208 protein-coding genes, 2 tRNA genes, 1 other RNA gene and 2 pseudogenes (2 of these 213 running past the window's edge) are annotated in these 227,383 nt (G+C 73.3%); 77 read left to right on the top strand and 136 right to left on the bottom strand.

Translation table 11 applies throughout. From position 1 onward, the window contains the following. On the top strand, window positions 1–597 hold the 3' end of the coding sequence (locus ACTMS9_RS05740) for a hypothetical protein (protein WP_441164307.1). Its footprint begins 831 nt before the window's first position; 597 of the gene's 1,428 nt are visible here — the last part of the coding sequence; its start codon lies beyond the left edge, outside the window; it ends in the stop codon at window positions 595–597. Between the two features lie 97 nt (window positions 598–694). Next, window positions 695–2,230 carry a SagB family peptide dehydrogenase gene (locus ACTMS9_RS05735; RefSeq protein WP_441164306.1) on the top strand — a complete coding sequence of 512 codons (1,536 nt, stop codon included), beginning with the start codon at window positions 695–697 and terminating at the stop codon, window positions 2,228–2,230. Window positions 2,231–2,351: 121 nt separating this feature from the next. Here ACTMS9_RS05735 and ACTMS9_RS05730 read toward each other — a convergent pair whose 3' ends face one another. Both ACTMS9_RS05730 and ACTMS9_RS05725 read right to left on the bottom strand, forming a co-directional pair. Beyond that, window positions 2,352–4,511 carry an MMPL family transporter gene (locus ACTMS9_RS05730; RefSeq protein WP_441164305.1) on the bottom strand — a complete coding sequence of 720 codons (2,160 nt, stop codon included), beginning with the start codon at window positions 4,509–4,511 and terminating at the stop codon, window positions 2,352–2,354. A gap of 207 nt (window positions 4,512–4,718) precedes the next feature. Then, the gene (locus ACTMS9_RS05725) at window positions 4,719–5,486 is read right to left on the bottom strand and encodes a sterol desaturase family protein (RefSeq protein ID WP_441164304.1); all 768 of its coding nucleotides are present in this window, start codon (window positions 5,484–5,486) and stop codon (window positions 4,719–4,721) included. A 125-nt stretch (window positions 5,487–5,611) separates the two neighbouring features. Between ACTMS9_RS05725 and ACTMS9_RS05720 the strand changes: the two genes are divergently transcribed. After that, the gene (locus ACTMS9_RS05720) at window positions 5,612–5,965 is read left to right on the top strand and encodes a nitroreductase/quinone reductase family protein (protein WP_210776675.1); all 354 of its coding nucleotides are present in this window, start codon (window positions 5,612–5,614) and stop codon (window positions 5,963–5,965) included. Window positions 5,966–5,974: 9 nt separating this feature from the next. On the opposite strand, the gene ACTMS9_RS05715 is transcribed toward ACTMS9_RS05720, so the two are convergent. Together ACTMS9_RS05715 and ACTMS9_RS05710 are read right to left on the bottom strand one after the other, a co-directional pair. Next, the gene (locus tag ACTMS9_RS05715; protein ID WP_441164303.1) at window positions 5,975–6,868 is read right to left on the bottom strand and encodes a hypothetical protein; all 894 of its coding nucleotides are present in this window, start codon (window positions 6,866–6,868) and stop codon (window positions 5,975–5,977) included. Window positions 6,869–6,944: 76 nt separating this feature from the next. Further along, on the bottom strand, window positions 6,945–7,073 hold the full coding sequence (locus ACTMS9_RS05710; RefSeq protein ID WP_441164302.1) for a hypothetical protein: 129 nt from the start codon (window positions 7,071–7,073) through the stop codon (window positions 6,945–6,947). Window positions 7,074–7,248: 175 nt separating this feature from the next. Here ACTMS9_RS05710 and ACTMS9_RS05705 point away from each other — a divergent pair, with 175 nt between their 5' ends. Together ACTMS9_RS05705 and ACTMS9_RS05700 are read left to right on the top strand one after the other, a co-directional pair. Next, window positions 7,249–7,878, top strand: coding sequence for a hypothetical protein (locus ACTMS9_RS05705; protein ID WP_441164301.1), 630 nt, complete (start codon window positions 7,249–7,251; stop codon window positions 7,876–7,878). Between the two features lie 424 nt (window positions 7,879–8,302). After that, entirely contained in the window at window positions 8,303–9,262 is a 960-nt protein-coding gene (locus tag ACTMS9_RS05700) for an endonuclease/exonuclease/phosphatase family protein (protein WP_441164300.1), read from the top strand. Window positions 9,263–9,347: 85 nt separating this feature from the next. On the opposite strand, the gene ACTMS9_RS05695 is transcribed toward ACTMS9_RS05700, so the two are convergent. From ACTMS9_RS05695 to folE, 3 genes are all read right to left on the bottom strand, one after another. Next, complete coding sequence (locus ACTMS9_RS05695; RefSeq protein WP_441164299.1) at window positions 9,348–10,688, bottom strand: nicotinate phosphoribosyltransferase; 1,341 nt, start codon at window positions 10,686–10,688, stop codon at window positions 9,348–9,350. 154 nt (window positions 10,689–10,842) lie between these two features. Further along, window positions 10,843–12,078 carry an NAD(P)/FAD-dependent oxidoreductase gene (locus ACTMS9_RS05690; RefSeq protein ID WP_441164298.1) on the bottom strand — a complete coding sequence of 412 codons (1,236 nt, stop codon included), beginning with the start codon at window positions 12,076–12,078 and terminating at the stop codon, window positions 10,843–10,845. Between the two features lie 21 nt (window positions 12,079–12,099). Beyond that, complete coding sequence (gene folE, locus ACTMS9_RS05685) at window positions 12,100–12,699, bottom strand: GTP cyclohydrolase I FolE (protein WP_441164297.1); 600 nt, start codon at window positions 12,697–12,699, stop codon at window positions 12,100–12,102. 137 nt (window positions 12,700–12,836) lie between these two features. Here folE and ACTMS9_RS05680 point away from each other — a divergent pair, with 137 nt between their 5' ends. Both ACTMS9_RS05680 and ACTMS9_RS05675 read left to right on the top strand, forming a co-directional pair. Beyond that, entirely contained in the window at window positions 12,837–13,487 is a 651-nt protein-coding gene (locus ACTMS9_RS05680; protein ID WP_441164296.1) for a helix-turn-helix transcriptional regulator, read from the top strand. Window positions 13,488–13,638: 151 nt separating this feature from the next. Continuing rightward, window positions 13,639–16,416, top strand: coding sequence for a BTAD domain-containing putative transcriptional regulator (locus ACTMS9_RS05675; protein WP_441164295.1), 2,778 nt, complete (start codon window positions 13,639–13,641; stop codon window positions 16,414–16,416). A 145-nt stretch (window positions 16,417–16,561) separates the two neighbouring features. Here the strand turns inward: ACTMS9_RS05675 and ACTMS9_RS05670 are convergent, their stop codons facing one another. From ACTMS9_RS05670 to ACTMS9_RS05650, 5 genes are all read right to left on the bottom strand, one after another. Beyond that, window positions 16,562–17,881 carry a phospholipase D-like domain-containing protein gene (locus ACTMS9_RS05670; RefSeq protein ID WP_441164294.1) on the bottom strand — a complete coding sequence of 440 codons (1,320 nt, stop codon included), beginning with the start codon at window positions 17,879–17,881 and terminating at the stop codon, window positions 16,562–16,564. Between the two features lie 404 nt (window positions 17,882–18,285). Beyond that, a complete protein-coding gene (locus ACTMS9_RS05665; protein WP_441164293.1) occupies window positions 18,286–19,170 on the bottom strand; it encodes an SCO6745 family protein in 885 nt (294 codons plus the stop codon). Between the two features lie 54 nt (window positions 19,171–19,224). Continuing rightward, entirely contained in the window at window positions 19,225–20,751 is a 1,527-nt protein-coding gene (locus ACTMS9_RS05660; protein ID WP_441164292.1) for a long-chain-fatty-acid--CoA ligase, read from the bottom strand. 167 nt (window positions 20,752–20,918) lie between these two features. After that, window positions 20,919–21,797: a LysR family transcriptional regulator gene (locus tag ACTMS9_RS05655; protein WP_441164291.1), complete on the bottom strand. Its 879-nt coding sequence runs from the start codon at window positions 21,795–21,797 to the stop codon at window positions 20,919–20,921. After that, window positions 21,794–22,678, bottom strand: a complete 885-nt coding sequence (locus ACTMS9_RS05650; protein ID WP_441164290.1) for a LysR family transcriptional regulator — start codon at window positions 22,676–22,678, stop codon at window positions 21,794–21,796. The genes ACTMS9_RS05655 and ACTMS9_RS05650 overlap by 4 nt, the downstream gene beginning before the upstream one ends. Window positions 22,679–22,817: 139 nt before the next feature. Between ACTMS9_RS05650 and ACTMS9_RS05645 the strand changes: the two genes are divergently transcribed. Next, complete coding sequence (locus tag ACTMS9_RS05645; RefSeq protein ID WP_441146893.1) at window positions 22,818–23,186, top strand: VOC family protein; 369 nt, start codon at window positions 22,818–22,820, stop codon at window positions 23,184–23,186. A 41-nt stretch (window positions 23,187–23,227) separates the two neighbouring features. Here ACTMS9_RS05645 and ACTMS9_RS05640 read toward each other — a convergent pair whose 3' ends face one another. From ACTMS9_RS05640 to ACTMS9_RS05620, 5 genes are all read right to left on the bottom strand, one after another. After that, complete coding sequence (locus tag ACTMS9_RS05640; RefSeq protein WP_441164289.1) at window positions 23,228–24,202, bottom strand: phosphotransferase family protein; 975 nt, start codon at window positions 24,200–24,202, stop codon at window positions 23,228–23,230. After that, a complete protein-coding gene (locus ACTMS9_RS05635) occupies window positions 24,199–24,387 on the bottom strand; it encodes a hypothetical protein (RefSeq protein WP_441164288.1) in 189 nt (62 codons plus the stop codon). Before ACTMS9_RS05635 ends, ACTMS9_RS05640 begins: the two co-directional genes overlap by 4 nt. Then, window positions 24,384–25,652, bottom strand: a complete 1,269-nt coding sequence (locus ACTMS9_RS05630; RefSeq protein ID WP_441164287.1) for an RNA-guided endonuclease InsQ/TnpB family protein — start codon at window positions 25,650–25,652, stop codon at window positions 24,384–24,386. The genes ACTMS9_RS05635 and ACTMS9_RS05630 overlap by 4 nt, the downstream gene beginning before the upstream one ends. Before the next feature lie 218 nt (window positions 25,653–25,870). Continuing rightward, on the bottom strand, window positions 25,871–26,257 hold the full coding sequence (gene yidD / locus ACTMS9_RS05625; protein WP_441164286.1) for a membrane protein insertion efficiency factor YidD: 387 nt from the start codon (window positions 26,255–26,257) through the stop codon (window positions 25,871–25,873). A gap of 39 nt (window positions 26,258–26,296) precedes the next feature. Beyond that, window positions 26,297–27,085, bottom strand: coding sequence for a PPOX class F420-dependent oxidoreductase (locus ACTMS9_RS05620; protein WP_441164285.1), 789 nt, complete (start codon window positions 27,083–27,085; stop codon window positions 26,297–26,299). Between the two features lie 59 nt (window positions 27,086–27,144). Between ACTMS9_RS05620 and ACTMS9_RS05615 the strand changes: the two genes are divergently transcribed. Beyond that, window positions 27,145–27,564 (top strand): VOC family protein, encoded by a 420-nt coding sequence (locus ACTMS9_RS05615; protein WP_441164284.1) that lies wholly within the window; start codon window positions 27,145–27,147, stop codon window positions 27,562–27,564. Here ACTMS9_RS05615 and ACTMS9_RS05610 read toward each other — a convergent pair. Beyond that, on the bottom strand, window positions 27,557–28,684 hold the full coding sequence (locus ACTMS9_RS05610; protein WP_441164283.1) for a hypothetical protein: 1,128 nt from the start codon (window positions 28,682–28,684) through the stop codon (window positions 27,557–27,559). The genes ACTMS9_RS05615 and ACTMS9_RS05610 overlap by 8 nt on opposite strands. A gap of 288 nt (window positions 28,685–28,972) precedes the next feature. Here ACTMS9_RS05610 and ACTMS9_RS05605 point away from each other — a divergent pair, with 288 nt between their 5' ends. Both ACTMS9_RS05605 and ACTMS9_RS05600 read left to right on the top strand, forming a co-directional pair. After that, on the top strand, window positions 28,973–30,520 hold the full coding sequence (locus tag ACTMS9_RS05605) for a gluconokinase (RefSeq protein WP_441146904.1): 1,548 nt from the start codon (window positions 28,973–28,975) through the stop codon (window positions 30,518–30,520). Between the two features lie 48 nt (window positions 30,521–30,568). Next, window positions 30,569–32,089, top strand: coding sequence for a GntP family permease (locus tag ACTMS9_RS05600; protein ID WP_441164282.1), 1,521 nt, complete (start codon window positions 30,569–30,571; stop codon window positions 32,087–32,089). Between the two features lie 123 nt (window positions 32,090–32,212). Here the strand turns inward: ACTMS9_RS05600 and ACTMS9_RS05595 are convergent, their stop codons facing one another. The 8 genes from ACTMS9_RS05595 to ACTMS9_RS05560 all read right to left on the bottom strand — a co-directional run bounded on the left by ACTMS9_RS05595 (window position 32,213) and on the right by ACTMS9_RS05560 (window position 40,992). Then, window positions 32,213–32,497, bottom strand: a complete 285-nt coding sequence (locus tag ACTMS9_RS05595; RefSeq protein WP_441164281.1) for a putative quinol monooxygenase — start codon at window positions 32,495–32,497, stop codon at window positions 32,213–32,215. Window positions 32,498–32,582: 85 nt separating this feature from the next. Next, window positions 32,583–33,341, bottom strand: a complete 759-nt coding sequence (locus ACTMS9_RS05590; protein ID WP_441164280.1) for a MerR family transcriptional regulator — start codon at window positions 33,339–33,341, stop codon at window positions 32,583–32,585. Between the two features lie 162 nt (window positions 33,342–33,503). Next, a complete protein-coding gene (locus ACTMS9_RS05585) occupies window positions 33,504–35,783 on the bottom strand; it encodes a putative bifunctional diguanylate cyclase/phosphodiesterase (RefSeq protein WP_441164279.1) in 2,280 nt (759 codons plus the stop codon). 316 nt (window positions 35,784–36,099) lie between these two features. Further along, entirely contained in the window at window positions 36,100–37,617 is a 1,518-nt protein-coding gene (locus ACTMS9_RS05580) for a hypothetical protein (protein ID WP_441164278.1), read from the bottom strand. 49 nt (window positions 37,618–37,666) lie between these two features. Further along, a complete protein-coding gene (locus ACTMS9_RS05575; protein WP_441164277.1) occupies window positions 37,667–38,755 on the bottom strand; it encodes a hypothetical protein in 1,089 nt (362 codons plus the stop codon). Further along, window positions 38,752–40,155: an MFS transporter gene (locus ACTMS9_RS05570; RefSeq protein WP_441164276.1), complete on the bottom strand. Its 1,404-nt coding sequence runs from the start codon at window positions 40,153–40,155 to the stop codon at window positions 38,752–38,754. Before ACTMS9_RS05570 ends, ACTMS9_RS05575 begins: the two co-directional genes overlap by 4 nt. A gap of 268 nt (window positions 40,156–40,423) precedes the next feature. After that, window positions 40,424–40,657, bottom strand: a complete 234-nt coding sequence (locus tag ACTMS9_RS05565; protein WP_280841139.1) for a zinc-ribbon domain-containing protein — start codon at window positions 40,655–40,657, stop codon at window positions 40,424–40,426. Between the two features lie 41 nt (window positions 40,658–40,698). Further along, window positions 40,699–40,992 carry a hypothetical protein gene (locus tag ACTMS9_RS05560; RefSeq protein ID WP_441164275.1) on the bottom strand — a complete coding sequence of 98 codons (294 nt, stop codon included), beginning with the start codon at window positions 40,990–40,992 and terminating at the stop codon, window positions 40,699–40,701. Window positions 40,993–41,171: 179 nt separating this feature from the next. Between ACTMS9_RS05560 and ACTMS9_RS05555 the strand changes: the two genes are divergently transcribed. Both ACTMS9_RS05555 and ACTMS9_RS05550 read left to right on the top strand, forming a co-directional pair. Then, on the top strand, window positions 41,172–41,633 hold the full coding sequence (locus tag ACTMS9_RS05555; protein ID WP_441164274.1) for a sigma factor-like helix-turn-helix DNA-binding protein: 462 nt from the start codon (window positions 41,172–41,174) through the stop codon (window positions 41,631–41,633). Then, window positions 41,630–41,884 carry a hypothetical protein gene (locus ACTMS9_RS05550; RefSeq protein ID WP_441164273.1) on the top strand — a complete coding sequence of 85 codons (255 nt, stop codon included), beginning with the start codon at window positions 41,630–41,632 and terminating at the stop codon, window positions 41,882–41,884. The genes ACTMS9_RS05555 and ACTMS9_RS05550 overlap by 4 nt, the downstream gene beginning before the upstream one ends. A 487-nt stretch (window positions 41,885–42,371) precedes the next feature. Here ACTMS9_RS05550 and ACTMS9_RS05545 read toward each other — a convergent pair whose 3' ends face one another. From ACTMS9_RS05545 to ACTMS9_RS05530, 4 genes are all read right to left on the bottom strand, one after another. Next, on the bottom strand, window positions 42,372–43,226 hold the full coding sequence (locus ACTMS9_RS05545; protein WP_280841449.1) for an SRPBCC family protein: 855 nt from the start codon (window positions 43,224–43,226) through the stop codon (window positions 42,372–42,374). Continuing rightward, a complete protein-coding gene (locus tag ACTMS9_RS05540; protein WP_441164272.1) occupies window positions 43,219–43,779 on the bottom strand; it encodes a helix-turn-helix domain-containing protein in 561 nt (186 codons plus the stop codon). The genes ACTMS9_RS05545 and ACTMS9_RS05540 overlap by 8 nt, the downstream gene beginning before the upstream one ends. A 95-nt stretch (window positions 43,780–43,874) precedes the next feature. Next, window positions 43,875–45,218: a class I SAM-dependent methyltransferase gene (locus tag ACTMS9_RS05535; protein ID WP_441146927.1), complete on the bottom strand. Its 1,344-nt coding sequence runs from the start codon at window positions 45,216–45,218 to the stop codon at window positions 43,875–43,877. Then, window positions 45,215–46,597 carry an FAD-binding oxidoreductase gene (locus ACTMS9_RS05530; RefSeq protein ID WP_441146929.1) on the bottom strand — a complete coding sequence of 461 codons (1,383 nt, stop codon included), beginning with the start codon at window positions 46,595–46,597 and terminating at the stop codon, window positions 45,215–45,217. The genes ACTMS9_RS05535 and ACTMS9_RS05530 overlap by 4 nt, the downstream gene beginning before the upstream one ends. Window positions 46,598–46,633: 36 nt before the next feature. Here ACTMS9_RS05530 and ACTMS9_RS05525 point away from each other — a divergent pair, with 36 nt between their 5' ends. Genes ACTMS9_RS05525 through ACTMS9_RS05515 form a run of 3 tightly spaced genes read left to right on the top strand, consistent with a single transcriptional unit; the run spans window position 46,634 to window position 48,270 of the window. Further along, window positions 46,634–47,161, top strand: a complete 528-nt coding sequence (locus ACTMS9_RS05525; protein ID WP_441146931.1) for an aminoacyl-tRNA deacylase — start codon at window positions 46,634–46,636, stop codon at window positions 47,159–47,161. 50 nt (window positions 47,162–47,211) lie between these two features. Then, on the top strand, window positions 47,212–47,496 hold the full coding sequence (locus tag ACTMS9_RS05520; protein ID WP_441146933.1) for a DUF427 domain-containing protein: 285 nt from the start codon (window positions 47,212–47,214) through the stop codon (window positions 47,494–47,496). A 57-nt stretch (window positions 47,497–47,553) separates the two neighbouring features. After that, on the top strand, window positions 47,554–48,270 hold the full coding sequence (locus ACTMS9_RS05515; RefSeq protein WP_441146935.1) for an RICIN domain-containing protein: 717 nt from the start codon (window positions 47,554–47,556) through the stop codon (window positions 48,268–48,270). 4 nt (window positions 48,271–48,274) lie between these two features. Here ACTMS9_RS05515 and ACTMS9_RS05510 read toward each other — a convergent pair whose 3' ends face one another. Beyond that, a complete protein-coding gene (locus tag ACTMS9_RS05510; RefSeq protein ID WP_441146937.1) occupies window positions 48,275–49,618 on the bottom strand; it encodes an MFS transporter in 1,344 nt (447 codons plus the stop codon). A 1-nt stretch (window position 49,619) separates the two neighbouring features. Here ACTMS9_RS05510 and ACTMS9_RS05505 point away from each other — a divergent pair, with 1 nt between their 5' ends. Then, window positions 49,620–50,612 carry a GlxA family transcriptional regulator gene (locus ACTMS9_RS05505; protein ID WP_441164271.1) on the top strand — a complete coding sequence of 331 codons (993 nt, stop codon included), beginning with the start codon at window positions 49,620–49,622 and terminating at the stop codon, window positions 50,610–50,612. A 46-nt stretch (window positions 50,613–50,658) separates the two neighbouring features. On the opposite strand, the gene ACTMS9_RS05500 is transcribed toward ACTMS9_RS05505, so the two are convergent. The 10 genes from ACTMS9_RS05500 to ACTMS9_RS05455 form a co-directional block, all read right to left on the bottom strand. Next, entirely contained in the window at window positions 50,659–51,702 is a 1,044-nt protein-coding gene (locus ACTMS9_RS05500) for an FUSC family protein (RefSeq protein ID WP_441164270.1), read from the bottom strand. A 13-nt stretch (window positions 51,703–51,715) separates the two neighbouring features. Further along, entirely contained in the window at window positions 51,716–52,231 is a 516-nt protein-coding gene (locus ACTMS9_RS05495) for a hypothetical protein (protein ID WP_441164269.1), read from the bottom strand. Window positions 52,232–52,301: 70 nt separating this feature from the next. Beyond that, a complete protein-coding gene (locus ACTMS9_RS05490; protein WP_441164268.1) occupies window positions 52,302–52,877 on the bottom strand; it encodes a hypothetical protein in 576 nt (191 codons plus the stop codon). A 66-nt stretch (window positions 52,878–52,943) separates the two neighbouring features. Further along, window positions 52,944–54,896 carry a vWA domain-containing protein gene (locus ACTMS9_RS05485; protein WP_441164267.1) on the bottom strand — a complete coding sequence of 651 codons (1,953 nt, stop codon included), beginning with the start codon at window positions 54,894–54,896 and terminating at the stop codon, window positions 52,944–52,946. 2 nt (window positions 54,897–54,898) lie between these two features. Continuing rightward, window positions 54,899–56,362 (bottom strand): magnesium chelatase, encoded by a 1,464-nt coding sequence (locus ACTMS9_RS05480; RefSeq protein ID WP_441164439.1) that lies wholly within the window; start codon window positions 56,360–56,362, stop codon window positions 54,899–54,901. A gap of 93 nt (window positions 56,363–56,455) precedes the next feature. Further along, window positions 56,456–57,532 carry a hypothetical protein gene (locus ACTMS9_RS05475; protein ID WP_441164266.1) on the bottom strand — a complete coding sequence of 359 codons (1,077 nt, stop codon included), beginning with the start codon at window positions 57,530–57,532 and terminating at the stop codon, window positions 56,456–56,458. Between the two features lie 74 nt (window positions 57,533–57,606). Further along, complete coding sequence (locus tag ACTMS9_RS05470; RefSeq protein WP_441164265.1) at window positions 57,607–58,257, bottom strand: response regulator transcription factor; 651 nt, start codon at window positions 58,255–58,257, stop codon at window positions 57,607–57,609. Then, a complete protein-coding gene (locus tag ACTMS9_RS05465; protein ID WP_441164264.1) occupies window positions 58,254–59,555 on the bottom strand; it encodes a sensor histidine kinase in 1,302 nt (433 codons plus the stop codon). The genes ACTMS9_RS05470 and ACTMS9_RS05465 overlap by 4 nt, the downstream gene beginning before the upstream one ends. Before the next feature lie 108 nt (window positions 59,556–59,663). Beyond that, entirely contained in the window at window positions 59,664–60,161 is a 498-nt protein-coding gene (locus ACTMS9_RS05460) for a hemerythrin domain-containing protein (protein ID WP_154939220.1), read from the bottom strand. Window positions 60,162–60,166: 5 nt separating this feature from the next. Beyond that, the gene (locus ACTMS9_RS05455; RefSeq protein WP_441164263.1) at window positions 60,167–61,135 is read right to left on the bottom strand and encodes an aldo/keto reductase; all 969 of its coding nucleotides are present in this window, start codon (window positions 61,133–61,135) and stop codon (window positions 60,167–60,169) included. Between the two features lie 67 nt (window positions 61,136–61,202). Between ACTMS9_RS05455 and mgrA the strand changes: the two genes are divergently transcribed. Continuing rightward, on the top strand, window positions 61,203–62,192 hold the full coding sequence (gene mgrA, locus ACTMS9_RS05450) for an L-glyceraldehyde 3-phosphate reductase (protein ID WP_441146957.1): 990 nt from the start codon (window positions 61,203–61,205) through the stop codon (window positions 62,190–62,192). A 65-nt stretch (window positions 62,193–62,257) separates the two neighbouring features. Here mgrA and ACTMS9_RS05445 read toward each other — a convergent pair whose 3' ends face one another. Then, window positions 62,258–63,169 (bottom strand): lytic polysaccharide monooxygenase auxiliary activity family 9 protein, encoded by a 912-nt coding sequence (locus ACTMS9_RS05445; protein ID WP_441164262.1) that lies wholly within the window; start codon window positions 63,167–63,169, stop codon window positions 62,258–62,260. Window positions 63,170–63,251: 82 nt separating this feature from the next. Further along, window positions 63,252–63,746: an N-acetyltransferase family protein gene (locus ACTMS9_RS05440; RefSeq protein WP_441146961.1), complete on the bottom strand. Its 495-nt coding sequence runs from the start codon at window positions 63,744–63,746 to the stop codon at window positions 63,252–63,254. Window positions 63,747–63,885: 139 nt separating this feature from the next. Here ACTMS9_RS05440 and ACTMS9_RS05435 point away from each other — a divergent pair, with 139 nt between their 5' ends. Together ACTMS9_RS05435 and ACTMS9_RS05430 are read left to right on the top strand one after the other, a co-directional pair. Beyond that, window positions 63,886–65,031, top strand: a complete 1,146-nt coding sequence (locus tag ACTMS9_RS05435; protein WP_441164261.1) for a CapA family protein — start codon at window positions 63,886–63,888, stop codon at window positions 65,029–65,031. Between the two features lie 186 nt (window positions 65,032–65,217). Beyond that, the gene (locus ACTMS9_RS05430; protein WP_441146965.1) at window positions 65,218–65,679 is read left to right on the top strand and encodes a hypothetical protein; all 462 of its coding nucleotides are present in this window, start codon (window positions 65,218–65,220) and stop codon (window positions 65,677–65,679) included. 136 nt (window positions 65,680–65,815) lie between these two features. On the opposite strand, the gene ACTMS9_RS05425 is transcribed toward ACTMS9_RS05430, so the two are convergent. Both ACTMS9_RS05425 and ACTMS9_RS05420 read right to left on the bottom strand, forming a co-directional pair. Next, a complete protein-coding gene (locus ACTMS9_RS05425; protein WP_441146967.1) occupies window positions 65,816–67,045 on the bottom strand; it encodes a low temperature requirement protein A in 1,230 nt (409 codons plus the stop codon). A 409-nt stretch (window positions 67,046–67,454) separates the two neighbouring features. Beyond that, the gene (locus ACTMS9_RS05420) at window positions 67,455–67,874 is read right to left on the bottom strand and encodes a DUF2267 domain-containing protein (protein WP_441146969.1); all 420 of its coding nucleotides are present in this window, start codon (window positions 67,872–67,874) and stop codon (window positions 67,455–67,457) included. Window positions 67,875–68,463: 589 nt separating this feature from the next. On the opposite strand from ACTMS9_RS05420, the gene ACTMS9_RS05415 reads away from it, so the two are divergent. The 4 genes and pseudogenes from ACTMS9_RS05415 (at window position 68,464) to ACTMS9_RS05400 (ending at window position 71,146) form a co-directional block, all read left to right on the top strand. After that, entirely contained in the window at window positions 68,464–68,850 is a 387-nt protein-coding gene (locus tag ACTMS9_RS05415; protein WP_441146971.1) for a DUF1877 family protein, read from the top strand. Window positions 68,851–69,050: 200 nt separating this feature from the next. Next, the gene (locus tag ACTMS9_RS05410) at window positions 69,051–69,809 is read left to right on the top strand and encodes a hypothetical protein (RefSeq protein ID WP_441146973.1); all 759 of its coding nucleotides are present in this window, start codon (window positions 69,051–69,053) and stop codon (window positions 69,807–69,809) included. A gap of 50 nt (window positions 69,810–69,859) precedes the next feature. Continuing rightward, a pseudogene (locus tag ACTMS9_RS05405) lies at window positions 69,860–70,724 on the top strand (IS5 family transposase). A 23-nt stretch (window positions 70,725–70,747) separates the two neighbouring features. Continuing rightward, complete coding sequence (locus ACTMS9_RS05400; protein ID WP_441164260.1) at window positions 70,748–71,146, top strand: hypothetical protein; 399 nt, start codon at window positions 70,748–70,750, stop codon at window positions 71,144–71,146. A gap of 434 nt (window positions 71,147–71,580) precedes the next feature. On the opposite strand, the gene ACTMS9_RS05395 is transcribed toward ACTMS9_RS05400, so the two are convergent. Continuing rightward, a tRNA-Ala gene (locus ACTMS9_RS05395) sits at window positions 71,581–71,653 on the bottom strand. A 90-nt stretch (window positions 71,654–71,743) separates the two neighbouring features. Then, entirely contained in the window at window positions 71,744–72,334 is a 591-nt protein-coding gene (locus tag ACTMS9_RS05390) for a YqgE/AlgH family protein (RefSeq protein ID WP_441164259.1), read from the bottom strand. A gap of 150 nt (window positions 72,335–72,484) precedes the next feature. On the opposite strand from ACTMS9_RS05390, the gene ACTMS9_RS05385 reads away from it, so the two are divergent. Beyond that, entirely contained in the window at window positions 72,485–73,288 is an 804-nt protein-coding gene (locus tag ACTMS9_RS05385; protein ID WP_441164258.1) for an S-methyl-5'-thioadenosine phosphorylase, read from the top strand. Window positions 73,289–73,437: 149 nt separating this feature from the next. Further along, window positions 73,438–75,033 (top strand): benzoylformate decarboxylase, encoded by a 1,596-nt coding sequence (gene mdlC / locus ACTMS9_RS05380; RefSeq protein WP_441164257.1) that lies wholly within the window; start codon window positions 73,438–73,440, stop codon window positions 75,031–75,033. Between the two features lie 4 nt (window positions 75,034–75,037). Here mdlC and ACTMS9_RS05375 read toward each other — a convergent pair whose 3' ends face one another. From ACTMS9_RS05375 to pruA, 9 genes are all read right to left on the bottom strand, one after another. Further along, window positions 75,038–75,979, bottom strand: a complete 942-nt coding sequence (locus ACTMS9_RS05375; RefSeq protein WP_441164256.1) for a hypothetical protein — start codon at window positions 75,977–75,979, stop codon at window positions 75,038–75,040. Between the two features lie 41 nt (window positions 75,980–76,020). Further along, window positions 76,021–76,485 carry a hypothetical protein gene (locus ACTMS9_RS05370; protein WP_441164255.1) on the bottom strand — a complete coding sequence of 155 codons (465 nt, stop codon included), beginning with the start codon at window positions 76,483–76,485 and terminating at the stop codon, window positions 76,021–76,023. Window positions 76,486–76,653: 168 nt separating this feature from the next. After that, window positions 76,654–77,029: a transfer-messenger RNA gene (ssrA, locus tag ACTMS9_RS05365) on the bottom strand. Between the two features lie 106 nt (window positions 77,030–77,135). Then, window positions 77,136–77,615, bottom strand: coding sequence for an SsrA-binding protein SmpB (smpB, locus tag ACTMS9_RS05360; protein ID WP_210774828.1), 480 nt, complete (start codon window positions 77,613–77,615; stop codon window positions 77,136–77,138). Between the two features lie 136 nt (window positions 77,616–77,751). Further along, window positions 77,752–78,627 carry a permease-like cell division protein FtsX gene (ftsX, locus tag ACTMS9_RS05355; protein ID WP_441146984.1) on the bottom strand — a complete coding sequence of 292 codons (876 nt, stop codon included), beginning with the start codon at window positions 78,625–78,627 and terminating at the stop codon, window positions 77,752–77,754. 70 nt (window positions 78,628–78,697) lie between these two features. After that, window positions 78,698–79,378 carry a cell division ATP-binding protein FtsE gene (gene ftsE, locus ACTMS9_RS05350; protein WP_088969966.1) on the bottom strand — a complete coding sequence of 227 codons (681 nt, stop codon included), beginning with the start codon at window positions 79,376–79,378 and terminating at the stop codon, window positions 78,698–78,700. A gap of 118 nt (window positions 79,379–79,496) precedes the next feature. After that, window positions 79,497–80,618, bottom strand: coding sequence for a peptide chain release factor 2 (prfB, locus tag ACTMS9_RS05345; protein ID WP_441146987.1), 1,122 nt, complete (start codon window positions 80,616–80,618; stop codon window positions 79,497–79,499). Between the two features lie 64 nt (window positions 80,619–80,682). Next, window positions 80,683–81,198 carry a PadR family transcriptional regulator gene (locus tag ACTMS9_RS05340; protein WP_088963825.1) on the bottom strand — a complete coding sequence of 172 codons (516 nt, stop codon included), beginning with the start codon at window positions 81,196–81,198 and terminating at the stop codon, window positions 80,683–80,685. 250 nt (window positions 81,199–81,448) lie between these two features. Continuing rightward, window positions 81,449–83,077, bottom strand: coding sequence for an L-glutamate gamma-semialdehyde dehydrogenase (gene pruA / locus ACTMS9_RS05335; protein WP_441146989.1), 1,629 nt, complete (start codon window positions 83,075–83,077; stop codon window positions 81,449–81,451). 355 nt (window positions 83,078–83,432) lie between these two features. Between pruA and ACTMS9_RS05330 the strand changes: the two genes are divergently transcribed. Beyond that, window positions 83,433–84,446, top strand: coding sequence for a hypothetical protein (locus ACTMS9_RS05330; RefSeq protein WP_441164254.1), 1,014 nt, complete (start codon window positions 83,433–83,435; stop codon window positions 84,444–84,446). 82 nt (window positions 84,447–84,528) lie between these two features. Here ACTMS9_RS05330 and ACTMS9_RS05325 read toward each other — a convergent pair whose 3' ends face one another. Then, window positions 84,529–85,038: a DUF6912 family protein gene (locus ACTMS9_RS05325; protein WP_210774833.1), complete on the bottom strand. Its 510-nt coding sequence runs from the start codon at window positions 85,036–85,038 to the stop codon at window positions 84,529–84,531. Window positions 85,039–85,235: 197 nt separating this feature from the next. On the opposite strand from ACTMS9_RS05325, the gene ACTMS9_RS05320 reads away from it, so the two are divergent. Together ACTMS9_RS05320 and ACTMS9_RS05315 are read left to right on the top strand one after the other, a co-directional pair. Further along, window positions 85,236–85,463: a helix-turn-helix transcriptional regulator gene (locus tag ACTMS9_RS05320; RefSeq protein WP_377604200.1), complete on the top strand. Its 228-nt coding sequence runs from the start codon at window positions 85,236–85,238 to the stop codon at window positions 85,461–85,463. Between the two features lie 104 nt (window positions 85,464–85,567). Next, window positions 85,568–86,152, top strand: a complete 585-nt coding sequence (locus ACTMS9_RS05315; RefSeq protein ID WP_441147615.1) for an Rv3235 family protein — start codon at window positions 85,568–85,570, stop codon at window positions 86,150–86,152. A 120-nt stretch (window positions 86,153–86,272) separates the two neighbouring features. Here ACTMS9_RS05315 and secA read toward each other — a convergent pair whose 3' ends face one another. After that, window positions 86,273–89,200: a preprotein translocase subunit SecA gene (gene secA, locus ACTMS9_RS05310; RefSeq protein WP_441146994.1), complete on the bottom strand. Its 2,928-nt coding sequence runs from the start codon at window positions 89,198–89,200 to the stop codon at window positions 86,273–86,275. Between the two features lie 169 nt (window positions 89,201–89,369). Between secA and ACTMS9_RS05305 the strand changes: the two genes are divergently transcribed. Beyond that, complete coding sequence (locus ACTMS9_RS05305) at window positions 89,370–90,527, top strand: GNAT family N-acetyltransferase (RefSeq protein WP_441164253.1); 1,158 nt, start codon at window positions 89,370–89,372, stop codon at window positions 90,525–90,527. Further along, a complete protein-coding gene (locus ACTMS9_RS05300) occupies window positions 90,524–91,633 on the top strand; it encodes a GNAT family N-acetyltransferase (protein WP_441164252.1) in 1,110 nt (369 codons plus the stop codon). Before ACTMS9_RS05305 ends, ACTMS9_RS05300 begins: the two co-directional genes overlap by 4 nt. Window positions 91,634–91,705: 72 nt before the next feature. On the opposite strand, the gene hpf is transcribed toward ACTMS9_RS05300, so the two are convergent. The 5 genes from hpf to mtrA form a co-directional block, all read right to left on the bottom strand. Further along, window positions 91,706–92,332 carry a ribosome hibernation-promoting factor, HPF/YfiA family gene (gene hpf, locus ACTMS9_RS05295; protein ID WP_441147000.1) on the bottom strand — a complete coding sequence of 209 codons (627 nt, stop codon included), beginning with the start codon at window positions 92,330–92,332 and terminating at the stop codon, window positions 91,706–91,708. Window positions 92,333–92,578: 246 nt separating this feature from the next. Beyond that, window positions 92,579–93,286 carry a ComF family protein gene (locus ACTMS9_RS05290; protein ID WP_441147002.1) on the bottom strand — a complete coding sequence of 236 codons (708 nt, stop codon included), beginning with the start codon at window positions 93,284–93,286 and terminating at the stop codon, window positions 92,579–92,581. A gap of 7 nt (window positions 93,287–93,293) precedes the next feature. Continuing rightward, a complete protein-coding gene (locus ACTMS9_RS05285; protein ID WP_441147004.1) occupies window positions 93,294–95,120 on the bottom strand; it encodes an LpqB family beta-propeller domain-containing protein in 1,827 nt (608 codons plus the stop codon). Beyond that, window positions 95,117–96,781 carry an MtrAB system histidine kinase MtrB gene (gene mtrB / locus ACTMS9_RS05280; protein WP_441164438.1) on the bottom strand — a complete coding sequence of 555 codons (1,665 nt, stop codon included), beginning with the start codon at window positions 96,779–96,781 and terminating at the stop codon, window positions 95,117–95,119. Before mtrB ends, ACTMS9_RS05285 begins: the two co-directional genes overlap by 4 nt. A 90-nt stretch (window positions 96,782–96,871) precedes the next feature. Continuing rightward, entirely contained in the window at window positions 96,872–97,561 is a 690-nt protein-coding gene (gene mtrA / locus ACTMS9_RS05275; RefSeq protein ID WP_441147006.1) for an MtrAB system response regulator MtrA, read from the bottom strand. Window positions 97,562–97,786: 225 nt separating this feature from the next. On the opposite strand from mtrA, the gene ACTMS9_RS05270 reads away from it, so the two are divergent. From ACTMS9_RS05270 to ACTMS9_RS05250, 5 genes are read left to right on the top strand one after another with little or no spacing between them, the layout of a single operon-like run. Next, window positions 97,787–98,638: a hypothetical protein gene (locus ACTMS9_RS05270; protein WP_441164251.1), complete on the top strand. Its 852-nt coding sequence runs from the start codon at window positions 97,787–97,789 to the stop codon at window positions 98,636–98,638. After that, window positions 98,635–99,303, top strand: a complete 669-nt coding sequence (locus tag ACTMS9_RS05265; RefSeq protein ID WP_441164250.1) for a DUF4129 domain-containing protein — start codon at window positions 98,635–98,637, stop codon at window positions 99,301–99,303. Before ACTMS9_RS05270 ends, ACTMS9_RS05265 begins: the two co-directional genes overlap by 4 nt. Then, on the top strand, window positions 99,300–100,727 hold the full coding sequence (locus ACTMS9_RS05260; protein WP_441164249.1) for a DUF4350 domain-containing protein: 1,428 nt from the start codon (window positions 99,300–99,302) through the stop codon (window positions 100,725–100,727). The genes ACTMS9_RS05265 and ACTMS9_RS05260 overlap by 4 nt, the downstream gene beginning before the upstream one ends. A gap of 59 nt (window positions 100,728–100,786) precedes the next feature. Further along, the gene (locus tag ACTMS9_RS05255; protein WP_441147617.1) at window positions 100,787–101,716 is read left to right on the top strand and encodes an AAA family ATPase; all 930 of its coding nucleotides are present in this window, start codon (window positions 100,787–100,789) and stop codon (window positions 101,714–101,716) included. After that, on the top strand, window positions 101,713–103,023 hold the full coding sequence (locus tag ACTMS9_RS05250; protein WP_441147014.1) for a DUF58 domain-containing protein: 1,311 nt from the start codon (window positions 101,713–101,715) through the stop codon (window positions 103,021–103,023). The genes ACTMS9_RS05255 and ACTMS9_RS05250 overlap by 4 nt, the downstream gene beginning before the upstream one ends. Window positions 103,024–103,064: 41 nt before the next feature. On the opposite strand, the gene ACTMS9_RS05245 is transcribed toward ACTMS9_RS05250, so the two are convergent. Continuing rightward, on the bottom strand, window positions 103,065–104,102 hold the full coding sequence (locus ACTMS9_RS05245; RefSeq protein ID WP_441164248.1) for a stage II sporulation protein M: 1,038 nt from the start codon (window positions 104,100–104,102) through the stop codon (window positions 103,065–103,067). Between the two features lie 41 nt (window positions 104,103–104,143). Between ACTMS9_RS05245 and ACTMS9_RS05240 the strand changes: the two genes are divergently transcribed. Then, window positions 104,144–105,136 (top strand): RDD family protein, encoded by a 993-nt coding sequence (locus ACTMS9_RS05240; protein ID WP_441164247.1) that lies wholly within the window; start codon window positions 104,144–104,146, stop codon window positions 105,134–105,136. A 61-nt stretch (window positions 105,137–105,197) separates the two neighbouring features. Here the strand turns inward: ACTMS9_RS05240 and efeB are convergent, their stop codons facing one another. Genes efeB through efeU form a run of 3 tightly spaced genes read right to left on the bottom strand, consistent with a single transcriptional unit; the run spans window position 105,198 to window position 108,651 of the window. Next, the gene (gene efeB, locus ACTMS9_RS05235) at window positions 105,198–106,511 is read right to left on the bottom strand and encodes an iron uptake transporter deferrochelatase/peroxidase subunit (RefSeq protein ID WP_441164246.1); all 1,314 of its coding nucleotides are present in this window, start codon (window positions 106,509–106,511) and stop codon (window positions 105,198–105,200) included. A gap of 23 nt (window positions 106,512–106,534) precedes the next feature. After that, on the bottom strand, window positions 106,535–107,668 hold the full coding sequence (efeO, locus tag ACTMS9_RS05230; RefSeq protein WP_441164245.1) for an iron uptake system protein EfeO: 1,134 nt from the start codon (window positions 107,666–107,668) through the stop codon (window positions 106,535–106,537). A 29-nt stretch (window positions 107,669–107,697) separates the two neighbouring features. Then, complete coding sequence (efeU, locus tag ACTMS9_RS05225; RefSeq protein ID WP_441164244.1) at window positions 107,698–108,651, bottom strand: iron uptake transporter permease EfeU; 954 nt, start codon at window positions 108,649–108,651, stop codon at window positions 107,698–107,700. Between the two features lie 280 nt (window positions 108,652–108,931). Here efeU and ACTMS9_RS05220 point away from each other — a divergent pair, with 280 nt between their 5' ends. Beyond that, the gene (locus tag ACTMS9_RS05220) at window positions 108,932–109,084 is read left to right on the top strand and encodes a hypothetical protein (protein ID WP_441164243.1); all 153 of its coding nucleotides are present in this window, start codon (window positions 108,932–108,934) and stop codon (window positions 109,082–109,084) included. 230 nt (window positions 109,085–109,314) lie between these two features. Here the strand turns inward: ACTMS9_RS05220 and ahcY are convergent, their stop codons facing one another. The 15 genes from ahcY to ACTMS9_RS05145 all read right to left on the bottom strand — a co-directional run bounded on the left by ahcY (window position 109,315) and on the right by ACTMS9_RS05145 (window position 125,418). Next, a complete protein-coding gene (gene ahcY / locus ACTMS9_RS05215; RefSeq protein ID WP_441147028.1) occupies window positions 109,315–110,802 on the bottom strand; it encodes an adenosylhomocysteinase in 1,488 nt (495 codons plus the stop codon). A 298-nt stretch (window positions 110,803–111,100) separates the two neighbouring features. Next, complete coding sequence (gene manA, locus ACTMS9_RS05210; RefSeq protein WP_441164242.1) at window positions 111,101–112,264, bottom strand: mannose-6-phosphate isomerase, class I; 1,164 nt, start codon at window positions 112,262–112,264, stop codon at window positions 111,101–111,103. Window positions 112,265–112,266: 2 nt separating this feature from the next. Further along, window positions 112,267–113,274, bottom strand: coding sequence for a cation diffusion facilitator family transporter (locus tag ACTMS9_RS05205; RefSeq protein WP_441164241.1), 1,008 nt, complete (start codon window positions 113,272–113,274; stop codon window positions 112,267–112,269). Between the two features lie 73 nt (window positions 113,275–113,347). Beyond that, window positions 113,348–114,544 carry an SIS domain-containing protein gene (locus ACTMS9_RS05200; protein WP_334569485.1) on the bottom strand — a complete coding sequence of 399 codons (1,197 nt, stop codon included), beginning with the start codon at window positions 114,542–114,544 and terminating at the stop codon, window positions 113,348–113,350. Then, window positions 114,541–114,726, bottom strand: coding sequence for a Trm112 family protein (locus ACTMS9_RS05195; protein WP_088963849.1), 186 nt, complete (start codon window positions 114,724–114,726; stop codon window positions 114,541–114,543). Before ACTMS9_RS05195 ends, ACTMS9_RS05200 begins: the two co-directional genes overlap by 4 nt. Window positions 114,727–114,788: 62 nt before the next feature. After that, on the bottom strand, window positions 114,789–116,171 hold the full coding sequence (locus ACTMS9_RS05190; RefSeq protein WP_441164240.1) for a phosphomannomutase/phosphoglucomutase: 1,383 nt from the start codon (window positions 116,169–116,171) through the stop codon (window positions 114,789–114,791). Between the two features lie 69 nt (window positions 116,172–116,240). Further along, a complete protein-coding gene (locus ACTMS9_RS05185; RefSeq protein ID WP_441164239.1) occupies window positions 116,241–117,341 on the bottom strand; it encodes a hypothetical protein in 1,101 nt (366 codons plus the stop codon). 204 nt (window positions 117,342–117,545) lie between these two features. Then, on the bottom strand, window positions 117,546–118,163 hold the full coding sequence (nfi, locus tag ACTMS9_RS05180) for a deoxyribonuclease V (protein ID WP_441164437.1): 618 nt from the start codon (window positions 118,161–118,163) through the stop codon (window positions 117,546–117,548). A 351-nt stretch (window positions 118,164–118,514) separates the two neighbouring features. Further along, window positions 118,515–118,712, bottom strand: coding sequence for a hypothetical protein (locus tag ACTMS9_RS05175; protein WP_441164238.1), 198 nt, complete (start codon window positions 118,710–118,712; stop codon window positions 118,515–118,517). A 73-nt stretch (window positions 118,713–118,785) separates the two neighbouring features. Next, window positions 118,786–119,370 (bottom strand): DinB family protein, encoded by a 585-nt coding sequence (locus ACTMS9_RS05170; protein WP_441164237.1) that lies wholly within the window; start codon window positions 119,368–119,370, stop codon window positions 118,786–118,788. 61 nt (window positions 119,371–119,431) lie between these two features. Beyond that, window positions 119,432–119,758, bottom strand: coding sequence for a hypothetical protein (locus ACTMS9_RS05165; RefSeq protein ID WP_441147044.1), 327 nt, complete (start codon window positions 119,756–119,758; stop codon window positions 119,432–119,434). 5 nt (window positions 119,759–119,763) lie between these two features. Continuing rightward, on the bottom strand, window positions 119,764–120,198 hold the full coding sequence (locus tag ACTMS9_RS05160) for a hypothetical protein (RefSeq protein WP_441147046.1): 435 nt from the start codon (window positions 120,196–120,198) through the stop codon (window positions 119,764–119,766). Beyond that, a complete protein-coding gene (locus tag ACTMS9_RS05155; RefSeq protein WP_441164236.1) occupies window positions 120,195–124,631 on the bottom strand; it encodes a toxin glutamine deamidase domain-containing protein in 4,437 nt (1,478 codons plus the stop codon). Before ACTMS9_RS05155 ends, ACTMS9_RS05160 begins: the two co-directional genes overlap by 4 nt. Window positions 124,632–124,649: 18 nt before the next feature. Further along, window positions 124,650–124,994, bottom strand: coding sequence for a hypothetical protein (locus ACTMS9_RS05150; protein WP_441147050.1), 345 nt, complete (start codon window positions 124,992–124,994; stop codon window positions 124,650–124,652). Beyond that, window positions 124,987–125,418, bottom strand: coding sequence for a YbaB/EbfC family nucleoid-associated protein (locus tag ACTMS9_RS05145; RefSeq protein WP_441147051.1), 432 nt, complete (start codon window positions 125,416–125,418; stop codon window positions 124,987–124,989). The genes ACTMS9_RS05150 and ACTMS9_RS05145 overlap by 8 nt, the downstream gene beginning before the upstream one ends. Window positions 125,419–125,494: 76 nt before the next feature. Between ACTMS9_RS05145 and ACTMS9_RS05140 the strand changes: the two genes are divergently transcribed. Then, complete coding sequence (locus ACTMS9_RS05140; RefSeq protein ID WP_441147053.1) at window positions 125,495–126,727, top strand: SUKH-3 domain-containing protein; 1,233 nt, start codon at window positions 125,495–125,497, stop codon at window positions 126,725–126,727. 142 nt (window positions 126,728–126,869) lie between these two features. On the opposite strand, the gene ACTMS9_RS05135 is transcribed toward ACTMS9_RS05140, so the two are convergent. Beyond that, window positions 126,870–128,309, bottom strand: coding sequence for an aldehyde dehydrogenase family protein (locus ACTMS9_RS05135; protein WP_441147055.1), 1,440 nt, complete (start codon window positions 128,307–128,309; stop codon window positions 126,870–126,872). A 140-nt stretch (window positions 128,310–128,449) separates the two neighbouring features. Here ACTMS9_RS05135 and ACTMS9_RS05130 point away from each other — a divergent pair, with 140 nt between their 5' ends. The 5 genes from ACTMS9_RS05130 to ACTMS9_RS05110 all read left to right on the top strand — a co-directional run bounded on the left by ACTMS9_RS05130 (window position 128,450) and on the right by ACTMS9_RS05110 (window position 133,594). After that, the gene (locus ACTMS9_RS05130) at window positions 128,450–129,886 is read left to right on the top strand and encodes a gamma-aminobutyraldehyde dehydrogenase (protein WP_441147057.1); all 1,437 of its coding nucleotides are present in this window, start codon (window positions 128,450–128,452) and stop codon (window positions 129,884–129,886) included. A 3-nt stretch (window positions 129,887–129,889) separates the two neighbouring features. After that, the gene (gabT, locus tag ACTMS9_RS05125; protein WP_346536410.1) at window positions 129,890–131,161 is read left to right on the top strand and encodes a 4-aminobutyrate--2-oxoglutarate transaminase; all 1,272 of its coding nucleotides are present in this window, start codon (window positions 129,890–129,892) and stop codon (window positions 131,159–131,161) included. Between the two features lie 128 nt (window positions 131,162–131,289). Continuing rightward, window positions 131,290–131,706 (top strand): GntR family transcriptional regulator, encoded by a 417-nt coding sequence (locus ACTMS9_RS05120; protein WP_441147061.1) that lies wholly within the window; start codon window positions 131,290–131,292, stop codon window positions 131,704–131,706. Window positions 131,707–131,717: 11 nt separating this feature from the next. Beyond that, a complete protein-coding gene (locus ACTMS9_RS05115) occupies window positions 131,718–132,608 on the top strand; it encodes an ABC transporter ATP-binding protein (RefSeq protein ID WP_441164235.1) in 891 nt (296 codons plus the stop codon). Further along, window positions 132,605–133,594: a transporter gene (locus ACTMS9_RS05110; RefSeq protein ID WP_441164234.1), complete on the top strand. Its 990-nt coding sequence runs from the start codon at window positions 132,605–132,607 to the stop codon at window positions 133,592–133,594. The genes ACTMS9_RS05115 and ACTMS9_RS05110 overlap by 4 nt, the downstream gene beginning before the upstream one ends. A gap of 104 nt (window positions 133,595–133,698) precedes the next feature. Here the strand turns inward: ACTMS9_RS05110 and ACTMS9_RS05105 are convergent, their stop codons facing one another. Together ACTMS9_RS05105 and ACTMS9_RS05100 are read right to left on the bottom strand one after the other, a co-directional pair. Next, window positions 133,699–134,379 (bottom strand): hypothetical protein, encoded by a 681-nt coding sequence (locus ACTMS9_RS05105; protein ID WP_441164233.1) that lies wholly within the window; start codon window positions 134,377–134,379, stop codon window positions 133,699–133,701. A 158-nt stretch (window positions 134,380–134,537) separates the two neighbouring features. Further along, window positions 134,538–134,777, bottom strand: a complete 240-nt coding sequence (locus ACTMS9_RS05100) for a hypothetical protein (RefSeq protein WP_441147069.1) — start codon at window positions 134,775–134,777, stop codon at window positions 134,538–134,540. 118 nt (window positions 134,778–134,895) lie between these two features. On the opposite strand from ACTMS9_RS05100, the gene ACTMS9_RS05095 reads away from it, so the two are divergent. The 3 genes from ACTMS9_RS05095 to ACTMS9_RS05085 are packed head-to-tail and all read left to right on the top strand — an operon-like array spanning window position 134,896 to window position 138,118. Continuing rightward, window positions 134,896–136,182, top strand: coding sequence for a GAF domain-containing protein (locus tag ACTMS9_RS05095; RefSeq protein WP_441164232.1), 1,287 nt, complete (start codon window positions 134,896–134,898; stop codon window positions 136,180–136,182). A gap of 38 nt (window positions 136,183–136,220) precedes the next feature. Continuing rightward, a complete protein-coding gene (gene adh, locus ACTMS9_RS05090) occupies window positions 136,221–137,726 on the top strand; it encodes an aldehyde dehydrogenase (protein ID WP_441147073.1) in 1,506 nt (501 codons plus the stop codon). Beyond that, complete coding sequence (locus ACTMS9_RS05085) at window positions 137,726–138,118, top strand: DUF779 domain-containing protein (RefSeq protein WP_441164231.1); 393 nt, start codon at window positions 137,726–137,728, stop codon at window positions 138,116–138,118. The genes adh and ACTMS9_RS05085 overlap by 1 nt, the downstream gene beginning before the upstream one ends. A 92-nt stretch (window positions 138,119–138,210) precedes the next feature. Here ACTMS9_RS05085 and ACTMS9_RS05080 read toward each other — a convergent pair whose 3' ends face one another. The 8 genes from ACTMS9_RS05080 to ACTMS9_RS05045 form a co-directional block, all read right to left on the bottom strand. Continuing rightward, a complete protein-coding gene (locus ACTMS9_RS05080) occupies window positions 138,211–139,074 on the bottom strand; it encodes a DUF559 domain-containing protein (protein WP_441147077.1) in 864 nt (287 codons plus the stop codon). Between the two features lie 218 nt (window positions 139,075–139,292). Beyond that, on the bottom strand, window positions 139,293–140,306 hold the full coding sequence (speB, locus tag ACTMS9_RS05075) for an agmatinase (protein WP_357610647.1): 1,014 nt from the start codon (window positions 140,304–140,306) through the stop codon (window positions 139,293–139,295). Then, window positions 140,303–141,505, bottom strand: a complete 1,203-nt coding sequence (locus ACTMS9_RS05070) for a saccharopine dehydrogenase family protein (RefSeq protein WP_441147079.1) — start codon at window positions 141,503–141,505, stop codon at window positions 140,303–140,305. Before ACTMS9_RS05070 ends, speB begins: the two co-directional genes overlap by 4 nt. Beyond that, on the bottom strand, window positions 141,505–142,926 hold the full coding sequence (locus tag ACTMS9_RS05065; protein WP_441164230.1) for an NAD(P)/FAD-dependent oxidoreductase: 1,422 nt from the start codon (window positions 142,924–142,926) through the stop codon (window positions 141,505–141,507). Before ACTMS9_RS05065 ends, ACTMS9_RS05070 begins: the two co-directional genes overlap by 1 nt. After that, complete coding sequence (locus ACTMS9_RS05060; RefSeq protein WP_441164229.1) at window positions 142,923–143,765, bottom strand: ABC transporter permease; 843 nt, start codon at window positions 143,763–143,765, stop codon at window positions 142,923–142,925. Before ACTMS9_RS05060 ends, ACTMS9_RS05065 begins: the two co-directional genes overlap by 4 nt. 58 nt (window positions 143,766–143,823) lie before the next feature. Then, a complete protein-coding gene (locus ACTMS9_RS05055) occupies window positions 143,824–144,738 on the bottom strand; it encodes an ABC transporter permease (RefSeq protein WP_441147085.1) in 915 nt (304 codons plus the stop codon). Then, a complete protein-coding gene (locus ACTMS9_RS05050) occupies window positions 144,735–145,886 on the bottom strand; it encodes an ABC transporter ATP-binding protein (RefSeq protein ID WP_441147087.1) in 1,152 nt (383 codons plus the stop codon). Before ACTMS9_RS05050 ends, ACTMS9_RS05055 begins: the two co-directional genes overlap by 4 nt. Window positions 145,887–145,891: 5 nt before the next feature. Then, on the bottom strand, window positions 145,892–147,076 hold the full coding sequence (locus ACTMS9_RS05045) for a polyamine ABC transporter substrate-binding protein (RefSeq protein ID WP_441164228.1): 1,185 nt from the start codon (window positions 147,074–147,076) through the stop codon (window positions 145,892–145,894). Window positions 147,077–147,285: 209 nt separating this feature from the next. Between ACTMS9_RS05045 and ACTMS9_RS05040 the strand changes: the two genes are divergently transcribed. The 4 genes from ACTMS9_RS05040 (at window position 147,286) to ACTMS9_RS05025 (ending at window position 151,638) form a co-directional block, all read left to right on the top strand. Beyond that, on the top strand, window positions 147,286–147,798 hold the full coding sequence (locus ACTMS9_RS05040; RefSeq protein WP_441147091.1) for an Lrp/AsnC family transcriptional regulator: 513 nt from the start codon (window positions 147,286–147,288) through the stop codon (window positions 147,796–147,798). 299 nt (window positions 147,799–148,097) lie between these two features. Further along, window positions 148,098–149,444, top strand: a complete 1,347-nt coding sequence (locus ACTMS9_RS05035) for an aspartate aminotransferase family protein (protein ID WP_441164227.1) — start codon at window positions 148,098–148,100, stop codon at window positions 149,442–149,444. Then, window positions 149,429–150,262 (top strand): pyridoxamine 5'-phosphate oxidase family protein, encoded by an 834-nt coding sequence (locus ACTMS9_RS05030; protein WP_441164226.1) that lies wholly within the window; start codon window positions 149,429–149,431, stop codon window positions 150,260–150,262. The genes ACTMS9_RS05035 and ACTMS9_RS05030 overlap by 16 nt, the downstream gene beginning before the upstream one ends. Then, window positions 150,262–151,638 (top strand): NAD(P)/FAD-dependent oxidoreductase, encoded by a 1,377-nt coding sequence (locus ACTMS9_RS05025; RefSeq protein WP_441164225.1) that lies wholly within the window; start codon window positions 150,262–150,264, stop codon window positions 151,636–151,638. The genes ACTMS9_RS05030 and ACTMS9_RS05025 overlap by 1 nt, the downstream gene beginning before the upstream one ends. A gap of 133 nt (window positions 151,639–151,771) precedes the next feature. Here the strand turns inward: ACTMS9_RS05025 and ACTMS9_RS05020 are convergent, their stop codons facing one another. Continuing rightward, complete coding sequence (locus tag ACTMS9_RS05020; protein ID WP_179803193.1) at window positions 151,772–152,140, bottom strand: DUF3499 domain-containing protein; 369 nt, start codon at window positions 152,138–152,140, stop codon at window positions 151,772–151,774. 154 nt (window positions 152,141–152,294) lie between these two features. On the opposite strand from ACTMS9_RS05020, the gene ACTMS9_RS05015 reads away from it, so the two are divergent. Next, window positions 152,295–152,744 (top strand): metallopeptidase family protein, encoded by a 450-nt coding sequence (locus ACTMS9_RS05015; RefSeq protein ID WP_088963879.1) that lies wholly within the window; start codon window positions 152,295–152,297, stop codon window positions 152,742–152,744. 81 nt (window positions 152,745–152,825) lie between these two features. Here the strand turns inward: ACTMS9_RS05015 and ACTMS9_RS05010 are convergent, their stop codons facing one another. The 6 genes from ACTMS9_RS05010 to ACTMS9_RS04985 form a co-directional block, all read right to left on the bottom strand. Next, complete coding sequence (locus tag ACTMS9_RS05010; RefSeq protein WP_088980572.1) at window positions 152,826–153,083, bottom strand: WhiB family transcriptional regulator; 258 nt, start codon at window positions 153,081–153,083, stop codon at window positions 152,826–152,828. 471 nt (window positions 153,084–153,554) lie between these two features. Further along, a complete protein-coding gene (locus tag ACTMS9_RS05005; RefSeq protein ID WP_441164224.1) occupies window positions 153,555–153,899 on the bottom strand; it encodes a phospholipase in 345 nt (114 codons plus the stop codon). 16 nt (window positions 153,900–153,915) lie between these two features. After that, a complete protein-coding gene (locus ACTMS9_RS05000; protein ID WP_441147099.1) occupies window positions 153,916–155,313 on the bottom strand; it encodes a DUF4331 domain-containing protein in 1,398 nt (465 codons plus the stop codon). Window positions 155,314–155,418: 105 nt separating this feature from the next. Further along, window positions 155,419–155,700 carry a hypothetical protein gene (locus ACTMS9_RS04995; RefSeq protein WP_088963882.1) on the bottom strand — a complete coding sequence of 94 codons (282 nt, stop codon included), beginning with the start codon at window positions 155,698–155,700 and terminating at the stop codon, window positions 155,419–155,421. Window positions 155,701–155,826: 126 nt separating this feature from the next. Beyond that, window positions 155,827–158,334, bottom strand: coding sequence for a bifunctional FO biosynthesis protein CofGH (locus tag ACTMS9_RS04990; RefSeq protein WP_441164223.1), 2,508 nt, complete (start codon window positions 158,332–158,334; stop codon window positions 155,827–155,829). A gap of 220 nt (window positions 158,335–158,554) precedes the next feature. Continuing rightward, entirely contained in the window at window positions 158,555–159,502 is a 948-nt protein-coding gene (locus ACTMS9_RS04985) for a hypothetical protein (RefSeq protein ID WP_441164222.1), read from the bottom strand. Window positions 159,503–159,599: 97 nt separating this feature from the next. Between ACTMS9_RS04985 and cofD the strand changes: the two genes are divergently transcribed. Beyond that, on the top strand, window positions 159,600–160,547 hold the full coding sequence (gene cofD / locus ACTMS9_RS04980; protein ID WP_441147105.1) for a 2-phospho-L-lactate transferase: 948 nt from the start codon (window positions 159,600–159,602) through the stop codon (window positions 160,545–160,547). Continuing rightward, on the top strand, window positions 160,544–161,632 hold the full coding sequence (locus ACTMS9_RS04975) for a coenzyme F420-0:L-glutamate ligase (RefSeq protein ID WP_441164221.1): 1,089 nt from the start codon (window positions 160,544–160,546) through the stop codon (window positions 161,630–161,632). The genes cofD and ACTMS9_RS04975 overlap by 4 nt, the downstream gene beginning before the upstream one ends. A gap of 12 nt (window positions 161,633–161,644) precedes the next feature. On the opposite strand, the gene ACTMS9_RS04970 is transcribed toward ACTMS9_RS04975, so the two are convergent. Further along, a complete protein-coding gene (locus tag ACTMS9_RS04970) occupies window positions 161,645–162,649 on the bottom strand; it encodes an ArsR/SmtB family transcription factor (protein ID WP_441147109.1) in 1,005 nt (334 codons plus the stop codon). Window positions 162,650–162,926: 277 nt separating this feature from the next. After that, window positions 162,927–163,967 carry a hypothetical protein gene (locus tag ACTMS9_RS04965; RefSeq protein ID WP_441164220.1) on the bottom strand — a complete coding sequence of 347 codons (1,041 nt, stop codon included), beginning with the start codon at window positions 163,965–163,967 and terminating at the stop codon, window positions 162,927–162,929. 39 nt (window positions 163,968–164,006) lie between these two features. On the opposite strand from ACTMS9_RS04965, the gene ACTMS9_RS04960 reads away from it, so the two are divergent. After that, on the top strand, window positions 164,007–164,612 hold the full coding sequence (locus ACTMS9_RS04960; RefSeq protein WP_441147113.1) for an NUDIX hydrolase: 606 nt from the start codon (window positions 164,007–164,009) through the stop codon (window positions 164,610–164,612). A gap of 24 nt (window positions 164,613–164,636) precedes the next feature. On the opposite strand, the gene ACTMS9_RS04955 is transcribed toward ACTMS9_RS04960, so the two are convergent. Together ACTMS9_RS04955 and ACTMS9_RS04950 are read right to left on the bottom strand one after the other, a co-directional pair. Next, complete coding sequence (locus ACTMS9_RS04955; protein ID WP_441164219.1) at window positions 164,637–165,728, bottom strand: mannose-1-phosphate guanylyltransferase; 1,092 nt, start codon at window positions 165,726–165,728, stop codon at window positions 164,637–164,639. A 63-nt stretch (window positions 165,729–165,791) separates the two neighbouring features. Next, window positions 165,792–166,937 carry a glycosyltransferase family 4 protein gene (locus ACTMS9_RS04950; protein WP_441147117.1) on the bottom strand — a complete coding sequence of 382 codons (1,146 nt, stop codon included), beginning with the start codon at window positions 166,935–166,937 and terminating at the stop codon, window positions 165,792–165,794. A gap of 151 nt (window positions 166,938–167,088) precedes the next feature. Here ACTMS9_RS04950 and ACTMS9_RS04945 point away from each other — a divergent pair, with 151 nt between their 5' ends. After that, a complete protein-coding gene (locus ACTMS9_RS04945; RefSeq protein WP_441164218.1) occupies window positions 167,089–167,778 on the top strand; it encodes a TIGR03089 family protein in 690 nt (229 codons plus the stop codon). 44 nt (window positions 167,779–167,822) lie between these two features. Here ACTMS9_RS04945 and ACTMS9_RS04940 read toward each other — a convergent pair whose 3' ends face one another. Next, entirely contained in the window at window positions 167,823–169,814 is a 1,992-nt protein-coding gene (locus ACTMS9_RS04940) for an acetoacetate--CoA ligase (RefSeq protein ID WP_441147121.1), read from the bottom strand. 172 nt (window positions 169,815–169,986) lie between these two features. Next, the gene (locus ACTMS9_RS04935; protein WP_441147123.1) at window positions 169,987–170,505 is read right to left on the bottom strand and encodes an acyl-CoA thioesterase; all 519 of its coding nucleotides are present in this window, start codon (window positions 170,503–170,505) and stop codon (window positions 169,987–169,989) included. 23 nt (window positions 170,506–170,528) lie between these two features. Here ACTMS9_RS04935 and ACTMS9_RS04930 point away from each other — a divergent pair, with 23 nt between their 5' ends. Further along, window positions 170,529–171,194 carry a hypothetical protein gene (locus ACTMS9_RS04930; protein ID WP_441164217.1) on the top strand — a complete coding sequence of 222 codons (666 nt, stop codon included), beginning with the start codon at window positions 170,529–170,531 and terminating at the stop codon, window positions 171,192–171,194. Window positions 171,195–171,530: 336 nt separating this feature from the next. Here ACTMS9_RS04930 and ACTMS9_RS04925 read toward each other — a convergent pair whose 3' ends face one another. Together ACTMS9_RS04925 and ACTMS9_RS04920 are read right to left on the bottom strand one after the other, a co-directional pair. Beyond that, a complete protein-coding gene (locus ACTMS9_RS04925) occupies window positions 171,531–171,977 on the bottom strand; it encodes an HIT family protein (RefSeq protein ID WP_441164216.1) in 447 nt (148 codons plus the stop codon). A 130-nt stretch (window positions 171,978–172,107) separates the two neighbouring features. Next, a complete protein-coding gene (locus ACTMS9_RS04920; protein ID WP_334569540.1) occupies window positions 172,108–173,271 on the bottom strand; it encodes an acyl-CoA dehydrogenase family protein in 1,164 nt (387 codons plus the stop codon). Between the two features lie 249 nt (window positions 173,272–173,520). On the opposite strand from ACTMS9_RS04920, the gene ACTMS9_RS04915 reads away from it, so the two are divergent. Together ACTMS9_RS04915 and ACTMS9_RS04910 are read left to right on the top strand one after the other, a co-directional pair. Beyond that, window positions 173,521–174,948: a UDP-glucose dehydrogenase family protein gene (locus ACTMS9_RS04915; protein WP_441147130.1), complete on the top strand. Its 1,428-nt coding sequence runs from the start codon at window positions 173,521–173,523 to the stop codon at window positions 174,946–174,948. A 157-nt stretch (window positions 174,949–175,105) separates the two neighbouring features. Continuing rightward, window positions 175,106–180,019, top strand: coding sequence for an SCO7613 C-terminal domain-containing membrane protein (locus tag ACTMS9_RS04910; RefSeq protein ID WP_441164215.1), 4,914 nt, complete (start codon window positions 175,106–175,108; stop codon window positions 180,017–180,019). Between the two features lie 449 nt (window positions 180,020–180,468). Here the strand turns inward: ACTMS9_RS04910 and purE are convergent, their stop codons facing one another. The 3 genes from purE to ACTMS9_RS04895 form a co-directional block, all read right to left on the bottom strand. Beyond that, window positions 180,469–180,960: a 5-(carboxyamino)imidazole ribonucleotide mutase gene (gene purE / locus ACTMS9_RS04905; protein ID WP_088963898.1), complete on the bottom strand. Its 492-nt coding sequence runs from the start codon at window positions 180,958–180,960 to the stop codon at window positions 180,469–180,471. A gap of 53 nt (window positions 180,961–181,013) precedes the next feature. Next, window positions 181,014–182,171: a 5-(carboxyamino)imidazole ribonucleotide synthase gene (locus ACTMS9_RS04900; protein WP_441147134.1), complete on the bottom strand. Its 1,158-nt coding sequence runs from the start codon at window positions 182,169–182,171 to the stop codon at window positions 181,014–181,016. Window positions 182,172–182,246: 75 nt separating this feature from the next. Then, window positions 182,247–184,283, bottom strand: coding sequence for a thioredoxin domain-containing protein (locus tag ACTMS9_RS04895; protein ID WP_441164214.1), 2,037 nt, complete (start codon window positions 184,281–184,283; stop codon window positions 182,247–182,249). Window positions 184,284–184,417: 134 nt separating this feature from the next. Between ACTMS9_RS04895 and ACTMS9_RS04890 the strand changes: the two genes are divergently transcribed. Further along, window positions 184,418–185,449 carry a phosphatidylinositol-specific phospholipase C domain-containing protein gene (locus ACTMS9_RS04890; protein ID WP_441147138.1) on the top strand — a complete coding sequence of 344 codons (1,032 nt, stop codon included), beginning with the start codon at window positions 184,418–184,420 and terminating at the stop codon, window positions 185,447–185,449. A 107-nt stretch (window positions 185,450–185,556) separates the two neighbouring features. On the opposite strand, the gene ACTMS9_RS04885 is transcribed toward ACTMS9_RS04890, so the two are convergent. The 3 genes from ACTMS9_RS04885 to mca form a co-directional block, all read right to left on the bottom strand. Next, a complete protein-coding gene (locus ACTMS9_RS04885) occupies window positions 185,557–188,019 on the bottom strand; it encodes a putative bifunctional diguanylate cyclase/phosphodiesterase (protein ID WP_441147619.1) in 2,463 nt (820 codons plus the stop codon). A 248-nt stretch (window positions 188,020–188,267) separates the two neighbouring features. After that, window positions 188,268–188,543, bottom strand: a complete 276-nt coding sequence (locus tag ACTMS9_RS04880) for a hypothetical protein (RefSeq protein WP_435820024.1) — start codon at window positions 188,541–188,543, stop codon at window positions 188,268–188,270. 51 nt (window positions 188,544–188,594) lie between these two features. Further along, window positions 188,595–189,476 (bottom strand): mycothiol conjugate amidase Mca, encoded by an 882-nt coding sequence (mca, locus tag ACTMS9_RS04875; RefSeq protein ID WP_154939417.1) that lies wholly within the window; start codon window positions 189,474–189,476, stop codon window positions 188,595–188,597. A gap of 190 nt (window positions 189,477–189,666) precedes the next feature. Between mca and ACTMS9_RS04870 the strand changes: the two genes are divergently transcribed. Both ACTMS9_RS04870 and greA read left to right on the top strand, forming a co-directional pair. Continuing rightward, on the top strand, window positions 189,667–190,101 hold the full coding sequence (locus ACTMS9_RS04870) for a DUF4307 domain-containing protein (protein ID WP_441147141.1): 435 nt from the start codon (window positions 189,667–189,669) through the stop codon (window positions 190,099–190,101). Window positions 190,102–190,240: 139 nt separating this feature from the next. Further along, a complete protein-coding gene (gene greA, locus ACTMS9_RS04865; RefSeq protein ID WP_154939421.1) occupies window positions 190,241–190,741 on the top strand; it encodes a transcription elongation factor GreA in 501 nt (166 codons plus the stop codon). Between the two features lie 75 nt (window positions 190,742–190,816). Here the strand turns inward: greA and ilvA are convergent, their stop codons facing one another. The 4 genes from ilvA to ACTMS9_RS04845 are packed head-to-tail and all read right to left on the bottom strand — an operon-like array spanning window position 190,817 to window position 195,612. Further along, window positions 190,817–192,037 carry a threonine ammonia-lyase gene (gene ilvA / locus ACTMS9_RS04860; protein WP_280837780.1) on the bottom strand — a complete coding sequence of 407 codons (1,221 nt, stop codon included), beginning with the start codon at window positions 192,035–192,037 and terminating at the stop codon, window positions 190,817–190,819. Beyond that, complete coding sequence (locus ACTMS9_RS04855) at window positions 192,034–193,035, bottom strand: DUF4328 domain-containing protein (protein WP_441164213.1); 1,002 nt, start codon at window positions 193,033–193,035, stop codon at window positions 192,034–192,036. Before ACTMS9_RS04855 ends, ilvA begins: the two co-directional genes overlap by 4 nt. A gap of 11 nt (window positions 193,036–193,046) precedes the next feature. After that, window positions 193,047–194,456, bottom strand: coding sequence for an amidase (locus ACTMS9_RS04850; RefSeq protein ID WP_441164212.1), 1,410 nt, complete (start codon window positions 194,454–194,456; stop codon window positions 193,047–193,049). 16 nt (window positions 194,457–194,472) lie between these two features. After that, the gene (locus tag ACTMS9_RS04845) at window positions 194,473–195,612 is read right to left on the bottom strand and encodes a cystathionine gamma-synthase (protein WP_280837777.1); all 1,140 of its coding nucleotides are present in this window, start codon (window positions 195,610–195,612) and stop codon (window positions 194,473–194,475) included. Window positions 195,613–196,059: 447 nt separating this feature from the next. Between ACTMS9_RS04845 and ACTMS9_RS04840 the strand changes: the two genes are divergently transcribed. From ACTMS9_RS04840 to ACTMS9_RS04805, 8 genes are all read left to right on the top strand, one after another. Beyond that, window positions 196,060–196,485, top strand: a complete 426-nt coding sequence (locus ACTMS9_RS04840; protein ID WP_441164211.1) for an HIT family protein — start codon at window positions 196,060–196,062, stop codon at window positions 196,483–196,485. 74 nt (window positions 196,486–196,559) lie between these two features. Beyond that, on the top strand, window positions 196,560–197,222 hold the full coding sequence (gene msrA / locus ACTMS9_RS04835; RefSeq protein ID WP_441164210.1) for a peptide-methionine (S)-S-oxide reductase MsrA: 663 nt from the start codon (window positions 196,560–196,562) through the stop codon (window positions 197,220–197,222). A gap of 203 nt (window positions 197,223–197,425) precedes the next feature. Then, window positions 197,426–199,210, top strand: a complete 1,785-nt coding sequence (locus tag ACTMS9_RS04830; RefSeq protein WP_441164209.1) for an N-acetylglutaminylglutamine amidotransferase — start codon at window positions 197,426–197,428, stop codon at window positions 199,208–199,210. 2 nt (window positions 199,211–199,212) lie between these two features. Continuing rightward, window positions 199,213–201,030: an N-acetylglutaminylglutamine synthetase gene (gene ngg / locus ACTMS9_RS04825; protein WP_441147157.1), complete on the top strand. Its 1,818-nt coding sequence runs from the start codon at window positions 199,213–199,215 to the stop codon at window positions 201,028–201,030. Further along, complete coding sequence (locus ACTMS9_RS04820) at window positions 201,027–202,211, top strand: osmoprotectant NAGGN system M42 family peptidase (protein WP_441147159.1); 1,185 nt, start codon at window positions 201,027–201,029, stop codon at window positions 202,209–202,211. The genes ngg and ACTMS9_RS04820 overlap by 4 nt, the downstream gene beginning before the upstream one ends. Window positions 202,212–202,598: 387 nt before the next feature. Next, a complete protein-coding gene (locus ACTMS9_RS04815; protein ID WP_441147160.1) occupies window positions 202,599–203,528 on the top strand; it encodes a ribonuclease Z in 930 nt (309 codons plus the stop codon). Next, window positions 203,525–204,034, top strand: a complete 510-nt coding sequence (locus ACTMS9_RS04810) for an N-acetyltransferase family protein (RefSeq protein ID WP_441164208.1) — start codon at window positions 203,525–203,527, stop codon at window positions 204,032–204,034. The genes ACTMS9_RS04815 and ACTMS9_RS04810 overlap by 4 nt, the downstream gene beginning before the upstream one ends. Before the next feature lie 63 nt (window positions 204,035–204,097). After that, on the top strand, window positions 204,098–205,048 hold the full coding sequence (locus tag ACTMS9_RS04805) for a S1C family serine protease (RefSeq protein WP_441164207.1): 951 nt from the start codon (window positions 204,098–204,100) through the stop codon (window positions 205,046–205,048). Between the two features lie 123 nt (window positions 205,049–205,171). Here ACTMS9_RS04805 and ACTMS9_RS04800 read toward each other — a convergent pair whose 3' ends face one another. Both ACTMS9_RS04800 and ACTMS9_RS04795 read right to left on the bottom strand, forming a co-directional pair. Beyond that, on the bottom strand, window positions 205,172–206,542 hold the full coding sequence (locus ACTMS9_RS04800; RefSeq protein ID WP_441147164.1) for a cystathionine beta-synthase: 1,371 nt from the start codon (window positions 206,540–206,542) through the stop codon (window positions 205,172–205,174). Window positions 206,543–206,618: 76 nt separating this feature from the next. Further along, window positions 206,619–206,975 carry a YkvA family protein gene (locus tag ACTMS9_RS04795; RefSeq protein ID WP_441147166.1) on the bottom strand — a complete coding sequence of 119 codons (357 nt, stop codon included), beginning with the start codon at window positions 206,973–206,975 and terminating at the stop codon, window positions 206,619–206,621. Window positions 206,976–207,157: 182 nt separating this feature from the next. Here ACTMS9_RS04795 and ACTMS9_RS04790 point away from each other — a divergent pair, with 182 nt between their 5' ends. From ACTMS9_RS04790 to ACTMS9_RS04775, 4 genes are all read left to right on the top strand, one after another. Further along, window positions 207,158–208,207 (top strand): SGNH/GDSL hydrolase family protein, encoded by a 1,050-nt coding sequence (locus ACTMS9_RS04790; protein ID WP_441147168.1) that lies wholly within the window; start codon window positions 207,158–207,160, stop codon window positions 208,205–208,207. 97 nt (window positions 208,208–208,304) lie between these two features. Next, on the top strand, window positions 208,305–209,108 hold the full coding sequence (locus tag ACTMS9_RS04785; RefSeq protein WP_280837763.1) for an SGNH/GDSL hydrolase family protein: 804 nt from the start codon (window positions 208,305–208,307) through the stop codon (window positions 209,106–209,108). Window positions 209,109–209,198: 90 nt separating this feature from the next. Continuing rightward, a complete protein-coding gene (locus tag ACTMS9_RS04780) occupies window positions 209,199–210,461 on the top strand; it encodes an acetyl-CoA C-acetyltransferase (protein ID WP_441147170.1) in 1,263 nt (420 codons plus the stop codon). 40 nt (window positions 210,462–210,501) lie between these two features. Then, complete coding sequence (locus tag ACTMS9_RS04775; RefSeq protein ID WP_441164206.1) at window positions 210,502–211,983, top strand: CYTH and CHAD domain-containing protein; 1,482 nt, start codon at window positions 210,502–210,504, stop codon at window positions 211,981–211,983. A 4-nt stretch (window positions 211,984–211,987) separates the two neighbouring features. Here ACTMS9_RS04775 and ACTMS9_RS04770 read toward each other — a convergent pair whose 3' ends face one another. The 4 genes from ACTMS9_RS04770 to ACTMS9_RS04755 all read right to left on the bottom strand — a co-directional run bounded on the left by ACTMS9_RS04770 (window position 211,988) and on the right by ACTMS9_RS04755 (window position 214,272). Beyond that, a complete protein-coding gene (locus ACTMS9_RS04770) occupies window positions 211,988–212,308 on the bottom strand; it encodes a hypothetical protein (protein WP_179803143.1) in 321 nt (106 codons plus the stop codon). A 38-nt stretch (window positions 212,309–212,346) separates the two neighbouring features. Next, complete coding sequence (locus ACTMS9_RS04765; protein ID WP_441164205.1) at window positions 212,347–213,102, bottom strand: Bax inhibitor-1/YccA family protein; 756 nt, start codon at window positions 213,100–213,102, stop codon at window positions 212,347–212,349. Window positions 213,103–213,263: 161 nt separating this feature from the next. Continuing rightward, a complete protein-coding gene (locus tag ACTMS9_RS04760; RefSeq protein ID WP_441147178.1) occupies window positions 213,264–214,085 on the bottom strand; it encodes a Bax inhibitor-1/YccA family protein in 822 nt (273 codons plus the stop codon). Window positions 214,086–214,191: 106 nt separating this feature from the next. Next, window positions 214,192–214,272, bottom strand: a tRNA-Leu gene (locus ACTMS9_RS04755). Window positions 214,273–214,373: 101 nt separating this feature from the next. Between ACTMS9_RS04755 and ACTMS9_RS04750 the strand changes: the two genes are divergently transcribed. After that, window positions 214,374–216,209, top strand: coding sequence for a hypothetical protein (locus tag ACTMS9_RS04750; protein ID WP_441147180.1), 1,836 nt, complete (start codon window positions 214,374–214,376; stop codon window positions 216,207–216,209). A gap of 68 nt (window positions 216,210–216,277) precedes the next feature. On the opposite strand, the gene ACTMS9_RS04745 is transcribed toward ACTMS9_RS04750, so the two are convergent. From ACTMS9_RS04745 to ACTMS9_RS04700, 10 genes and pseudogenes are all read right to left on the bottom strand, one after another. Continuing rightward, window positions 216,278–217,612, bottom strand: coding sequence for an NAD(P)/FAD-dependent oxidoreductase (locus ACTMS9_RS04745; protein WP_441147182.1), 1,335 nt, complete (start codon window positions 217,610–217,612; stop codon window positions 216,278–216,280). 103 nt (window positions 217,613–217,715) lie between these two features. Beyond that, window positions 217,716–218,276, bottom strand: a complete 561-nt coding sequence (locus ACTMS9_RS04740) for a hypothetical protein (RefSeq protein ID WP_441147183.1) — start codon at window positions 218,274–218,276, stop codon at window positions 217,716–217,718. Between the two features lie 114 nt (window positions 218,277–218,390). Next, window positions 218,391–219,770 (bottom strand): DUF58 domain-containing protein, encoded by a 1,380-nt coding sequence (locus tag ACTMS9_RS04735; protein WP_441147621.1) that lies wholly within the window; start codon window positions 219,768–219,770, stop codon window positions 218,391–218,393. Next, window positions 219,767–220,777, bottom strand: a complete 1,011-nt coding sequence (locus ACTMS9_RS04730; protein ID WP_280837755.1) for an AAA family ATPase — start codon at window positions 220,775–220,777, stop codon at window positions 219,767–219,769. The genes ACTMS9_RS04735 and ACTMS9_RS04730 overlap by 4 nt, the downstream gene beginning before the upstream one ends. Next, window positions 220,777–221,364: a hypothetical protein gene (locus tag ACTMS9_RS04725; protein ID WP_441147185.1), complete on the bottom strand. Its 588-nt coding sequence runs from the start codon at window positions 221,362–221,364 to the stop codon at window positions 220,777–220,779. The genes ACTMS9_RS04730 and ACTMS9_RS04725 overlap by 1 nt, the downstream gene beginning before the upstream one ends. Window positions 221,365–221,398: 34 nt before the next feature. Further along, window positions 221,399–222,142, bottom strand: coding sequence for a DUF4129 domain-containing protein (locus ACTMS9_RS04720; RefSeq protein WP_280837950.1), 744 nt, complete (start codon window positions 222,140–222,142; stop codon window positions 221,399–221,401). A 20-nt stretch (window positions 222,143–222,162) separates the two neighbouring features. Next, the gene (locus ACTMS9_RS04715) at window positions 222,163–222,876 is read right to left on the bottom strand and encodes a uracil-DNA glycosylase (RefSeq protein ID WP_210776789.1); all 714 of its coding nucleotides are present in this window, start codon (window positions 222,874–222,876) and stop codon (window positions 222,163–222,165) included. Between the two features lie 19 nt (window positions 222,877–222,895). After that, entirely contained in the window at window positions 222,896–223,582 is a 687-nt protein-coding gene (locus ACTMS9_RS04710; RefSeq protein WP_441147187.1) for a dienelactone hydrolase family protein, read from the bottom strand. Window positions 223,583–223,887: 305 nt separating this feature from the next. Further along, complete coding sequence (locus ACTMS9_RS04705; protein ID WP_441147623.1) at window positions 223,888–224,214, bottom strand: zinc ribbon domain-containing protein; 327 nt, start codon at window positions 224,212–224,214, stop codon at window positions 223,888–223,890. Window positions 224,215–224,353: 139 nt separating this feature from the next. Continuing rightward, window positions 224,354–225,037 (bottom strand): annotated as a pseudogene (locus ACTMS9_RS04700) (RNA-guided endonuclease InsQ/TnpB family protein); the annotation flags it as partial. Between the two features lie 30 nt (window positions 225,038–225,067). On the opposite strand from ACTMS9_RS04700, the gene ACTMS9_RS04695 reads away from it, so the two are divergent. After that, entirely contained in the window at window positions 225,068–225,262 is a 195-nt protein-coding gene (locus tag ACTMS9_RS04695; protein ID WP_441164204.1) for a transposase, read from the top strand. 141 nt (window positions 225,263–225,403) lie between these two features. Here ACTMS9_RS04695 and ACTMS9_RS04690 read toward each other — a convergent pair whose 3' ends face one another. Then, window positions 225,404–226,447 carry an HAAS signaling domain-containing protein gene (locus ACTMS9_RS04690; protein ID WP_441164203.1) on the bottom strand — a complete coding sequence of 348 codons (1,044 nt, stop codon included), beginning with the start codon at window positions 226,445–226,447 and terminating at the stop codon, window positions 225,404–225,406. Beyond that, window positions 226,444–226,776: a PadR family transcriptional regulator gene (locus ACTMS9_RS04685; protein WP_441147193.1), complete on the bottom strand. Its 333-nt coding sequence runs from the start codon at window positions 226,774–226,776 to the stop codon at window positions 226,444–226,446. Before ACTMS9_RS04685 ends, ACTMS9_RS04690 begins: the two co-directional genes overlap by 4 nt. A 121-nt stretch (window positions 226,777–226,897) precedes the next feature. Between ACTMS9_RS04685 and ACTMS9_RS04680 the strand changes: the two genes are divergently transcribed. Continuing rightward, window positions 226,898–227,383, top strand: the 5' portion of a protein-coding gene (locus ACTMS9_RS04680; protein ID WP_441164202.1) for a hypothetical protein. It continues 186 nt past the right edge of the window; 486 of the gene's 672 nt are visible here — the first part of the coding sequence; it begins with the start codon at window positions 226,898–226,900; its stop codon lies beyond the right edge, outside the window.

Genomic DNA, 227,383 nt, shown 5'->3' with positions numbered 1-227,383 from the left:
CTGGCTGTCCGGGCGGCCCACCGGGCGGGCATGGCACGGGCGGCATGGCTGCCATTCGTGGTCGCCGCCGCCATGGCCTTCCCCTACCTGTTCCTGATCGGATACTCCGCACCCCGGTTCCTGCTGCCGACCTACGCCGTTGCTCTGGTCGGCACCATTCCGGGGCTCGCCGCCTTGTTCTCCACGGCCGTCGGTCAGCGGCGGCGGGTCGTCGCCGCCGTGGTGACGTTGGGCTTCGCCGGCCACCTCGCCATCCAGGCCGGCATCCTGCACCACGTCGTGGCGGAGCAGGTCCGCAGCCGCGGCGACTGGACCCGCCTCGTCCAGACCCTGCGGTCGCACGGGGTGCGACCGCCGTGCGTGATCTCCGGCCACGAGGCCATCCCGATCGCCTACTACGCGGGGTGCCGGGCGCTGGAAGACCGGGGATACAACCGCAACGCGAGCACCGCGCAGCTGCGGCAGGCCGCGGCGACCGGACGCTTCGCCCTGCTGGTCAAGAACTCCGCTCCGCCCGTCTGGGCCAGGGACTGGCACCGGATCCCGGTGCCGGACCTCACCACCTCCGGCTGGGAGGTGTACCTGCCGCAGCGCTAGGCGGCAGCATCGAACTAAGGCGGGCTACGGACGGCCGCCCCGCCCGGCACCGCGCTCGTTCGGGCATACGGCGGGTGCCGGCGGGTATGTGCGGCGGATGCGCACCGGCGAGGTGACCCGGCTCTACCACCAGCAGACGAACCAGTGTCGCGGCGACCGGCCGCCGGGTGTTCCGGGATTCGTCCCGATGGACCCGAGCAACCGTCCCCAGCCCTTCAAACGCCACCTCGGGGCGCCGGTGCACCCGCTTCCCCGCGACCTGCCGCCGACCGGGGCGCCGGCCGCGGTGACCCTGTCCGGACGGGTACCGCCCAGCGACCCGACCATCGACGGCGAACTCCTCGCCCGGCTGCTGTTCTACTCGGCCGGCGTCACCCGAACCGCCGGAGACGACCTCTGGTTCCGGGCCGCCGCCTCCGCCGGCAACCTCCACCCCCTCGAGATGTACGCGGTGGCCGGCGAGGTGGCCGGGCTCGACGCCGGGCTGTACCACTTCGCGCCGGAGGTGTTCGGCCTGGAGGCACTCGCGGCCGGGGACCACCGCCGGGCGGTGGCCGAGGCCACCGCCGACCCGGACGTCGCGGCCAGCCCGCTCGCCCTCGTCGTCACCGGCCTCCCGTGGCGCACCGCGTGGAAGTACGCCGAACGGGGCTGGCGGCACGTCTACTGGGACGCCGGGACGATGCTGGCGAATCTGCTCGCCGTCGCCGAAGGCCACGGGCTGCCCGTGCGGGTACGGCTGGGCTTCGTCGACGCCGCCGTGTCGCGCCTGCTCGGCATCGACGGCGTGACGGAGTTCCCGGTGGCGGTGATCACCTGCGGCCGGCCCACCGCGACCGCCGCCGCCGAACCGGTCGAGCTACCTGCGCCGCAGTTCCCGCCGACGCCGCTCTCCCCCGCGCCGGTCGACTTCCCGCTGGTCATCCGGGTGCAGCAGGCCGGTGAGCTCAGCACGGGCGACGACGTGACCGGCTGGCGGGCGGCCGCCGTCGCGGGCCTGCCCCGCGCCACCGACACCATCGACGCACCGGTTGCGGCCGGCAGCGAGCCGATCGAGTCGGTCATCCTGCGCCGCGGCTCCACCCGGCGCATGCGCCGCCAGGTCGCCCCCGCCGAGCTGCTGCACTGGGCGCTGGCTGCGGCGACCCGAGTGGTTCCCGTCGACGCGATTCCGACCGGGACCACCCTGCTCTCCCACGAGCTCGCGGTCCACGCGGTGCACGGCACGGAGCCGGGCCTGTACCAGCAGGTCGACGGTCCGCCGCAGCTGCGCCGGCCGGCGCCGGAGCCCGAGGTACGAACGTTGAGCCAGGCGCTCTGCCTCGGCCAGCCGCTCGGCGGCGACTCGGCGTACACCGACTTCGCCTGCGCCGATCTCGACCAGGTGCTCGACGGGTACGGCGAGCGCGGGTACCGGGTCGCCCAGTTCGAGGCGGGGGTGGCCGCCGGCCGCCTGCAACTGGCCGCCTTCACCCTCGGTCACGGCGGCACCGGCCTGACGTTCTGCGACCAGGACGTCTCGGACGCCTTCGACACCCGTGCGGCCTGCATGCTCGCCATCGCCATCGGGCTACCCGCCTACCGGCCGAAGCCCGGCGGCCCGCCCGGTCGGCCCCGGCGGCTCACCCGCTGACGGGTCCCGCCGCGTGCCGGGTGAGCGGCGCCAACACGGACGGCCCGTCGGCGACCACCTCGAATCCGTACGCGCGTCACGCCGCGGAGGAGGGCGAGATCCTCCGCGATGACAACTCGCGCTACGCCTTCGCCACGCTCGCCGGCTCCGGCTCCGGCGGCGCGTGCCGACCCCTGGCCGGCCGCTCGTCGCCGTGCCCCGGCCACCACGCCTTGTGCCCGATCAGCGCGGTCAGCGCCGGGACGAAGAACATCGACATGACGAACGCCGACAGCACGATGCCGATCGCCACCGCGAAGCCCATCTGCTGCAGGAACGAGATCGGCGCGAGCATCAGCACCCCGAACGTGCCGGCGAGGATCAGGCCGGCCGCCGCGACCGTCGGCCCGGCGTGCTCCACCCCGATGGCGGCGGCCTCGTGCGGCTCGTTGCCCTCCCGCGCTTCCTCACGCAGTCGGGCGATCATCAGGATGTTGTAGTCGGTCCCGATCGCCACCACGAAGAGGTAGAGGATGATCGGCAGCTGGAAGGTGATCCCGGGCTTGTCCTGCAGCCCTTGGAAGAGGTAGACCGTGGCGCCCAGCGTGGCGGCGAAGTTGAGCAGCACCGCTATCACGAGGTAGATCGGCGCGACCAGGCTGCGCAGCAGCAGCGCGAGGATGAGCGCGATCAGGCCGGCCGCCACCGGCAGGATCACCGACAGGTCCCGGTTGTTCGCCGAGTTGATGTCCGCGAAGATCGCGGTGGGTCCGCCGACCAGCGCCCGGGTGCCCGGCGGGGCCGCCGCGTGCAGGGCGTCGCGCAGGTCGTCGCGGACGAGCGTGATCGCCTCGTTGGAGACCGGGTTTTCGTCGAGCAACAGGTTGACCCGGGCCACACTCGGGTCGTTGCTGCGCTCCGGGGGCTGCGCCCGGCCCACTCCCGGGGCGCCGGCCGCGGCCGCCGCGAATTCGCTGACCTGTTGCTCGGTCAGCGGCGACCCGTTGTCGGTGGTCAGGTAGACCTCGGTCGGGGCGAGGGCGCCGGCGGCGAACCCGCGCTGCAGGTCTGCGGCGGCTTTCGCGGACTCGGTGTCCTGGGGGAAGCCGGAGCTGAAGTCGTAGTCGGCCTTGTAGGCCAGGGATCCTGCGGCGAGCGCGACCAGCAGGGCGCCGGATGCCGCAGCGACGAGCGCCGGCCGGCGACCTATGGCGGCCCCGAGGCGACGCGCCATGGTGGCCTTGGGGGTACGCTGCCACGCCTTGGACGGCCAGAAGACGTACCGGCCGAGCAGCGAGACGACCGCCGGGATGAGCGTGAGCGAGGTGACCAGCATGACGCCGACGGCGATCGCGAGCGCCGGGCCGAGCGAGCCGAAGAAGCCCAGGGAAGCGAGGAGGAGCACGAGGAACGCGACGATGACCGCTCCCGCGGCCGACGTGATGACCTCGCCGACCCGCTCGACGGAGACCATCATCGCGGTGCGCTTGTCGTCCCCGGCACGCAGCCGCTCGCGATAGCGGAAGAGCAGGAACAGGATGTAGTCGGTGCCGATGCCGAACAGCACGATCAGCAGCACCGTCTGCAGATCCTGACTGACATTGAGGTCGAACGCCTTACCCGCCGCGGCGACCAGCCCGCTCGTGACGGCCATGACAACGCCGATGACCACCACGGGCAGCAGCGCGGCGATGGGGCTGCGGAAGATGATCAGGATCAGTCCGATGATCAGGATGATCGTCGCGATGCCGACCACGGCGAAGGCCTGGTTGAAGGTGTCCTCGTTGTCGACGAAGCTCGCTACGTCGCCGGCCACGCCCGCGGTCAGCCCGCTGCCCGCCAGCTCCGGACCGATGGCCGCCCGCAGATCGCGTACGGCGTCGAGCAGCGCCGGGTCGTCCGGGGCGACCGCGTCGAGCCCGACGTTCACCACCTGCACCGACTTGTCCGGCGCCACGGCCTGCGGGCCGGTCAGGTAGCCGGACGTGTGCGAGATGTTCTTGGCCTTGAGCGACTGGGCGAGCTGGCTTACCTTCGCCTCGTCGGCCGGTGTGAGCGGCTGCCCGTCGGCGCGCTTGACCACGATGGTCGCTGTCGCTGTCGCCTGCTGCGGAAACGTCCTTTTGGCGAGTTCGATGGCCTGCACCGACTCGTACGAGCGGGGCAGGAAGCTGCCCTGATCGGCGGAGGTGATGTCGCTCAGCGACGGCGTGGTGACGACGATCGCGACTGCCGCGAGCACCCAGCCGGCAATCACCCACCAGGCCCTGCGTACGACGAATCTGCCCAGCCGCTCGAACATGGTTTCCCCCGTTTGTTCGGCACCACCGACACCTGAGGCGTGGGGCGCCTCCGGGCGCCCGCCCGTCACTCTGCCGGGCAGCCTTCGCTACCCGGTGTGCATCCTACCGACGGTGGGCAATCCTTTTCGGACGCGTGGGAGCGCGGGGCGTGTTCTACGAGCAGCTCAGCTGGCAGGGCCAGGAGGTCGAGGAGACGGGAGCCGAGATCAGGCCACCAGCGCGTACGGCTCGGGCTCGGGTGACCGGCGGCGCTCGTCGTAGTCGGCGGCGAGCGTGCCGAAGAGCCGGTCCCAGATCGACGTGTAGAAGCCGAGGTTGACCGACGGCTCGACGTGGTGCCCGGCGTGCAGGGTCGGGGTGGCGACCCAGCGGAACACCGGGCTGCGCCGGGTTGCCGGCGGGAGCACCTCGACGCCGAGGTGGCCGAAGATGCCGAAGACGAGGTTCACCGCGGTGTAGGCGACGATCGCCCAGACCGAGAACGTGTGTGCGGCGAGCGCCGCCAGCCAGAGCCCGCCGAATCCGAGGATCTCCAGCGGGTGCAGCGCGTACAGGGTCGCGGGCTGGGCGTCGACGAAGCGGTGGTGCAGCGCGTGGGCCAGCGGGAAGAGCCGGGGCCGGTGCGCGACCGCGTGGCCGGCGTACATCAGCAGGTCCATCAGCAGGAGCAGCAGGACGAAATCGGCCAGGACGCGGAGGCCCAGGTCCGCGTTCAGGTGGATGATCCCGGCCTTCCACAGCGCCCAGCCGCCGACGGTGACGAGGGAGTTCATCAGGATCGCCCCACCGGCGAGCCACACCTGCAGCTGGCTGATCCGGCCGGGGTCGGGCAGCAGCCGTACCACCGTCGGCAGCCGGAGCATGGCGTTGCCGACGCCGACGGCGATCAGGAAGAGGATCACGTTCTCGAGCAGAGCGAGCCCGACCACCTGGCCGACATCGAGTCGCCACGCCCAGTCGAGCACACCATCCACGTCCTTCAGTATGCGCCCGTCGGAGAGGCTCGGGACCGACCTGATTCGCGGATCCCGCAACGGGCCGGCGCGAACGTCCATAGCCTGGCAGGCGGGAGCACTTCGAGACGTTGACGGAGGACACCGTGACCAAGGCCGTCAGGGAAGCGCTTGAGGGCGTCAGCGAGATCGAGCTGACTGTGACCGGCCGAAAGACCGGACGGCAGATCACCCACCCCGTCTGGTTCGTCCAGGAGGAGGAGAGCGCCTTCCTGGTCCCGATAACCGGCTCGGACAGCGACTGGTACAAGAACGTACGGCAGACACCGTTCGTGCAGCTGGCTGTCAACGGGACGGCGGTGAGTTCGACCGCGACCCCGATCACCGAACCGGACCGGGTCGATCACGTGGTGGAGATGTTCCGCGAGAAGTACGGCTCGGATCAGGTGGACCAGCACTACCCGAAGCGTGACGTCGCCGTCCAGGTCTCACTCACATAGCCGGTCGGGTCAGCCGGTGATCGTCAGCGCGACCGGCAGGCCCTGCTGCACCTCGAGCACCGCCCGCTCCCCCAAGGGTCCCGTCAACTCGGCGATGGCGGTGCGGCGTGCTCCGACATCCCCGCACGACTCGCCGTCGGCGTGGCGGTGCTCGATGACGATCACGACGACGGCGTTGGCCGACTCGGCGGCCTCCGCGCGGTAGTCGGCGCCGCACGGCTGGCTTCCGGGGGCCGGGGAGCCGGTGAAGGCCACGGTCAGCCGCCGGCTCGTCGTGCTCCCGGTCGCCGACTCGATCGCCAGCCCGCCGTGCGGGTACTCGGGACCCCAGGCCGGTGGCGTCACCACGACGGCACCCGCGCTGGCGACCGCGACCCGGGTCAGCCGCACCGCCGTACCCTTGAGGGTGTATTCCCAGGCCGGGACCGCCGCCGGGCCGCGCGTGGTGGGAATCCGCACCGTGGTCAGGCGCGCGGCGGTGACCTCCAGGGATACGCACCCGGAGCAGTCCCCGGCGCCCGCCGCTCTCAGCTGGGCGAGTGCCTCCTCGGCCGACGTCACGGGAACGGGTTGGGTCCTGCCGTTCTCCCAGACCACCTTCCCCGTCGGTTGCTCGAGGGCGGGCAGCGCCGTGGCGGGGACGATCCGGCCGGTCAGCAGCGCCTGCTTGTTGTTGTCCCCGTTCGCCTGTTCCCAGTCGCCGAGCTGGCCGGTCAGCTCCCCGACCGGCACGAAGGCTTGCGCTCCACCGGCGGCGAGGACCGCCTGGTCATACCGGGTCAGGGCGTCGCGCGCCTGCAGGCGCAACCGGTCCAGGTCATCCCCGCCGGGGCCGCTGCCGGTCGCACAGCCACCGAGGACGGCCACCGCGGTCATCCATACCAGCCAGCGCCGTCCGGCCATCCCCGCTCACCTCCGCGCCCTTCGACGTCCGCCGGCCCGTTGAGGTTCCCCAGCACGTCTCCCGGCACGGAGGTGTTCAGGGGCGGGCCGCCCGCCGGCGGAGAACCCTGCGACCGGCGCGCTCCCGCAGCTCCCGCGCCGTCTGGCCCAGCTCGAACGCGATCCGGGCGGCCTCGTACGCCTCGGCGGCGCCTGGCTCCGCCATCCGGCGCTCGCGCGGGTCGTCCGACTCGGCCCGATCATCCCTCACTGGGTCCCCCGCCCATGGTCGCCGCTCTGCGTGCTGTCATCGCTCCAGAGCCCAACGACGGTCAACGCACCGGGTGGCGGGACGTGTTCGTCACGTCCAGTTCCTCCGCGGTGATCGATCGCCTCTTACGATGCACGTCGTGCGCGATGATGATGATCTCCCCGCAGGCCAGGACGGTTCGGGTCGGCGGTCGCTGGGCCGTACCCGGCTCGTCCTGGTCCTGTGTGGCGCGGTTGTCGCCGTCGTGGCCGCCACCGCGGGTGTCAGGTGGTTCGTCGGCGAACCCGATCCGGCCGTGGGTGGGAAGCGGCCGATCCGCTACGGCTGCCCCGTGTTCGGCGTGGAACCCGGCCCTCCCAAGGAGTGCGGTCCGCCCGCGGCCCTGGACCCGCGTCGCGGACCGGTGACCGAGGGGCAGCGGACGGCGGTCAGGGACAGGGCCAGGGCCATTCGCCTCGCCGCGTCGCACGCCGGCTGGTGCATGACCGGCACCCAGCCGGAATGTGCCCGTCGGCCGGCGTCACACGATCCGACGCAGGACGATGTCGACGCGGCCCGGCTGTGGCTGAGCCGGACGGAGGCCTCAGCGAGCACGGCACGGCTGGCTCGTCCGGGCGATCCAGGTCATGTGGGCGCGCTGCTCTACGCGGCTCGCCTCGATGACGTCTGCGTCATCGGCTACCTCGAGCAGGTGCCGGGCGGTGCGGGCGGCGAGGAGATCGTCGGCCTCCTGCCCGACGGGACCTGCCTGCCCGACTGACGAGCCGAGCGTCGCCGTCGGCGCAGGCGGGCACCCGACCGGACCGGGCTCCGCTCCGACAGCCGCGGCCCTGATCGGCGTCCGCTGGCTCGACGCGGATGCCGACGTCAGCGTCGAGTACCCGTACCGGTTGGCGGGTGGGGCCGAACCGCCGATATCCACGCCTATCCCCGACCGTCCGCGCGGCGATAGCGTGCACGCACCGCGACGCCCCCTTGCGCGTCCCCACCTCGCACCACCGGATCGATCTCACGTCCGACGCCGGCGTAGTCGCCGGGAGAGAGGATCGAAGAGGATGCTCCCGACACCCACCACCTCCCGCTGGCGAGCGGCGAGAGTAGCCCTTGCCGCCGCCATCGCACTGGTCAGCCTCGGTATTTTCGGCGCGCCCGTTCATGCCCAGGGACAGTCCAAAGTCACCGTGATGACCCGGAACCTGTTCCTGGGTGGCGATCTGACGCCGTCCATCGGCGCGCCGACCATGGGCGCGTTCCTGGCCGCGAACTCCGCGCTGTTCAGCCACGTCGGCCTGGTCGATTTTCCGGCCCGGGCGAAGCTGCTCGCTCGGGAGATCACCGAGAACAAGCCGGATCTGGTCGGACTGCAGGAGGTCGCCCTGTGGCGCACCGGCACGTTCGCTGACCCCGCACCCGCCACCGAGATCCGGTACGACTACCTGGCGCTGCTCATGGGCGAGCTGAGCCGTTCCGGTCACGCGTACGACGTCGCGGTCGTACAGGCCGAGGCCGATCTGGAGGCGCCCGCGGGCGGGCCGCACTTCCTCGACGTACGGCTCACGATGCGCGACGTGATCCTGGTGCGCCACGGCGGCCGGGTGAAGGTGACCGACTCCTCGTCCGGCACCTTCGCCAACAACCTCACCTTCACGCTCGCGGCAACGGGCGGGACCGTGACCAGCACCCGCGGTTGGACCGCGGTGGACGTGGTGCACGGGCAACGGCCGTTCCGGTTCGTGAACACCCACCTGGAGGCCTTCCACCCCGGTGTCCGGGTGCTGCAGGCGCGCGAACTGCTGGCCGGGCCGCTGGCCACCGCGCCGGGTGACGTCATCCTCGCCGGTGACCTCAACACGGGTCCCGACCTGCCCGTCGCCGAGAACCGACTCGCCTACGCGGCGCTGGTGGCGGGCGGGATGCGGGACACGTGGGAGATCCTGCATCCGGATGAACCCGGCTACACCGCGGGTCTGGGCGACGACCTGAACCAACCCGCCGACGCCGTCGAGCACCGCATCGACATGGTCCTGTTCCGGGGGGCGCTCGTGCCCGTGTCGAGTCTCATCTTCGGCAACGAGCGGCAGACCCCCGACGGCCGGTGGGCCTCGGACCACCTCGGCTACCTGGCCGTGCTGGCCCTGCGGTAAGGCGACCGTTGCTCCGGGCTGGCGCCGATGCGCCAGCCCGGAGTTGCCACTGGCGCGGAGCGCCACAGCGTGAGCGGCCCGGCTGTCAGTAGGTCCCGCCCCGCGCCACCTGCGCGGCCACCCGCTCGTGCAGCGCGGCGAGGGCCGGGCTGACGGTGGCGGTGAGCGGCGCCGGGTCCGCCAGCCGGCGCGCCGGCTCGGGTAGCCAGGCGAGGTCGGCGTCGAACCGGCCGCGCGCGGCGCGTACCTCGCCGGCCGGGTCGGCGGCGGCCAGGCGACGGCCACCGCGCATGACCGGCACGAGCAGCGGCTCGCGGTCGCCCGGTGGGGGTTCGTCGCGCAGCCCCACCACGTCGCCGCCGGCACCGGTGGGATCACGGAAGACCTGCTTGGGACCGGGCAGGGTGGCCTTGCCGGGCGACAGCTTGAGCACCGGCCGGTCGCCGACGGCCACCAGCTTGTAGGCGCTGTCCAGGGACGGCGCGTCGAACGAGACGCCCATGCGGGTGCCGACGCCGTACGCGTCGATCGGTGCGCCCGCGGCGACAAGCGCCGCGATGACGTCCTCGTCGAGGCTGCCGCTGGCCACGATCTGGGCCTTGGTCAGCCCGGCGTCGTCGAGGATCGCGCGGGTCTGCCCGGCCAGCGCGGCGAGATCCCCGGAGTCGAGCCGGACGCCCACCGGGCCGGTCAGTCCCAGCTCCGCGATGACCTCGACGGCGGCCCGCACTCCGGCGGGCGTGTCGTAGGTGTCGACGAGGAACACCGGATTCGTCGGGAAGTCGGTCGCGAACGCGCGGAACGCGGCGCGCTCGTCGGGGAACGCCTCGACGTACGAGTGGGCCATCGTCCCGGACGGCAGCAGCCCGTAACGTCGAGCGGCCTCGACGTCGCTGGTCGCGGCGAAGCCGGCGATCGCGGACGCCCGCGCCACGGCCGCACCGGCCTCGATCCCGTGCGTGCGGCGGAACGCGAAGTCGACCAACTGCGCGTCGCCGGCGGCGAGGCGGCATCGGGCGGCCTTGCTGGCCACCGTGGTGTGGAAGGTGATCAGGTTCAGCACGCCGGTCTCCACCAGCTGCGCCTCGGCGATCGGCGCGGTGACCTCCAGCAGCGGTTCGTCGGCGAACACGACGCGGCCCTCCGGTACTGCCCACACGTCACCGGTGAACCGCAGCCCCGCGAGCGCTGCTAGCGTCGCTTCGTCGAGCCCGACGGTGTCGCGCAGGTAGCCGAGTTCGCCCTCGTCGAACGCGAAGCTTTCCAGGAACGCCAGCGCCTCGGCCAGCCCGGCGGCCACCAGGAAGCCACGCTGCGGCGGTAGGCGGCGGACGAACAGGCTGAACGTGGCGCGCTCCACCATGTCCCGGCGCAGGTAGCTGGCCGCCATCCGCAGCTCGTACAGGTCAGTACGCAACCCGGTCACAGTTCCTCCATCGGCACGGGCACCGCGACCACCCTGTTCTGGCGGGATGTGTCGGGCGCGGGTACCCCTTCGGGTCGCTGATACACCTACCGGCGGTGAACCCGCCGTGGCTCCCGCCCGCCAGCCCGTCGCCGACCGCCTCGCCGGGGTCCGCTCACCCCCGACGGATCAGACTGTCGAGGGCGACGGTGGGATCGGCCAGGCGGTCGAGGTCGACGGGCTGCCGGGAGCGGATCAGCTGCCCGATCGGGCCGGTCACCTCCCAGACGTTGACGTTCATGCCCGCCAGCACCCGCCCCTGCGCGGTCCAGAACGCGATGAACTCGCCGCTGCTGAGCTCGCCGCGGACGACGATGCGGTCGTAGGAGCCGGGCGGGGCGTGGCCGGTGTACTCCATGCCCAGCTCGTACTGGTCCGTGTAGAAGTAGGGCAGCCGGTCGTAGCTGACGGCCTGACCGAGCATGCCGCGGGCGGCGGCGGGCCCGGAGTGCAGGGCGTTTGCCCAGTGCTCGACCCGTACCCGGGTGCCCAGCATCCGGTGGTGGGCGTTGGCCAGGTCGCCGGCGGCCCAGATGTCCGGGTCGCTGGTACGCAGCGTGTCGTCGACGAGGACCCCGTTGTCGACGGCGAGGCCGGCCTGTTCGGCGAGTTCGGTGTTGGGCTGGACGCCGACGCCGAGGACCACGAGGTCGGCGGCCAGGACGGTGCCGTCGGCGAGCAGTACCGCGCGGACCCGGTTCGACCCCTGGAACTCGTGGACCTGGGTACCGAAGTGGAAGGTGACCCCCTGGGCGCGGTGCAGGTCGGCGAAGACGGTGGCGAGCTGGTCGCCGAGGACGCGCTGCAGGGGCAGGTCGGCGGTCTCGACGACGCTGACGGTGGCGCCGCGGGTGCGCGCGGCGGCGGCCACTTCCAGGCCGATCCAGCCGGCGCCGACGATGACGACGTTCGCCCCGTCGACGAGGGCGTCGGAGATGCGGTCGCTGTCGGCGAGGGTACGCAGCCGCAGCACGCCGTCGAGGTGCGCGCCGGGAATCGGCAGGGTCCGGGCCCGTGACCCGGTGGCCAGCAGCAGCCTGTCGTACGGGAAGCGCTGCCCGTCGGCGACCGTGACCTGTCGGGACCGGCGGTCGAGGGCGGTGACGCGGGTGTCGGTACGCAGGTCGACGTCGTGGTCGGCGTACCAGCCGGCGTCGTGCACGTAGACGCTGTCGCGCTCGCTGGTGCGCAGCAGCCGGCCCTTGGACAGTGCCGGCCGTTCGTACGGGCGCTCGGTCTCCTCGCCGAACAGGACGATCCTGCCGTCGAACCCCTCCTCGCGGAGTGTCTGCGCGGCTCTGGCTCCGGCCAGCCCGGCCCCGACGATCACGAACGGACGCTGCTGGATCACGGATTCTCCTAGCGGGACGGGTCAGGCGCGGGCGCCGACTCCGGTGAGGGTGAAGAACTCGGCGCGGGAGCGCGAGTCGTCGCGTAGCGCGCCGAGCAGGGTGGAGGTGATGGTCGTGGCGCCGACCGCCTGCACCCCACGCAGGGTCATGCACAGGTGTTGCGCCTCGACGACCACCCCGACGCCTCTCGGGCGCAGGTGGGCGGTGAGCCAGTCGGCGATCTGCTTGGTCAGCCGTTCCTGGACCTGCGGGCCGTGGGCGAAGAGTTCCGCCACCCGGGCGAGTTTGGACAGCCCGAGGATCCGCTCGCCGGGCAGGTACCCGACGTGGGCGACGCCGATGAACGGCAGCAGGTGGTGCTCGCAGACCGAGCGGATCGGGATGCCCCGGGCCACGACGAGCTCATCGTAGCCCTCGTCGTTGTCGAAGGTGGTGAGCCGGAATTCGCGCGGGGTGAGCAGTTCGGCGTAGGCGCGGGCCATCCGGCCCGGCGTTTCGGCCAGCCCGTCGGCGTCGAGGTTCACGCCGAGTGCCGCCAGGAACGCGGCCGCGGCCTGTTCGGCGGCGACCAGGTCCCTTGTGGTGGGCCGCCGGTCGACCTGTAGCGGACTGAGGGCCACCTCTACTCCCATCGACGGGCGGTGGGTGGCTTCATGTCGACCACCCACCCGTTTTCGCCAACCAACGTTGTCGTTATTCATGCTGTACCCGGCGCGGAAGAATTTCAATAGCCGGCGCTGGTGATAATCTCGGTGGGATGCCGGACCGATGGACAGCCGTGGCCGCGCTCGCCGATCCGTCCCGGCGGGCGCTGTACGACCACGTGCGCCACCAGGACCACCCGGTCACTCGGGAGGAGGCCGCCGACGCCACCGGGATCACCCGCGGGCTGGCCGCCTTCCACCTCGACAAACTCGTCGACGCCGGCCTGCTGCGGGCCCGCTACCAGGCCCCACCCGACCAGCCGAGAGGCCGGGGCCGCAGCCCCAAGGTGTACGAGCCGGCGGGGGACGGTCTCGCCGTCACGGTCCCGGAACGCCGCTACGAACTGATCGCCGAGATCCTCGCCGACGCGGTCGTCGACGACCCGGCCCACGCCGACGACGCCGCGCGTCGGCTCGCCGGACAGCGCGGCCGCAGCCTGGGCGCCGGACTGGCCGAGGACGGGTGCGACGTCCTGTCGGCGCTGGGCGGCCTCGGATTCGAGCCGCGTTCCGACGCGCAGCGGCGGGTGCTGCTGCACAACTGCCCGTTCCACGCCCTGGCCACCCGGCACACCGCACTGGTCTGCGGGCTGAACCACGCCTTCCTCACCGGCCTGCTCGAAGGGCTGGGCGCCGCCGATGTCGCGGCCCGCCTGGCCCCCCGCCCCGGTGCCTGCTGCGTGGAGTTGAACCTGCGGTCATGAACTCCACCCTCTCCGGCAGGGCGGATCGGTCGACGGGGATCAGCGCAGGGTGCGGACCAACATCCGAGACACCACAGTGGAGCACCCCCAGTGACCGAACCCGCCACTACGGTAATCAGGCGGGCGAGGTGGACGGGAGCGTGAGTGCTGCATGTTGCGGATCAATGTTCTCGGTCCCGTACAGGTGGAGCGCGACCAGCAACGGGTACGGCTGGGACCGAAGCTCGTGGAACTGTTGTCGATCCTGCTCGTCGAGGCCGGCTCGGCCGTCCCGGCAAACCGGGTCGTCGACCTGATGTGGGCCGGGTCCCCTCCGCCCGGCGCGCGAGCCACGCTGCGCAGCCATGTGTCACACCTCCGCCGGGCCCTGGCGATCGAAGATCAAAAAACACTGGTGACCGTCGGCTCGGGCGCCGGCGCCGCCTACCGGCTCGACGCCCCGAAGGATGCGGTCGACGCCCACCGCTTCGAGACCTGGTGCGCCGAGGCCCGCCGCCTGGTCTCCGCCGGTGAGCCGGACCTGACCGAACGAGCCGCCGCCCTGCTCCCCCAGGCACTGGCGCTCTGGCGCGGCCCTGCCTTCGCCGACGTGTCGGACCGCCCGTTCGTCCTGCCGAGGATCGCCCGGCTCGACGCCACCCGCCGGGCGGCGCGACGTTATTACGCGCAAGCCCTCACCGCTCTCGACCGCCACGCCGAGGCGATCGCCCAACTCGCCGGCGCGCTCGCCGACGACCCCTACGACGAGGCCGTCAGGCAGCTGCTCGCCCTGTCGCTCTATGCCGAGCAGCGGGTGGACGAGGCCGCGGAGGTGTGCCGGAATGGGCTGGTCCTGCTGCGGGAGCGCGGCCTGGACGACCCCGAGCTCGAGGAACTCCACCGGGACATCCTGCACCGGCGACTACCGTCGCCACGACGACCGGCGGACCACGCCAAGCCGGTCCGACCTTCCCTGCTTCCACCCGACCCACCCCAGTTCGTGGGCCGGACCGCCGCGCTCGTCGCCGCCCGCGAGCTGCTGCGCTCCGCGGCGGACGGCCCGCCGACCGTGCTGGTCAACGGCGCGGCGGGCGTCGGCAAGACGCTCTTCGCGATCCGGCTGGCCCACGCGGTACGCGACGACTTCCCGGACGGGCAGCTGTACGTCGGCATGCGCGGGTTCGATCCGACGGGCGCGCCGATGAGCGCGGGTGAGGCGGTACGCGGCTTCCTCGACGCGCTCGGGGTGCCGCCCGAACGGGTGCCGGCAACCCTCGACGCGCAGGTCGGCCTCTACCGCGGCCTGCTGGCCGACCGGCGGGTGCTGGTGGTACTCGACAACGTCCGCGACGCCGAGCAGGTGCGCCCGCTGCTGCCCGGCGCGGCCGGCTGCGCCACGGTGGTGGTCAGCCGCAACCAGCTCTCCGGCCTGGTGGTCGCCGAGGGCGCCCGCCCGCTGCGGCTCGACCTGCTCACCGAGACCGAATCCCGCGAGCTGATCGCCCGCCGGGTCGGCCCCGCGCGGATGGCTGAGGAGCCGGCGGCGGTGCGGCGGATCGTCACGTCGTGCGGCCGGCTTCCGCTGGCCCTGGCCATCGTCGCCGCCCGCGCGGCCACCCACCCCGAGTTCACGCTCGACGCGCTGGCCGGGGAGCTGCGGGCCGCCCGGGGCCTGGACGCGTTCGCCGCAGGCGACACCGCCGCCGACGTACGCGCGGTCTTCTCCTGGTCGTACCGGAGTCTGGCGCCGCCGGCGGCGCGGCTGTTCCGGTTGCTGGCGGCGCATCCCGGCCCGGAGGTCACGGTCGCCACCGCGGCCAGCCTCGCCGGCCGGCCACCCGATCGGGTACGGCCCGAGCTGCGCGAGCTGGCCGCGGCCCACCTGGTCGTGGAGCAAACCCCCGGCCGGTACGCGCTACACGACCTGCTCCGCGCGTACGCGGATGAGCTGGGCCGGGACGACGGCGAGCGGCCGGCGGCGGTGCGGCGGGTGCTGGACCACTACCTGCGCACCGCGCTCGCCGCCGACGCGTTGCTCTGGCCGCACCGCGACCCCCTGGCGCCACCGGACGCGGCCGGCGGGGTGACGCCGGAGGTGTTCGCGAACCGGGAGGCGGCGCTGGCCTGGTTCGGTGCGGAGCACGCGGCTCTGCTGGCCGGGGTGGACCAGGCGGCGGGCGCGGGCCTCGACGGGCACGTGTGGCGGCTGGCGTGGGCCCTGGCGAACTTCTTCGCCCGGCGTGGGCACTGGTCGGACTGGGTCCGGGCCGGTCTGGCCGGGGTGGCCGCCGCACGACGGCAGGGCGACCGGGCGGCCGAGGCGGAGGCGCACCGGATCGTGGGCGGCGCGCACGTGCGGCTGCGTCGGTACGACGAGGCCCAGGAGCACTACCGGCAGGCGCTGGAGCTGTTCGACGGCCTCGGTGACCTCGTCGGACAGGGTTTCACCTATCGCAGCCTCGGCTGGTTGTCCGAGCAGCAGGGCGACGTCGCCGGGGCGCTGCGACACGACGAGCACGCGCTGGGACTGTTCCAGCGCGCCGGTCACCTGCGGGGCGAGGCGAACACGCTGAACTCGGTGGGGTGGTGTCTGGCTCTGCTCGGCGATCACGAGCGGGCGATCGTGCACTGTCGGCGATCCCTCGCGCTGCTGGAGCGCATCGGCGACCCGGTCGGCATGGCCGGCGCGTGGGACAGCCTCGGCTACGCCTACCGCCAGGTCGACCTCCACCAGGCGAGCGCCTGCTACCGGCAGGCGCTGCTGCTGTATCGGAAGCTCGGCGACCGGATGAACGAGGCGGTCACCCTTCGCCACCTCGGCGAGACCCAGCACGCCGGTGGTGACCCCGAGGCGGCACGGCGGTCCTGGCGGCAGTCCCTGGACATCCTCACCGAGATCGCGCACCCGGACGCCGATCGAGTGCGGACGCTGCTGCGGGGCGGTCCATGAGCCCGCGCGACGACGATGCACCCGCCCCCTTGCCATCGGGTGCACCGTCGTCGCGGTGGGCGGCGCGGTCATAGTTGCGCCACCCTCGGGGTGCCGGAGCCGCCTCGGCGAACTCCGGCACCGATCCGATAGGGCTCGATGTGGTTCAGGCCGCCGCCTCGTCGTCGGCCGTCGCAGCGACGCCCGATTCGGGCGTGTAGACCCAGCACGTGCTGTGGTGGGACTCGAACCGCTGCTGGAACGGCGTGGCGAGCGGGTGGTTGCGCAGCGCCAGGATGTTCTCGTCGTTCTGGCGCAGCGCCCGGTAAGTGAGGTTGTGGCTGCCCAGGTAGAGCGTGGACTGGCTGCCCTGCCGGATGATCATGAACTTCTCGTGCATCGGGATGCCCTGCTGCTCACCGTTGTCGTTCTCGGTGTAGCCGCAGAGATGCACGGGCATGGCCTTGGCGAGGTCCACCAGCGCGGACATGGGTTTGCCCTTGTCGTGCGGGGCACCGGACTTGGCGCCGGTGACGATCCGCACCTGGCACCCGCGCTTGCGGGCGGCGATGAGCGCGTTCACCACGGCGCGGCGCTGGATCCGGAAGTTCGCCAGGTCGACCGTCGTCGACCCGGAGCAGCTGAGGCCCTTCAGGATGCTCACGATCGGGTCGTTGCTTCCGCTGCCCGGCGTGCTGCCGGCCGCTTCGCGGCGGGGGAAGGTGTAGAGGCGGTGCGCGCCGGCCGCATAGGTCCGGCCCGCGTTGTCGTCACTCGCCCCGGACCTGCCGTGGGCCAGCAGGCTGTTGAAGTACCGCAGGTAGTCCGCGTACAGGCCCTCGTGGCTGATGGTGATCGCGTTCTCGTAGGCCGCGTAGTAGTCGAGGTTGGCCGAGGACACGTAGAGGACGTTGTTCGCCGTACCGCCGCCGGCCAGCCGCACGCTGGAGATGGTCATGAACTTGTCGTGCATCAGCGGCGGGTTCCCCAGCGGCGACGGTCCCGTCCGGTCGGTCATGCAACCACGGGTCGACTGCTTGTCGGCGCGCCTCGTACCGCACTCCACGAGCGTGATTCCCGGAGCCGCCTTCAGCGCCTGGTAGAAGGCGTCGCCGGCCCAGACCTGGCTCCCGTTGATCACGATCCGGACCCGTACGCCTCGCCCGGCCGCGGCGCGGAGGGCGTCGAGCACCTCCTGGCGGTTGAAGAAGTAGAGAGTGAGCGACAGCGTCGCCCCCCGCGGCGTCGCGTTGATCAACCGCGCCACGTGGGCGCCGACCCCTCTGTGCATGTCCGGGAACTCGGCCTTGCTGTTGAACCAGGCGTAGTTGCGGACCTCGGCGGCGGCGATGGGAACCACCGCCGCCGCGGCCGGGACGGCCGCCTCGGCGGAGGTTCGCGCCGCGACCGGGGTGGCCGGCAGGGAGACCGCCGTCAACACGGCGGCTGCCATGGCGAGGGTGCGTAGGTGCGGCTTTCTGGTCATCGCGCGATCAGCTCCCTCACGACGGCCACGGTCGGCGTTGCGCACACGGTGATCAGTCCTTCCCCGCTTGTCTGGCCACGGTGGGCGGCACGGGCCTCCCGTCGTGACCGGTCACCCCCGGCCGGGGGTGACGGCGTCAATCGATGACGTCGACTGTTCCGGTCGAGCGTGGAAGCACTGTGGAAGGAGGGTGAAAGAGCGCGATGGCGCCGGGCCCACGACTGCCCGCTGGCACCAGGATCTGTCGTGCCGACGCCGACCAGTGGCGCCATCAGGCCGGCACCGTTCGAGGGACTGGCGCTGCGGGTGACCGCGCTCCGCCAAGCGGTGGAGACGCTGAACCGGTACCGGCCCGAGGCACTCGTCGAGGAGGTCCGCCGGCGATGGAGCGCCGGCGAGTCCGGTCATCCCGCGGTGGGTGTGGCCTTCAGGTTCAGCAGCCCGGCGTCGACGACGGCGCGGCTGAGCGGCCGCGCCGCTTCCGCGAGCCGCGCACACCCGTCCTCGCCGAGCACCCGGTACGCCGGTTCGGCGAGCGCGTCGGTCCGGTCCTCGACCGACTGACGCAACTCCCGGCCGGCGTCGGTGAGCGCGAGGTCGTCGGCGCCACCGTCGGCGATCAGACCCCGGGACCGCAGCCCGTCCACCGCCGCCGCCCACTCGTCGACGGTCCAGCCGCGACTGCGAAGCAGGAACCGCACCGGTACGTCACCGGTCGCCGCGTGCAGCACGAGCGCGTCGAGGCCGGTGACGCCGGCGACGACGAGGGCGTTCACGTGCCCGTCGCCACGGAACTCGCGCAGCAGCGTCTGCGCGTGCCAGAGCACCAGCTGCGGCTCCTCCGGCCACGGCAGCGCCGCGTGCGCGGCGAACAGCGGACGCCCGGGCAGCTGCTCGCACGCCGACTCGGCGGCCCGGCGCGCCAGCCCGGCCGCCTCGGCGACGGTCACCGCTGCGTCCTCCAGAGCCGAGAAGGCCCGGCTCAGGGCCGCGTCCGCGGCGTCCAGGCGGGCCCGCAGCACGGCCGGCGGGTCTGCCCGCTCCCACGCGGCGGGCAGCGCCGCGCGTACCAGTGCGGGCTTGAAGTTGAAGAACGTCGCGACGACCGGCTCGGCCGGCACCGCACCGAACGCGGCCGACCGGGACGCGAAGTAGCCCGTCAGGCCGTCCAGCCCCAGCGCCTCGTACCGTTGCCGCGCCTCGGGGGCGAAATAGATCATGGCGTGGATCGGTTCGGCGCGGCGCCACGCGGCGCGGGCGACCGCGGGGTCGAGGGGGGATCGGGCCACGGGAACTCCTTCCATCACTGGTCGACGACGGTCACGTGCGGGGTCTTCAGCAGGTCAGGGCGTCCGGTCCTGCGCGAAGCGCCACCGTAGCTCCCGCTTGAGGACCTTCATGCTCGGACCCAACGGGAACTCGTCGACGAACTCGACCCGCCTCGGATACATGTGGCGGCCCACCTGCTCGCGCGCCCAATCGATGATCTCGTCCGCGGTCACCTCCGTTGCCGGGATGACGACCGCGCAGACCTCTTCGCCGTGCGTCGGATGGGGTACGCCGACCACCGCGACCTGCCCGATCGCCGGGTGGCGCAGCAGCGCCTCCTCGACCTCCCGCGGGTAGACGTTGAATCCGCCCCGGATGATGAGGTCCTTCTTCCGGTCGACGATCGTGACGAACCCGGCCTCGTCCCGGGTGCCGATGTCGCCCGTGCGGAACCAGCCGTCCCGGAGGACCTCCGCGGTCGCCCGTGGCTGGCCGAGGTAGCCGGCGAAGATGTTGTGCCCACGGATGACGATCTCGCCGATCTCGCCCGGCGGGAGCAGCTCCACGTGGTCCTCCCGGTCGGCCCGGGCCACCTCGACGTCGACGCCCCAGATGGGGCAGCCGACGGTGCCCGGCCGCGTGCCGAAGGTCGGCTGGTTGGTGGTGGCCACCGGGGAGGTCTCGGACAGCCCGTAGCCTTCGTACACGGTCGTCGTGAACGTCGCCGCGACCTCGTCGAGCACGCTGAGCGGCAGCGACGCGCCGCCGGAGACGCACAGCCGCAGGGACGGGCGCGGTGCGCCCCTGCGGGCCGCGTCGAGCAGCGCGATGTACATGGTGGGCACGCCGAGGAACGCCGTCACGTCATGCGCGACCATCAGCTCCAACGCTTGGACCGGGTCGAAGCGCGGCTGGAGCACGAGCGTGGCGGCGGCGCGGAACGCGGTGTTCATCGCGGCGGTCTGCCCGAAGCTGTGGAACAGCGGCAGGCAGCCGAGCAGCACGTCGTCGCGGCGTACCCCGAGGTCGTCGAAGGCGTTGACGGTGGCGTTCATCGTCAGGTTGAAATGGGTCAGCACCGCGCCCTTCGGTCGACCCGTGGTGCCGCTGGTGTAGAGCACCACGGCGGGGTCGTCCGGCGCGGTCGGCACCAGCCCGGGCCTCGGCGCCAGCCGGGCGGCCGCCGCGACCAGCGAGTCCGGATCGGCCGGATCCAGTCCGACCGCCGGTATTCCGGCCAGCTCCGCCGCCTTCACGGCCGTCGCCGGGTCACCGCCGCCGTGCACCAGGGCACGGGCGTGGCTGTCGCGCAGGACGAACGCCACCTCCTCCGCGGTCAACAGCAGGTGGATCGGCACCACGACCGCGCCGAGCGAGAGGATCGCGTAGTAGGCGCGCGGAAAGTCCGGCACGTTCGCGGCCATGAGCGCGACATGGTCACCGGGGCGTACCCCCCGCTCGGCCAGCGCCGCGGCGTAGCCCCGGGTCTGCGCCCACAGCTCCGCGTACGTGACGCGTTCGTCGCCGCAGACGATCGCGGGATGCGCGGGTCGGCGCCGGGCGGACTCGGCCAGGACGGAGGCCAGCGACAGTTGGGCCATGGTTCCTCGCTGTCGAAGGGGAGGAGCGGCGTCGCGGACCGGACGCGGGTGGGGTCCACTGATCGAAGACCGGCGGGCCGGCGAAATCAAAGACGAGCCGTCACCCGCCCCATAGGCGGCGGCTATGGCTGGCGGCGTGCACCCCACGGCCTCACGGCCTGGCCGGTCTACTCCGGCCCGGGCAGCAGTTCCAGCAGGGCCTGGGCGGCCGGCGACAGCCGCCCGGACCGGTGGACCAGGGCGAACCGGCAGACCACCGGTGGGTCCAGCGCCCGCACGACGGCCCCGCCGCGGGCCGCCTCGTCGGCGTACCACCGGGTCAGGAACGCGGCGCCGGCCTGGGCCAGGACCATGGGTACGACCGCCTCGCGGTGCCGGGTCACCGCCGCGCGACGCATCCGCACACCGGCCGTGGCGAGCGCGGCCAGGACCGTCGCGCGCAGCGCGCTGTGCCCCTGGATGTCGATCACCGGGGTGTCCTGGAGCGCCCGCAGCGGCAGCGGCCCGTCGGGGGCGGGCGTGCCGGGCGGCAGCACCGCCCACACCTGCTGTGCGCCCAGCTCCCGCACGGGCAGCCGGAGGTCGGGGATGGGCAGGTACGTCAGGGCCAGCTCGCAGCTTCCGTCGCGGACGAGCCGGGCCAGGTCCTCGTCGTCGCGGGGCTCCAACACGCGCACCGCGATGCCGGGGAAGCGTCGCCGCAGGGTGGCGATCGCCGGGGTGAGGGGGTCGACGGTCAGTGCGGCGTGCGCGGCGATGTCGAGCCGTCCGGTGCGCAGGTTCACCACGTCGGCGACCGCGGCCCGGGCGGCGGTGGCGTCCTGAAGGACCTGTCGGGCCGGGGCGACCAGCGCCTCGCCGCCGACGGTGAGGACCAGGCCGCGCCCGGTGCGGTGGAACAGCTCGATGCCGAGTTCGCGTTCCAGCCCCCGGATCGCCTGCGACAGGGACGGCTGGGCGATGCGGATGGCCGCGGCCGCGCGGGTGACGCCGCCGTGGTCGACCACGGCGAGGAAGTACTCCAGCTGGCGCAGGTCGACCGTCATCGCCCCGCCCCGCACACGGCGCGGGCGTGTGCCACGAACGCGCGGGCGGCCGGCGACAGTGGACCGGGCCGGTGCACCAGCCCGTACGCCTGCCGCAGCGGCGGGTCGACCGGGCGCACGACGGCGCCGAGCGAGGCGGCCGAGTGCGCGGTCTCCCGCACCAGGAAGGCGGCGCCGGCACCGCCGAGGACGAGCGGCGCGAGCGCCTCCGGGTGCGCCACCTCGACCACCAGCCGGGTGCGGACGCCCTGATCGCGCAGCGCCCGCTCGACGTCGTCCCGTTCCCAGCTCCCGCGCGGCACCCCGAGGACGTCGGCGCCGTGCAGCCGGGCCAGCGGCACGGCGTCACCCGGGCCGACGTCGGTGCCGGGCGGGAACGCCAGCCACAGCTCCTGTACGCCGAGTTCGACCACGTGGAGCCCGAGGTGCGGCAGGGGCAGGTGCGTCAGGCCCAGCTCGCTGTGCCCGTCCCGGACGAGGATGTGCAGGCCGTCGTCGGTCTCCGGCTCGTCGATGTGGACGACGATGTGCGGATTCTCGCGCCGGAAGGAGCCGACCAGGGACGCTCCCGGGTAGGCCGCCAGCACGGGCACGGCGACCAGATCGAGGGCCGGCGTGGCTCGTGCGTGCGACCCCACCGCCTCGCGGGCGGCGGTGATGCCGCGCAGCATCTGGCGGGCCGGGCCGACGAAGGCCCTGCCCGCGTAGGAGAGCACCAACCCGTGCGGGACCCGGTGGAACAGCTCGGCGCCGAGTTCGCGCTCGAGCGCGCGCACCGACTGCGACAGCGTCGGCTGGGCGACGTCGAGCGCCGAGGCCGCCCGACTGAAGCCACCGTGCTCGGCTACCGCGAGGAAGTAGGAGACCTGCCTGACGTCCAATGGGTTCCCGATGGCTCAGCTGGTGCCCGGTCAGCACGGATGTTACCGGTAAGTTCTGCCCGAGCCGCCGGGCGTGGCGGGCAAAGTGTCGGAGCGGAGTTCTAGCCTGACCCGGACCCGACGCCCGCAGGAGGCACCCATGCTCGACCACCTGTCCATCCAGGCCCGTGACGTGGCGGCCAGCGCCGCCTTCTACGACGCCGTCCTGGCCCCGCTCGGCGGTCGCCGGGTGATGGAGTTCGGCCCGGTCATCGGGTACGGCACCGACAGCCCCGACTTCTGGCTCGGCCCGGTGAACACCGGCGGTGAGGCGCGCGAGGCGCACATCGCGTTCACCGCGCCGGACCGGGCCGCCGTGCAGGCGTTCCACGACGCCGCGGTCGCCGCCGGCGCCGAGGTGCTGCACGCACCCCGGCTCTGGCCGGAGTACCACCCCACCTACTTCGGCGCGTTCGTCCGCGACCCGGACGGCAACAACGTCGAGGCCGTCTGCCACGCCCCCGAGTGACCAAGCTGGCCTAGCCGGATTCCCGCCCGGATCTCCACGGCTCAGCCCCGCCCGAGCAGGGTGGCGGCCTGCGCCAGCCAGTGCGGCACGTCGGCCTCGTGGTACACCCGCTCGCTCGGCTCGATCGCGGCGAGGAAGGCCGCGTACACGGCCGCCGACCGCAGTGCCGCGACCGGCCGCAGCAGCTCCACGGCCCGTTCCGGCTCGCAGCCGGGCACGTCGGCCCGCCACCGGGCGCACCACGCGGCCACCAGGGCGCCCGACGCGTCGGGCGGAAGCCCGATGGTCAGTACCAGGATGTCGAAGGCCGGGTGCCCGACGAACGAGTCACCCCAGTCGATGATGACCCGCCGGTCACCGTCGCTGCGGACGTTGCCGGGGTGCAGGTCCCCGTGCACCAGGGTGTCCGGCACGCCGCACCGCCGGGCCCGCGCCAGCCGCTCCTCCAGCCCGTCCAGCACGGCGTCGGCGTGGTGCAGGGCGAGCGCGGCGCGGATCCAGCGGGCCAGGGCGGCGCCGCGCAGGTCGGGCACCCCGGCCGCCACCAGGTCGTCGACGAGGGGCAGCGCGCGTACCTGGAGGGTGTGCTGGTCGGCGGCGATGGCGTGACGTTCGGCGGGGTCCGCCCCGTAGCGGTCCTCCCCCGGCACGTGGTCGAGCAGCATCCGGCCGTCGTCGTCCGCGGCGAGCAGCGGCGGCACCAGGCCGGGCGTGATCGCGCCGAGCCGGCGCAGCACCGCCGCCTCGTGCCGGAAGAAACCGGGCACCTGCTTGAGCCAGACCGGGCCGCGCGGACCGTCGAGTCGCCAGATCGCGGACAGGTTCCAGGTGCGCCGCTGTGCTGCCTCCTTCGCCGGCCGGCCGAGGCGGTCGAGGGCGGCGGTGGCCCACCCGACGGTGGCGGCCGGTCCGCCCGGCTTGGCGTAGAGCGCGCGCAGCGGGTGCGACGCGAGTTCCAGGTCCACCGGTCGCAGCGGTACGGCGGGTGGGGCGGCCACCTCGGCCAGATACGTCACCGCGCCGCCGATCCTGGCCGGTCGCTGACGCCGGACAGCAGCCGCAGCACCGCGACCTCGACGGGAGCGCCGCAGACGACCGCGTCGACCTCCTGCCACCAGGGGGTCGGCACCTCGTACGGAGGCAGTGCCCCGAGCAGCCGGCCGGCGGGGTCGACCAGGACGAGGGTCACGGTGCGGGTCACGGTCGCCGACCTTGACGTTCTCCCCGCCCTAAAGGGACAGGGGTTCCCTCCGTGCTGCGCGTGGAACAGGGCGCAGCACGTGGGCGGATTCCTGCTTCCCGGCGCGGTGCCGGCACGGGTGCCGGTCTTACCTGCGCTCCACAGGCGTTTAGGCTCTCGGCGCGTCCCGCCGCGAGCACGTTGATGGCCGCGTTGACGTCCCGGTCGTGGACCGCACCGCACGGGCAGGTCCACGACCGGACGTTCAGCGGCTTGGGACCGTCGAGCCGGCCGCACACCGAGCACGTCTGCGACGTGGGCGCGAACCGATCGATCTTGGCGAAGGTGCGCCCGTACCGGGCGGCCTTGTACTCCAACATCGCGGTGAAGCCGGCCCAGCCGGCGTCGTGCACCGACCTCGCCAGGCGGGTCCGGGCAAGGCCGGTAACACACAGGTCCTCGACGTACACCGCTTGGTTGTCGCGGATGATCTGGATCGAGAGCTTGTGCTGCCAGTCTCGCCTCGTGTCAGCCACCCGGGCGTGCGCCTTCGCCACCGTGACGACGGCCTTCGTGCGGTTGTTGCTGCCCCGCTGCTTACGCGACAGCGCCTGCTGCAACCGGCGCAGCTTGCGGGCGGCTTTTCGCAGGAATCGCGGCGCCGCGACCTTCGTGCCGTCGGACAGGACCGCGAAGTGGGTCAGACCCAGGTCGATGCCCACCTCGGCCTCGGCCGGCGGCAGCGGCTCGTCGCCGGCCTGGACGACGAACGAGGCGAAGTACCGGCCCGCCGCGTCCATGACGATCGTCACCGAACTCGGTGTCGCGGGCAACGCCCGCGACCACCGCACCGCCAGATCACCAATCTTCGGCAGCCGCAGCCGACCGTTATCCAGCACCTTGAATCGGGCGTTCGCGGTGAACCGGATAGCCTGCCGGTTGTCCTTGCGCGACCGGAACCGCGGCGGGGCCACCTTGCGCCCCTTCCGCTTTCCGGACAGGGATGCGAAGAAGTTGCGGTACGCGAGGTTCAGATCGGCGAGGGCCTGCTGCAACACCACCGCCGACACCTCACCCAGCCACGCCCGCTGCGGCGTCGTCTTCGCCTCGGTAATCACCCGCTTGGACAGGTCCCCGTCGGAGATGTAGGGCAGGCCCTGCTCCCGGGCTGCCTGTCGTGCGCGCAGCGCGTCATTGAACACCACCCGCGCGCACCCGAACGCCCGCGCCAGCGCTTCCCGTTGACCCGACGTCGGGTAGACGCGGTAGTTGTACCGAAGCTGCACATCGGACAGTCTGGCAGTGGCCTATGACAGAAACCGCAAGCGTACGCACCGGCAGGCATCGCGTTTTCGCACTGCATGCCCACTTGGTCTTCACAACCGGCCAGGCTAGAGCACGCTCGGGCCGAGACGGCCCTCCCGCGCAGGCCTTCACCCCCGCCCAAAGGGCGAAGCACTGGCCCGCATCTTGGTAGCGCCGGGGCGGGACGCGGGGCGAGCGGTTATCGCACCGGGTCGTGGGTGCCGCGCGGCACGCCGGGTCGGCAGCGGCGCAGCCGGTCCGCCGCCATCCGCCCGCCGACCGCCAGGCCGTACCGCTCGACGGCGGTGAGGCCGTACGCGCTGCACGTCGGGGTGAACCGGCACTGGCCGGGCCAGCGGTGCGACAGCCAGCGGCGGTAGCCGAGGATCGCGGCCCGGCCGGCCCGGTCGACGACCGGTGCCCGGCTGACCTGGGCGGTAGCGGCGCCGAGGGTGAGCAGGAAGGAGAAGAGCCCGAGGTCGCAGCAGTTCGGACCGTCGCACTCGCAGGCGTCACAGCCGGCGTAGGCCCAGTCGCGCTTCTTCTTGTTCTTGGCGGTGCGCCGACCCCACAGTCTGTTGATCACGCCGTCCATGGTGCGGCAGCCCCGCCACCCGGGCGCTGGTCAGGCCGGTCGGTCCGGCGGCGTGGTGAGGGCGAAGTGGACGGTACGGCCGGTGCGCCGCCGCCCGAGGCGGTGAGCCAGCGGCACGAGCACGCCGTGCAGCACGGGGTACTTGCGGACCAGCAGCCGGGCGGCGTGCCGCTCCTCGTCGCCGGTGAGCCGACGCGCGGTGGCCTCGCCGGCGGGGCCGGTCGGTCGGCCGCGAGCGGTGGACGGGGCGACGGTGACCCTGGGCTCGTTGCGGACGCGCCGGGTTTTGCCGGCCCGCTCGAAGCTGCGCACGTACGCCCGGTCGCCGTCGACGGCGATGCTCACCGCCGTGCCGACCGGGGTGCCGTCGCGGCGGAAGCTGGTCAGCAGCACGGTCTTCTGCCGGGTGAACGGCGCCCACGCCGGTGCCGCGCCGACCTCGACCGCGCCGAGCACGCCGCCGAGTTCGCGCCACCGGGCCACCAGCGCGAGCGCCGCCAGCGCGGCGGTGAGCCCGACCAGCCAGGTCTGGCCGGCGCTGCCGCCGAGGTGCCGGTCGGCGAGGTGGGTGCCGGTGTGCGCGAGCGCCCCGGCGAGGTATCCGGCCAGGGCGACCGCCGGCGCGTCGGCCCAGATCGCGGCGAGCAGCAGGGTCACCCCGATGCCGAGCTGGAACGCGCCGACGTCGTGGACGAAGTGGTGGCTGCCGGGAAAATCGACCGCCTCGGCGAAACCGTCCGGTCGGCGCAGCGCCCACCCTCCGACCAGCAGTGCGGTCAACCCGAGCAGGACGCAGGCGGCCCGGACGAAGATCCTCATGCATACCTGACGGAACGCCGTAGGAGAACGTGACGGTCCCCGGCGGTACGGTCCGGGGCATGGAACAGCGGATCAGCCTGATCACCCTCGGCGTCGTCGACCTCCCGCGCGCCCGGGCGTTCTACGAGCGCCTCGGCTGGCGGGGGCAGGAGGTCGAAAAGACCGTCTTCTTCCAGGCCGGTGGTCTCGCCCTGGTGTTGTGGGGCCGGGAGAAACTGGCCGCCGACGCGGGCGTGCCGGACACCGGCCCGGGCGGCCTGACGCTGGCGCAGAACGTCCGTAACCGCGCCGAGGTCGACGCCGTGCTGGCCACGGCGGAGCGGGCCGGCGCGCGGATCACCCGCCCGGCGGCGGAGACCTTCTACGGCGGCTACGCCGGCTTCTTCACCGACCCCGACGGTCACGTCTGGGAGATCGCCTGGAACCCGGGGTTTCCGCTCGCCGACGACGGCACGCTCACCCTGCCCGACTTCAGCTGAACACGGTGCGCCGCACCCCCCGGTGACCGGCGCAGGCGTCGCGCCGACCGCCGGTGAGGCTGACCGCGCCGTCCTTGCACTGCACCAGGTAGCCGCGCCCCGCCCAGAGGTTCTGCGCGCAGTCGAAGAAGTCGCAGAGCCGGTGGTCGGGCCGGCGGACGCGCTCGCCGCCGCAGAAGTCGTACCGCATGGGGTTGGTCGGGGCGCCGCAGCGCCGCTCGGCCGACGGCGAGGGCGCGGCCGGCGAGCGGCGGGGCTTCGCCACGGCGGACGGCGAGGGCGCGGCGGCGCGGGGCGCGGCCACCCGCGCGGGCACCGGCGTGGCGGCGACGGCGACGTCGGAGCCGGGGCTGACCGGCGGGTCGGCCTCGAAGAGGACCGCGGGCACGACCAGGGCGAGCGCGATGGCGACGGCGACGGTGCGCCGGCCGCCGGGGATGCGCCCGGCGAGCCGGGCCTGCCCGGGGGTGGCGATCGCCGGCCGGAACGGCCGGGTCTGCTCGTGTTCGGCGATCAGCTCGTCGAGCTGCGCGATCACCGCCGCGCGCTGTTCGATGGCGTCGGCGAAGGCCAGGGTGAGGGTGAACCGGAACTCGGCCGCCGCCGTGGGCGGCACCAGCAGGCCGCAGGTGCGCCGCCGGTCGAGGACCTGGATCAGCGACACCGGGGCCGCCGGGTCGTGGGACAGGCCGGTCATCTTCCCGTACGCCCAGTCGCGCCGGCCGCGTCCGCCGAGCAGCACCAGTCGGCGGTTGGTGATCACGGCCACGCCGGCGTCGGTGGCCCGGACGCCGTCGGGGAGCCGGTGGCGCAGCGGCGCCGGCAGCGGCTCGACGGTCAGGTCGGGTGCGGGCAGCACCGTGGTGTGCCGGACCTCGACCAGTTGCGCGGCGGGCAGCGCCCAGAAGACCACCTCGCCGGGGGCGAGCTCCAGGGGCAGGCCGTGGCCGGCCGCCACCGAGCCGTGCAGGTCGACGGCGAGGGTACGCAGTCGCCGCAGCTCGTCGTCGCGCTGTCGCCACGCGCGCTCGGCTTCGCGGTATGCCCGCTGCCGGCGCTCGTTCTGCTTGCGCGCCCAGGTGTAACGCCAGGTGGAACCCGTCGAATCAGTATCTGCCACGCCGACTCCTTCGCCGCGCGAGCCACCAACCGGGGTGTCATCCGGATCAACGGTGGCGGCGAGTCCGGCGGACACGCCGAAGCGCGCGAACCACCCGATCGGGTGACCAATCCGGACGATTGGTGGATGCGCTGCGTCGATTCACGTTCGCCTCGGCAGGAGGCCGGCGGCGGCGCCGGCCGAGGCGGGATCATCCGGTGCGCCATGCGGGGTGCCCTCACCCTCGGTAACGTCAGCCGCAGCCGGACGGCGACGGGGCTACCCGGCACGTCAGGCGGAGGTGGGCTGGTGGGCGCGAGGAGCGACAGGGTCGTGCTCGGCGTCGACATCGGCACCACAAGCACCAAGGTGGTCGCCTACGACACCGAAGGCGAGCAGCTCGCCCACCATTCCGTGGGCTATCCGCTGGACGAGCCGCACCCGGGTTGGGCGGAACAGGACCCGTCGACCATCTTCGACGCGGTCGTCGAGTGCGTCCGTACGGTGGCCGGCGAGCTGCCCGGGCCGGTGGCGGGCTTGTCGTTCAGCACCGCCATGCACAGCCTGATCGGCCTGGACGCCGAGGGCGTCCCGTTGACCCCGTCGGTGACCTGGGCGGATTCCCGGGCCAGCGCGCAGGCCGAGCGGTTGCGGGCCGCCCCGCCGGGGCTGGCGCTGCACCGGCGTACCGGCACGCCGGTGCACCCGATGGCGCCGCTGCCGAAGCTGGTCTGGTTCGCCGAGCAGGAGCCGATGGTCTTCGAGCGGGTCGCGCACTGGGTCGGCATCAAGGACTACGTGCTGCTGCGCCTGACCGACGCGCTGGTGACCGACCACTCGGTGGCCTCGGCCACCGGGCTGATGGACATCCACCACCTGGTCTGGGACGCGCAGGCGCTGGGCATCGCTGGCATCGTCGAGGAGCAGCTGCCGCAGCTCGTCGCGACCACCACGGTGCTGCCCGGCCTCACCGCCGCGGCGGCCGTGGCGACCGGGCTGCCCGCCGACACCCCGGTGGTGGTCGGCGCGGGCGACGGCCCGCTGGCCAACCTCGGCCTGGGGGCGGTCCGGCCGGGCGTGGTGGCCTGTTCGATCGGCACGTCCGGGGCGATGCGGGTGGCCGTGGAGCGGCCGGCCGTCGATCCGCTCGGCGGGGTGTTCTGCTACGCGCTGACCGAGGAGCGCTGGGTGGTCGGCGGCGCGATCAACAACGGCGGCATCGTGCTCCAGTGGGCCGGCGACGCGCTGGCTCCGGAGCTGGGCGAGGACTCCGAGGAGGAGCTGCTGGCGCTGGCCGAGCGGGCGCCGGTCGGGTCCGGTGGGCTGATCATGCTGCCGTACCTGCTCAGCGAGCGGGCGCCGCACTGGAGCGCGCTGCCGCGCGGGGCGTACGTGGGGCTCACCCACGGCCACCGCCGCGAGCATCTGATCCGGGCGGCGCTGGAGGGGGTGTGCCAGCAGCTCGCCCTGGTGCTGGCCTCGGTACGGGCGGCCGGCAACGAGGTACGCGAGATCCGGGCCAGCGGCGGCTTCGCGCGCAGCCCGCTGTGGCGGCAGATCCTCGCCGACGCGCTCGGCATGCCGGTGCGGTTTCCCGCCGGGCACGAGGGTTCCAGCTTCGGCGCGGCGCTGCTCGGCATGCAGGCGCTCGGGCTGATCCCGTCCATCGACGTCGCCGCCGACCTGGTGGACATCGACGAGACGGTACGCCCCGACCCGGCCGCCGCCGCCACCTACGCCGCGCTGCTCCCGCTCTTCTCCGAGCTGTACGACGCACTCGTCCCGACCTTCGCGTCGCTGCGACGGCTGGCCCCGAGCCTGCCGCCGGAACCGTCACCCGCCCCCGCACCCATGTGATCGCCCGTCCCGCACGGGACCGGACGCCGTCCGAAGGTCGTGATTACCGTGACCACTGTCCTCGCCGCACCGGCCGAGCTCACCGACGCCGGTGACGCCCAACTGATCGTCGCGGCACTGCTGGGCATCGCCGCGGTGGTGCTCCTGATCGCCTGGGGCAAGGTCCACCCGTTCCTGTCGCTGATCCTCGGCGCGGCGGTGCTCGGCGTGGTCGCCGGCGTCTCCCCCGAGAAGATCGTCACCTCGTTCAGCGGCGGCGTCGGCTCCACGGTGGGCGGAGTCGGCCTGCTGATCGCGCTCGGGGCCATGATCGGTGGCCTGCTCGCCGAATCCGGCGGCGCGGACGGCATCGTCGAACGGGTGGTCGGCCGGGTCTCCGGCACGGCGCTGCCCTGGGCGATGGCCGGGGTCGCCGCCCTCATCGGGCTGCCGCTCTTCTTCGAGGTCGGCGTCGTGCTACTGGTGCCGATCGTGCTGCTGGTCTCGTTGCGCACCGACGTACCCCTGATGAAGATCGGCATCCCGGCGCTGGCCGGCCTGTCGGTGCTGCACGGCCTGGTGCCGCCGCACCCGGGCCCGCTGGTCGCGATCGACGCCCTGGGCGCCAACCTCGGCCAGACCCTCGCGCTGGGACTGCTGGTCGCCATCCCGACGGTGATCGTCGCCGGTCCGATCTTCGGCAACTTCATCGCCCGCTACGTGCCCGCCACCGCACCGGAGGCGTTGCTACCCACCCGGCGACCGGCCGCGCTCGCCGGCGGCCGGGGTCCGGCGGCCACCGGGCGCGGCCCGCTCGACGCCGACGGCGACCTGGTCACCGAGGACGACCTGGCCAACCCCGGCGCCGGCCGCCCGGGTGAGCCGATCGACGAGGCCGCCACCGCACGAGTGCGGGCGCGCCGGGCGCCGGCCCTGTGGGCCGCGGTCATCACCGTCCTGCTGCCGGTGGTGCTGATGCTGCTACGGGCGATCGGCGAGCTGACCCTCGACGAGGGCACCGCCGGCCGCAAGGCGCTGGACATCGTCGGCACCCCGATCGTCGCCCTGCTCGCCGGCGTCATCTTCGCGATGATCTTCCTCGGCTACCGGACCGGTTTCAGCCGCACGCAGGTCTCCGCCTTCCTCGGCGGGTCGCTGCCGCCGATCGCCGGCATCCTGCTGATCGTCGCCGCCGGCGGCGGTTTCAAGCAGGTGCTGGTCGACGCCGGGGTGGGGAACCTGGTCGCGAACGCGGCCGAGGGCGCGAACCTCTCGCCGCTGCTGCTGGGCTGGCTGGTGGCCGTCGGCATCCGGGTGGCGACCGGCTCGGCCACCGTCGCCACCATCACCGCCGCCGGTATCGTCGCGCCGCTGGCGGAGACCCTCCAGGGACCGGAGGTGGCGCTGCTGGCGCTGGCCATCGGCTGCGGGTCGCTGTTCTTCTCGCACGTCAACGACGCGGGCTTCTGGCTGGTCAAGGAGTACTTCGGATTGACGGTCGGACAGACCATCAAGAGCTGGTCGGTGATGGAGACGATCATCTCCGTGGTCGGCTTCCTCGGCGTCCTCCTCCTCGACCTCCTGCTGTAACCCCGCCCCCACCTCGCCCCCGCCCGTCGCCAGTCGGGCCGGCACTTTCTGAGAAAGAGGGCCCATCCAGCGCGGAACAGCCACTCTTTCCGAGAAAGTGCGCGGATCTTTACGCGGGGGTGGTCAGGGGGCTTCGACGGCGGAGATGCGGTAGCGGTGCACCTCGGCGCCGAGGATCGCCGCCATCTGCTCCTCCGCTGGGCCGGAACCGCGGAAGGCGAGCAGTTGGTCGTCGCTGTCCCAGCGCTCGTAGACGTTGATCCGGCCCGGCTCGACCAGGTCGGCGCTGATCGCGAAGTCCACGCAGCCGGGCGCCGAGCGCGCCTGCCGCACGGTCTCGGCGCAGGACGCCAGGTAGGCGTCCCGCCCGGCCGGGTCGACGTAGAGACTTCCGGCGACGATGAGCACGGTGACCTCCGGTGGTGTGGTGGGGCGGTCCGCCTGACAGGCACCAATATGCCTGCCAGGCGGGAGCCGCACCCCCCACACCGACTCAGGCGCGCGTGATCGCGTTGGCGTGGATCGCCTCGTTCAGGTACGCGGCCATCCCCGGCGCGATCGCCTCGTAGTGCGCGGTGAACCGCGGATCCGCCACGTACATCTCGGCCAACCCGGTGTGGATCTCGTAGGAGCAGTCGTAGAACCAGCGGCTGATCAGCTGCCGGTGCTCCTCGGCCAGCGCCATCGCCGCCGGCGAGTCCGCCGTCGCCCCGGACGCCATCACCTCGACGAACCGCCGCCCCCAGTCCTCGTTCTCCGCCTTGTTGCGCAGCCAGTCCTCCTTCGAGTAACCGGCCACCCGCCGGTTCGACTCCCGGTACGCCTCGGTGCCGCCCCAGCGCTGCTCCGCCTCCTCGGCGTGCGCGTCCGGGTCGAAGTCCCCGAAGACCTCGAACCGCTCCTCCGGGGTCAGATTGATGTTCATTCTTCTCGCCTCCATCGCGAGCTCGATCGCGGTGACCATCTCCTGGAGCTTCCCGATCCGCCCGGTCAGCAGCTCGTGCTGCCGGCGCAGGTGCGCCGCCGGGTCGGCGGTCGGGTCGTCGAGGATCGCCGCGATCTCCTCAAGCGGGAACCCCAGCTCCCGGTAGAACCGGATGTGCTGCAGGCGCTCCAGGTCCGCGTCGTCGTAGCGGCGGTAGCCCGCCGCGGTGCGTCCGCTGGGCGACAGCAGCCCGATCTCGTCGTAGTGGTGCAGCGTCCGGACCGTCACCCGGGCCGCCTTCGCCACCTGACCCACCGTGTACGCCATGGTTTCCCTCCCTTCCGCGACCAAGGCTCCCGCCTGCCGTTGCGTGAGGGTCAAGCCCGATTCTGCGCCCCTCGTCACACCCTCGGCGAAGCACTCCGCCTGCTTGCCGGTGGTCAGCCGCTGGCCGGCGTACTCGGCGGGCCGTCCGGCCGGGCCGACCGGTCAGACCGGGGCGGAGACCGGGCGCAGGTCGGTCAGGCGGCCGGGGCGGCCGTAGCGGTAGCCCTGCCCGTGCACGCAGCCGATCGCGGTGACCGCCGCGTGCTGCTCCTCGGTCTCCACCCCCTCGGCCACCACCGTCAGGTTGAACGCGCCGGCCAGCCGGGTCACCATCTCCACGGTCGCGTACGCCCGGGCGTCGGTGTCGAGCCGGGAGACGAACGACCGGTCGATCTTCAGCTCGGTGGCCGGGATGCGGTGCAGGTAGCTCAGCGACGAGTAGCCGGTGCCGAAGTCGTCGATGGCGATCCGGATGCCCAGCTCGCGCAGCTGGCCCAGCCGCTCCAGCACCGCCTCGCTGCCGTCGATCAGCGCCGACTCGGTCAGCTCCAGGGTCAGCGCGCGGGGGGCCAGCCCGGCGCTGGCGGTGGCCGCGGTGACGGTGGCGATCAGGTCCGGGCGGCGCAGGTGGGCGGCGGCGATGTTCACCGCCACGGTGGCCTCCGGCGCCCGTTCCCGCCAGGTCGCGGCGGCCCGGCAGGCCTCGTGGATCACCCAGCGGTCGATCGGCACGATCAGGCCGGTCTCCTCGGCCAGCGGCAGGAACGCGGCCGGCCCGAGCAGCCCCAGCCGGGGATGCCGCCAGCGGACGAGCGCCTCCGCGCTGCGGACCGCGCCGGTGGCCAGGTCGACGATCGGCTGGTAGTCGAGGTGCAGCTGCTGCTCGTCGACCGCCCGGCGCAGGTCGGCGATCAGCTCCGCCCGGGTCACCGCCGACTCGCGCAGCCCCGGCGTGCACGTCCGGTACGCCGACTTCCCGGCGGCCTTGGCCGCGTACATCGCGATGTCGGCGTCGCGCAGCAGGTCGCTGTGGGAGGCGTGCTGCGGGCCGTACTCGGCGATGCCGATGCTGGCCGACGGGTGGATGCCGACGTCCTCCTCGCCCGCGGAGGGTTGCAGGGCGGCGAGCAGCCGCTCGGCGAGCCGTTCCGGCGCGACCGGGCCGTCCCCGTCGACCAGCACGGCGAACTCGTCCCCGCCGAGCCGGGCGATGGTGCCGTCGTCGCCGACGGCGTCCCGCATCCGGTCGGCGATGCTGGTCAGCAGGGTGTCCCCGGTGGCGTGCCCGAACCGGTCGTTGACCTGCTTGAACCCGTCCAGGTCCAGCAGCAGGACGGCGACCGGCGGCCCGTCGCGCAGCGCCCGGCGCAGCCGCCGGTTGAACATCAGCCGGTTGGGCAGGCCGGTGAGCTGGTCGGCGTAGGCGAGCCGGCGCAGCCGCGCGACCAGGCGGAGGTTCTCGTTGGCGGCCAGTCCCTGCCGCAGCGCCAGGGCGCCGAGCAGCGCCATCATGCCGATGAAGACCAGGTGCGGGGTCTGCCCGGTGGGGTGCCGGGCGAGCACCACCGCGATGATCGCCCCGCCCACCGGCAGGTACGGCAGGGCGACCCGCCACCAGGGCGGCAACGGCGACTCGATGCCCTCGTCGCCGCCCTCACCGACCGGCGGCGGCGGGTACGTGGTGGCCACGCCGATCAGCAGGTAGCTCAGCGGCCAGCAGACGTCGATCACGTGCCCGGGGGCGTAGGTGCCGTGCGCGACGAGCGAGACGTAGACCGCGTCGGCGCCGGCCCGGGTGGCCAGGCTCGCGCCGATCAGGGTCAGCGGCCGCCAGATCGGGCGGGACGGGCCGGCCACCGCCACCAGGATGGTCAGCTGCATCAGGTCGAGCATCGGGTAGAGCAGGCCGAAGGTACGCAGCGGATCGGCCAGGTCGGCGTCGGCGATGTCCCGGAACACCACCACCCAGCCGATCGGGATCAGGGCCAGCGCGACGATCACCCCGTCGAGCAGCGTGCGGGCCCGACCCACCGCGCTGCGCGGGGCGGCGAGCGAGCAGAGCAGGGCCATGGTGCCGGTGAGGATGCCGGCGGTGAAGACGGCACCGATCAGCGGGGTGTGCGGCAGTGTCTCGCCGCCGAGGCGCTGGACGGTCCACAGCGTACGGCCGGCGGCGGCGAGGGCCATGGTGACCGCCAGCAGCGTCCAGAACCGGCGCAGCGTCGCGGGGTGCCGGCGGGCCGCGGCGGCGCAGGCGAGGGTCGACCACGCGGCCACCGTGATCGCGCCGAGGTCGCCGGCCAGGGCGGCGCCGGGCAGCGCGGCCGTCAGCCAGACCGCCTCGACGAGGACGACCAGCGCCGCGGCAACCGCGCCGACCCGTCGGGCGCGGGTCGAGCGGGGCGGCGCGACGGCCTCTCGGCGGGCGTCATCGGGCAGCACGATGGTCGCTCCGGCTCTCTCTCCTGTGCGCACCTCGACGGTGAGGACCGGTCACGGGCGGCGAACCATCGCAGCCTAGCCAGCACCGGGGCACCTCGCCAGGGCCGAGGGACCCGGGCAGGACCGTCCGTCCAGGACGGTCGGACCGGCGCGACGGCGGGCGCGACGGCGGGCGCGACGAGCTGTCCGGCCAGAAAGGACGCGGGGCGGCGCGGCGGTCAGCCGCCGCCGTCGGCGTCGGCCGGCCCAGGCCCGTGGGCGGTGGCGGTGTCCGGGCCGGGCCCGTAAACGGTGGCGGTGCCGGGCCCGCCGCTGCTCAGGCCCAGTCCTCGGCGGGGTCGGCGTCGCTCGCGGCGGGCGCGTCGTCGGAGCGGGTGGGCGGGGGGCCGCCGTGCGTCCACGGCGTCTCCTCCGGCGTCGGGAAGGCTCCGGCGGGCAGGAACGCCTCGGACAGGGTGGTGTAGCAGAGCCGCTCCCCCACCTCCGGCACGCTGCCCGGCGCCGCGGTCAGCCCCCGGCCCATCGCGCCGGAGAGTTCCAGCACCACCTCGGTCTTGCCGTCCGCCGCCGGGGTCAGGAAGACCACCCTGGCCTTCTGCGTCGGCCGGGCCGGCGAGTAGAGCGTCGTGCCGACCGGCACCAGCACCGGCTCGGTGGTGACGAGCTGGATCCGGGGGCGCAGCACCGGCCGCTTCCCCGTGTCGTCGACCCGCTTCGGGTCGGCCAGCGTCACGTCCCCGACGAACGCCTCCCCGGTCAGCCGGTGCTCGGCCATCACCAGCGGATCGTCGTAGGCGCGCTGCACCGCGTACGTGGTCAGGGCGCGTTCCAGCCGGTGCAGCCGCTGGGCGGCCACCACCGCGCCGTCGCGCCGCGGCTGCGGGCCGCCGCCGGCGTCGACGTGCTCGGCGTGGCCGGTGAAGGCGTCCTTGTCGCCGTTCCAGCGGCCGGCCACCCGGGCGCCGGGCGGCAGGGTCCGCAGCAGCCCGACGCCGCGCCACATCAGCTCCCAGGTGGGCGCCAGCTGGTCGCGCAGCACCCGCTCCAGCTCCGCGTACGCCGCGCCGCGCGCCACCGGGTCGTCGCCCGCCTCGGCGTACGCGGCGACGGCCGGGGCGAGCACCCGGTTGTCGAACTCCGGATCGGTGGCCGGGCCGGCGGGCGGACAGACCACCGGGTCCTCGGCCCGGGCGGCCGCCTGCGCCCCGGTCATGCCGGCCGGCGGATCGATCCAGCCGAGCAGCGCCGGCAGGTGCAGGTCCTCCACCACGCTCTGGCCGGTGGCCCAGTGCAGGCTCAGCGCGTCGGTCATCGCCACCAGCGCCGACGAGCCGGGGTGCTCGGCCCGCTCGGCGAAGAAGGTCAGCCACCGCCCGAGCAGCGGCACCGACGGATGTACCGGATGATCGCCGTCCGGGCGGCGGAACCGGGTCGAGCGGCCCAGCAGCCGCAGGAAGGTGATCCCGGCCGGGTTCGGCACCAGCAGCTGCGGCGCGTCGACGTACCGGTGCCGGACGTCGCGGCCCTGGTCGACCGGCACCGCCTCGGTGACGTCGCGGAACTCGTCGAGGTAGGGCAGCACGGTGGCGGCCAGCTCGGCGGCGAAGCGGAAGCGCTGGTCCCGGTTGCGGGGCTGCGGCACGATCAGCAGCCGCGCCTCGTCGGGGGCCGCGCCGACCAGCGCCGCCAGTGGCGCGTTCGCCTCGCCGGCCATGGCCAGCGGCACCACCACCAGCGGACGCGCGGACAGGTGCAGGTGCCGGACGGTGGCCACCGGCTGGGCCACCCCGGCGGCCAGCGCCTGCGCCCTGGCGAGAGCCCGGAGCGTACTCATGCGGACCGCCGGATCGGGGCGGCCGGCGCCCGGCGGGCGCGGGGCGTACTCATGCGGGGTTTCCGGCGAGGGCGTCGGCGCGCAACCGGGCGGCGGCCCGCAGCAGCGCGGCGGCCTCCTCCTGCTCGGGCTCGGGGGCGCGCTCGCCGGTCGCCAGCGCCAGCACCTCGGCGACGGTGGCGACGCCGCCCAGCGCCTCCCGGACCGGCCGGCCCAGCGCCCCGGTGTGCCCGCCCGCCTCGTTGCGGCAGAAGTACGCCAGCTCGCAACTGGCCAGGCACTCCGGCGCGTAGCGGGCCGGCACCCCGCGCAGGCCGGCGGCCAGGGTCGCCGGGTCGGCGGTCGGGTCGGCGGTGAAGTCCGCCGGCACGGTGTCGAGCAGCGCGTCCAGCTTCGCCATCCGGTCGAGCTGCCGGCGCAGCACCAGCAGCTGCTTGCGGACGTCGAGCAGGCTGGCCACCGGCCGGTTGCCGAAGTCGCGCGGGCAGATGAGCACCACGTCGTGCGAGACCAGCTCCTCGGCGTGCCCCTCGGCGGCGAGCAGTTCGCGCAGCGCCAGCACGTGGACGGCGGACTGGATGGCCGCGGCGGCCACCTTCGCCGGGTCGGCCTGCCCGTCGACCACCGGGAACGACTTGATCTCCACCACGTGGAACCGGCCGCCGAGCCGGGCGGCGACCAGGTCGGGCTCCAGGTGCACCCGCTGGCCGGCGACGTCCAGACCGAGCAACGGGTGGTCGAAGAGCGCCGCCTCGGGCCCCTGGGCGGTCAGCGCCCGGCGGGACCGCTCGTGCCGGTCCGGCAGGTCGTCCGCGCCGCCGAGGTCTGTCCAGCCGGCCCGCTCCGGCACCGGTACGCCGAGCCGCTCGGCGACCAGCCGCAGCAGCTCCGCCCCGCCGTCGGCCTTCACCTGTGACTCGAAGGCGTTGCCCCGGGTGATGGCGAACCGCGACTGTCCGAAGCGGGCCGGGAAGCCGATCGCCTCCGCCAGCCTCGGCTTGTCCACCCCGGCGCCGTCCAGCACCGCCCGGCGGGCGCAGCCCGGGTTGCCGGTGAGCGCGGCGATGGTCCGGGCGTTGTGCCGCTTCGGGGGCAGGTCGCCGCGGATCGCGGCCAGGCGCTGCGCGGTGCTCGTCACGATCCGCCAGGATAGGCGCTCAGCGCCGGTTCGGCCGGGACGCGGGCCCGGCGGACCAGCACGGCGGTCGCCACCGCGGCGAGCAGGGCCACGCCGGTCATCGCCCAGAGCACGGTACGCAGGCCGCCGGTGAAGCCGGGGTCGGCGAGCCGGCCGGCGGTGGTGCTGGCCAGCACCGCGCCGACCACCGCGATGGCGACCGTCTCGCTGGCCAGCCGAGCCGTGTTGATCATCCCGGCGCCGGTGGCCGCCCGGTGCGCGGCGACGCTGCCGATCGCCATGGCGTCGAGCAGGCCGATCGACAACCCCACCCCGACGCCGATGGTGAGCAGCGGGCCGGCCAGGGCGGCGGCGCCGCTGTCCGGGGCGAGCACGGTGGCCCAGGCGGCGCCCACCGCGACCACCGCCACCGAGGTGACGATCACCGCCGGGGCCGGCACCAGCCGGGTCAGGGCACCGCTGAGCAACGGCAGCACCAGCGTCGGCGCGGTCAGCAGGATGAGCGTCGCGCCGGCGGCGCCGGGGCTCATCCCGACCACCGTGGTCAGGTACGACGGCAGGTAGACCAGCAGCGGCACCAGCACCGCGACGATGGTGGCCGCCGCCAGGCAGATGCCGAGGAAGCGGGGGCTCGCCAGCAGGGCCAGGTCGAACATCGGCTCGGGCCGTCGGCGTTCCACCCGGACGAAGGCCACCAGCAGGGCCACCGCCGCGGCGAAGGCCGCCACGATCACCGGGGCGGACCAGCCCAGCTCGGGGCCCTGCACGAAACCGAAGATGAGCAGCAGCAGCGCGGCGGTGAAGGTGACCGTCCCGGGCCAGTCGATCCGCCCGGCGTGCGGCTGGCGGGACTCGGGCAGCAGCGGGGTGAGCGCCAGCACCGCCACGGCGGCCAGCGCCGGCGCGGCGAAGACCGCCCGCCAGCCGAACGCGGAGATCAGCAGGCCGGCGATGGAGGGCCCGAAGGCGAGGCCGACGCCGATGGTCGTCCCGAAGATGCTGAACACCCGGGCCCGAGCCCGGCCTGGGAAGGCGTGGGCCAGCAGGGCGGAGGCACTGGTCGCGGCGGCGGCCGCGCCGACGCCGGCCAGCGCGCGCAGCAGGTCGAGCAGCACGATGTTCCCGGCGACCGAGGCGAGCAGCCCGGAGCCGGCGAAGATCGCGACGCCGGTGACGAAGACCCGGCGCCGGCCGAGCAGGTCCGCCAGCGCCCCGGTGGCCAGCATGAAGCTGGCGAAGGTGGCGTTGTAGCCGTTCACCACCCACTGCACGCCGGCCAGTCCGGCGTCGAGGTCCCGCCCGATGTCCGGCAGGGCGACCGACGCGCCGGTCAGCGAGACCGGCAGCGAAAGGGTGGACAGCAGGACGGCGACCAGCACGACGGCCGGGTGGTTACGCAAAGATTCTCCCCGTTCGGACGGCGGCCCCAGCCTAGAACGCGGAGGTCAGCAGGCATCCGGTACGGGCGGAAGATCACATGGTCAGCGCTCGGCGGACCGGTTCCAGGGTGAGCGGGGCGAGCGGGCCCCGGCCAGTGGCCGGCTGCGACGGCGGTGCCGGCGACGGCCCGGGGTGCAGGGCGGACGGGAGACGGTGTGCACCGGCGCGAGGGCCGGCACGACCGGTTGCCGGCCGATCAGCCAGCAGAGGAAGCGGGCCATCTCCGGGTCAGCCCACCGGGAGGCTGCGGGCCTCGTCCTTGGCGATGCCGTACTCGGCCCCGCAGAACGAGCACTGCTGCACGTAGCGGGTGCGGACCGGGATCAGCGGAATGAAGAAGAGGGTGAACTTCGTCGACCGGCGGGTGATCACCTGCGCGGCCCGGTTGCCGCAGTTGCGGCAGACCGCGGTGACCACGCCGGACCGGTTGACGGACGTGCGCAGTCCGAAGATGAAGAACATCGCCGGCCTGTACCCACGGGAGGGGGCTCACACACCGGTTTTCAGGAAGTGGTTCGCCGCCACGGCCGACGGGCGTCGAGCTGGACGGCGAGCAGCTCCAGGAATTCCCGGAACCGCTCCTCGTCGTGCGGGGTGGGCAGCTCGTCGGTCAGCGGGCCGCGGTGCCGCCGGGCCCGGGCGATCGCCGCGGCGTAGAGGCGCGGACCGGCGCCGAACGACCGGCGTTCGACCATCGCCTCGGCCATCCGGGCGGCGGCCGCGTCGTCCAGCTCGACGGTGAAGATCAACCCGTAGAGGATCTGGTTGACGACACCCTTCCAGTCGTCGCGGGGCATGGCGGTCCTCCTCGGTCACTCCGTCGCCGGTGAGCGGTGCCGATGACATGATCCACCCGGGTCCGGCCCCGACCCGGTGGACCCGCCGTACCGGTGCGTCGGCGAAGATTTCCCGCCGGTCGGTGTCCGGATCCGGGTCGGCCGTTCGTCACCCTGGTGAGAGACTGCGCCGCGCCGCGGTGGAGCGGCGCAGGCTGCGGGACCTGGCCCTGCTGACCGATCCGGAGCCGCCGACCGGGACGGAGGAGGACGTGGTGGACGACCGGCTGCGACTCGTCTTCACCTGCTGCCACCCGGCGCTGGCCCTGGAGGCACGGGTCGCCCTGACCCTGCGCACGGTGGCCGGGGTGCCCACCGCCGACATCGCCCGCGCCTTCCTGGTCAGCGAGTCCACCATGACCCGGCGGATCACCCGGGCGAAGACCAGGATCGCCACGGCCGGCATCCCCTACCGGGTGCCGACCGGGCCCGCGCTGGTCGAGCGGCTGCCGGGCGTGCTGGCCGTGCTCTACCTGCTCTTCACCCGCTCCAGGCCCGGATCGCCGCCGCGCACGCCACCGCCCCGACCGCCGCCGACACCGACTGGGCCGCCATCGCCGGCTGCTACGACGAGCTGGCCCGGATCCGGCCCACCCCGGTGATCCGGCTCAACTGGGCGGTGGCGCACGGCTACGCCCACGGGCCGGCGGCGGGGCTGGCCCTGGTCGCCGAGGCCCGCGCGGGCGGCGCGCTCGACGGCTACCCGCCGGCGCTCGCCGCGCAGGCCGAGCTGACCGCCCGCCACGGCGACCCGGTACGCGCCGCCGCGCTGTTCCGCGCCGCCGCCGACCTGGTCGGCTCCGATCCGGAACGCCGGGCGCTGCTGCGCCGCGCGGGCGAGCTGGACCGCTGACGACGCGGGACCGTCCGCCGCCACCCACCGGGTTCGGGGTCGGTGGGCACCGGCGGGACGGCCGGCGGTCCGACCAGCGCGGAGGTGCCTGCCGGCCGCGAGGCCGCCGGTGATCGACCAGCATCCGCCCAGGCACACCTGTCGAGCGACCTCAGGGGCAGACGTCACCAGGCCGCCGCCACCATGACATGGGTGTGCGAGCCCTTTCGAGCTGATGACGTGAACGAATCGGGGCTAGCGAGGCGACCACACCGCGGGCCGCCGGGCGCGCGGGCCGGTGCCGGATGAATCGTTTGCGTCATCAGCTCGAAAGGGCACCGACAGCGCCCTTGCCGCCCGGCCACACCCGATCAGCCCATCCCGCCGGACCACCGCCGGTCGACGCGCCAGGGGTCACGCCGGAACCGGCTCAGGCTGCACGGACGGCGCGGGCCGCACCAAGCCCACGAGGGGGTGCGGCCCGCGCCGGCGCAAGAGGGCGGGACGGTCAGGCGCCGGTGGGCAGCTCCTCCAGCACCCAGATCGGCTGCCAGTCGGCCATCTCGTGGTAGCGGCGCAGCTCGGACAGGCCGGCCACCGACCCGCTCCAGGCCGCGTACGGCGGGTTGCCCTCGTCGAAGCCGCTCTGCACGAACGTCAGCTTGGTCTTGCCATCGGACTCGGCCAGCTCCCAGGTGCTGATGCCGGTCGGTCCCCAGTCGACGGACATCCGGTGGCCGGGCTCCAGGTCGACCACCTTGGCCGCGTACCCGGCCTCGAAGCCGCCCATGGCGTACCGGCCGCCGACCCAGGGCTCGATGCCGATCGGGTAGCCGAACCAGGCGCTGGCCTGGGCGGAGTCGGTCAGCGACTGCCAGACCCGCTCGACCGGCGCGCCGATCAGCAGCTCGCCGCGCAGGTCGGCGGAGGTGAAGTCGGTCTTCGGCAGCAGCGGGCGCCCCTCCAGGTGCGCGGCGAGGTTGGCGATCGACAGGCTCCACCAGGTCTGGAGCACCCCCCGGATGGTGCTGCCGTCCATTGCCTCGGCGAAGTTGAAGTGGCTCTGGGTGAGGGTCAGCAGGGTGCTGCCCGGCCCCTCGGGCGTCAGGGCTATCTCGCTGGTGGTCTCCACCCCGTCGAGCAGCCAGGCGAAGCGCAGCGTGTCCTCGTCGGCGTGCAGCAGGCGCTGGTGCGGCGCGTCGCCCTCGGGCGTGAAGCGGCCCCAGAACTCGTACCGTCGGGGCAGCTCCACCTCGGCGTGCTCGGCGAACCAGACGCGCAGCTCGGCCGGGTCGGTCAGGGCGCGCCGGACGGCCTCGACCGGCGCGGCGAGACGGGCACCCAGCTTCAACGAATCACTCACGGTCGTCCCCCTTGGGGTAGCAGGCCACGGCCAGCTTGAAGGCGTCCCCCTCGGCGCCGCCGTAGCGTGTGAACAGGTCCCGCAGCGTGGACTGCAGGTCGTGCAGAAACTCCTGCCGGCGCTCGGCCGGCACCCGGATCTCGCCGGACACCCCGATGGAGGGCAGCTCCGGCGCGGACCGGTCGAGGGCGGCGACGTCCGCCTGGACCTCCTCCATCAGGTCGAGCAGGTAGCCCAGGCTGAGCTCGTCCCGGGCCCGGCGCACCCCGCCGACCCGCCCCACCAGGCGGGGCGAGAGCCAGTACGACCGGGCGGCGGCCTGGTAGATGCCCTCGCTGATGCCGCGCACCTTCCGGCTCGCCACCTGCTCGACCAGGCCGGCCGCCACCAACTGCTTGACGTGGTAGTAGACGCGCTGCGGCGTCTGCCCCAGCCGGGTGGCGACCTCGGTGCAGGTGCGGGGCTCGGCCAACTGCCGCAGCACCTCGACGCGCTGCGGCTTGAGCAGGACCTCGGCCTGCTCAAGCTGCTCCAGGTACATGACGTCTCTCATCGCACAAATGAGCTTGTACGTAAAAACTCTCTTTGTCAATAGGATCGAGGAAAGCCGCGCCGACCCGGCGCGGCTCTCCTCGGGCGGTTCCGCGGTCAGGGCGTCCAGTCGGGGCGCAGCGGGTACGACGTCTGCCCGGCCGGCCCGTTGCGGGTGGCCAGCACCTGGTGCAGCTGGATGCCGTTGGTCTCGAAGGCCAGCCGGGACCCGGCCATGTAGAGGCCCCACACCCGCGCGGTGCCCTGCCCCACCTCCGAGACGCAGAAGTCCCAGTTCTCGACGAGGTTGCGGCACCAGGCGGCCAGGGTCAGCGCGTAGTGCTGCCGCAGGTTCTCCTCGTGGTGCACCTCCAGCCCCACGTCGTGGATCTCACTGATCAGCCGGCCCGGCCCGGCCAGCTCGCCGTCGGGGAAGACGTACCGGTCGATGAAGGCGCCGGAGCGGTGCGGGGCCCGGTTGTCGGCCCGGGTGATGCAGTGGTTGAGCAGCCGGCCGTCCGGCCGCAGCCGGTCCCGCAGCGCCCCGAAGTACGCCGGGTAGTTGCGCACCCCGATGTGCTCGGTCAGCCCGATCGAGGAGACCACGTCGAACTGCTGCCGCGGGGCGTCCCGGTAGTCCAGGTGGCGCACCTCGGCCAGCTCGGTCAGCCCCTCCCGCTCGATCGCCGCCTGCGCCCACCGCGCCTGCTCCCGGGACAGCGTGACGCCGAGCGCCTTCACGCCGTACTCCCGGGCGGCGTGCCGGACCATGCCGCCCCAGCCGCAGCCCACGTCGAGCAGCCGCATCCCCGGCTTGAGCGCCAGCTTGCCGGCGACCAGGTCGTACTTGGCCGCCTGGGCCTGCTCCAGCGTGTCGCCCGGGCTGTGGAACACCGCGCAGGTGTACGTCATGGACGGGCCGAGCACCTTCTCGTAGAAGGCGTTCGAGACGTCGTAGTGGTGCGAGATGGCGGTGCTGTCCCGCAGGCGGGAGTGACGCAGCCCGTTCATCACCCGCCGCCAGCGCGGCTGCGCCTCCTGCGGCGGGGGCGGCGGGGGCAGCAGCCGCTCCCAGCCCAGCCCGCGCACCAGCGCCAGCCCCTCGGCCAGCGACGGGGTACGCACCCGCAGCTCGTCCTTGAGCACCCGCAACGCCTCGTACGGGTCGCCGGGGTGCACGCCCTGCAACCGCAGGTCCCCGCTGACGTACGCCCGCGCCATGCCCAGGTCACCGGGGGCGGTGAGCAGGTACGTCAGACCACGCTCGGAGCAGATGGACAGGGTGATCCCGCTGTCGGCCGGGCCGATCGCGCTGCCGTCGTACCCGGTGATCCGCACCGGCAGCTCGCCGGTGGTCAGCGCCCGGACGACGTCGGCGACGGTGGGGCCGCCTCGGCCCCCGGCCGGCGGCGGTGTGGCGGGGGAACTGCTCGCCCCCTGTTCTCGGTCGGTCAGGCTCATTTTCGTGCAACCGCCTTCTCGTAGAGTCCGGTGAGCCGGTGATCCGGGTCGTAGCGGTCCTTCACGGCACGCCAGGTCTCCCCGCCGTAGAGCCGGTCGAAGGCCGCTCGGTCGTAGTACGCGTCCGAGTAGAGGGACTTGTGACCACCCATGTCGGACACCGCCCGCTCGATCGAGCGGTTCACGTCGCCGTCGGCCGCTCCCTCGGCGATCGGCACACTTCCCCAGAAACCGATGTTGACGTAGGTCTGCCCCGGCCGGAGCGGATACAGCGGCCAGGTCCGCGCCGAGCCCGGCCCGGCCGGCTCGCGCAACCGCAGCGGGCAGAGCCAGACCGGGTTCATGCCCACGTTGGCGGCGAACCAGCGGAGGAAGTCGGCGGTGGCCTCCAGCGGGATCTCGACGTCCTGCACCACCCGCTCGCGGGCCGGATGCCCGCGCCAGCGGTCGACCCGCGCGGCGACCTGGTGCCGGTGTTCCAGCCGGACCAGCCGGTGGTAGAAGTCGCTGCGCCGCCACCGGGCCGGCCAGAGCCGGCGGACGACCGGGTGCTGCACCCCGAACGCCGCCGAGCACCAGAACCAGTCAGTGTCCCAGCGCCAGAGGTAGTCGTGGGCGGTCAGCGCGTCGCGGGTGCGCCGGCGCAGCGACCGGTAGTAGATCTCCTGGCCGGTGTAGTCGCTGAGCTGCGGCGCGTCGTCGGTGAAGGTGCCCAGGGTCAGGTACGCCTCGCCGGGGCTGAACATCACCCCGTCCATCGCGTCGACGGGCTGCCCCTCCCACTCGCCCTTGACGACCACGTCGGCGATCGCCTCGGTCAGCTCCTCCAGCCGGCTGAAGCGCACGTTGCGCAGCGCCACGGCGTGGCGTACGGGCTGGAGCTCGATGCGCAGCCGGGTGGCGTAGCCGAGGCTGCCCAGCGAGTTGGGGAAGGCGGCGAAGAGGTCGGCGTGCTCGCCCTCCGGGCGGGCGGTGAGGATCTCGCCCGCGCCGGTGAGCACGTCCATCTCGGTCACCGACTCGTGCGGCAGGCCGTTGCGGAACGAGGTGGACTCGATGCCCAGCCCGGTGACCGCGCCGCCCAGGGTGATCGTGCGCAACTGCGGCACGACCAGCGGCATCAGTCCGTGCGGGAGGGTGGCGTCGACCAGGTCCTCGTACGTGCACATGCCCTGCACGTCGGCGGTGCGGGCCCGGGGGTCGACCGACAGCACACCGTCCAGCCCGGAGACGTCCAGGCCCGGTGAGCTGGTGGCCGCCCGGGGGCGGAACAGATTCGAGGTGCGTTTGGCGAGGCGGACGGGTTCCCCGAGGGGCACCGCGGCGTACGACCGCCGCAACGTGTCCACCGCCAGGTCATGATCACGCAGCGCGCGCATGAGATCACCTTACGCGCCGAACGGCCCGTCCGTGGGATGTCCACGGTGGCCTTTTCGCCACCACGATCGGACGATCCCGATACCGTGGCGGACGTGCTGTCGCCCGCCCTCACCGCCCTGGACGCCGCCGGTCTGCCGTACCGGGTGATCCGGCACGGGCCGGTGCGCAGCCTCGCCGAGGCCGCCGCCGCCCGCGGCGTCGCGGTGCCGGACGTGGTGAAGACGATCGTGGTCCGCCGCGGCCCGGACGACCATCTCTTCGTGCTCACCCCGGGCGACCGGGTGATCTCCTGGCCCAAGCTGCGCGCGCTGCTCGGCGTCAACCGGCTCTCCATGCCCGACGCGGCGGCAGCCCGCGACGCCACCGGCTACGAACGGGGGACCATCACCCCGTTCGGCGCGACCACCGCCTGGCCGGTCGTCGCCGACGAGCGGTTGCGCGGCCGGGAGATCACCCTCGGCGCGGGCGAGCACGGCGCCGCCGTCGCGCTGGACGCCGACGCGGCGATCACCACGCTCGGGGCGACGGTCGCCGACGTGACCGACCCGGAGCCCGCGCGCTGACCCGCCGCCGATCGGTGGTCGGTCCGGGGCGGACGGCATAGCGTGGACCCATGCCGAAAGCCGTCTGGAACGATCTGGTGATCGCCGAGAGCGACGACACCGTCCTGGTGGAGGGCAACCACTACTTCCCCCGCGCCGCCCTGCGCGACGACCTGATCCGGGAGTCGGCGACCCACACGTTCTGCCCGTGGAAGGGCACCGCCGCCTACTACAGCCTCGAGCACGACGGCCGGACCAGCGCCGACGCCGTCTGGTACTACCCGGACCCGAAGCCCGACGCCGAGATGGTGCGCGACCGGGTGGCGTTCTGGAAGGACGTCACGGTCGTCGACTGAGTCACCGCCGGCCGGGCCGGGTGGCCATCGAGCGGTCCGGTGGGTCAGGATTCCCCCATGTCCGCCCCCGACGAACACCACGACCCGGCCGGCACCGTCTACGGCGCCCGCCGGTCCGCCCGACCCGGGCTGCCCCGGGACCCGCTGATCCGGTTCGCGCTGGCCGCCGGGCTGGTCGGCGTACTGGTGGGGGTCTTCTTCGCCACCGGTGTGCTCGGCGGCGGCGACCAGCCGGTGGTGCCGGCGTCGGCCGCCTCCGCGCCCCCGGCGGAGCCGCCGTCGCCGGAGGTCACCGAACCGGCCCCGACCACCCCCGCCGCGCCCTCGCCGACCGCCGCGCCCACCACCCCGCCCGCCCCGGTGGCCGGGCCGAAGGTGTTCCGGGCGGTGGCCTCCGGCCTCTGCGTCGGCACCGACGACGAGGACGAGAAGGCCAAGGCCGAGTTGGCCGGCTGCTCAGGCGGGCCGGAGCAGCAGTGGGTGGCCAACCCGGTCGCCCCGGACCTGGTCACCCTCACCAACGCGGCGCACGCGCAGTGCCTGGACGTCGAGGGCGGCAGCACCGACGACGGCGCGAAGCTCCAGCAGTTCCCCTGCCACGGGCAGGCCAACCAGCAGTGGCGGCTGACCCCGGTCGGCACCGGCCCGGTGCTGCTGGTCGCGGTCCACTCCGGCAAGTGCGCCGAGGTGAAGGACGGCGGCACCGAGTCCGGCGATGAACTCGTCCAGGTCCCGTGCACCGGCGCCGCCCCGCAGCAGTGGACGGTGGGCTGACGCCTCAGCCGCGGTAGCTCCAGGCCCGGGCCGGCGGCGCCACCACGGGCACCGGCACCGGTTCCCGGCGGCGCAGCAGCAGCGAGAGCCCGGCCGCGCCGATCGACAGCGCCCCGGCGACGTACCAGGCCACCGCGTAGTCGCCGAGGCGGTCGCGGACCAGGCCTGCCCCGGTCGCGGCGATCGCCGCGCCGAACTGGTGGGCGGCGAAGACCCAGCCGAAGACCACCGCGCCCGCCGCGCCGAAGTACTCCCGGCACAGCGCGACGGTCGGCGGCACGGTGGCCACCCAGTCCAGGCCGTAGAAGATGATGAAGACCAGCATGCTCGGCTCGGCCGTGCCGGCGAAGAGGCCGGGCAGCACCAGCAGCGACCCGCCGCGCAGCGCGTAGTAGGCGCCGAGCAGCAGCCGGCTGTCCACCCGGTCGGTGAGCCAGCCGGAGGCGATGGTGCCGACGATGTCGAAGAGCCCGACCAGGGCGAGCAGCCCCGCGGCGGTGGTCTCCGGCATCCCGTGGTCGTGCGCGGCCGGCACGAAGTGCGTGCCGACCAGCCCGTTGGTGGTCGCGCCGCAGATCGCGAACCCGCCGGCGAGCAGCCAGAACGGCCGGGTCCGCGCGGCCGAGGCCAGCGCGCCGACGGCCCGGGAGGCGGCGCCGCCCGTCGTCGGCGCGGGCGGCACGACCTCCGCCGCGCCGTAGGCCGGCAGGCCGAGATCCGCCGGGTGCTCCCGCAGCAGCCAGGCAACCAGCGGTACGACCGCCAGCGCCGCCCCGGCGACGACGAGCGCCGCCGTGCGCCACCCGTGGTCGCGGACCAGCACGGCGAGCAGCGGCAGGAAGACCAGTTGCCCGGCCGCCCCGCCGGCGGTCAGCACCCCGGTGACCAACCCGCGACGGCGGACGAACCAGCGCCCGGTGACCGTGGCCACGAAGGCGAGCGCCATCGACCCGGTGCCCAGCCCGACGAGCACCCCCCAGCAGAGGATCAGCTGCCAGCTGGCCGTCATGAACACCGTCAGGCCGCTGCCGGCCGCCACCAGCGCCAGCGCGCCGGCCACCACCCGTCGGACGCCGAACCGGTCCATCAGCGCGGCGGCGAACGGCGCGGTCAGCCCGTAGAGCAGCAGGTTGACCGAGACGGCGGCGGAGACGGTGGCCAGCGGCCAACCGAACTCGGCGTGCAGCGGGTGCAGCAGGACCGAGGGGGTGGCCCGGAAGCCGGCGGCGCCGACCAGCGCGACGAACGCGACGGCGGCGACCAGCCAGGCGGGGTGGAGACGGCGGGTTCGGTTCACGACACGAGTGTCGACGGCGGGCCCGCGGACGACGAGTGGCCGGAAAGCCATCATGCGCAATAATCGGGCCATGACGATCGTCCCGCACCGGGTCGCGGTGCTCGCCATCGACCAGGTGGTCGGCCTCGACCTCGGCACCCCCTCCCAGGTCTTCGGCACCGCCCGCACCAAGGACCTGCGGCCGCTCTACACGGTCGACGCCTGCACGCCGGGGGGCCGCCCGGTGCGCAGCACCGCCGGGTACCAGGTGCTGCCCGACCACGGGCTCGAACTGGTCGAGGCCGCCGACACGGTGGTCGTACCGGGCATCCACGGCGGTCCGGCGCTGACCGACGGCGTCCTCGACCCCGAGGTCGCGGCGGCGCTGCGGGCGGCCCACGAGCGGGGCGCGCGGATCATGTCGATCTGCACCGGCGCGTTCGTGCTGGCCGCCGCCGGGCTGCTCGACGGCCGGCGGGCCACCACCCACTGGGCGTACACGGACCTGTTCCGCCGGCTGCACCCGGCGGTCGACCTGGACCCCGACGTGCTCTTCATCGACTCCGACGACGTGCTCACCTCGGCCGGGGTGGCCGCCGGCCTCGACCTGTGCCTGCACGTCATCCGCACCGACCACGGCAGCGAGGTGGCCAACCGCTCGGCCCGCCGCTGCGTGGTCCCGCCGTGGCGCGACGGCGGCCAGGCCCAGTACATCGAGCGGCCGGTGCCCCACCGGGCGGCAACGGGCACCGCCGGCACCCGGGAGTGGGCCCGGCAGCGGCTGCACGAGCCGGTCACCCTGCGCGACCTGGCCGAGCACGCGCGGATGAGCGTACGTACCTTCACCCGGCACTTCCGCTCCGAGACCGGGCTGAGCCCCGCCCAGTGGCTGCTCCAGGAGCGCACCGACCACGCCCGGCTGCTGCTGGAGACCACCGACCTGACCGTCGACCAGGTGGCCCACCGCTGCGGCTTCGGCACCGCCGCCGCCCTGCGCCAGCAGCTCCGCCAGCGCATCGGCGTCGCCCCGAGCGCGTACCGCCGGGCGTTCCACCGGCACCCCTGACCCCGCGTTCCCGCGGCGCGGGCAAGGACCGCCCGGTCGGCGGGGGTCAGGGTGGGGCGACGGCGCGGAGCCGGTGCAGGGCGGCGGTGGCGTCGCGCAGGTGCACCTCGATCACCGGGCGGTCACCGGGGCCGGACGGCACGGGTGCGGTGGACCCGGGCCGGGATCCGGAGCGGTCGGTGGTGGCGGCGGAGAGCTCCGCCAGCCCGTCGGCCAGCTCGGTCAACCGGTCCGGCAACGGGCCCGACCCCGCGGTCGGGTGGGACGTGAGCTGTCGGTGCACGTCGTCGCAGAGCAGCAGGGCGGCGGCGACCAGCACGTGGACGTCGTCGAGGGGGCGGTCGGCCCGGTGCAGCCGGGCGGCCCGCCGGCGCCCGCGTACCGTGCGGCCGGTGACCCGGTGGGCCTCCACCCGGGCCTCGGTGAGCCGGCCGAGGCGGGCGTTGGCGTGCCGGGCCTGCTCGCAGGCGGTGGCCGCCAGCGCCGGCCCGCCCCGGCGCAGCGCCTCGGCCGCCGTCCGCAGCGCGACCGCGGTGTCCCGCAGGATCTCCGGGACCGGCGCGGCGACCAGCTTCACCGGATCGGGGCTGAACAGCACCTGGCTGCCGAGCAGACCCAGCGCGCCGCCGACCGCCACGTCCAGCAGATAGCCGGCGGGCGACCGCGCCGGCCCCAGTGCGGTCACGATCAACACGGCGGTGCCGGACTGGACGTAGGTCAGCGGCCGCGCGTCGATCAGGGCGGCGATCGACATCGCCAGCGCGAGCGCCGGCACCATCACCAGGAATCCGATGCCGAGGTCGAGGGCCTGGACGCCCTCCCCCACCGCGACGCCGGCCAGCACCCCCACGAACAGGTCGACGGCCTGCCGGCCCCGCCCGCCCATACCCGCCGACAGGCAGATCAACGAGCCGGTGGCGGCGAAGATCGGCGCCTGGTGGCCGAAGAGGGTCGCCGCGATCCACCACGCCGCGCCCGCCGTCAACGCGCACTGGCCGATCACCGGCAGCGCCATCCGGATCCGGTGCGGCAACAGCGCGGGGACCACCGACCGGGCCGCGCTGCGCAGGCCGGCCCCGCGCCGGCTCACCGCACCGGCTGGCTCACGACCCGACCGACCGGTCGACGGTCGGCCGGTCGACGGTGGGCGCCCCCGGCGGCGTCCGCAGGACCCGGAGCTGCGCGAGGTGTTTCGGCAGGTGGACACGGGCGTGCAGGTCCAGGGTGCGCGACCAGGGCAGGGTGTCGTCGACGACCAGGTCGAAGCCCTCCCGCAGGTGGGTGTCGACCGGGGTGTCCGCCGCCGGGCCGAGCCGGTCCACCAGGGCGCAGAGCTTCTGGCTGGTGGCCCGCAGCAGGGTGGCCAGCCCGTCCAGGCCGCCGCAGTCGACGACCAGCGCGTCCACCTGGGGGCGGTGGATGGTCTCCAGGTCGTAGTAGGCGAAGGGCGAGCCGGCGAGGACCGCCTCGGTGGCCTCGCTCATCAGCTCGTCGTTGGCGGCCAGGTGGGCCACGACCTGCTCGGCGGTCAGCTGCCCCTGCGCCGGCTCGCCGAAGCCGCCCGCCTCCACCTCGGCGAGCAGTTCGTCGTAGATCCGCCGCAGCCCCGCGCTCTCCACGTCCCCAGTCAACCCCGCCAACCGGCGCGGACCAGGGCGTTACCGCACCGGGATCACCCGGACGGGCGGTTCAGCGCCGGCGCGGGCGGGCGCGACGGCGGCCCCACCTGCGCGCCGGCCTCGGCCGACGGGCGGACCGTGGACGGGCCGCGGCGGGGGCGGCCGGACGGAGGGGCCGCTCGTCCGGGCCGGTCCACCACCAGAGCATCAGGGCCGCCACCACCACGGCGAAGATCCCGGTGATCAGCACCGGCTGCCACTCGTCGTCCACCGGGTGGGCCCGGGACGCCCCAGGCCCACTGACCCGGGCGGGCAGCGACGCCGGCCCGCCCACGACCCGGGGATCCTCGTCCAGCCACTCGTCGTAGGTGATCCGCTCGATCCGCACGGTGCCGTCGGCGGAGCGGAACGTGCCCCGGCACCGCCAGGGATCCCCACGGAGGAAATCGTTCTGCCGGCAGCCGGCGACCGTGACCGCGCCCTCGACGTCGGCCTGCGCGGCCCGGAAGCCGTCAATGCCGGTGGAGAGCGGAAACCAGGCGAGGCACAGGAAGAAGCCGACGATCGCCGCTCCACCCAGATTCCACCAGCCCAGGTCCCACACGTGGTCGAGCCGCCGGAGCAGAGCCGCGCGCACCCGTGACATGCCGCCGAGGCTAGGCGGTCCCCGCCACCGGACCGCCGTCGTTGGATCCCGACCCTGACGGGCAACTCAGCGCCGGCCCCGCCGGGCGCGCAGGTAGTCGGAGACGACGTACTCGCCGAGGTCGTCGAGGTCGGGGGTGAACATCCGGCCCTTCGAGCGGCGGGCCACCGCGTCGACGAAGCGGCGCAGCCCCGGATCGTCGCCGAGCATGAAGAGGTTCAGCGTGGCGCCGTAGCGGGTCAGCTTGTCCACCTCGCGGATGGTCGCCTCGATCGTCTCCGGCAGCGGCGGCCAGTGAAACAGCGCCTCCCCGTCGTCCGGGTCGAGGTGGGCGGTCGGCTCGCCGTCGGTGACCACCAGCACCACCGGCTCCGCGCCGGGGTGCCGGCGCAGGTGCCGCCCGGCCAGCCGCAGCGCGTGCTGGAGGTTGGTGCCCTGCTGCATGTCCGGCTCCACCGCGGCCAGCTCCTGCTGGGTCAGCGTCAGCGCCTCCCGGCCGAAGCCGACGATCTCGAGAGCGTCCTGTGGGAAGCGGGTCGCCACCAGGTGCGACAACGCCAGCGCCGTCTGCTTCATCGGCCCCCAGCGCCCCTGCGAGATCATCGAGTACGACAGGTCGACGCAGAGCGCCACCGCCGCCGAGGCGCGGCGCTCGGTCTCCACCACCTCGAAGTCGGAGACGTCGAGCTGGACCGGCACCGTGGGGCCGGCCCGCCGGACCGCCCGGGTGAGGGTGCGGACCACGTCCAGCGGCTGCTCGTCGCCGTACTCCCAGGGTCGGGACGCCCCGCTGACCTCGCCGGCCGCGCCCGCCGAGCGCAGGTCGTGCTGGCCGCGCGGCCCGGCCGTGAGGTCGGCGAAGACCCGCCGCAGCGCGGTGCCGGCGAGCCGCCGCAGCGCCTTCGGGCTCAGCGTGAGCCCGTCGGTGTCCCGGCTCACCCACCCCTGCCGGCGCAGTTCCCGCTCCAGCTCCCGCAGCCGGCGGACGTCGTCGGCGGCGTCGCGGCCCAGCGTCCGGGCCACCGCCTCGACGTCCACGTCGTCGAGGGTCGCGCCGGGGTGCTCCTGGTCGAGGGAGTCGAGCAGGTCGTCCAGCTCGCCGATCTCGTCGAGCGCGCCGGCCGCCTCGCCGTAGCCGAGCGGCTGGTCACCGCGGACCCGCTCGCCGCGCTGCCAGTTGAGGTCGGGGCGCAGCGCCCGCAGGTGCCCGTCCAGCGCGGACAGCTCGCCGGCCAGCCGGTCGCCGAGGGACTGCCGCATCAGCCCGGCCAGCTCCTCGCGCTGCTGGTCCGACAGCGACCGCATCAGCCGCTCCCCGGCGGCCGAGCGGCGGGCCAGCACGTCGACCAGATCGTCGACGTTCTTCGGCCGCTCCGGGAAGAACTCGCCGTGCCGGCGCATGAACTCGGCGAACGCGTCGGTGGTGTCCTCGGCGCGGGCGTGCCGGGCCAGCAGGTCGTTGAGGTCCCGCATCATCTCGGCCAGCTGCCGCTGCACCGCCGGGTCGCCGGCCGCCCGCGCCGCGTCGCGCAGCCCGGCGAAGCGCTGCTCCAGCACCTCGCCGCGCAGCCCGTCGAGGATCCGCTGGTACGTCTGCCGCGCCTCGTCGCTGGCCCACTCGTAGCCCGCCAGCTCCTGCACCGCGCGGGCGGTGGAGCGGGGCAGGTTGTCCAGCACCGCCTCGGCGAACCGCGCGTCGTCGTCGGCGCGCCCGCGCAGCTCGTCGCGTTCCGCCGCCAGCGCCTGGTCGAGCAGCGCCCGGGAGCGGGTCACCGCCCCGTCCAGGTCGCCCCGGCGCAGCGCCTCCCGGCGCAGCCGGCGGGCCCGGGCGGCCAGGTCGTCCAGGCCGCCGCGCCCCTGCGGGCCCCGGCGCAGCAGGTCGCGCAGCGCGTCCCGCAGGCTGCCGCCGGCCAGCACCTCCGCGCCGACGGCGTCCACCGCGGCCCGGACGTCGTACGGCGGGGCGAGCGGGTCCGGCCCGCCGCGCCACTGCCCGTACCGGAACCGGTTGCCGGCCACGCTCAGCCCCGGCCGCCGTAGACGGTGCGGCCCGACTCGGTGACGTCCTTGCCGAGCCGGCGGGTCAGGTGCAGCCCCTCCAGGACGAACTCGATCCCGGCGGCGGCCTCCTCCGGCGTGGGCGCGTCACCCAGCCCGAGCCGGTCCAGCGCCTTGGCCAGCCCGGGCACGGTGCCGACCTGGCGCAGCAGCTCCGCCGACGAGACCAGCTCACCGGTCTCGATGGCGGTGCCCTCGGCGACCAGGCCGGTGAAACCGGACAGGTCCAACCCGGCCAGCCTGGCCCGGAACGTCTCGGCGGTGGCGGTGCGCAGCAGGTGGGCCAGGATCTCGATCTCGCGCCCCTCCTCGCCGCTCTCGAACTCGACCTTGCCGCGCAGGGTCGAGGTCACCGACACCGCGTCGCCGACCCGCGCGACCGGGGCCTCGGGGCGTACCCCCTGGGCGGCGGGACCGGCGGCGAGCAGGCCGGATCGGCGCAGCGCGGCGGCGGCGACCGTCTCGGCGGCGGCGATCGCGAAGCGGGCGGAGACGCCGGAGCGCGGGTCCACCGACGGCGACTCGCGCACGGCGCGGGCGAACCGGGCGAGCACCTCCAGCACGTGCTCCGGCACCTCGGCGACCAGCTCGGCCTCCTGCCGGATCAGCGCCAGCTCCAGCTCCAGGTCGACCGGGTAGTGGGTGCGGACCTCCGCGCCGAAGCGGTCCTTGAGCGGCGTGATGATCCGGCCCCGGTTGGTGTAGTCCTCCGGGTTGGCGCTGGCCACCAGGAACAGGTCCAGCGGCAGCCGCAGCTGGTAGCCGCGGACCTGGATGTCCCGCTCCTCCAGCACGTTGAGCAGCGCCACCTGGATCCGCTCGGCCAGGTCGGGCAGCTCGTTCACCGCGAAGATCCCCCGGTTGGTGCGCGGCACCAGTCCGAAGTGGATGGTCTCCGGGTCGCCGAGGGTGCGACCCTGGGCCAGCCGGATCGGGTCGACGTCGCCGATCAGGTCGCCGACGCTGGTGTCCGGGGTGGCCAGCTTCTCGCCGTAGCGCATCGAGCGGTGCAGCCAGCCGACCGCCAGGTCGTCGCCGGCCTCGGCGACCAGCGCGCGGGAGGCCGGGGTGAGCGGGTGCATCGGGTGCTCGTTGAGCACCGAGCCGGGAATCACCGGGGTCCACTCGTCGAGCAGCGCCACCAGCGAGCGGATCAGCCGGGTCTTGCCCTGGCCGCGCTCGCCGAGCAGCACCATGTCGTGGCCGGCGAGCAGGGCCCGCTCGACCTCGGGGAGGACGGTGTCGTCGTAGCCGACGATGCCGGGGAAGCGATCGGAGCCGGAACGCATCCGGGCGAGGAGGTTGTCGCGGAGTTCCTGCTTGACGGTGCGGTGCCGGTGCCCGGCCGCGCGCAGCTCGCCGAGCGTGCCCGGCAGGTCGGCGGGCGGGACCGGGAGAACCTGGTTTGGCGCAGTCACCCGACCCAGGCTAGCGCAGGAAAACGAGGGTGCCCCGTCGATCGACGGGGCACCCTGCTCCCCCCGTGTCCGGAGCCGGCGGCGGGGCGCCGGCCCGCGACGTCAGCCGCGACCGCAGCGGGCGCAGCCGCCCCGGCGGCGCAGGTGGTACGCGTATGTGGCGGCGCCGAGCGCGGCGCCCCAGAACGGCCAGAGCAGCATCGGCGCGCTGGCCATGGTGAAGCCGCCGCCGAGCCGCCAGAACTCGGGCGTGGTGACCAGGCCGAGAGTGGCCGCGGTGACCGCGAGCGCGACCAGGGTGGCCGGGACGACCGCGAGCTTCACCGGCACCGGCCGGCCGGCCAGACCGACCATCCAGCGCGGGAACCGCTCGCCCCAGCTCTGCACCAGCCCGAGGGTGAGGACCGCGCCCACGGTGGCGAAGGCGCCCAGCCCGGCGCCGGCCCAGACCTGTCCGGTCTCCCGCATGTCGTCCAGCAGCTCCGGGGAGATGCCGAGCGGGATGCCGGCCGCCCAGGCGAACCGGGTCAGCGCGTACGCGAAGGGGATGGCCGCGGCGGTCCCGGCGGCCCAGCGTCCCCAGCGGGCGGCGGCCGCCCGGGTGGTCCAGCCCCGGTCGGCACTGCCCCGACCGCAGGCCAAGCAGGCGTCGGCGGTCCGCCGCTGCCAGACCAGCAGCGCCCCGGCCAGCAGCACTCCGCCCGCCATGGCGGCCACCTTGACGCCGAGCGACCAGGTGAAGACGTCGGCGTAGTCGACCGGCGGCCAGCCGAACGGGGCGCCGAGGATCAGCATCGGCGCGTAGCCGAGGATCACCAGCACCCGCGCGTCGGGCACCACCACGGCCAGGACGAAGGCGACCGTCCAGCCGTAGCCGAGCAGCAGTGCGCGCAGCGGGCCGGGGGTACGGGCGCCCTGGCTGCTCATCGCGAGGGCGGCGACCGCGGCGGCCAGCAGCGTCCCGGCGAAGAGCGGCGGCGCGACATCGACGGGAACCAGCCGGAGCAGGTTCGCCCCGCCGCCGTCCTGGTCGTTCGCGCCGAACGGGTAGCCGGCGCCGGTCAGCGTGCAGAGCAGGGCGAGTACGCCCCAGAGGCCGAGCCAGCCGGCGGCCAGCGGGGCGAGCCGGTCGGGCCGGCGGGAGGCCGGATGGTGGGTGGGAACAGCGGTCGTCGTCATGCTCTCAGCCTCGGCGGCGGCGCCGCCACCGCCCTCCCGAGCGGTGACGAACCCGCTCCCCCGGCCGAGGGGGATCATCCGGTGGGAACGACGAAACCCGACTCGTAGGCGGCGATCACGGCCTGGGTGCGGTCCCGCACGCCGAGCTTGGCCAGCACGTTGCCGACGTGCGTCTTGACCGTCTCCACCCCGACCACGAGCTGCCCGGCGATCTCGGTGTTGGACAGCCCGGTGGTCATCAGCCGCAACACCTCCGCCTCCCGCTCGGTCAGCCGGGCCGCGCGCAGCCGGTCCCCGCCCGACCCCCCGTACGCCCCGGCGAGGCGGCGGATCGCGGCCGGGAAGAGCAGCGAGTCACCGGCGGCGACCGCCCGGACGGCGGCGACCACCTCCGCCGGGCGGGCCCGCTTGAGCAGGAAGCCGCTCGCGCCGGCGCGCAGCGCCTCGTAGACGTACTCGTCGTTCTCGAAGGTGGTGACCACGAGGACGCGGGGCGGGTCGGCGGAGGCGGCCAGCAGCAGCCGGGTGGCCTGGATGCCGTCGATGGCGGGCATCCGCACGTCCATCAGCACCACCCGGGGCCGCAGGCGCGCGACCAGCGGGGGCACCTCGGCGCCGTCGGCGGCCTCGCCCACCACCCGCAGGTCCGGCTGGGCGTCGATGATCGCCCGCAGCCCGACCCGGATCAGCTCGTCGTCGTCGACGATCAGCACGTCCGTGCTCACCGCGCCTCCCCCCTCGGCACCGGCAGCCGCACCCGGACCCGCCAGTGACCATTCTCCGCGCCGGCGGTGATCCGCCCGCCGAGCAGCAGCACCCGTTCCCGCATGCCGTCCAGGCCCCGGCCGCCGCGTCCGGGCCGCGCCGCGCCGCCCAGCAGGTTCTCCAGCTCGATCTCCAACCACCGCCGGCCCGGCGCGTCCGGCGCCGCGCGAGGTGCGGGCACCGGTGCCTCCCCGGGTACGTCCACCCGCAGGCGCACCGGGCCGCGGCCGTACCGGGCGGCGTTGGTCAGCCCCTCCTGCACGATCCGGTAGCCCTCCCGGGACACCGCCGGGGGCAGCTCCGCCAGCTCCCCGTCGACCCGCGCCTCGACCCGCAGCCCGGCCGCCCGGGTGTCCGCGACGAGCCGGTCGAGCTGGACCAGGGTCCGCTGCGGGGCGGTGTTGGCCGGGGCACGGGCGGTGCCCTCGGTCTCCCGGAGCAGGCCCAGCACGTGGTCCAGGTCGTCCATCGCGTGCCGGCTGGTCTCCTCGATCGCGGCGAGCGCCCGGCGGGCGAACTCCGGGTCGCCGTCGAGGAGCTGACGGGCCGCGCCGGCCTGGAGGGTGGCCACGGTCAGCGCGTGGCCCACCGAGTCGTGCAGTTCCCGGGCCAGCCGGTTGCGCTCGGCGAGCCGGGCCGCCCGCGCCGCCAGGGCGGCGAGCTGCTCGGCCGCCGAGGGGCCGAGCAGCGCCGGGGCCATCGAGGCGGCGAGCGTGCCCAGCCCGGCGACCGCGTAACCGAGGCCGAGCAGCATCAGCACCCCGGTGAGGGTGAGCCAGCCGGTGTCCCGCCCGTCAAGCGGCCCCCAGCTCTCCTGGGCGACCAACTGGGTGCCGACGCCGAACTGCTGGGCGATGAACGACAGCGCCATCGGCAGGGCGCTGATCAGCGCGAACATCACCGTTCCGCCGACGGTCATGTGCAGGGCGATCCAGAGCGCGGCGCGCAGCCGGGTCTCCCGGTCGGCCGGGTGCCCGGCGGCGGGCTCCGGCAGCGGCACGCCGAGCAGGGCGCGGGCGGCGGCGATCTCCAGCGTTCGGCTGCCGTCGAGGAAGAACGGCACCGCGCCGATGACGGCGGCGACCACCATCAGCGCGAAGACCAGCAGCCGGGGCACCTCGCCGCGGGTGAGGAGCTGGACGAAGGTGCCGGCCAGCAGCGCGTACGGCAGGGCCAGCACCCCGCCGAGCAGGAGGAAGACGCCACGGCGACAGGTGCTCGCACGGACGAGCGGCGCGATCAGCGCCCGGGGAGTCACCGGGCCATTCTCCCGCCCCGCCACGCCAGGCCGACTCCCCCGTGTCGGGGATTCCGGCGCCGCCTCGTCGCCCCCGGGGTCACCGGGCGCGGCGGTCTCCCGTCCGCCTCAGCGGTGCTCCTGCACGTACTTCTGCGGGTCCTTGTCGTCGAAGGTCAGGTTGCGGCCGTTCTTGTGCTCGCCGTAGAAGGTCAGCCAGCGGGCGCCCAGCTCGGCGCGGAGTTCGACGCTGGCGTGCCGGCGGAAGTCCGGCAGCGCCCCGTCCTCCTCCTCCGCGAGGTGCTCGCTGTTCTCCCGGCGGGCCTTCCACACCGCCGCCCACCACTCGTCGGAGCCCACCGGGTGCAGCTTCGACTCGGCGATTGCGTCGCGGATCTCGTTGTGGTCGCCGATGGCGTCGGTGGTCTCGTCCTCGCCGTCGTCGCCGTGCCGCACCAGGTGCGGATAGAGGATCGCCTCCTCCGCCTCGGCGTGGATGTCCAGGTGCAGGGCGAGCGCCTCCCAGACGGCGAGCAGTTCGGTCTCGTCGCGGGCGTCGTCGAGCCGGGCGAAGCCGCGCCGGAAGGCGGCGTGGTCGTCCAGGATCAGCGCGGTGATGTCGTCCATGATGCTCACTTCCCCAGTCGGGCGCGGATCAGCCTCGGCACCGCGGCCAGGCCGGTGACCGGCCGGAACTGCCGGGCGGCGGTGGCCAGGGCGGCGTACTCGTCGGCGCCGAGGTCGATCTCGGCGGCGGCCGCGTTGCGCTCCATCTGCTCCACACCGGACGCGCCGGGGATCGCCACCACGTTCGGGTGGTGCAGCAGATAGGCCAGCGCGATCTGGCTGGGGGTGGCGTCGTACGCGTCGGCCACCTCGCGCAGCGTCGCGATCAGGGCGGTGCCGCGTTCCAGGTTCTCCGGCAGGAAGTACGGGTTGGCCCGGCGCACCGCCCCGCTCGGTGGGTGCTTCGCGTCGTACCGCCCGGAGAGGAAGCCCTGCGCGAGCGGGCTGTACGCGATGACGATCCGGCCGGCCTGCTCCGCGTACGGGATCAGGTCCTCCGCCGGGCCCCGGTCGATCATGCTGTAGCGGACCTGGTTGCTCAGCACCCGCCGGCCCAGCGCGGCCTCGGCGAACCGCCAGCGGCGCAGGCTGTAGTTGCTGACGCCGACCTCGGCGACCAGGCCGACGTCCTGCAACGCGCGCATGCCGCGCATGGTGGTGGTGTCGGCGACCACCGGGTTGGGCTGGTGCACCTGGTAGAGGTCGATGCCCTGCACGCCGAGGCGGGCGGCCGAGGCGACCGCCCGCTGCTGCACCACCGGGGCGACCGGCAGGACCGGGAAGATCTTGCTGGCCACCACGACCTTCTCCCGGTCGCCGCCGAGGGCGGCCCCGAGGATCCGCTCGCTGCGGCCGAAGCCGTACACCTCGGCGGTGTCGAAGAGGGTGACCCCCAGGTCGAGCGCCCGCCGCACGATGTCCGCCGCCCGGCGCTCGTAGTCGGGGCCGTAACCCCACTCCTTCGAGCCGAACTGCCAGGTACCGAGACCGATCTTGGAAATCGGCTTGGGCGTGTCGAGCGGGACGAAGCGCATGGGCTCGAAGCTACCCCCGCACACCGGGACGGCACGCCCGTTCTCCGACGCCGATAGGGTCGGCGTCGTGACCTACCTCGCCGCTGATCAGCGTTACGACTCGATGACCTACCGACGGACCGGACGCAGCGGGCTGCGGCTGCCCGCCGTCTCGCTCGGCCTGTGGCACAACTTCGGGCCGGACCGGCCCTTCGAGCGGCAGCGGGACATCGTCCGACGTGCGTTCGACCTCGGGGTCACCCACTTCGACCTGGCCAACAACTACGGCCCGCCGCCCGGCGCGGCGGAGGAGGCCTTCGGCCGGCTGCTGGCGACCGACCTCAAGCCCTACCGGGACGAGCTGGTGGTCTCCACCAAGGCCGGCTACCTGATGTGGCCCGGCCCGTACGGCGAGTGGGGCTCCCGCAAGTACCTGGTCTCCTCACTGGACCAGTCGCTGCGCCGGATGGGGCTGGAGTACGTCGACATCTTCTACTCGCACCGGTTCGACCCGGACACTCCGCTGGAGGAGACGATGGGCGCGCTCGACGCCGTCGTCCGCTCCGGCAAGGCGCTCTACGTCGGCATCTCCAACTACGACTCGGAGCAGACCGCCCGGGCCGCGGCGATCCTGCGTGACCTGGGCACGCCGCTGCTGATCAACCAGCCGTCGTACTCGATGTTGAACCGGTGGACCGAGGACGACGGCCTGCTCGACACCCTGGCGGAGGCTGGCGCGGGCTGCATCGCGTACAGCCCGCTGGCCCAGGGCCTGCTCACCGACCGCTACCTCGCCGGCATCCCCGAGGACTCGCGGGTGCGCACCAGCGTCTTCCTCAACGAGAGCGACCTGACCGAGGAGAAGCTGGCCACCATCCGCGGCCTGGGCCGGGTGGCCGAGCGGCGGGGGCAGACCCTCGCCCAGCTCGCCCTCGCCTGGGCGCTGCGCGACCCACGGATGACCAGCCTGATCATCGGCGCGAGCAGCGTGGCCCAGTTGGAGGGGAACGTCGCCGCAGTGGAGAACCTCGACTTCACCGCCGAGGAGCTGGCCGAGATCGACGGCCTGCTCGGCTGAGCCGCCGAGGCGTCCCGGCCGCCGCCCACCTCACGTGGCGCGGCCGGGGCGCTGCGGCGCCGGGGTCACCAGATGCGGCGGCGGCCGGCGCGGTGGTTGCGCACCTCGCAGGCGCGGCCGGGCGGAACGGTGCCGGCGCGGCGCAGCCGCATCGCGACCATCGCGGCGAGCAGCACGGTGACCGCCGCCGCCGCGCCGACCACCAGCCGGAGGCTGTCACCGCCGAGGCGGGTCACCGACGCCACGGGTACGCCCGGATCGCCCGGCACCGGCGCCGCGGTCAACCCGGGCACCGCGGCGCGCGGCGCGACGGCCGGGGTGGCCGGGCTGGCCGCTGCGGTGGGCGTGGCCCCGCCCGGCTTCCGGAACACCACGTCGGAGCAGGAGTAGTAACTGTCCGGGGTGTCGGAGTTCTGCCACACGGTGTAGATCAGGTGCCGGCCGGTCAGCCCGGCCGGCAGCCGGCCCGCCAGCTGGTACGACCCGTTGCGCAGCGGCGGGTCGGTCATCGTCAAGAACGGGCGCGGCGAGAGGTCCGCCCAGGTCAGCCGGCTCTGCGGGTCGTAGCCGGGGCGCGTGGCGTAGAGCCGGAACGTGCCCTTGTGCGGGATGGTCCCCCGGTAGCGGAAGGTGAACTTCGCCCCGGCGGTCAGCTCCGTCGCCGGCCAGTCGGTGCGCGGCAGGTCCAACCCCCGGTACGCCGACAGCCCGCCGCTGCACAGCTCCCCGTCCGGGATCCGTTCCCGGTCCTTGCCGTTGACGCCGAAGACCCGGATGTTGTCCCACTCGCGTACCGCCGCTCCGGCCCGGACGGCGGCCCGGCAGGCCGGCGTCGCGGCGTGCGGGCCTTCCGGGCCGCAGGCCGCGGACCGGCTCAGCGGGCTGGTGGGTGCGCCGTGCGCGGCGGCGGGGGTCGCGGTCGGCAGGACGCTCGCGGCGACGGCCGCGAGGACGGCGAGCACTCGGCGTACGGTCATGATGGACCTCCCGAGCACTGGTACGGGCGGGAGCCGCCAAAGGTTCGACCGGCGCCCCGGGGGCCGGGCGACCTGGCGACCGCTAGGCCACGAGGATCTTGGCCATGATGTGCTCCCGACGCACGCCGTCGGGCATGAGGTCGCCCAGCTCACCCGTGTCACGGAAGCCGTTGCGCTGGTAGAGCGCCCAGGCGTTCCGGTTGCCCGCCACCACGGACAGGCGCAGTGTCTCCGCGCCCACCAGCCGAGCCCACTGCTCGACCGCCCGGACGAGGTGGTCGCCCACGCTCCGGCCACGTCCCACCGGCGCCACATACATCGAGATCAGCTCGACGACGCCGTCCTGACCGGTCGGCACCCCGCTGGCCATCCCGACGGGCTGCCCGTCGAGCATCGCGATGATGTTGTACGAGCCGGGGATGGCCAGCCGAGCGCGCCACCGTTCCGCACGGTCGCCCTCGCCCTGCCAGTCCGCCAGCTGGGAACCGAACGCATACGCCGCCTCCGCCAGCGCGGCGAGCCGCAGCTCCCGCCACATCTTCCAGTCGCCCTCGCTGAGCACCCGCGTCTCGATCATGCGGGGAGGATGCCGTGGGTGCGGGGACCAAGCAACCCGGTATCCGGTGACGCGGTGTGACGACCGGCCCTGTCGGCCGGCGGCCACCTCGGTCAGCGGCGGTGCGGCATCATCCGCCGCTGATCGGGAAGAGCCGGGCGTGCGCCTCACCGTCATCCGCATGCTGCTCGTCACCGCGCTGGTGGCCTCGCCTCCCGCGGCCGGGGCAGCCCGTGAAGAGACGATCCGCGACCGGTTGGCCGGCACCTCCACGTCGGTGGCCCCGGCGGCGGCTCGGCAGGTCACCATCCTGGGCTCCGGCGACATCCTGGTGCACCCACCCACCTGGCAGCAGGCCGGCGCCGACGCGGTCAAGGCCGGTCGGCCCGGTTACGACTTCGACCCGATGTTCGCCCCCATCCGGCCCGCGGTCGAGTCCGCCGACCTGGCCATCTGCCACCTCGAAGCGCCCATGGGTCCCGGTGCGCCGGCGGACTTTCCCCGGTTCCGCGCCCCCACCGGCCTGGGACCGGCCATCAGGACCGCCGGCTACGACACCTGTTCGACGGCCAGCAACCACTCCTTCGACCAGGGCGAGCAGGGCGTCTACGCCAACCTCGACGCGCTCGACGCCGCCGGGCTGAAGCACACCGGCACCTTCCGCAGCAGCGCGGCACAGGCCACCCCCACCATCTACCAGGTGAAGGGCGTCAAGATCGGCCACCTGTCCTGGGCTGCGCACTTCAACGGCCAGCCGCGGCCACCGGACAAACCGTGGCTGGCCAACCGCATCGACGTGCCCGCCATCAGGAAGGCCGCCGCAGCGACCCGCAGGGCGGGCGCGCAGATCATCGTCCTGTCCGCCCACTGGGGCACCGAGATGGAACACATCCCCGACGGGAACCAGCTGCGCTGGGCCAACGAGTTGATCGCCGACCCGGACATCGACCTGATCATCGGACATCACGCCCACGTCGTGCAGCCCTTCGAGAAGGTCGGCGGCAAGTGGATCGCCTACGGTGTGGGCAACACCCTCGCCCGGCACGACTTTCCCAAGGACGCCAACCGCGAAGGCGTCCTGGCCAAGTTCACCTTCACCGAACAGGCCGACCGTCGATGGACCGTCACGCGGGCGGAGGCGATCCCCATCTGGCTCTCCCTGAAGCCCACCATCCGGGTCCTCGACCTCGCCCGGCTCCCGGCCGCCGACCGGCGGCGTGAGACGTACCGGGCCGCCATGGACCGGATCAGCGGCTACCTCGACGCCCGCGGGGGCATCAACGACGGCCTGCACATCGCCGGGTGACCCCTGCTGGGAAGCCCCGGTCGGTAGGCCGGGCCGGTCCCCGCCGTAGGGAGAGTTTGGGTGCCGGGGGTGGGGGAAGACACGGGCGCCGAGCGGGCCGGTCGGCTCGACCCGGCTGGAGCGGCCCGTCCCGTCAGCGGCACCGTCGGTGCGGGCCTCGGCAGGACACCCCGAGGAGGAGCGACGATGGCCGACGCTCGACGGAGCACGACCGGGGCCACCGCCAGGCCCACCAGCGCCCGGAAGGCCACCGGGGCCAGCAAGGCCCCGATGAACCGCAGGGCGGCGGCGAAGAAGGTCGCGACCGCCACGAAGCGGGCCACCGGGGCGAGCGTGGCCAAGAGCCCGGGTGAGAAGCCCACCCCGACGACGGCGCGGGTGGCCCGGAAGAAGGCGACCTCCGCGACGGCCGCCCCGACCCGCACCCCGACCGCCAAGGCGGCCGCCGCCAAGAAGGCGCCCGCCGCCAAGAAGGCAGCCCCCGCGATGAAGGCGCCCGGGACGAGGGCGGCGACGAAGAAGTCGCCGGCGAAGAAGGCCGCGGCTGCCCGCGCGCGGACGACCACGGCCACCCGGGCGCCGGCGAAGAAAGCCACCACCATGGAGTCCTTCGGCAACCGGCGCACGGCCCGCAAGACCAACCGCTGACGGTCCCGCCGGTCCCGGTAGTGCCGGGGCGGAACCGCCTCGGCCACGTCCGGGTGCCGGGCCAGCTAGCTGGTGGACGGGTCGGCACGCAGGTAGGTGAGTGAGTGCCGCCGGTAGACGGCAACGACCCGCGCTTTCAGGCACGTTGCTGTCGGCTTGACCCGGGTGGCGACGGTGCCTCACCTGGGTGTCTTCGCTCGCGGATCGTGTCCCACGCCGCGATCCCGGCCAGCACGGTGGCCGCGGTGCTGGTGGCGATCAGCGGCGGCCGGCGGACCATCACCGGCACCAGAGCGGCAAGCGTGAGAAGTCCGATGACCCGGGACGGGGACACCCGGGCGAACACCTCGTACTCCAGCCGGGACCGCCCGGCCAGGAACAGCGCGGGCCCACCCAGGATGACCGCGAGCCACAGCGGATCCTCGTGTAGGACCGGATGGTGGATGACCAGTGCGTGGCCGACGCCGGTGGCGAGGATGCCGGTCACGATGGCCAGGTGGGTCTGGAACGCGGACCGACCGAGGCGGGCTGGGCTGGGGATGGCCTCGATGGCGTCGGGCAAAACCGCCCCAGCGCGGTGGAAGTAGATTCGCCACATCAGCATCGTGGTGGCGAAGGACACGACGCTCGGCACCACCCGGTCGGGGGTGAACTGCTCGGCGAACGTCAGTCCCGTGAGCAGGATCGTCTCGCCGAGGGCGATGACGATGAACTGCTGATAACGCTCGGCGAGGTGCTCGCCGGCGCCCTTCCAGACTTCGATACGGGAGCGGCCAAGTCCCGGAACGGGCCAGGCGATTACGAGTCCCGTGTAGTCCAGCGCCAACGCCAGCGTCCACAGGACCCCGCGCGCGGGACTCTGCGGGAAGAGAACCGCCCCGGCGATCCAGGGTACGGCGGATACCGCTGCCCAGCAGAGTGCCCGCGCGGGGGTGTGCCGTTCACGGTGGTACCGGCCGAGCAGGAGGACGAGGGGCTTGCCGAGTTGGATGGCGACGTAGGTGACCGCGAAGACCACGCCTCGATCGCCGAACGCAAAGGGCAGCGTAACCGCCATGATCATGACGCCGAACATAACCAAGACGAGCGCGAGCCGGATCGCCCGTTTTCGCGGATCCGCGGCGCTGGTCACGATCGCCGCGCGGACCCAGGTCAACCAGAGGGCCAGCAGCAACAACGCGGTCTGACCGAGTTCTGGCAGAACGACCCGCCGCTGTGTGGTGAAGTCCACGATCAGCCGCTCCGAGATCCGGGTGAGCGCGAAGACAAAGACCAGGTCGAGAAGGAGTTCCGCCTCGCGGCCACGGAGCAGACCACGCAAGCCACCGACCGTCATCTTCCGCCCGTTTCCGCGCGCCTCGCGCACTATTGATGCAGTCGTACCACGCCGGTCAGAGCCTCCGACGCGGATAGGCGGAACCCTGCGCGGCTGACCGATCCGCTGCTACACCCTCTCGGCGGGTCTTGCTCGGGTACTTTCGCCGCCAGGAACGACGAAGGGCGCCCGTCATCTCTGACGAACGCCCTGGTCTCAAGGGTGGAGCCGAGGGGACTCGAACCACCTGACCCCCACACTGCCAGGGGGATCTCCCGAACTCTCCTGACCTGGAGTGGCGCTGACCTGCGGCCAGCCATCCACTCTCTCCGTCAGTCCCCGTCAATCCCCCGACATGACCTGTCGACCTGGCACAGATCTGGCACGTCCTACGGGTCGCGGGGCGATCATGCGGCTGTGGCCTGCCACAACACTTAGTCGGAGCTGGGGCAATCCTCCGCTATGCGCCGCGCGGCCTGACCTCGACCCCCGCGCCGGCCTGAATGATCTCCCAGAACTCCTTCGGGAGCTGCGAAACCAGGTCCTCCAACTCGTCCTTGCTCACAGCCTCACCGATGGTGCTGAGCACGGCTCGCATACCTGCGTCGGCCATCGGCACATCGACCCCGGCGCGTCTCGCCACCCGCTCGACAAACTGGTTCAGCGCGAACGGCTCGGCGTTCTGCGACCCGATAGCGGTGGTGGTCTTGTGCAGATGCTGCCGTAGCTCTCTCGGAAGCTGCCCGGCGATGTTGCTCGCCTGACCGGCGGTGACCCGGTCGGTCAACGTTTCCAAAGTCGCGCGGCTGAGGGCTTCGGCCTTCTCTGTCGGCACCCCGGCACGCCTTGCCACAACCTCTACGAATTCGGCGTAATTCACCTTAAAACCTCCTGTCCGACCAGGCCATCGTCTACCCGCGCCCCTCACGGTGAAACGGCCTCCCTCGACCTGGTCCCGGTCCTCGGGGTCACCCTGAAGCTGTGGATTGCCGGCAAGGCGGTCGCCTGCGGCACCGTGCGCAGCTCGCGAACCCTGCCGGGCTGCTCTGAGCCTCCAGCGGTCGGATCGGTTGCTCTACTTCGGTGCTGTACGCCGCTCCATGGACGCAGCGGTGACCTCTTCATCCCGAACGCGGGTTCGGGACATCCTTCGATGTCCTCTGATGCCGTTCTGCCCTGCACAGCGGGCCTTCCTTGCCGACCTGTGTCGTCTGATGCCGGTCGTTGCTGTTGCTCTCGCTGCCTCCTGGCTGCCTCAGCTCGCTGCCCTCTTACTAGGCGTTGACCTGTCGGCGGCCTGGACCTGGTCTTCGTCGACGACGCGCTCGTGCCTGCGGCGCCTGTTGGCCACGGGGCTCGCGTCGGTGGCCCCAGGTAGTTTGCCGAGAGTGAGTATGTGGATCTACTTTCGAGGGCTCGAATCCTCCAAGCTGCCCGGGACCCCAGCGGGTTTAGAGGTCCTATTCGATGTGGAGTTCGACGAGCTGCGCCAGCGGGTCCGGGCAGGTGATGCAGTATGGCTGGAGAGCGGCTTCTTCCAGCTGGACGAGCTTTACTTGCTCCAGTCGCAGCTGGGCGGCGACCGGGAGCTCCCCGTCTTCGGAGGCCGGCACATACCGGACCCCGGCGGCGGCCCGGGCCACGTGGCGCTCGAGCCGCCGGACGTGGCGCGCACGGCGGCGTACCTGGAGACAGTTTCGTTCCCGGACCGGTGGCAGCAGTGGCGGCAACTGCCCTCGTCCGAGTCCGACGAGGAGCTGCAGGAGCGCCTGGCTCAGTACCACGAGGACCTTCGGGCCTTCTACGCCAGGTCCGCGGAGCGGGGCTGGGCGGTGGTCAAGCACTTCTCGTTCTGACCCGCTCGGGATTTCAGGTCGACGGCCGGAACCGCGAGGGATCGCGCAGGTAGGACGACTCCTTGGCCGGCTGTGTCGTGTCCCGGCTGATGCTCTACACCTGCGTCCCACCAGATGCTTGACATGATCGACGCTTCGTTGTTCAGCGTCGACCGATCGGCTAACCAGTCCTGCAACCGCCGGCTCGTATGGTCACGGGCATGATCGGCAAGGTTTCGGATGCCATGGTGCAGCACCGGCACGTCGCCTTGATGCTTGGTCTACTTGTGGCGGGCGTGAACGCCGCAGCCGTCGGGTTCGTGCCTACCTTGGGTCAGCGCCTGTTCTTCCCGCTGCTCTTCCTTACCTTGGCAGTCCTGGTCCTGGCGCTCATCACTATGGGGATCCGTCCGGCCTACTTCGTCGTGCAGCCGCAGATTCCGGCCTTCGCCACACCCGCGCCAGCGTGGAAGGTGTTCATTGCCCTGGGCTTCCTCGCGCCTGCATCGGCCAGCATCGGCGCAGTGGTGCGTTCGACCAGGGCAGGCATTGTGTCGACGTTCGACGTGGTTGCCAATATCCCCTGGTTTGTGCTGATCGCGCTGTTGCTGGTTGAGGCGTGGCGGGGTTACGGGGTACAGCTCCATCCTTACGGGATACGGCAGCGTTGGGCTCTCGGCTCACTCACTGTGCCGTGGGAGGCCCTACCGGCCGCTCAGATCCCCCCAGGTGTCGACCGCCCCTCGCGGCTCCGGATGGCGATCGCGGAACCCCAGCTGGTGCGGCGACGCGGTATTCCGTGGAGCCGGAAGGCCCTGCGCACCGACAACATCGACGCTGGGTTTCTCGCCGCTGCAATCCGGCACTACGTCTGTCACCCGGAACACCGGGTCGCGATCGGCAGCCAGGACGAGCACCAACGGCTTCTCGCCGAGTTGCCCGACCGGGACGGTTGGAAGGACGCGGGCGACGATTCCTAGGGCGTGTCCTGCCGATCTTGTAGCGGTGGATCGTTGACGATGTGCCGGTGGTGCGCCGTGGCGAGTTGGCGGACGAGGCGTGGGCGGCGATAGCGCCGTTGTTGCCGGAGCCGGGTGGGGCTCAGGGTCGGTGGCGGGATCACCGGCAGGTCATCAACGGGATCTTGTGGAAGCTGCGCACCGGGGCACCATGGCGTGACCTGCCGGAACGGTACGGGCCGTGGAAGACCTGCCACGAACGGCTGCGCCGGTGGACCGCGGACGGCACGTGGGACCGGATCCTGTCCGCGGCGCAGGTGCATGACGACGGGACACCGGTGCAGTGGAGGATCAGCGTCGACTCGTCGATCGTGCGGGCGCATCAGCATGCTGCTGGCGCCCGCAAAAAGGGGGATCTCCGGCTGGTGCGGCGACGCCTGGTGAGCAAGTTGGTGAGGCCATCGGCCGATCCCGCGGCGGGCTGAGTACGAAGATTCACCTCGCCGTCGACGGGCGTGGCCGGCCGTTGTCCATCCTGCTCACCCCGGGTCAGGCCGGCGACAATCCGCAGTTGCTGGCCCTGCTCGACGCGATCCGCGTCAACGAGCCCGGACCCGGCCGGCCCCGCAAACGCCCCGACGTGCTGATCGCGGACAAGGGCTACGCGCACGACTCGACCCGCCGAGCGCTGCGGCAACGCAGGAGCCGGCACGTCATTCCGGAACGGTCGGACCAGATAGCCACAGGGCTGCCAAGGGCAGCGCCGGCGGCCGACCACCAGCCTTCGACAAGGTGATCTACAAGAAGCGCAACGTGGTGGAACGCTGCTTCAACCGCCTCAAGCAGTGGCGTGACCTGGCCACCCGCTACGCCAAACGCGCATCCCTCTACCGATCCAGCGTGGTCCTGATCGCCGCGATCATGTGGCTTCCATGATCGGCACTATCTAAACTGCATCGATGACGGACGAGGACCTGACGCTGCCTGCGGTGCTCGTCGAGGCACACACGGCGGGGTTCTTCCACGAGCACAGCGGGCATGACTTCGATCCGTACGACACGTTCATGTGGTCGGGCGAAATGGTGGAGTGGTGGCAGAACTGGACGAACGACCCTATGGCCGGCGCTCCTCCATTCCGCGCCTTCGGCCAGGACGGCACCGGTGGCCTGGCCGCCTTCTGGCTCCGTAACCCAGGTGACCCTCTCGACCGCCAATCGGTCGTGTTCTTGGGCTCTGAAGCGAGTACACCGTCATCGCGCGCGACCTTGGCGATTATCTGTGGCTGCCGGCGAACGGCGTCGGCCCGCTCGAGACGGTCGACGGCATCGAGCGCGTGCCCGAGCCCATCGCAGCGTTGACGACAATCGCACAGCGGCACACCGACTCCGCCCGACGGTCGACCGCAGAGGTGATCGCCGCCGCGCAAGCCCAGTTCCCCGCCTTTGAGGCACTGCTCAACACGCACGCACCGGCGGAGTAACCCTGGAGTTTGACCTGTCAATGATGGAAGCCGGATCCTCATGATCGGCAGGACAGGCTCTAGGCCAAACGTCAAGCATGTCCTGGGACGGATTCGGCCCCGTCACGCATCAACTGAAGCTCGACATCGCCGGCAGCCGGCCGGATCGTACGTCTGTTCGACTAGATTGTTGCTGGTGGAGGTACGGGGGCGCTGGTGGAAAGAGGCATGGGGCCGCATGGCCCGCCGGGGCACGTACCGGCCCTGAGAGCATGGGAAACAATAAACGCCCTGGTGAAGGATTCGATCCCTCACCAGGGCGTTTCGCTAGGGTGGAGCCGAGGGGACTCGAACCCCTGACCCCCACACTGCCAGTGTGGTGCGCTACCAGCTGCGCCACGGCCCCTTGCTGTCGTCCCCGGTGTCCCGGGCACGCAGAGAACTATACACACGCCGCCCGGCATGGTCATCTCGCGGGGTCCCGACCCCGTCGCGGCTAGTTCAGCGCCACGTCGGGCGGGAAGTGGGCGACCGCCGCCATCATTCCGCCCTGTCTCCGCAGCACCATCGGCCACAGGTCGTCCGGCCGGTCGACGAAGGCGTCCCCCGGCAGCGCGTCGAAGACGAACCAGGAGCCGTCCTCGATCTCCTGCTCCAACTGACCCGAACCCCACCCCGAGTAGCCGGCGAAGACCCGGATGCCGCCGATGCCGTCGCGCAGCTTCTCCGGGTCGGCCGACAGGTCGACGGTGCCGACCGCTCCGGAGATTTGCTGGAAGCCCTTGAGCCGGCGCATCGGGTGCCGCATCCGGGCGAGGCAGATGGCCGAGTCCGGCTGCACCGGGCCGCCCTCGAAGAGCACCGCGGGGTGACGGGCCAGGTCGCACCAGTCACCGAGCACGTCGGCGACCGGCACCTCGGTCGCCCGGTTGAGCACCACGCCGAGCGCCCCGCCCGCCTCGTGGGCGACCAGCAGCACCACGGTGCGATCGAAGTTCGGATCCTTGAGGGCCGGGGTGGCGACCAGCAGCCGCCCGGTCATGGACTCCATGGCTCGACCGCCGATCGCCCGTCCCTCCTCCTGCATCTCGGACACCGTCAGCCGCACGCCGGGTCGTGGAACCGGTTGCCGTCGGCCGTCCGCGCTGTCACCGCCATGCCTGGCACCATAGCCTGCGCCCGGGGCGGTGGCTAAGGTCTGACCGGCGGGTGATCGAGCGGGAACGAGGGAGGGTCGATGGGTCCGACGGCGGACATCGCGGTGATCGGCGGGTCGGGGCTCTACGCGCTCCTGGAAGGTGCCACCGAGCACATGGTCGAGACGCCGTACGGGGCACCCTCGGACCCGATCACCGTCGCGGAGGTGGGCGGGCGGCCGGTGGCCTTCCTCCCCCGGCACGGCCGCGACCACCGGTACCCGCCGCACCTGATCCCGTACCGGGCGAACCTGTGGGCGCTGCGGTCGCTCGGGGTGCGCCAGGTCGTCGCCCCGTGCGCGGTGGGCGGTCTGCGGCCGGAGCTGGGCCCGGGCACCTTCGTGGTCCCCGACCAGCTGATCGACCGGACCAGCGGCCGGGCCCAGACCTACTACGACCGGGGCGCGGTGCACGTGCCGTTCGGCGACCCGTACTGCCCGGTCGGGCGGCGTACGCTGCTGGCCGCCGCGGCCGGTCGGGACGTGGCGGCGGTGGACGGCGGCACGGTGGTGGTGATCGAGGGTCCGCGCTTCTCCACCCGCGCCGAGTCCCGCTGGTACGCCTCGATGGGCGGCACGGTGGTCAACATGACCGGCCACCCGGAGGCGGTGCTCGCCCGCGAGCTGGCCCTCTGCTACACCTCGATCGCGCTCGTCACCGACCTGGACGCCGGTGTGCAGGCCGGCGAGTCGGTCACCCAGGAGGAGGTGTTCCGGGTCTTCGCCGAGAACACCGACCGGCTGCGCGGGGTGCTGCTGGACGCGGTGGGCGCGCTGCCGACCCACCGGGACTGCCCGTGCGGGCACGCCCTGGACGGCATCAAGACCCCCTTCCCGCTGCCCTGAGCCTCCCCGGCCGGGTGCGCCCGGCCCGGTGAGCGGCAAAGCGCCCGACTTGTCCACCCGCCCCCGATAGATTCGGCAGGTCGGGAGCCTCTGTCGGGGGTGGGCGCCGGCGGGCGCCGGCACGCGCCGGACAGGGAGGCAGGGGGGCGATGGCGACCGTCCGGGACACCACCTACGAGCTGCTCCGCGCCCTCGGCCTGACCACCGTCTTCGGCAACCCCGGCTCCACCGAGCAACCGTTCCTGCGGGACTTCCCGGCGGACTTCCGCTACGTGCACGCCCTGCACGAGGCGTCCGCGGTGGCGATGGCCGACGGGTACGCGCAGGCCACCGGCCGCCCGGCGCACGTGAACCTGCACACCGCGCCGGGCACCGGCAACGGCATGGGCAACCTCGTCACCGCCTGGCACAACCGCACGCCGCTGATCGTCTCGGCCGGCCAGCAGAGCCGGGAGATGCTGTTGACGGAGCCCCGGCTGACCAGCCGGTCACCGACCGAGCTGCCCCAGCCGTACGTGAAGTGGAGCTACGAGCCGGTCCGCGCGCAGGACCTCCCGGCGGCGTTCATGCGGGCGTACGCGAGCGCCGCCCAGCCCCCGGCCGGGCCGGTCTTCCTCTCCCTGCCGCTGGACGACTGGGACCAGCCGGCGGACCAGCCGCCCCAGGTGCGTACCGTGGCGACCCGGTTCGGGCCCGACCCCCGGCGGCTGCGGGAGTTCGCCGCGCTGCTGGCCGCCAGCCGCTCCCCGGTGCTGGTGCTCGGCGCGGCGGTGGACCGGGCCGAGGCCTGGCCGCTGGCGGTGGCGGTGGCCGAGCGGCTGGCCGCCCCGGTCTGGTCCGCCCCGGCGCCGGAGCGGGCCGTGTTCCCGGAGCGGCACCCGCACTACCGGGGGGTGCTGCCCTTCGCCATCGCGCCGCTGGCGGAGAAGCTGCGTGGGCATGACACGGTGCTGGTCGTCGGCGCCCCGGTGTTCCGGTACTACCCGTACGTCCCCGGCGCGCACCTGCCCGAGGGCGCCCGGCTGCTGCACGTCACCGACGACCCGGACGAGGCCGCCCGGGCACCGGTCGGCGACAGCCTGCTCGGCGACGCCGGGCTGACCCTCGCCGCGCTGCTGGACCTGCTCCCGGCGGCCGACCGACCGGCGCCGGAGCCCCGGCCGGCGGTGGCGCCGCCGGAGCCGGCCGACCCGCCGGACGCGGACACGCTCTTCGCCGCGCTGGCCGCCTGCTGGCCCACCGACGGGGTGCTGGTCCAGGAGTCACCGTCCAATCTGGCCGCGCTGCGCCGCCGGCTGCCGATGGTCCGGCCGGCGTCGTACTTCACCATGGCCAGCGGCGGGCTCGGGTACGGCCTGCCGGCGGCGGTCGGCATCGCCCTCGCCGAGCGGGACACCGGCCGGGGCCGGCCGGTGGTCGCGGTGATCGGCGACGGCTCGTTCCACTACTCGGTGCAGGCGCTCTGGACCGCCGCCCGACTGCGCCTGCCGGTGGTCGTGCTGGTGCCGGTCAACCAGCAGTACGCCATCCTCAAGTCGTTCGCCGAGCTGAAGCACACCCCCGGCGTGCCCGGGCTGGACCTGCCCGGCCTGGACATCACCGCGATCGCCCAGGGGTACGGCTGCGCCACCAGGGTCGTCGGCACGCCGGACGACCTGCCCGCCGCGCTGGCCGACGCGCTGCGCGCCGAGGGCCCGACGGTGCTCCCGGCGCCGATCAGCGGCGACCTGCCCCGGATCCTCTGACCGGTCAGCCGGCCCGCTGGGTAAGCACCCGCCCGGTCAGCACGTCCAGCACCGGCCGGCCGCCGAGCGGCGCGGAGAGGGTGACGGTGACCGGCTCCAGCTTCAGCTGGTCGGTGCAGACGCCGCTGGCCCGGACCACCCCGCCGCCGACCACGACCACGTCCTCGCGCTCCTGCACCAGCGGGGTGATCCCGGTGTCGCAGGCGCCCACCCCGAGCACGTAGGTCAGCCGGGTGCCGTCCACCCGTTCGGTGTGCTGGGCGCCCACCACGTCGGCGGGGCCGGGCCGGGCGGGAGCCGTCGGCTCGGGCACCGGGGTGACCGACTGCGGCGCGACGGCCACCCGGGCCACCGGGGCGGCCAGTCCCTCCACGGTGAACAACCAGGCCGGTACGTCGGCCACGCCGCGGCTGGTGCGGACTCCGGCGGTGCCGAGCCGGACGGCGGTGACGGTGAGCGGGACGCAGGCGGTGGCGACCGGGCTGGAGACCGAGCCGTCCGGCCCCGGCTCGATCGTCGGGCCGGGCGCCTTCGGCCGCCCCTCGCACGGCAGCGGGTCGCCCTGGTCCAGCTGCCGGTACGCCTCGGCGGCGCTGAGCAGCGGCGTGGTCATCGTGCCGTCGGGGAACCGGATCTTGCCGTCGGCGGGGCGGGCAGCCGGCAGCTCGATCTGATCCCGGTACCAGCCGGCCCGGAAGGCGGTCTCGGTGTCGGCGGTGAACCCGGGGTCGCCGACCAGCACGGTCGGGTCCTGCAGCGGCACGTACCCGGTCCGCCAGCCGGGTGCGGGGCGCCAGTCCTCGGCGACTTCCACGGCCCGCTGGTGGAACGCCTCCCAGCGGTGGTCCGGTCCGGCGGACGGTCCGGCCGGGTCGGAGCCGGCCGGCGCGCAGCCGGCCGCGGTGACCACCAGGGGCAGGCCCAGCAGGGCGAGGAGTCGACGCATACGCACTTGGACGCCGCCCGGCACGGGCCGGTTCCCGCCGGTCAGGTCTCCCCGCCGAGGTCCGTCTGATACGCCTGCCAGAGCAGGTCCGCGCCGCGCTGCCGGTGCCGGGACAGCGCCCGCAGCAGGTCGTCGGTGCGCCGGCGCAGCTCCTCGGCGCACACCCCGGGCCGGTCGACGGCCCGCTGGAGGTCGGCCAGCGCCGCGACGATGGCCCCGTGCTCCCGGGTGAGCAGCCGGACGCCGCGGTGCAGCCGGGGCGCCTGGGCGAGCACCTCCGCGTAGAGGCCGGCCGGGCCCTCGGTGATCCGGACGTGTTCGGCGAAGCCCCGGCGGACCGGGGCGAGGTGGACGATGACCCGTTCCCGCCAGCGCGGCTCCCCCGGCGGTACGGCGAGCGCCCGGGCCAGGGCGGGCAGGTCGCCGGGCGGGCTGGGCCGGCGCGCGGCGGGCGGGCGGACCGCCGGCGGGGCGACGGACGGCTGCTGGATCGGACCGGTGACCATGGGCACCTCCCGCGCTGCGTGCTACCGCGTACAGCGATGGTGGACCCCCTGCTCGGGCGCTGTCCAGGGGGCCGGAACGCCTCATTGGCCCCATCGGTCCCACTGGCCCCACAAGTATCCGGAAGACGACTGTGCGCCCCGGTCCAATGGACCGGGGCGCACATGAGGTGGTGGAGGTGCCGGGAATCGAACCCGGGTCCTTCGCCGGTTTGTCAGGGCTTCTCCGAGCGCAGCTCGCTATGCCTCTACTCGGCCCCACCGCTCACGCGAGCAAGTTGGTGTGACGGGCCCAGTCGCTGATTGATCTCGCCGCACGGACCCCGCGACCGGGTCCGATTGGCCAGCCTCCTAGCTGATGCCGGCTGACTGGGACGAAGGCGTTCCCAGGCCGACAGACTCACTACTCGCCTCAGGCGGCGAGAGCGAAGTCAGCGCGATTGTTCTTGGCGCTTATTGGTTTCCGACGAACGATTCTCGAGACGACGTCGGCTTCCTCGGCTCGCTTCCCCTGCCGCAACGTACGAAGTCGAAACCAGTCACCCCCTCGGTGGGCCGCCCTTCCGGCGGCTTCGTACAAGACTAACGCCTGCCGCAACGGGTTTCATCCCGAGCCCCGGGCCGGATTCACCGACTCGGACAAAGACGACAGATCAGTCGTCCATGCCCTTGCCGCGCCGGCCGGCCACCCGGGCGATCTCCCGGTCGGCGTCCCGCTTGGCGAGGTCCTGACGCTTGTCGTACGACTTCTTACCCTTGGCCAGGGCGATCTCCACCTTCGCCCAGCCGTCGGAGAAGTAGACCTGCAACGGCACCATGGTCAACCCGCCCTCGCGGGTCTTGCCGATCAGCCGGTCGATCTCCAGCCGCTTGAGCAGCAGCTTGCGGGTACGCCGGGGCTCGTGGTTGGTCCAGGTGCCCTGGGTGTACTCCGGGATGTGCATGCTGTGCAGGTAGAGCTCGCCGTTGCGCTCCTGGGCGAACGCGTCGACCAGGGACGCCCGACCGGCCCGCAGCGACTTGACCTCGGTGCCGGTCAGCGCCATGCCCGCCTCGTACGTGTCGAGGATGGCGTAGTCGTGGCGCGCCTTCTTGTTGGAGGCGACCACCTTGCGACCCTTTTCCCGTGGCATCGGCGCCACCCCCTTTCCTGGTGACCCACGACCGGTGCGACCGGCCGCGGGCAGAGATCATGCTACCCGAATGACAAGGACCCTCCCGCGCCGTTTATTCCGGCGCGGAAGGGCCCTCGGCGGAGCCGTCGGGTAACTAGACCCGCAGGTAGAAGCGGAGCGTGATCCAGCCGGTGACCGCGCTGAACAGCGCGCCGACGCCCGCCATGATCGGGAACATCAGCAGGATGTCGCCCCACGAGACCGGCGTGATCAGGCCCTCCAGGGCGGACAGCGAGCCGCTGCCGCCGAAGTACTTTCCGAGCGCCATGAACACCAGCGCGAGGATCGAACCGATCAGACCGGCGACCACCGCCTCCAGCACGAACGGCGCCTGGATGAACCAGTTGGACGCGCCGACGAGCTTCATGACCGCGACCTCACGCCGCTTGCTGTACGCGGCGACCTGGATGGTGTTCGCGACCAGGAGCAGCGCGGCGGCGGCCATGAACACCGCGATGACCAGCGCGAAGGTCTGGATGCCGGTGAGGACGCCGAAGACCTTGTCCAGCAGTCGGCTCTGGTCGACGATCTCGTCGACCCCCTCGGTGTCCTTGTACTGGTCGTAGATGTTCTTGTACTGCTCCGGGTTGACCAGCTTGAGCCGGAACGACTCGGGCAACTGGTCCGCCTTGACGGCGTTCACCAGGTCCGGGGCGTCCTGGTACATCTCCTGGAACCGCTTGTACGCCTCGTCCTTGTTGACGTAGAGGACCTCCTTGACCAGGGGGTCGCTCTTGAGCTTGGCGTCCAGGTCGTTGCGCTGCTGCTCGCTGACGTCGGTCGCCAGGAAGATCGAGACCTCGACGTTCTCGTAGTAGAGGTCCTTCATGTCGCCGACCTTCTGGTACAGCAGGCCGGCTCCGCCCAGCATGAACAGCGACACCGCCATGGTGATGATCATGGCGATGGTCATGGTGACGTTGCGCCACAGTCCGACCAGTACCTCGGACAGGACGTATTTCATCCGCATCGGGTGTTCCTCCGGCTCTCCGGCATGAGGTGTTCGTCGTCAGGGTGTACGGCAGGGGTGGAGCGCCGGCTCACCCGTAGACGCCGCGGGCCTGGTCGCGCACGATGCGGCCGCTCTCGATCTCGACGACGCGACGGCGCATCTGGTTCACGATGTTGGAGTCGTGCGTGACCATCACGACGGTCGTGCCGGTGCGGTTGATCCGGTCCAGCAGGCGCATGATCTCGATCGAGGTGTCCGGGTCCAGGTTTCCGGTCGGCTCGTCCGCCAGCAGGATCAGCGGACGGTTCACGAACGCCCGGGCGACGGCCACGCGCTGCTGCTCACCACCGGAGAGCTCATGCGGGTAGCGGTGCTCCTTGCCACCGAGCCCGACCAGCTCCAGCACCTCGGGCACGACCCGGCGGGCGACCGCCTTGGTCTTGCCGATCACCTCGAGAGCGAACGCCACGTTCTCGTAGGCGGTGCGGTTGGGCAGCAACCGGAAGTCCTGGAAGACGCAGCCGATCGAGCGCCGGAAGTGGGGTCGCTTCCAGGAGCGCATCGTGGTGACGTCCTTGCCGTTGACGACGACCCGGCCCTTGTTGGGGCTGACCTCGTGCAGCAGCATTTTGATTATCGTGGACTTGCCGGAGCCGGATGGACCGATGAAGAAGACGAACTCGCCCTTCTCGATCGAGACGGACACGTTGTCGAGCGAAGGCCGGGACGCCTTCGGGTACGTCTTCGTCACTTGCTCAAGCTGAATCACGGGTGGTGAGTCTACGCGGTGTAACCGCTGAGCCAAGTCCTACGCCCCACCTGTGCGAGGCGCGTCATCGATTGCCCCTCCCGCCAGGAGATCGACGACGCGCTCCGCCCCCGCTTGATCACACAGCGTCGTTGGCGAGCTGCTGCTGCTTGCGCCAGCGGATGCCGGCCTCGATGAAGCTGTCCAGTTCCCCGTCGAAGACCGAGGACGGATTGCCGGTCTCCTGCTCGGTTCGGAGATCCTTCACCATCTGATACGGGTGCAGGACGTAGGAGCGCATCTGGTCGCCCCACGAACCGGCGGCGTCCGTCTTGAGGCCCTGGAGCTTGGCCTGCTCCTCCTGCCGCTTGCGCTCCAGCAGCCGGGCCTGGAGCACGCGCAGCGCGGAGGCCTTGTTCTGCAGCTGGGACTTCTCGTTCTGGCAGGTCACCACGATGCCGGTGGGGATGTGGGTGATCCGGACCGCCGAGTCGGTGGTGTTGACGCTCTGCCCGCCCGGCCCGGAGGACCGGTAGACGTCGATCCGCATCTCGTTCTCGGGGATGTCGATGTGGTCGGTCTGCTCCACCACGGGCAGCACCTCGACACCGGCGAAGCTGGTCTGCCGGCGGCCCTGGTTGTCGAAGGGGCTGATCCGGACCAGCCGGTGGGTGCCCGACTCGACGCTGAGGGTGCCGTAGGCGTACGGGACCTTGACGGTGAAGGTGGCGGACTTCAGGCCAGCCTCCTCCGCGTACGAGGTCTCGTAGACCTCGGTCGGGTAGCCGTGCCGCTCGGCCCAGCGCAGGTACATCCGCAGCAGCATCTCGGCGAAGTCGGCGGCGTCCACCCCGCCGGCGCCGGCCCGGATGGCGACCAGCGCCTCCCGGGAGTCGTACTCGCCGGAGAGCAGGGTGCGGACCTCCATCTCCTGGATGGCCTTGCGCAGCCCGCCGATCTCCGTCTCGACCTCGGAGAGCACCCCCGGGTCGGCCTCGGCCTCGGCCAGCTCCAGCAGGACACCGGCGTCGTCGAGCCGGGAGCGGAGGCTGCCGAGCTTGCCGATCTCGCCGTTGACGTACGACAGCTGCGAGGTCACCTGCTGCGCCTTCGCCTGGTCGTCCCAGAGGTCGGGCGCGGACGCCTGCTCCTCGAGCCGGGCCTTCTCCTCGTGCAGGCGGTCGAGGTCGAGCACCGCCTCGATGTTGCGCAGGGTGGCGTCGAGTTCCTTGAGCTGTTCGGCGTAATCGGCAGCGGTCACGACAGACAAGCGTACTGTGCGTGCGGCGGTCCGCTCACGTCACACCGCCGACCCGGGCAGATGATCAGCCGACCGGGGCGGTCTTGAGCCAGGAAAGCGCCGCCTTGTGGTAGGCGACGGCGAACTCCAGCGCGCTGGCGTCGTAGGTGTCGCCCTCTTTCTTGGCGTTCTTCACCTGCTCGCGCACGTGCGCCAGGGCCTCGGTGTGGTATTCGTTGGCCGAGGCGTAGAGGTTCTTCAGCTGGCTGGCCGAGTGCAGGTCGCCGAAGGCGATCCGCAGGGCGATCGGGTTGCGGATGGTGTCCCGCCCCGGGTTCTCCGCCAACCAGCGGGAAAATGTCCGTTTCCCGCTGGCGGTGATCGCGTACGGCTGGCTCATCCGCGGCCCGGGCTTGCCCAGCCGCACGAAACCCCGCTCGGCCAGCACCGGCAACTCGCGGTAGACCTGACTGCGGGTCATCGACCAGTACGGCGCCAGTCGGCGCTCAGCGGCGGCCATCAGCTGGCCGCCAGTCATCGGGCCCTCGTGCAGCAGCCCCAGCAGGGCTGCCGCGGTGGGGTTGACTCCGGATTCCGCCATGCCCTCTAAGCTGCCACTTTGCCGTCGCAGCGTCCAGGATTTCCGGATTTGCCACCCGGGAGGATTTCCAATGTGCACTGTCGGCGGACGACAGTGCTGCCAGGACTATCGATGCCTACCGGCCGGACGGTGTCCGGGCCCCACCGGACGGCCGGTCGGGCTCCGCCGCGCAGCCAGCGACCCGCCCACGGCCGCGGGCCGGCCCCGGCCGCCGGTGACGCTGTGCGCGCCACCGGCGGCCGTCGCCGGTTCAGCCCATGTGCGGGTACGTGTGGTCGGTCGGCGGCACGAAGGTCTCCTTGATCGTCCGCGGCGACAGCCAGCGGACCAGGTTGAGCCAGGAGCCCGCCTTGTCGTTGGTGCCGCTGGCCCGGGCGCCGCCGAAGGGCTGCTGCCCGACCACCGCGCCGGTCGGCTTGTCGTTGATGTAGAAGTTGCCGGCCGCGTACCGCATCCGCTCGGCGACCGCCTCGACCACCCGGCGGTCGTTGGCGAAGATCGAACCGGTCAGCGCGTACGGCGCGATCGACTCGGCCTGGGCGACCGCGTCGTCGAAGCGGGCGTCGTCGAACACGTGCACGCCGAGGATCGGACCGAAGTACTCGGTGGTGAAGGTCTCGTGCGCGGCGTCGCTGCACTCGAAGAGGGTGGGCCGGACGAAGTAGCCGACCGAGTCGTCGGCGGTGCCGCCGGCGAGGATCCGGCAGGTGTCGTCGTCGGAGATCAGCTCCAGCGCGGCGGTGTGCCGGCTGAACGCCTTCTCGTCGATCACCGCGCCGCCGAAGTTGCTGAAGTCGGTGACGTCGCCGTAGGTCAGCGAGTCCGTGGTGGCGGCCAGCCGGTCGCGCAGCCCGCCCTCCCAGAGCGAACGCGGCACGTACGCCCGCGAGGCGGCCGAGCACTTCTGGCCCTGGTACTCGTAGGCGCCCCGGATCAGCGCGGTGTGCAGGGCGTCGACGTCGGCGCTGGGGTGCGCCACGACGAAGTCCTTGCCGCCGGTCTCGCCGACCAGCCGCGGGTAGCCCCGGTAGCCGGCGATGTTCTCGCCGACGGTCCGCCACAGGTGCTGGAAGACCTTGGTGGAACCGGTGAAGTGGATGCCGGCCAGGTCCGGGTCGGCGAGCACGACGTCGGAGACCTCCTCGCCCCGCCCGGTGACCATGTTGATCACGCCGGGCGGCAGGCCGGCCGCCTCGAACAGCCGCATGGTGAAGTGCGCGGCGAACTGCTGGGTCGGGCCCGGCTTCCAGACCACGGTGTTGCCGAGCAGGGCCGGCGCCGAGGGCAGGTTGCCGGCGATCGCGGTGAAGTTGAACGGGGTGACCGCGTAGACGAAGCCCTCCAGCGGGCGGTGGTCGAAGCGGTTCCACACCCCCGGCGACGACATCGGCTGCTCTTCGAGCAGCCGACGGGCGAAGTGCACGTTGAACCGGAGGAAGTCGATGAACTCGCAGGCCGAGTCGATCTCCGCCTGGACGGCGGTCTTGGACTGGCCGAGCATGGTGGCGGCGTTGAGCGTGTCCCGCCAGGGGCCGGCGAGCAGCTCGGCGGCGCGCAGGAAGATCGCGGCCCGCTCCTCGAACGGCAGCGCGCGCCACATCGGCGCGGCGTCCTTGGCGGCCTTCACCGCGGCGCGGGCGTCGTCGTGGGTGGCGTGGCCGGTGACGCCGAGCACGTGGGCGTGCTTGTGTGGCTGGACCACGTCGATCGACTCACCGCCGGCCATCCGCTGCTCGCCGGCGATCGTCATCGGCAGGTCGATACGCTCGGCGGCGAGTTCGGTCAGCCGCCGCTGCAGCCGCTCCCGGTCGGCGCTGCCCGGCTCGTAGGTGCGTACCGGCTCGTTGCGCGGCTCGGGTACGGAGAACACGGCGTCCATCACAGGCTCCTGTGCGATCTCGACAGCGGTGGCGAAACCGGACCCGCGGGCACCGACCGGACGGCCGGACGCCGGGCGCCGCGCGGGTGAGGCGTCGCGGCGGCGGGACCTCCGAGGATTCTCCCACGCCCGTTCCCCGCCGATCGCGCCCCGCCCGCCTGGAAACCATAGATCGAGAAGTGCGGGAGCGGGCCGGGCGGCGATCCGTACCCGAACGGCCCTTTCCGCCGAAGGAAAGCAGGCCGCCGGTGCGGGCGCGGGCGCGCGGAGGCAGCCGGGCCGGGCGCGTACGCTGGATGGCCGGTGACCTGCCCCGGTCCGCCGCTGCGGTCGGGCGCCCGTCGAAGGGGACACGATGAGCAAGCAGCCCGGCAGCTCGACGGCCGCGGAGTCGGACCGGCCGGACACCACCGACCCGGCCGACCAGGTCGCGCCGGTGGCCGAGGCCCCCCGCCCGGCGCGCGCCCCGGGCGCACCCGTGCTGGCCCTGCTGGCGGTCGGTTGGCTGGCGGCGATGCTCTGGTCGACCCGCGAGGCGATCAGCTCGGCGGCGGCCGGCCTCACCGCGATCAGCCTCTCCGCCTTCGCCCTGCCCGGGGTCATCTCGGCCGCCCTGGTGGCCGGGACCGCCGTCGCCCTGGCGGTGACCGGGCTGCTGGCCCGGCGGGGCGTCGACCGGGCCACCCTGCGCTTCGTGGTGGCGGTCGGCACCGGCCTGCTGGTCGGGCTCGCCGCCGCCCTCGCGATCAACCTGACCTACGCCGACAACGCGACCACCAACACGATCGCCGGCACCAGCGCCGCCGCGGCCATCATCGGCGGGGCACTGGCCGGAGCCCGCGACGCCGCCCCGGTCGGCGCCGTGGTCACCGCCGCCCTGGGCACGCTGGTCTTCGTGGTGGCGTTCAGCCGGGCCCGCGACCCGCTGTTCGACCTCTTCGGCGCCGACGGCTCCCAGGCGTCGCTGGTGAGCGCCGCCAAGTGGGTCTCCCGCACGGAGTCGCTGCTCGCCGGACTGCTCGCCGGACTGCTCGCCTTCGGCTACCTGACCTGGGCCCGCCGCCGTGCGCTGCGCCGCGACCCGGCGACGCCGGCGCTGCGCTGGCCGGCGTACCTGGTCGCCGGGGCCGGCCCGGGCCTGCTCCTGCTGCTCGCCGAGGTGATCATCCGGATCGGCGGCCGGACCCTGCTCGACCTGGCCAGCGCGCTGAGCGAGGCGGACGCGGTCGCCCAGACCAGCCTCGGCACCTCCCGGGTCGACAACGGCATCTGGGTGCTGTTCGTGGGCGCGCTGACCGCGCTCGTCGCCTTCGGCCGCACCCTCGGCCCGGCGCCCCACGACGACGAGCCGGAGCCGGTCGAGGACTGAGGCGGCTCCGCCCCGGGGCGTCCCGCTCCGCCGGGGGCGTGGCCGCTTCCACGGCGGGCCGGGCGCCCGCCGGCGGGCCGGATCAGGAGGCGGCGCGGAGCAGCAGGTCCAGCTCGGAGGGGTCGTACCACTCCAGCTCGTGGTCCTCGGCGCTGTCGACGGTGAACTGGGCGTCCGGGTCGCCCGCCAGGGCCTCGGCGACCACCTCGACGGCGGCGGCCACGTCGTCCACCGCGTCCGCCCCGTCCACGTGCAGCGCGGCCACCGACCGCACCGGCACCGGCTGGTCGAGCCGCACCGTGCTGGAGCCGAGGTCACCGTCGCCCCGGCCGACCGCCGACGGGGGCAGGTCCACCGAGACCACCACCCGGCGCCGGGGCGCGGCCGGGTCCTCCCGCAGCAGTTGGAGGGCGTCCTGGGCGGCGCGGGTGAACGCGACGTACTCCAGCTCCTCCTCGTCGCCCTCGGCGTACCACTCGCGCAGGGCGGGGGTGACGGCGTGCGCCTGGTCGGCCGACAGCCCCTGCTCCCGCAGCCGGGCCAGCATCGGCACGGTCGCCGGGACGTACACCCGGACCAGCTCGTCGCTCACCGTCGTATCCCCCGATCGTTCGCGGACCGGCGGGTCTGCCGGTCCGGGCGCCGATCATGCCGTACGCCGAGACCGTCATACACCCCGCACCGGCCCGGTGGAAGTTGCCGCACCGCAGCGCCGGCCGGGTGGGTGCTGGGCGGGTCCGGCCGGCGGTGGCAAACTGAGGCAAACGACGCCAACACCGGGGGTTATCCGTGGAGCCGAGGTTTCTCCTGCTCTCCGACGTGGCCACCGAGTTGAACGTGTCGGACTCGCAGGTCTACCACATGGTGCGCAGCGGAGAGCTGCCCGCGATCAAGATCGGTGGGCGCGGCCAGTGGCGCGTCGAGCGCGCCCAGCTGGAGGAGTACATCCAGCGCAAGTACGCCGAAACTGCCGAGTGGGTACGCGGCAACCCGCTCACCGACCGCGACACCGAGTAGCCGTCCCGACGCCGAACGCCATTGACGGCGAATACTGTTGTACCCGAGTATCGAAGCGTACCGGAGGCAAACAAACGCAAACGCAAGGATCAGAGGTGAGCGCCATGGTCGACTCCCGCCGTCCCGGCCCCTCCCGGCCCCCGGTCCGGCTACGCCCGGCCCCGGTCAGCGACCCGCCCTACGTCGACGAGTCGCCGGATCTCTGGCCCCGCCCCAGCGGCCAGCTCGCCCTCGACCTCTTCGGTGCCGCGCACCAGCCCGCCGGCCGCCCGCCCGGCCGGCGGCACGACTCCCGCCCGGGGCCGCCCCGGCCCCGCTCCGGCCCGCCGCCCGGCGCACTCGCCACGGCCACGCCCGAGGCCGGCCGCGCCGCCCAGCGGTTCGTCGCCACCTTCCTGGAGATCCTCAACGGCTACCGCCCGCCCGGGCAGCTCCGGTCCCTGGTGGAGCCCGGACGGGCCGCCGAGGTCACCGAGCAGCTGGCCCGGGCGTCGGCCCACACCGGCCCGCACCGCCGTCGGTCGAGCCGGCCGGTGGTGCACCTGCGCCGGCTCCGGGTGTGCGAGCCACGGTCGGCGGCCGTCGAGGCCGCCGCGGTGCTCGCCGGCGCCGGCCGCACCTGGGCGCTGGCGGTCCGCCTCGAACACCGCCGGGGCGGCTGGCTCTGCACCGCCCTCCAGGTGCTCTGACCACCTCGCCCGTTGTGACCGAGGATCCGACGGACGCGCGGCAGGACGGCGAGAGCCGCAGCCCCGAAGGACTGCGGCTCTCGCCGTACCGACTCGGCGGGGCGGGGCCCCGCGTCAGGATCAGGCGCCGCCGTTGGGCGCGCCGTGGCAGCGCTTGTACTTGCGGCCGGAGCCGCACGGGCAGGGCGCGTTGCGGGACGGGCCGTTGCCGCCCTCGGCACGCTCCGCCGGCACCGACCCGCGCCGGGCGGTGCTGGCCGCGACGGCCTGACCGCTCGCCCCGGTGGCCGCCGGACGACGCGGCGCGCCGGACGCCCCCGGCGCCGCCGGACGGGCCGGCGTCTCCGAACGCCCGACACCCAGGGCGGGCGCCTGCTGCTCGGGCCGCTCCACGGCCACCGCACCCTGGCCGGCCTCACCGTCGATGGTGGGCGCGGAGTACTGCAGGCCCTGCTGCTGCGGCGCGCGGTTGAGACCCTTGGCCCGGATCTCGACCGGCTTCTCCAGCAGCTGGACCTCCTCGGCCTCCGGCTCCTGCTCCTGGACCTGCACCTCCAGGTTGTAGAGGAAGCCGACCGTCTCCTCCTTGATGCCGTCCATCATGGTGGCGAACATGTCGAAGCCCTCGCGCTGGTACTCGATGACCGGGTCGCGCTGGGCGTACGCCCGGAGGCTGATGCCCTCCTGGAGGTAGTCCATCTCGTAGAGGTGCTCGCGCCACTTGCGGTCGATGACCTGGAGCAGCACCATCCGCTCCAGCTGGCGTACCGCCTCCTCGCCGAGCTGCTCCTCACGCCGGTCGTACGCGGCGTGCGCGTCCTCCTTGAGGCGGGCCAGCAGGAAGTCGGCGTCGATGCTGGCCCGACTGCCGCCGGCCTCCTCCTCCATCTCCTCGATGGTGATGCCGACCGGGTAGAGCTGCTTGAGGCTGGACCAGAGCTGCTCCAGGTCCCAGTCCTCGGCGTAGCCCTCGCTGGTGGCGCCGGTGACGTACGCGGTGACCGTGTCGTCGATCATGTTGCGGACCTGGTCGGAGAGGTCCTCACCGTTGAGCACGCGCAGCCGCTCGGCGTAGATCACCTGGCGCTGCTTGTTGAGCACCTCGTCGTACTTGAGGACGTTCTTGCGGATCTCGGCGTTCTGGCCCTCGATCTGCGCCTGGGCGCTCTTGATCTGGCGGGTGACCATCTTCGACTCGATCGGCACGTCCTCCGGGATGTTGAAGCGCTCCATCACCGCCTCGACCGCACCCGCGCGGAAGCGCTTCATCAGCTCGTCCTGCAGCGACAGGTAGAAGCGGGACTCGCCCGGGTCGCCCTGCCGGCCGGCCCGACCGCGCAGCTGGTTGTCGATCCGGCGGGACTCGTGCCGCTCGGTGCCCAGCACGTAGAGGCCACCGGCGTCGGCGACCTCCTCGGCCTCCGTTTCGCAGGCCTGCTTCCAGGTGGGGAGGACCTCCTCCATCGCCTTGGCGTACTCCTCGTCGTTCTCCAGCGGGTCGAGGCCGCGCTGGCGCAGCTCGCTGGCGGCGAGGAACTCGGGGTTGCCGCCGAGCAGGATGTCCGTGCCACGGCCGGCCATGTTGGTGGCGACCGTGACCGCGCCCTTCCGGCCGGCCTGGGCGACGATCTCCGCCTCGCGGGCGTGGAACTTGGCGTTCAGCACCGAGTGCGGGATGCCGCGGCGGCGCAGCAGCTGGGACAGGATCTCCGAGTTCTCCACCGAGACGGTGCCGACCAGCACCGGCTGACCCTTCTCGTGCCGCTCGGCGATGTCCTCGATGACCGCGTTGAACTTGGCCCGCTCGGTCTTGTAGATGACGTCGGCGCGGTCGATCCGGACCATCGGCCGGTGCGTCGGGATGGTCACGACGCCGACCTTGTAGACCTTGTTGAACTCGCCCGCCTCGGTCTGGGCGGTACCGGTCATGCCGGAGAGCTTCTCGTAGAGGCGGAAGTAGTTCTGGAGGGTGATGGTGGCCAGGGTCTGGTTCTCCTGCTTGATCTCCACCCCCTCCTTGGCCTCGATCGCCTGGTGCATGCCCTCGTTGTAGCGACGGCCGTGCAGGATGCGGCCGGTGAACTCGTCGACGATCAGGACCTCGCCGTCGCTGACGATGTAGTCCTTGTCGCGCTTGTAGAGCTCCTTGGCCTTGATCGCGTTGTTGAGGTAACCGACCAGCGGGGTGTTCACCGACTCGTAAAGGTTGTCGATGCCGAGCCGGTCCTCGACCTTGGCCACACCGCGCTCGGTGACCGCGATGGTGCGCTTGGCGTAGTCGACCTCGTAGTCGCCCTCGCCGTCGGTGCCGGGCTGCAGCCGGGCCACCACGCCCGCGAACTCGGAGTACCAGCGGGCGGAGTGCTCGGCCGGGCCGGAGATGATCAGCGGCGTCCGGGCCTCGTCGATGAGGATCGAGTCGACCTCGTCGACCACGGCGAAGTTGTGGCCGCGCTGGACCAGCTCGTCGCGCGACCAGGCCATGTTGTCGCGCAGGTAGTCGAAGCCGAACTCGTTGTTCGTGCCGTAGGTGATGTCGCACTCGTACGCGGCGCGGTGCTCGGCGGCCGGCCGGTTGGGCAGGACCACGCCGACGGTCAGGCCGAGGAACTCGTGCACCCGGCCCATCCAGGCGGCGTCGCGCTGGGCCAGGTAGTCGTTGACCGTGACCACGTGCACGCCCTTGCCGGACAGGGCGTTGAGGTAGACCGCCATGACCGAGGTCAGGGTCTTGCCCTCACCGGTCTTCATCTCGGCGATGTTGCCGAAGTGCAGCGCCGCGCCGCCCATCACCTGGACGTCGTACGGGCGCTGGCCGAGCACCCGGGCAGCCGCCTCGCGAACCGTGGCGAACGCCTCCGGCAGCAGGTCGTCGAGGGTCTCACCGTCGGCGAGCCGCTCCCTGTACTGCTCCGTCAGGCCGCGCAGCTCGTCGTCGCTGAGGTTGACGTAGTCGTCCTCGATCGAGTTGACGGCGGCGGCGATGGCCTTGAGCCGACGCACCATACGGCCCTCGCCGGCGCGGAGGACCTTTTCCAGAATCGACACGGATCAACGCTCCCCTAGACAGTCTCGAACCATCGTAGGCGCTCCATCGGCGCGATGGTCACTGGTGGCGGCGGTCCGGCCCGGCGAACCCGACATATCGCGCAGGCAGTGCCGCCACCGGCGGTTATCCGGTTACGCCCACCGCGAACGATCCGGCACGATGGCTCGGATGGAGCCTGTGGAGATCATCGAGGACGGCCTGCTGCTGCGCCCCTGGCAGGCCGCCGACGCGGACGCCGTGCATCGCGCCTGCCAGGACCCGGACATCCAGCGCTGGACCACCGTACCGCGCCCGTACCTGCCGGAACACGCCCACGGGTTCGTCACCGGCATCGCCCCGACGGCCTGGGCCGAGGGCACCGGGGCGCCGTTCGCGGTCTGCGACGCCGGCACCGGCGAGCTGCTCGGCTCCTGCGGCCTCGTCTCGATCGACCCCGCCCTGGCCTCCGGCGAGATCGGCTACTGGACCGCGCCCTGGGCGCGCGGGCGGGGCGTCACCGTGCGGGCCACCCGGGCGGTCGCGCGCTGGGCGTTCGACGCGCTGAAGCTGCGCCGGCTGGTCTGGCAGGCCGAGGTCGGCAACCACTACTCCCGGCTGGTCGCGCTGCGCGCCGGCTTCCAGGTCTCCGGCGAGCTGCGGCTGGCCCACCCGGCCGAGGGCGGCCGGACGGCGGGCTGGATCGGCTCGCTGCTGCCCGGCGAGGTGCCCGCGTCGGGCGAACCCGGCCCGGCCGGCCCGGACACCCTCGACGCCCGCCGGGCCGCCGTCTTCGGTCGGCCGCAGCCCGTCCTCTTCGCCACGACGGGCGACACCGAGCTGCGGCTGCGCCCGATGGAGGAACGCGACTTGGATGCGATCGCGACAACCTGCCAGGATCCCGACACGATCCGGTGGACCACCGTGCCGCATCCCTACCAGCGGAACGACGCCGAGGAGTTCCTCGACCACTGCCGGACCAACTGGGCGCGCGGCGCCAGCGCCTGCTTCGTGATCGCCGACGCCGACGACGCCTACGCCGGCACCATCGACCTGCGTCTGAGCCCCGCCGACCCGCTCCTGGCCGACGTGGGCTTCATGACCGCCCCGCACGCCCGGGGCCGCGGCTGGATGCCGGCCGCGCTCGCCGCGCTGACCGCCTGGGGCTTCACCACGCTGGGCCTGGCCCGGATCGAGTGGAAGGCACACGTCGGCAACACCGCCTCCCGGCGGGTCGCCGAGAAGGCCGGGTTCACCGTCGAGGGCACCGCCCGGGGCGGGTTGCAGCACCGGGGCGAACGGGTCGACGCCTGGGTGGCCGCGCTGCTCGCCGAGGACCTGACCTCGTGACCCCCGAGATCGTCGAGTCCCACGGCATCCGGCTGCGCCCGTTCCGGCTCGACGACGTCGCGGACACCGCCACCGCCTGCGCCGACCCGCTCACCCGACGGTTCATCTCCGGCATGCCCGACCCGTACACCGAGCAGAGCGCCCGGTGGTGGATCACCGAGGGCGCGCCGGCCGCCTGGGCCACCGGCGGCGCCGCGTACGCGATCGCCGACCCCGCCTCCGACCGGCTGCTCGGCGGGATCGGGCTGAGTCAGCCGGTCCCGGCGCGGGGCCAGGCGGAGATCGGCTACTGGGTGGCGCCGTGGGCCCGCGGCCAGGGCGTGGCCACTGCCGCCACCCGCGCGCTGGCCGGGCACGCCTTCGCCGCCGGCATCGCCCGGCTGGAGTTGCTCACCCACGAGGAGAACGCGGCGAGCATGCGGGTGGCGCTCGCCGCCGGCTTCCGGTACGAGGGGGTCCGCCGGGCCGCGAACCCGACGCGCGGCGGCGGGCGGCATGACCTGTGGGCCTGGGTACGCCTCGCCGACGACCCCGCCGGCCCGACGCCCCGCGCGCTGCCGGACCTGCCCGACGGCCGGCTCACCGACGGCGTGCTGACGCTGCGCCGGCTGACCCCCGCGGACACCGACGCGCTGTACCGGCTGCACACGCTGCCCGAGGTGGTGGCGAACCGGGTACGGCAGGTCCCGCCGACCCGGGCGGCGATCGCGCGGCGCTGCGCCGTCGCGGAGAGCGAATGGCTGGTCGGCAGCGCGGCCGACTTCGCGCTCTGCGACGCGCGCACCGGGGAACTGGCCGGCGGCTGCGCGATGAGCTACGACGAGCCGGCCACCGGCCAGGCGATGCTCGGCTACAGCCTGCTGCCCGCGGCGCGCGGCCGGGGGCTGGCCACCCGGGCGGTGCGTCTGGTCGCCGACTGGGCCTTCGGGCCGGTCGGCCTCGCCCGGCTCTGGGCCGGTACCGCGCCGGACAACCTCGGCTCCCAGCGGGTGCTGGAGCGGGCCGGGTTCCGGCGGGAGGGGCTGATGCGGGGTCGGCTCCCCGGCCGGGACGGGCTCCGGGCGGACGCGGTGCTCTACGCACTGCTCGCCGACGACCCGCGCTGAACGCGCCGGCCACCGGAGCCGGGATGGGCGAACCACCCGGCCCCGTGACCGGCTGCGAGGGGTGGGCAGGGGTCAGATGTCGAGCGAGATGATGCCGTAGTCGTACGCGTGCCGCCGGTAGACGACGCTCGGCCGGCCGGTTTCCTTGTCGTGGAACAGGTAGAAGTCGTGCCCCACCAGTTCCATCTGGAACAGGGCGTCGTCCACGGTCATCGGCTCGGCGGGGTGCACCTTGGCCCGGGCGATGTGCCAGGGCTGGTCGTCGTACTCGTCGGCGGGCTCCTCCTCGACCCGTTCGGCCACCGCGGTGGCCGTAGCGCCGGACGGCGCGGCCAGCTCGGCCACCGGTAGATCGGCGGTGGCGGCGGCGACGGAGAGCGGCGCGTGCCGGCCCCGGTGCACGCGGCGGCGGTCGGCCGCCCGGCGCAGTCGGGTGTCCAGCTTGGCGATCGCCGCGTCGAGCGCGCTGTAGAAGTCGCTCGTGCAGGCCTCCGCCCGGATCACCGGCCCCCGGGAGACACAGGTGATCTCCACGCGTTGGCAGGTGTCGGACTGGCGGGGATTGCGTTCGTGGAACAACTCCACGTCGACTCGGATGAGCTTGTGGTCGTAGCGTTCGATTTTCGCGAGTTTCTCAGCTACGTGCACCCGGTAATGGTCCGGCACTTCGACGTTTCGGCCCTTGACCACGATGTCCACGTGACCTCCCTTTTTCGGATGGTCGTCTGATCTTCAATCCGGTCGACCGACCCTGGGAGCATCCCTGTGGCGTCGACCGGTCAGGTACGGCTACGCCTCCTTCCACCGCCGGGGGTGGGTTTGAAACCTCCTACCCCCGACAGGAAAACGCTAACTCCTGTTCGGCCGGCAGTCACCCCCAGTTGTCGAGAACGCTCAGGGATTTCACACCTCATACACCATGGGGTGAAACGGGAACACGAAGCGTCACCAATGGCGTCGTTTTTGCGTTGCGGCGAGCACCGCCGCGACGTTTGGCGTTATTCCCAGGCCCCGCAATGTGCGGGCCACCGCGGCCAGGGTCGCCCCGGTGGTGAGGATGTCGTCGAGCACCACCACGCTCCGACCGCCGGCTTCGCGCCCGCCCCGGCCCGCGCGACCCCGGAAAGCCGACGCCGCCGCGGCCGCCCGCCCGGCGCTGTCCAGCGCCACCGAGTCGGGCCGGGGCAGCGCCCGCAGCGGCCGGGCCGTCCGCACGTCCCACCCCGCCCCGCGCAGCCGCCGGGCCGCGTGCCGGGCCAACCGACCCAGGTGGTCGCCGTAGCGGGACCGGGCCGCCGCCGCGGTGTCCGGCACCGGCACCAGCAGCACCGGCCTTGCCGGGCCCACCGCCTCGGCCACCACCTCGGCCAGCAGCGCGCCCAACGGCCCGGCCAGGCCGTGCCGACCCCGTTCCTTGTACGTCAGCAGCGCCTCCCGCAACGGCCCGGCGTACGGGCCGAGGGCGTGGCAGGGCGGCAGGTCGGGCGGGGCGGGGGTGGGGCGTACCGGGGCGGGACGCAACGCCTGGAGCGCGTCGGCGCAGGCCGGGCAGAACCCCCGCCGGCTCGCCGAACCGGTCCGTCGGCAGCCCGCGCACCCGCTCGGCAGCACCAGGTCGGTCAGGTCCGCCCAGAGCCCGCCGACCGCCCGCACGACGCCCTCAGTACAGGAAGAAGGGGGCGGTCGGGCTGCCCGGGCGGACGCCGGCCGGTGGCGGCGCCACCTCCAGCACCTGGTCGCGCCGGATGGTGTCCGGCGAGGGATAGCGGTAGGCGACCCCGTTCGCCTCGTACATGATCAGCGCGCTGGGCAGCGGCACCACCGGGTTCGTCGGGTACGCGGCCAGGTGCGTCACCCGGGCGCCCACGTCGGCCACCAGCGTGGTCTCCAGCGCGCCGTCGGTGCTCACGTAGTAGACCGCCGAACGGTCCGCCGTACCGGCCACGACCAGGGTGTTCTCCGCCGCCCAGTCGACCGCGGACAGGTCGCGCAGCGAGGTGGCCACCGCGCGGGCCGGGCCGACCGAGACCAGGCCGCCGGCCAGGTTCACCGCCGCCAGGTGGAGCCGACCGCCGATCACCAGGGCGAGCCGGTGCCCGTCCAGCGAGCCGGCCACCGCCGTCACCCGGCCGGCGGCGGTCAACGGCACCGGGACCGTCCGGGCCCGGTCGTCGAAGCGGTAGAGCTGGCCGTCCGCGACCATCAGCCCGTACGGCTGGCCGGGGTCCAGCGAGCGCAGCCACACCGGCCGCCCGATCGCCCCGAACGTCTGGGTGCCCCGGTGGACGACCTGCACCGGGTCGGTGCCGGATCCGACGGCCAGCCGCTGCCGGCCGCCCGGGGCGCCGACCACCAGGGCGGCGAAGATCCTGTCGTCGACCCGGCTGATCCCGGCCGAGACGACGTTGCGGTTGACGGCCGGCACGAGCGGCACCACCCCGCTGGCCTCGCCCGGGAAACTCAGCGCGTGGACCGTGCCGTCGTAGACGGTGAACCGCTGCGGGGTGTCGTCGATCGGGTAGAGCGGGTGCGCCAGGCGGTGCTGCTTGAGGTCCGCGATCGCCACCCGGGACTGGTTGCGGGTGGTGAGCTGGAGTTGGCCGTCCAGCTCCGGCAGCGACCAGGCGAGTTGGATGCCGATCCTGCCCAGCTCGCGGTTGTCGTCACCCGGCAGTTCGAGGGTGACCTCCCAGCGGCCGTCCGTCTCGATCGCGTTGTTGATCAGCGCGGTGCGGTCCGGCAGGGGCCGGGCAGCCGGGCGCAGCCACTCCGACGGGCCGGCGAGCAGCCACTTGACCACCTCGCTGACCCGGCGTTCGTCCGGCACCGCCAGCGGCAGGTAACGCTGGTCGGCGACCAGGCGGGTCTGGTCGGAGTTCCAGAAGTAGACCGCGCTGGTCTGGTAGTACTCCCGCAGCGCCCGCTCGCTGAGCAGCAGCACGTGCGGCGGGTCGGTGACGAAGAGGCCGGCCTCCTCGGTGCCCTGCTGCCCCGGCGAGACGGCGCCGCGCAGGGTGAACCGGTACTCCCGCTCGGTCGCCACCGGGGGAGCCAGGACGCCGTTGGACCGCAGCACGCCGATCTGCTGCACCCGCAGGAGCACGGAGAACAGCCCGTTGGCGTTCTCGGTGATCACCGGGTCCTCGGTCAGCCGGACCACGTTGACCGCGACCTCGCTGCCCTGCTTCTCCTGCAGGCGGCTCTTGTTCTCCGGCGCGATGAACTGCTTGACCCGCGCGTACGCCCGGTCCGGCTCGCCCGCCGCGGCGGAGAGGAAGTTGCGGACGAAGGTCTCCCGGTCGGTGCCGGCGGCCGCCCGGGCGGGCGGCTCGCTGCGGCGGAAGCTGGACGCGCCCGCCTCCACCGCCGGCCCGGACCCGTCCACCTGCACCTCGGTGTTCTCCGGGATGCCGCAGCCGGCCACGGCCAGCAGCGCGGCGCAGAGCGCCCCGGCCAGCGTCCGCCCGCGCGGCGCCCTCACGCTCACGAGTGCACCTCCGCCCGGTCGTCGTCGGCGGCCGGGGCCGGCCCGATGGCCAGCGCGCCCTCGCCGGCGGGGCCGATCGCCAGCAGCTCGCCGGGCCGGGGACCGCCGAACGGCAACGCGGCGTCGGCCGGCACCAGCCGCAGCGGCGACGTGGTGAGCCGGTCCCCGGCGCGGGCCGGCAGGGTGAGCCGGAACTGTGCGCCCTGCCCGGGCGCGCCCCACGCCTCCAGCCAGCCACCGTGCAGCCGGGCGTCCTCCAGGCTGATCGACAGGCCCAGGCCCGTCCCGCCGGTCTGTCGGGCGCGGGACGGGTCGGCCCGCCAGAAGCGGTTGAAGACCAGCTTCTCCTCCCCCGGCTTGAGCCCGACGCCGTGGTCGCGCACGGTGATCGCGACGGCGGTCTCGTCCATGCCGAGGGTGATCAGCACCGGCTTCGCCTCGCCGTGCTCGACCGCGTTGCCGACCAGGTTGCGCAGCACCCGCTCGACCCGGCGGGGGTCGACCTCGGCGATGACCGGCGTGGTCGGCACGTCGAGGTGGATCGGTACGCCGACCCGCTCGGCCAGGCCGGCCAGCCGGTCGGCGACCCGGTGCACCACCGGCACCAGGTCGGTCGGTTCGGCGTCGAGCATGGCGAAGCCGGCGTCGAAGCGGCTGATCTCCAGCAGGTCGGTGAGCAGCTCCTCGAACCGGTCCAGCTCGGCCTGGAGCAGCTCGGCGCTGCGGGCGACGGCCGGGTCGAACTCGTCGCGCTCGGCGAAGATCAGGTCGGCGGCCATCCGGACGGTGGTGAGCGGGGTACGCAGCTCGTGCGACACGTCCGAGGTGAACCGGCGCTGCAACCGGGACATCTCCTCCAGCCGGAGGATCTGCCGTTGCAGGTTGGTCGCCATCTGGTTGAACGAGGCGGCCAGCAGGGCCAGGTCGTCCTCGCCGTTGACCACCATCCGTTGGTCGAGCAGGCCGGCGGAGAGTCGCTGGGCGGTGCGGGCGGCCACCCGGACCGGGGTCACCACCAGGCGGGTGACCAGGGCGGCGAGCAGCCCGAGCAGCAGCACCAGGGCCACCCCGGTGGCGAGCACGGTGGCCCGGGCGTCGGCGGCGGTGGCGTCCTGCCGGGTCAGCGGCACCAGGTAGTAGAGCTCCAACTGGCCGAAGCGGGTCGGCACCGGCGAGCCGTACACCAGGTACTTGGTCCGCGCGCCGCCGAGCCGGCCGGTGCGGACCTGGTGGGCGACCTTGCCGTCCGCGACGGCGGCCCGCAGCTCCCGGCTGATCAGCGGCCGGACGTCGGTCGCCGGGGAGGTCCGGGTCTCGATGATCCCCGCGTACCTGTCGGCGGTGATCGCCACGACCACCCCGCTGGTCTGCTGCGGGTCACCGCCGGCCAGGTAGTTGACCGTGCCCTCGATGGTGTCCTGGAGCTGGGCCTCCTGTGGCTGGCTGTAGAGGTTGAACTGCTTCGCCGAGTAGTCGCTGCCGCTGCGCAGCCGCAGCAGCACGTCGGTCTGGGCGTTCTCCACCAGGATGTTGGTGATCTTGTCGGCGATCAGGTAGGCGAAGCCGCCGACCAGCAGGCTGGAGGCCACCAGCGTGATGGTGACCACCCGCACCTGCAACGACCGGCGCCAGGTCTGGTGCAGGCCGAGGCCCTGAGCCACCAGGGCACGGCAGAGCACCCGCGCGGCGGGTCGCCAGCCGGCGGGGGTGCGGGAGTGGGGGGTCGGGGAGCTGGTCACGGTGCGACCAGGCTATCCGGTACCCGCCTTGTAGCCCACGCCCCGAACGGTGAGGATGATTTCCGGGCGCTCCGGATCCGGCTCGATCTTGGCGCGCAGCCGCTGCACGTGCACGTTCACCAGCCGGGTGTCGGCCGCGTGCCGGTAGCCCCAGACCTGCTCCAGCAACACCTCGCGGGTGAAGACCTGGCGCGGCTTGCGGGCGAGCGCGACCAGCAGGTCGAACTCCAGCGGCGTCAGCTTCACCTCCTCGCCGTCCCGGCTGACCGTGTGCGCCGGCACGTCGATGGTGATCTGGTTGCTGGGCGGCCCGATCGTCAACATCTCCGGGGCGACGTCCTCGCCGCGCCGCAGCCGGGCCCGCATCCGGGCGACCAGCTCCTTGGGCTTGAACGGCTTGACCACGTAGTCGTCGGCGCCGGACTCCAGGCCGAGGACCACGTCGACGGTGTCGCTCTTGGCGGTCAACATCACGATCGGCACGCCGGATTCGGTCCGGATCGCCCGGGCCACGTCGATACCGCTCATACCGGGCAACATCAGGTCGAGCAGCACGATGTCGGGTCGATTGTCCCGGAACGCGGCCAACGCCCGTTCCCCGTCGGCGACGAACGAGGGCAGGAAGCCCTCGCTGCGCAGGACGATGCCGAGCATCTCGGCGAGCGCGGGGTCGTCGTCGACCACCAGTACCCGGGCTCTCATGGGATTTATGTTTCCATCCCCGTTCAGTTCGGTGGGATCGGCGTCACCCGGCACGGTACTGCCGTGGGTGCTGTCACCGCACGTCCCACGCGGAAGACCGCCGCCGAAGGTCATCCGCGAGGGCCACGCGGCGTGCGGGTCCACCCGATCGGACGGGCCGTGTCACCATGATCCCCCGGGTGCCCCGCCGCCCGCCACCGAGACCCGTCAGGAGCAGGAGTACGCGTGCCCGACGTCGGCCCGACCGCCGTGCTCCCGAGGCGCCCCCTCACCGTCGGCGAGCTGCTCGACTCGGCCGTGCTGCTGCTGCGTACCCAGGGCCGGCTGCTGCTCCCGCTGGGCGCCCTGTTCGCCGTCGGCGAGCAGCTCCTGCTCCACCCCCTGCGGCTGGCCGCCGGCGTCGAGCCGCCGAGCTGGCTGCTGGGCGTCGACGGGCTCGCCCCGCTGTGGTTCCTGCTGGCGGTGGGCGCGGCGAGCGAGGCGGTGATCGTCACGCTGCTCGGCAACCCGGCCGCCCGGGCCGCCGGCGCCGCGCTGCTCGGCCGCCGCGCCGGCGTACGCGAACTGCTCCGCCCCCGGGGTGCCCGCTACGGCGCCACCCTGATCCTCGCGCTCCTGGTCGGCCTGGTGATGATGCTCGCCGGCCTGATGGGCCCCCTCTGGTTCGTCGCGTACGCCCTGTTCGGCTCCGTCGCGGCCGCCCTGGCGGTGGACCGGGTACCGGTGGAGCGGGCGGTCGGCCGCGCGGCACGGCTCGCCGTGCGCGGCGGCGGGCAGGCCGGCGCCGTCCGACTGCTCGGCTACCTCGGCTGGTGGATCCTCCGGATCGGCCTCGGCCTGGGCGTCCTCACCGGGCTCGACTCCCTCGACCTGATCGATCTCGGCGACCCGACCGTGGCCCAGGTCGCCGCCATCACGGTCTGGGCCGGCGTGAACACCGTGGCCTACCCGGCGCTGGCCTGCCTGGACGCGGTGATCCACCTGGACAACCGGATGCGCACCGAGGGCCTCGACATCCGGCTCGCCCGCTCCCCGGCCGGCCTCGCCGAGCCCGTCCTGCTGGCGGCCGACCGATGAGCTTCAGCCGCTGGTGGACCGAGGCCACCGCCGCGCTCGGCGACCTGCTGCCGCTGCCGCTGGCGGCGCTGCTGCTCCTGCTGGCCGTCGGGTTGGCCGCGCTGGCCTGGTACCACTGGCCGGCGTGGGTGCCGCGCCGGCTGCCCCGGCTCCGCCGACGCCGCCTCCGGCTGCCCGGCCTCCGCCTCCGGCTGCCCCGATTCCGCTTCCGGCTGCCCCGCCTCCGGCTGCCCCGACTCCGCTTCCGGCTGCCCCGCTGGCGGCGGCGCCGCCGGACCCGGCCCGCCGCCGAGACCCCGGAGCTGCCCCGGCCCCGGGCGGGCGACGCGGCACCGACCCCCGGGCCGGCGCTCTCCCTGGCCGACCGGCTGGCCGCCGAGGGCCGCTTCGCCGAGGCGGTACGGGAACGGCTGCGCGGCATGGTCCGCCGGCTGGTCGCCACCGGGGCGGTCGAGCAGCGCCCCGGCATGACCGTCACCGAGCTGACCGAGGCGGCGGCCCGCAACCGGCCCCCGGTCGACCCGACGCTCCGCGCCGCGAGCACGATCTTCTCCGAGCTCTGGTACGCCCGGCGTACCGCCTCCGCCGAGCACGACCGGCGGATGCGGGAGCTCGCCGACGAACTGGACCGGGTGCTGGCCGGCGGTCCGGAGGAGCCGCGATGACCGCCACCGCCGCACCGCCGGCCGCCCCCTCGACCACCCCGGCGGCGCCCCGGCGGCGACGCCGCTGGCACCGGCTGGTGATCCCGTTCGCGCTGGCCGCCGCACTGCTCACGATCACCGTGGTCACCCACGCGGTCGACCAGCCGGACAACACCGAGCGGGGCTACCTCTCCCCGGTGGCGACCAACGACGACGGCGGCAGCCGGCTGGCCGAGGCGCTGCGCGGGCAGGGCGTCACCGTGCAGCGGGAGACGGACACCCTGCGGGCCCTGCTGGCGCTCGACACCGGGCCGGCGACGCTCTTCGTACCGGCGCCGGAGCTGCTGCACCTGGACACCGTCGGCGCGCTGGGCGACCTGCCGCCCGGCCGCCGGCTGGTCCTGGTCGACCCGTCCCTGCGGGTGCTGGAGTCGGTGGACCTGCCGGTGGTGCGGGCCGACCGGCGCTGGGCCACCCGGGCCGTCGCCCCGGACGCCGACGGGGTGCCCTGCCCGCTGCCCGAGGCCGCCCGGGCCGGCACCGCCGCCGCCCAGCTCCAGCGGTACGCCCCGCCCGCCGGCTTCGCCAACACCCTGCGCACCTGCTACTCCGGCGGACTGGTGCACCTGCCCTGGGCGGCCGACGTGGTGGTGATCGGCGCCGGCGACCCGTTCCGCAACGACCGGATCGGCGAGTGGGGCAACCAGGCGCTGGCCACCGGGCTGCTCGGCGGCCACGGCCGGGTGGTCTGGCTCGACCTGGACGGACACGCCCCACCCCCGCACTTCGGCACCGGCCGCAGCGGCGAACCCGCCTGGTCGCCCACCCCCGGCGGCTCGACCACCTACGGCAGCGGTGACGGCAACGGCGGGCGGCCCGGCGACGGCTACCCGGGCGGCTCCGGCGACTCCGGCGACCCGTCGGAGGGCGACGGCCCGTCCGCCGGTGACGAGCAGGACCAGGGGCAGGGCCAACCGCCGGACCGGCAGAACCCGCTCTGGGCGGCGTTCCCCGCCTGGTTCTGGGCGCTGCTGGTGCAGCTCGCGCTGGCCGCGCTGCTGGTGGTGCTCTGGCGGGCCCGCCGGCTCGGCCCGCCGGTCGCCGAGCCGCTGCCGGTGCGGGTGCGCTCCGCCGAGACGGTCCTCGGCCGGGCGCGGCTCTACCAGCGCGCCCGCGCCCGTGGCCCGGCCGCCGACACGCTGCGCGCCGCCGCGCTCGACCGGCTCGCCGCCCGGCTCAACCTGCCCGCCACCACCCCGCCCGCGGAGGTGGCCGCGCTGGTCGCCGCGCGGACCGGCGGCACCACCGACGAGGCGCACGAGCTGCTGTACGGCGGGGAGCCGTCCTCCGACGCCGAACTGCTGGCACTGGCCCGGTCGCTGGACCGGGTGACCCGTACGGTCGCGGCACCCCCCGACCACCCGACCGAAGGAGACCTCCGGTGACCCACCCCGTCGCATCCGCCGCGACCGCGACCGCCGGCGCGGACGACGCCCGTGCCGCCCTGCACCGGCTGCGCGCCGAGGTGGCCAAGGCGGTCGTCGGGCAGGACGCCGTGGTCACCGGGCTGGTGATCGCGCTGCTCTGCCGGGGGCACGTGCTGCTGGAGGGCGTACCGGGAGTGGCCAAGACGCTGCTGATCCGGACGGTCGCCGCGGCGCTGGACCTGGATTCCAAGCGGGTGCAGTTCACCCCGGACCTGATGCCGGGCGACGTCACCGGGTCGCTGATCTTCGACCCGCACACCGCCGCGTTCACCTTCCGGGAGGGGCCGGTCTTCACCAACCTGCTGCTCGCCGACGAGATCAACCGGACCCCGCCGAAGACCCAGTCGGCGCTGCTGGAGGTCATGGAGGAGCGGCAGGTCTCCGTCGAGGGCGCCCGCCGGCCGCTGCCCGACCCGTTCATCGTCGCCGCCACCCAGAACCCCATCGAGTACGAGGGCACGTACCCGCTGCCGGAGGCGCAGCTGGACCGGTTCCTGCTCAAGCTCACCGTGCCGCTGCCCACCCGGGACGAGGAACTGGGCGTGCTGCGGGCCCACCACGCCGGCTTCGACCCGCGGGACCTGGCCGCCGCCGGCGTACGACCGGTCGCCACCGCCGCCGACCTGGCCGCCGCCCGGGAGTCGGTCGGCCGGGTGTACGTGGCCGAGGCCGTCCTCGGCTACATCGTGGACCTGTGCCGGGCCACCCGGGCCACCCCGGCGCTGGAGCTGGGCGCCTCGCCCCGGGGCGCGACGGCCCTGCTCAACACGGCGAAGGCGTGGGCCTGGCTGGCCGGGCGCGACCACGTCACCCCGGACGACGTCAAGGCCACCGCCCGACCGACGCTGCGGCACCGGCTGCGGCTGCGCCCGGAGGTGGAACTGGAGGGCGTCGGCGTGGACGCGGTGCTGGACACGGTGCTCGCCACCGTGCCGACGCCGCGATGACCTGGCGGGCGGCCGTCCTGCTGCTGGGGGGCGCGCTGACCCTGCCGGTGTGGCCGGACCCGTTCCTCGGGGTCGTCGCGATGACCGGCGCGGTGCTGCTGCTCTGCGCCCTGGACTGGGCGCTGGCCGCGCCACTGCACGCGGTCACCGCCACCCGGGAGGGCGACCGGACCGTCCGGCTCGGCGGCAACGCCACCGTCGCGCTGCGCCTGACCAACACCTCCGGCCGTACGCTGCGGGCCCAGGTCCGCGACGCCTGGGTGCCCTCGGCGGGGGCCCGGCCGGACGTGCCACCGGAGCGGGTCGTGCCGGTACCGGCGGGCGGCGACGCGCTGCTGCCCAGCCGGCTCACCCCGAACCGGCGCGGCGACCGGCCCGCGGTGGCCCTGGCGGTGCGCTCGCTGGGCCCGCTGGGGCTGGCCTTCCGGCAGCGCGCCGGGCGGCCGGTCACCCCGGCCTGGACCCTGCGGGTGCTGCCGCGCTTCGACTCCCGGCGGCACCTGCCGGAGAAGCTCTCCCGGCTGCGGGTGATCGACGGCATGCAGGTCACCCGGGGACGCGGGCAGGGCACCGAGTTCGACACCCTGCGCGAGTACGTGGTCGGCGACGACGTCCGCTCGATCGACTGGCGGGCCAGCGCCCGGCGGGCCGACGTGCTGGTCCGCACCTGGCGGCCGGAGCGGGACCGCCGGCTGGTCTGCGTGCTGGACACCGGCCGCACCTCGGCGGTACGCGTCGGCGACGAGCCCCGGCTGGACACCGCGATCGACGCGGCGCTGCTGCTCACCGCGCTCGCCGCCCGGGCCGGCGACCGGGTCGACCTGATCGCCGCGGACGCCGCGATCCGGGCCACGGTCACCGGCAGCGGACGCCCCGCCCTGCTCGGCAAGCTGGTGACCACGCTGGCGCCGCTGCAACCGGCGCTGGTGGAGACGGACTTCGAGCTGATCGTCGGGGAGATCCTCCGTCGGGAGCGGCAGCGCAGCCTGGTGGTGCTCTTCACCGCGCTGGAGGCCGGCGCGCTGGGCGAGGGCCTGCTGCCGGTGCTGCCCCGGCTGGCCGCCCGGCACCGGGTGGTGGTGGCCGCCGTGCACGACCCGGTACTCACCCGGCTGACCACCGCCGCGCCCACCCGGCCCGAGGACGCCTACGCGGCGGCGGCGGGCTGGCGGGCGCTGGCCGAGCGGGACCGGGTGCGCGCCGCCCTCGCCCGGTACGGCGTGACCGTCGTGGACGCCCCGGCGGACCGCCTCGCCCCCACGGTCGCCGACACCTACCTCCGCCTCAAGGCCCTCGGCCAACTCTGACCCACCCGGCGCTCCCGGCGGTCCGGGTGGCGTGGGTCAGGTCAGCGACCAGCGGGGTCGGCGGTCGGGGTCGGTCGGTGCCAGGCGCGGGCCGGGTCGGTGGAGGGCCAGAGTTCGGCCAGCCAGGGGTCGGTGCGCTCGGCGGCGACCGCTCGACGGCCGAGGATCACCACGTACCCGAGGAAGCCCAGCCAGACCATGGCCCCGAGCGCCACGCGCAGCGCGATCGGCACCGGCGCCGGGGTGACGAATGCCTCCAGCAGCGCGGAGACCGCGAAGAGCCCGACCAGGCCGACGGCGACCAGGATCGCCGAGCGGCCCGCCTCGGCGACGGCCCGGCCCCGGCTCAGGTGCGCCGGCGGCGAGATCCACGCCCACGCGGTCCGCAGGCCCACCCCGGCGGCGACGAAGACCCCGGTCAGCTCCAGCAGGCCGTGCGGGGTGATCAGTCCGAAGAAGACGTCGGCCCGGCCGTAGGAGACCATCACGCCGCCGACCACGCCGACGTTGAGCGCGTTCTGCCAGAGCAGGTAGAACACCGGCACCACCAGCACGCCGGACGCCAGGCACTGGGCGGCTACCCAGGCGTTGTGGGTCCACAGGTGGAAGGCGAAGGTCGGCGCGGAGAACTCGGTGTAGTAGCCGGCGAAGCCCGACTCGACCAGCTCGGCCGCCGCCTGCGGGCCGATGAACGCCGCAGCGGTTTCCGGGTGACCGGCGACGTACCAGATGAGGAAGCCGCTGAGCAGGCTGAACCCGGTCGCCACCGCGCACCACCACGGCCAGGCGCGGTAGACGGCGTCCGGGAAGCCGACGGTGACGAACCGGGCCACCGCGGACCAGGACGCGCCGCGCCGCCCGGTCACCCGGGCCCGGGCGCGCAGCACCAGCTGGGAGAGCCGGCTGACCAGACCCGGGTCGGGTGAGCGGCTGCGCAGCGCGGACAGGTGGGTCGCGGCGCGCTGGTAGAGCGCCACCAGCTCGTCGACCTCGTCGGCGTCCAGCCGACGCCGGTCGCAGAGCTGTTCCAGCCGCCGCCACTCGTGTTGGTGCTCGGCGACGTACGCGTCGAGATCCACTCGTCCTCCCCCGTCCGGCGCTCATAGTGTTCACTGTGCGGGTGAGAGCGCAACCACCGGTGCCCGCCGCGACCGGCGCGGCCGACCGTTCCCCGACGGGCGCTGACGCCGGCCTGGTCAGCGGCGAGGCCGTCCAGTTGGACGTGCGGGCGGCCCGGCTTGGCTCCCGGGTGCTGGCGCTGTTGCTGGACGTCGCGGTCCAGCTGGTGCTGGTGGTGCTGCTCGGGATGGCGCTGACGGGCCTGGCGCTCAACGCGCTGCCCGGCGTCGACGGGGCGTTGATGAACGCGCTGGCGACCGTCTTCCTGGTGTTGCTGCTGGTCGGCTACCCGGTGCTCTTCGAACGTTTCAACCACGGCCGCACCCCGGGCAAGCTGGCCGTGGGGCTGCGGGTGGTCAGCGCCGACGGCGGCCCGGTCGGGGTACGGCAGTCGCTGAGCCGGGCGCTGGTCGGGGTCGCGGTGGAGTGGCCCGGTCTGGTGCTGCCGCTGCTGAGCTGGGTCGCCGGCGTGGCGGTGATGCTCACCGACCGGCGCGGCCGGCGGCTGGGCGACCTGGTGGCCGGCACGATGGTGGTGCACACCCGCACCCAGCAGCCCTGGCTGCCGGCACCGATGATCATCCCGCCGCTGACCGGCTGGGCGGTCCGCCTGGACCTGACCCGGCTGGACGACCCGCTGGCCCTGGCCGTGCGGCAGTACCTGACCCGGGCGCACCGGTTCGCCGAGCCGTCGCGGACCCTGCTGGCGCGGGCACTGTGGAGCGAGGTGGCCGCGGTGACGGCGCCGCCACCGCCGGCCCGCGTACCGGAGCCGCTGCTGCTGGCCGCCGTGCTGGCCGAACGCAACCGCCGTGGGGCGCTGCGGCTGCGGCGGGCCCGCACGCTCACCGCCAGCCTCTGGCCGGAACTGTCACCGGCCCCGGCCACCCCTGCCGTACCCGTCGGGGCGACCGCGGACGCCACCACGGCCGGCCTCCGGCCCGCGGTCCCGGCCCCCCGCCCCGCGTCGAGCCCGCCGGTGCCCCCGTCCTGACGCCCGTCGGACCGGCTGCGGGCACGATGGCACGCTCGACCGGACGGCGGCGGCGGGACGGTCAGCTGAAGAGCGAGCGGCCCCACCAGTCGGCGGCGTCCCGGACGCCGGGCGGGCAGGCGAAGAGCGCGCTGGAGACGTGCCGCAGGTACTCGTTCATCACGTCGTTGCGGGCGAGCTGGGTCTGGATCGGCACGAACTGCTTGCGCGGGTCCCGCTGGTACGCGATGAAGAAGAGTCCGGCGTCGAGGCGACCCAGCCCGTCGGACCCGTCCACGAAGTTGTAGCCCCGGCGCAGCAGCCGGGCGCCGTTGTTGCGGCTCGGGTGGGCGAGCCGCACGTGCGCGACCTCGGCGATCACCGGCTCCCCGTCGTCGCCCTTGGCGTCGAAGTCGGGCTCGTCGAACTCGTCGCGGCGGCCCAGCGGCGCGCCGACGCCCTTGGTCCGCCCGACGATCTGCTCCTGCTCGACCAGCGAGGTGCGGTCCCAGGTCTCGACCTGCATCCGGATCTTCCGGGTGACCAGGTACGACCCGCCGGTCATCCAGTCCGGCCCGTCACCGGGCTGGGCCCAGAGCTGCTCGCGCAGCAGCGCGGCGTCCTCCGCCTTGAGGTTGGCGGTGCCGTCCTTGAAGCCGAAGAGGTTGCGCGGCGTCGCCTGGCCCCGCGAGGTCGACGAGGTACGCCCGAAGCCCAGCTGCGACCAACGGACGCTGACCACGCCCATGCCGATCCGGGCCAGGTTGCGGATGGCGTGCACCGCCACCTGCGGGTCGTTGGCGCAGGCCTGCATGCAGAGGTCGCCACCGGAGATCTCCGGGCGCAGCGCGTCCCCGGCGAAGTGCGGCAGGTCGGCCAGGGCGGCGGGGCGGCGATCGGCGATACCGAACCGGTCCCGGCCCTGCGCGTCCCGGAACAGCGACGGGCCGAAGCCGATGGTGAGGGTGAGCTGCGACGGCGGCAGACCGAGCGCCTCACCGGTGTCGTCCGGCGGGGCCTCCGGCATGCCGTCGACCGCGCCGATCACCCCGGCGTCCCGGCCGGCGGTCATCCGGGCGGCGGCGGCCGTCCACTCCTGGAGCAGCGCCACCAGCCGGGCCCGGTCCTTGGTGATCACGTCGAACGCGACGAAGTGCAGCCGGTCCTGCGCAGGGGTGGTGATGCCGGCCTGGTGCTCGCCGTGGAACGGCACCGCGCCGGCCGCCACGTCGCCGGCCACCGCCTGGTCGGCGTCGCGGAGCAGCGCGCCCGCACCGGCGGCGACGCCGGCCACCCCGGCGACCCCGACCCCGGCGAGGGTGATGGCCCGTCGCCGGGACAGCCCGCCCCGAGAAGCCTCGGCGGACGTGGTGGACGCGCTGCTCTGCTCGCTCATCGGTTCTCCTGTGGGACCGGCCGTCATCGGGCGACGACGGCAGCGACCTTGCTGATCGGCTCGGCGAGGGCGTTGATGCTGTCGGACAGCTCCTTGAGCTGGGCCTTGCTCAGCTCGGTGTGCAGCTTCCAGCCGTCACCGGCCCGGTGCTGCCCGAGCGCCTTCTCGACGTTGGCGAACTCCGTGTCGAGCTGGGTGACCAGCTCGGGCGAGCGCTGCTCCAGGGCCGGGCGCAGCGCGGCGATCGCGGCCTTCGAACCCTCCAGGTTGGCGTTGAAGTCCCAGAGGTCGGTGTGCGAGTAGCGGTCCTCCTCGCCGGTGATCTTGCCGCTGGCGACCTCGTCGAGGAGCTCCTTGGCGCCGTTGGCGAGCTGGAGCGGGTTGAGCTTCTCGGCGTTGGCCTTGGCCACGATCTCCTTGACGTCGGCGAGCAGCCGGTCGGCGATCGGGCCGTCCTTGCTGATGTCGCCGGACTGCCAGAGGTCCTTCTCGATCCGGTGGAAGCCGGTGAACTCCATCCCCTCCTCGATGACCTCCTCGCGGCCGTCGATCTTGGGGTCGAGGTCGCCGAAGATCTCCGCCACCGGCTCGATCCGCTCCCAGTACGTGCGGGCGACCGGGTAGAGCGCCTTGGCCTTGGCCACGTCGCCGGCCTTGACCGCGGCGACGAACTCCTCGGTCTTGGTCAGCAGGGCGCCGGTCTGGCTGGCCACGTACCGCTGGTAGCTGGCGGTGGCCTGGGCCAGCGCGGCGTCCGGCGCGACGGTCGCGGCGGCGCCGCTGACCTTCAGCGCGCCCCGGATGCCCCGGCCGCTCATCCCGGGCTTGCACGCGGTCTCGTACGTCCCGGCGGGCAGCTCGACGCGCAGCTCGCGGCTGAGCCCCGGGGCGATGTTCTCCACCTCGCCCATCACCCGGTCACCGGCGGCGTACACGTAGAACTCGTTGACCTTGCTCCCGGAGTTGGTGATGGTGAAGGTCGCCTGGCCGGCGTCGAGGGCGGTGACGTCGACCTCGCAGGTGGTGTCGCTGGCCTTGACCTTCACCGCATTGGCGCCCTTCGCGCCGTCCTGCTCCTTGCCGTCACTACAGGCGGTCACACCGGTGACGGCCAGCACGCCGGCGGCGGCGAGCACCAGGCAGCGGGTGGTACGCATCAGTTTCTGTCTCCTCGGAGCAGGTGGGTTCAGGCGCGCTGCGGCGCGGAGGCCGGGCGGTCGATGTCGGACCCGGCGGGCTCACCGGCCGGGGCGGCGTCTGTGTCCGGGGCGGCTTCGCCGGCCGGGGCGGTCGTGGGCGGGGTCGGCGTCGCGGCCGGGGCGGTCGGCTTGCCGGCGGGCGACGGCTTGCGGAGGAAGAGGAACAGCACCGGCACGGCGTAGGCGACCCAGGCGACCATCTCCAGCACGCTCGGGGTGGCGGTGATGTTGAACATCCCGGCGAGCAGGGCGGCGTACCAGGTGTTCGGGTCGAGCACCGAGGTGATGTCGAAGGCCAGGTCGTTCAGGCCGGGCAGGACACCGGCCTCCTGGAAGTCGTGCACGCCGTACTTGAGGATGCCGGCGGCGACGAGGATGAGCAGCGCGCCGGTCCAGGTGAAGAACTTCGACAGGTTGATCCGCAGCGCGCTGGCGTAGAGCAGGACGCCGATCACCACGGCGGTGACGATGCCGCCGATCAGCGCCAGCAGCGGACCGCTGTCCCCCGCCGCGCCCTGGGCGGCGGAGTAGAAGATCAGGGCGGTCTCCAGCCCCTCCCGGATCACCGCGAGGAAGCTCATGCCGGCGACCGCGAGCGAGCCGACCGCCAGCGCCTCGGTGAGCCTGCCCCGCAGCTCGCCGGCGATCGTCCGGGCGGCCCTGCGCATCCAGAAGATCATCCAGGTCACGAAGACCACGGCCGCGACGGAGGTCACCGCCTCGAACAGCTCGCGGTCCTCGGAGCGGGCGAGCAGCGAGCTGGAGGTGTACTCGATCAGCCAGCCGAAGAGCACCGACAGCACCACGGCCAGACCGACGCCGGCCCACACCTGGGGCAGCCGGTCCCGGCGCTGCGACTTCACCAGGAAGGCGACCAGGATGCTGACCACCAGGGTCGCTTCCAGGCCCTCACGCAGGCCGATCAGGTACGTGGCGAACATCGATGCTCCGGGTTGATGAGGATTGCCTCACTTAACTTAGGGCAGACTTACCTTCCTCCTGCTCCCACGGCGCCGTCAAGCCGGTCGCCACGAGTTCACCTGTCCGTCCCGTGACAGGATCGGCCCGACGTTCACGGACGGGACGAGGCCCCTTGATCACTTCCACCAGCACGCCGGCCGACCCACCGCCGCCAGGGATTTCCGCCCGTGCGGAGGCAGTCGTCGACCCCGCACACCGGCGGTCCACCACCGACCAGCCCCACGCCACCGGACGCCGACCGTGAGGGGCCTACTGCCCTGGCTGGCGGTGCTGGCGCTGGTCGTGGTGCTCAGCGAGCTGCGGCTGCGCCCGCTGGCCGCCGCCGTGTCACTGGCCTGGCTCGCCTGGTGCGTCTGGACCTGGATCCGCCCCACCCGCCACACCCCACGCTGACCCCCGTCACGCCCGGGGCGGCACGACGTCCCGTCCCGCCCGAGATGCGGTGTGTCGCGGTATCCCCACGCCCGGACACCGCGACACGCCGCAACGGGGGCAGGGGGGCGGGGCCGGAGGGCGGACGGCGGCGGGAGCCGGCGCGGAGCGCCGGGGGCCTTGACTGTGGGCGTACGAGAAAAGGACCGGGCCGGCCGCGCGGCGGCCGACCCGGTCCTTTTAGGCGGAACTCAGTAGCGGTAGTGCTCCGGCTTGAACGGGCCCTCGATGGCGACACCGAGGTAGGAGGCCTGCTCCTTGGTGAGCTGGGTCAGCTTGGCGCCCAGCGCGCCCAGGTGCAGCCGGGCGACCTTCTCGTCCAGGTGCTTCGGCAGCACGTACACGCCGACCGGGTACTCGTCGGTCTTGGTGAACAGCTCGATCTGGGCGATCGTCTGGTTGGCGAACGAGTTCGACATCACGAAGCTCGGGTGACCGGTGGCGTTGCCCAGGTTCAGCAGGCGGCCCTCGGAGAGCACGATGATGGCGTGGCCGTCGTCGAACTTCCAGAGGTCGACCTGCGGCTTGATGTTCTCCCGCGTGACGTCCGAGCGCTTGGCCAGGCCGGCCATGTCGATCTCGTTGTCGAAGTGGCCGATGTTGCCGACGATGGCCTGGTGCTTCATCCGGGCCATGTGCTCGTTGGTGATGACGTCGAAGCAGCCGGTCGCGGTGATGAAGATGTCGGCCTGCTCGACCACGTCGTCCAGGGTGGCGACCTGGTAGCCGTCCATCGCCGCCTGGAGCGCGCAGATCGGGTCGACCTCGGTCACCACGACCCGGGCGCCCTGGCCGCGCAGCGACTCGGCGCAGCCCTTGCCCACGTCGCCGTAGCCCATGACGACCGCCATCTTGCCGCCGATGAGCACGTCGGTGGCCCGGTTGATGCCGTCGATGAGCGAGTGGCGGCAGCCGTACTTGTTGTCGAACTTGCTCTTGGTCACCGAGTCGTTGACGTTGATGGCCGGGAAGAGCAGGGTGCCGGCGCGGTGCATCTCGTAGAGCCGGTGCACGCCGGTGGTGGTCTCCTCGGTCACGCCCTTGATGGCGGAGGCGATCCGGGTCCAGCGCTGGCCGTCCTCGGCGAGCGAGCGGTGCAGCAGCCCGAGGATGACCGCGTACTCCTCGGAGTCGGCGGACTCGACCGGCGGGACGACCCCGGCCTTCTCGAACTCGACGCCCTTGTGCACGAGCAGGGTGGCGTCACCACCGTCGTCGAGGATCATGTTGGGGCCGGCGCCGTCGGGCCAGGCGAGCACCTGCTCGGTGCACCACCAGTACTCCTCCAGGCTCTCGCCCTTCCAGGCGTACACGGGTACACCGGCCGGAGCCTCGGGAGTGCCGTTCGGGCCGACGACGATCGCGGCGGCGGCGTGGTCCTGGGTGGAGAAGATGTTGCAGGACGCCCAGCGGACCTGCGCGCCGAGCGCGACCAGGGTCTCGATCAGGACGGCCGTCTGGATGGTCATGTGCAGCGAGCCGGTGATCCGGGCGCCGGCGAGCGGCTGGGCGTCGGCGAACTCGCGGCGGATCGCCATCAGGCCGGGCATCTCGTGCTCGGCGAGCCGGATCTCCTTGCGCCCGAACTCGGCGAGCGACAGATCCGCCACCTTGTAGTCGCCCTCGGCGAGGGTGCTCGGCCGCGCGCCACTGGTGGACGCCGGGAGGGTGCTGGTCATGGAAGCTCCTGTCGAACGGGTGTGCTGCGCGACCTTCCACCTTACGCGCATCGTCCAGCCCCGCACGGGCGGCCGCCGAAGACAGCGCACGGGGCGGTCGGTGATGGACAGACTTTCCGTCCACGAGCCGGCCGCCCCGTGCATCCCCCCGGTTTGGTTCCCCGCGCGCTACCGGACCTTCGTCGCGACAACGCTGCGTACCCATAGAGTCACACTGCGCCAGCGGCGAGTCAAGCTATTTCGGAAAAGTCGGACTCGTGTCGTGGGCGCGAGGGCCGGGATTCAGCTCGACAAGGCGTCAGCGGAGGCCGGCGGTGGCGACGAACGCCTCACCGGCGCCGGTGAAGACCAGCGGGCCCGCGGCGGCCGGCCCGACGGCGGCCTGGCCGGGAGCGAGGGTGACCGGACCGGTCCCGTCGTCCACCGAGACCCGGCCGGCCCGACAGAGCACCACCCGGGGCCCCGGCAGCGGCAGCCGCACCTCGGGCGTGGCCGCGTCCACCGTCACCCGGTGCAGCGCGAAGTCCTCGACCGGCACCGGCCAGCAGACCACGCCCGGCGCCACCGGCCGCGCCATGACCACCGGGTCGGTCAGCACCTCGAAGCGGAGCACCCGCAGCAGCTCGTCGACGTCCACGTGCTTCGGCGTGAGCCCGCCACGCAGCACGTTGTCGCTGGCCGCCATGATCTCCACCCCGGTGCCGCGCAGGTAGGCGTGCAGGTTGCCGGCGGGCATCCAGATCGCCTCCCCCGGCGCCAGCCGCACGTGGTTGAGCAGCAACGCCACCAGCACTCCCGGGTCGGCCGGGTAGTCGGCCGCCAGCGACCGGGCCAGTTCGGCGTCCGGGCCGGCGAGCCGCGCCGCCACCACCGCGTCGACCAGGCCGGCGCGCTGCGCCGCCGGCCAGGTCAACAGCAGGCGCACGGCGTCCCGCAGGCCCGTCGGCCCGGTGCGCAGCGCGGAAACCACCGGCTCCAGCGCGGGTACGCCGAACGCGGCGAGCACGTCCGCCGAGTCCGCCGGGTCGCGGAACCCGCAGAGCGCCTCCATCGGCGCGATCGCGACCAGCAGTTCCGGCTTGTGGTACGGGTCGACGTAGTTGCGCCGCCCCTGGACGCGCGCGCCGTCGGCGATGTACCCGGCGCGGGCCTGCTCCGGGTCCGGGTGGGCCTGGAGACTCAGCGGGGCGTCGGCGGCGAGCACCTTCAGCAGGAACGGCAGCCGGGTGCCGAACCGGTCGACCACCTGCGCGCCGAGCCAGTGGCCCGGTTCGGCGGCGACCAGGTCGACCAGGCTCGCCCGGTCGCCGCCGCGGTCGACCGTGGCCGGGGCGCCCGGGTGGGCGCCCAGCCACAGCTCCGCCTCCGGCCCGTCGCTGGGCACCGGGCGTCCCTGCAACTCGGCGATGGCCGAGCGGGACCCCCAGGCGTAGTCGCGGATCGGGCCGTGCAGCAGCTCCACGCTCAGCCTCCGGCCCGCCCGGCGACGTCGCCCGGCTCGGTCTCCGACCCCGGTACGGCCGTGTGCGAGGCCGTACCGGTGCCGGCGCGCTCCGCGGCGGCGCTGTAGATGTCCGGCTCCAGGTAGATCACCCGGGCGGTCGGCACGGCGGCGCGGATGCGGGCCTCGACGGTGTTGATGCCACGGGCCAGTTCCTCGGCGCTGTGGCGGGCCGACACGCCGATCTTCGCGGCGACCATCAGCTCCTCGGGGCCGAGGTAGAGCGTCTTCATGTGGATGATCCGCTCGACCTCGGGGCCTTCGGTGACCGCCTTCTCGATGGCGGCGAGGTCGTGCGTCTCCGCGCCCTCGCCGAGCAGCAGGCTCTTGGTCTCGATGGCGAGGATGATCGCGATGACCACCAGCAGCACACCGATCATCGCGGTGCCGAGGGCGTCCCACACCCCGTCACCGGTGATCAGCGTCATGCTGACACCGAAGAGCGCGAAGACCAGACCGACCAGCGCGCCGAGGTCCTCCAGCAGCACCACCGGCAGCTCGGGCGCCTTGGCCCGGCGGACGAACCTCACCCAGGACTGGTTGCCCCGGACGTGGTTCGACTCCTTGATCGCGGTTCGGAAGGAGAACGACTCCATGATGATCGCAACCACCAGCACGACGACCGGCACCGCCTTGTACTCCTCGATGCCACCCCCCTCGTGCCACTTGTGGTACGCCTCGTAGAGCGCGAAGAGACCACCGACGCTGAACAGCACGATCGACACGATGAACGCGTAGATGTAGCGCTCCCGGCCGTACCCGAAGGGGTGCTGCGGGGTGGCCTCGCGCTTGGCCCGCTTGCCGCCGAGCAGCAGCAGGCCCTGGTTGCCGGAGTCGGCGACGGAGTGGATCGACTCCGCCAGCATCGACGAGGAACCCGTCAGGAGGAACGCGATGAACTTGGTGACGGCGATGCCCACGTTGGCCAGCAGGGCGGCGACGATCGCCTTCGTCCCGCCGTTCGCGCTCACGCTCCCGCTCCGTTCCGCCGCGCGACACCGGTCGCCACGCCGCTGAGCAGGACCGTTCGCCCCTTGCGTTCGCTCACTGGTTCGACAGCTCCTTCATCTCGGTGATCGCCGGGACCGCCATCGGGTCCAGGCCGTGGGCCAGGGCCAGGTAGACCGAGGCGAAGTCGGGTACGGCCACGAGCGAGGCGAGCCGTTCCAGCGCGGAGCCGCCCTCGGCGGTCACCACGTCGCAGCGCACCCCGCGCCGCTCGGCGAGGGTCTGCACGGCCTCGGCGCGGCGCTCCTCGACGGCGAGCGGCTCGTCGGTGTCGTCCTCGGCGTTGAGCCCGCCGTCGCGCAGCAGCACCAGCCGCAGCCGGGTCGGGTCGCCCTCGGCCTCGTCCCGGTCGGCGAAGATGTCCCGTGCCGACTCGACCAGGCCGCCGAAGACGCCGTCGAGCAGGCCGACGCGCCCGCGGCCGGCCTCGCCGAGCGCCCCGGTGACCACCGGGTAGCGGGCGTTGGCCGACAGCGTGTCGCCGAAGCGCCGGGCCGCGACGGTGGCCAGCGGGGACGACCCCCAGACGATCGGGATCGACCCGGCCAGCCCGAGGGCCAGCGACTTCGCCGGGTTGACGAAGGACTCGGCGGTGGGGCGGCACCGGTCGGCGTCGGCGTCCAGCCGGGCCGCGGTCTCCGCCAGATCCGCCTCGTTGACCTTCACGAGGCCGAGCGTACGGGCGGCGAGCAGAACCGGCACGGTGAGCGCCCAGAGACTCGCCCGGGCCGGGGCGCGCCGGGGCACCGGGATGAACGGGGCACGGGCCCGCTCGGCGACCGACTGGAGCTGCGAGTCGGGCGCCCCGACGGCGACCAGCCGGGCACCCCGGCGGTGCGCCGCCTCGGCGGCGCCGAGCGCCTCGGGACTGCGACCGGAGGCGCTGACCGCGATCACCACGTCGGCCGCGCCGACCCAGCCGGGCACGCCGGCGCTGCGGTGCGGGATGACCGGCACCGGGCAGCGCGGCCCGGCGACCGTGGCGAGCACGTCACCGGTACGCCCGGCGGTGCCGATGCCGGCGATGACGACCGCCCGCGGGCGAAGGTCGTCCTCCAGCAGCGACAGGTTGGCCTCGGCGGCCAGGGCGGCCGACTCGCGCACCTGGGCGCCGGCCGAGGCGGTGAACCGCAGCATGCCGCCCGGGTCCTGCTCGCTGAAGGTGTCCGGGTTGTCCAGCACCGACTCGTCGGCCACCCGCCGGCCGCTGACCCCGGCCGTACCGTCCATCACCGCTGCGCCTCGGGGCCGCCGCGCGCCTCGTCCAGCAGCAGCACCGGCACGTCGTCGCGTACCTCGAAGACGCGACCGCACTCGGTGCAGGTGAGGGTCTGCGCCTGCGCGTCGTAGTCCAGCGGGGCGTGGTGTGTGTCCGGGCAGGCGAGGATCTCGAGCAACTGCGGGTCCAGGGCCACGGTGCGGCTCCTTCCACGTGTGCGGTCTCGCCGGTCGGCGGTGCCGACCGGCGCAGGCGATCTTATCGGCGAACGCGCTCCAGCACCTCGTCGCGCAGCGAGATCATCCGCTCCTCGGTCGGGCCCTCCACGTTGAGCCGCAGCAGCGGCTCGGTGTTGGAGGGGCGCAGGTTGAACCAGGCCCCGTCCGGGAAGCGCAGGGTGAGGCCGTCCAGCTCGTCGACCTCCGCCTCCGGGTACGCGGCGCGCACCTCGGCGACCTTCGCCGCCTGGTCGGCCACCGTGGAGTTGATCTCGCCGGAGGCGGCGTACCGCTCGTAGATGCTGGCCAGGATCGACAGCGGCTGGGACTGCTCGCCGAGGGCGGCCAGGGTGTGCATGGCGGCGAGCATGCCGGTGTCGGCGAACCAGAAGTCCCGGAAGTAGTAGTGCGCGGAGTGCTCGCCGCCGAAGACGGCGTTGGTGCGGGCCATCTCGGCCTTGATGAACGAGTGACCGACCCGGGCCACCACCGGCTGGCCGCCGTGCTCGCGGATGATCTCCGGCACCGCGCGGGAGGTGATCAGGTTGTGGATCACCGTGGAGCCGGGGTGCTTGGCCAGCTCCCGGGCCGCCACCAGGGCGGTGATCGCGGACGGGGAGACCGGCTCGCCGCGCTCGTCGATCACGAAGCAGCGGTCGGCGTCGCCGTCGAAGGCGAGCCCGATGTCGGCAGTGTGCGCCACCACCGCGCGCTGGAGGTCGACCAGGTTCTTCGGGTCGAGCGGGTTGGCCTCGTGGTTGGGGAAGGTGCCGTCCAGCTCGAAGTAGAGCGGCACGATCTCCAGCGGCAGGGCCGGCAGGGCGGCCTCACCGAGCACGGTGGGCACGGTGTAGCCGCCCATCCCGTTGCCCGCGTCGACGACCACCTTCAGCGGCCGGATGCTCGACAGGTCGACCAGCTTGCGCAGGTGCGCGGCGTAGTCCGGCAGCAGGTCCCGCCGCCGGGCCGGGGCGGGCGGCTCGCCGGCCACGCGCTCACCGGCGGCGAGCAGCGCCTGCGCCCGGTCCCGGATGTCGGCCAGGCCGCTGTCCTGCCCGATCGGGCGGGCGCCGGAGCGGCACATCTTGATGCCGTTGTACTGCGCCGGGTTGTGGCTGGCGGTGAACATCGCGCCCGGCAGGCCCAGCGCGCCGGAGGCGTAGTAGAGCATGTCGGTGGAGGCCAACCCCAGCTCGATCACCGTACGGCCCTCGGCGCGCACGCCGGTGGCGAAGGCGCTCGCCAGGGCGGGACCGGTGGCCCGCATGTCGTGCGCGATCAGCACGGCGTCGCCCGGCTCGCCGGCATCGTTGAGCACCTGCGTGAAGGCCGCCCCGAGCGCCTCGGCGGTGCGCTCGTCCCACTGGTCCGGCACCGTCCCCCGGACGTCGTACGCCTTCACGATCTGGGACAGGTCAGACACCGGGTTCACTCCTCGACAGCAGGTCGTCAACGAACCTGAGCCTAACGGAGCGGCCGGGTCCGCCCCGCCCTAGCCGGGGAGGCGGGGCATGAAGGTGGTCGCCTCACCGTCGGGCGGGGCGGCCGGCGGCGTGGCGGGTCGCTGCGGCGCGGGCGGCGTGGCGGCGGGCGGGGCCGGGGGCGTGGCGGCCGGCGGGGCCGAGGTCGGCGCGCCGTACACCCCGGACGGGCGGGGGGCGGGTGGGATGGTCGGGTACGCGCCGGCGCCGCCGTACAGGCCGCTGGGGCGCGCGGGGCCGGGCTGCTGGCCGTACACCTGGGGGGTCGGCGCGGGGGTCGCGCCCGGCACCCCGCCGCCGGAGCGGTAGGTGGTCGGACCGGGGTTGCGCGGCAGCGGGACGACCGGGTACGCCTGCTCGCCAGCGGGCCCGCGGTCCTTGCGGTTGTTGCGGATGAGCAGAGCGATCAACCCGGCGCCGATGGCTACCAGGGCGATGCCGAACCACATGATCATGGATCCTCCGGAGGACTCTTCGGCAGCGGCGATGGCCTGGCCGGTGGTCGGGGCGGCGAGGACGGCCTGGTTCGGCTCGTCCGTGACGGCGGCCGGGGTCCCGGTCGCGCTCGGGGTGGGCGTCGGGGTGGGCTTGCTGCTCGGGGTCGCGCTCGCGGCGAGGCGCCCACCGACCCGGGAGGTGTCGGCGCCCCGGCCGATCAACCGGCCGACGGCGGTCGTCGCCTCGCCGACCACCTCCAACCTGCCCGCCGGTGCGCCCGCGACGAACGCGACCCGGTAGCGAACGGTGATGCTCTTCCCCTTGCACAACGTGGCATTCGCCGGCGAGGTACGGCCGGTGGCGACGCTGCCACCGCCGCCCGAAACCGGTACCGGGAACCAGCGGCCGCCGATGCTCACCTGTACCCGCACCTGGTCCGGATTCAACCCGGTGAGCCGCAACCCGAGCGAACTGCGCAGCAGCACGCAGCCCTCCGTGCGCTTGCGCACCTCCATCGAGACGCCGCCCGGGGAACCGCCCGCGCTGAAGCTGCTCGCCGCGCGGACCCCGACCCGGTCGGAGTCGGCGTACGCGGGGGCGACGCCGACGACGAGCAGGCCGCCGAGCAGCGCAGCAGCCGTCACCAGCCGTACGACCTGCCGACGCACGGACATCTCCACCTCACCGTCTCTCCCCCACTGGAGTCCGGCGGTCAGGCTACTACCGGGTCAGGGGGTCCTCTCCCCATTGAGCGCTCCAGATGTGTGCCGCATTACCCTGCCGGCCGTGTCCTGGATCACGCCGGCCGCCTTTTCCGTTGGGGTGGGGGTAGGGCGATCGGGGTGACGGCGGGGAGCCCGCAGGGTTGTCGCGCGGAGTCAGGTGCGGGCGGCGGCCAGGGCGTCACGGCAGAGCCGGTCGGCGGTGCGGGTGGTCTCCGGCAGCCGGTAGCGCGGGGTGAGCGCGAGCACCTGGTCAACGGCGTTGTCGAGGCTCATCCGGTGCCCGACGCTGACGAAGACCGGCTTGACGCCGTCCCGGGTCCGCAGCACCCGCCCCACGGTCTCGCCCCCGTCAACCAGCGGCGTGCTGTCACCGCGCCGCGGCCCCGGCTCCGCCGACTCGCCGACCAGCCGCGTCTTGCCCACCCCGATCGCCGGCAGCCCGGTCACCACCCCCAGGTGACAGGCCAGCCCGAACCGGCGCGGGTGGGCCAGCCCGTGCCCGTCGCAGACCAGCAGCTCCGGCTGCACCGTCAGCCCGTCGAGGGCGGCCAGCAACGCCGGCAGCTCCCGGAAGGCGAACAGCCCCGGCACGTAGTCGAACGCCGGCCGCCCCACGCTCACCGCCCGGTCCACCACGGTCAGGGTCGCGGCGTCCAGCACCGTGACGGCCGCCGCGAGCAGGTCATCGCTCTCCGCGTACGCGACGTCGAGGCCGGCCACCGTCGCGGGCTGGCGCGGACCGGGCCCGACCAGGTCGGCAAGCGGCCGCAACCGATCCTGTACGGCCACCGCCTCCGCGACCGTCCTCGGCGTGTGCACCTGCACCGGCGCCCCTCTCCGTTCCCACTGGGCGTCTCTGTTCCCGGCCGCGCCGGGGTCGAGGTCCGCACCGTCGGTCGTCATCGCTGACCGGACTGCCGCCTTCCGCTCTCGGCCTGCTCGGCTCCGTGTCGCTTGACCCGCCGCCATCTGTCTACGACGCGTCCGGCCCAGTCCTGCTCGGGCTTGATCGACTCCATTCGCGCGATGTTGCGGTGTTCCCCAGCGACGGACACCGCAACTCGGCGCACTTGGTGTGGGTCATTCCGACTCCCGCCGCGTGGCGGGAACTGGTGGCCGTCCCTATTCGCCGCTGTCGGCCGTGTCCGGCCGCTCATCCGTGCGAGTGCCACCGAAGGCGACCGCGAAGGCGACACCGATCGCGACGCCGAAGGCCACTCCGCCAGCGTCCCGGAAGATGGCCAGGCCGATGACGAGGCCCAGCAGGAGGCCGCTCGCCCATGCCGTCGACTGCCGCTTGGACATGCCGGAGTTCGTCATGATCCGAGCCTATGTGGATCTCACAACCCGCTGCCGTGCCTGCCCAGCGGGCCGCCCGTACCGCTCGTCCAGGTCACTGGCCGACGCGGCCGTCGATGCGCTCGCGGAGGAGGTCGGCGTGGCCGTTGTGGCGGGCGTACTCCTCGATCATGTGCACCAGCAGCTCGCGCAGCGAGATGGTCAGGTCTCCCCGGTGCCCCTTGACGCCCAGGTCGGCAGCCTCGTTGACGAACCGCTCGGCGTACGCGACCTCCGCACGCCACGCCGCCCAAGCCTCCTGGACCACCTTCGGGTCGGCGACCGCGCCGTCGAAGTCGGCGTCGGGCTCCTCCTCGGTGCACCAGATCCGCGGCGCGTCCTCGCCGGCCATGGTGCGGCGGAACCAGCCCCGCTCCACCTCGGCCATGTGCCGGACCAGGCCGAGCAGCGACATCGTCGATGGCGGCACGCTGCGCCGGGCCAGCGCCTCGGCGTCGAGGTCGGCGCACTTGAGTTCCAGGGTCAGCCGGTGGTCACGCAGGTAGCCGACCAGGAGGCTCCGCTCATCGTCGAAGCCACCGGTGGAGCGGGGATCGTCCTCCGGTTTGAGGAACATGTCCGACCAGCCGAAGGAGCGGGTGGGGAGGTCAGCGGGGATGTCGGCGTGAGGGTCCGTCATGTCGCGACCCTGACCCAGCCAGCGACCGACCGCAACGGATTTCCACCGACGAAGCGGGCCTTCATGGGCAGCCCGCTGCGCCCGCCGAGAACATCTGGTTGATTTCCTCGTCTGGAGGAATAAGAACGCCTTTGGTCACCTCAACTGCAATCCGCTCAAGGGCAGACCTGTCGACCGGCTCATATCGATCGTCATTGCGATAGTCACCGAGAAAGCGGAACGCGAGGTCGGGGTTGTACGACCATGACCGCTGTCGATGATCCCAAATCACCGCATGACCACCGGCCATGTCGACCACGAGGATCCCGGAAGGCTTCACCCTCTCGCCGTTACGGTAGAGGACGAAATAGGCCAACCTTGGCGCGCCGCTAATACCGGCGCTACTCACCGTCGTCAGCTTCTAAGACCGGGATCGGCAGCCTCATCACCGGCCGCCAACAGTTGCTCCTCGAACATGACGAAGGTGCGGCGTCGGATACCAGCCACGAGTGCTCGCTCCTCAACCGTCAAAGGTCGCCTCTCCCGCCTTGCGGAGTCGACGATCGCGTTCACGGTCTCGTAGAGAGCGAAGATCGGGCCCTGCCCAGACAGGTTCTCGGCGCGATAGCGCTCGACGTCCTGCACGAATTCGGCCGCAGAGCGCTTGAACACCTCACCACCCACCGCGAAGACAATCTCCTTGAAAAGGTCGCTCTCGTCGCGCCAACCACCCTCCGCCGAGATTCGCCACACACGCACTCTCCCGTCAGGGGAAACCACAATCTTGACCGGGGAATCGTAGTACGAGTAATAGGCCGGCAAGACCAACCCGGAAACCTGACCAGTCACGGCATCTCCTCGTATGTCGAGAGCAACGCGCGCCAGAAAAACTGCTGCTCCCGTCGCAAGATGCTATCGGCAATCGCCTTTTCGGTGTCGGAGAGCCCCCGCGCTCCCTCCCGTGCCAGGCTGGCCAGGTCACGGCGGACCTCGAACAAGGCGTGCTCCCAGACGGCCACCTCGTCCAGCGCCGCCAGGTGCAGCCGGAACTCGGCGAGATGACCGTTCGGCATCTCGAGTACAAGCTGGACATCGCGATAACCACTGTCCTGGGGGGTCAGGAACCTGTCTTCGTACTGCACGATGCGAACGTCCGGGCGGTCTCGCAGCCGCGCAAGCGCCGCATAGAGGTCATCGAGACAGCGGAACTCCACCTTCGCTGCGGCCAGGTCCCGCAGCTTTGAGGCATTGCCCCGGTACTTCTCAAGCTTGTCCAACGCTCGGCGCCGGTCCTTTGGTTTTGGCCGCCAGCCGGGATGACCGACTGCCTCGCCGTCGACGTACGCCAACTCATTCGCAACTCTGTTGAGATCTATCTGAGCCACGGCCGCGGCTTCGTAAAGTTCGTCGAGATAGGCCTTTCGGTAAGCAGGATCGTCGGACCGGCTGCGGTCGAAGCCCGGTTGCGCCACGCTCTCTCCGTCGACGCGAACGCTGGCGCTGATCTGCCGGTTTGCGTCGGAGAGGGGCGTCGCGACAGGGTCGGGAGGATCAACTGCTGCGATTGTGTGCGCACCCCGCTCGGCAATGTCGTCGAGCACTGATCCCAGGACGTCGATGGCCCGCTGATGGGCCGCGAGGTGAAGCAGCGTCAGCGGACGCGCCGTCAGCGAGTTCGCGAGTGCCGGCGTGGCCAGGATCATCCGTGCCAGACCCGGATGCTGCGTCAACTGTCTGACCAACGTCTCGGCGAGCATCGGCTCGCCGTACGGGGGCGTCTGCCACGTTTCGTCGAGCATGCGAGCAACCCGCGGATCAGCGAGCAACCGCGCCACGTCGTGGGCCGCCGCCTCGTCGAGGTGCGGGGCGAGCCGCCGGAGCGTCGGACCGTCGAGCTGGGCGGCCACCTCGGCAGGGGTGACGCCCGCTTCGAACACCGCGTCGAGATCGGCGCTCGCCGCGACGACCTCACGAGCCGGCAGCCCGGCAGCCTGGCGCTCCCGGTACGCCAGTTGACGTGCTCGCCGCAGTTCTTCCGCGTCCCCGGGCGGCTCATCGGCCTCCCGCGGCAGGTCGGGCGCCGCAGGTGGCACGCCGTTCGCCGTAGGACCGTTTCCAGGAGAAGCGATGCCCGGGCCGTCGAGCAGGTGGAGGCGGTTCAGGTACGGGTCGCCGTACCCGGCCTCGTCCTCCGGCGAGGACGGATAGTCGGGCAGATCGGGGAGGACGCTGAATCGTCCCCGGGCCAGCCCACCCAGCGGCATCGGCCGGCCGTCACCGCCGAGCACGAGGGCGTCGACGCTGATGAGGTTGTCCGGGTCGGCGACACCTCGGTGACGGTAGAGGGGCTGGTCGTGGACCGCGCCGCTCTGCGGGTCGAGGTAGAGGATGGTGCCGTTCTGGTTGAGGGCGACCCAGGCGTGCGACCCGCCGTTCTCCCACTCGGTGATGAGGAACGCGTAGCTGCCGTGGCCGCCGATCTTCAGCTGGACGCGCAGGTTTTCGAAGCCACGGTCGACCGCGTCGCGCAGGGTCGAACTGTCCGTCGCCGCTTCCCGACTGCCCACCAGCTTCTGGAAACGCCCGCCGGTGACCTGCTCCACCCGCCGCGGGCCGTTCTTCTCGCCCATGATCGGACACCGGATGTCACCCGCGGAGTAGCCGTCGAAGGTACGCGGCGCGGAGACCCGCGGCCGGCCGTGTACCCAGGTCTCGAAGAGCGACAGCGTGCAGTCGAGGCAGTTGATGCCGCGCGTGGGGTCGGCCTGCGGCCCGCCGTCGTTGGCGAGCGCGAACCACCCGCCCTGCCGGGGATCGGCGGTCCGCACGACGCTGCCGTCGGGGTGGCGAGGCATCTGCCGTTCGAGGTCGGTCTGGTGCAGAGCCAGCGGCGGGCGTAGCCCACCCCGCTGCCCGTACCGGCGGGAACGGTCGATCGGCGGCGGGTCGTCGTCGGCGCCGGTCAGCGCCGACCGGTCGCTCGTCTCGACCGCACCGAGGGCCAGATCGGCGACGTCGTCGTTGATCCGCTGGAAGTCGGCCGGGTTGTCGATGAACACCTCGTCCGGCACGACCCTGCCGGCCAGGACCGCCTCGGCGCTGTCGCTGAACTCGTACGAGTCATGTTCAGCGACCTCACTCGCCTTGAACATGTGCTCGGCCCGCAAGGTGCGCCCGGCCTGGACGAACTCACGTGCCTGTCTCTTCAACCAACGGGCTCGGTCAAGGTAGCCGCTGGCGGACCGGCGCAGACGGGCAGCGAAATCCTCGCGCCGTCGCTCCTCGTACCAGGCGCGTTGCGACTCGAAGTAGCCCTGGTAGCGGCGTCGCTCAAGGGCTTCCCGCTCGGCCGCCCACTTCGCGGCGTACCACTCGGGCGTCCTCGGACGCGGCAGTTCGGTGGCCGGTCCCGGTGGGACGAGCGAGGGTTGCGCGTCGGGAAGTGGTGAGGTGGTCGGGGCCAGCGCCTCCAGCGACGGGAACCGGTTCCGGGTGGCGGCGTCACCGTCCTGCTCCGGTGTCCCGGGACCCTGCCGAGGCGGCGGTTCCGCACCCACCGGGGTGGGCCGCTGCACGGGCGGCGGGGTGACGGCCGGAGGGCTGCCGTGCGCGGCGGCCACTGGCTGCTGTGCAGACGCAGACCCGTTCGCATTGGCCGGAGGGACGCTGGTCGCCGCGCTGCCGACCGCCCCGGTGCTGGACGACGTGACGGTGGCCTGCGACGTCGCGGTGGCGGAAGTCGTCACGGTGCCGGGCGACGTAAGCGCGGTGGGCGTCGCCGTTGTGGCGGAGCTCGTCACGGGGCCGGTGGTCACAGCGGCGGAGGTCACCGGGTTGGCTGCCGTCGGCGTGGTGGTGGATTGAGCCGCAGTGGCAGGCACCTCGCCAACCTGTGGCGAGGGCGGGCGTTCGGCGGTGACCGACGAGAGCGTGGGGCTGCCCGACGACGGCCCGTGCCCCGCCTGGGTCGATGCGGCGGCGTCCACGGTGACGGCCGCTGACGCCCCGCGATCCGATGCCGATCCGACCTCCACAGCCGGGACTGTGTCCCCCTTGCCGACCGCCGCTGGCCCCCGGTCCGGCTGCGGTGCGGGCGGAGCGGCATCCGCGAGCGGGGCGGCAAGCGCCGCGCCCGTTCCGGAGCCGCCGGACAACGCCGAAGCGCCCGCCTCGGGAGACGACCCGTCCCGGGGAGAGGGGAGGTCGCCCGCAGCCACCGTCTGCGACACGAGGGGCAGCTCCATGGGCGGGCGCGGCGCGGCGAGCGAACTCAGCTGCCCGTCGACGCGGGCGCGTACCGCCGCGTCGACCTGACCGGTGGCCGAACCGGTGGCGCCGGAGACGGCCGCCCGCGCAGCGTCCTCCAGTGACATGACGCCCTGGCCGGTGGCCAGGCCCGCCGCGCCCTCGGCGAGGGTCTCGCCGGTCATCTCCCGGCCGAAGTGTTCGACGATCCGGGCCCCGCGACCGTGGGCGTGCCGGCCGAGCCCCGCCAGCGGCGCCACCGCGCCACCGGCGAGCCCACCGACCGCCGACGCGCCGAGGTCGGCCAGGTCCAGGCCGTCGCGACGCCCGGTGGAGTTCTGATACGCCTGCGTGGCGAGGCTGATCCCGGACTCCTCCGCCGCCTCCTCCAGCCCGCCCCTGGCGGCGCGCTTGCCCAGGCCGCGCATGCCGCCCCGGGCCACCTCCTTGGCGGCCCGCTCCCCGGCCTCCTTGAGGCCCTGCTTCAGTTCCTTCTTCGCGAGTTGGGCCAGCAGTCGCTTGAAGATCTGCTGGACCACCAGCCGGCTGGCGGTGGTCGCCGCCCCCACGGCGGGTGACGCGGCACCGGCGGTCACCACGCTGGCCACGGCGATCGCCAGCAACTCGACGACGAGGATGCCCAGCTCGATCCAGACCTCGAGCTTGGCGCCCTCGATGTCGCAGCCGCACTCCTCGACCAGCCGGCCGAGGTCGTTGCTGACCGCGAGCAGGACGAGCAGGGGCGCCTCGTCGCCTTCGGCAACCCGCCGCCAGGCGGTGTCGAACGCCTCGGCCACCAGGCCGATGCCGCCGTACCCGCTGCGCACCTCGGCCGCGGCGGCAATCGCGTCGTCGCGCGGCCCGGCGAGCGCCGCGGCGACGCCGTACCACTGGTCGGCGAGGTCCCAGACGGCGCGTTCGTCCCCCTCGGGCCATTCCACCCCGATGACCCAGTCGAGTGCCTCGTAGACCCAGCCCGGCAGGTCCCAGGGGCTGTAGTCGAGCGGGTGCGGGATCGGGCTGGGCAGCAAGCTCACGGCTCGGTCCTCCGCAGGTCAGCGCCGGTAATCGTGCTGGCCGGACACTCCGTCGAGTCGCCGGCCGCTTGCGGCGTCGGTCTCCACTGTGGCCTCGACGGACGACACGACGTCGGCACCGAGCCCGGCCAGTGCCCGCCCGACTCCCTCCCAGGCGCGCAGCAGCGTCTGCTCGTAGCTGCGGTAGCTCTTCTCGAAGGCGGTGCCGATGTCGTCGCGACCCCACGGACGCTGCGCGCTCGCCGCCGCGATGCGACCGCCGACCTGCTCACGTCGGGCGCCGACCGCCTCGCCGGCGAGGTGGAGGTCAGTACCGCCGCGCCGGGCCCGGTCCGGGTCGAGCCAGAGCTGCCCCTCAGCCACGGCGTTCCCCTTCGCCCCGAAGGGCCGCGTCGGCCCGGCCGAGCAGCGCGCCGAAGTCGCCGCTGCGGAGGAAGTCCACCGAGCCGGAGCCCGCCGGCAGGTAGCCGGCAACCAGCTCCTGGGTGGCGGCGACGGCGGCAGCGGTGGCCCGGTGGACCGTCGTGGTGATCTTCCGGCTCAGGGCTCTCGCGTCCCGGGTCTGGTAGACGGCCCGACTGAGCTCCACGGCGATCAACTCGCCCCGGGCTCCCACGGTGGCGGTCACCTGGCCGTCGTCGGAGCGTTCGGTGATCCGCAGCTCCGTCAGTTTGGTCTGCAGTTCGTCCAAACCGGACCGGAGCTGCCGGTACTGCCCGTACACCTCGTCGAACCGCGCCCGGAGCGCGCGATTGGCCTCCCGGTCGACACTTTCGGCCAACGCCACCCTCCCCCGGTCACGTTCAGTCAGGCGAACCATACCGGGTGCCACGAAGTCGTGGGGGTCCGGTAGTTTTCAGCTCGTGATCGATCGCCAGCAGGCCGAGCAGCTCGCCACGGTGTGGGCCCGCCGCGACTCACAGCGCCTGGGCTACGAGTGCCGTCCGAGGATCGACGAGTTCGACCTGGGGTACGTGATCCGCTCCGTCGTTTCCCCCGACGTCGACACCGTGCCGGGTGACCTGCCGACGACGGTGGTGGACAAGGAGACCGGCGAGGTCTCGACCTGGCCGCGGGTGCCGGTCGCCGCCGTCGAGCAGATGTACCGCCGCAGTCGCCCCGCCGGCGGCCCGGCGCCGCGTACGGTCGACCCGGCCAGCCAGCTGCTCCGCGAGATCCGGCGGCTGCCGACGCCGGCTACGGTCGCCCACCTCACCGTCGAGGGCCGCACGTACCTCGGCCACGGTGCCAAGGGCGACGTCGAGCTGCACCACCACCCGCTGGTCCGCGCGTACCTGGACGACCTGCCGGCCGGGCACCTGGTGCGGGGCGGCGACCGCCACGCCGAGCTGATCGTCGTCTCCGACGTCCTCCACGAGTACGACCACCTCCGCGCCGCCGCAGGCGAGAGCCCGCTGACCCGCGGCGAGGCAAAGGCGTTTCTCGCGAACAGCCAACTGCAGATCTTTCAGGTACGGGAACCGGGCGACCCCAACGGCGGTGAAGTCCGGGATCTCTGCGAGTCATGCACAAAGGCTCTGGTGGAGCTCGGTGTGCTGCCCTGGGGCGAACTGGGCGCGATCACCGAGCCCCCGGCGATCACCCGGCCGGTGCCGGTCGCCGACCGGTTTCCACCCGAGGTGGCCCAGGCTCTGGCCGACGCCGGCTGGGACCAGGATCCGCTCAACTGGGCGCTGGCGCAGGGCGCCATCGCCGAAACCTGCGAGGTGGCGGGCCGAACCCATCGCCATGAGTCATTCCCAGCGGCGGAGCGCGTCTTCTTGGACTTCCCGGCGATCGTCACCTTCCGGCGGCGGCCGGGCGTCGACGTGTGGGTCCGCCAGTTCGACACCAATCCGACGTGGGCGGCGCACACCGCCGACACCCTCGCCGACTTCGGTGCCGTCCTCGGCGTGCGACTGTTCCCGATCGGCTCCGAACGGCAGGACAGCATCCTCGCGGTGGACGAGCACGGCCGGATCTTCGCCCTGGACCAGGCCGGTGAGTGGTTCCTCGGCGACGACATCGACGCCGCGCTCACCACGCTCCTGCTCGGCCTGGCCCCGGCCCGGGTCCGCGACGACGGCACCTGGTGAGCGGCGGTCGTATGCCGCCTGAGCGATACCTGAGAGGCATAAATATGCCTGACAGGCATACCGCTCAACGAGGTGACCGCCCCCGACGCCGACCCGCCCGGCCAGCACCGCGCCACGCCGACTGACACCGGCCTGGCACCGGCTACAGCGCCATCCCGGTCAGCACCATCACCCGCGGCTCGGTGTAGTCCTCCATCGCGCTGCGCAGCCCCTCGCGCCCCACGCCACTCCCCTTGACGCCCCCGTAGGGCATCTGGTCCGCGCGATACGACGGCACGTCCCCGACGATCACCCCGCCGACCTCCAGCACCCGCGCCGCCTCGAACGCCACGTCCAGGCGGTGGGTGAACACGCCGGCCTGCAACCCGTACGCGGAATCGTTGACGGCGGCGAACGCGGCGCGGTCGTCGGTGACCCGCGCGACCACCAGCACCGGTCCGAAGACCTCCTCCGTGCAGACCTTCGCAGAAGACGGCACGCCGGAGAGCACGGTCGGCGGGTAGGTGGCACCGTCGCGCCGGCCGCCCACCTCGATGGTGGCCCCGGCGATGACCGCCTCGTCCACCCACGCCTCCACCCGCTGCGCTGCCTCCTCCGACACCAGCGGCCCGACGTCGGTCAACCCGGAGGCAGGGTCGCCCACCCGCAGCTCCTGCACCGACGCGACCAGCCGGGGCAGGAAACCGTCATACAGCCACTCGTGCACGAAGACCCGCTGCACGGCGATGCACGACTGCCCGGCCTGGTAGTTGGAGAACATCGCGATCCGGTGCGCGGCGAAGGTCAGGTCCTCGTCGGCGGCCCAGTCCTCGCAGATCACCGCCGCCGCGTTGCCGCCCAGCTCCAGCGTCACGTGCTTCTCCGGCACCTGCCGACGGATCGCCGCGCCCACCGGGCCGGAGCCGGTGAACGACACCACCGGCAGGCGCGGGTCGGTGACCAGCTCGGCGGCCCGCTCGTTGGGCAGCGGCAGCACCGAGAACATGCCCTCGGGCAGCTCGGTCTCGGCCAGGATCTCCCCCAGCAGCAGCGCCGACAGCGGCGTCGCCGGGGCCGGCTTCACGATGATCGGCGCGCCCACCGCGATCGCCGGGGCGACCTTGTGCGCCACCAGGTTCAGCGGGAAGTTGAACGGCGCGATCCCCAGCACGGGGCCACGCGGCACCCGGCGCACCAGGGCGATCCGCCCGGTCGCCGCCGGGTCGGTGTCCAGGCGCTGCAACTCGCCGGAGAAGCGCCGCGCCTCCTCCGCCGCCCAGCGGAACGTCGACACCGCGCGCCCCACCTCGGCCCGCGCCCACTTGACCGGCTTGCCGTTCTCGGCGGTGATCAGCGCCGCGACCTCCTCGGCCCGCTCCGCCAGCCGCCGGGAAACGTGGTCCAGGGCCGCCGCCCGTACGTGCGCGGGCAGGGCCGCGGCCTGCACCGCCACGCCGGCCGCCGCCGCGACGGCGGCCTCGACCTGGTCGGCCGTGGCGAGCGTGGTACGCCCCACCGTCCGGCCGTCGTACGGGTGGGTGACGGTCAGCTCGCCCTCACCGTGAACGGGGCGACCGGCGACATAGAAGACTCTCGGCTCCACGTCGGCAGCGTAGACGACGACCGGCCGCACGGAAACAGTCGCCACGGGCCTTGTCTGCCGCGAATTCAGTAGCGAAGATGGCAACGAGATTCCGATTACCTCCGCGACAGACTCCCGGCCACCCCTGGAGAGACATCCTCATGAGCGACCAGCAGCAGCTGCGCAACTTCGTCAACGGCCAGTACGTCGAACCGGCGGACGGCGGCTACGCCGACCTGATCGACCCGTGCACCGGTGAGGTCTTCGCCCAGGCCCCCGTCTCCGGCGCGGCGGACGTGGACGCGGCGATGAAGGCCGCCGCCACCGCCTTCGAGACCTGGCGGGACACCACCCCCGGCGAGCGGCAGAAGGCGATGCTCAAGCTCGCCGACGCCGTCGAGGCCCGCGCCGCCGAGCTGGTCGACGCCGAGGTGCGCAACACCGGCAAGCCGCGCCAGCTCACCACCGACGAGGAGCTGCCGCCAGCGGTGGACCAGTTCCGCTTCTTCGCCGGCGCCGCCCGCCTGCTCGAAGGCCGCTCGGCCGGCGAGTACATGGCCGGGCACACCTCGTACGTGCGGCGTGAGCCGATCGGCGTCTGCGCCCAGGTGACGCCCTGGAACTACCCGCTGATGATGGCGGTCTGGAAGATCGCCCCGGCGCTCGCCGCCGGCAACACGGTGGTGCTCAAGCCCTCCGACACCACGCCGGTGTCGACGCTGCTGCTGGCCGAGATCGCCGCGGAGTTCTTCCCGCCGGGCGTGTTCAACGTGGTCTGCGGCGACCGGGACACCGGTCGTACCCTCGTCTCGCACCCGACCCCGCAGCTGGTGTCGATCACCGGCTCGACCCGCGCGGGCATGGAGGTCGCCTCCGCCGCCGCGCCGGACCTCAAGCGGACCCACCTGGAGCTGGGCGGCAAGGCCCCGGTGGTGCTCTTCGACGACGCGGACGTCGCGGCGGCGGCCGAGGCGATCGCGGTCGGCGGTTACTTCAACGCCGGCCAGGACTGCACCGCCGCCACCCGGGTGCTCGCCGGCCCCCGCGTGTACGACGACTTCGTCGCGGCGCTGGCCGAGCAGGCCCGCAACACGAAGACCGGCGCGCCGGACGACGAGGACGTGCTCTACGGCCCGCTGAACAACGCCAACCAGCTGGCCCGGGTCAGCGGCTTCGTCGACCGGCTGCCGGACCACGCCAGCGTGGAGACCGGCGGCTCCCGGCTCGGCGAGCGCGGCTACTTCTACGCCCCGACGGTCGTCTCCGGGGTACGGCAGGCTGACGAGATCATCCAGGACGAGGTGTTCGGCCCGGTCATCACCGTGCAGCGCTTCTCGGACGAGGACGAGGCGGTGCGCTGGGCCAACGGCGTCGACTACGGCCTGTCCGCCTCGGTCTGGACCAAGGACCACGGCCGGGCGATGCGGATGACCCGCCGGCTCGACTTCGGCTGCGTCTGGGTGAACACCCACATCCCGTTCGTCTCCGAGATGCCACACGGCGGCTTCAAGCACTCCGGGCACGGCAAGGACCTCTCGGTCTACAGCCTGGAGGACTACACCCGGATCAAGCACGTCATGCACAACATCGAGGGCTGACCGATGACGTCGTCCGAGGAACTGCACAAGCGGCGCGGCGCGGCGGTGGCCCGGGGCGTCGGTAGCACCATCTCGTCCTACGTGGACCACGCCGGCGGCGGCACCATCACCGACGTCGAGGGCCGGCAGTGGATCGACTTCGCGGCGGGCATCGCGGTCGCCAACGTGGGCAACTCCGCGCCCCGCGTGGTCGAGGCGGTGAAGGCGCAGGTCGAACGCTTCACCCACACCTGCTTCATGGTCGCCCCGTACGAGTCGTACGTGGCGGTCTGCGAGCAGCTCAACGCGATCACCCCGGGGGACTTCGAGAAGCGCTCGGCGCTGTTCAACTCCGGCGCCGAGGCGGTGGAGAACGCCGTGAAGATCGCCCGGCACGCGACCGGGCGGCCGGCGGTGGTGGTCTTCGACCACGCGTACCACGGTCGGACCAACCTGACCATGGCGCTGACCGCGAAGAACATGCCGTACAAGCACCGGTTCGGGCCGTTCGCCGGGGAGATCTACCGGGTGCCGATGTCGTACCCGCTGCGCGACGGGGGCCTCTCCGGCGCCGAGGCGGCGGCCCGGGCCATCGAGCTGGTGGAGAAGCAGGTCGGCGCGGAGAACGTCGCCGCGCTGCTGATCGAGCCGATTCAGGGCGAGGGCGGTTTCGTCGTACCCGCGGCGGGGTTCCTGCCGGCGCTGCGCGAGTGGGCGACGGCGGCCGGGGTGGTCTTCGTCGCCGACGAGATCCAGACCGGGTTCTGCCGGACGGGGCAGTGGTTCGCCTGCGAGCACGAGGAGGTCGTGCCGGATCTGATCACCCTGGCCAAGGGCATCGCCGGCGGGCTGCCGTTGGCGGCGGTGACCGGCCGGGCGGAGCTGATGGACGCGGTGCACGTGGGTGGCCTCGGCGGCACCTACGGCGGCAACCCGATCGCCTGCGCGGCGGCGCTGGCCAGCATCGAGACCATGCGGGAGCTGGACCTGACCTGCGCGGCGCAGCGGATCGAGACGGTGCTGGCCGCGCGGCTGCGCACCATCGCCGAGCGTGACCCGCGCATCGCCGAGGTACGCGGCCGGGGCGCGATGCTCGCCGTGGAGCTGGTGCAGCCGGGCACCCTGGTCCCGGACCCGGCCGCCACGGCGGCGATCTCGGCGGCCTGCCACGCCGCCGGCCTGCTCACCCTGACCTGCGGCACGTACGGCAACGTGCTGCGCTTCCTGCCGCCGCTGGTCATCTCCGACGACGAGCTGGCCCGGGGTCTGGACATCCTGGACGCCGCCTTCGGCTGAGCCCCCGTCTGGCAGAGAGCGCCACGGGTGTCGACGACACCCGTGGCGCTTTTTTGTGTCACGGGTCCACCGGACGCCCAATCCTGTCCTATAGTCCTACTGTCGTAGGACAATGGAAGGGCGACTGGGTGATCGAGTTCGTGCTGGACGGCAGGTCCAAGGTGAACACGTACGTGCAGCTGGTCCAGCAGGTCAAACAGTCCCTGCGGGTGGGCCTGCTGACGCCCGGTGACCAGCTGCCGAAGGTCCGCGACGTCGCCCAGTCCCTGGCCATCAACCCGAACACGGTGTTGAAGGCGTACCGGGAGCTGGAGATCGAGGGGCTGGTCGAGGGTCGCCCGGGGGTGGGCACCTTCGTCCGGCGCACGCTCGCCGGCACGTCCCTGCCCAACCAGGCCGAGCTGCGCGAGGAGTTGGTGGCGTGGCTGCACCGCGCCCACGCGGCCGGACTGACCCCCGAGGACGTCACCGCCCTCGTCGAGACCACCATGCGGGCCGCCCTCACCGCTGACACCGAAGGCACGAAGACCGCCCCGGCACGATGAGAGGACACCAGATGGAGATCGCCCTGGAGGCCCAGGGGCTGGGCAAACGCTACGGGAAGACCTGGGCGCTGCGGGACTGCTCGCTGCACCTGCCGGCCGGGCGGATCGCCGCCCTCGTCGGGCCCAACGGCGCCGGCAAGAGCACCCTGCTGCACCTGGCGGTGGGTCTGCTCCGACCCGACGCCGGCGCCGTACGGATCTTCGGCGCGTCGCCGTACGACAACCCGGAGCTGCTGCCCGAGATCGGGTTCGTCGCCCAGGACACCCCGCTCTACCGCGACTTCACCGCCGCCGAGCTGGTCGACCTCGGCGGCCGGTTGAACCGGCGCTGGGACGCCGCGCTGGCCCGCAACCGGCTGGCCCAGCTCGGCATCCCGCCCAACCTGCGGGTCGGCAAGCTCTCCGGCGGGCAACGCGCGCAGGTCGCACTGGCCCTCGCCCTGGCGAAGCGGCCCCGGCTGCTGCTGCTCGACGAGCCGGTCGCCAGCCTCGACCCGCTGGCCCGACGCGAGTTCCTCCAGTCGCTGATGGGCAGCGTCGCCGAGTCGGAGACCACCGTGCTGCTCTCCTCCCACCTGCTGGCCGACCTCGAACGGATCTGTGACTACCTGGTGGTGCTGAACGCCGCCCAGGTGCAGCTCGCCGGCTCGGTCGACGACCTGGTGGCCGCGCACCGGCAACTGGTCGGCCCACGGCACGACGACGGCCCGATCGGCGGCGTCGCCGAGGTGGTCCGGGCCAGTCACACCGACCGGCAGTCCACGCTGCTGGTCCGCACCGACGGTCCGGTCACCGATCCCGCCTGGACGGTACGCGAGGTCGGCCTGGAGGACGTCGTCCTGGCCTACCTCGCCGACGGCGTCTCGCAGACCAGTCACAGCGAGTGGGGGGTGCCGGCATGATCTGGCTGACCTGGCGGCAACACCGCAAGCAGGCGTTCTTCACCCTGCTGGGGTTCGCGGCGCTCGCCGCCCTGATGGTGCCGATCGGCCTGTCGATGCGGCACACCTTCGCCGACCTCGAGCTGGCGGACTGCGTACGCCAGCTCGCCGACACCGACGTGGCGGCGGCGACCCGGGACACCTGCGACGCGGGCTTCCGCCGCTTCACCAACCGGTACGGCAGCCTGAACCTGGTGGCCGTGCTGCTGCTCACCCTGCCCGTGCTGGTCGGCCTGTTCTGGGGCGCCCCGCTGGTCGCCCGCGAGGTGGAGCACGGCACGCACCGGTTCGTCTGGACCCAGGGCGTCGGCCGGACCCGCTGGGCGCTGGTGAAGTTCGGGCTGGTCGGCGCGGCCGTGGTGGTCCTCGCGGTCTGCTACGGGCTGGGCATGTCGTGGTGGGTCGAACCGCTCACCCAGGCCGCGCACGAGGGCCGGCTCGGCGTGATCGTGTTCGACCTGCAGGGCATCGTCCCGATCGGATACACCCTCTTCGCCGTGGCGCTGGGCATCTTCGCCGGCACCGTGTGGAAACGGATGCTGCCCGCCATGGGCATCACGCTGGCCGGGTTCATCGGCGTACGGGCGGCGGTCGCGGTCCTGGCCCGCCCGCACTACCAGCCCGCCCGCACCCTCACCTTCCCGATCGAGGGGGTCACGGAGGCCGCCATGCGCCGCGGCGACTGGATCCTCAGCGAGGGCATCCGCAACCCCGACGGGACGATGATGGCGGAGGACACCCGAATCATGTGCCCGCCCGGCGCCGCGGAGGCGAAGGGCCGGGCCTGCGGTGAGGAGCTGGGCCTCCAGCCAGGCGCGTACAACTGGCAGCTCTACCAGCCGGCGGACCGGTTCTGGCTGTTCCAGGGCATCGAGACCGGCATCTTCGTCGCCCTCGCCGCGCTCCTGCTCTACCTCGCGGTACGCCGCCTCCGCCGCATCGCCTGACCGCCGCCCGGGCTCCCGGTGGAACACCATGGGTGTCACACCCTCCGCGTGACACCCATGGTGTTCCACTCATCCGGCCCGCTTCGCACCAGCGGGCCGGCGGGTCAACGGAGCAGTTCGACGGTGTTGCGGCGGACCAGGTTCTTGCCGGGCTCCCGGATCGCGTCCATCGCGGCGGCGTTGAGCAGCACGCAACTGCCCGACGGGCCGGTCACCGTCACCGTCACCACCTTGCTGTTGTCCAGGTTGGTCACCCGCAGCCGGGTACCGACCGGGAACTGGCCGCTGGTCGCGGCGGGCGCCCCGCCCTCGGCCGAGAAGGTGATCGCACCGGCGCAGACACTCGCCGCGGGCGCGCCACCCGGCTGCGCCGGGGGCTGGGCGCTACCCGGCCGGGTCTGACCGCCGGGCTGGGCCGCTCCCCCGGGCTGCGCGGCGGCCCCGTCCAGGCGCTCCACCAGGTTGCGCCGGATCACGTTCTTGCCCGGTTCCCGGACCAGCTCCATCGCGGCGGCGTTGAGCAGGACACAACTTCCGGACGGGCCGGTGACCGTCACGGTCACCGCCTTGTTGTTGTCCAGGTTGGTCACCCGCAGCCGGGTGCCCACCGGGAACTGCCCGCTGGTCGCGGCGGGTGCTCCGCCCTCGGCCGAGAACGTCACCGAGCCCTGGCAGGCGCTCTGCCCGGCGGGGGTGGTGTCGGCGAAGCCGAACCCGGTCCCGACCGCCACCACCGCCGCGGCGACCACCGCCACCCCTGCCGCCAACACGTGCTTGCGCTGCACCTTGTGTCTCCCGTCGTCCGGTGATCTACGTACGCCGCCTGGTACGGCGTGGGAGCGCTGCGCGGTTCAGCGGTTCTGGCAGGAGAGTTTCCGGAAGGCCGATTCGGTGACGCGGTGACACCGGCGCCGACACCGACGGTCACGAAGCCGGCGGAAGGTCAGATGTCGTTGTGCCAGCCGCGGTGGATCTCGCCGGCCGGACGCGGCTCGCCCTTGGCGACCACCCGCCAGAACCGGTCCGGCTCGGCGTGGTCGCGCAGCGACAGCTCCACGCCGACGCGTACCCGGCGGTCGTCGCGTACCCAGGCCACCAGGTGGCGGTCGTCGCTGACCAGCTGGAGCTGCACCAGCATCCGTTCCCTCGTCCCGACCATCACGACCGCCCCTTCTCCACTCACGACGCCGCGACCTGGCGGCGACGACCGAGGCACCAGGATGACCGGCGTCGATCGGCGCGGCAACCGGTATTGGCGATCAGGGGTGGGCTGCGTCACGATGGGCGCGAGGAGGTCGCCGATGGCCGACCCATGGCTCGCCCTGGAATTCGGTGCCGATCCGGCCGAGCGGATCGCGCAGGTCGGTGCCGCCCACGAAGCGTTCCTCACCGCCGGTGACCTGCCATCCCGGGTCCGCGACGTGGTGGCCGAGTCCTGGCGGCGGTCGGCCGGCGCACTGCTCGACCCGGAGGCCACCGCCCCGGTCGACCTCACCGACGACGCGCTGGAGAGCTACCGCGCTGGCCATCCCCTCGCCCGGGTGCTGCCGCTCTTCCGCGACCTGCTCGGCGGCATCGCCGACGACGGCGCGCACCTGATGGCGGTCTGCGACGCGGGCGGGCGGCTGCTCTGGGTGGAGGGGCATCCGGGGGTGCTCCGGCACGCCGAACGGATGAACTTCGTCCCCGGCGCCCGTTGGGACGAGGCGCACGCGGGCACCAACGCCCCCGGCACCGCCCTCGCCGTCGACCACAGCGTGCAGATCTTCGCCACCGAGCACTTCGTCCGCCCGGTGCAGCGCTGGACCTGCGCCGCGGCACCCATCCACGACCCCACCGGCCGGCTGCTCGGCGCCATCGACATCACCGGTGGCGACCACCTCGCCACCCCACAGAGCCTCGCCCTGGTCCGGGCCACCGCGCGGGCCGCCGAGGCGTTCCTGGCCAGCGCCGCCCCGGCCGACCCCGACGTCATCTCGGTGGCCGCCCTCGGCCGCGACGAGGCCGAGCTGCGCGTCGGCGGGCGGCGCGTCCGGCTCGGCCGCCGGCACAGCGAACTGCTGGTGCTGCTGCTCGACCACCCCGAAGGGCGCACCGGCGAACAGCTCGGCCTCGACCTCTACGGCGACGACCGGCTGCACCCGGTCACCCTGCGCGCCGAGCTGTCCCGGCTGCGCCGCGCGCTCGGCCCCGAACTGCTCGACTCCCGCCCGTACCGGCTGCGCGGCACCGTGCGCGCCGACTTCCGTACCGTCGGCGAGCTGCTGGAACGCGGCGACGCGGCGGGCGCGCTCCGGGCGTACCCGGGGTCGCTGCTGCCCGCCTCGGACGCGCCGGGGGTGGCCCGGCTGCGCCGGCTGGTCGACGGGCAGCTGCGCGCGGCCGTGCTGGCCGCCGGCGACCCGGCGCTGCTCGCGGCCTGGACCGCGACGCCCGCCGGCGCCGACGACCTCACCGCCTGGCAGGCCCTGGCGCGGGCGTTGCCGCCGGGCGCGCCGCGCCGGCCGCTCGCCCTGGCCCGCATCGGCCAGCTCTCCGCCGAGTACGACCTGGAGCGCGCAACGTCGCTGCAACGTCGCGGAAACTAGCGTCCCGCCATCACCCCTGACGGACGGCGGAGGTACCCATGACGCGCTACGACGCCCCCACCCACTGGCAGTCCCGCTACGACCACTTCATCGGCGGCGAGTACGTCAAGCCGCACGGCGGGCAGTACTTCGAGAACCCCACCCCGGTCACCGGTCAGACCTTCTGTGAGGTGGCCCGGGGCACCGCCGAGGACGTCGAGAAGGCGCTCGACGCCGCGCACGGCGCCGCCGACGCCTGGGGACGCACGTCGGTCGCCGAACGGTCGCTGATCCTCAACAGGATCGCCGACCGGATGCAGGAGAACCTGGAATCCCTCGCCATCGCCGAGACCTGGGAGAACGGCAAGCCGGTACGGGAGACGCTGGCCGCCGACATCCCGCTGGCGATCGACCACTTCCGGTACTTCGCCGGGGCGATCCGGGCCCAGGAGGGCACCCTCGGCGAGATCGACGACGACACCGTGGCGTACCACTTCCACGAGCCGCTCGGCGTGGTCGGGCAGATCATCCCGTGGAACTTCCCGATCCTGATGGCGACCTGGAAGCTCGCGCCGGCCCTCGCGGCCGGGAACGCGGTGGTGCTCAAGCCGGCCGAGCAGACCCCGGCGTCGATCCACTACTGGCTCTCGCTGGTCGCCGACCTGCTCCCGCCCGGCGTGCTGAACATCGTCAACGGCTTCGGCGTCGAGGCGGGCAAGCCGCTGGCGTCCTCGCCCCGGGTGGCGAAGGTGGCGTTCACCGGCGAGACCACCACCGGGCGGCTGATCATGCAGTACGCCAGCGAGAACATCAAACCCGTCACCCTGGAGCTGGGCGGCAAGAGCCCGAACATCTTCTTCGACGACGTGAGCGCCGCCCACGACGACTTCCACGACAAGGCGCTCGAAGGCTTCACCATGTTCGCCCTCAACCAGGGCGAGGTCTGCACCTGCCCGTCCCGGGCGCTGATCCAGCAGGGCCACTACTCGGACTTCCTGGCCGCGGCGGTGGAGCGGACCGGCCGGATCGTGCAGGGCCACCCGCTGGACACCGACACGATGGTCGGCGCGCAGGCGTCCAACGACCAGCTGGAGAAGATCCTGTCCTACCTGGACATCGGCCGCCAGGAGGGGGCGAAGGTGCTCACCGGCGGAGCCCGGGCGGAGCTGGGCGGCGAGTTGTCGGGCGGGTACTACGTTGAACCAACCATCTTCGAGGGCGACAACTCGATGCGGATCTTCCAGGAGGAGATCTTCGGCCCGGTGGTCTCGGTGACCTCCTTCGCCGACCTGGACGACGCCGTGAAGATCGCCAACGACACCCTGTACGGGCTGGGCGCGGGCGTCTGGACCCGGGACATGAACACCGCGTACCGGGCCGGGCGGTCGATCCAGGCCGGGCGGGTCTGGACGAACTGCTACCACGCGTACCCGGCGCACGCCGCGTTCGGCGGGTACAAGCAGTCCGGCATCGGGCGGGAGAACCACAAGATGATGCTGGAGCACTACCAGCAGACCAAGAACCTGCTGGTCAGCTACTCCACCAAGAAGCTCGGCTTCTTCTGATGGCTGCCCGTGGAGACGCTGTGGTGCCCGGTCCCCCGGGCGCCACGGCGCCGCCCGTTACCGTCACTCCCGCGGCGGCCGAGCTGATCCGGTCGCTGCGAGAGCGGCACGGGCCCCTGATGTTCCACCAGTCCGGCGGCTGCTGCGACGGCAGCGCCCCGATGTGCTACCCGGCCGGCGAGTTCCGTACCGGATCGTCGGACGTCCTGCTGGCGTCGCTCGCCGTCGACGGGGTGCCCGAGCCGGTCGAGTTCTGGATGTCGACGTCCCAGTGGGAGCTGTGGAAACACACCCGGTTGACGGTCGACGTGGTGCCCGGCCGGGGCAGCGGGTTCTCCCTGGAGGCGCCGGACGGCGTCCGCTTCCTCATCCGCTCCCGGCTCGCCGCCTGACACAGCAGCCGCGATCTTGCACTTTGCGCCCCGGCATCCCGGACATAAAAGACAGCCTGTGGGCACAAAGTGCAAGATCGCGCAGAGGAGGATCACGAGAGGGCGGCGCGGATGGTGGCGACTATGTGGGCGGGGCGGCGGTAGAGGTCGCGGTCGGTGAAGTAGCGCATGCGCCAGCCGTTGGCGTCGAGCCAATTGAGGCGGTCGCGGTCGTACCGCATCCGGTCGCGGTCCAGGTGGGACAGTCCGTCGTATTCGATGCCCACGCGGCGCTGGCGGTAGCCCAGATCCAGTCGGTACCGAGGGATGCCGTCCCGGTCCAACACCCACAGCTGAGGTTCGGGCGCCGGCAGCCGGCTGTCGATCAGCACCAATCGTAGTTGGCTCTCCTGCCGACACTCCGGCCGACCGTCGGCGAGCGGCACCAACTCCCGGGCCTGGCGGACACCGCGCAGGGCCCGATGAGCCGTAACCTCGGCCAACAGCTCGTCCCGGGTCACCGTTCCGGAGCGAACGGCAGCGTCTAGCACCGGCAGGGCGTCCATCCGGCGGACGGTGCGCGCGAGGTCCACGGCACATCGGACCGGCGGGACGCACGGCAGATCACCGACGAGAACGGGCTCGACCGGAAGTACCGAGTGGTGCACGACCAGCCCCGGGAGTCGCGGTTTGGGCACCGCGGCGGGAAGCTGGACGTGAACCTGATCTTCTCGCAGCACTCCGAACCCGTGCCGCCGCGCCGCGGTCTGCCGCGCCAGCATGGCCTCCTCGGGCAGGCACAGCATGAGCGCCCGCAGCTCGTCCTCGTCATCGCACGGCTGGTCGGCGTAGACGCCTCGCCGCACCCGGCGCAGTTCCTCCCTGCCGACCCGCGTCCGAAGCCGCTTGACGGTGATCTGACGAGTCAACGACTCCACGCGCCACAGTTGAACCCCCATGCGGGCAGAATCCCCCAACCCCACCCCTCCCCGCCCACCCCAAACCCCACCCTGTGGACAACCAACCCCCCTGTGGAAAACCCCTCCCCTCCTCTCCCGCCCTCGCCCCGCCCCCACCCCTCCCGCGATCTTGCACTTATGGCCCTCGATGTGCGCCTTATGACCGAAAAGTCAGGGCAGAAAGTGCAAGATCGCGGGAGGGGTGGGGGCGGGGCGGGGCGGGGCGGGGGCGCGGGTCAGCGGCCGTCCAGCAGGGGCTGTCGCGGATCCCACGGCGGCCCGCCGGCCGCGTCCCGGCGCCGCCGGGCGATGGCCGACAACGCCTCCAGGACCACCCGGTTGCCCAGGTACGCGGTGATGTCGGCGTGGTCGTACGGCGGGGCGACCTCGACCACGTCCACCCCGACCACGGGCAGTTCGTAGCAGACCCGGCGGACCGCGTCGAGCAACTGCCGGGAGGTCAGGCCGCCCGGCTCCGGCGTGCCGGTGCCCGGTGCCATGCCCGGGTCGACCACGTCCACGTCGACGGAGAGGAAGACCCCCTCGCACTCGTCGGTCGCGATCGTGAAGGCCTCCGACAGGCAGGTGTCGAGGCCGCGCGACACCAGCTCGGTCATCTCGTAGGAGCGCATCCGCTGGGCGGCCATCCACGCCAGGGTGGGCGGGTCGGGCCAGTAGCCGCGCAGGCCGATCTGGAGGAACCGGTCGCCGCGTACCGCGCCGGACTCGATGAGCCGGCGCATCGGCTGGCCGTGCCCGTGCAATGAGCCGAACTCGATGTGTCCGGTGTCCGCGTGCGCGTCGAAGTGCACCAGCGACACCCGGCCGAGCCCGTGCTGCCGGGCGACCCCGGTGGCGTCGGGCAGGGCGATGGAGTGGTCCCCACCGAGGACGATCGGGATCGCGCCGGCGGCGGCGACGGCGTACACGGCGGCCTCCAGCGACGCCAGCGACCGCTCGATGTCGCCGGAGAACATCTCCACGTCACCGGCGTCGTAGACCCGCAGGTCGCGCAGCCCGTCGACGCGCATCGCCAGGGACGGGCGGGAGCCGTCGTGCGGCAGGTAGCAGGCCTGTCGGATGGCGGACGGGCCGAAGCGGGTGCCGGGCCGGTGCGAGGTACCGCCGTCGAAGGGCGCACCGACGATGACGACGTCGGCGTCCGCGTACGACGCGGGGTCGTCCAGGGTGCAGCGGTCCACCCCGAGGAAGGTGACGTCGGGGCCGTACATCGGGCCGTAGCGGTTCATCGCTCCTGGATCCCCCACGGCGAGCCGTACCCGGTGAGCAGGTCGAGGAAGGGGCGGGGCGGCAGCGCCTCGGGGCCGATCACCCCGGTCCCCGACCACGCGCCGGTGGCGAGCAGTTCCAGGGCCACCACCGGGTTCACCGCGGTCTGCCAGACGACGGCCTGGTGGCCGTACTCCCGCATGGACCACTCGTTGTCGACCACGTGGTAGAGGTAGACCTCACGCGGCTGCCCGTCCTTGCCGGTGCCGGTGACCCAGGTGCCGGCGCAGGTCTTGCCGCGCATCCGGTCGCCCAGGGTGGCCGGGTCGGGCAGGCTGGCGGCCACCACGTCCCGGGGCGACACCTCGACGCCCCGGACGGAGACCGGAGCGGTCGAGTCGAGGCCGACCTTGTGCAGGGCCTTCAGCACCTCGATGAACTCGTCGCCCAGGCCGTACTTGAAGGTGACCCGCTTCGCCTTCACCCAGCGCGGGATGAGCAGCACCTCCTCGTGCTCGACGTTGACGCACTCGACCGGGCCGATCCCCTCCGGGAAGTCGAAGACCTCCGGCTCGCTGAACGGCTCGGTGGTGTACCAGCCCCGGCCGGCCTCCCAGATCACCGGCGGGTTCAGGCACTCCTCGATGGTGGTCCAGATGGAGAACGACGGCGCGAAGTCGTAGCCGTCGACGGTGAGGTTGGCGCCGTCGCGGACGCCGATCTCGTCGATCTCGTCGAACAGCTCGTCGGCGGCGTACCGGGCGAAGACGTCCGACAGGCCCGGCTCGATGCCGATGCCGCAGAGCGCCAGCCGGCCGCCCGCCGCCCACCGGTCGGTGACGGCGAACTGGTCGTCGCCGAGCTTCACCCCGGTCTCGGCGTAGGGGCGGGACGGGTGCGGGTGGGACAGCGACATGGCCATGTCGAGGTAGTCGGCCCCGGCGGCGAAGGCGCCGTCGAAGATCGGCATGACGAAGCGCGGGTCGACCGCGTTGAGCACGTGGGTGATCCGGTGCTCCCGGCAGAGCGCGGCGACCGCGTCGGCGGCGGAGGCGTCCACCTTGGCGGCGACGAACTGGTCACCGTGCCCGGCCACGGCACGCTCGGCGCGGCCGAGGTCGTAGTCGGCGACGACCATGGTCTCGAAGAAGGAACGGCGGGCGGCGATGGCGACAGCGGCGGAGCCGACGCCACCGGCGCCGACGAGCAGGATGCGCATCAGGAATCAAACCCCAAACCAAGGCGATCGAGAGTACGGAGCCAGACGTTGCGCCGGCCCTCGCGCGCGTCGGCGCGGGCGAGCGACCAGCGGGTGAGGTTGATGCCGGCGGCCCGGACGGGCTCCGGCGGGAACGGCAGCGGCGTGCTGCGGACCAGGTCGAGCCGGGTCAGCGGGGTTTCCTCGCCGCTGAGCAGGTCGAGCATCACCCGCGCGCCGAACCGGGTGGCGCCGACGCCGAGCCCGGTGTAGCCGGCCGCGTACGCCAGCCGGCCGTCGTAGGCGGTGCCGAAGAACGGGCAGAACCGGGTGCAGGTGTCGATCACCCCGCCCCAGCGGTGGCTGAAGCGCAAGTCCTCCAGCTGGGGGAACGTGGTGAAGAAGTGGTCGGCGAGGGCGGTGAAGGTGGCCGGTCGCTGCTCGAGTTCGGGGGCTATGCGGTTGCCGTAGTGGTAGACCGCGTCGTAGCCGCCGAAGAGGATCCGCTGATCGCCGGTGATCCGGTAGTAGTGGAACTGGTTGCCGGTGTCCGCCAGCCCCTGCCGGTTACGCCAGCCGATCGCGTCCCGCTGCGCCGGGGTCAGCGGCTCGGTCATCAGGGCGTAGTCGTAGACCGGCACGAGCCAGGCGCGCAGCCGGCGCAGCAGCGGCGGGAAGGCGTTGGTGGCGAGCACCACCTGCCGGGCCCGTACCGCCCCCGGCGCCGCGTCCGGCCCGCCGGCGGTCGCCGCCCGCAGCGCGGCGCCGTCGCGGCGCAGGCCGGTCACCCGGGTGTGCTCGTGGATCCGCACCCCCTCGTCGAGGCAGGCCCGGCGCAGGCCCCAGGCCAGCTTCGCCGGGTCCAGCATGGCCACCCGGTCGCGGTCCCACAGCCCACCGAGGTACGTCGGCGAGTCCACCTCGGCGCGCACCTCGTCGCGGTCGAGCAGCCGCACGTCGTGGCCGTACCGGCGGGCCAGCTCGGTCTCCTCGGCCAGCCCGGCGAGCTGGTACGGCTCGACCGCCACCGCCAGCTCGCCGGTGCGCTCGAACTCGCAGTCGATCCCGTACGCCTCGACGGTCGCCGCGATCGCGGCCAGGTTCTCCCGGCCGAGCCGCTCCAGCTCGTCGATCTCGCCGGGAAAGCGGTCCACGCCGTTGGCCAGCCCGTGGGTCAGCGAGGCGGCGCAGAACCCGCCGTTGCGCCCGGACGCCGCCCAGCCGCAGGTGCCCGCCTCGACCAGCAGCACGTCCCGCACGGGATCGTCGCGCTTGGCGAGCAGCGCCGACCACAGGCCGCTGTAGCCGCCGCCGACGACCAGCAGGTCGGCGGTGTGCGTACCGTGCAGCGGCGGCAGCGGGTCGGGGCGTTCCGGGCGGTCGAGCCAGTAGGGCACGGGCGCCGCCTCGGCGAGCGCCCGGCCGGTATGCGGGAGGATCATGACGGGCTCTTCGCCCGCCGGCCGGCCGCCGGGGCGGCCGCGAGGTCGGCGCGCCGGGCCCGGCGTCCGCGCAGCGAGCTGGCCCCGACCAGCAGCAGCGCGATCACGAACATCGCCGTGCCGATCACGTTGACCTGCGGCGGAATGCCCCGCTGGGCGGCGCCCCAGACGTACATCGGGAAGGTGACCGTGGTGCCGGCGTTGAAGTTCGTGATGATGAAGTCGTCGAAGCTGAGCGAGAAGGCGAGCAGCGCGGCGGCCACGATGCCGGGCAGCACCAGCGGCAGGGTGATCCGCCGGAACGTCTGCCACTCGCTGGCGTAGAGGTCCATCGCGGCCTCCTCCAGCCGCCGGTCCATCCCGGCCAGCCGCGCCTTGACCGTCACCACCACGAACGACACGCAGAACATGACGTGCGCGATGACGATGGTCCAGAAGCCCTGCGGCACGCCGGCGGAGACGAAGAGGGCGAGCAGCGAGGTACCCATCACCAGCTCCGGGGTGGCCATCGGCAGGAAGATCAGCAGGTTGATCCCGGTACGGCCGCGGAACCGGTGCCGGACCAGGGCGAACGCCATCAGGGTGCCGATCACGGTGGCGACGACGGTGGCGATGAAGCCGATCTGCACGCTGCGGACCACCGCGTCGCACATCTCGGAGGTGGCGCAGGGCTGCCGCCAGTTGTCCAGGGTGAACTCGTGGAAGTCGTACGACAGCCGGCTGGACGGGCGGTTGAAGGAGAGGCCGGCCACCACCAGGATCGGCAGGGAGAGGTAGCCGAGCACCAGCAGGGCCACGGCCATCACCCAGCGGTCGGCCAGCCATCGGGACAGCCTCATCAGAGCCCACCTTCATTCGCGACTGCGGGGCTCCGCTCCGCTGCACTCCTCGCGCTCATCAGACCACCTCATCGGTGCCGGCGCGGCGCAGGTAGACGAAGACCACCGCGAGGATCGCCGCCATCAGCAGGAACGACAGCGCCGCGCCCTGCGGGTAGTCCAGTCGGACCAGGAACGCCGAGTCGATGACGTTGCCGATCATGTATTCGTTCGGGGTGCCGAGCAGTTCCGCGTTGATGTAGTCACCGGTGGCCGGGATGAAGAAGAGCAGCGTGCCGGCGATCAGGCCGGGCATGGACAGCGGCAGGGTGACCCGGCGGAACGCCTGCACCGGGCTGGCGTACAGGTCGCTCGCCGCCTCCAGCAGCCGGTAGTCCAGCCGCTCCAGGCTCGCGTACAGCGGCAGCACCAGGAACGGCAGGAAGTTGTAGGTCAGGCCGAGGATCACCGCGACCGGGGTGGCGAGCAGCCGGCCGTCGGGCGCGAGCAGGTGCAGGTCGCGCAGCAGGCCGACCAGCGCGCCGTTGTCCGACAGGATGGTCTTCCAGGCCAGGGTGCGCACCAGGAAACTGGTGAACATCGGGGCGACCACGCAGACCAGCAGCAGGTTCTTCCACCGGCCGGCCTTCTGCGCGATCGCGTAGGCCAGCGGGTAGCCCATCAGCAGGGCCAGCACCAGCGCGATCCCGGCGTAGCCGAAGGAGCGGGCGAACTGCGGCCAGTACGCCTGCAACGCGTCCGGGTAGTTGCCGAACGCCCAGGTCAGCGCGTACCCGGTGGAGAGCGAGCCGCTGGGGTCGTAGAGGCTGGCCGCGGCCAGTTGCAGCAGCGGCAGGCCGAAGAAGACGAACAGCCAGGCCGCGCCGGGCAGCAACAGCAGGTACGGCAGCAGCCGGTGCCGGCCCCGCCGGGGCGGTGGCGGCGCGGCGGCCACCTGCCCCGACGGGGTCGGTACGTGGGACAGCGCGGTCATGAGGCCGCACCCACCGGCTCGTCGAGCAGCGGGGTGGTGCGGTCGTCCTGGCCCGGCTCACGGGGCAGCAGGAAGGCGTGCCGGGGGTGCCAGTGCGCCACCACCCGGGTGCCGACCGGCAACTGGCCGCCCGCACCGCTGTTCGCCGCGAACGCGGAGAGCTCGCTCCCCCAGCCGGTGCGGACCAGGTACTGGGTGCTGACCCCCACGTAGGAGGCGTCGGTGACCACACCCTCGATGTGCTGATGCCCGTCGGGCACCTGGTCGGCGGAGCCGACCAGGTGCAGCTTCTCCGGGCGTACCCCCAGGTAGACCGCGCCCCGGTCGGCGCGGGCGCGATCGGCGGGCACCGAGAAACGGGCGCCGTGGGCGGTGACCGGCACCGCGGTGCCGGCGGTGCCCGCGGCCTCGGCGGCCAGCAGGTTGGACTGGCCGAGGAAGTTCGCCACGAACGCGGTGGCCGGGAACTCGTAGATGTCGGCCGGGGCGCCGAGCTGCTCGATCCGGCCGGCGTTCATCACCGCGACCGTGTCGGCCATGGTCATGGCCTCCTCCTGGTCGTGGGTGACGTGCACGAAGGTGATCCCGACCTCGGTCTGGATCCGCTTCAGCTCGATCTGCATCTGCCGCCGCAGCTTCAGGTCGAGCGCGCCCAGCGGCTCGTCGAGCAGCAGCACCTGCGGGCGGTTGATCAGCGCGCGGGCCAGGGCGACCCGCTGCTGCTGCCCACCGGAGAGCTGCGCGGGGCGCCGGCTGCCGTAGTCGTCGAGCTGCACCAGCGACAGCATCCGCATGACCTCGTCGTCGACCGAGCGGATGCCGCGCCGGCGCAGCCCGAACGCCACATTCTCGAAGATGTTCAGGTGCGGGAAGAGCGCGTAGCTCTGGAACACGGTGTTCACCGGCCGCTTGTACGGCCGCAACCGGGCGATGTCCCGGTCACCGAGCAGCACCTGCCCGCTGGTCGGTTCCTCCAGTCCGGCGATCATCCGCAGCGTGGTGGTCTTGCCGCAGCCGGACGCCCCGAGCAGGGCGAAGAACGAGCCCTGCGGGATGGTCAGGCTGAGGTCGTCCACCGCGGTGAAGACGCCGAACCGCTTGGTGAGGTTGGCCAGCCTCAGGTCGCCGGCCGGTGACTCGTGTCCCATCGTCCTCACGCCCCGATGACCTGCTGGAACTTCGTTTCGTACTCCTTCTCCTGCTTCTCGTCCAAGGCCATGAAGACCTTGGACTTCGACAGGAGGGCCTCGTCCGGGAAGATCAGCGGGTTGGCCGCCAGCTCCGGGTCGATCTTCTCCATCTCGGCCTGCGCGCCCTTGACCGGGCAGATGTAGTTGACGTACGCGGCGAGCTGCGCTGCGACCGCCGGCTCGTAGTAGTAGTTGATCAGCGCTTCGGCGTTCGCCTTGTGGGTGGCCTTGTTCGGCACCATCATGTTGTCGCTGAACAGCATCACGCCCGACTCGGGCGAGACGAACTTGATCTTCTCGTCCTCGCCGGTGAGCTGGATGACGTCACCGGACCAGCCGATGCAGGCGGCGATGTCGCCCTTGGCGAGGTCCGGGGCGTAGTCGTTGCCGGTGAACTTGCGGATCTGCCCGGAGTCGACGGCCTTCTTGAGCTTGTTGAGCGCGTCGTCGAACTGGGCCCCGGTGAAGTTGGCCGGGTCGTGCCCGTTGGACTGCAGCAGCAGACCCATGGTGTCCCGCATCTCGGACAGGGCGGTCACCTTGCCCTTCAGGTCGGGGCGGGTCAGCAGCTCGTCGACGGTGCGAAGCTCCTTGGTGACGTTGCCGTTGTAGGCCAGGCCGGCCAGGCCGGACTGCCACGGGATGGCGATCCGGTTGTCCGGGTCGAAGGACCGGTTGATCAGCGACGGCAGCAGGTTGGCCGCCACGTTCGGGATCTTCGCCGGGTCGAGCTTCTGGATCCAGCCCAGCCGGATCATCCGGGCGGCCATCCAGTCGGTGAGGACGATGATGTCCCGGTCGGTGCTCTGGCAGCTGGCCAGTTGGTTCTGCACCTTGCCGAAGAACTCGTTGTTGTCGTTGATGTCCTCGGTGTAGGTGACCTGGATGCCGGTCTTCTGGACGAACGCGTCGAGGCTGGGCCGCTTCGACTCGTCCTTCTCGTCCACGTCCATGTACTGCGGCCAGTTGGCGAAGGCCAGCTTCTTCTCGGTCGCGGAGAGGTCCTCGCTCTTGCAGCCCTCCTCGGTCTGGGTCGCGGCCTTGGTGCCGCAGCCGGCGAGCGCGCCGCCCGCGGCGAGCAGGGCGGCCGAGGAGAGGGTGCCGGTGAGCAGTCCACGCCGGGTAAAGGGCTTCAGGGGAGTTCGCATGTGACGACTCCTAGGGGGTCGTCCGTCGGCGGCGGGGACGGGGGTGACGCGCCGGCGGGAGGGGTCAGGTGCCTGGGACGACTGATCCTGACATGAGGTGACCGACCCCACAAGGGATTCCGTTGCGGGAATAGCAATGGACGACGAAATACGCCACACTGCCCGATGGCACTAGGCTCACCCGGGCGAACGGACATGGGGAGTGGTCGATGACGAACCGGCAGCAGGACAACGGCAACGGCGGGCGGCGGGTGGCTGTCCGCGAGGGCGCCAGCCACGCCCTGCTCGACGACGTGGCGAAGCAGATCATCGAGCAGCTCCAGGAGGACGGCCGCCGGCCGTACGCGACCATCGGCAAGGCCGTCGGGCTCTCCGAGGCGGCGGTGCGGCAGCGGGTGCAGCGGCTGCTCGACGCCGGGGTGATGCAGATCGTCGCCGTCACCGACCCGCTCCAGCTCGGGTTCCCCCGCCAGGCCATGATCGGCCTGCGTACCGACGGCGACCTGGAGGCGGTGGCCGACCGGCTCGCCGAGTTCGAGGAGATCGACTACGTGGTGATCACCGCCGGCTCGTTCGACCTGCTGGCCGAGGTGGTCTGCCGCAACGACGCCCACCTGCTGGAGATCCTGCAGAAGCTGCGCGCCGTCCCCGGGGTGCTGGCGACCGAGGCGTTCGTCTACCTCAAGCTGCGCAAGCAGACCTACAGCTGGGGTACGGCCTGATCAACGCCGCTTTTTGGTCCACCCCGTTTGCGGCGTGTCGCGGTATCCCACCGCCCGGATGCCGCGACACGCCGCAAACGGAGTGGACCTTGAGGCTGCCCGTCCTTGCGCGGGGCCGACCCGGCCCGGTCTGGCTGTACGGAATCCGTAGCGCCAGCCACGGACGGTCGCAGATTTCGTTGCTTCCACGACGATTGACTGCCGATCCCACTTGCCTCGGGCCGTCGGACTGTGCGATAACCGTGGGCAGAGCGGCCGGCGTCACCCCTTGGACCGGCCCGAGACGCTATGGGGCTGACATGGCCAACGCCACCGACCACCTCTGGATGCACTTCACCCGGATGGCCAGCTACTCCGCCGGCGAGGTGCCGACCATCGTCCGCGGCGAGGGCGCGTACGTCTGGGACTCCCAAGGCCGCCGGTACCTGGACGGACTCGCCGGGCTCTTCGTCGTCAACGCCGGCCACGGGCGTACCGAGCTGGCCGAGGCGGCCGCCAAGCAGGCCGGCGAGCTGGCCTACTTCCCGCTCTGGTCGTACGCCCACCCGAAGGCCGTCGAGCTGGCGGAGAAGATCGCCTCGCTCACCCCGGGCGACCTGAACCGGGTCTTCTTCACCACCGGCGGCTCCGAGGCCGTCGAGGCGGCGTGGAAGCTGGCCCGGGCGTACTTCAAGCGCACCGGCCAGCCGAACAAGCACAAGGTGGTAAGCCGGTACATCGCCTACCACGGCACCTCGATGGGCGCGCTGTCGATCACCGGCCTGCCCGGCATCAAGAGCGACTTCGAGCCGCTGGTGCCCGGCGGCATCAAGGTGCCGAACACCAACTTCTACCGCGCCCCGGAGCACGGCGACTCGCCCGAGGCGTTCGGCCGCTGGGCCGCCGAGGAGATCCGCCGCGCCATCGAGCGCGAGGGGCCGGACACTGTCGCCGCGGTCTTCCTGGAGCCGGTGCAGAACTCCGGCGGCTGTTTCCCGCCGCCGCCCGGCTACTTCGAGCGGGTCCGGGAGATCTGCGACGCGTACGACGTGCTGCTCGTCTCCGACGAGGTGATCTGCTCCTGGGGCCGGCTCGGCGAATACTTCGGCGCGGTCCGCTACGGCTACCAGCCCGACATCATCACCACCGCCAAGGGCATCACCTCCGGCTACGCCCCGCTCGGCGCGATGATCGCCAGCGAGCGGCTGATGGAGCCGTTCCTCACCGAGACGGGGATGTTCGCCCACGGGGTGACCTTCGGCGGCCACCCGGTCTCCTGCGCGGTGGCCCTGGCCAACCTGGAGGTCTTCGCCCGCGAGGACCTCATCGGCCACGTCCGGGCCAACGAGGGCGCCTTCCGGTCCACCCTGGAGAAGCTGCACGACCTGCCGATCGTCGGCGACGTCCGGGGCGACGGCTACTTCTACGGCATCGAGCTGGTCAAGGACAAGGCGACCCGGGAGACCTTCGACGAGGCCGAGTCGGAGCGGCTGCTGCGCGGCTTCCTCTCCACCGCGCTCTTCCAGGCCGGGCTCTACTGCCGCGCCGACGACCGGGGCGACCCGGTGATCCAGCTCGCCCCGCCGCTGATCGCCGACCAGCAGCAGTTCGACGAGATCGAGCAGATCCTGCGCGCCGTGCTGACCGAGGCATGGAACCGGCTCTGAGCGGCAGGCTCGGGCCGGGCGGGGCCGGTTCCCGGGACACCGGGGGCCGGCCCCGCACCGCACCGGCCACCGCCGACACCGGGAGCCGGACCGCGAGCACCCAGGCGGCCGCACCGGCCACCGCCGACACCGGGAGCCGGACCGCGAGCACCCAGGCGGCCGCACCGGCCGGCGGCGGGACCGGGGGCGGCGCGGCCGTCGGCGGCACCGACCGCACCCGGGTACGCCGGCTGCCCGAGCTCGCCGTCCACGACCGGGCCACCCTGCACGCCGTCCTCGACGCCGGCCGGGTCGGTCACCTGGCCATCACCGACGGGCGTCAGCCGTACGCGCTGCCGGTGGGCTACGCCCGCGACTGCGAGCGGGTGCTGCTGCACGGCTCGACCGGCAGCCGACTGTTCCGGCACCTCGCGGCGGGCGCGCCGGCCTGCCTGACGGTGACCCTGCTCGACGGTCTCGTGCTGGCCCGCAGCGCCTTCGCCTCCTCGATGAACTACCGGTGCGCGATGGTGCTCGGCGAGCTGAGTGTGGTCGACGGCGACGACCGGCTGGCCGCCCTGGAACGCATCTCCGAGCAGCTGCTGCCCGGCCGCTGGGCGGCGATCCGGCCGCCGTCGGCGAAGGAGCTGGCCGCCACGCTGGTGCTCGCCCTGCGGCTGGACGAGTGCTCGGTGAAGGTCAGCGCCGGCCCGCCCGACGACCCCGACGACGACCTCGACCGGCCGGTCTGGGCCGGGGTGGTGCCGGTGGTGGAGACGCTCGGCAGCCCGCAGCCCGACCCGCGGCTGCGCCACGACCTGCCCCCACCGGAGTGGTGATGCGTTACCAGGAGCTGTCCCACTGGCTGTCCACGGTGGACGAGCCGCTGGACCCGCGCCCGTCGCTGCCCGGCGACGCCGACGCCGACGTGGTGATCGTCGGCGCCGGCTACACCGGGCTGTGGACGGCGTACCACCTCGCGACCGCCGACCCGTCGCTGCGGATCACCGTGCTGGAGGCCGAGATCGCCGGGTACGGCGCCTCGGGGCGCAACGGCGGCTGGTGCTCCGCACTGTTCCCCACCTCGCTGCCCGCGCTGGCCCGCCGGCACGGCCGGGACCGGGCGCTGGCCATGCAGCGGGCCATGCAGCAGACCGTGCGCGAGGTCGGCCGGGTGGTCGCCGCCGAGGGCATCGACTGCGACTGGCACCAGGGCGGGACGGTGGTGCTGGCCCGGTCGCAGGCCCAGCTCGGCCGGGCCCGGGCCGAGGTGGCCACGGCCCGCGCGCACGGTCTCGACCCCGACGACCTGGTGCTGCTCGACGCCACCGAGGCGTCCGCCCGGTGCGCCGCCGAGGGGGTGCTCGGCGCGACGTACACCCCGCACTGCGCGGTGGTGCACCCGGCGAAGCTGGTCCGTGGGCTGGCCCGGGCGGTCGAGCGCCACGGGGTACGCCTGCACGAACGCACCCCGGTCACCGCGATCCGATCCGGCGCCGCGGTCACCCCGTACGGCACGGTCCGGGCGCCCGTGGTGGTCCGGGCCACCGAGGGGTACACGCCGGGGCTGCCCGGGCAGCGGCGCGCCATCGCCCCGGTCTACTCGCTGATGGTGGCCACCGAGCCGCTGCCCGCGCAGACCTGGGACCGGATCGGGCTGGCCGAGCGGGAGACCTTCTCCGACCACCGGCACGTCATCATCTACGGCCAGCGCACCGCCGACGACCGGTTGGCCTTCGGCGGGCGGGGCGCGCCCTACCACTTCGGCTCCCGGGTCTCCCCCGCGTACGACCGGGAGCCGGCGGTCTTCCGCGCGCTGCGCCGGGTGCTGGGCGAACTCTTCCCCGTGCTCGGCCCCGAGGTGCCGGTCACCCACACCTGGGGCGGCCCGCTCGGGGTCGCCCGGGACTGGTCCGCCTCGGTGGGGCTGGACCGCGCGACGGGTCTCGGCTGGGCGGGCGGCTACGTCGGCGACGGGGTCGGCACCAGCAACCTGGCCGGCCGTACCCTCGCCGACCTGATCCGCGGCGTGAACAGCGACCTGACGACGCTCCCCTGGGTCAACCACCGCTCCCCCAAGTGGGAACCGGAGCCCCTGCGCTGGCTGGCCGTCAACGCCGGCCTACGCCTGATGTTCTCCGCCGACCGCGCCGAGCACCGCAAGGCCCGCCCCTCCCGCCGCGCCGCCACCTTCTCCCGCCTCCTCGGCCACTGACCCCACCGGCCTCCCACCCCGCTACATCCCGTTGATCATGAGGTTATTGCCGCCCGCCTCGGCGTGTCGTGGCGACAACTTCATGATCAACGGATGATGAGGGCCCGGGGCCGGGGTGGGCAGGGGGGGTGGGTTAGTGGTTGGGGGGGATTACGCGGAGGTGGCCTCGGCGGCCGGTGTGGGGGGAGGGGTGGGCGGTCTGGTCGTCCTCGGGGGGGCGGGGGGTCACGGGGCGGGCGGCCTCGCGGACGGCCTCGGCCAGGGCCACCAGGTCGTCGGTGGTGGGCGGCGGCGGCTCGAACTCGCCCTCGTGCCGGACCACGTCCCAGCCCCGGGGAGCGGTCAGGCTCCGGGCGTGCGGCTCACAGAGGTCGTACGTGTGCGGCTCGGCGAAGGCCGCCAACGGGCCCACCACCGCGGTCGACTCGTTGTAGACATAGGTCAATGTGGCGACCGCTTGCCGGGGGCAGCCGTTACGGGAGCAGCGCCGTGGTGACCTCACGGCGGCAGGGTATCCCCATTACCGGGTCCGGCGCACCGGTTCGCGTTGCGACACGCCCGTCACGGTGATCACAATTCGCACCCGCCCGACCCCGCCGCGCCAGGAGTGCGGCGCTGCCGCAGGCCAGGCCGGCCCGGGAGCTACCCTGTGCCTCATGACGAGCCCGGAACACCGCCGCCCCGGCTCCGGCCGGCGCACCCACCGCGACCGCCACGGTCGTGGCCTGCGGGGGCGGCTGGTGCCGGCGACCGTCCCGCTGGCCCGCACCAAGGCCGAGGTCTTCGACGACTTGGTGCTGGACACCGTCGAGACGCTGGAGCGCCGCTTTGCCAAGGAGCTGGCCGGCGTCGAGTTCGCCGTCGAGGACGTCCCGCCGGACCTGAACGTCTACGACTCGGACGTGCTCGAGGACGGCGAGGTGCCGCTGGCCCGGCTGCTGCCGGGGCGCCCCGGCCGGCAGGAGGTGCCGCCCCGCATCGTGCTCTACCGCCGGCCGCTGGAGTTCCGCGCGATGGACCGCGAGGACCTGGCCGACCTGGTGCACGACGTGATCATCGAGCAGGTGGCGAACCTGCTCGGGGTCGACCCGGACGAGCTGGCCTGACCCCCTCGGTCGGGCCGCCCCCGCGGCACCGACCCGGGCGTGAGCCGGGCGGCCCCCACCGCCCCGGCCCCACACGTCAGCTCAGGCGACCCGCCGCTTGAGCTTGCGCCGCTCCCGCTCGGAGAGCCCGCCCCAGATCCCGAACCGCTCGTCGTGACCGAGAGCGTATTCGAGGCATTCCGTCTTGACCTCGCACCGCGAGCAGATCCGCTTCGCCTCGCGGGTCGAGCCGCCCTTCTCGGGAAAGAACGCTTCCGGATCGGTCTGCGAGCAGAGCGCCCGCTCCTGCCACTCCGGCGCGTTTCCGAGCAGGTCGGCCACCTCAAGCTGGCCGTCCATCAAATGCCTCCTTGTCGCGCACCGGCGTCATCGCCGCTGCAACCCCCCACGCGAAAGGCGTGCTTGTCCGTACGGTCCCCATTTGTTGCGTTCCGTGCGAACAACCCCATTCAAATTACACGCGTGTAATGCGTGCGCCGTCAAGCTGAACTTGATAATGGAGTCGCCCTCCCGACACCGTTCGAGCGACCACTTCGGTCGCCCGCCTCGCAACCTGCCCTATCGATTCAGACCCCGGCCGAGTAACGCCCTCTCCGGCGAGTTGCCCGAGATTTCTGCCGTGGCGTGCCCATCGTGGACGCCGCCGGGGGTACGCCGGCAGAGGCTCCGGTGGACCAGCCATCAAGATCGAGTTCTTGGTGGGGCACAGGTTAACGCGGTTCGGCCACAGCCGCCCGTCGAGCGGGAAATGCCGACAGCGCCCCGTCCACGATGTGGACGGGGCGCGACGGTTCGGACGCGGAGCGGTGATCAGCCCACCCCCGGTGGAGCGCTGCTCGGCCAGACGAACTCGGCGATGGTGCCGCCGGTGACGGAGATCGCGCCAGCGGGCGTCCGCTCGTCCCACCAGACGGTATAAAGACCGGCCGGCAGGTCCGGGTACACGGCACTGTGGAACACCCCGTCCCGGACGACCCGCTCCCGCACGGCCGAATGGGTACGCGGCCCGTCGGGCCGGTCGGCCCGGCTGATCTCGATTTCCCGCCCGTGCAGCCGACGGCCGGTGTGGACGATCAGCGCGCCGGTGTCCGCGCCCAGGTCGAGCAGGACGCTGCCGCTCTCCGTCGGTCCGTACCGGTGGTCGTGCCCGTGCATGACGTCCTCCCTCCGCTCAGGACTTCGCCACCGGCGGGTTGTTGAACCCGTCGTACGGCGTGCCGAGGAAGGGGAAGCCGGCCAGGAAGGGCGCGGTCACGTCGGCGGCGCTCAGCCCCGGGGTGACCGCGCCGGCCGCCGCGTCGGGGGTGAAGGCCTTGTCCACCAGCGGCACGGTGACCCCGGCGATGGCCCGTAGCGCGATGCTCACCACGTCGTCGCCGACCCGCCGGCCGTTGGGGAAGCCAGCCAGGTCACCACCGAGCACGCCGAACCGGTCCGGCTTGGCGGTCGGCTTGATCGCGGTGTTCAGCCGCAGCATGTCGGCCTGCACGTCGCCGGTGTTGTTGGTGAAGCCGTCGATCAGCCCGGCCGGGATGCCGGTGAGCAGGATCGCCGCCAGGTCCGCCCGGGGCTTCTTGGCCTTGTTCAGCGCGTCCAGCTTCGGGAAGACGCCCGGATAGAGGGCCGGCAGCAGGGCGGCCAGCTCCGGCTGCTCGACGAAGCGGGCGAACCGCTTGTCCTCCGATGGCGGCAGGGTGTTCCACAGGTCCTTCTTGGACATCGGCACGATGACCTCGTTGAACAATGGGTTGCCCAGCCGTGACACCTGGGTCCACGGGCCGGTGGCGGTGTCCGCGGCGGCCCGATCACCGAGCACCCGCACCTGCTGCCGCGCGGCCGACGTCCACACGCCGATCACCGAGGCGCGGTCGGCCTGGCCGTACCGGTTGGCCTTGCGGCGCACCTTGCTCAGCGGCACCTGCACCGCGATGCTGTGCACGTTCATCCGGTCCACGGCGTTGACCGGCTCGCCCTCAGCCTTGAAGAGCTTCTTGCCGGCGACGTGCAACTGCTGGAACGGCCGCAGCGTACCCAGGTCGAAGATGGCGCCGAGGTCGACGAAGAAGCCGTCCGCGCGCTGCCCGGCGAAGACCCGCTCCCCGGTGGAGAGGCTGTAGGTCGCCTGGCGGGCCAGCTGGGCGTAGTTCGGGGTGGAGAGCGGCCCGACGTTGCACGGCGGGCAGGGCAGCTTGTTTGCGAGCACGTGCTCCCGGCCGTCGGCCACCCGGGTCAGCTTGTAGAACTGGCGCCGATTCCAGTTCTCGCTGTCCAGCGACTCGATCGGGCCGGTGTTGTAGAGAAAGCTGTTCGGATTCGTGATCTCGGTGCTGAATTCGAACCGGTAGGTCACGTCGGGACGGCCGTCACCGTCGTTGTCGATGTGAATCTCGTACCGCACGTCGTCGCCGAACTCGAAGAAGTTCGGTCCGCCGGAGGGGAGCTGCAACGGCACGTAGTTGGCGATCAGCGTGACCGAGTCGGGCCGGTCGGGGCTGACGAACGCGTACAGGTCGGAGCTGTCGGCGACCGGATCCTTGCTTATCTCCGGTGCTTCGCGATGGGAGGACATGGCGGACCAACCTTTGCGGGATCAGGAGTGAGGTGAGGGTGGCCGGGCGCCGAGAGCCCGCGCCGGGCCGTGCGGGGAGGGCGGGGCGCGCGGTACGCCCGCGGGTCAGCGCCGCCCGGCGGCGCGCCGCAACCGGTCCGCCAGCCCGCGGTCGCGTACCTCGATCCGGGACGTGCCGACGAAGACGTCCATCGTCCCGGTGGCGGCGTCGCGCAGGTGGACCACGATCGGGTCGTCCTTCGCGCCGGCGGCCGAGGGGGCGTTCTGCGCGGCCGACAGGCCCGGCACGGTGAGGGCGGCGGCGCCCAGCGTGGCGCTCGCCGCGGCGGTCAACGTCTGCCGGCGGGTCAGTCGCGGCCAGGGCCGCTTCCGCTCGTCACTCGTCATGGGGAACCTTTCCTCCGGCGGCGCGTACGCGCCCGCGATGGCTCGCGAGGGGCTGCCGACGGCGGCCCTCGCCTCAACCGCCGCCGGCGACCAGTGGTACGGCCGGTGCCGGGGAAAGGTTCGACGCTACGCGGGGTGGTGACCGTACGCGGTCGTCCGCTTGCGCGCCGGTCGACCGGCGGCCGCCGCGATGGCCCGCAACTGCTCCTCGGTACGCGCCGAACCGTTGCCGGAGCCGGCCATCCGGGAGATCGTCTCCTCCATCAGCGTGCCGCCCAGGTCGTTGCAGCCGCCCTGGAGCATCGCCACCGTGCCGGCGTCGCCCAGCTTCACCCAGGAGCACTGGATGTTGTCGATCCGGCCGTGCAGCAGCAGCCGGGCCATCGCGTGCACCGCCCGGTTCTCCCGCCAGGTGGGCCCCGGCCGGGCGATGCCGGCGAGGTAGATCGGCGCGTTGGTGTGCACGAACGGCAGCGCCACGAACTCGGTGAACCCGCCGGTGCGGTCCTGCACCCCGGCCAGCACCCGGAAGTGCGCCAACCACTGCCCGGGGTGGTCCACGTGGCCGTACATCATCGTGGAGCTGGACCGGATGCCCAGCTCGTGGGCCGTGCTGACCACGTCGACCCAGGCGGCGGCCGGCAGCTTGCCCTTGGTGAGCACCCAGCGCACGTCGTCGTCGAGGATCTCCGCGGCGGTGCCCGGGATGGTGTCCAGCCCGGCCTCGCGCAGCCGGGTCAGCCACTCCCGCACCGGCACGCCGGCCTTCGCGGCGGCGGTGACGATCTCCATCGGGGAGAAGGCGTGCACGTGCATCCCCGGCACCCGTGCCTTGATCGCCCGGACCAGGTCGGCGTAGCCGGTCACCGGCATCTTCGGGTCGATCCCGCCCTGGAGGCAGACCTCGGTGGCCCCGGCCGCCCAGGCCTCCTCGGCCCGGTCGGCGACCTGCTCCACCGAGAGCCGGAACGCGTCGGCGTCCCGTTCCCGCTGGGCGAAGGCGCAGAACCGGCAGCCCACGTAGCAGACGTTGCTGAAGTTGATGTTGCGGTTGACCACGTAGGTGACATCGTCGCCGACGGTGTCGCGCCGGACGTCGTCGGCGAGCCGGGACAGCTCGTCCAGCGCCGGGCCGTCCGCGCCGAAGAGGGCCAGCGCCGCATCGGCGTGCCGGGGCTCCAGCAGCGCCGCCGGATCGTCGGCGGCCAGCCGCAGCCCCGCCCGTACGTCGGCGTCACCGCCGGGGGCAGCCCCCGTGGTCACCTTGCCGGCGACCTCCGACCAGTCGCCGTAGACGCTGTCGAAGTCGCCCCGCCGGTCCCCGGTACGGCCGGTGGTGTCGATGGTGACGTGCAGATCGGTCCGCCCGCCGTACGTCTCGTCGGGCTCCTGCCACGGCCGGCCCACCGGCCGGACGGACTCGACGGCGAGCCCCGTCCCCGGGTCGGCCAACGCGCCGACGTGCGGCAGCAGCCGGTGGTCGAGCCAGGGGTCACCGGCCCGGACGTACTCGGGGTAGACGGTCAGCCGCTCGCGCAGGGTGAAGCCGGACTTCTCGGTGTGCCGGGCCAGCTCGTCGAGCTGCGGCCAGGGCCGCTCCGGGTTGACGTGGTCCGGGGTCAGCGGCGACACCCCGCCCCAGTCGTCGATGCCGGCGCGCAGCAGCAGGTCGTACTCGCCCTCGATCAGGTTGGGCGGGGCCTGGATCCGGGCCCTGGGGCCGAGCAGCAGCCGGGCCACCGCCACCGTGGCGGCCAGGTCGTGCAGCTCGGCGTCGGGCATGCCGCGCATCGCCGTGTCCGGCTTGGCGCGGAAGTTCTGCACGATCACCTCTTGGAGGTGGCCGTACTCCCGCATGGCGCGGCGGATCGCGAAGATCGCGTCGACCCGCTCGGCCGGGGTCTCGCCGATGCCGATCAGGATGCCGGTGGTGAACGGCACCCCGACCCGGCCGGCGTCGTCGAGCACCCGCAGCCGCACCGCGGGTTCCTTGTCGGGCGAGCCGAAGTGCGGACCACCCGGCTCGGACCAGAGCCGGGTCGCGGTGGTCTCCAGCATCATCCCCATGCTCGGCGCGACCGGCTTGAGCCGTTGCAGCTCCGACCAGGACAGCACGCCCGGGTTGAGGTGGGGCAGCAGGCCGGTCTCCTCCAGCACCGCCACCGCGCAGGCGCGCAGGTAGTCCAGGGTGGAGTCGTAGCCGCGCTCGTCCAACCACTCGCGGGCCGCCGGCCAGCGCTCCTCCGGCCGGTCACCGAGGGTGAACAGGGCCTCCTTGCAACCCAGCGCCGCGCCCTGCCGGGCGATCGCCAGCACCTCGTCCTGCTCCAGGAAGGCGGCCGGCAGCCGGTGCGGCACCGTGGCGAAGGTGCAGTAGTGGCAGCGGTCCCGGCAGAGCCGGGTCAGCGGGATGAAAACCTTCTTCGAGTACGTCACCACGCCCGGCCGGCCGGCGTCGCGCAGCCCGGCGTCGCGGATCTCCCCGGCGACGCGGAGCAGTTCGTCCAGTTCGGCCCCCCGGGCCGCCAGCAGCGCGGTCGCCTCCGCGACGTCCAGCGCGCGGCCGGTGGCCGCCCGGCGCAGCGCGCGCTGCACGCTCGCCTCGGTCGGGACGGGATCGGTGCGGTCAGCCATCCGCTCAGCCTATGCGCTGGCTCGGACGGCCGGACGGGCACGGAAGACGGTGTGAGATCAACCCGTGCCGCGCCGGTCGGTTGCCGGCGGATACGTCCCGGGCGCAGCACGTCGAGCGTGATACCTCAGAGTCATCTTGATGCCGCTGAGGTATCACGCTCATCGCGGTGGTGCTTCGCTGAGCCGACCCGCCCCGACGACAGCGGACGGGCGGCTCGACTCAACGTGGGGAGTTCGGGTCGTCCCGGTGGAAACGCTGGGTCCGGTCGACGTCCTCGCCACCGGGCGGCACGGCCGGCCCGCCCACCTCGCCGGGCTGGCGCGGGATGGTCTGGGTGGGGTCGGCCGACGGCGGCTGGCCGAACGGCGGAGCGGTGTTCGGGCCGGCGAACGGCGGCGCCGACTGCGGCGTGCCGAACGGCGGCGCCGACTGCGGAGCGGCGCCGAACGGCGGGGCCGAGGACGGGCCCGGCTGGCCGTACTGGCCGTACTGGCCGGCGGCCGGGTAACCGGCGGACGGGTAACCGGCGGACGGCTGACCGGCGGGCGGGAAGCCGGTGCCGGGGTGGCCGCCGGGCTGGCCCGGGGGCGGGTAACCGGCGGAGGGGTAGCCGCCCTGGCCGGACTGCTGCGGCCAACCGGGCTGCGGCTGGCCGTACACGCCGGGCTGCGGCTTGGGGCGCGGGACGTGGTAGAACGCCCGCCAGACCCGGTACACGACGAACGCGGCGAGGGCGAAGAGCGCGAACCAGGCGGCCCGGGTCAGCAGGCCGAGCAGGGCGTCCAGCACCTCCGCGTCGGCCAGCCGGTTGACCAGCCAGATCAGGAAGGTCAGCATGCCGAAGAGCGCGCCGAAGGCGTACTCGCCGACCGCGACCTGGGTGATCTGCTTCGCCCGCGGCAGGACCGGCGAGACGTGCGTGGCGAGCAGGACGGCCAGCAGCGGCAGGACGGTCGCCTCGATACCGACGAACGAGAAGAAGGTGCTGCCGGCCCGGTTCGAGAAGGTGCTGTACTCCGAGGCCGGCGCGAGCAGCCGGATCAGTCCGACGAAGAGCAGCACGGCGTTCGCGCCGAGCAGCACGAGCGCGGCGAGTTCGCGCAGTGGACCGGTGAGCTGGCGGGCCTGCGTCGCGTCTTTCGGCGCCGGCTCGGCGGGGCTGGTCACGAGTTCTCCCTCGGGCGAAACGGACAGATGCCGACGTGAGCCTAGTCTCCCGGGCCACCGACGGACCGCAGGCGTCGCGTACGCCAGGATGGACGTCATGCGCATTGTGGTTTTGACCGGCGGGATCGGGGGCGCTCGGTTCCTGCTCGGCGTCCGGGCGTACGCCCGCGAGGTGGGCGCCGAGGTGACCGCCGTGGTCAACGTCGGCGACGACCTGCTCCTGCACGGGCTCAAGGTCTGCCCCGACCTGGACAGCGTCATGTACACCCTGGGCGGCGGGGCCGACCCGGAACGCGGCTGGGGACGGGTCGGCGAGACCTGGACGGTCAAGGCGGAGCTGGCCGCGTACGGCGCGGAGCCGACCTGGTTCGGGCTCGGCGACAAGGACATCGCCACCCACCTGGTGCGGACCACCATGCTCAACGCCGGGTACCCGCTCTCCGCGGTGACCGAGGCGCTGGCCAGCCGCTGGCAGCCCGGCGTACGCCTGCTGCCGGCGACCGACGACCGGCTGGAGACCCACGTGGTGGTCGACGGCGAGGAGGGGCAGCGGGCGATCCACTTCCAGGAGTGGTGGGTGCGCTACCGGGCGGACATCCCCACCCACCGGTTCGTCTTCGTCGGCGCGGAGAGCGCCAAGCCGGCGCCGGGGGTGCTGGAGGCGATCGCCGGCGCGGACGCCGTGCTGGTCGCGCCGAGCAACCCGGTGGTGAGCGTCGCCCCGGTGCTCGCCGTGCCGGGGCTGCGCGACGCGGTCGCCCAGGGTCCGGCCCGGGTGGTCGGGGTCTCCCCGATCATCGGCGGCGCTCCGGTGCGCGGGATGGCCGACCGGTGCCTGTCGGTGCTGGGTGTGGAGTGCAGCGCCGCCGGGGTGGGCCGGCTCTACGGCGGGCGGAGCGAGGGCGGCCTGCTCGACGGCTGGCTGGTCGCGCCGGAGGACGAGGGCACCTCGGTGCCGGGGGTGGCGGTCCGGTCCGCGCCGCTGCGGATGACCGACGAGGCGGCGACCGCGCAGATGGTGCGGGCCGCGTTGGAGCTGGTGTGAGACTGGAGATCCTGCCGGTGCTGGGCATCGGCGACGTGACCGAGGGCGACGACCTGGCCGCGCTGATCGCGACCGCCGCGCCGTGGCTGCGCGACGGGGACGTGCTGGTGGTCACCAGCAAGATCGTCTCGAAGGCGGAGGGTCGGCTGGTCGATGTACCGGCGGACGGGCCGGAACGGCTCGCCGCGCGCGACGAGGTGCTGGCCGCCGAGACCGCCCGGGTGGTGGCGACCCGTGGCGCGACCCGGATCGTCCAGACCCACCACGGCTTCGTGATGGCCTCCGCCGGGATCGACGCCTCCAACGTCGACAAGACCCGGCTGGTGCTGCTGCCCAAGGACCCGGACGCCTCGGCCCGGGCGCTGCGCGCCGCCCTGGCCGAGCGGTACGGCGTCGACGTGGCGGTGATCGTCAGTGACACCATGGGTCGGCCCTGGCGCAACGGGCTCACCGACGTGGCGCTCGGGGTGGCCGGCATGTCCGCCATCCGCGACCACCGGGGCGAGGTCGACCCGTACGGCAACGAGTTGCAGCTGACCCAGATGGCCGTGGTGGACGAGCTGGCCGGCGCCGGCGAATTGATCAAGGGTAAGTGCGACCAGGTTCCGGTCGCGGTGGTGCGCGGCTACCTGGGCGCCGGCCGCACCGACGACGGGGCGGGCGCGAGCGTCCTGGTCCGGGACTCGACGATGGACCTCTTCTCCCTCGGCACCGCCGAGGCGCGGGCGGCCGGCCTCCGGTCCGCCGCGACCCTCGCCGACGGCACCGGTCCGACGCCGGCCGACCCGGAGGCGGTCCGGCGGGCCGTCGCCGCGGTCGCCGACGTGGTCGCGCCCGGCACCGCCTTCACCCACGTCACCGACGAGGAGGTACGCGCCGGCCTGGTCGCCACCGTCCCGGGCTGGCCGGCGGGGGCCAGCGGGCTGATCCTCGGCGCGGCACCCACCCCGGTCGACCGGCCGGACCTGGTGCGCTTCGGCGCGGACCTGCAACGGCTGCGCACCGCGCTGGCCGCCGAGGGGGTGCCCTCGGCGCTGCTGCCGCCCCCGGCGGGCAGCACTGCCAGCGCCTGCCTGGCGATCTGACGCCGGGCCGGGTCAGGCCTCCAGCATGGCCCGGCCCAGCGGGGTCAGGGTGTGCAGCACCGTGTTGCGGTCCCGCTGGCTGACCAGCAGCCCGGCGTTGCGCAGCACGGTGGTGTGCTGGCTGGCGGCGGCCGGCGAGATGTGCAGCCGCCGGGCCACCTCGCCGGTGGTGCAGCCGTCGTCGCTGACCTCCAGCACCGCGGCCCGGGTCCGGCCGAGCAGCGCGGCGAGCGCCTCCCGCCCGGGCCCCTCGCGGTTCGGGCCGGCGCCCTCGCCGGGCGCCGGGACCAGACCGCCCAGCCGGTCCACCGGATAGACGAGCACCGGGGGCAGCGCCGGGTCGAGCAGGGCCACCGGGGTACGCGCGCAGAAGAACGAGGGCACCAGCAGCAGCCCGCGCCCGTCCAGGTGCAGCTCCCGGCTGTCCGGGTAGTCCAGCACCTCCAACCGCCCGGAGTCCCAGCGCATGGTGGGGCGCAGGCTGGCCAGCAGCCCCTCCGCCCCGCCGTCGAGCAGGGCACGGGCGCGCCGGTTACGGTCGGCCTCCACCGCCGCCTGGATCCGCCCCCAGTACGGCTCGAGCGCCACCGACCGGTACTGCGTCATCGAGTCGGTGAGCAGTTGCAGCACCTCCGGCTCGCCGCGCGCCAGCGCGGCGGCGGAGGAGGGCAGCGAGTTCGCCCCCGCCAGCACGGTCAGGTCCCGGTTCAGCAGGTCGATCGGGGTGGCCCGGACCGCGTCCAGCCCCGCCTCGAACCCCGCCACGCTCTGGTACGGGGTGAGGAAGTCGGGGAAGTAGCCGCGCGGCGGGTTCAGCGCGAAGAGCAACCGGAGCTGGTGGGAGGTGACGTCGCGGCGCAGCTCGCGGGCGACGCCCCGGCGCCAGTGCGCCATCAGCGGGTCCCGGGTACGGCCCTGCAGCAGGTGCAGACTCAGCACCAGCTCCCAGATCGGGTCGGCCGCGGGGGCCACCCTGGTCCGGAGAATGTCCTCCTGAGAGAAGTGGATCGTCAGCATGGAAGCGCTCCTGAGGGCGGACAGGGGGATTGCCCACCGACCCTCTGCACTCTACCCGCCCGGCACTTACCTCCACTTTTAAGCGTGAGCTGAAAAACCTCGACGCCCCCGACCGCCGGTTGGCATGCTCCTACTGCCCGGTGGGGCGTGCGAAGGGGTCCACCAGCCACCCGACCGGGACGCCTGGGGGCGGTGGGCGCGTCCGGGAGACACCACGAGGGTCTGCGGCCCTGGTCCGCAGAGGTGTCCCCCGGGCGCTCCGCGCCGAGCGGGCCGGTCAGCCGATCCAGAGCGCGACCCGGTGGTCCTCGTCGGTGACGTAGAAGCAGCTCCCGTCCAGCTCGGCCAGACCCTCCACGTGGTGGAAGGGCGCCAGGTCGGCCACCAGCTCCCCGGCGACCAGATGCTCCTCGGCCCCCGGCCGCCACCGGAAGCGGACGTGCCGGGAGGTCACCCCACCCCCCATCGGATGGTCGTCCAGCAGCACCGAGCCCTTGCCCAGCGCGTCGATCGAGCCGACCACCGCCGCGTAGCCGCCGTCGACGGTCGGGGCGATCGCGCGGAAGCCGACCAGCGCGCCCGGCGGCGTCACCCCGGTCAGCGCGTACGCCCGGCCGGCCACCGGCCAGTCGCCGTCCCCGGCGAACATTTCCGGCACCCCGGCCAGCTCGACCAGGATCGGCTCACCGGCGGCGGTCACCGGGAACCGGAGGCCGAGCAGCACGGTGCCGTCCGGGGTGAACGTCGCGGCCTCCACGTTCAGCGGCAGGTCGTCCTCGGCGAGCCGGCTCACCCAGCTCTTCGCCCGGGCCGTGCCCCGGGCCAGCGTCTCGACGATGAACCGGCGGCGGACCCGGTCGCCGGGCGGCAGCGGGGTGAAGGGCGCCTTCGCCAACGCGTCGTTGACCACCCGGTGCACCCGGAACCGGTTGCGCACCACCCGCACCGGCAGGGTCCCCGCCGCCGCGTCGTCCTCGCGGAACCGGGCCACGAACGCCCGGCGCGGGCGCAGCGGTCCGGCCTTCGAGCCGAAGTGCGAGCCGAAGACGTACACCCAGCCGTCGTGGTGGGCCAGCGCCTCGCCGTCCTCGGTGCGCCCGTTCTCGACGCCGGCGTCGGCCGGCACGTGCCGGGCGACCCACTCGCCGTCGGAGCGTTCCAGCAGCAGGGCCAGGCAGCGCTCCACCGGGCCCTCGTCCAGCACCGTCCAGAACCCGCGCCGGGCGCCGTGCGCGCGCAGCAACGCCGGGGAACGGACCGGCAGCAGGTCACTGGCCTCGTTGCCGGCCACGACGAACTCGACGAGTCGCAGGGTCACCGGGCCAGGGTACGGAGCCGACGCTCGTAGAGTGTCGGGATGCCCGACGTCTCCACCCCGACCGACCCCGCCCGCCCCCCATCCCCGTCCGCCGGCGAGGCGGCGCTGCACGCCGACGCGGTGGCGCTGCTGAGCGGGTGGACGGCGACCAGCCCCGCCGCCGCCGAGGCGCGGGACCGCACCCTGGAGCTGCTGACCGCCGGGCCGGTGGCGCTGGGCCGCAGCCACCGACCCGGACACGTCACCGCCAGCGCGCTGGTGCTGGACGCCACCGGCGACCGGGTGCTGCTCTGCCTGCACGGCAAGTTCCGCCGGTGGGTGCAGCTCGGCGGGCACTGCGAGCCGGCCGACCGCACCCTCGCCGCGGCCGCGCTGCGCGAGGCGACCGAGGAGTCGGGGATCGGCGGCCTGACCGTCGACCCGGTGCCGATCGACGTGGACATCCACCCGGTCGCATGCCAGGGCGGCTCGCTGCACCACGACGTACGCTTCGCGGTCTTCGCCCCGCCCGGCGCGGTGGAACGGGTCAGCGACGAGTCCGAGGCGCTGGGCTGGTTCCCGCCGGACCGGCTGCCCGAGCCGCTGGCCGGCGGGACGATCCAGCTCGTCGCGCCGGCCCTGGCCGCGCTGCGCCGCCGCGCCTGAGGAGGCGACCGGCGGCGAGGCGGGTCAGATCAGGCCCTCCTCGCCCCGCTCCTTGAGCGCGTCGACCAGCACCTTGACGTCCTGGGCGCGGTCGCGCGGGCAGACCAGCACCGCGTCCGGGGTGTCCACCACGATCAGGTCCCGTACCCCGAGCGCGGCGACGAGCCGGCCGGACTGCGGCACCACCACCAGGTCGGCGCAGTCGTGCAGCAGCACGCCCGGCTTGGCGTCGGTGCCCAGCACCACGTTGCCCGCCGGGTCGGCGGGGAGCACGTCACCGAGGGTGTGGAAGTCGCCGACGTCGTTCCAGCCGAAGTCGCCGGGCACCGTCGCGACCCGACCGGCGGTCGCCGCGCCCTCCATCACCGCGTAGTCGACGGAGATCTTCGGCAGCGTCGGCCAGACGGTGCCCAGGATGTCGTCCTGCTCAGGGGTGCCCCAGGCGGCGGCGATGGCGCTCACCCCGGCGTGCAGGGCCGGCTGCTGGCGAGCCAGTTCGGCGAGGAAGACGTCCACCCGCCAGACGAACATGCTGGCGTTCCAGAGGTGCCGCCCCGAACGCAGGTACGCCTCGGCGACCGGCGCGGCCGGCTTCTCCTTGAACTCGGTGACCGGGCGCAGTAGATCGTCGCCGGTCGGCTCGCCGGTCTCCAGGTAGCCGTACCCGGTCTCGGCACGGGTCGGGGTGATACCCACCGTCATCAGCAGACCCCGCTCCGCGCCGCGTACCGCCGCGCGCACCGTCTCCACCCAGGCGTCGGCGTCCCGGATCAGGTGGTCGGCCGCGAAGGAGCCCATCACCGCCTCCGGGTCCCGCTGCGCGATCACCGCGGCGGCCAGCGCGATCGCCGCGCAGGAGTCCCGCGGCGAGGGCTCCACCAGGATGTTCTCCTCGGGCACCCCGGTGAGCTGCCGGGCCACCGCCGCCGCGTGCGCCGCGCCGGTGACGACCAGGATGTGCTCCGGTGTGGTCAGCGGCGCCAGCCGGTTGACGGTCGCCTGGAGCAGCGAGGCGCTGGTGCCGGTGAGCGGGTGGAGGAACTTGGGGTGCCCCGCGCGGGACAGCGGCCACAGTCTCGTGCCACTGCCTCCCGCCGGGATGACGGCGTAGAGCATCAGCACATCATGCCCGAACCGTTTCGGGGCGGACGCGGGGTCGTTCGCCGGGTCGTCGCACGCTCAGGCCCGGGCCCGGCTCCACGCCGCGATGTGCACCTCGGCGCTGGACCCCCAGGTGAACTCCTTGGCCCGGTCGAAACCGGCCTTGGCCAGGGAGAGCCGGCGCTGCTCGTCGTCGAGGAGGGCGGCCAGGTCGGTGGCGATCTGGTCCGGGTCCTCGCTGGTGTAGGCGACCGCGTCGCCACCCACCTCGGGCAGGGAGAGGCGCGGGGTGGTGAGCACCGGGGCCGCGCACGCCATCGCCTCCAGGATCGGCAGCCCGAACCCCTCGCCGTACGACGGGTAGGCGGCCACCAGCGCGCCGCCGAGGAAGCCGGGCAGGTCGGCGTAGCGCAGGTAGCCCGGGCGCAGCAGGCGCAGGTGCGACGGCACCTCGGCCACGGCGCGGTCGATGTCGTCGTCGTGCCCCTGGCCGCCGGCCACCACCAGGGCCGGCGGGTTGTCCCGGTCGCCCACCGCGCGGGCCCAGCCGCGGATCAGGTTGGGGACGTTCTTGCGCGGCTCCTTGGCGCCGAGGAAAGCGACGTAGCTGCTGTTGCCCAGCCCCAGCCGGGCCCGGACCCGGGCCTTCTCCTCCTCGCTGGGCGCGTGGAAGGCCGCGTGGTCGACGCCGTGGTAGGCGACGTCGATCCGGGTGGGATCGGCGTCGAGCAGCCGGATCAGCTCGTCCCGGGTGGCCTTGCTCGGCACGATCACCCGGTCGGCGCGGCGCAGCGAGGTCTTGATCGCGCTGCGGAAGAACGTCCGCCGGGACTTGTCGTAATGCTCCGGCTCGGTGAAGAAGGTCGCGTCGTGCACGGTCACGGTGACCGGACAACCGGCCCGCAGCGGGCAGGTGTAGAAGGGCGAGTGCAGCACCTCCGCGCCGACCTGCTGGGCGAGCAGCGGCAGGCCGGTCTGCTCCCAGGCGAGGCGGGCGGGCCGGTGCGCGACGGCCGCCGGGGCTCCGATGACCTCGGCGCCCGGCAGCATCCGGGTGTAGCGCTCCAGGTCGGTGCGGAGGCTGACCACGACCAGGTCCACCCCCGAACCGCACACGGTGCCGAGGGCGCCGAGGAGGCCGTCGACGTATCTACCGACGCCGCCACGGTCGGCGGGGACACTCGTGGCGTCGATGAGCACGCGGGGCGGGCGACCGGCGGTCACGGGGCGACTCCTTGAACTGGCGGGTCTGTGGGGAACAACACTCCGGGCAAGCCTACGCCGGAGCCCGGTCCGGACGCTGACTGCGACCCGACGGTACGCCGACTTGTCATCGTCATCGAGTACGGGTCCCGGCGGCGTATCGTTCGCGCCGATGGCCGAGAACATTGCCCGGGTCTTCGCCGACGCGATCGCGACCGACCCCGCCCGCCCCCTGCTGACCTGGTACGACGACGCCACCGGCGAACGCACCGAACTGTCCGGCGCGACCCTGGCGAACTGGGTGGCCAAGACCGCCAACCTGCTCGTCGACGAGCTCGCCCTCTCCCCCGGCGATGCCGCCGCGGTGCTGCTCCCGCCGCACTGGCAGACCGCCGCGGTGCTGCTGGGCTGCTGGTCGGCGGGGGTGACGGTGGCCGACACGCCGGGCGACGTGGACGTGCTCTTCGCCGCCGCCGACCGGGTCACCGAGGCGGCCGCCTGGTCGGCCGGGGACCGGTACGCCCTGGCGCTCGCCCCGTTCGCCGCCCCGCTGCGCGAGGTGCCGGCCGGTTTCGCCGACTACGTGGTCGAGGTACGCACCCACGGCGACCACTTCACGCCGTACTCGCAGGGTGGCCCGGGCGACGCGGCGCTGCTGGCCCCGGCGGCCGACCGCGCGACGGAGCTGTGCATCGCCCCCGGCGACCGCCTCCTGGTGGACGCCGCCCAGCACCCCGACCCGGTCGACTGGCTGCTCGCCCCGCTGGTGGGGGGCGCCAGCGTCGTCCTCTGCGGCAACCTCGACGCCACCCGGCTCGACGGCCGGGTGGCGTCCGAGAAGGTGACCCGGATCCTCGCCTGAGCCGGGCCCGCGCCCCGCGCCGGGCGGGCGCGGGGCGGGGCGGGTCAGGCGGGGGTGGGGGTGTCGTGGTCGCTGGCGCGGCGCTGGGCGAAGGTGGCGAAGGCGGTCAGCGACTCGGGGTTGGCCAGGGCGCCCTTGGCGGCGGCCGAGTCCACCGGGGTGCCGGTGAGGATCTTCTTGACCGGCACCTCCAGCTTCTTGGCCGACAGCGTGCGCGGCACGGCGCGGACCTGGTGGATCTCGTCCGGGACGTGCCGGGGAGACAGCGCGGTGCGCAGCTCCCGGCAGATCTTCCGGCGCAGCGCGTCGTCCAGCTCCAGCCCTTCGGCGAGGACCACGAAGAGCAGCAGCTCGCCCGCGCCGCCCTCGTCGTCCTCCAGGTGCACGACCACCGAGTCGACGACCTCGTCCAGCCCCTCGACCACCGAGTAGAACTCGGCGGTGCCGAGCCGGACGCCGCCCCGGTTCAGGGTGGCGTCCGAGCGACCGGTGATGACGCAGCCGCCCCGGTCGTTGATCGTGATCCAGTCGCCGTGCCGCCACACCCCGGGGTAGACCTCGAAGTACGCCTCCCGGTAGCGGCGGCCGTCCGGGTCGTTCCAGAAGCCCACCGGCATGCTCGGCATCGGCGCGGTGATCACCAGTTCGCCCAGCTCGCCGATGACCGGGGTGCCGTCGGCGGAGCGGGCCTCCACCCGCGCGCCGAGTGCCCGGCAGGTGATCTCACCGGCGTGCACCGGCAGCAGCGGCACCCCGCCGACGAACCCGGTGCAGACGTCCGTGCCGCCGGAGAGGGACTGGAGCTGGAGGCTCTCCCCGACCGTCTCGTACACCCAGGTGAAGCCCTCGGCGGGCAGCGGCGCGCCGGTCGAGCCGACCCCGCGCAGCGCGGCGAGGTCGGCGATCTCCCTGGGCACCAGGCCGGCCTTGCGGCAGGCCAGCAGGAACGGCGCCGAGGTGCCGAGGTACGTCGTCTGAGTCTCCTCGGCCAGCCGCCAGAGCGCACCGAGGTCGGGGTGGCCCGGGTTGCCGTCGAAGAGCACGATCGTCGCGCCCACCGCCGGGGCGGAGACCAGGAAGTTCCACATCATCCAGCCGGTGGTGGTGAACCAGAAGAACCGGTCGGCCGGGCCCAGGTCGTGGTGCAGGGCGAGCATCTTCAGGTGCTCCAGCAGGATGCCCCCGTGCCCGTGCACGATCGGCTTGGGCAGGCCGGTGGTGCCGGAGGAGTAGAGCACGTAGAGCGGGTGGTCGAACGGCACCGGGGTGAAGGTCAGCGGCTCGTCGGTCGCGGCGGCCAGCTCATCCCAGCCCAGCATGCCCTCCGACGGCGTGCCTGCCGGGTCGAGGTACGCGATGCCGACGGTGTGCTCCAGCGAGGGCAGGGCGGCCCGGATGGCGGCCACCTCGCCGCGCCGGTCGACCGGCTTGTCGCCGTACCGGTAGCCGTCCACGGCCACCAGCACCTTCGGCTCGATCTGCTGCCAGCGGTCGGTGACGCTGCGGGTGCCGAACTCGGGCGCGCAGGAGGAGAAGATCGCGCCGAGGCTGCTGGTGGCCAGCAGCAGCACGTACGTCTCCGGGATGTTCGGGGCGTACGCGGCCACCCGGTCCCCGGCGACCACGCCGAGCCGGCGCAGCCCGGCCGCCACCCGGCGGACCTGCTCGCGCAGCTGCGCGGCGGTCAGCGTGACCGGCGCGCGGGTCTGGCCGTGCGCGATCACCACCGGGTCGTCGTCCGCGCGGCCCGGCATCCGCAGCACGTTCTCGGCGTAGTTGAGCGTGGCTCCGGGGAACCAGCGGGTGCCCGGCATCGTCGGGTCGGTCAGGGTCGCCGTCGGCGGGGTGTGCGCGACGACCTCGAAGTGGTCCCAGACCGAGCTCCAGAACGCGGCCAGGTCCTCCACCGACCAGCGCCACAGCGAGTCGTAGTCGGCGAAGTCCAGCCCGCGGTGCTCACGCAGCCAGCGCAGGTAGTTCCCGATCCGCGACCGCTGGAGTACGTCCGCCGGCGGCGTCCACAGCACGTCACCCACTGCTCCACCCTCCCTCGGGCCCCGCACCACACTGTGAATGGGCCGTGGCGCCATCTTGCCTTACCTCGAAGCGTCATTCTCCGCACCCGGCCCCGGTGAGGGGGCGTGGCCGGCCCACACGCCCGACCGGCCACCTGTGTGGGTCGCACCGCGACGGGCCGGGCGGGACGCCTCAGCCGGCCCGGTGCGCCTGGATGGCCCGGCGCCTGGCCAGCCGGTGCGCCCGGCGGATCTCCGCCTCCCGGAACCGGCGCTCGTCCTCCAGGGTCTCCGGCAGCACCGGCCGGACCGCCCGGGGCGCGCCACCCACGTCGACACCGACGAAGACCAGGTACGCGGTGGCCACCCGGACCGGCTCGTCCTCGGCCGAGTCCCAGCGCTCGGCGACCACCCGGACGCCCACCTCCATCGAGGTCTGCCCGGTCCAGTTCACCTGGGCGTGCGCGTGCACCAGGTCGCCCACCCGGACCGCCTCGGAGAAGACGATCTCGTCGATGGCCGCGGTGACGGCGGTGCCCCCGCTGTGCCGCGCCGCGGCGGCCCCGGCCACGTCGTCGACGAACTTCATCAGCACCCCGCCGTGCACCGTCCCGTAGAGGTTGACGTCGACGGCGGTCATGATGCGGCTCAGCGTGACCCGGGAGTACGAGGTGGGCTTGCCCGCCGGGGCGGCGGAGGGGTGCTCGGTCATGGCGGAAACGGTACGGTGCGCGGATGCGACATCTCTGGAGCTTCCTCGCCGGGTTGGTGGTGGCGCCCATCACCTGGGTGCTGATCACTCTCGGGCAGGACGGGTCGGGTCGGACCGTGAACCGCTGGGTGGAGATCGGTACGTACAGCACGCCCAACCTGATCGAGCCGGCCGTCTACCTCGGCGTCGCCGGCATCCTGCTCGGTCTGCTCGGCACCCTGCGCATCTCGCCGCTCGGCCCCCTCGTCGCCGGGCTGCTGCTGGTCATCCCGTACGTCGGGATGTTCATCGCCCCGTTCACCGTGCTCGACAAGATTCCGGACGGCTGGAAGGTGCTCGGGGACCCGCTGCCGCTGGACCAGCCGGTGCGGAACGGCACGCTGTTCCTGATCGGCCTGCTGCTGCTGATGGCGACCTTCAGCGTCCAGCGGTGGCAACGGTGGCCGGCGGCGCCCTCGACCGGGGCGGAGCTGACCTCGGCCGACGACACACCGCCGGAGAACACCTTCACGCTCGGCGACTGGCCGCCGTCCGGGGCGCGGAGCGAGCAGGACACCGCCCCGCTCACCCTCGGCTACCCGGACGTGGGCACCCCCACCGAGCCGCTGCCCCGGCGCAGCGGCACGGAGTCGCCGTGGACCGCGCCGCCCCGCTACGGGTCCGCGAGCGACAGCACCGACAACCGTTGACGGCTGCGGGCGGGCCGGAGAACCGGCCCGCCCGCCCGACGGGTCGTCGTCAGCCCTTCAGGATCGTCGTCAGCCCTTGAGGAGCTGACGGGCCATCACGATGCGCTGCACCTGGTTGGTGCCCTCGTAGATCTGGGTGAACAACGAGCGCACAGCCGCTGAGCTGGGAAAACTCGCTGAACTGCCCCACAGAAATCGGGTCACGGCGAGTGAGGGCGCGTCGCAGCAACGACTAGCAGCGTCCAATGCTGCGCGATGGAACGTCGAATGGCCTCATCGGCTGCCACCGGAAGACCGGGTAGGGCATACGGGGGTGGTGCCTGCGCCGATGACTGATCACTTACGGACTCGGGCCGAAGCTCGTCTGGCGAAGTGCTGGCCGAACTTCGCCGTGAGCTGCAAACGTTCACTCAGAGGCACCTCGGTGGACTTGGCACTGTTGAAGTCATCGCCGACGTACCGCGGAACGATGTGCCAGTGCAGGTGGAAGATGTCTTGAGCGGGAGGCCCAAGGTTAAGCCGCACCGTCGTCCCGCTCGCGCCGAACGCCGCCTTCACCGCCTGTGTCGTCACCTGGAGCGCGGCCAGCATGGGGACCGCCTTCTCGGGAGGCACGTCAGCGATGCCGCCGAAGTGACCGGCCGGAACGAGCAGCATGTGACCTCGGTTGTTCGGCCGCTGGTGAAGTGCGGGGAAGACAACGAACTCGTTGTTGACGGCAAGGCAGACGCCGGGATCGGTAACGCCGGCCGTCACCGAGCAAAACACGCACGACAGATTCAAGATCGCATCTCCCGGATTCGAGCCCCACGCTTCATGGCCCATCCTCCCCGATGGCGGGTGCGACCTACGCTGCGTGGCCGGGCCGGTCGGCCCGGCCACACCTGCTCTGAGCTGCGAAAACAGCCCCGAATCAGCCCTTCAGAAGCTGCCGGGCCATGACGATGCGCTGCACCTGGTTCGTTCCTTCATAGATCTGGGTGATCTTGGCGTCCCGCATCATCCGCTCGACCGGGTAGTCGCGGGTGTAGCCGTAGCCGCCGAGCAGCTGCACCGCGTCGGTGGTGATCTCCATGGCGGCGTCGGAGGCGAAGCACTTGGCCGCCGCGCCGAAGTAGGTCAGGTCGGCGTCGCCGCGCTCGGACTTGCCGGCGGCGGCGTAGGTCAGCTGCCGGGCCGCCTCCAGCTTCATGCCCATGTCGGCGAGCATGAACTGGATGCCCTGGAACTCCGCGATCGCCTTGCCGAACTGCTTGCGCTCGGCCACGTACCCCTTGGCGTAGTCGAGCGCGCCCTGGGCGATGCCGACGGCCTGCGCGGCGATGGTGACCCGGGTGTGGTCCAGGGTCTGCATCGCGGTGGCGAAGCCGGTGCCCTCGGCGCCGATCATGCGGTCGGCCGGGATCCGGACGTTGTCCAGGTAGACCTCGCGGGTCGGGGAGCCCTTGATGCCGAGCTTCTTCTCCGGCGCGCCGAAGCTGACCCCGGCGTCGGCCTTCTCGACCACGAAGGCGGAGATGCCCCGGGAGCGGGCTGTGGGATCGGTCACAGCGAAGACGGTGTAGTACTCCGACACGCCCGCGTTGGTGATCCACCGCTTCACGCCGTTGAGCACCCAGTGGTCGCCGTCGCGCACCGCCCGGGTGGTCATCGACGCGGCGTCGCTGCCCGCCTCCGGCTCGGAGAGGCAGTACGAGAACATCGCGTCGCCCGAGGCGACCCGGGTCAGGTACTTCTGCTTCAGCTCCTCGGAGCCGGCCAGGATCAGCGGCATGGTGCCGAGCTTGTTCACCGCCGGGATCAGCGAGGACGAGCCGCAGGCCCGCGCCACCTCCTCGATCACGATGGCCGTGGCCAGCGCGTCCGCGCCGGCGCCGCCGTACTCGACGGGGATGTGCGGGGCGTGGAAGTCCGCGGCCCGCAGGGCGTCGTAGGACGCCTTGGGGAACTCACCGGTCTCGTCCGCCTCGGCGGCGTTGGGGGCCACCTTCGCGGCACAGACCTCACGGACCGCCTCCCGGATCGCCTCGTGCTCCTCCGGCAACCGGTAGACGTCGAACGACTGCTCTGCGGCCATGTCGGCCCTCCCCTTTCACCGCTATCATGCGCAGTCTGTGGCGTTTTGCAGGTCCGCCGACTGCCGCAGACTGAAGGATAGCCACCAGGTCCGGCCGGACCTTACCGGCGGGTAGGCTCGCGCACGACCAGCGTCGACTCGGCACAACTATCCTCACACCAGACGACAAAGTTCCCTCGGCGCCGGCCATGGCGCCCCAGCCGAACGCGACGCAGCGACGCGCCGCCAGTGCGAGCGGAGAAGACAGGCGTGACGATCCCGTACCCGAACATCCAGCCGGTGCCGGCCATCACCCCGGTGACGCCGCCCTCGGGTGCCCCGCGACCGCGGGTGACCTTCCTCGGGACCGGTTACCTCGGCGCGACGTACGCCATCTGCTACGCCGAGCTGGGTTACGAGGTCCTCGGCTTCGACGTCGACGCGGACAAGATCGCCAAGCTGAACGCGGGCGAGGTCCCGATCCACGAGCCGGGCCTGGACGAGCTGCTCCGGCGCAACCTCGCCGCCGGTCGGCTGCGGTTCAGCACCGACATCGGCGAGGTCGCCGACTTCGGCGACGTGCACTTCATCTGCGTGGGCACCCCGCAGCGCGCCGACGGGATGGGCGCCGACCTGTCGTACGTCGAGGCGTCGGTGACCAGCCTGGCCCAGCACCTGACCCGCAAGGCGCTGATCGTCGGCAAGTCCACCGTCCCGGTCGGCACCGCCGAGTGGGTGGAGCAGCTCGTCGGCAAGCACACCCCCAACGACCTGGGCGTCGAGGTGGCCTGGAGCCCCGAGTTCCTCCAGGAGGGCTTCGCCGTCGACGACGTGCTGCGCCCCAACCGGATCGTGGTCGGCGTCAAGACCGAGTGGGCGAACGGCATGCTCTACGCCGCCCACAAGGGCGTCTTCGACCTGGCCGCCACCGAGGACCGCGAGGTGCCCCTGGTGGTCACCGACTTCGCCACCGCCGAGCTGGTCAAGGTCGCCGCGAACGCCTTCCTGGCCACCAAGATCTCCTTCATCAACGCGATGGCCGAGGTCTGCGAGGCGTCCGGCGGCGACGTCACCCAGCTGGCCCGGGCGATCGGGTACGACCCGCGCATCGGCAACCGGTTCCTCCAGGCCGGGCTCGGCTTCGGCGGGGCCTGCCTGCCCAAGGACATCCGCGCCTTCCAGGCCCGGGCGCAGGAGCTGGGCGCCGGCGAGGCGCTGCGCTTCCTGCACGAGGTGGACCTGATCAACCTCCGCCGCCGTACCCGGGTCCTCCAGCTCGCCGCCGACCTGCTCGGCCGCCGCTCCGGCCCGGCCGGCCCGGACTTCTCCGGCACCCGGATCGCCGTGCTGGGCGCCACCTTCAAGCCCAACACCGACGACGTCCGCGACGCCCCGGCGCTCGCCGTCGCCGCCCTGCTGGCCAAGTCCGGCGCGGACGTGCACGTGTACGACCCGCAGGGCACCGAGAACGCCCGCCGGGTGGCCCCCGAGCTGACCTACGAGGCCAGCATGAACGACGCGGTGACCGGCGCCGACCTGGTCTGCGTGCTCACCGAGTGGGCCGACTTCCGCAACGCCGACCCGGTCGTCCTCGGCGAGCTGGCCGCCGGGCGCAAGGTGGTCGACGGACGCAACTGCCTCGACTCCACACTGTGGACCCAGGCCGGCTGGGAATACCGCGGCATGGGCCGCCCCTGACGGGTACGCGCCGACGCGCCGGCCGGGAAGCACCGCTTCCCGGCCGGCGCTCCTCGTTGTGCCGAATCGCCAACGCCAGGTGTCGAAATCCGCGCCGGGGCAGGGCATGCTCGACACTGGAGGTCCACAGTGCGGGCCGGCCGGGTGGAGGGGTGTCGTGGAGAGCTTTCAGTGCTCCTCGTGCGGGCGGCAGATTCAGCCGGCCGCCCGTTGCCCGCACTGCGGCGCCGAGCAGCCGCAGTGGCGGGAACACCTGGCCGAGATTGAGCGGTCCATCGCGGAGATGAAGGCGCGCGAGGCGGCCATCCTCGCCGAGCAGCGGCAGATCGCCGCCAAGATGCAGGCCGCCCTCTTCCAGCGCGACATCCTCGCCCACGCCGGTGAGGAGCGGACCAGGCAGGCCACCCGCCCGCGCCGGGTGCTGCGCCGCAAGCCCGGCCGCCGACCCCCGACCGCCGCCACCGGCGCCCCGCCCCGGGTGCCCCGGCAGGGCGCCGCGCCGCCCGGGTCCGACGACGGCCCGCCGCCGCCACCGCGCGCCACCGCCACCTGGCTGGACGCCGACGATCCGGAGCACCCGCCGGAGGCGTCCTCCCGCGAGGTGCAGAACATCCCGCTCGGACTCGGCGCGCTGCTGCTGGCCGTGGCCGCGGTGGTCTTCGCCGCCGTCGCCACCAGCTCGATGGACGCCCTCGCCCGGCTGGGCATCCTGCTGGTCGCCACCGTGCTGCTGCTGCTCGCCCCGCCCGTGCTCGCCCGGCGCGGGCTCACCTCGACCGCCGAGACGATCGCCGCGGTCGGCCTGCTGCTGGTGCCGCTGGCCGGGTACGCGCTGTGGGCGGTGGACCGGATCGGCGCCGGCGGTGCCTCCGGCGCGGTCTTCTCCGGGGTGATCTTCGCGGTCACCGCCGCCGTCGCCCTCGGGTACGCCCGGGGCACCGGCCTGCGCGCGCCCCGCTTCGCCGCCGTGCTCGCCGCCCAACCGGTGGTGCCGCTGCTGGCGTACGACCGGATCACCGGCCCCGGCGGGTGGGCGTTCGCGCTGACCGTCGTCGCCGTGCTCGACCTCTGGCTGGCCCGCTCGTCGCTGCTGCTGGAACGCCCGGTCCGCCGCGACCTGCCGGTCGACCCGCCGGCCGCGCCGACCGCACCCCGGCAGCGCACCGCCACCGAGGGCCGGCCCGAGGCGGCACCCGAGGAGGCCGGCGAGGTGCTCGGCGCGACGGCGGCCCCGGCACCGGGCGAGGTCGTCCGGCCGGTGCCCTGGCTGCCCCAGGTGACCTGGCTGCTGCACGGAGCGGCGGTGGCGCTCGCCCTGGCGTACGCGGTCACCGCGCTGCTGCGGGCGGCCACCGTACCGGCGGCCACGGTGGCCGGCGCGGCGCTGCTGCTGGCCGCGGCGGTGGCCCTGGCCGGCGCGCTGGTGCTGCGGCGACCGCCGCTGCCCGACGTGGCCGCAGGCATCATGACGCTGGCCGTCATCGGGGCGCTGGGCCGGATCGCCTCGGTCGCCTACCCCGGTCGGGCGCTGCTGCTGATCGCCGCCGTCATCACGCTCACCGGGCTGGCCGTGCGGGCCGTACCGGAGGCGGCCCGGCGCGGGCCGCAGTTCGCCGCCGCGGCGGCGCTCACGGTCAGCGGGGTGGTCGTCGCCGGCGGCGCCCTGCGCGCCGGCCTGGCCCCGGCCCGCGCGGCCCTGCCGGCCTGGAACGCCGACCTGACCCGGTTCCCCGGCGAGCTGGCGGCGGCGGTCGGCCCGGCGGCCTGGCAGTTGGCCGCCAGCGCCCTGCTGCTGACCGTGGCCGCGGTGCTCGCCCTGCCTCCCGAGATCCGCCGCGAGTTCGCCGTGGTCGGCGCGGGGCTGACCGCGCTCGCCGTACCGGCCTCCCTCGCCCTCGGCTGGGCGGCCGCGCCGTGGCCGATGGTGCTGGCCGCGGTCGGCATCGGGGTGCTCGGCCTCTCCGCGGCCACCACCCGCGCCGCGCTGGTGCACGCCGTCACCGCCACGGTGGTGGGCGTGATCGGCGCCGGGGCCGCACTGAGCCGGCCCGCGCTGACCGCGGCGGCGCTGGTCACCCTCGTCGTGGCGGGGGTGCTGGTCGCGCTCGCACCCCGGGTGCGGATCACCCCGGCGGCGGCCGACACGCTCTCCGGCTGGGCGGCCGGCGGGGCGTCGTTCGCGCTGCCCGGCGCGGTGGCCGCCTTCGTCGCCGCCACCGAACCGGCCGTCCCGACGCCCACCCCGGCGGTGCTGCGCGAGCTGACCGTCCCGATCCTGGCCGCCGCCTTCCTCGCCGTCTGCGTCACGCTGGGCTACGCGGCCATGGTGCAGGTCTCCCAGCGACACATCGCGCTGCCGCACGCGGCCGGCACGGCGCTCGGCGCGCTCGCGGTCGTCGCCGCCGCCTTCGGCGCCCCCGGCACCACCGCCGCCGACGCCTGGGTGGGCGGGCTGCTGCTGGTCGCCACCGTGCTGCTCCTGCTCGCCCCGCGGATCGACGCGGGCCGCCGGTCCGACCTCGCCCTCGACGGCTCCGACCTGGCCGCCGCGGCGGTCACCGCCGCGCTTATCGCCACGCTGGCCCGGATCGCGGCGGTGATCTCCGCCGGCGGGCAGCTCGCGGTGGCCGCCGCGCTGGTGCTACTGGTCGCCGTCGCGGCCCGGGCGATGCCGGAGGAGTGGCGCCGCGGGCCGGTGCTCGGGATCGCCGTCGGCGGCACCCTGATCGGCCTGCTGGCCGGCTGGTCGGCCCTGCGCGGCGGGGTCGGCGTGCTCGCCACGCCCGGCCCGATCTGGGCCGGTGACCTCACCGGCTGGCCGGCCGCGCCCACCGGCGGCGCCACCTGGCAGGCCCCGGTGGCACTGGCGATGCTCGGCACGGCGGCCGGGATCCTGCTTCCGCCGCCCTGGAAGTACGACATCGCTGGCGCGGCGGTCGTGCTCGCCACCATCGGGGCGCCCGCCGCGTTCGACCTGCCCTGGTGGTCGCCGGTGCTGGTCGGGACGATGGTCGCCACCGTCCTCGGGATGGCGGCGGTGGCCTCGGCCGACCCGCGCGCGGGGCTCTCCCGGGCGGTCGCGGCCGGTGCGGTGGCGCTGCACGCCGCAGCGGCCGGGCTGGTCCGGCCGTGGACCACCGCGCTGGCGCTGGGCGCCATCGCGCTGATCGGCCTGGTCGTCGCGGCGCTGGCCCGGGGGCTCGCGCCGTCGCTGACGGAGGACGTGGAGACCGAGGGGATGCCACCGCACCTGGTGCGGATCGGCGGCGCGGCGGCCGGGGCGGCCCTGCTGGCGCTGCCGGGCGCGGTCGCCGCGCTGGCCGCCGAGTTCGGTCACTCGGCCCAGGTGGTGCTGACCGGCGCGCTGGCGGCGTCCAGCATCGGGCTGGCCGGGGTCGCCGCGGTCCGCCGCCAGGTGCCGCAGTACCTGCCGTACGCGAGCGCGGCGATCGTCGGCGGCGCGACGGTCAGCGCGCTGGCCGCGATCTTCGCCCACCTCCCCTCCGGCGTGTACGCCGCCGCGGCGGCGCTGCTCGGGGTGCTCGCCGAGCTGGTCCGGGCGGCCACCGTCCCGCCGGTCGGCTCGGCCCAGCCGGTACGCCGGTGGGCCGTGCTGCTGGACGGCGCGCTGCGCCGGCTGCCGGACGACGGCACCCGACGCCGCTGGCGCATCAGCCCGGCCGTCGGAGCCTTCGCCGCGGCGGCGCTGCCGACGGCGCTGGCCCTGGCCTCGCTCGCGCCGCTGCTCTACATCGCCCTGGTGGAGCCGCACCGGATGCTCTCCCGGGTCTGGCAGGGGCCGCCACCGGAGCTGCTCACCCCGCCTCCGGAGGCGGTCGACCCGACCCACGTGCTGACCGCGCTGCTGCTCACCGCGACCGCGGCGCTGGCGGCCACCGGGCTCAGCGGCGGGCGGCGCGCGCGGGCCGTACCGGTGGTCCTGCCGGGGCTGGCGGTGACCCTGCTGATCACCCCGGTGGCGCTCGGCCACGCCTGGCCGGAGAGCGCCCTGGCGGCACTGGCGGTCTTCACCATCTCGATGCTCGGGCTCGCGCTGACCCCGCCGCCGCCGCTGGCCGAGCCGGCCCGGTCGCTGCGGGTGACCCGGGTGCTGGTCTTCGCGATCGGGCTGGCCGGCGGCGGCGCCGGGCTGGCCGGCAGCCTCGGCACCCAGGGCCTGACCCTGTTCACGCTGGGCGGGGCGGTGGGTGTCGGCAGCGTCGCGGCGCTCTACGGCACCACCCAGCGGGCGCGCATCCTCGGCTGGCTCTTCGCCTCGCTGATGGCGCAGCTCTTCGTGCTCACCGCCGGGCTGGTCGCCGGGCTCGCCGCCGTCTGGTCGGCGTTCGGGGTGCTGGCGGTCGGCGCGGCGTTGCAGGTGTTCGCGGCGACCCTGCCGAGGCTGCGCCGCCCCGAGGCGCAGCCCGAGGCGGCCACCGTGGAGTGGACCGGGTACGCGGCCGCGCTGATCGCCCTGGCGCTGGCGTACGACTCGCCCCGGCACATCGCCGCCCTGCTGGCCGCCTGGGGTGCCGTGCTCGGGATCGCCGCGAGCCGGCCGGGGCGCCGCCCGCTGGAACGGCAGATCCTGTTCTGGGCGGTGGTCGCCTGCGAGATCACCGCCTGGTGGATCCTGATGCGGGTCGCCGCCGTGGCGCTGCCGGAGGCGTACACGCTGCCGTTCGCGGCGCTCGCCCTGCTGGTGGGGGTGCTGGAGCTGCGGCACCGCCCGGACCTGTCGAGCTGGGTGGCGTACGGGCCGGCGCTGGTCACCGCGTTCGTGCCGACCCTGGCGATCGTGCTGGCGACCGAGTCCAGCATGCTGCGGCAGGTGCTGCTGCTGCTCGGCGCGGTGGCGGTGCTGATCTTCGGCACCACGAGCCGGCAGCAGGCACCGGTGATCGTCGGCGCCACGGTGACCGCGATCGCCGCGGTGCACGCGCTGTTCAGCCTCGGCCCGTGGCTGGTGCTGATCCCGGTCGGCGTGGTGCTGCTGGTGCTGGGCGCGAGCAACGAGCGCCGCCGCCGCGCCCAGGAGCGGTTGCAGACCGCGCTACGCGGCATGAGATAAATCGGAGGGTCCCTGTGGCGTGACTGCCGTGTTGCGCAGGGCGTGCCGGGTGGTCGCGGATCACGAACTGGGTTGTTGAGCCCGGTGCGGGGGGCCTCGTCGCGGCCGGGATCATGCCGGGGCCACTCGCCGGTCGCTGCCGGGCGGGCCTGGTCGATCCCCACGTGATCAGGAGTCGCGGCTACCAGCGGTGACGGCCAGGTCCGGCCCAAGCCCCACCCCGCACGGCCTTTGCTCTGCTGCGCTCCACGCAACACTCACGCGGAGTGACGGTCCGTCGAGTGGCCGGCCTCCGGGCGTATGGCGTTCCGGCTGTTCAAAGGCGGTGTTGCCTAAGGGGTAGCAGAGCAAAGGGAGCGAACCTGGGACCCGGGGGGCGACACAACCGACACGTTGCGTGACGCCGGCTGGGATCACTGACGGTGAGTGCCGTCGGTCGTGTGGAGCGGTCAGGCGAGGGAGGCGCGGAGGGCGGCGTCCTTCTCGGCCACCATCTCCTCCAGGCTGGCCTGGAAGGCGGTCATCCGCTTCAGCAGCGCCGGGTCCGAGGCGGCCAGGATGCGAACGGCGAGCAGCCCGGCGTTGCGGGCGTTGCCGATCGACACGGTGGCCACCGGCACCCCCGCCGGCATCTGCACGATGGAGAGCAGGGAGTCCATCCCGTCGAGGTGCTTGAGCGGCACCGGCACGCCGATCACCGGCAGCGGGGTCACCGAGGCGACCATGCCGGGCAGGTGAGCGGCGCCGCCCGCCCCGGCGATGATCACCTTGACGCCGCGGTCGGCGGCGGAGCGGCCGTACTCGATCATCTTCACCGGGGTGCGGTGGGCGGAGACGACGCCCACCTCGTAGGGCACCCCGAACTCGTCCAGCGCCTCGGCGGCGGCCTTCATGACCGGCCAGTCCGAGTCGCTGCCCATGATCAGCCCGACGGTGCTCACACGCAGCTTCCCTTCGTTCGCGACTGCGGGGCTCGCAAGCTCACTCCTCGCGCTCACTGTCCCTCGCGCAGCCAGGAAGCGGCCCGCGCGGCCCGCGCCCGTACGTCGTCCAGGTCGTTGCCGAGCACCGTGACGTGCCCGATCTTGCGGCCCGGCCGCACCTGCTTGCCGTACAGGTGGACCTTGGCGCCCGGTTCGGCGGCGAAGAGGTGGTGCAGCCGCTCGTCGATGGAGATGCCGCCCGGCTCGCCGCCGAGCACGTTCGCCATCACCACCACCGGGGCGGTCAGCGAGGTGTCCCCCATCGGGTAGTCGAGCACGGCCCGCAGGTGCTGCTCGAACTGCGAGGTGCGGGCGCCCTCGATGGTCCAGTGCCCCGAGTTGTGCGGCCGCATGGCCAGCTCGTTGACGACCAGGCCGGCGTCGGTCAGGAACAGCTCCACCGCCAGCAGGCCGACCACGTCGAGCGCGGTGGCCAGGTCGATGGCGAGCTGCTGGGCGGCGAGCGCGAGCTCCTCCGGCAGGTCGGGCGCGGGGGCGAGCACCTCGACGCAGATCCCGTCCCGCTGCACGGTCTCCACCACCGGGTACGCGGCGACCTGCCCGAACGGCGAGCGAGCCACCTGCACGGCCAGCTCCCGACGCAGCGCCACCCGCTCCTCGACGATCAGCGAGGTACCGCCGGCGAGCAGCGTCGCGGCCAGCTCGGCGGCCCGGGTCGGGTCGTCGACCATCCAGACGCCCCGACCGTCGTAGCCGCCGCGGGCGGCCTTCAGCACCACCGGCCAGCCGTTCTCCTCGCCGAAGGCGACCAGGTCGACGGGCTCGGCGACCGGCCGCCAGGCCGGGTTCGGAGCGCCCAGCGCACCGAGGCGCTCCCGCATGATCCGCTTGTCCTGCGCGTGCAGCAGCGCGTCGGCGGCCGGGAAGAGCTTCACGCCCTCGGCGGCGAGGGCGCGGATGTGCTCGGTGGGCACGTGCTCGTGGTCGAAGGTGACCACGTCGCAGCCCTTGGCGAAGGTGCGCAGCGCGGAGAGGTCGGTGTGGTCGCCGTACTGGACGTCGGAGGCGACCAGGGCGGCGCCGTCGTCCGGGGCGAGCGCCAGCACGCGCAGTGACTGGCCGAGGGCGATGGCAGCCTGGTGGGTCATCCGGGCCAACTGGCCTCCGCCCACCATGCCGACGACGGGCAGACCGGTACGGGAATCCATAGCGCCGCCAGCCTATCCGGGCCGCCGGCGATCACCGCCGCGAGGGGCACCGGCCCGCCAGCTCAACTCCGGGCGTCAGCCGAGCTGGGCGACCAGGTCGTCGACCGAGGTCACCGGCCGCTGGCAGACGAAACCCCGGCAGACGTACGCGGTGGGCCGCCCGTCGACCAGCGGCCGGTCCGCGAGCAGCGGCACCCCCGGCTGGTCTGGTCGGCCGGCCACCACGACCGCGCCCGGCGGGGCGTGCCGCACGGCGGCGGCCACCAGGGGATCACCCACCGCGTCGTCGGTGGCCACCGCGATCTCGTACGGCCCGGAGAGCAGCGCCTCCCCCACCGTCGCCGCGTAGCCGGTGAAGCGGGCGTGCCGCCCGACGATCGGCGCGACGGTGGCCAGCGCCGCCTCGGCGGCCTCCCGGTACCGGCTCTCCCCGGTCAGCGCCGCGTACGCCACCAGCGCCGCCACGATCGCCGAGCGCCCCGACGGGGTGGCGTTGTCGGTCGGGTCGGCCGGCCGGGCGACCAGCTGCTCGGCGTCGTCGGCGGTGTCGTAGAAGCCGCCGCCCGGGGCGGCGAACCGGGCCAGGGCCACGTCGAGCAGCCCGCCGGCCAGCGCCAGCCAGCGCCCCTCGCCGGTGAGCTGGTGCATCGCGCAGAACGCCTCGGCCACGCAGCCGTAGTCCTCCAGCACGCCGGCCGGCTCGCCGACCACCTTGTCCCGGGACGCCCGGCGCAGCCGCCCGTCCACGATGTGCACGGCGGCCAGGTGCTCGGCGGCGTCGCGCATCGCGCCGTCCGCGACGATGGTGACGCCCTCCATCAGGTTGGCGTCCTCGTCGTCGGGCGAGGCGTAGAGGGCGGCGACCCGGAGGAACTCGGCGATCGCGGTGATCGCCAGGCCGTTCCAGGCGGCCACCACCTTGTCGTCGCGGGCGGGTTGCGGGCGGGTGTCCCGGGCGACGAGCAGCCGGCCGACGACGTCCCGCCAGCGGGCCTTGATCTCCGGGTCGGCGTCGTCGACGTCCCGGGCCAGCCGCAGCACGCTCGTGCCGTGCTCGAAGGTGCCCTCCTCGGTGACCTCGAAGAGGTCGGCGGCCCAGCGGCCGTCCTCCTCGCCGAGCGCCGCCACGAGCTGGGCCGGGGTCCAGGCGTAGGTGAGCCCCTCGACGCCCTCGGTGTCGGCGTCCAGCGCGGAGGCGAAGCCCTCCCCCGCCCGGTGCAGCTCGTCGGCGAGGAACCGGGCGGTGTCCCGGGCCACCCGCCGGGCCATCCGGTCACCGGTGAGCCGCCAGAGCTGCGCGTAGAACCGCAGCAGCAGGGCGTTGTCGTAGAGCATCTTCTCGAAGTGCGGCACGGTCCAGTGCGCGTCCACCGAATAGCGGGCGAAGCCGCCGGCGAGCTGGTCGTGGATGCCGCCCCGGGCCATCGCCTCGGCGGTGTGCCGGGCGATCTCCAGGCTGCGCGCCGAGCCGGTGCGCTGGTGGTGCCGGAGCAGGAAGAGCAGGTTCATGTGCGGCGGGAACTTCGGCGCCCCGCCGAAGCCGCCGTTCGTCGCGTCGTACTCGCGGGAGAGCTGGTCGGCGGCGGAGTCCAGCAGCTCGGCGGTGAGCGGGGCGGTCGGGCCGCCGACGGCCTGGGCGCCGCCGATCGCCTCGACCACGGCGGCGCCCTGGCGCAGCACCGCCTCACGCTGGTCGCGCCACGCCGCGGCGACCGACTCCAGCAGCCGGACGAAGTTCGCCCGGGGGAAGTACGTGCCGCAGAAGAACGGGGTGCCGTCGGGGGTGGCGAAGACCGTCATCGGCCAGCCGCCCTGCCCGGTCATCGCCTGGGTGGCGGTCATGTAGACCGCGTCGACGTCCGGCCGCTCCTCCCGGTCCACCTTGATCGCCACGAAGTCGTCGTTGACCAGCGCGCCGACCTGCTCGTTCTCGAACGACTCGTGGGCCATCACGTGACACCAGTGGCAGGCGGCGTAGCCGACCGAGATCAGCACCGGCACGTCCCGCCGCTTCGCCTCCGCGAACGCCTCGGCGCTCCAGGGCCACCAGTCGACCGGGTTGTCGGCGTGCTGGAGCAGGTACGGCGAGGTCGCATCGGCGAGTCGGTTCACCTGACGACCATATCCAGCCGGACGGGCCCGCGCCCGTCGGTCCGACGGCAATCGCAGGGGCTTCCGCAGTTCACTTTCATCTATTTATATCTGTGCATGCCGGCGATCGTCGCCGGCCTCGCGAGGAGGCACGCATGCGCGGATCCCGTCGTCTGTCCGTACTCACCTCGGTCGCGGTGCTCGCGGTCGTCCTCACCGGACACCCCGCCGCCGCGGCCGTGGACCCCGCCACCCGGATCTCCGGGACCACGGCCGTCGGCACCCACAACGCGTACGAGCGCGGCACCTACACCTACCTGGCGCAGGCGCTCGACGCCCGGCCAGGGATGATCGAGCTGGACGTCTGGCCGGACGTGATCACGCGCCAGTGGCGGGTCAGCCACTCCAACCCGCTCGGCAACGACAACAACTGCGTCGCCGCCACCAGCGCCGCGCAGCTCTACACCGGCACCCGCAACAAGAACCTCGAACACTGCCTGGACGACATCCGGCTCTGGCTGGGCGCCCACCCCGACGCCGGGCCGGTGCAGCTCAAGCTGGAGCTGAAGACCGGCTTCAGCGCCCGTACCGGGCAGGGGCCGGTCCAGCTCGACGCGCTGCTCGCCGCCCGGCTCGGCGACCGGGTCTTCCGCCCGGTCGACCTGCGCGGCGGGTACGCCTCGCTGGACGCCGCCGCCCGGGCCGACGCCTGGCCGACCCGCCAGCAGCTCGCCGGCAAGGTGCTCGTGGAGCTGATCCCGGGCACCGTGGAGGAGGGCAATCCCACCGACACGCTCCGCACCGACGTCGAGTACGCCCGTCACCTCGCCGGCCTGGCGTCGGCGGGCACCCTCGCCCGGGCCCAGGCGTTCCCCGCCGTGCACAACGCCCAGGCCGGCGACCCGCGCACCCGCTACACCGAGGTGAGCCTGCGGCCGTGGTTCGTCGTCTTCGACGGCGACGCGAGCGCGTACGTCGGCGGCGGCATCGACACCTCCTGGTACGCCACCAACCACTACCTGCTGGTGATGACCGACGCGCAGAACGTGCCGCCGAAGGTGGGGAACACCGACCCGGACGCCGCCCGGGCCCGGGTCGCCCAACTGGCGGCGGCGCACGCCAGCATCGTCTCCGCCGACTGGGCGGCCCTGCCGACCGTCGTCGGCGAGGTCCTCCCCCGCGCCTGACCCGCGGCCGGGCCGCTGCCCGCGGCCCTGGCCCCGGTTTGCGGCGTGTCGGGGTGTCCCGCCGCCCGGACACCCCGACACGCCGCATCTCGCGAACGGGCGGTGGGTCAGGATGCGCCGTCGGCGCGCAGCGGGAAGACGTTCGACTCGGCCGACTCGCGCAGCGTGCCGAGTACCGCGCCGATCTTGTCGGCCGGCATCGGCTTGAAGAAGTGGTAGCCCTGGGCGGCGGTGCAGCCCAGCTCGGCCAGGGCGAGCCGCTGCTCGGCGGTCTCCACCCCCTCCGCCACCACCCGCAGCCCCAGCTCGTGCGCGAGCCCGACGGTGGTCCGGACGATCGCCGCGGCCTCCGGCGACTCGGCCATCCGGATCACGAACGAGCGGTCCACCTTGAGCTCGTCGACCGCGATCCGGGTCAGGAAGGTCAGCGACGAGAAGCCGGTGCCGAAGTCGTCGACGGCGAGCTGCACGCCCATCGCGCGGACCGTGGCCAGCACCTCGTCGATCACCTCCAGCTCGCTCATCACCACCGTCTCGGTGATCTCCAGGACCAACCGGTGCGGGGGCACCTGGTGGCGGCGCAGCGCGTCGGCGATCTCGGCCGGCAGCCGGGGGTCGAGCAGGCTACGGGCCGAGAGGTTCACCGAGATCGGCACGTCCAAGCCCTCCCGGGCCCAGTCGGCCGCCACCGCGAGCGCCTTGTCCAGCACGTACCGGGTGAAGGCGCCGAGCTGCTCGCTGTTCTCCACCGGGCGGATGAAGTCGACCGGGCCGAGCCAGCCGCGGCGCGGGTGCCGCCAGCGGATCAGCGCCTCCACCCCGGTCGGGGCGCCGGTGGCCAGGTCGACCGCCGGTTGCAGGGCCAGCACCAACTGGTCGTCGGCCTGCAACGCCTCCCGCAGCTCCGCCAGCAGCGCCAGCTGGTCGGTGCTCGCGGCGTCGCGGGCGCTGTCGTACGCGGCGACGCTGCCGCCGCCCTCCTTGGCCTGGTACATGGCGATGTCGGCCCGGCGCAGCAGCTCGGTCAGGTCGGCGGTGCCCGCCCCGGCCACCACCACCCCCACCGACACCTCGACGGACATCCGCACCCCGGCCACCTCGGTCGGCGCGGCCAGCCGCTCGGCGATCTCCCGGGCCTGGCGCAGCGCGTACGCCATCGGGGCGGACCGGTCGCCGATCACCGGGACCGACGTCAGCAGCAGGGCGAACTCGTCCCCGCCGAGGCGCCCCAGCAGGTCGCCCGGGCGGGCGAGGGTGCCGAGCCGGTTGGCGGTGAGCCGCAGCAGCTGGTCGCCGGCCGCGTGCCCGAGGGTGTCGTTGACCTCTTTGAACTGGTTGATGTCCAGCAGCAGCAGCGCCACCGGGTGATCGTGGGCGAGCTGCCGCAGCGCCTGGTCGCCCTTGCTGAGCATGGCCGCCCGGTTCACCAGCCCGGTCAGCGCGTCGTGCACCGCCTCGTACGACGACCGCGCGCTGACCAGCCGCAGCTCCCGGTGGGTGGCCGCGTCGTGCAGCGCGGCGGCGAGGGCGTCGGAGAAGGCGGCCACGGCGTCCCGCTCGCGGGCACTCGGTGGCGCGGTGGCGGGGAAGCGGACCCGCAGCTCGCCGACCTCGGCCTCGCCGACGGTCAGCGGGCGGGCCAGCTCGTGCTCCGCGGTGGACGGCCGGGCGGGCGGCCCGATCTCGCGGTCGCGCACCTGGCCGGAGGCGTCCCCCCGGTACCGGCGCCAGCGGCCGTCGCCCCGGGCCACGTCGACGTCGACCAGCTCCGCGCCGAAGAGGGTCAGCGCGCCGGTCACCGCGGCGGTGGCCACCCCGCGCTCGTCGAGCTGGTTGAGCGCGGCGGTCGCCTCCGCGAAGGCCCGCCAGTCCCGTCGTTCCTGGTCGGCCCGGAGCCGGTGCCGGTAGGTCTGCTGGAGCAGCCAGAACAGGGGCGGGAGCAGCAGCAGCCAGCGGGCGTCGATCTCCACCAGGGCGACCACGACCAGGCCGACCGCGACGTTGCCGACGAACATCAGCAGCTTGCCCCGGAGCGCGGCGAGCACCGGTGGGCCGACGGCGACGCCGTGCCGCAGCGCCAGGGTGGCGCCGCCGAGGCAGGCGGTGGCGAGCAGGTAGGTCACCGAGGCGGCGATCAGGGCGAGGGCGAGCCCGGGGGTGGGTGCGGCCAGCAGCGGCGCGCCGAGCGCGGTGGCGACCGCGACGGCGAGCGCGGTGGCGGCGGTCAGCGAAGCGGCGATCCGCAGTACCTCGAGCGGGGGCCGGCGGTCGACGGCCAGGGACATTCCCGTCCAGGCCAGCCCGGTGCCGAGCAGCGCCGCGGCCGGCAGCCACCCGGCCGGTACGAGGTAGAGGCAGACGATCAGTGCGGCCTCGCCCCAGGTGATGCTGACCATGCCGGTGGCGGTGCGGAACCTCAGCCGGGCCAGTTGGGCGACCGCGAACGCGGCGAGGGCGATGCCGAACCGCGCGAGGGCGGGAAGTGCATCGTCCGGCGGCAGCGTGACGGGGACGGTCAGGCCGATCAGGACCGCCGTGAAGGCGGTCAGCGTGACGGCGGTGATCAGCAGGAGCACCCGTGGCGGTGTGCCGCCGGGATCGGGCCGGTCGACGTGGTCGCCGGCCCGGCCGGACGTCACCGGCCCGCTCCGTCCGCCGGCACACGGGGGATGCCCGGGACGGACGCTGCTGCGACGGTCATGGCGCCCCCTCCCGCGCACGGCTCAGGGACTTTTCGGTCCCCCCGGCGGAAGGCTAAGCCAATCCGGGTGGTCGCAACAGGGGCTGACGACCCGGATCGGCGTGAATCACGCTCCGACTAGCCGTTTCGGTGCTGCTGGTGGCCGTTGGGCGTGTCGGTGCGTGATTCCTGCGTCGAGGTCCCGTCCGCCGGATCGGTGGCCGACGTGTCGGCCTGCCCCTGGGTGGGGAACCGGTCGGGCAGCCGGCGCAGCCGGGCGTTCATGTTGCGGATCAGCAGGATGGTGGCGGCGGCCAGGAGGAGGATGAGGAAGAGGCCCATCGGCCCGGCCAGACCACCCGTGCGGGTGTCACCGAAGTTGTTCTCCGCGAGCACCTGGGCAGCGGCGGTCAGCATGGTGTTTCTCCGATGTGCGGTGGGCTTTCAGCGTAGCCCCCCGCCCGGTCAGCGGGCATGGGCCGTCTCGCGCACCCCGGCGAAGAGGTCCGACTCGGGCAGCGGGCTGTCGACCAGCGAGCGGACCAGCTGGAAGTCCTCCGTGGGCCAGGCGTGCCGCTGCAGCTCCATCGGGACGTGGAACCAGAAGCCGTCCGGGTCGATCTGGGTGGCGTGGGCGCGCAGCGCGTCGTCGCGGACCGGGAAGTAGTCGGCGCACTCCACCCGGGTGGTGATCCGCGGGCCCTTGTCGGGGCGGTCGTCCCAGCGCTTGAGCCACTCCTCGTACGGCGAGGCCAGGCCGGCGGCGAGCATGCCCTCGTGCAGCGCCATGATCTTGCCCTTGGAGAAGCCGATGTCGTAGTAGAGCTTCAGCGGCTGCCAGGGCTCGCCGAGCTCCGGGTAGCGCTCCGGGTCGCCGGCCGCCTCGAAGGCGGCCACGCTCACCTTGTGGGTCATGATGTGGTCGGGGTGCGGGTAGCCGCCCTCCTCGTCGTACGTGGTGACGACGTGCGGACGGAACTCGCGCATCAGCCGCACCAGCGGACCCGCGGCGACCTCGACGTCCTCCAGGGCGAAGCAGCCTTCGGGCAGCGGCGGCAGCGGGTCGCCCTCGGGCAGCCCCGAGTCGACGAAGCCGAGCCAGGCCTGCTCGACGCCGAGGATCGCCCGGGCGGCGTCCATCTCGGCGCGGCGGATCTCGCCGATGTTGGCCCAGACGTCGGGCCGGTCCATCTTCGGGTTGAGCACGCTGCCGCGCTCGCCGCCGGTGCACGTCACGACCAGGACGTCGACACCCTCCGCGACGTACTTCGCCATGGTCGCGGCGCCCTTGCTCGACTCGTCGTCGGGGTGCGCGTGCACCGCCATGAGACGCAGTTGCTCTGCCACTGTGGGCGCTCCTCGTCTGTGCCGGCCGACGGCCCACCCCGGGCCGCCCGGCTGACCTGCCGGAATCCTCCCCCGTGCCGGACCCTGCCGGCGCCGACCTGTCATCCTTGACGACAGGACGGGCTTGGGAGCGTGGAACTCTCCCATTCTTGCCGATGCTTCCGACAACAACGCCAGGAGATACCCGCCGGTGACCGAGACGCACGCCACAATCACCCCGGGCGCGCCCGCGTTCCCGCCCGGGCGGTACGGCCGCCGCCGCGAGCCGGGCCGCCGCCGGCCGCTGCTGGTCGGGTTGCTGGCGGCCGCCCTGGTCGCCGGGCTGGCCCTGGTCGCGACGCAGCTCTACGCCCGGTACGGCGACCCGACGTACGACGCCGAGGTGATCACCTACACCGACGTCACCGACACCGGGGTGCGGGTCGACTTCCGGGTCACCCTGCCCGAAGGCGGCTCCGCGGTGTGCCTGCTGCGGGCCCGCTCCCACGACGGCGCCGAGGTGGGTCGGGACGAGGTCGCGGTGAGCGCGCGCCCCGGCGCGCGGCAGGCCACCGCCCAGCACCGGATCGCCACCACCGCGCGGCCCTTCATCGGCGAGGTCGTCCGCTGCCGACCCGCCGGCTGACCGGCCGGCCGGCGCGGACGCCCCGGGACCAGGGTCGGGTACCGGCGCCGGGGGTGATCGACGACACCCGCGGGTGTGCCGCACTGGTAACTTGGTAACTCACCTGTCAGCCAGTTCCGCACGATCGAGGAGTACGCCTGTGTCCACCAATGACAACGAGGCGCCCGCCACCTGGCTGTCCCAGGACGCGTACGACCGCCTGAAGGCCGAGCTCGACCAGCACATCGCCAACCGGCCGGTCATCGCCGCCGAGATCAACGCCCGGCGCGAGGAAGGCGACCTGCGGGAGAACGGTGGCTACCACGCCGCCCGCGAGGAGCAGGGCAAGGCCGAGGGGCGCATCCTCTACCTCAAGGAGCTGCTGCGCACCGCCAAGGTCGGCGAGGCGCCGACCGCCGACTCGGTGTCGCCCGGCATGGTCGTGACGATCTACTTCGACGACGACCAGGACGACACCGAGACGTTCCTGCTCGGCTCGCGGGAGATCGCCTCCACCACCGACCTGACGGTCTACAGCCCGGAGTCGGCGCTCGGCAAGGCGATCCTGGGCGGTCGCCCCGGCCAGACCTGCACCTACACGGCGCCGAGCGGCGCCGACATCAAGGTGACCGTGGTCAGCTTCGAGCCGTTCTCCGGCTGAGTCCGGCCCCGCCGGGTCCGCGGACCCGGCGGTTCCCCATCGCGTACGCCCCGAGGCGTGGCACCGTCGCCGGTGTCACGCCTCGGCCGCGAAGACCACCTGGTAGCCGCTGGCCCGTAGGGCGCTGATCAGCGTGTCGGAGTGCTCGACGCCCCGGGTCTCCACCGACAGCGCCACCTCGACCTCGCCGAGGCGCAGGTGCGGGTTGGCCCGCTGGTGCTCCACGTCGACCACGTTCGCCCGGTGCTCGGCGATCTCGGTGAGCAGCGAGGCGAGCTGACCGGGCCGGTCCGAACAGCGCACCGTCACCCGCAGGTAGCGCCCGGCCGCGGCCAGCCCGTGCTCGATCACCCGCAGCATCAGCAGCGGGTCGATGTTGCCGCCGGAGAGCACCGCGACCACCGGCGCCTCCACCTCGACGACCCCGGCCAGCAGCGCGGCCACGCCCACCGCGCCGGCCGGCTCGACCACCTGCTTGCCGCGCTCCAGCAGCATCAGCAGCGCCCGGGAGATGTCCTCCTCGGAGACCGTGACGATCTCGTCGACCAGCTTGCGGACGTGGGTGAAGGTGATCTCCCCCGGCCGGCCGACCGCGATCCCGTCGGCGATGGTGGCGAAGGACGGCAGGCGTACCGGCTCTCCGGCGATCAGCGAGGGCGGGAAGGCCGCCGCGCTGGCCGCCTGGACCCCGACCACCCGTACGTCGGGGCGCAGCGCCTTGGCCGCCACCGCCATGCCCGAGATCAGGCCACCGCCGCCGACCCCGGTGATGATCGTCTTCACGTCGGGGCACTGTTCGAGGATCTCCAGCGCCACGGTGCCCTGACCGGCGATCACGTCGGGGTGGTCGAACGGATGGATCAGGACCGCGCCGGTCCGCTCGGCGTAGGTCTGCGCCGCCACCAGGGACTCGTCGACGGTGTTGCCGACCAGTTCGATCTGCGCGCCGTACCCCTTGGTGGCGGCCACCTTCGGCAGCGGCGCGTTCACCGGCATGAACACGGTGGCGTGGGCGCCCACCAGGCCGGCGGCGAGGGCGACGCCCTGGGCGTGGTTGCCGGCGCTGGCCGCGACCACGCCCCGGGCGCGCTCCTCCTCGCTGAGCCGGGAGATCCGCACGTACGCGCCGCGCACCTTGTACGACCCGGCGCGCTGCACGTTCTCGCACTTCAGCCACGCCGGGCCGCCCAGCTTGGCGCTCAGCGGCCGGGAGGGCTCCAGCGGGGTGGTGCGGGTGACGCCGGCGAGCAGTTCCCGCGCGGCCCGTACGTCGGCGAGACCGACCAGTTCCGTCATGCCCCGATCGTGCCACCCGCCACCGGGGGAACCTGCGGCGACGCCGGGGGCGTGTCGGCCGAGGCCTGCGGCGCGGGCGCGGCCACCGGCTGCGGCTGCGGCTGCGGCGGGGCGAACGTGCCGGGCGCGCCGGCCGGGGGCGGCGTGCCGGGGGCGAACCCGCCGGGCACCGGGGTCCCCGGGGCGTACGGCCACGCCGGGGTGGCGCGGGCGATCCGGTCCTGCTGGGCGGCGGAGATCTTCCGGATCAACACGATGAACGACGCGGCGGCCACCACGCAGGCGATCGCCGGAATCGCGTTGCGGCCGAGGGCGCCCTGGTAGTAGTCCACGTACGCCTGGAAGTCCGCGGGGTCGACGGCCGTCTCGGGGAGCTGGAGGTACTCGAGGTCGTTCTTGCGGCTGAACAGCCGCTCGCCGACGCTGAAGACCAGCCACGCCGCCCACCAGCCGACGACCAGCCACGGGGTGCTCCGGCGCCAGAGGCTGTCCCGGGCGATGTTGGCCACCACCCGGACGGGCACCACGAAGTTCGCGAACGGCACCAGCCAGCCGGCGATCGCCCAACCCTGACCGAGGACGGGCAGCGCGCCGGGGAAGGCGTCGATGTTCTTGCGCGCCCGCCAGGTCCAGATGATGACCAGGACAGCGGCGGTCAGGTAGGCCACCACGAACGGCAGGCTCACCGCGACCTCGAACAGCATGGCCCCGAAGAGCACGTCGCTGTCGCCGTCGCGCTCGGCCTGCCGCGCCAGCACGATCCCGGCCACCGGGGCGAGCGCGGACAGCAGGTAGAACGCGGCGGTCACGCCGACCGCGATCGAGGCGGCCAGGCCGATGCCGCGCACGGCGTAAGTCTCCAGCCCCGGCGTGACGGCCGGCTGTCCGAGGGGCGTGTAGCAGTTCTGGCACTCGTTGAAGCTCGGGGACGTGGCGTCCCCGCAGGTCTGGCAGAGCATGGGGACCGTCCAGGGGGTGCGGCGAGGGGGTGCGCGCACACGCTAGACGATCATGCGGCGGCCGGTGACCCCGTTCCGACCCGGGGATAGCCGGGGGCGTGCCGGGTCCACGGCGCCTGCATCTCGAACTGCCCGGCGACGGAGAGCAACAGCAGCTCCGAGCCGGGCGGGCCGATCAGCTGCGCGCCGACGGGCAGGCCGTCCGGGCGCCGGCCGACCGGCACCACGATGGCCGGCAGGCCGGCGATGTTCCAGGGCGCCGCGTACGGGGCGTACCGGATGTTGGCCTTCATGTTGGCGACCCACGACCGGGTGGACCAGGCGGCGGCCTCCGGCGGCGGACCGGCCAGCGCCGGGGTGAGCAGCAGGTCCACCGAGTGGTCGGTGAAGAAGTTGATCGAGCGGTCGCGCCAGGCGGCCCGGTCGGCCTCCCGGACGTACCCCCGCCGCTGCGCCCACTCGCCGAGCGCGACGTGCCGGCGGCTGCGCCGCTGAAGGTCACGTCGGGCGATCCCGGCGGCACGCACGTCGGCGGCGGCCGCGGCGAACCAGGTCGCGATGCCCTGCAGGCCGAGCGCGGTCGGGTAGACCGGGTCGGCGGGAACGGTGTCGTGGCCGGCGGCGGCGAGCAGCCGGCCGGCGGCGGCCACCGCGTCCCGGTTGGGGGCGTCCGGCGAGACGCCGCGCACCGGGGAGCGCAGCGAGACACCGACCCGCAGCCGCGGCGGTGGGACCAGCTTGTCGGCCCGGCGCCCGGCGAGCACCTGGAAGCCGACCGCGGCGTCCGCCACCGTGGTGGTGAGCATCCCGTGCTCGGTGAGGCCGAACCAGTCCTCCGCGCCGAGCTGGGTGGGGATCACGCCCCGGCCCGGCTTCAGGCCGACCAGGCCGCAGCAGGCCGCCGGGATCCGGATCGAGCCGAGCCCGTCGTTGCCGTGCGCGATCGGCACCAGCCCGGCGGCCACCGCGGCGGCGGCGCCGCCGGAGGAGCCGCCGGGGGTGCGGCGGGTGTCCCACGGGTTGCGGGTGATCCCGGACTCGTCGTCGGTGAGGGCCCAGAGGCCCAGTTCCGGCATCCGGGTCAGCCCGAGGATCACCGCGCCGGCGCCGCGCAGCCGCCGGACCACCTCGTGGTCGGCCTCGGCGACCGGGGTGCGGCAGGCGGCCGAGCCGTTCCAGGTGGCTACGCCGGCGACGGCGGTGTTCTCCTTGACCGCCACCGGCACCCCGGCCAGCGGAAGGTTGGCCAGGTCCTCCTGCTCGTCGACCTTCTCCGCCTCGGTGATCGCCTCCCCGCCGCGTACCGTGCGGAACGCGGCGAGGTCGGCGTCGACCCGGGCGATGTGGTCCAGGTGGTCGGCGACGACCTGGGTGGCCGAGACATCGCCCCGGCGTACGCCCCGGGCGATCTGCTTGGCGGTCGCTCCGACCCAGGTCGGCATGATGTCCTGCACGGCCACCCTCCCCAGCCAGCGGTCAGCCCAGCGCCTGCTCCAGATCGGCGAGCAGGTCGTCGACCGTCTCGATGCCGACAGACAGTCGCACGAGATCGCCGGGAACTTCAAGCGGCGAGCCGGCAGCACTTGCGTGTGTCATCCGGCCCGGGTGCTCGATCAGGGACTCGACGCCGCCGAGCGACTCGGCGAGCACGAAGAGCTTGGCCCGGTTGCAGATCTCCACGGCGTGCTCCTCGCCACCGGTGGCGCGGAAGGAGATCATGCCGCCGAACCGGCGCATCTGCTTGGCGGCCACCTCGTGACCGGCGTGCGAGGGCAGGCCCGGGTAGATCACCTCAGCGACCTTGGCGTGCCCGTCCAGGTACGCGGCGATCCGCTCGGCGTTGTCGCAGTGCCGGTCCATGCGTACCCCGAGGGTCTTGATGCCGCGCAGGGTCAGCCAGGCGTCGAAGGGCCCGTTGATCGCGCCCATCGCGTTCTGGTGGTAGCGCAGCTCGTCGCCGAGTCCGGCGTCGGCGGCGATCAGCGCGCCACCCACCACGTCGGAGTGTCCGCCGATGTACTTGGTGGTCGAGTGGACCACCACGTCCGCGCCGTGCGCGATCGGCTGCTGCAGGTACGGCGAGGCGAAGGTGTTGTCGACCGCCAGCAGCGCCCCGGCGTCGTGCGCGACGGCGGCCAGGGTGGCGATGTCGGCGATGCCGAGCAGCGGGTTGGTCGGCGTCTCCACCCAGACGATCTTCGTGGTGGCGCGCATGGCGGCCCGCACGGCGTCGGTGTCGGAGACCTTGGCCGGGGTGTAGTCCAGCCCCCAGCGCTCGGCGACGCGGGCGAAGAGCCGGTAGGTGCCGCCGTACGCGTCGTCCGGGATCACCACGTGGTCGCCCGGCTTGCAGACGGTGCGCAGCAGGGTGTCCTCGGCGGCCAGGCCGCTGGCGAAGGCGAGCGCCACGGGGCCGCCCTCCAGGGCGGCGAGGCACTCCTGGAGCGCGTCCCGGGTGGGGTTGCCGGAGCGGCTGTACTCGTAGCCGTGCCGAGGCGCGCCGACGGCGTCCTGGGCGTAGGTGCTGGTCTGGTAGATCGGTGGGATCACCGCGCCGGTGCGGGCCTCGGGGTCCTGGCCGGCGTGGATGGCGAGCGTCTCGAAGCCGTGACTCATTCCCGAGACGTTAGTCCGCCGGTCCACCGGGACGGGCGGAACCCGGCCGCGGGTCGCCCCGCTTCCCCCGTCGGGCGCGGTCCGGGTGTGCCCGACGCTCCCTGTGGAGCTGATGACGTAGACGATTCACGGCCCGCATCGGCCACCCCGAGGCGACGCACCCGCACCCGCACCCGGTGAAGCCGGTCACCGCCGCCGCCGTCTCCTTTGGGCGCGTCTCTTGGCGCTGGGACGACGACAGATGCACCCGCGGTACGTCTCCCCGGATCTGCCGTTCACTGGGAGACGACCGGCGGGTGCCGGGGGTGGGTGAATCGTCTACGACGTCAGCTCCACAGGGAGCGTGGGGCACACCCGGACTCCGCCCCGCCACCCGCCGCGGCGTACGCCCATCGACCCGTGTCGCGGGGGCGGGCGCCCCCCCCGTTCCGGCATTACGCTGCCCGGGTGAGCGGGTGCGTGTTCTGCGGGATCGTGGCGGGCGAGGTGCCGGCGTTCCGGGTGGCGGACGAGCCGGACGGGGTTGCCTTCCTGGACACCCGGCCGGTGTTCAAGGGCCACGTGCTGGTGGTGCCCCGCACCCACCTGATCACCCTGACCGACCTGCCGGCCCCGGCGCTGCCCGGCTACTTCGGCCTGGTCCAGCGGCTCGCGGTGGCGGTGGAGTCCGGTCTGGGGGCCGGTGGGACGTTCGTGGCGATGAACAACAGGGTGTCCCAGTCGGTCCCGCACCTGCACACCCACGTGGTGCCCCGGACGAAGGGCGACGGCCTGCGCGGCTTCTTCTGGCCGCGCACCCGCTACTCCGACGACGCCGAGGCGCAGGGGTACGCCGACCGGGTCGCCGCCGCCCTCTCGCCCGCCGCTGCCTGATTCCGGCAGGCCCGGGTAAGGAACCGGGGCCCGGCGGTGTTGCAGGCGGGGAGAGGTACGAGAGGAGTCCCACCGTGTTCCTTCGCCGCATGAAGGCCGAACTGCCCACCCCCGACCAGGCCCTGCCGGGTCGCCCGATCGCGATGCCGATCGGTGACCGGCACGAGGTGCTGCCGTCGACGCTGAAGGGTCCGTTCCCGGAGGGTTCCCAGGTCGCCGTCTTCGGCATGGGCTGTTTCTGGGGTGCCGAGCGGCTGTTCTGGACCCTGCCCGGGGTGATCACCACCTCCGCCGGCTATGCGGGCGGCACCACGCCGAACCCGACGTACGAGGAGGTCTGCTCGGGGATGACCGGGCACGCCGAGGCGGTCCAGGTGGTCTACGACCCGGCGAAGATCAGCTACGAGGACCTGCTGAAGGTCTTCTGGGAGAACCACGACCCGACCCAGGGCATGCGCCAGGGCAACGACGTGGGCACCCAGTACCGCTCCGCGATCTACACGACGACCGACGAGCAGCGGGCGACCGCGGAGGCGTCGCGGGACGCGTTCGCGCCGATCGTGGCGCGGGCCGGCAAGGGCGAGATCACCACGGAAATCGCGCCGCTGGGCAACTACTACTTCGCCGAGGACTACCACCAGCAGTACCTCGCCCCGACGAAGAACCCGAACGGGTACTGCAACCACGGCCCCAACGGGCTGAGCTGCCCGGTCGGCGTGGCCCGTACGACCGGCTGACCGACCGGAATGTCCGATACCGGGCCTGCGGTGTTCCTCACACCGCAGGCCCGGCACATTTCCGGCATAGGTCGCCGGCAGCACCGGAACCGCCAGCCCGGGGCGGTGGCTACCGACGGTAGCGGCGTATGATAGCGAAGCGTCACCCGACTGTCATCGTCTCAACAGGCGAACTGCAACAACCTCTGGCAGCATGGGCTCGCATGTGCGGACTTGCGGGAGAGTTTCGCCGTGACGGTTCACGGGCCGACGTGTCGGCCGTGGAGCGCATGGCGGCCACGATGAGTGACCGAGGCCCGGACGACAGTGGGGTCTGGTCCCAGGGACCGACAGCGCTCGGACATCGACGCCTGAAGATCATCGACCTCTCCGCGGCCAGCGGCCAACCGATCGTGGACGCCGCCGCCGGCCTGACCGGCGTCTTCAACGGCTGCATCTACAACTACCGCCAGCTGCGCGAGGAACTTCAGGCCAAGGGGTACCGCTTCTTCTCCTCCGGCGACAGCGAGGTCGTCGTCAAGGCGTACGCCGAGTGGGGGCTCGACTTCGTCGACCACCTGATCGGCATGTTCGCAGTGGCGATCACCGAGCGGGACACCGGCCGGCTGGTGCTGGCCCGGGACCGGCTCGGCATCAAGCCGCTCTACCTGGCCGAGACGCCGGGCGTGGTGCGCTTCGCCAGCACCCTGCCGGCGCTGCTGGCCGGCGGCGGCGTGGACACCGCCATCGACCCGGTGGCGCTCGCCCACTACCTGAGCTTCCACAGCATCGTGCCGCCGCCGCGGACCATCCTGCGCGGCGTCACCAAGCTGCCCCCGGCCACCGTGCGGGTCTACGAGCCCGACGGCCGCACCCACGAGCGGGTCTACTGGGACCCGTCGTTCACCCGGGCCGCCGAGCGGGCCGACTGGTCCGAGCAGGACTGGCAGGACGCCCTGCTGGAGTCGCTGACCACCGCCGTGCGCCGCCGGATGGTTGCCGACGTGCCGGTCGGCGTGCTGCTCTCCGGCGGGCTGGACTCCAGCCTGGTGGTCGCGCTGCTGGCCGACGAGGGGCAGTCCGGGCTGTCCACCTTCTCCATCGGTTTCGACTCCGTCGGCGGCCGGGAGGGCGAAGAGTTCGTCTACTCCGACCTGGTCGCGAAGACCTTCGACACCGACCACCACCAGCTCAAGGTGGCCGCCGGCGACCTGGTACCGCCGCTGGAGGCGGCCGTCGCGGCGATGAGCGAGCCGATGGTCAGCCACGACTGCGTCGCCTTCTACCTGCTCAGCCAGGAGGTGTCGCGACACGTCAAGGTGGTCCAGTCCGGGCAGGGCGCCGACGAGATCCTGGGCGGCTACCACTGGTACCCGCCGCTGGCCGGCATCGACCGGGAGCAGGCGCTGCAGACGTACGCCAAGGCGTTCTTCGACCGGGACGCGGCCGGCCTGGCGCGGGTGCTCAACCCGGACCGGCTGGCCGACGGCGACCCGGCGCGGGAGTTCGTGGCGGCGCACCTGGCCCGGCCGGGGGCGCAGACCGCGGTCGACGCCGGCCTGCGGATCGACACCCAGATCATGCTCACCGACGACCCGGTGAAGCGGGTCGACAACATGACCATGGCGCACGGGCTGGAGGCCCGGGTGCCTTTCCTGGACCACGAGTTCGTGGAGCTGGCCGCGAGCTGCCCGCCCGAGCTGAAGCTGGCCCAGGGCGGCAAGGGCGTGCTCAAGGAGATCGGCCGCCGGGTCCTGCCGCACGAGGTGATCGACCGGCCCAAGGGTTACTTCCCGGTGCCGGGCCTCACCCACCTGGAGGGCAAGCTGCTCGACCGGGTACGCGACGCGCTCTCCGCGCCGGCCGCCCGCCGCCGCGACCTGTTCCGCGCCGACTACGTCGACGCGCTGCTCGACGACCCGAACGCCGAACTGACCCCGTTGAACGGAAACAAGCTGTGGCAGCTGGGACTCCTGGAAATGTGGCTCCAGAGCCACGGGATCGACTGACCATGACCGACACGGTGACGACCACCGACCGGGAACGGGTGCCGGGCCGACACCGGGAGCGGATCGGCCCCGGTGGCGACCCGGTCGCGCCCGGCACGCCGGCACCCCGCCCGCACAGCACCGACGGGGCCGGCGTGGTGCTGGACTGCGGCTGGGGGCGGCTGGTCTTCGGCCAGACCTTCACCGACCAGGCGGCGGTGGCGGACGTGCTGCGCTCCGAGGCGGCCGGCGCCCGGGACATCTGCATCTACCTGCGCGACCCGCACGTGCTGGTGTCCCGGCTCCCGGACGAGCTGTTCATCGACCCGTCGCTGACCTATCGGCTGCCGCTGGGCGAGCGGCGTCCGGCCGCCACCGACGGCGACGGCGAGATCCCCGGCCTGGTGATCCGGCCGCTGCGCGACGCCGACGACGCGGACGCGGTCAACCGGATCTACGCCCGCAACGGCATGGTCACCGCGCCGGTCGACGTGCTGGTCGACAACGCCGGCACCGACCGTTTCCTGCACCTGGTCGCCGAGGCCGCCACCGGCGAGATCGTCGGCACCATCACCGGCGTGGACCACGTGGCGGTCTTCGCCGACCCGGAGAACGGCGCCAGTCTCTGGTGCCTGACCGTCGACTTCAACACCGCGCCGCCCGGCACCGGCCAGGCGCTGCTGACCGGGCTGGCCGACCGGCTCGACGAGCGGGGGCGGGCCTTCGTCGACCTGTCCGTGCTCGCCGAGAACTCCGGCGCGATCCGGCTCTACGAGCGGCTCGGCTTCCACCGCACCGCCACGCTCTGCGTGAAGCGGAAGAACCCGATCAACGAGCGGCTCTTCCTGCCCGCCACCCCGGCCGGGTACGACGACCTCAACCCGTACGCGAAGATCGTCGCCGACGAGGCGATGCGGCGCGGCATCCGGGTGGAGGTCACCGACCCGCGCTGGGGGGAACTGCGGCTGACCAACGGCGGCCGGACCATCCACACCCGCGAGTCGCTGTCCGAGCTGACCTCGGCGGTGGCGATGAGCCGCTGCGACGACAAGCGGGTCACCCGCCGGATCCTCAGCGAGGCGGGGCTCTCCGTGCCGCGCGGCCGGACCGCCACCGGCGGGCCGGACGACCTCGCCTTCCTCGCCGACGCCGGGCCGGTGGTGGTCAAGCCGGCGCGGGGCGAGCAGGGCAACGGCATCACCGTCGGCGTGCGCACCGCCGAGGCGCTGACCACGGCGGTCGAGCTGGCCCGGCGGTTCTGCCCGGACGTGCTGATCGAGGAGCTGCGCGACGGCGAGGACCTGCGGGTGATCGTGATCGACCACGAGGTGGTGGCCGCCGCCGTCCGCCGGCCGGCGCAGGTGACCGGCGACGGGGTGCACGACATCGCCGCGCTGGTCGACCGGCAGAGCCGCCGCCGGGCCGCCGCCACCGGGGGCGAGTCCCGCATCCCGGTCGACGAGATGACCCGCGAGGTGGTCGCGGAGGCCGGGTACCGGATGGACGACGTGCTGCCCGAGGGCGAGGTGCTGGCCGTCCGCCGGACGGCCAACCTGCACACCGGCGGCACCATCCACGACGTGACCGCCGAGCTGCACCCGGCGATCGCCGAGGCCTGCGTGGCGGCGAGCCGGGCGCTGGACATCCCGGTGACCGGGCTGGACCTGCTGGTGCCGGCGCCGGACCGGCCGGAACACGTCTTCATCGAGGCCAACGAGCGGCCCGGGCTGGCCAACCACGAGCCGCAGCCGACCGCTGAGCGCTTCGTCGACCTGCTCTTCCCCGGCACCCGCGCCCCGCAGCGGCTCTGGAGCCCGGCCGGACCGGGAGCCGCCGCGTGAGCCCGAAGCCATTGGAGATCGACCTGGCCTACCTGCGCCAGGTGCTGCTGGAGCTGTTGGAGATCCCCAGCCCGTCGGGGCGTACCGACCACGTGCAGCAGTACGTCGGCGAGCGGCTCTCCGCGCTGGGCATCTCCTCCACGTTGACCCGGCGCGGGGCGCTGAGCGCCTGCCTGCCCGGTCCCCGCCAGACCGGCGCCGACCGGGCGATCGTGGTGCACACCGACACCATCGGCGGCATGGTGAAGCGGCTCAAGGAGAACGGCCGGCTGGAGCTGAAGACCATCGGCACGCACAGCGCCCGGTTCGCCGAGGGCGCGCACGTCCGGGTCTTCACCGACGACCTGGACCGGGTGATCACCGGTCAGGTGCTGCCGTTGAAGGCCAGCGGGCACCGCTACAACGACGACGTCGACGTGCAGGGCGTCGGCTGGGAGCACGTCGAGGTACGGCTCGACGAGCCGGTCGACGACATCGCCGGCCTGCGGGCGCTCGGCATCGACGCGGGCGACTTCGTGGCGTTCCTGCCCAACCCGACGATCACCCCGAGCGGGTACGTCAAGTCGCGGCACCTGGACGACAAGGCCGGCGTGGCCGCCGTGCTCACCGCGTTCAAGGCGATGGTCGACGCCGGGATCACCCCGGCGGTCACCGCGCACCTGCTGGTCACCGTCACCGAGGAGATCGGCCACGGCGCGAGCCACGGCCTCGACCCGGACGTCGCCGAGATCGTCTCGGTGGACGCGGCGGTGGTCGCCCCCGGCCAGCAGTCCCGGGAGGACGCCGCCACCCTGGCGATGGGCGACGGGGTGGGCCCGTTCGACTACCACCTGACCCGCAACCTCGCCTCGATCGCCCGAGAGCACGGCGTCGACCTGGTCCGGGACGTCTTCGACTACTACCGCTCGGACGTGGCGGCGGCGGTCGAGGCCGGCGCGCACGCCCGAGTGGCGCTGCTCGGCTTCGGCGTGGACGCCACCCACGGCCACGAGCGCACCCACCTGGACGGGCTGCGCCACCTCACCCAGCTCCTCTGCCTCTACCTCCAGAGCGACCTGGTCTTCCCGGAGTGGGACGCCGAGCCGGCGGGAGACCTGGCCGACTTCCCGTCGCTGGCGGTGCAGCCGGCCAGCGAGGAGGGCCCCCGGGAGGGCCCGATCGGCATCGCCGACGCCTCCTGATCCCGCCGGCGACCGCTGCCCGTCGGCGGGCGGGGCGGGCCCGACGCATTTCCGTCCGGGCTGTGATCGAAATCCGTTGCCGGTGCCCGGCGGGACTGGATAGCGTGGCCGTACACGGGAAAGGAGGTGGTCCAGACTTGTATAGCAATCGGACTCGTGAGGTGGCTGTCCGCTAGCCGCTGTCCTCGACAGTGACACCCGTCCGCCGCGAGGCGGGCATCTGCACCATCGTCGAGACCGTGTGGCAGCGGTGCGGCGAAACCACGACAGCCACCCGACCCCCGGGGTGCCGGCCCAGTCCAGCCGGCCCGCGCGCGAGCGCGGAAGCCCCGGGGGTCGCTTCATGTCCGGCCCGGCCGGACCGGTCAGTTCAGCGGGGAGGCCGCCTTGTCCATGCGCGAGCTGGTGGTGCTCGGGACGGCCAGCCAGGCCCCCACCCGGCAGCGCAACCACAACGGGTACGTGCTGCGCTGGGACGACGAGGTGATCCTCCTCGACCCGGGCGAGGGCATCCAGCGGCAGTTGCTGCACACCGGGGTCACCGCCACCGACCTGACCCGGATCTGCGTCACCCACTTCCACGGCGACCACTGCCTCGGTCTGCCCGGCATCATCCAGCGGCTCTCTCTGGACCGGGTGCAACATCCGGTGGCGGTGCACTTCCCGGCCGGCGGCGCCGAGTACTTCGCCCGGCTGCGGCACGCGACCTCCTTCCACGAGACCGCCGAGTTGGTCGTCGAGCCGATCGAGGCGGACGGGCAGCGGATCACCGTGCGCGGGGGCACGCTGGAGGCCCGCCGGCTGCGGCACTCCATCGAGACGTACGGCTACCGGCTGGTGGAGCCGGACGGCTGCCGGATGCTGCCGGAGCGGCTGTCCGCGTACGGGATCGCCGGGCCGGCGGTCGGGGAGCTGCTCCGCGTCGGCCACCTCGACCTGGACGGGCGGCGCGTCACCCGGGACGAGGTGAGCGTGAACCGACCGGGCCAGCGGTTCGCCTTCGTGATGGACACCGCGCTCTGCGACGCGGTGTACGCCCTCGCCGAAGACGCCGACCTGCTGGTCATCGAGTCGACCTTCCTGGAGTCGGAGACCGCCCTGGCCGCCGAGGCCGGCCACCTGACCGCGGCTCAAGCCGCGCGGGTGGCGACCGAGTCGGGGGTACGCAAGCTGGTGCTCACCCACTTCTCCCAGCGGTACAGCGACCTGCGCCGCTTCGCCGACGAGGCCCGCAGGCACTTCGCCGGGGACCTGGTCATCGCCGAGGACCTGACCACCGTGCCGGTCCCGCCCCGCCGGGTAGCCTCGGCCGGATGACCCTCACGCTGCGCCCCGCCACCGTCGACGACCTGATGGCGGTCGGGGCCCTGCACCGGCGGTCGCGGGTGGCCGCGTACTCCTCGTTCCTGCCGGCGGAGGCGCTGGCCGACCCGTCGGCCGAGGCGATGGGCCGGTACTGGGTCGAGCGGTTCGGCTGGGAGCGTGACGACCACCGGATGACCCTGGCCGAGCGGGACGGCCGGCTGGTCGGCTTCAGCTACCTGGGCCCGGACGACGAGGGCGATCCGGCCACCGGCCTGCTCAACGCCATCCACCTCGACCCCGACGAGCGGGGCCGGGGCACCGGCCGCGAGCTGATGGTCGACGCGCTGGACGCCATGCGGTCGCGCGGCTGGTCCGGGGCGGTGCTCTGGGTGCTGGCGCAGAACCTCGACGCGCGTCGCTTCTACGAGCGCGGCGGCTGGACGCCGGAGGGCACCCGGCGCGACGAGCACTTCGGCCCGATCGTCGTCCCGCAGGTCCGGTACGCCCGACCGCTCTGACCCGCCCCGTTCGCTCTGAGCTGATCGGGGCATGCCCGTCGATGCGACGGCGTTGCCGGGTTCATGGACACCGATCACACCGAGCGGGCGGAGGACGCCGCGCTCGACGCGTACTCCCGGGTGGTCACCGGCGTGGCGGCCCGGGTGCTGCCCAGCGTGGCCGCCCTGTCGGTGCGGACCGCGCGCGGGGCCGGCGCCGGCTCCGCGATCACCGTGGGCACCGACGGCCTGCTGCTGACCAGCGCCCACGTGGTGCAGGGCGCCCGGGACGGCTCGGCCGCCTTCGGCGACGGCACCGAGGCGCGCTTCCGGGTGGTCGGGGCGGATCCCCTGTCCGATCTGGCGGTGCTGCGGGTGGACGAGGCGACCGTGCCGCCGGTGGAGCTGGGCGACGCGGACACCCTGCGGATCGGCCAGCTGGTGGTCGCGGTCGGCAACCCGATGGGGCTGGCCGGCTCGGTCACCGCCGGGGTGGTGTCCGGCCTGGGTCGGTCGCTGCCTGCCCGCGACGGCCGGGTCACCCGACTCATCGAGGACGTCATCCAGACCGACGCCGCGCTCAACCCCGGCAACTCCGGCGGCGCACTGGCCGACTCGGCCGGCCGGGTGATCGGGGTGAACACCGCCGTCGCCGGCTACGGCCTCGGGCTGGCCGTGCCGATCAATGCCACCACCCGGCAGATCGTCGACGACCTCATCGCCAACGGCCGGGTGCGCCGGGCCTGGCTGGGGGTGGCCGGCGTCCCGGTGCCGCTGCCACCGGAGGTCGCCGAGCGCACCGGCCAGCGCCGTGGCCTGCGGGTGGTCGAGGTGGTGCCGGGCAGCCCCGCCGGACAGGCCGGGATCTACCTCGGTGACGTGATCCTCTCCGCCGGCGGGCGATCGGTCCGGGACGGCCAGGGCCTGCAACGGCTCATGCTCGGCCCGGCGATCGGCACCCGGCTGCCGGTGACCGTGCTGCGCCGGGGCGCCCTCGTCGACGTGGTCGCGGTGCCGACCGAGCTGGGCCGCTGAGCAGTCACGCCCCGTCCCGGTCGGAGTCCGCCGAGAAGACGATCACGCCGAGGTGGCCGACGCCCGGTACGACGACGCGGGGCCTCCCCCCGACAGGAGGAGGCCCCGCGGTACGTCGTCGGGTCAGCGCGCGCCGAGGTGGGCGAGCAGGTCCTGCCGGGTGAGCACGCCCTTGGGCTTGCCGTCGACCAGCACCAGCGCCGCGTCGGACTTCTCCAGCAGGCCGACCGCCTCGCTCACCGGCTGCCCGCCGCCGATCATCGGCAGCGGCTCGGCCATGTGCCGCTCGATGGTGTCGTGCAGGTGCGCCTGCCCGGTGAAGAGCGCGTCGAGCAGGTCCTTCTCGGCGATCGAACCGGCCACCTCGCCGGTCACCACCGGCGGCTCGGCCTTGAGCACCGGCAGCTGCGAGACGCCGTACTCGCGCATGTAGTCGATCGCGTCGCGGACCGTCTCGGTGGGGTGCACGTGCACCAGCTCGGGCAGGCCGCCCGGCTTGCTGGCGAGCGCGTCGGCGACGGTCGGCTCGGTGCCCGAGTTGTCCAGGAAGCCGTACCGGGCCATCCAGTTGTCGTTGAAGATCTTCGACAGGTAGCCCTTGCCGCTGTCCGGCAGCAGCACGACGACGACGTCGTCCGGGCCGGCCTTGCGGGCCACCTCGAGGGCGGCCACCACGGCCATCCCGCAGGAGCCGCCGACCAGCATCCCCTCCTCGCGGGCCAGCCGCCGGGTCATCTCGAACGAGGCCTTGTCCGACACCTCGATGATCTCGTCGGCGACGCCCCGGTCGTACGTCTCCGGCCAGAAGTCCTCACCGACGCCCTCGACCAGGTACGGCCGGCCGGTGCCGCCGGAGTAGACCGAACCCTCCGGGTCCGCCCCGATGACCTTGACCCCGCCCTCGGAGGCCTCCTTCAGGTAGCGCCCGATGCCGGAGATGGTGCCGCCGGTGCCGACGCCGGCCACGAAGTGGGTCAGCCCGCCCTCGGTCTGCTTCCACAGCTCCGGGCCGGTCGTCTCGTAGTGCGAGCGCGGGTTGGCCGGGTTGCTGTACTGGTTGGGCTTCCAGGCGCCGGGGATCTCCCGGGCCAGCCGGTCGGAGACGTTGTAGTAGGAGCGCGGGTCCTCCGGCGCGACGGCGGTCGGGCAGACCACCACCTCGGCGCCGTACGCGCGCAGCACGTCCTGCTTGTCCTGGCTGACCTTGTCCGGGCAGACGAAGACGCACTTGTAGCCCTTGAGCTGCGCCACCAGGGCCAGCCCGACGCCGGTGTTGCCGCTGGTCGGCTCGACGATGGTGCCGCCCGGCTTGAGGATGCCCGCGGCCTCGGCGTCCTCCACCATCCGCAGCGCGATCCGGTCCTTCACCGAACCGCCCGGGTTGAGGTACTCCACCTTCGCCAGCACGGTGGCCTGGATGCCCTCGGTGACGTTGCGCAGCCGTACCAGCGGGGTGTTGCCGATCAACTCGACGACGTTGTCGTAGTACTGCACCTCGTTGTGCCCTTCGTTGCGGCGCCGGCGTCGGCGGCCGGGCAGACGTTTCGTTCGTCGCCCAGGGTACGTGCCGTCAGGGGATCATCTGCCCGGGGATGACGGAGCTGCGACGCGCCTCCCACTCCAGGAAGCGCTCGGTCTCCGCCAGCACGCTGCCGGCCAGCCAGGTGACCATGACCGCGTCGTCCACCAGGCCGAAGATGGTCAGGAACAGCTCCGGCACCACGTCCACCGGCGAGAGCACGTACGCCGTCGCCGCCGTCATCATGGCCAGCCGGAGGCCGCCGTCGTACTCGCCCCGGGCGGTCGCCCTGATCATCCGGGGCAGCGCCGCCAGCCGGGCGCCCAGCGAGGGCCCGCCCCGGGCGCCCGCCGTCAGTGCCCGGAACAGCGCGGTGAACGCCGCGCTCCGCTTCAACGTCCTGCTCATCTCGTCCGACCCCTTTCCGCCCGACCAGCATGACGCGGGTGCGCAAGCCCGCCGCGACCTGCTCCTCCGGTGCCCGTCGCCGTCGCCGTCACCGGACAGGTACCCAGAAGCGGCGCTTCCCAGGCACGAACCGGCCAGCCCGAGGAGAGCGGCGTGTCGGGCCGGCGCGATAACGTGGCGGTATGGGGGTGGCTGGTTCCGTCGTACCGGGTCCGCGCTGGCACCGCGCCCGCCAGATCGCCCGGATGGCGGCGATCGGCACGGGCGCCACCGCGGCGGCGTTCGTCGCGACCGGCGGGGTGCTGCTCGGTCAGGCCCGCCAGGCCCGGCGCACCATCCCGATGGCCGAGGCGCCCCCACCCCGCTGCGACGGCGTCTACGGCGCGAAGTGCCCCGGCCGCCCGCTGACCATGGTGGTGCTCGGCGACTCGTCGGCGGCCAGCTACGGCGTGCACCGGCGCCGGGAGACCCTGGGGGCGCTGCTCGCCACCGGGCTGTCCCGACGGCTGCACCGGCCGGTCCGGGTGCACCGCTTCGCCGTGGTGGGATCGCTCTCCGCCGGGCTCAGGCCGCAGGTCGAGTCGGCGCTGGAGTGCGACCCGGACGTCGCGGTGATCCTGATCGGCGGCAACGACGTCACCAACCGCACCCCGCCCGCGCTGGCGGTGCGCTATCTGGTCGAGGCGGTCCGCGCGCTGCGGGCCGCCGGTTGCGAGGTGGTCGTCGGCACCTGCCCCGACCTCGGCGCGATCCAGCCGATCCAGCCGCCGCTGCGCTGGCTGGCCCGGCGGTGGAGCCGGCAGCTGGCCGCCGCCCAGACGGTGGCGGTGGTCGAGGCGGGCGGCTGGACGGTCTCCCTCGGCGACATGCTCGGTCCCCGGTTCGTCGCCGAACCCACCCGGATGTTCGCCTGGGACCGGTTCCACCCGTCCGCGGAGGGGTACGCGGTGGCCGCCGCCGCGCTGCTGCCCACCGTCATCTCGGCGCTGGGCGCCGGCGCGGAACGCAGGCCGGTGCCGGTCCGGGGCGAGGGGGTACGGTCGCTGCCGGAGGCCGCCCAGGAGGCGGCCCGGCACGCCGGGACGGAGGTCAGCGGCGCCCAGGTCCGGGGTCGCGACCGCGGGCCGGCCGGCCGCTGGGCCCATCTGCGCCGGCGGGCCTTCTTCGGCGTCGGCGCGGTGCCGCAACCCGGTCCCGCCACCGACTCACCCACACTGGAGGGATCGGCATGAGCGAGCGAACCACCGGGCCCCGCGCGGCGGAGCCCCGTGCCGACCGCCGCCAGGAGCGCGCCTGCCGGCGCGACGTCCCGCACGGGGAGGTGTCGTCATGACCGAACGCGGCATCGGTGCGGAGCTGGCGCTCCGGCTCGGCAAGGCGGCGGCCTTCTCCCTGGTGGCGGGCACCATCGGCGGCGCCGCGGTGCTCGCCGGGCAGGCCGTCGCCGCCCGCAACCGCAGCTACGCCCAGCCGGAGCTGGGCCTGGCGCTGCGCGCCACGGTCGGCCGGGCCGGCGCGCCGCCGCTGCGGCTGGTGCTGCTGGGTGACTCCTCGGCGCTCGGCGTGGGGGTCGAACGCTTCGACGAGACCGTTGGCGGGCAACTGGCCCACCTGCTGGCCGAGGGGCCGACGGGGCGGCAGGTGCACCTGTCCAGCGTGGGGGTCTCCGGCTCCCGCTCCACCGACCTGGCCACCCAGGTGGCCCGGGCGCTGCTCGGCGAGCGCCCCGACGTGGCGGTGATCCTGATCGGCGCCAACGACGCCACCGCGATGCGCCGGCCGGGCGAGGCCGCGGCGTACCTCGGCGCGGCGGTGCGCCGGCTGCGCGACGCGCGGGTGGAGGTGGTGGTCGGCACCTGTCCGGACCTGGGCGCGGTCCGCGCCGTCGCGCAGCCGCTGCGGCAGGTGCTCGGCTGGTCGGGGCGGCGGACCGCCCGGGCGCAGACGACGGCCGTGCTCGACGCCGGCGGCAGCGTGGTCGACCTGGGCGCCGAGACCGGGCCGGTGTTCCGCGCCGACGCCGGGACCTTCTGCCCCGACGGCTTCCACCCCTCCGCCGACGGTTACCGGGTCTGGGCGCACGCCCTGCTGCCGGCGGTGGCCGCCGCGGCCACCAGCGCCTCCCGCCACTGAGCGGGCGGCGGGCGGGCGGGAGCCCAGGGTGACATTTCCCGTCGCCCCGGCAGCTTCCGCGCCAAGTTACCGGCGAGTTAACGTTGGCTCATGCCGATTGAGTCGTCCCGCGACGCCGTCATCGTCGCCACCGCCCGCTCCCCCATCGGTCGCGCCTTCAAGGGCTCGCTGCGCGAGGTCCGCCCCGACGACCTCGCCGCGACCATCGTCCAGGCCGCGCTGGACAAGATCCCCGGGCTCGACCCGACCGAGGTCGAGGACCTCTACCTCGGTTGCGGCCTGCCCGGCGGCGAGCAGGGCTTCAACATGGCCCGGGTGGTCGCCACGCTGATGGGCCTGGACGGCCTGCCCGGCGCCACCCTCACCCGCTACTGCGCCTCGTCCCTGCAGACCACCCGGATGGCGATGCACGCGATCCGCGCCGGTGAGGGCGACGTCTTCATCTCCGCCGGCGTCGAGACGGTCTCCCGGTACGCCCGGGGCAACTCCGACACCCTCCCGCCGGAGGCGCAGGCGCTGGTCGGCGGCGGCTGGGAGAACCCCCGCTTCGCCGAGGCGCAGGAGCGCTCCAAGGCCCGCGCGGCCGGTGGCGCCGAGGTGTGGGCCGACCCGCGCGAGGCCGGCCAGCTCCCCGACATCTACCTGACGATGGGGCAGACCGCCGAGAACCTCGCCCAGGTGTACGACGTCACCCGCGAGGACATGGACGCCTTCGGCGTCCGCAGCCAGAACCTCGCCGAGAAGGCGATCGCCGACGGCTTCTGGGCCCGCGAGATCACCCCGGTCACCACGCCGGACGGCACCGTGGTCAGCACCGACGACGGCCCGCGCGCCGGGGTCACCCTGGAGGCCGTCGCCGGGCTCAAGCCGGTCTTCCGCCCCGACGGCCGGATCACCGCCGGCAACTGCTGCCCGCTCAACGACGGCGCCGCAGCGGTCGTGGTGATGAGCGCCCAGCGCGCGAAGGACCTCGGACTCACCCCGCTGGCCCGGATCGTCTCCACCGGCGTGACCGCCCTGTCGCCGGAGATCATGGGCCTCGGCCCGGTCGAGGCGTCCCGCCAGGCCCTCAAGCGGGCCGGCATGACCGTCGACGACGTCGACCTGGTCGAGATCAACGAGGCGTTCGCCGCGCAGGTGATCCCCTCCTACCGGCAGCTCGGCATCCCGGAGGAGAAGGTCAACGTGATGGGCGGCGCGATCGCCGTCGGCCACCCGTTCGGCATGACCGGCGCCCGGATCACCGGCACGCTGCTCAACTCGCTGGAGTGGCACGACAAGACCATCGGCCTGGAGACCATGTGCGTCGGTGGCGGCCAGGGCATGGCGATGGTGCTGGAGCGGCTCAGCTGATTCCCGGTTCGCCGGTCGTGCGCGCGGGTATCGGATCCGCATGGCGAGGGTGGTGGAGCGGGAACGCAAGTACTCCGCCGACGAGGGCTTCCGGCTACCGGACCTGACGGGGTGCGGTGGCGTCGCGACGATGTCGGACGCCACCGCCTTCGACCTGGACGCGGTCTACCTGGACACCCCGGACCTGCGGCTGGCGCGCAGCGGCTTCGCGTTGCGCCGGCGGACCGGCGGTCACGACGCCGGCTGGCACCTGAAGGTCGGCGCGGCCGGGGGCGCCCGGACCGAGTACCAGTTCCCGGCCGCCGCGGACGACCTCGACCCGCCGGCGGAGCTGGTCGGGCTGTTCCGGGCCGCCTCCCGCGGGCAGGCGGTCCAGCCGGCGGCCCGGATCACCACCCACCGGGTGGAACGACGGCTGCTGGACGCAGCGGGCCGGGTGCTGGCGGAGGTCGCCGAGGACACCGTCGACGGGCGGGACCTGGTCACCGGCGAGCGGCAGGCGTGGCGGGAGATCGAGGTCGAGCTGGTCGACGGCGACGACCGGCTGCTCGACGCGGTGCAGTCGCGGCTGCGCGAGGCGGGCGCCCGCCCGGTTCCCGTCTCCAAGTCCCACCGGGCCCTCGCCGGCCGGCTCGCCGCCGCCACCGACGCGGACCCGGCGGACCCGGTCGCCCACTACGCCCTCAGCCAGCGCGACGTGCTGATCCCGAACCATCCCGGGGCCCGGCACGGTGACGAGGACGCGGTGCACGACATGCGGGTCGCCGTCCGGCGACTGCGGGCCACGCTGCGCACCTTCCGCGGCCGCTGGGACCGTCCGCGCAGCGAGGCCCTGCGCGCCGAGCTCCGCTGGCTGGGCGGCCAGCTCGGGCCGGTCCGCGACGCGCAGGTGATGGCCGCCCGGCTCACCGACGCCGTCCGTGCCGAGCCCGCCGACCTGGTCCTCGGCCCGGTCGCGGCGCGCATCTCGGAGCGGTTCGCCGCCGACCTCGCCACCGCCCTCGACGAGCTGGTCCGGACGCTGGACTCCGACCGCTACACCGAGCTGCTGGCCGGACTGGACCGGCTGTTGGAGGCACCGCCCGCCCGGGCCGTCGACGCGCGGTGGGTCGCCCGCCGGGTCCGCCGGGCGGTGACCCGCGCCGACGACCGGCTGGACCGGGCTCTCGACGGGCAACGGACGCAGGAGGCGGACGTCGCGCTGCACGAGGCGCGCAAGGCGTACAAGGCCGCCCGGTACGCCGTCGAGGTGCGCGAGCCGGACGCGGGGCGGCGCGCCGCCGCCCTGGTGGAACGGCTCAAGGACCTCCAGGACCTGCTCGGCACGCACCACGACTCGGTGGTCACCCGGGAGGTGCTGCGACGCCAGGCGCTGCGCGCGTATGCCGACGGGGAGAACACCTTCACCTACGGGCTGCTGCACGCCCGGCAGGCCACGGCGGCCGATCGGGACCTGCGGGCGATCCCCGCCGCCCGGGACCGGGCCCGCCGGCGGAAGGTGCGCCGCTGGCTGAAGAAGTGAGGCGTCAGAGCGCCGAGCGGGTCGCCGCCACCTCGGCGGCGGCCCGGGCCAGCGTCGCGTCGGGCGCCCCGGCCGCGACCAGGTCGGCCGCCACCACCCGGAGCTGGTCGACCAGCGCCAGGTCGTTGTCCAACCGGGGTACGTTCCGACGCGGCTCTCCCTCGGCGTCCGCGCCGAGGTTGGCCAGCTCCTGCACCAGCCGGTGCACCAGGTCGGCACGGGACACGTTGCCCCCCTCGGCGATCGCCGCCCACCGCGGCTGCTGCCAGTGCCCCACCTGACGGACCAGCAGCTCCACCGCCCGGTCCAACTCCGCTGCGCTCATCGCCGCCGAGTCTACGGCGGGCCCCGCCCCGCGCCCGCTCAGCGGCGCAGGTAGCTCAGCAGCCGCAGGATCTGCCAGTAGAGGAAGATCAGCCCGGCCAGCAGCCCGAACGCGCAGAGCCAGGCGTACCGGCGGGGCAGGCCGGTGCGGACCGACCGCTCCACCTGGTCGAAGTCGAGGATGAAGCTGAGCGCCCCGGCGATGATCGCCACCGCCGAGAAGACGTACGGCAGCCAGCCGACCTGGCCGGAGATGCTGTAGATCTCCACGCCCTGCCGGCCGGTGAACAGCCGGAAGACCAGGTTGACCAGGCTGACCGCGAGCAGCCCGATCAGCGTGCCGATCACCAGGCGGGCGAGCCGGGGTGTGGCCCGGACCAGCCGGGCCCGGTAGAGCACCGCCATCCCGAGGAACACCCCGAAGGTGCCCACCACCGCCTGCGCGACGATGCCCGGGTAGACCAGCTCGAACGCCCGGCTGGCCACCCCGAGCAGCACCCCCTGGAGCAGGGCGTACCCGATGATCGGGACCGGGTGGGTGATGCCGCGCAGCGAGATCACCAGGAGCAGCGCGATGCCGGCCAGGGCGGTGCCGGCCAGCGCCGCCGGGACCCACACCGCCTGCGGCACGACCACCCAGGCCACCGCCGCGGTGGCGCCGGTGAGCAGCAGCAGCCCGACGGTACGGACCACCACGTCGTCGACGGTCACCGCCTCCGCGCCACCCGCACCGGGCAGCCGGTGCTCCCGGCTGCTGTCGTCCAGCCGGTCCAGGACCGGGTTGGCGCTGCGCACCCGCCACCTCCTCGCCGGGGATACCCCTGGTGTCACTCTCCCCCGGACGGGCCGGCGGCGGCGGGGAAACGGCCGGGCCGAGGTGGGGCCGCGACGGGCCCCACAGACGACGGCGCCCGCCGCCGCGGGTCGCGGTGGCGGGCGCCGAGGGGCTGCGACGGTCAGTCGTCGCCCTGGAAGTAGCTGATCAGGCGGAGCAGCTCCAGGTAGAGCCAGACCAGGCTGACCACGATGCCGAACGCGGCCGTCCAGGAGTAGCGCTGGGGCAGCCCCATCCGGACGCCGTCCTCGACCTCCTTGAAGCTGAGCACGAAGCTCAGCGACGCGACCACGATGCAGACCAGGCTGAAGCCGATGGCCAACGGGCTGCCATCGCGCAGGCCGGTGTTGAAGTCGAAGAAGACCGCCAGCACGAAGTTGATCAGCATGACGGCGAAGAGGCCGGCCATCACGGCGATCATGCCCTTGACGAACTTCGGGGTCGCCCGGATGACCTTCGCCTTGTAGAGCATGGCCATCACGAAGAAGACACCGAAGGTGGCCACCACGGCCTGGAGCACGATGCCCTCGAAGGCGGTCTCGTACGCCTTGCTGACCAGGCCGACGAAGGCACCCTCGACGACGGCGTACGCGACGACCAGCGCCGGGTTCGCCATCCGGGAGAACGAGATGATCAGGCCGAGCACCAGGCCGACCATCGCGGCGCCAATCCACGCCGGGCCGAGGAGCGCGTCCGGGACCAGCACCCAGGCGGCCGCGGCGGAGACGCCGAGGATGCCCAGGAGCGCGACGGTCTTGACGACCACGTCGTCGATGGTCATGGTGCCGGCGGCGGGGGCCACCGGGTAACCGGGCTGGCCCGGGTACTGCTGGGGAATACCGGGCTGGCCGTGGCCGTACTGCCCGGGCGGGGCGTACCCGGCGGAACGCTCCCGCTCGGCCGCCTGGCCGAGCCGGGCCAGCACCGGGTTCGAGGTCTTCACTTCTCAGGCCTCCCTCAGGGGGTCGTCGCACGCACGACGTGCTCTACAAGAGTAAACGCATCCAGCGACCTGCGCGCCCGTGCGCGGGCTGAGGGAAAGCTGAGGGTGCCCGGGGCGGGGGTCGAACCCGCACGCCTTTCGGCAGCCGCTTTTAAGGCGGCCGTGTCTGCCGTTCCACCACCCGGGCGGGCGGCACCGCCGCGCCGACACGCGCGGTGCAGTGTCACCGTAACCGTTCACCGGCGACCCGGCGTACCCCGTCACGGGTGCCGCACTAGGGTCGAGCCCGTGACCAGCGCAGCCCGTACGGCGTCCGACGCCGACCCCGACCTGGCTGTCGGCCTCGCCGAGCCGGCCACGCCCGGCTCCCGCGCCACCCGCTGGCGGGCGTCCGTCGCCCGGCACCGCACCGGCCTGCTCGTCGGCCTCGCGTTCGCGCTGCTCGCCGGCTGGCTCACCCAGGGCCTCTGGCCGGACCCGACCGGCCGGGTGCTGGCGCTCAACCCGGAGGACCAGACCCTCTACGAGTGGTTCCTGGCGGTCGACTCGCGGGCCGTGCTCGGCGACTTCGGCCTGCTCACCGACCGGCTCAACAGCCCGGACGGGGTGAACCTGATGACCAACACCACGGTCATCGCGCTCGGCGTGCTCCTCGCCCCGGTCACTCTGCTCTTCGGCGCGCCGGTCACCTTCGCCCTGCTGGCCGGGGTGAACCTGGCCGGCACCGCCGTCGCCTGGTACCTGCTCTACACCCGTACGCTGCGCGCCCACCGGCTCGCCGCGGCGCTCGGCGCCGGGCTGTGCGGCTTCGGCCCGGGCATGGTGTCCCAGTCCAACAGCCACCTGCACATGACCGCCCAGTGGCTGGTGCCGGTGATCGTCTGGCTGGTCGTGCGGATGCTCCGCGCGGCCGACCCCGGCCCGGCGTCGCTGGACGGGCCGGACCGCCGGCGGCTGGTCACCTCGGCGCTGGGCCTGGCCGCCGCGGTCACCGCACAGGTCTTCATCGGCGAGGAGGTGCTCTTCCTCACCGCGGTCACCCTGCTGGTGATGGCGGTGGCGTACGCGATGACCGACCGCGAGCTGCTGCGCCGGGCGCTGCCCGGCTTCGCCGGCGGCCTGATGCTCGCCGCCGGGCTGTCCCTGCTCGTCCTCGGCTACCCGCTGTGGTTCCAGTTCGCCGGGCCGCAGGGCGTGGCCGACGGCATGTTCAGCCCGCACTACTTCTCGGCCGACCTGCGCAGCTGGTGGACCATCTCTCCGCTGTCGGTGGTCGGCAGCGACTCGTCGTCCCGGCTGACCACCGGCCCGGCCGAGTACAACACCTTCCTCGGCCTGCCGTTGCTGCTGGTCGCCGCCGGCTGCGCGCTCTGGCTGGGGCGCCGGCCGGTGGTGGTCGCGTGCGTCGCCGGCGCGCTGGCGATGGGCGCGCTGTCGCTCGGCCCCGAGGTGGTGCACGACGGCACCCGCACCGCGGTGCCCGGGCCGTACGCGCTGCTCGCCGGCCTGCCGGTGATCGACGGCGCGCTGCCGATGCGGTTCGGGCTGACCCTGCTGCCGCTGGCCGCGACGCTGCTGGTGCTCGCGGTGGACCGCGCGCTGCGGCGGCCCGGCCGGGGCCGGCGGCTGGTCCCCGCCGCGGTGGGGGCGGCCCTGCTCACCGTCTTCCCCGCTCCCCTGCCGACGACCGACCGCCCGGCGCTGCCCGAGTTCATCACCGGCGGCCACTGGCGCGAGTGCGTACGCCCCGGCGGGGTGCTGGTGCCGGTGCCGGCCGCCACCCCCAAGGAGCCCTGGCCGATGCGCTGGGCGGCGGCGGCCGACGGGGCGTTCGGCATCCCGGAGGGCTTCTTCATCGGCCCGTACGGCCGGGACGGGACCGCCGCGATGGGCACCTACAAGCAGCCCACCTCGGCGCTGCTGGCCGACGTGGCCCGGCGGGGCGACGAGCCGGTGATCGGCGACGAGCAGCGCCGGCAGGCCCGGGCGGACGCCGACTTCTGGGGCGCCTCCTGCGTGGCGGTCACCGACGACGCCCCGCACGCGGAGAGCCTGCGCCGCACCCTGGTGCAGCTCTACGGCCCGGGCACCCGGATCGCCGACGCCTGGACCTGGCGGGTCTGACCTGGCCCCCCGATACGACGACGAAGGCCCCCTCCCGTGCCGGGCGGGGGCCTTCGTCGTGAACGGGATCAGACCGGGCGGCCGGCGCCGACCGGCTGGGACGCCTCGGCGAACTCCTCGCGCGGGTCGTGCAGCTGGCCGAGGGCGACCACCTCACGCTTGAGGAAGAACGCCAGCGACCAGTCGACCACGACCCGGACCTTGCGGTTGAACGACGGGATCCGGCTCATGTGGTACGTCCGGTGCATGAACCAGGCCGGCCAGCCGGTCATCTTCACGCCGTACACCTGGGCCACGCCCTTGTGCAGACCGAGGCTGGCCACGCTGCCCGCGTGCTTGTGCTTGTAGTTGACCGGCTCGCGACCGCGGATCACGTTCGCGATGTTGTCGGCCATCCGGGCCGCCTGACGCACCGCGTGCTGGGCGCTCGGCGAGCAGTAGTTGCCCGGCTCCTTGGTCAGGTCCGGCACGGCGGCGCAGTCGCCGGCGCTCCAGGCGCCCTCGACCACCCGGTCGCCGTCGACGATCTGCAGCGTCGGCAGGCAGGTGACCCGCTTGCGCTCGTCACGCGGGAAGTCGGTCGCGTCCAGCATCGGCGACGGCTTCACGCCAGCCGTCCACACGATGGTGTCGGAGCGGAAAGTGTCGCCGTCGGAGAGCTTCACCACGCCGTCGACGCAGGACTCCAGCCGGGTGTCCAGGCGGATGTCCATGTTGCGCTTGAGCAGCTGCTGGACGGTGTAGGCGCCCATGTCCCGATCGACCTCGGGCAGCACCCGCTGGGTCGCCTCGACCAGCACCCAGCGCATGTCCTCGGGCTTGAGCTCCGGGTAGTACCGCAGCGCGTCCCGGGCCATGTCCTCCATCTCGGCGAGCGCCTCGATGCCGGCGTAACCACCGCCGACGAAGGTGAAGGTCAGCGCCGAGCGACGGACTGCCGGGTCCGGCGTGGCGGCCGCCACGTCGAGCCGGTCCAGCACGTGGTTGCGCAGGTAGATGGCCTCGCCGATGGTCTTGAACCCGATGCCGTGCTCGTGCAGGCCCGGGATCGGCAGCGTCCGGGAGACCGAGCCGGGGGCCAGCACGACATGGTCGTACTGGATCTCCCGGGTGGGTCCGCTGATCGGCTGCACCACCGCGGTCTTCCGGTCGTGGTCGATCCGCGTCACCGCACCCGCCACGACCTTGCACCGGCGCAACTCCCGCCGCAGCGGCACCACGGAGTGCCGGGGCGAGATGTTGCCGGCCGCCGCCTCCGGGAGGAACGGCTGGTAGGTCATGTGCGGCTGCGGGTCGACGACGACGACCTCGGCCTCACGGGAGCTCAGCTTCTTGGACAGGCGCAGAGCGGCGTACAGGCCGACGTGCCCGGCACCCACGACAAGGATCCGCTTCGGATTCACGTCATCTATCTTTCCCCGGGCGGCTCGGGTAATCCCGTCCGAGACCCCCTTCTGTGACGGAGCACAACCCCTGTGACCTGCGCAACGTCCCGGAGCCGTCCCGCTATCCGCGACGCAACAGCCAGCCCAGCAGCCCGCTCAACCCCACCGCCACCAGCAGTCCGGCCACCGTCGCCGCCTGAAAACCGGCACCCCCGCCGATCTCGCCCAGCCAGGCCAGGATCACCCCGACCACGGCCGTGGCGAGGATCACCACGCCGGCCCGGCTCAGCCAGCGCAGCACCAGATCCGGGTCGATCACGGCGTCGTAGGGCAGCACCGCGGCGAGCGCGCAGAGGGTGTGCGCCAGGTAGAGGGCGGCGGCCACGGCGAGCAGCCGCCAGAGCGCGATCGGCCGGTCGTACCCGGCGGAGGCGATCACCCAGCCGCCCACGGTGACCAGGGCGGCGAAGGTCGGCCACCCCCGGCGCGGGGCCACCCCCGGCAGCACCGCCACCACCGTGAGGGCGAGCAGCGCCCGCGCGGAGAACATCTCGACCGGGTACGCCAGCAGCAGGCCGACCAGCACGGTGAGGAAGATGCCGGCGCGCACCAGCAGCGGCGCCAGGCTCACCCGGTTCGCCGCCGCCCGCAACGCCCGCACCCGCTCGGTGACCGCGTTCATCTGTGCCAGCTTTCGTTCGCGACTGCGGGACTCCGCTGCGCTGCATTCCTCGCGCTCACCGGTGCTCGCCTTCGTTCGCGACTGCGGGACTCCGCTGCGCTGCGTTCCTCGCGCTCACCGGGCGCCCACCCTTGGGGCGGTGGCCAGCCGGGCCACGTCGCGCAGCACCTGGTCCAGGCTGCCCGCGCCGGCCCAGCGCACCACCGGCACGCCGTGCTCGCGCAGCTGGGCGATCATCGTGTCCCGGTCCAGCCGCCACAGCCGGAACGCCACCGGCGCCCAGCCCCGCTCGCCGGGCGGGGCGAGGTCGGTGGGCAGCGTGTCCACCGCGACCACGAACCGACCGCCCCGCGCCAGCCGGGCCAGCATCTGCGCGGACCGCTCGTCCAGCAGCGGGGTGAGCACCACCACCAGCGCGTCGGCGGAGAGCACCTGCGGCCCGAAGACCTGGTCGTACGGCTCGTGCGGGGAGGCCTCGGCGCGCACGTCGAGCAGCCACTCCAGCACCGTCAGGTACTGCCGGCGGCCGGTGGCCGGGCGCAGCCGGCGGGCCGCCGGCCCGTACTCCAGCATCGCCACCCGGTCACCCCGGTGCAGGTAGTGCTCGGCGATCGCGGCGGCGGCCCGGACGGTGGTGTCCAAGACGGACGCGGTGCCCTTCACCCCGCCCGAGCGGCCCGCCTCGGCGAGCACGTCGAGCAGGACCACCACCTCGGCGTCCCGGTCCGACAGGGTGGCCGCCACGTGCAGCTGACGGGCCCGCAGGGAGACCCGCCAGTCGATGCGGCGCAGCCGGTCGCCGGGCCCGAAGACCCGGACGCCGGCCAGCTCGCCGCCCTCGCCCGGGCGGCGCGAGTGGTGCGCGCCGACCAGCCCGGCCGCCCGGGGCATCGCCTCCACCGCCTCGAACTGCTCGGTTTCCGGGTAGACCCGCATCCGCACCGGGTCGGTGATCACCGCGCGGGAGACGAGCAGCCCGTCGGCGGCGGCGACCCGCGCGCCGGCCGGGCCGATCGGGTGCCGCCCCCAGCGCAGCGCGGTGCCGGACAGCTCCAGGTCGACGGCCCGGCCGGTGGGGATCGAGGTGACGAAGGGGCGGTCCGCGCCGCCGGAGCGGCGCACGTCCACGCCGGCACCGCCGAAGCCGACCCGCTCGACCCGCAGCCACGGCGAGACGCGGGCCCGTACCACCGCCACGTCGTACGCCACGGTGTCCGGGTTGCCGACGCTGACCGTGCCGGCCATCGCGCCGCCCTCGACCAGGTGCGCGTCGTCGGCGAGGATCTCCACCTGCGGCGCGGCGGTGGGCCGGCGGCGCAGCGCGTACGCGGTGCCGAGCGCGAACGGCGCGGCGAGCACGACCAGGTCGACCCGGCCGAGCAGCACGGCGGCGATCAGCAGCACCCCGGTGAGCAGCACCGCCCGGCCCAGCGCCCAGGTGGGCGCCCAGCCCGCCGTCGGCTCCGCCGCTTCGTCGGTGGGCACGGTCGTCAGCGCCCCGGCCGGCCGGCCGCGTAGCTGGGCAGCGCGCCGCTGGCCGGGGCGGGAGTCTGCTCCAGCACCTCACCGACCACGAAGGACGGATCGACCCGCCGCAGCCACATCTCCGGCCGCAGCGTGATCCGGTGCGCGAGCGCCGGGGCGGCCACCTCCTTGACGTCCTCCGGCACCACGTAGTCGCGGCCGGCGAAGACCGCCCGGACGCGGGCCAGCAGCAGCAGCGCCAGCGAGCCGCGCGGGGAGGCGCCGACCAGCACCGACGGGTGCTCGCGGGTGGCCGCGGTCAGGTCGACGATGTACCGGCCGACGGAGTCCTCCACCACCACGTCCTCCAGCGCGGCCTGCATGGCGCGCAGCGTGGCAGCGTCCACCACCGGCTTGATCTCGGCCTCCTCGCGGCGGCGGGCCATCCGCCGGCGCAGCACGTCCCACTCCTCCTCGCGCTGCGGGTAGCCGAACGACACCCGCAGCAGGAACCGGTCGAGCTGCGCCTCGGGCAGCGGGTACGTCCCCTCGTACTCGATCGGGTTGGCGGTGGCGAGCACGTGGAACGGCTCGTCCAGCCGGTAGGTGACGCCCTCGACGGAGACCTGCTTCTCCTGCATCGCCTCCAGCAGCGCCGACTGGGTCTTCGGCGGCGTCCGGTTGATCTCGTCGGCGAGCAGCAGGTTGGTGAAGAGCGGGCCGGCCCGGAAGGAGAAGTCACCGCTGCGCTGGTCGTAGAGGAAGGAGCCGGTGACGTCGGCCGGCAGCAGGTCGGGGGTGAACTGGAGGCGGCGGAAGTCGAGGCCGAGGGCCTGCGCGAACGACCGCGCCGTCAGCGTCTTGCCCAGCCCCGGCAGGTCCTCCAGCAGCACGTGCCCACCGGCCAGGATGCCGGCGAGGACCAGCTCCAGGGACTCCCGCTTGCCGACCACGACCTGACCGACCGCGTCCAGCACCGCCCGGGCCAGGTGGCCTACCTCCGAGGCGGGGATGCTTTTGCGATCCACGTCGTTCATCAGATCTTCTCCAGTTCGGCAACGATCGCCGCGAGGTCGCGCGGCGACGGGGGGCGGCGGGAGGGGGTGTTGAGGAACGTCCACAGCGGCTCCCCGAGCAGGGTGCGGGCGCGGGCCGGGTCGGACTCGCGGGTCAGGCCGTGGCGCTGGCGCAGCCGCTCGTCGGCCAGCTCGCCCAGCCGCGGCAGGATCCGCTCGGTGAACCGCTTACGGTTGCCCGAGGACCAGTCCAGCGGTCGTTCCCACCCGTTGATGGCGGTCCGCAGGGCGTCCCGGGCGCCCCAGTCGTACGAGCCGGGTTCCTCGCCGGCCGGAGCCCGGCCGCCGGCGCGGGGCGGGGGCGGCGGGGCGAGGCCGGCGGTGACCCGGCGGACGGCGAGCACCGCCAGCACGCCGGCCACCACGATCCAGATCGAGACCTGGAGGCCGACCGCGCGCAGGACGGCGAGGACCACCGCGGTGACGGCGGCGGCGACCGCGAGGGTACGCAGCACCGCCCGGCCCCGGCCGCCGCGCTGCCGGCCGGCGCGCGGCGGCGGCTCCTCCTCGAAGGTGAGCAGATCGTCGAGGCCGGTGCGCTCGGTCATGACCGCACCGCCCGGGGCTCGACGGGTCGCGCGTTCACGCCGGCACCTCCTCGGCGGCGGTGGCGAGGGCGGTCAGTTCGCCGCGCAGCCGGCGCAGCGCCGCCCGGGCCTGGTCGCGCATCCGGGCGTCCACGGTGTGGGTGGCGTACCGGGCCTCGCGGTAGACGTGGGCGAAGGAGTCCAGCACGTCGGCGCTGGCGATGGCGGGCACCCCGGCGGCCGGGTCGCCCCGCAGCAGCCGGGTGACCAGGTCGGTCGGGGTGTCCCCGGTACGCCGCGGCACGCCGGCCTCGGTGGCGGCCTCCTCCAGGCGTACCCAGCAGGCGATCACGGCGGTACGCGGGTCGGTGTCGGCGTCGTCCAGCTCGACCAGGCCCGCGTCGAGGGCGGCGACCACCTCGCGGGCGGTGCCCTCGGCGGTACGCCGGGCGCGGGCGGCCGGGACGGCCCGGGTGGTGCGGCGCAGGGCGCCCCGGATCAGCGTCCAGGCCAGGTAGCCGAGGGCGAGCAGGATGGCCAGGCCCAGCAGGACGATCGCCGCGGTCGCGATCCACTGCGGGATGTCGGCCTGGGTGCGTTCGGCACCGGCGCGCGGCTCGATCGGGATGGAGGGGGCCGGCGCGGCGGAGGGGTAGTCCGGGACGTACGGGAGTTGCTTGGCGGCGGGCGGGATGCGGCTCGCGCCGATCGAGGAGTGCCCGGCGGCGAGCGCCGCGGCGGCCAGCAGGAGGGTCACCGCGAGGACGGGCCACCACCTGCGCAGCACGCCGAGGTCCATCGCCACCGCCCCACGCAGCCTTAGTCCACCCCGGCGAGTTGCTTCGCCCGGGCGAACACGTCGTCCAGCATCAAGGGTGTCAGCCGTCCCGTGAAGGTGTTCTGCTGGCTGACGTGGTAGCAACCGAGCAGCTCGGGGGCGGCCGTCCCGGACCAGTGTGCCCCATGACCGAAGACCGGTCGCGGGCTGGGCGGGCGGACGCCGTACACGTCGCGCAGCACCGGCCACCACGCTGCCCAGGCGAAGGCGCCCAGCGCGACCACGACGCGCAGGGTGGGCCGGATCAGCCCGACCTCGCGGTGCAGCCACGGCGCGCAGGTGTCCCGCTCGGCCGGGGTGGGCTTGTTGTCCGGCGGCGCGCACCGCACCGCGGCGAAGATCCGGGTGTCCCGCAGCGTGAGCCCGTCGTCGGCGGCCACGCTGGTCGGCTGGTTGGCCAGGCCGGCGCGGTGCAGGGCGGCGAAGAGCACGTCGCCCGACCGGTCGCCGGTGAAGATCCGACCGGTGCGGTTGCCGCCGTGCGCGGCCGGGGCCAGCCCGAGGATGCCGATCCGGGCGTCCGGCGTGCCGAAGCCGGGCACCGGGCGACCCCAGTAGTGCTGCTCGCGGAAGGCCGCCCGCTTCGTCCGGGCGACCTCCTCCCGCCAGGAGACCAGGCGCGGGCAGGCGAAGCAGTTGCTGACCGCGCCGTCGAGGTCGGCCAGGTCGGTCGCCCGCGCGGCGCGGGCGACCACCTCCACGGGGGTACGGGGCTCAGCCAAGCTTGGCCCGGAAGAGTTCCAGGGTGCGCGCCCAGGCGGTGGCGGCGGCCCGCTGGTCGAAGTTCTCCGGCCGGTCCTCGTTGAAGAACGCGTGCGCGGTGCCCGGGTAGTCGTAGGTCTGGCAGGTGCCGCCGGCCGTCTCGATGGCCCGGCGGACGGTCTGTACGCCGTCCGCGGCGGAGAGACCGTCCGCTTCGGAGCAGTGGATGACCGCCGCCTTGCCGGCGTAGTCGCTCCACTCGGAGCGCATCGCCTCCCACGGCAGCCGCGGGTAGAAGGCGGCGGTGGCGACGATCCGCTCGGACCGGCTGGCCGCCCAGAGGGCCAGGCTGGCTCCCGCGCAGAAACCCGCGCAGCCGACCTTGCCGGTGACCTCGGGACGACCGGCCAGGTAGTCCGCCGCGACGGCGATGTCCGCCGCCGCCTCGTCCATCTGCGCGCTGTTCAGCATCTGCCGGGGCTCACTCGGCTTGCTGGCCGGCTGACCGTGCCGGAAGTCCGGGGCGAGGGCGACGAAGCCCGCCTCGGCGAAGCGGTCCGCGACCGACCGGATGTGGGGCACCAGACCCCACCAGTCCTGGATGACGATGACCGCGGGGCTGGCCGCACCGCCGGAGGGTATCGCGAGATACCCCTCGCTCGTCCCACCGTTGCTGGCGTAGCTCACCATCTCGCCCATCGGCCGTCCTCCTAGCGGTCAGTCATCGTTGGCTGGTCGCCCAGTGGTCCTACGTGCCGGTAGCCTGCCACGCCGTGAGCGCGCCGGGAAGACGCGAGAACAGTGGCATATACCTCCCGTTCACCGCATGGTGAACCGGCGTACGACGACGGCGGCGCGGGGGCTTCCCGCGCCGCCGTCCGACGGTCGTGCCGAGGCCGATCCGGCCCTCGTGGTCCCGGCCGGTCAGGCCTTCCTGGTCAGGCAAAGCAGGTAGCCCTTGCCGCCCGGGGCGATGTTGTAGAAGACTTGACGATCTCTCCGCCCTAAGGGACGGAGGTTCCCTCCACGCTGCGCGTGGACCGCGCAGCGTCGGGGCGGATTCCTGCTTCTCGGCGCGGTGCCGGCAGGGGTGCCGGTCTTACCTGCGCTCCACAGGCGTTTAGGCTCTCGGCGCGTCCCGCCGCGAGTATGTTTCTGGCCGCGTTGACGTCCCGGTCGTGGACGGCCCCGCACGGGCAGGTCCACGACCGGACGGACAGCGGCTTGGGTCCGTCGATCCGGCTGCACGTCGAGCATGTCTGCGACGTGGGCAGGAACCGGTTGGTCTTTGCGAACGTCCGCCCGCGCCGGGCGGCCTTGTACTCCAACATCTGCACGAACTGCGCCCAGCCCGCGTCGTGCACCGATGTGGCCAGCCGGGTCCGGCCGAGACCGACGACGCACAGGTCCCTCGACGTACACCGCTTGGTTGTCGCGGATGATCCGTGTCGAGAGCTGGTGCTGCCAGTCCCGCCGGGTGTCGGCCACCCGAGCGTGCGCGCGGGCGACCTTGACGACGGCCTTCCTGCGGTTGTTGCTGCCCCGCTGCTTTCGGGACAGATCCCGCTGCAGCCGGCGCAGTTTGCGGGCCGCCCGACGCAAGAACTTCGGGGCGGCGACCTTCTTGCCGTTGGACAGGACCGCGAAGTGCGTCAACCCGAGGTCGATGCCCACCTCGGCGTCGACCGGAGGCAGCGGGTCGTCGGCGGCGACCACAACGAACGAGGCGAAGTACCGACCAGCCGCGTCCCGGATGACCGTGACCGAGGTTGGTGCGGCCGGCAGATGCCGGGACCAACGCACCGCAAGGTCGCCGATCTTCGGCAACCTGAGCCGGCCGTTGTCGAGCACCTTGAACCGGGCGTTCGCGGTGAACCGGATCGCCTGCCGGTTGTCCTTGCGGGACCGGAACCTCGGCGGGGCGACCTTGCGGCCCTGGCGCTTGCCACTGATCGAGGTGAAGAAGTTCCGGTACGCGACGTTAAGGTCCGCGAGGGCCTGCTGGAGTACCACCGCCGACACCTCGCCCAGCCACGCCCGCTCAGGCGTCTGCTTGGCCTGGGTGATGACCCGCTTCGACAGGTCACCATCCGACAGGTACGCCTCGCCTGCCTCACGCGCCTGCTGGCGTGCTTCAGCGGCGAGGGCGAGCACGTACACCTGCTGGTCAACTTTCCGCCCGAGGTGGCCCTGTCAAAGCTGGTCAACAGCCTTAAGGGCATGTCCTCACGGCGGATGCGACACGAGTTCCCCGACCTGGTCCGCCACTACTACCGAGCCAACAAGCTGTGGTCAGCCTCGGACTTCGCCGGCTCCCCCGGCGGCGCACCCCTGACCGTCCTGCGCCAGTACATCGAGCAGCAACAACGTCCCGGTTAGAGCACGCTCGGGCCTGAAGGCCCACCCGCGCGGGCCTTCCCCCTAAACGGCGGAGCACTGGCCCGCATCTTGGTAGCCACCAAGATCGAGATGCGCTGTCCCGTTCCCCTCATCCGTTCAGCTATTTCCCAGGATCGATCCTCAGCTCGTCGGGACGGGCGCCGGAGCGGTCGGCCCGGCCGGCGCGGTCACCGTCGGGCCCGGTGCGCCCCCGGTCGGCGCCGGTGCGCTGACGGTCGGCGTCGGTGCGGCACCGGTCGGCGTCGCGGTGGCCGAAGGTGCGGCGGACGTCGGGGCGGTGCCCGGCGGGACCGGCACCTGGGCCGGCGGGCGGGGCCGGAACGGCGCCTGCTCCGGGCAGTACGGGTAGCCGCGCTGCACCGGGTTGACGTCGGGCAGGGCCGGGTCGGCGCAGGAGGGCCAGCCGAGCCGGATCGGGGTGCCGTTCTGGTCGAAGAGCCGGGCGTTCTCCACCAGCCGCCCCTCGCTGTCGTAGACGTAGACGTCCTGCACCTCGTCGTACGGGTTGCGCACCGAGATCGGGTCGTAGCCGTAGTCGCCGTGCCAGCGGGCCCGCTCGTCCACCTGCACCAGGGCGGCCAGGGCGAACACGATGAGCACCAGGGTGCCGGCGCGCAGCAGGAGGCGCGGCCAGCGGCGCAGTTCGCCGGCCCGGCGGCCCAGCCAGATCGAGGCCAGCACGCAGCCGACCAGCAGCACCAGCCCGGCCATCGCGCTGCTGCCCACCCGAGGTACCACGGCCAGCGGCGCGCCGGTCATCGCGCCCAGCAGCGACGCCGTCAGGTAGCCGCGCAGCACCCACCATGCCGGACGGAGCAGGCGGAGGAACTCGCTCGCCGAGGCGTACCCGAGCGGGGGGCCGAGCCGGGTGTCCAGGCCGGAGAGCCGGCCGCGGACCCGGCCCGCGACGGCGCCGAATCGCTGCTCCAGGCCGAGTCGGCCGGCGGACCGCTCGCCCGCGCCGGCCGCGGCACGCAGCTCGGCCGCGTACGCCTCCGGCTCGCCCAGCCGCTCGACCAGCGAGCCGCCGTCCTCGGCGGCGACCTCGGCGAGATGCTCCGGCAGGTCCTCGGTCAGTTCCTCGCGGACCGCCGGCGGCAGGTCGGCCAGCGCGGCCCGCACCCGTTCCACGTAGTCCGTGATCTCCTGCCCAGTGACGGTCATGCCGCCATCCCCCGATCGTCGAGCAGCGTGTCCATGGTGGTGGCGAACGAGCGCCAGGTCTTGCCGGAGCGGGTGAGCTGGTCCCGGCCGGCGGCGTTCAGCGCGTAGTACTTGCGGTGCGGCCCGGACTCGCTGGGCACCACGTACGTGGTGAGCAGGCCGGCACCGAAGAGCCGGCGCAGCGTGCCGTAGACCGAGGCGTCGCCGACCTCGTCGAGACCGGCCTCGCGGAGCCGGCGCAGGATGTCGTAACCGTAGCCGTCCTCGTCCTTGAGCACGGCGAGCACGGCGAGATCGAGCACACCCTTCAGGAGCTGTGTGGTATCCACGGATTCGAGAGTAGTGCGGATTGCGTAGTACCGTCAACGCCCTCGCCGCGGTTCAATCCGTCGAATTAAGTTTCGCTTAGCTGGCCTGCTGATCCACGAGCAAGATCGGTACCTTGCCCGGATGCGACACATCCGAACCGTGATCACCGCAGCCGTCGTGGGTCCGCTGGCCTGGATCCTGTTCGCCCTCGGCCAGGATCGATCAGCACAGGCGTTCGCCAATGCACAGGATGGCGGCGCGCTGGACAGCAGTGATTTCGTGCGACCCGCCCTGGTGCTGGCGGCTGCCGGGATCCTGCTCGGGCTCATCGCCACGCTCCGGATCTCCCCGCTGGGCGCGGCGTTGACCGGGCTGGTCTACTCGGCCAGTTACCTGGGCCTACTGATCCGCCCGGCCGCGCTGATGAGCCTGCTCGACCACAAACTGACCTTGAACGGCCGCCAGGTCGACCTGGCGGCCCCGGTACGGACCGGGACGACACTGCTGGTGGGCTCGCTGTTGCTCGTCGGGGTCGTGAGCATCCGCCGCTGGCAGCGCTGGCCGCAGCCCGCCGCCGACGCACCCGCCGCGCTGGTACCGGACGAGATCATCCCGCCCGCAGCGGGA

It is taken from the genome of Micromonospora sp. L31, assembly GCF_052068075.1.
Taxonomy (GTDB): Bacteria; Actinomycetota; Actinomycetes; order Mycobacteriales; family Micromonosporaceae; genus Micromonospora; species Micromonospora purpureochromogenes.
This window is presented reverse-complemented; position numbering and strand designations above follow the sequence as displayed.

Excerpts from the sequence above, each read along its gene's own strand:
- ACTMS9_RS05050 (WP_441147087.1), bottom strand. The coding sequence starts at position 145,886 with ATGGGACACGAGTCACCGGCCGGCGACCTGAGGCTGGCCAACCTCACC.
- ACTMS9_RS05715 (WP_441164303.1), bottom strand. The coding sequence starts at position 6,868 with ATGGCCGGACGGCGCTGGCTGGTATGGATGACCGCGGTGGCCGTCCTC.
- ACTMS9_RS04730 (WP_280837755.1), bottom strand. The coding sequence starts at position 220,777 with ATGAACGACGTGGATCGCAAAAGCATCCCCGCCTCGGAGGTAGGCCAC.
- ACTMS9_RS05095 (WP_441164232.1), top strand. The coding sequence starts at position 134,896 with ATGGCCGACCCATGGCTCGCCCTGGAATTCGGTGCCGATCCGGCCGAG.
- ACTMS9_RS05170 (WP_441164237.1), bottom strand. The coding sequence starts at position 119,370 with ATGACGGACCCTCACGCCGACATCCCCGCTGACCTCCCCACCCGCTCC.
- ACTMS9_RS04795 (WP_441147166.1), bottom strand. The coding sequence starts at position 206,975 with ATGAGCAGGACGTTGAAGCGGAGCGCGGCGTTCACCGCGCTGTTCCGG.
- ACTMS9_RS05085 (WP_441164231.1), top strand. The coding sequence starts at position 137,726 with ATGGCTGCCCGTGGAGACGCTGTGGTGCCCGGTCCCCCGGGCGCCACG.
- ACTMS9_RS04995 (WP_088963882.1), bottom strand. The coding sequence starts at position 155,700 with ATGACGAGTGACGAGCGGAAGCGGCCCTGGCCGCGACTGACCCGCCGG.
- ACTMS9_RS05045 (WP_441164228.1), bottom strand. The coding sequence starts at position 147,076 with ATGCGAACTCCCCTGAAGCCCTTTACCCGGCGTGGACTGCTCACCGGC.
- ACTMS9_RS04770 (WP_179803143.1), bottom strand. The coding sequence starts at position 212,308 with ATGAGCGCAGCGGAGTTGGACCGGGCGGTGGAGCTGCTGGTCCGTCAG.
- ACTMS9_RS05445 (WP_441164262.1), bottom strand. The coding sequence starts at position 63,169 with ATGACCGTACGCCGAGTGCTCGCCGTCCTCGCGGCCGTCGCCGCGAGC.
- ACTMS9_RS05700 (WP_441164300.1), top strand. The coding sequence starts at position 8,303 with ATGACCCGGAACCTGTTCCTGGGTGGCGATCTGACGCCGTCCATCGGC.
- ACTMS9_RS04725 (WP_441147185.1), bottom strand. The coding sequence starts at position 221,364 with ATGACCGAGCGCACCGGCCTCGACGATCTGCTCACCTTCGAGGAGGAG.
- ACTMS9_RS05015 (WP_088963879.1), top strand. The coding sequence starts at position 152,295 with ATGACGAGCCCGGAACACCGCCGCCCCGGCTCCGGCCGGCGCACCCAC.
- ACTMS9_RS05680 (WP_441164296.1), top strand. The coding sequence starts at position 12,837 with ATGCCGGACCGATGGACAGCCGTGGCCGCGCTCGCCGATCCGTCCCGG.
- ACTMS9_RS05510 (WP_441146937.1), bottom strand. The coding sequence starts at position 49,618 with ATGGCTTTCCGGCCACTCGTCGTCCGCGGGCCCGCCGTCGACACTCGT.
- ACTMS9_RS05040 (WP_441147091.1), top strand. The coding sequence starts at position 147,286 with ATGACGAACCGGCAGCAGGACAACGGCAACGGCGGGCGGCGGGTGGCT.
- ACTMS9_RS04810 (WP_441164208.1), top strand. The coding sequence starts at position 203,525 with ATGACCCTCACGCTGCGCCCCGCCACCGTCGACGACCTGATGGCGGTC.
- cofD (WP_441147105.1), top strand. The coding sequence starts at position 159,600 with ATGCGCATTGTGGTTTTGACCGGCGGGATCGGGGGCGCTCGGTTCCTG.
- ACTMS9_RS04720 (WP_280837950.1), bottom strand. The coding sequence starts at position 222,142 with ATGGACCTCGGCGTGCTGCGCAGGTGGTGGCCCGTCCTCGCGGTGACC.
- ngg (WP_441147157.1), top strand. The coding sequence starts at position 199,213 with ATGACCGACACGGTGACGACCACCGACCGGGAACGGGTGCCGGGCCGA.
- ACTMS9_RS05410 (WP_441146973.1), top strand. The coding sequence starts at position 69,051 with ATGATCGGCAAGGTTTCGGATGCCATGGTGCAGCACCGGCACGTCGCC.
- ACTMS9_RS05060 (WP_441164229.1), bottom strand. The coding sequence starts at position 143,765 with ATGAGGCTGTCCCGATGGCTGGCCGACCGCTGGGTGATGGCCGTGGCC.
- ACTMS9_RS05010 (WP_088980572.1), bottom strand. The coding sequence starts at position 153,083 with ATGGACGGCCAGCTTGAGGTGGCCGACCTGCTCGGAAACGCGCCGGAG.
- ACTMS9_RS04945 (WP_441164218.1), top strand. The coding sequence starts at position 167,089 with ATGGCCGAGAACATTGCCCGGGTCTTCGCCGACGCGATCGCGACCGAC.
- speB (WP_357610647.1), bottom strand. The coding sequence starts at position 140,306 with ATGAACCGCTACGGCCCGATGTACGGCCCCGACGTCACCTTCCTCGGG.
- ACTMS9_RS05565 (WP_280841139.1), bottom strand. The coding sequence starts at position 40,657 with ATGTTCTTCATCTTCGGACTGCGCACGTCCGTCAACCGGTCCGGCGTG.
- ACTMS9_RS05005 (WP_441164224.1), bottom strand. The coding sequence starts at position 153,899 with ATGCACGGGCACGACCACCGGTACGGACCGACGGAGAGCGGCAGCGTC.
- ACTMS9_RS05400 (WP_441164260.1), top strand. The coding sequence starts at position 70,748 with ATGACGGACGAGGACCTGACGCTGCCTGCGGTGCTCGTCGAGGCACAC.
- ACTMS9_RS05475 (WP_441164266.1), bottom strand. The coding sequence starts at position 57,532 with ATGACGACGACCGCTGTTCCCACCCACCATCCGGCCTCCCGCCGGCCC.
- pruA (WP_441146989.1), bottom strand. The coding sequence starts at position 83,077 with ATGGACGCCGTGTTCTCCGTACCCGAGCCGCGCAACGAGCCGGTACGC.
- adh (WP_441147073.1), top strand. The coding sequence starts at position 136,221 with ATGACGCGCTACGACGCCCCCACCCACTGGCAGTCCCGCTACGACCAC.
- ACTMS9_RS05710 (WP_441164302.1), bottom strand. The coding sequence starts at position 7,073 with ATGGCGGAGCCAGGCGCCGCCGAGGCGTACGAGGCCGCCCGGATCGCG.
- ACTMS9_RS05490 (WP_441164268.1), bottom strand. The coding sequence starts at position 52,877 with ATGTCACGGGTGCGCGCGGCTCTGCTCCGGCGGCTCGACCACGTGTGG.
- ACTMS9_RS04845 (WP_280837777.1), bottom strand. The coding sequence starts at position 195,612 with ATGAGTCACGGCTTCGAGACGCTCGCCATCCACGCCGGCCAGGACCCC.
- ACTMS9_RS05675 (WP_441164295.1), top strand. The coding sequence starts at position 13,639 with ATGTTGCGGATCAATGTTCTCGGTCCCGTACAGGTGGAGCGCGACCAG.
- ACTMS9_RS05535 (WP_441146927.1), bottom strand. The coding sequence starts at position 45,218 with ATGAGCCTGACCGACCGAGAACAGGGGGCGAGCAGTTCCCCCGCCACA.
- ACTMS9_RS05175 (WP_441164238.1), bottom strand. The coding sequence starts at position 118,712 with ATGACGAACTCCGGCATGTCCAAGCGGCAGTCGACGGCATGGGCGAGC.
- ACTMS9_RS04935 (WP_441147123.1), bottom strand. The coding sequence starts at position 170,505 with ATGACCGAGCACCCCTCCGCCGCCCCGGCGGGCAAGCCCACCTCGTAC.
- ACTMS9_RS04805 (WP_441164207.1), top strand. The coding sequence starts at position 204,098 with ATGGACACCGATCACACCGAGCGGGCGGAGGACGCCGCGCTCGACGCG.
- ACTMS9_RS05265 (WP_441164250.1), top strand. The coding sequence starts at position 98,635 with ATGAGCTTCAGCCGCTGGTGGACCGAGGCCACCGCCGCGCTCGGCGAC.
- efeU (WP_441164244.1), bottom strand. The coding sequence starts at position 108,651 with ATGTTCGCCACGTACCTGATCGGCCTGCGTGAGGGCCTGGAAGCGACC.
- mdlC (WP_441164257.1), top strand. The coding sequence starts at position 73,438 with ATGGCGACCGTCCGGGACACCACCTACGAGCTGCTCCGCGCCCTCGGC.
- ACTMS9_RS04970 (WP_441147109.1), bottom strand. The coding sequence starts at position 162,649 with ATGCTGACGATCCACTTCTCTCAGGAGGACATTCTCCGGACCAGGGTG.
- ACTMS9_RS05070 (WP_441147079.1), bottom strand. The coding sequence starts at position 141,505 with ATGCGCATCCTGCTCGTCGGCGCCGGTGGCGTCGGCTCCGCCGCTGTC.
- ACTMS9_RS04955 (WP_441164219.1), bottom strand. The coding sequence starts at position 165,728 with ATGCTCTACGCCGTCATCCCGGCGGGAGGCAGTGGCACGAGACTGTGG.
- ACTMS9_RS05560 (WP_441164275.1), bottom strand. The coding sequence starts at position 40,992 with ATGCCCCGCGACGACTGGAAGGGTGTCGTCAACCAGATCCTCTACGGG.
- ACTMS9_RS04710 (WP_441147187.1), bottom strand. The coding sequence starts at position 223,582 with ATGGGCGAGATGGTGAGCTACGCCAGCAACGGTGGGACGAGCGAGGGG.
- ACTMS9_RS05055 (WP_441147085.1), bottom strand. The coding sequence starts at position 144,738 with ATGACCGCGCTGTCCCACGTACCGACCCCGTCGGGGCAGGTGGCCGCC.
- ACTMS9_RS05730 (WP_441164305.1), bottom strand. The coding sequence starts at position 4,511 with ATGTTCGAGCGGCTGGGCAGATTCGTCGTACGCAGGGCCTGGTGGGTG.
- ACTMS9_RS04920 (WP_334569540.1), bottom strand. The coding sequence starts at position 173,271 with ATGGCCGCAGAGCAGTCGTTCGACGTCTACCGGTTGCCGGAGGAGCAC.
- ACTMS9_RS05370 (WP_441164255.1), bottom strand. The coding sequence starts at position 76,485 with ATGGTCACCGGTCCGATCCAGCAGCCGTCCGTCGCCCCGCCGGCGGTC.
- gabT (WP_346536410.1), top strand. The coding sequence starts at position 129,890 with ATGACGTCGTCCGAGGAACTGCACAAGCGGCGCGGCGCGGCGGTGGCC.
- ACTMS9_RS05670 (WP_441164294.1), bottom strand. The coding sequence starts at position 17,881 with ATGACCAGAAAGCCGCACCTACGCACCCTCGCCATGGCAGCCGCCGTG.
- ACTMS9_RS04740 (WP_441147183.1), bottom strand. The coding sequence starts at position 218,276 with ATGAACGCGGTCACCGAGCGGGTGCGGGCGTTGCGGGCGGCGGCGAAC.
- ACTMS9_RS05620 (WP_441164285.1), bottom strand. The coding sequence starts at position 27,085 with ATGAGGATCTTCGTCCGGGCCGCCTGCGTCCTGCTCGGGTTGACCGCA.
- ACTMS9_RS05340 (WP_088963825.1), bottom strand. The coding sequence starts at position 81,198 with ATGGCGGAATCCGGAGTCAACCCCACCGCGGCAGCCCTGCTGGGGCTG.
- ACTMS9_RS05330 (WP_441164254.1), top strand. The coding sequence starts at position 83,433 with ATGAGCAAGCAGCCCGGCAGCTCGACGGCCGCGGAGTCGGACCGGCCG.
- ACTMS9_RS05025 (WP_441164225.1), top strand. The coding sequence starts at position 150,262 with ATGCGTTACCAGGAGCTGTCCCACTGGCTGTCCACGGTGGACGAGCCG.
- ACTMS9_RS05655 (WP_441164291.1), bottom strand. The coding sequence starts at position 21,797 with ATGACGGTCGACCTGCGCCAGCTGGAGTACTTCCTCGCCGTGGTCGAC.
- ftsX (WP_441146984.1), bottom strand. The coding sequence starts at position 78,627 with ATGCGGATGAAATACGTCCTGTCCGAGGTACTGGTCGGACTGTGGCGC.
- ACTMS9_RS05385 (WP_441164258.1), top strand. The coding sequence starts at position 72,485 with ATGGGTCCGACGGCGGACATCGCGGTGATCGGCGGGTCGGGGCTCTAC.
- ACTMS9_RS05115 (WP_441164235.1), top strand. The coding sequence starts at position 131,718 with ATGGAGATCGCCCTGGAGGCCCAGGGGCTGGGCAAACGCTACGGGAAG.
- ACTMS9_RS04705 (WP_441147623.1), bottom strand. The coding sequence starts at position 224,214 with ATGTTGGAGTACAAGGCCGCCCGGCGCGGGCGGACGTTCGCAAAGACC.
- ACTMS9_RS05390 (WP_441164259.1), bottom strand. The coding sequence starts at position 72,334 with ATGCAGGAGGAGGGACGGGCGATCGGCGGTCGAGCCATGGAGTCCATG.
- ACTMS9_RS05305 (WP_441164253.1), top strand. The coding sequence starts at position 89,370 with ATGGAGCCTGTGGAGATCATCGAGGACGGCCTGCTGCTGCGCCCCTGG.
- ACTMS9_RS05000 (WP_441147099.1), bottom strand. The coding sequence starts at position 155,313 with ATGTCCTCCCATCGCGAAGCACCGGAGATAAGCAAGGATCCGGTCGCC.
- ACTMS9_RS04890 (WP_441147138.1), top strand. The coding sequence starts at position 184,418 with ATGCGCGGATCCCGTCGTCTGTCCGTACTCACCTCGGTCGCGGTGCTC.
- efeB (WP_441164246.1), bottom strand. The coding sequence starts at position 106,511 with ATGAGCGAGCAGAGCAGCGCGTCCACCACGTCCGCCGAGGCTTCTCGG.
- ACTMS9_RS04780 (WP_441147170.1), top strand. The coding sequence starts at position 209,199 with ATGCCGATTGAGTCGTCCCGCGACGCCGTCATCGTCGCCACCGCCCGC.
- ACTMS9_RS05185 (WP_441164239.1), bottom strand. The coding sequence starts at position 117,341 with ATGTCCGTGCGTCGGCAGGTCGTACGGCTGGTGACGGCTGCTGCGCTG.
- ACTMS9_RS05705 (WP_441164301.1), top strand. The coding sequence starts at position 7,249 with ATGCACGTCGTGCGCGATGATGATGATCTCCCCGCAGGCCAGGACGGT.
- ACTMS9_RS04775 (WP_441164206.1), top strand. The coding sequence starts at position 210,502 with ATGGCGAGGGTGGTGGAGCGGGAACGCAAGTACTCCGCCGACGAGGGC.
- smpB (WP_210774828.1), bottom strand. The coding sequence starts at position 77,615 with ATGCCACGGGAAAAGGGTCGCAAGGTGGTCGCCTCCAACAAGAAGGCG.
- ahcY (WP_441147028.1), bottom strand. The coding sequence starts at position 110,802 with ATGACCAGCACCCTCCCGGCGTCCACCAGTGGCGCGCGGCCGAGCACC.
- ACTMS9_RS05530 (WP_441146929.1), bottom strand. The coding sequence starts at position 46,597 with ATGCGCGCGCTGCGTGATCATGACCTGGCGGTGGACACGTTGCGGCGG.
- ilvA (WP_280837780.1), bottom strand. The coding sequence starts at position 192,037 with ATGACGGAACTGGTCGGTCTCGCCGACGTACGGGCCGCGCGGGAACTG.
- ACTMS9_RS05110 (WP_441164234.1), top strand. The coding sequence starts at position 132,605 with ATGATCTGGCTGACCTGGCGGCAACACCGCAAGCAGGCGTTCTTCACC.
- ACTMS9_RS05515 (WP_441146935.1), top strand. The coding sequence starts at position 47,554 with ATGTCCGCCCCCGACGAACACCACGACCCGGCCGGCACCGTCTACGGC.
- ACTMS9_RS05030 (WP_441164226.1), top strand. The coding sequence starts at position 149,429 with ATGGAACCGGCTCTGAGCGGCAGGCTCGGGCCGGGCGGGGCCGGTTCC.
- ACTMS9_RS05735 (WP_441164306.1), top strand. The coding sequence starts at position 695 with ATGCGCACCGGCGAGGTGACCCGGCTCTACCACCAGCAGACGAACCAG.
- ACTMS9_RS05065 (WP_441164230.1), bottom strand. The coding sequence starts at position 142,926 with ATGATCCTCCCGCATACCGGCCGGGCGCTCGCCGAGGCGGCGCCCGTG.
- ACTMS9_RS04690 (WP_441164203.1), bottom strand. The coding sequence starts at position 226,447 with ATGACCGTCACTGGGCAGGAGATCACGGACTACGTGGAACGGGTGCGG.
- mtrA (WP_441147006.1), bottom strand. The coding sequence starts at position 97,561 with ATGAGAGCCCGGGTACTGGTGGTCGACGACGACCCCGCGCTCGCCGAG.
- ACTMS9_RS05540 (WP_441164272.1), bottom strand. The coding sequence starts at position 43,779 with ATGAGAGACGTCATGTACCTGGAGCAGCTTGAGCAGGCCGAGGTCCTG.
- ACTMS9_RS05130 (WP_441147057.1), top strand. The coding sequence starts at position 128,450 with ATGAGCGACCAGCAGCAGCTGCGCAACTTCGTCAACGGCCAGTACGTC.
- ACTMS9_RS05505 (WP_441164271.1), top strand. The coding sequence starts at position 49,620 with ATGCGCAATAATCGGGCCATGACGATCGTCCCGCACCGGGTCGCGGTG.
- ACTMS9_RS05440 (WP_441146961.1), bottom strand. The coding sequence starts at position 63,746 with ATGATCGAGACGCGGGTGCTCAGCGAGGGCGACTGGAAGATGTGGCGG.
- ACTMS9_RS05590 (WP_441164280.1), bottom strand. The coding sequence starts at position 33,341 with ATGGCGTACACGGTGGGTCAGGTGGCGAAGGCGGCCCGGGTGACGGTC.
- ACTMS9_RS05035 (WP_441164227.1), top strand. The coding sequence starts at position 148,098 with ATGGCCAACGCCACCGACCACCTCTGGATGCACTTCACCCGGATGGCC.
- ACTMS9_RS05525 (WP_441146931.1), top strand. The coding sequence starts at position 46,634 with ATGTCCACGGTGGCCTTTTCGCCACCACGATCGGACGATCCCGATACC.
- ACTMS9_RS04900 (WP_441147134.1), bottom strand. The coding sequence starts at position 182,171 with ATGGATTCCCGTACCGGTCTGCCCGTCGTCGGCATGGTGGGCGGAGGC.
- ACTMS9_RS05375 (WP_441164256.1), bottom strand. The coding sequence starts at position 75,979 with ATGCGTCGACTCCTCGCCCTGCTGGGCCTGCCCCTGGTGGTCACCGCG.
- ACTMS9_RS05250 (WP_441147014.1), top strand. The coding sequence starts at position 101,713 with ATGACCTGGCGGGCGGCCGTCCTGCTGCTGGGGGGCGCGCTGACCCTG.
- ACTMS9_RS04960 (WP_441147113.1), top strand. The coding sequence starts at position 164,007 with ATGCCCGACGTCTCCACCCCGACCGACCCCGCCCGCCCCCCATCCCCG.
- ACTMS9_RS05430 (WP_441146965.1), top strand. The coding sequence starts at position 65,218 with ATGGCCGACGCTCGACGGAGCACGACCGGGGCCACCGCCAGGCCCACC.
- efeO (WP_441164245.1), bottom strand. The coding sequence starts at position 107,668 with ATGCGTACCACCCGCTGCCTGGTGCTCGCCGCCGCCGGCGTGCTGGCC.
- ACTMS9_RS05315 (WP_441147615.1), top strand. The coding sequence starts at position 85,568 with ATGGTCGACTCCCGCCGTCCCGGCCCCTCCCGGCCCCCGGTCCGGCTA.
- ACTMS9_RS04790 (WP_441147168.1), top strand. The coding sequence starts at position 207,158 with ATGGGGGTGGCTGGTTCCGTCGTACCGGGTCCGCGCTGGCACCGCGCC.
- ACTMS9_RS05260 (WP_441164249.1), top strand. The coding sequence starts at position 99,300 with ATGACCGCCACCGCCGCACCGCCGGCCGCCCCCTCGACCACCCCGGCG.
- ACTMS9_RS04830 (WP_441164209.1), top strand. The coding sequence starts at position 197,426 with ATGTGCGGACTTGCGGGAGAGTTTCGCCGTGACGGTTCACGGGCCGAC.
- ACTMS9_RS04785 (WP_280837763.1), top strand. The coding sequence starts at position 208,305 with ATGACCGAACGCGGCATCGGTGCGGAGCTGGCGCTCCGGCTCGGCAAG.
- ACTMS9_RS05580 (WP_441164278.1), bottom strand. The coding sequence starts at position 37,617 with ATGAGTACGCTCCGGGCTCTCGCCAGGGCGCAGGCGCTGGCCGCCGGG.
- ACTMS9_RS04990 (WP_441164223.1), bottom strand. The coding sequence starts at position 158,334 with ATGGCTGACCGCACCGATCCCGTCCCGACCGAGGCGAGCGTGCAGCGC.
- ACTMS9_RS04930 (WP_441164217.1), top strand. The coding sequence starts at position 170,529 with ATGCGACATCTCTGGAGCTTCCTCGCCGGGTTGGTGGTGGCGCCCATC.
- ACTMS9_RS05645 (WP_441146893.1), top strand. The coding sequence starts at position 22,818 with ATGCTCGACCACCTGTCCATCCAGGCCCGTGACGTGGCGGCCAGCGCC.
- ACTMS9_RS05615 (WP_441164284.1), top strand. The coding sequence starts at position 27,145 with ATGGAACAGCGGATCAGCCTGATCACCCTCGGCGTCGTCGACCTCCCG.
- ACTMS9_RS05460 (WP_154939220.1), bottom strand. The coding sequence starts at position 60,161 with ATGGACGACATCACCGCGCTGATCCTGGACGACCACGCCGCCTTCCGG.
- ACTMS9_RS05660 (WP_441164292.1), bottom strand. The coding sequence starts at position 20,751 with ATGGCCCAACTGTCGCTGGCCTCCGTCCTGGCCGAGTCCGCCCGGCGC.
- ACTMS9_RS05520 (WP_441146933.1), top strand. The coding sequence starts at position 47,212 with ATGCCGAAAGCCGTCTGGAACGATCTGGTGATCGCCGAGAGCGACGAC.
- ACTMS9_RS05455 (WP_441164263.1), bottom strand. The coding sequence starts at position 61,135 with ATGCGCTTCGTCCCGCTCGACACGCCCAAGCCGATTTCCAAGATCGGT.